Source organism: Streptomyces marinisediminis (assembly GCF_026262575.1).
GTDB classification, from domain to species: Bacteria; Actinomycetota; Actinomycetes; order Streptomycetales; family Streptomycetaceae; genus Streptomyces; species Streptomyces marinisediminis.
This window is the reverse complement of the sequence record NZ_JAPKFL010000014.1, coordinates 1-163,169: the sequence shown is the minus strand read 5'-3', so window position 1 is coordinate 163,169 and position 163,169 is coordinate 1. Positions and strand designations below refer to the sequence as shown.

Sequence of the window (163,169 nt, the reverse complement as noted above, 5' to 3'; positions counted from 1 at the left end):
GTGCGTGGTTTTGATCAGTTCGATTGTGGGTTTTCCGGGTGCCGGGATGGTGTGGGGGCGTCTGTGCGGGTGGAGGGGGCGTTGTCAGTGGTGGTGTCTAGGGTGGCTCGCCAGTGTATTGGGTGATGGGAGCCTGACGGTGAGTCAAGAAGTGCTGGAGGAGGGTCCGGACCTGGTTCGGATGCTGGGAGCGCTGTGGGGGAAGTCGGCGGAGAAGGCGGGTGGGCGGAAGAATCTTCTGTTGTCGCATCTTCTGGATACTGCGGCGGTGGCCGAGCGGATGTGGGATGGCTTCCTGGCACCGTCGACGCGGGAGTTGCTGGATGAGGTTGCCGGTGGGTGCGGCAGGGGGCGGTCTTTCTTCGCTTGGTTGTGCGGTGTCCATGACTGTGGGAAGGCGACGCCGGCTTTTCAGAGGTTGTGGCCTGAGGGCGCGGATGGGGTGCGTGCGGCTGGGCTGGAGTGGCATGAGCCGACGGCGTCGAAGTTTCGGTGGCGGCATGACTGCGCCGGCGGGTATCTGCTGCGGAAGCTGTTAGCGGGGGCCGGTTGGCGGGACGAGCAGGTGGCGTGGGTGTGGCCGCTGGTGGCCGGGCATCATGGGCTGTTTCCGCGGGAGGACCGGTTGCGGCCGTCGGCGAAGGCTCGAGGGCAGTTGTCCGGGGTGGGGCTGTGGCCGGATGTGCAGCGGGCGGTGGTGGATCGCTTTACCCGGGAGTTGGGTTTCGGCGGACTGGGGGCGGTGGCGCCGGTGAAGGTGCCGCCGCGTGCGGCTCAGCTGCACCTGAGCGGTCTGGTGGTGATGGCGGACTGGGTCGCCAGTGACGAGCGGCACTTTCCCGGGGTGGATGAGCTTGAGCGGGTGGGGTTGTCGGCTGCCCGGGAGCGGGCGGGCCGGGCGTGGGAGAAGCTGGGGTTGCGGGGTGGTTGGGGAAAGCTGGCTGAGCCTGGGCCGGGGGCGTTCGAGGAGCGGTTTGGGCAGGTGCCGCGTCCGTCGCAGTTGATGGTGGTCGAGGCGGCCCGGGAGATGTCGGCTCCTGGTGTGCTGGTGGTTGAGGCGCCGATGGGGGAGGGGAAGACGAAGGCGGCGTTGCTGGCGGCCGAGGTGCTGGCTGCGCGGTTCGGTGCTGATGGGGTGTTCGTGGGGATGCCGACGCAGGCCACTAGTGATCCGATGTTCGTCCAGGTGCGGCAGTGGGTGGGTCAGGTGGGGGAGGGGCTTGCGTCGCAGGTGGCGCTGCTGCATGGCAAGCGGATGTTCAACAGGGAGTGGCGTCGGCTGGTGGAGGGTTCGGCTGGTGGTGCCGAGGCCGAGGTCCGGTTCGGCGGGGTGGATGAGTACGGCGACTGCTGGGACGATGACCCGTTCGGTCTTCAGGGCGTTGGTGGGGGCGGGGCGGCGCTGGGGCCGGCGCAGTGGTTTTTGGGGGCTAAGCGGGGGTTGCTGTGTCCGTTCGTGGTCGGCACGGTCGACCAGTTGCTGTTCGCGGCGACTCGGACCAAGCATGTGATGCTGCGGATGGCTGGTCTGGCGGGCAAGGTCGTGGTGCTCGATGAGGTGCACGCTGCGGATGTGTATATGTCGCAGTTTTCGGTGGAGGGTCTGTGGTGGCTGGGGCAGGCGGGGGTGCCGGTGGTGTTGTTGTCGGCGACGCTGCCGTCCGGCCAGCGCCGTGAGCTGGTCTCGGCGTATGTGGCAGGGGCCGCGTCACGGGAGGAGTACACCGCGGAGGAGCTGCCCGCGCCGGTTGGGTATCCGTCGGTGACGGCGGCCTGGCTGGCACCGGGTGGGGGTGGTGCGCGGTTTTCGGTCGCCGGCTGTGAGGGCTGGCGTGCCGATCTGGCGGTCGCGGTGGAGCTGCTGCCCGAGCCGGTTCCCGGCCGGTCGGCGGGTCGTGAGGAGCGCCGGGCGGCTCAGGAGGCGGCCGACGAGGGGGTTGCCGCGTTGCTGGAGCGTGAGTTGGCCGATGGCGGGTGTGCGCTGGTCATCCGCAACAGCGTCGGCCGGGCTCAGAGTCTTCACCGGCGGTTGCGTGGTCAGTTCGGTGGTCAGGTGCGGCTGTTGCACGGGCGGCTTGCGGTTGGCCCCAGGGCGGACCGTACGGAGGAGTGCCTTGGCCTGCTGGGCGCCGCGGTGCGGAGCGGCGGGGGAGGGAGGCGGCCGTCGCGGCTGGTGCTGGTGGCTACGCAGTTGGCCGAGCAGTCGTTCGATATCGATGCTGATCTGCTGGTCACCGATCTGGCTCCGATCGATCTGCTGCTGCAGCGCATCGGCCGTCTGCACCGGCACGATGGTGTGCCCCGGCCTGAGCGGCTGGCCTCGCCGCGGGTGGTGGTCACCGGCTTCGGCCCCGCCGATGGCGCTTTGAGCGCAGGCGGCTGTGGCGGCGGGGCCGAAACCGCGGCTCTGGACGGGCGGACGCCGCGTCTGCCGGGGGCGTCGGAGTTCGTCTACGGCCGCTGGCTGCTGGTGCGCGCCGCGGCGCAGGTGCGGCGGGCGGCTCTCAGCGGCGGGTGGCGGGTACCCGGTCAGGTGCCGGCCCTGGTCGCTGAGGGCTACGGCACTTCCAGTGAGGTAGTGCCGTCGGCGTGGCGGCAGGACGAGGAGGAGGCCTACCGCGGGTGGAAGACCGAGCAGCGTGAGCGGGCTGAGCGGGCGGCCGACTATCTGCTGTCCCGGCGCGGTGACCGGGAAGGGGCGACGCTGGCCGGGCTGCACTATGTCGGCTTGCCGGGTTCTGGTGGGGACAGCGGCCTGGAGGCCGTGGTCCGTGATGGAGAGCCCAGTGCGGAAGTGATTCTCGTGGTGCGGGAGGGCGGGGTGTACCGGTCGCTGTCGGGCCGGGCGCTGGGAGTGAACGGGGATGTGTCCGAGGCTCTGCTCGATGAGGTGCTCGGTGGGACGGTGCGGCTTCCTCCCCGTTACACCGCGGAGGTGGGTCGGCAGTTGCGGCCGCTGCCGGGCTGGCTGGGGCACTCCCGGTTGCGTTTCAGTCCCGCCTTGGTGCTGGACGGGCAGCGCAGCTGTGTGCTGGCCGGCCGGCGGTTGTCCTACGACGGTGAGCTGGGGCTGGTGGAGGAGGACGTGGCGGGCTGACCGGGAGGGCGGGGCGGCAGTGCCTGCTCTGTGAGGGCTCCTGCCTGTCAGCGCCAGGGGGCCGCGCCGCCCCGGTTCCCCGCGAGTGCGGGGCCGATCTGTCCCGTTAAACACAGAAACGGGTCATTCCCGCTGTCTAGCGCAGGTGCGGGCTCTGAGGGGGATTCTCGCATTTTCCCTTCCCCGGCCACAGAGACCTGGCACACTGCCAACTCACCGCTTAAACAAAGAAACTTGAGGGATCACTGTGTTATTTCACCTTCTCGACGATCCGTGGGTGCACGCCAGCCCGGCGGTGGAGGCTGGCGCGGACAGCCCGCGGGATGGACAGGCCGTGCCTGACGTGGGGGCGGGGGAGCTGCTGCTGGATGCTCACCGGTTCAAGGACCTGGTGGTCGACCTGCCCACGCAGAAGCCCGCCATCTTCCGGCAGGTGCTGCTGCCGATCGTCGTGGACGCCCTGGGCCGGCCGTCCGACGCCGCCCAGTGGGCGGCCATGTTCCGGGCCGGGAAGTTCTCCGCCGAGCAGCGCGAGAAGCTCACCGCCTACTTCGATCAGCACCACGCGCGGTTCCGTCTGTTCGACGCGGACGATCCGTTCGGGCAAGTGGCGGGGCTGCGGACCGCGAAGGGAGAGGCCAAGGGCTCGGCGCTGCTGGTCGCCACGGCGGCCACCGGCAATAACGTGCCGCTGTTCTCCTCCCGCACCGAAGGCGACCCGCCTCCACTGACACCGGCCCAGGCGGCCCGGTGGCTGCTGCACACCCACTGCTGGGACACCGCCGCGATCAAGACCGGAGCGGTGGGCGACCCGCAGGTGAAGAAGGGGAAGACCACCGGCAATCCCACCGGCTCGCTGGGGCAGCTGGGTGTGGTCATGCCCGTGGGACGCACCGTCTACGAGACGCTGCTGCTGAACATCCCCTACGGGCCGCCGCTGCTGTCGGATGACCTGCCGCAGTGGCGCCGCCGGTCCGCAGAGGGCGACCTCGAGGACACGCTGTCGTGCGCCACACCGGCCTGGCAGACCCGTACCAGCCGGGGCCTGCTGGATGTGTGGACCTGGCAGTCCCGCCGGATCCGGCTCCTTCCCCAGCAGAGACCGGACGGGCCCTGGGTGACCCGCGTGATCGTCGCCGCCGGGGACCGGCTCGCAACCGTCCCCGACCACGAGCCCCACACCGCGTGGATCATCGACTCCGCGGGGGCCCGGGCCAAAAAGACCAGCACCAGGACCACTGCTGCTGCGGTGGCCCGGCCGCGGCGGCACCAGCCCGGCAAAGCCGCCTGGCGCGGTCTGCAGGCGCTGCTGGCCGTGGACTGGGAGCAGAGCGACGCGACCGCGACCCGCTCCGGATTCCACACCAGCGTCCTGCTCGGCCAGCTCAACGAGGTACGCGACCGGCTGCCGGCCACCTATCCGCTGCAGGTGGAGCTGACCGGCATCGCCTACGGCAACCAGTCCGCCGTCGTCGAGGACCTCTTCTTCGACGCGATCCCGCTGCCGCTGACCGCGCTGGACGCCGACGGCATCCTCTACGGCTGCGTACTGGAGGCCGCCGACCAGGCGGAGAAGCTCGCCACCGCGGTCAACCACCTCTCCGCGGACCTGCGGCGGGCCGCCGGCAGCGACCCCATCCCCTGGGACAAGGGGCAGCGGCCCGGAGACACCCTGCTGCACGCCCTCGACCCGCTCATGCGCCGCCTGCTGGCCGGGCTGCGGCAGGTCGGTGAGGACTTCGACGCCACCGAGCGCGGCCTGCTGGCCTGGGAACACAAGGCCGCAGCCGAGACGTGGGCGGTGGCCGAGCAGGTGCTGTCCACCGCGGCCCCCGGCACCTTCACCGGCCGGACCGTCACCCAGGGCAGCAAAGAGCACACCTACCGGCTCAGCACCGCCGAACGCAGCTTCCGCCGCCGCCTGGACGACGTCCTCGCCCGCCGGGCCGCCGAACGCAAGGCCGCCCGCACCGCCCCCTCCCCGGAACCGACCGACGGTGAGGCCAGCAGCCTCACCCCCGAAGGGTGACCCTCATGCCCTCCCACCCCGCCTCCGGCACCCCCGGTAACCCGCCCACCGGGGAAGTTCCTGACAACGCGCCGACCGCACCGGCCCGCTACTACTGGGACGACCGTGTCACCTCGCGCGGCGCCTGGCGCACCGACCCCAGAACCGGGCTGCCCATGGAGCCCCCCGGGCAGGACCTGGCCGCCATGCGCTCCGGCCTGGGCCACGGCGCCGGCACGGTGCCCGCCCTGTGGCCCCTCTACGTCACCTGGTCCGACGGGCAGGCCTCCATCGACCTGGAGGCCGAGCACGCCGCGCTGTCCCTGTTCGGCCTCCACCAGCAAAGCCAGCGCCAGCCCATGCACCATCCCGGTATCAGTGCCGGAGCGGCCCTGCGCGCCCTGCGCACCAGCGGCCGCTTCAGCGAAGAGGCGGTGGACCGCCGGGTGGCCGCCGCGGCGAACGCCACCTCCGTCCCCGCCCTGCTGTACCGGCTGCGCGCGCTGGTCACCCAGCTGCGGAGCGTCGGGCAGCCGCTGGATTACACCCTGCTGCTGCGGAACGTCAAAGACTGGCACCATCCCGAAGCCCGCCAGCGGGTCCGCCGAGCCTGGGGCCTGGCCTACCACTCCTGGGGCCCCGACCCGGGCAAGGAGCAGTCGAAGAACCCCTGAACCCCCGAGGCGGACGGGGCCGCCCCGCCGCTGAGCAGTATGCGGGGCGGTACAACGCGCCGGCCCCACCTGGCAGGCGCGGCTGAACACCCCGCACCGCGCTGCTCCAATGCCCCCCGCAGGTACCGCGCCGCTGCGCCGCGCCTGCCTGCAGCCACGTCCTGCCGGCCCGCCAAGGCCGCTGCTTACCCGTACGCACGACCTACCTGGAGATCACCATGCCTTCCCGCCTGTACATCGACGTTCACATCCTGCAGACCGTGCCCCCGGCCAACCTCAACCGCGATGACCAGGGCAACCCCAAGGAGGCCTTCTTCGGCGGGGTCCGCCGCTCCCGGGTGTCCTCCCAGGCCTGGAAGCGCGCCACCCGCCTGCACTTCGCCGAGCGGATCCCCGAGGAGGACCTGGCCACCCGCACCCGGCGGATCGCTGGCAAGCTCGCCGACCGCATCGCCGACACCACCGAGCTGGGGCCCGAGGCCGCCGGACGGCTCGCCGCTGCGCTGCTGGCCCCGCTGAAGATCAGCGCCGGAAAGAAGGAGGGCGACACCGCCTACCTGTTCTTCTACGGCCACCGCCAACTCCAGGCCGTCGCCGACCTCGTCACCGACCGTGCGGCCGAGCTCGCCGCCCTGGAAGACGAGAAGCTGGCCGAGGAGATCGGGAAGCTGCCCGTACAGGAAAAGTTCAGCACCGGCCACCCCCTGGACGTGGCCCTGTTCGGCCGGATGGTCGCCGACATCCCCGCCCTGAACGTCGACGCCGCCACCCAGGTCGCCCACGCCCTGTCCACCCACGCGGTGGAGCTGGAGTTCGACTACTTCACCGCCGTCGACGACGAGACCAAGAAGGACAACGAGACCGGCGCCGGCATGATCGGCACCATCGGTTTCAACTCCGCCACCCTCTACCGCTACGCCACCGTCGGCCTGCACCAGCTGATGGACAACCTCAGCGACGAGGACACCGCCGCCACCGCGGTCGCCGAGTTCGTCACCTCCTTCGCCCGCTCGGCCCCCACCGGCTACGGCAACTCCTTCGCCCACCGCACCCTGCCCAGCCTGGTCGCCGTCGTGGCCCGCGCCGACCAGCCCGTCAACCTCGTCTCCGCCTTCGAAGAACCGGTCACCGCCTCCTCCGGCATCGCCGCAGCCTCCGCCCGCCGCCTGGCCCGCGAACACGCCACCGCCACCCGCGCCTGGGGCGACACCCCGGCTTTCAGCGCCGTGTGCCACACCTTCGACCCCGAAACCGGCAACACAGCCGACCTCCTCAAGGAGGCCTTCGGCCAGACCGTCACCTTCAACGAGCTCTTGGCCGGGCTGCGCACCCACCTGACCGACACCGCCCAGCAGGCCGCCCGATGACCGGCCCCTCCACTCCACCGGCCGGCGACGGCCAGGCGGTACTCCTGCTGCGCCTGGCCGGTCCCCTGCAGTCCTGGGGAGACCGCAGCGCCTTCAACCGCCGCGAGACCCGACCCGAACCCACCAAATCCGGTGTTCTGGGCCTGCTGGCCGCCGCAGCCGGCTACAGCCGCGACCACTCCCTGGAAGACCTGCTGCCGCTGCGCCTGGGAATCCGCGTCGACCAGCCCGGCACCCTGCTGCGCGACTACCACACCGTCAGCGACTACCGCGGCCGCCCACTGCCCCAGGCCGGAGTGTCCGCCAAGGGCATCCAGAAGCCGACCTCACCGGCCAAGCACACCCACGTCACCACCCGCTACTACCTCCAGGACGCGGTCTTCGTCGCCGCCATCGCGGGCCCGGCCGACCTGCTGACCACCTTGGACCAGGCCGTCAAAGCCCCCGCCTTCCCCCTGGCCCTGGGCCGCCGCTCCTGCCCACCCACCCAGCCCCTCAGCCTGGGGCTGCGCACCACAGACCTGACAGAAGCCCTCACCAAAGAGCCCTGGCAGGCCTCTGAACGGGCCCGCGAGCACTACGCCCGCCGACTGGGCCGCGAACGCGGCCTCGGCAAACCGGTCTACCCCGCCCGCATCGACCGGTCAGCCACCGTGGAAGACCCCCATGGCGAGGACATCGCACACGACGTCCCCGTCTCCTTCGACCCGCACACGCGCGCTTTCACCAGCCGCCGGGTGCGACACCACTGGCTGAGCGTCCCCACCAGCTTCCCGCCCAACGACACCACCGACGGCCCTCCGGCCGATGACACCGAACACGACCCCTTCGCCCTCCTGGGCTGGTGACCGCCATGACCTACCTCTCCCGCATCCGCATCAACCCCCTGCGCGCCCACAGCCGCACCCTGCTCGCCAACCCACGCGCCATGCACGCAGCCGTCACCGGCGGCATCACCAGCACACCCCAGGACGAACGGATTTTGTGGCGCCTGGACGCCGACAACCCCCACCGCCCGCACCTGTACGTCCTCACCCAGTCCAAACCCGACTGGACCCACCTCATCGAAAGCGCCGGCTGGCCCGACGCGGACGGCGAACACGCCGCCGTCCGCGACTACACCCCCCTGCTGAGCCAGATCGCCGCCGGCCGCGAATTCGCCTTCCGCCTCACCGCCAGCCCCATCCAAAACACCCATCAACCGATCAAACCCACCCCCGCGCAGGCCTCCCACCTGGCCAACGGCACCCCCGGCACACGGCCCCGCGGCCTGCGCATGGGCCACCGCACCGCCGCCTCCCAGCTGCACTGGTTCCTCACCCGCACCGAAAAGTGGGGCTTCACCATCCCCGCCTCCCGCACCGACCAGCCCGCACCCGGCCTGGAGACCACCCCCCAGCCCGCCCCGGACGAGAACCAACCCCGGAACCCCAACCCCGCCCGCGAAGTCCGCATCACCGAACGCCGCCGCCACTCCTTCACCAAAACCAGCAAAAGTCCCCGCGTCACCTTCCACACCGCCACCTTCGAAGGCCGCCTGCACGTCACCGACCCCGCCGCCTTCACCGACCGCCTCCTCAGCGGCATCGGCCCCTCCAAGGCCTACGGCTGCGGCCTGCTCACCCTCGCCCCCCTCACCGGACAGAAAGGCTGAGCATGGCCGACATCTGGTGGAAAGCCGACCCCCACGACCTGCACCGCATCACCGACCGCGTCTCCAGCATCTACGTCGAGCGCAGCCACCTCGACCGAGACGAGAACGCCGTCGTCATCATCAACAAACGCGAAACCGTGCGCGTCCCCGCCGCCATGATCGCCGTCATGCTGCTGGGCCCCGGCACCCGCGTCACCCACGGCGCCGTCCGCCTCCTCGCCGACTCCGGCACCGCCGTGTGCTGGGTCGGCGAACAAGGCGTCCGCATGTACGCCGCAGGCCTCGGACCCAGTCGCGGCGCAGGCCTTCTCCACCGCCAGGCCTGGCTGGTCACCCGCCCCAAGGAACGCCTGGCCGTCGCCCGCGCCATGTACGGCATGCGCTTCCCCGGCGAAGACGTCTCCAAGGCCACCATGCAGCAACTCCGTGGCCGTGAAGGCACCCGCATCCGCAAGCTATACCGGGACCACTCCCGGCGCACCGGCGTCCCCTGGGACGGCCGCGTCTACAAAGCAGGAGACCCCTTCGCCGCCGGCGACGACCTCAACCGCCTGCTGTCCGCCGCCAACGCCGCCCTCTACGGCGTCTGCCACGCCGTCATCGTCGGCCTTGGCGCCAGCCCGGGCCTGGGCTTCGTCCACACCGGCAACGCCGTCTCCTTCGTCCTGGACATCGCCGACCTCTACAAAGCCGAGTACACCATCCCGCTCGCCTTCGACCTCGCAGCCGAAGGCCTCACCGAAGAACGCGACGCCCGTACCGGCCTCCGCGACAAGATCGCCGAAACCAAGCTCCTGAGCCGCATCGTGCACGACGTCAAAGCCCTGCTCACCCCCGCGGGCGTAGACTTCGACACTCCGGAGACCAGCGAACTCTGGGACGAACACCGCGGCACCGTGCCCGCAGGCGTCAACTGGGCCACGCACGCCACAGGCACCGCAGCAACCGCCGACGGTACAGAAACGGACCACCAGCCTCACTCCGCCGCTGCGGTACCAGCCGATATGGGCGAGCAGCACATAGCGATCATCGGCCCCGAATTCGAAGGACCCGCGACCCCAGAGCAGCCCAGATGACCGTCATCGTCCTCATCGCAGCCCCCGAAGGACTCCGTGGCCACCTCACTCGATGGATGGTCGAGGTAAACGCCGGCGTATTCGTCGGCAACCCCAGCCGCCGCGTCCGCAACCGCCTGTGGGAACTCCTCGCAACCCGCATCCGCGACGGCCAGGCAGTCCTCGTGGAACCTGCAGCAAACGAGCAGGGCTGGGCCGTCCGTACCGCAGGCCGCGAACGCTGGCGTCCCACCGACTACGACGGACTCATCCTCTCCGCACGGAACCGCCGATGAGAACGCGGACCACTCCAGTGAGAGCCAGGCGATACGCCTCGGCCCCAGATTGCAACTAAAGGAAAACAGACCCTTACCCGGAGATAACCGCAGCTCAGCAAGAGTCGACCCCGCACCCGCGGGGATGGTCCGCAGACCAGCAAGGAACGCGACGCCGCCCGCCAGTCGACCCCGCACCCGCGGGGATGGTCCGCCGACCAGCGGGAGCGGCCCAGACGGCAGGAAGTCGACCCCGCACCCGCGGGGATGGTCCTCGACGGCGCGCGGGCGGAGTTCCTGATCGGCAGTCGACCCCGCACCCGCGGGGATGGTCCGATCGTGTGCGTAGTAACGCCGCGAGTTCGGACGTCGACCCCGCACCCGCGGGGATGGTCCGCGTTCGAACTGGTGGCGCATGCCTGGAGGTTGGTCGACCCCGCACCCGCGGGGATGGTCCGGCGTGGGAGGAGTACGCCCGCTCCACCGGCATGTCGACCCCGCACCCGCGGGGATGGTCCCCCCGGCGACGTCGAGGTGTGGCCGACGTGGACGTCGACCCCGCACCCGCGGGGATGGTCCCCGGGCCGCGTGGTCGGGGCGCAGCGTCAGACGGTCGACCCCGCACCCGCGGGGATGGTCCGCTGTGGCCAAAGATCCTGTGTCAAACTGCCGGGTCGACCCCGCACCCGCGGGGATGGTCCTCGACTCCCATCTCGTACCGGACGCCGTCCACGGTCGACCCCGCACCCGCGGGGATGGTCCCCGTCCCGCGAACGCATAAAGGGGCCCCCGGCCGTCGACCCGCACCCGCGGGGATGGTCCCGGCGCCTCCGGCGACGCCGAGGAGTCCGAGGGGTCGACCCCGCACCCGCGGGGATGGTCCGCCGGAGCACGGGCCAGGCTGCTGCACCTGCTGGTCGACCCCGCACCCGCGGGGATGGTCCCAGGTCCACCAGCAGCCCGGGGAGCGCCGCCAGGTCGACCCCGCACCCGCGGGGATGGTCCGCAGGAGGGGCAGCAGCGCGCTGACCAGCGCACGTCGACCCCGCACCCGCGGGGTCCCCCCGCGTGCGGTGGTCAAACAGCTCGCCGTGACCCTGCAGAGCCAGCCCGGCACCGCACTCGCCCTGTGGAGCCGGGCGCAAGGCCACACCGAGACCTGCTCCGTCTCCGCCGGGGCCTTCCGCTGAACCGGCCACCCCCGGGAGAGGACCGCATGAAACTCGCCGCCGCGCCCACCCTGCCCGCCCCGCTCGCCACCGCCTGGCCTGCCGTTAGAAGAGGAAGACGTAGCCGGTGGCAGCCTCCGCGCAGCCGCGGCTGGAGTGCTCGGCCTCGAAGGAGACCGGCTCGCCGTACCAGTAGCCGGTGGCGGTGATGACCACCGGATCCCACACGGGCTCGCATCCTGCGTCCGGTCTGATCTTCCCGAAGTTACCCTTGGCCTCGGCGAGTACGGCGCAGGAGTCCTTGGCCGCGGGGTGGGTACCGCCCGCCGGGCCGCACTCCAGGGTGACGCTGTCGGGTCCGGGGCCGGGCTCGGGGCCGGCTGCGGTGATGGTCAGGGCCAGTGACGCCCTGGGTTCCGCCTGCGGGACGGCGGACTCAGCGGCGCCGGCCGCGGTGGGCAGGGCGAGGGCGGTGATGGCGGCTGCGGCGGTGACGAACGAGCGCACCGGTAAGCCGCCGCGGGTGGTGTTCCTTCTCATGGGTCACTTCTCCTCGAATGCGGCTCTGTGACGACGCGGCGAGGCTAGCAACGCGCGCCGGGCCGCATAACCCCCACCGACAGCTGCGCGAGCGGGCGGCCGCCCAGGCATGGGCCCGCGAGCATGAGCGGGAGCAGATCCGTGGCAGGCCGCCGCCCGGGCCCGCCCGGGTCGAAGCCGCGGCCGCGCAGCCGGCCGACCACGTCATGGCCGCGCCGGTGGCTCCGGTCGTGGTGCCCGCGCCGCGCCCGGCCGCCGGCGCCGTTCTTGCACCACCCGCAGGGCAGTCCCCGGCTGGCAGGCGAGTCTATGACTGCCGTCACATCTGCCTGACGGCGTGGCTGAACGAAGGTCTGCCTCCGGCGCAGGTAGCCGCATGGGCGGGCAACAGCGTGCCGGTCTTGCTCGCGATCTACGCCCCGTGCATCGGCGGTCGGCAGGCCGACTACTTGAAACGGATCGTCGGCATCCGCTACGTCCCGGCGCAAGCATGAAGCGGTCTGGGCCCCACTACGGTGGGGCCCAGACCGCCTTCTGGCATGTTCGGTCGGCCATCGCGGAAGGGTCGGAGGCCGAAGAATCCGGGGGACGCATGGGGGACAGCCACCCGTAGAGGCCCGGTTTCGGCCGGTGCCAGCCGGACTCCGCCTCCTATGGAGGGGCACAGTCCGAGTCATCTGAAGACCAGAAAACGCCTTCTGACCTGCGAAAAGGTCGCCAAACTGGCAGGAGGTGGGTGGTGCCCCCGGTAGGACTCGAACCTACGGCCAAGCGCTTAGAAGGCGCCTGCTCTATCCACTGAGCTACGGGGGCTCGTCACGGTCGCGGACGGGCGGAGCCCCCGGGGGACCTTGCTCGCACAAGGATAGGGGTGCCCTTGGCGGCTCCTCGGTGCTTCACGCACGCGCCACGGTGTGGAGGTTCCGTGAAGCGGCTCCGATAATCGCAGGCGGGTGCGATTCGTGCATCGGTTTGCGCGGTGGGGTGGCGGGGTGTTGTGCACTCGTTATGCCTGCGGTTCTGGGTGCGCCGTCTGCCACAGGGGTCAAAACGGGGCGTTCTCCGCTGGATGGGCTTCAAAAAAGCGGTGTATTTGGGCATTCTTCACCTTGTGGTGATCTTGGAAGCACGCACCGAACTGCTCGACGCGCTGGTCCGGCTCCGCGAGGGCGTGGCCGCCGCACGCTTTCCGCTGCCGCTGGCCGGGGCGGAGCGGGCCCGGCAGACCAGGGCCGAGCTGCTCGCCCAGTTGGACGACTACCTGGTGCCCCGGCTGCGCGATCCGGAGGCGCCACTGCTGGCCGTGATCGGCGGCTCGACCGGCGCCGGCAAGTCCACGCTGGTCAACTCCCTGGTGGGACGCCGGGTGAGCGAGGCCGGAGTGCTGCGTCCCACGACACGGGTGCCGGTGCTCGTCTGCCATCCGGACGACCGGCACTGGTTCGCCGACGGACGCGTGCTGCCCCGGCTCGGCCGTGTTCCCGCACCGGGGCCGGGTGAGCACGGCGGCGAGGGGGAGCGTCCGCCCGCCACCGCCGAGGAGGGCGGCACTCTGCTGGTGGAGTGCGAGGAGGCGCTGCCCGCGGGTCTGGCGCTGCTGGACGCCCCGGACGTGGACTCCCTGGTGGCCGCCAACCGCGAGCTGGCCGCCGAGCTGCTGTGCGCGGCCGACGTGTGGGTGCTGGTCACCACCGCCACCCGGTACGCGGACGCCGTCCCCTGGCACCTGCTGCGCTCCGCCAAGGAGTACGACGTCACCCTCGCGACCGTCCTCGACCGCGTGCCGCACCAGCTCGCCGCCGAGGTCGCCCGGCAGTACGCGGCGCTGCTGGAGCGGGCCGGGCTGGGCGGCGTGCCGCGCTTCACCATCCCGGAGCTGCCCGAGTCGGCCGGCGGCGGCCGGGGCCTGCTGCCGCGCACCGCGGTGGAGCCGCTGCGGGCGTGGCTGGCCCACCGCGCGCACGACGTCTCCGCGCGCCGACGCGCGGCCGACCGCACCGCGTGGGGCGTCCTGGAGTCCCTGGGCGCGCGGGTGCCCGGGCTGGCCGCCGCGGCGGCCGCCCAGCACGCGGCCAGCGTGCGGCTCACGCAGCAGGTCGACGACGCCTTCGACGCCGCCGACGCGCACGTGCGCCGCCGTCTGGCCGAGGGCGAGCTGCTGGCGGGCAACGCCGTCGCCCACTGGCGCTGCTTCCCCCGCGACAGCGGCGGCGACGAGCTGCTGGACGCCTGCGCCGACGGCCTGACCGCGCTGCTCACCGGGGCCGTCGGCGGCGCCGAGGACCGCATCGCCCGGGCGTGGCGCGCCGAGCCGGGCGCCGCCGGTATGGCGGCGCCGCCCCCCGGGCCCGAAGGCGCCACGCTTGCCCAGCGCATGGGGCTGCTGGTGCGCCACTGGCGGCGCTGCCTGGAGGAGCTGGCCGAGGAGACGTTCCGCACCGACGGACGCGGGCCGTCCACCAGCGAGGAGGCGGCGGCGCTGCTGGCCACCTCACTGCTGGGCGGTCCGCGCGGCCGGGCCGCCGACGAGGCGCTGCGACTCGTGGTCGGCGCGGCCGCCACCGTCCGGCTCCGGGAGCGGGGGGCGGAGTTGCTGGAGGGCCTGGTCCGCCGGGCCCTGCGCGGCGAGCGGGAACGGCGGCTGGCCCCGCTGGAGGAGCTCGACGCCGGGCCCGAGCAGCAGGTGGAGCTGATCGCCGCGCTGTCCGTACTGCAAAAGGAGCAGAAGGAGAGGTGAGCGACGTGACGGGAGCGCCGGAAGAGCCCCGCGAGGACGGCACGAGCGCCCAGCCGCCCGACCCGGAGGGGCGGCAGTGGGACGACGGGCTCATCGCCCGCCGCGCCCGCCCCCACCCGGCGTCGGGGCCGAGCGGCGAACCCGTCGGCCCGCCCCCCTGCCCGCCGGATTTCCGGCCGGCGGCGGACGGCGCGCCCCGGGGCCCCGGCGGCCCGGACGGCACCGGGCCCGGCGTCGACAGCGCGGGGACGGGGCGGCCGTGGGCGCCGACGGGCGCCGTGCCGGGCACCCCGGAACCGGACGGCGGCCGGGTGGGCGTCGGCCCGGGTGGCGTGGGTCCGGGTGGCGTCGGTCCGGGTGGCGTGGGTCCGGGGGACGGTGATCCGGGCGGCGCCCCGGATGCGGGCGGGCCCGGAGGCGTCCTACCGGAGACCGGCGCGCCGGAGATCCGCGCGCCGGAGCACGGTACGCCGCGCGGACTGCTGCCGGACGGTGCGCTGCCGTCCGTCCCCGCGGCGCCCGACCCGCTCACACCGGACGCCGGGCTCCAGCCCACCGATCCGCTGGCGCGGCTGCGACCGCCCGCGCCCGCCGGTCAGCCACCGCGCATCGCGGGGGACGCGTACCCGGCCGAACCGTTCCACCCCGCCGCCGAGCCCCTCCCCGCCGAGCGGACGCGGCCCGGCGACCTCGGGCACACCGTCCCGCAGGGCCCGCTGCGGACGCCACCACCCTGGGAGCCCGCGCGTCCAGCGGCCGACGCCACGTCACCCGGCCACGGCACGCCGCCGGTCGGCGCCACGCCGGTCGACGGCACGTCACCGGTCCACGCCGCGCCGCCGGTCGGCTGCTCCGAGCAGGCGGGGCCCGAGCCGCTCGCGGCGCCAGAACAGGTGGCGCCGGAGTCGGCAGGGTCCGAGGCGGGGCCGGCGGAGTCGTCGGCGGCCGGGGCGATGACCGAGGCGGCGGCGCCGCGGACCGGGCTGCCGACGCCCTCCACCGGGACGGCGGCACGCCCCGCTCCGGCACGGCCGTGGACACCGCCGGCGGCGCCCGCACCGGAGGAGCCTTCCCCGGTGGCTGGTTACGCCGTGGCTTCGGCGCCGGTTCCCGCTGCCGAGGGCGTGCCCGGGGCGGAGGGTGTGTCCCCGTCCGGCGCGGCCGATCCTGGTTTCGGTGCGGTGCCGTCCGGTTCGGCGTCGGCGTGGGCGCGACCGGCGGGGCCGGCACCGGAGGAGTCGCCTCCGGCGGCCGGGTACGCCGTGGCCTCCGCGCCGGTCGCCGAGGCCGAAGCCGAGACCGGGCCGCCGTCCGCGGCCGGGCCGCTCGCGGCCGATCCCGCGCCGTCTCCCGACTCCGGGCCCTCTCCCGACTCCGGGCCCTCTCCCGACTCCGGGCCCTCTCCCGACTCCGGGCCCTCTCCCGACTCCGGGCCGTCTCCCGACCCCGGGCCCTCTCCTGGCCCCGTGCCCTTGACCGACCCCGCGCCGTCTCCCGAGCCCGTCGCGCCGCCCGCCGTCGCGGCCCCGCCCTCCGCGCCCGCGGTTCCGCGCGACTCCGCGGCCGGGCCGTCGCGCGTGCCGGTGCCGGAGCCCGGGCCGAGCGAGCCCGCGCCCGTCACCCCCGTACGTCCCCCGGCGGAACCGGTGCCGAACCCGCCGTCCCCCGCGCCGTCACCGACCCCACCCCCCTCTCCCTCCATGACACCGACACCCCGCGCCCACCGGGCGCCCCGCAAGTCCCACGCCCGCCACGAGCCGGGCCCGTCGCACACCGCACCGCGTCCGCCCGGGTCGGCCGGGGCGGGGGCGCCGCCCCGGGCGCACGGTGTGCCGTCCGCGCCCCGGTCGACGCTGGACGCGGCCGTAGCGGACGCCGTCGGGGTGGTGACGGAGCCGGCGCCCGCGCCGCGCGAGCCCGCCCCGGCCCGGCCGCCGCACCCGCGCGAGAGCGGGCTCGGCGAGCGGTTGAACGCCCTGCGCGAACTGGTGGGCCTCTCCCGCACGCGGCTGGCGCCGGAGGCGCTGGCCGAGGCTGGGCGGGTGCTGGACGAGGCCGCCACCCGGGGCCGCCTGTCGCGCGCCTACACCACGGTGGCCCTCGCCGGGCCGACCGGGAGCGGCAAGTCCACCTTGTTCAACGCGCTGGCCGGGACGGAGCTGGCGGAGGCCGGCGTGCGGCGCCCGACGACGGCGTCCCCGCTGGCCTGCGTGTGGGAGATCAGCTCGGACCGGTCCGGCGCCGAGGGCCTGCTCGACCGGCTGGGCGTCCCGCCCCGTGGGCGGCGCCGGGCGCAGTTGCGGAACGCCTCGCACCTGGGGCTGCGCGGCCTGGTGCTGATCGACCTGCCCGACCACGACTCCGCCGTCCCCGGCCACCGCGAGCAGGTCGACCGGCTGCTGCGGCTGGTGGACGCGGTGGTCTGGGTCGTCGACCCGGAGAAGTACGCCGACGCGATGCTGCACGAGCGGTACCTGAAGGCGTTCGCCGGACACGCGGAGGTCACCTTCGTCGTCCTGAACCAGACGGACCGGTTGGACGCCGAGGCGGCCGACGAGGTGCTCGGCGACGTGCGACGCGTGCTGGACGAGGACGGCATGGCGCTGGGCGAGTACGGCGAACCCGGCGCACAGGTCCACGCGCTCTCCGCGCTCACCGGCCAGGGCGTCGGCGAACTGCGCGAGTCGCTGGCCGAGCTGGTGTCGGCCCGGGTGGCCGCGGCGCGGCGTCTGACGGCCGACGTGGACCAGGCCATGGCCGGGCTGCGGCCCGTGTACGTCGCCGACGCGCCGCAGCCTCCGCTGGGGCTGACCGAGCAGGTGCGCTGGGCGTTCGAGGAGCGGTTGGGCACGGCGGCGGGTGCCACGGCCGTCGGGCAGACCGCCGAGCGCACCTGGCTGCGCCACGCCGAGGCCGCGTGCGGAACGCCGTGGGCCGGCCTGGCCCACTGGTACGCCCGCCGCCGGGCCGAACGCCGTGGCGAGCCGCCGGGCGGGCCGGCCGCGGTGGAGGAGGAGCCGGAGCAGGGGCACCCGGCGGCGCGTCCGGTGGTCACCGAGGCCGTGCGCGTCCTGGCCGCCGACGCCTCCCGGGGGCTGCCGGAGCCCTGGGCGCGCACGGTGGAGGAGGCCGCGTGGCGCGGCGCCGAGGGCCTGCCGCACGCGCTGGACGAGGCGGTGGCGGAGGCGGGGTTGCCGCAGCGCCCGCCCCGGCCGCGCTGGTGGGCGGCCGCGTCGGCGGGGCAGGCGGCGCTGCTCGCGGTGCAACTCGTCGGCCTGGCGTGGCTGGTGGGCACGCTGGCGGGCCTCTTCGCCGCCGATCCGTGGGTGCCCGCCGTGCTGCTGGCGGGCGGTGCGCTGGGCTCGCCGCTGCTGGCGTGGGTGTGCCGGGCGGCGGCCCGCGGCCCGGCCCGGTCCTACGGGCTGGCGCAGGAACAGCGGTTGCGGTGGCTGGCGGCGGGGTGCGGGCGCGGCCGGGTGCTGGAGCCGGTGGCCGCCGAGTTGCTGCGGTACCGGGAGGTGCGCGGCCAGTACGTGATCGCCGCCGGCGGCCCCTCCCGGAGCTGAGGTCTCCGGGCCGCGCCGCGCGCCGCCGACCGGGGGCCCGCCCCCGCGTCAACCCCCTCGCCCGTCCGGGTGAGGGGGTTGTCCACAACCGGCCGCTCGTCCACAGCCCCGAGCGCGATCGTGCGCCGCGCGCCAGCATGGTCGGGACCGGCTCGGCACGCGGGCCGGGCGGTGCGTGAGGAGGCGTCAGGCATGAACGAGACCATGGTGACGGTCGTGGGCAACGTCGCGACGAAGCCGGACTTCCGGGAGGGCGAGCGCGGCGCCTCCGTCCGCTTCCGCCTCGCGTCGAACGTGCGGCGCTACGACCGCGAGCAGGGCATGTGGGTGGACGGCACGACCAGCTTCTACACCGTGTGGGCCTCCCGCGGGCTCGCGCACAACCTGACGGCCTCGGTGGGCGTCGGCGAACCCGTCATCGTGCACGGGCGCTTGCGCGTGGTGGACAGCGAACGGGACGGGCAGCGCTGGACGCACGCGACGATCGACGCCGTCACCGTCGGGCACGATCTGGCGCGGGGCACCTCGGCGTGGGTGCGCGTGGCGCCCTCCCGCGCGGACGCGATGGCGGCTTCCGTACCGGTACCGGCGCCGGTGGCGGGGCCCGCGCCGGTGCCGACGGGGTGAGGCCCGTGCGGGGACGGAGCGTCAGCACACCGACCGGTGTCCGTTTTGGGTGGAGCGCTGATAACGATTGCGACGCGGTGCGCGTAGCAACTGTGAAAGTTGGGGATGGTGTTGCGCTTGTTTCCTAGGATTCCGCAGACCACGGGGTTGACGAGGGGATAGGCATGACAGCGATACGCCGACGGGGTGCCGCCCGTCGCGCGGTGACGGTACTGCTCTGCGGTGTGCTCGCGGCCGCGGCGGTGGCAAGCGGAGCGGGGACGGCGGCGGCGGGGGAGGCCGCGCCGCGAGCGCCGGAAGACGGCGGGGCGAACGCGACCCTGGCCGGGCTGAAGGCGCACGACCGCGCGGTGATCACGCACGACGGTGTCACGACCGAGACGGCCGCCGGGCTCTTCGAGATGTCCGTGACCGGCGGCGGCAGCCTGCTGACCTACGGCATCGACATGTACAGCTCGACGGCCCACGGCGCGCAGTACGCGGAGGCGCCCTGGGCCGCCACCCCGCTCCACGGCAACCCGGAAGCCGGCCGCATACGGTGGATCGTGGCCCACTCCTACCCGCAGGTGGACGATCTGGCCGAACTTGCCGAGCGGTCCGGCGCCCGCGAGCTGACGCCGGGGACGGCCGCGGCCGGCACCCAGGTCGCGATCTGGCGGTACGCCGGGGCCGGGGCGGACGGCCGGCGGCCCGACGTCACGGCGGCGGACCCGGACGCGCAGAAGCTGGCGGACTACCTGGAGCGCGAGGCGCGGACGCTGCCGGAGCCGTCCGCCTCGCTCACCCTGGAGTCCCCCGCCGTGGCCGGACGCCCCGGCGAGGCGCTCGGCCCGGTGACGGTGCGCACCGGCGCCCAGCACGTCTCCGTCGCGCCGGGGCCGGAGGCCGCGCGGCACGGCGTGCGCGTCGTGGACCTGCGCGGCGCGGAGGTGACCGAGGCCCGGGACGGCGACCGGCTGTGGTTCGACGTCCCGCGGGACGCGGCCGACGCGCAGGCCGGGCTCACGGTCCAGGCGACCGCCCAGCTACCGGTCGGCCGCGCGCTGGCGGGCAGCGGCCCGCACGGCGCGAGCCAGGCCCAGGTCGTGGCGGGCTCCAGCGATACGACGGTCACCGCGCGCGCCTCCGCGAGCTGGACGGCCCAGGGCGCGGCGCCCGCGGTCTCCGCCCGGCCGGACTGCGCCGCGGGCACGGTGGCCGTGACGGTCGCCAACCGGGGTGACGCCCCCTTCGAGTTCTCCCTCGGGGACGAGGAGCACGCCATACCGGGCGAGACCACCGAGACGGTCACCGTCCCGGTGGGCGAGGACCAGGCGTACCGGATCGCCGTCACCGGGCCCGACGGGCACGGGCCGACGTTCGCCGGAGTGCTCAACTGCGCCACGCTCGGCACGGAGAGTGCGGAGGAGGGCCTGTCCGTGCACAGCGAGCCCGTCACCGTGGGCGGCGACAGCTCGGGTCCCGAGGGCTCCGAGGGCACGGTCAACCTCGCCGAGACGGGCGGCGGCAGCAGTCTGCCGCTGCTGACGGCGGCGGCGGTCGGACTGCTGGTGCTGGGTGGCGGCGCGGTGCTCATGCTGCGCCGCACCACCCCGTAGCCGGACGCCGACGCCCACACGCCGCGCCCACGCCCACACGCCGCGCCCACGTGCCGCGCCGCGCCCACGTGCCGCGCCGCGCCCACACGGCGCGGCGGTGCCGACACGGGGCGCCGCGCCACGCGGGGCGGTGATGCCGGCGCGGGGCACGGTGCCGACGCCCTCGGGCACGATGTCGACGCCGGCCCCGGCGGGCCGGTGCGCCGCCCGGGGCGGGAGCGCCGCCCCGCGTGGGCACGGCGCCGGTGGGGCCGGCGTCGGGCGTGGCGGCGCCGCGGCCGGGCCACCGCCGCCGGGGTGGCGGCACCGGCCGGGGGCGTCGGAGCGTAGTCGGCCGGGCACCCTGGGGTGGGTCGGCCGACGGGCGCGCCGGGGAAGCGGGCGCACACGGGCCCGCGCGCCCCGTGCCGGTTTCCACCAACGGTGCCCCGTACGGCAGGATGGACAACTGGCCCGCGCGGCGCAGCCGCATTCCCGCACCTACTCCACTGCCGGACGGTTTCTCTTGGCTGAGTTCATCTACACCATGCGCAAGGCGCGTAAGGCGCACGGCGACAAGGTGATCCTCGACGACGTCACCCTGAGCTTCCTGCCGGGCGCGAAGATCGGTGTCGTGGGACCCAACGGCGCCGGCAAGTCGACGGTGCTGAAGATCATGGCCGGGCTGGAGCAGCCCTCCAACGGCGACGCGTTCCTCTCGCCCGGCTACACCGTCGGCATCTTGCTCCAGGAGCCGCCGCTCGACGAGTCGAAGACGGTGCTGGAGAACGTCCAGGAGGGCGTGGCCGACACCAAGGCCAAGCTCGACCGGTTCAACGAGATCGCCGAGCAGATGGCGACCGAGTACACCGACGAGCTGATGGAGGAGATGGGCAAGCTCCAGGAGAAGCTCGACCACGCGAACGCCTGGGACCTGGACGCGCAGCTCGAACAGGCCATGGACGCCCTGGGCTGCCCGCCCGGCGACTGGCCGGTCACCAACCTCTCCGGCGGTGAGAAGCGCCGCGTCGCGCTGTGCAAGCTGCTGCTGGAGGCGCCCGACCTGCTGCTGCTGGACGAGCCCACCAACCACCTGGACGCGGAGTCCGTGCAGTGGCTGGAGCAGCACCTGGCCAAGTACGAGGGCACCGTCGTCGCCATCACCCACGACCGGTACTTCCTCGACAACGTCGCCGAGTGGATCATGGAGCTCGACCGCGGTCGCGCCCACGGCTACGAGGGCAACTACTCCAAGTACCTGGAGACCAAGCAGGCCCGCCTGAAGGTCGAGGGCCAGAAGGACGCCAAGCGGGCCAAGCGGCTCAAGGAGGAGCTGGACTGGGTCCGCTCCAACGCCAAGGGGCGCCAGGCCAAGTCCAAGGCCCGTCTCGCCCGCTACGAGGAGATGGCCGCCGAGGCGGAGAAGACCCGGAAGCTGGACTTCGAGGAGATCCAGATTCCGCCGGGCCCGCGCCTGGGCAACGTCGTGGTGGAGGTGGAGAATCTCTCCAAGGCGTTCGGTGACAAGGTCCTCATCGACGACCTGTCCTTCACCCTGCCCCGCAACGGCATCGTCGGCGTCATCGGCCCCAACGGCGCGGGCAAGACCACGCTGTTCAAGATGATCCAGGGGCTGGAGGAGCCCGACGCCGGGAGGATCAAGGTCGGCGACACCGTCAAGATCTCTTACGTCGACCAGAGCCGCGCCAACATCGACGCCAAGAAGACGCTGTGGGCCGTCGTCTCCGACGAGCTGGACTACATCAACGTCGGCCAGGTCGAGATGCCCTCGCGCGCCTACGTCAGCGCCTTCGGCTTCAAGGGCCCGGACCAGCAGAAGCCCGCCGGTGTGCTCTCCGGCGGTGAGCGCAACCGCCTGAACCTCGCCCTCACCCTCAAGCAGGGCGGCAACCTGCTGCTGCTGGACGAGCCGACGAACGACCTGGACGTGGAGACGCTCTCCTCGCTGGAGAACGCGCTGCTGGACTTCCCCGGCTGCGCCGTCGTCGTCTCCCACGACCGCTGGTTCCTCGACCGCGTCGCCACCCACATCCTCGCCTACGAGGGCGACAGCAAGTGGTTCTGGTTCGAGGGCAACTACGAGTCCTACGAGAAGAACAAGATCCAGCGGCTCGGCCCGGAGGCGGCGCGCCCGCACCGTGCCACCTACAAGAAGCTCACCCGGGGCTGACGCACGTGCGCCACCACTTCGCCTGCCCCCTGCGCTGGTCGGACATGGACGCCTTCGGGCACGTCAACAACGTCGTCTTCCTGCGGTATCTGGAAGAGGCGCGCGTCGACTTCCTGTTCCGGCTGGCGCGGGAGGCCGACGCCGACTCCTTCGCCAGCGGCGCCGTCGTCGCCCGGCACGAGATCGACTACCTGCGCCCGCTGGTCCACCGGCCGGAGCCGGTGGCCGTCGAGACGTGGGTGAGCAAGATCGGCGCGGCGTCGGTCACCCTGGGGTACGACGTCAAGGACGCGGACGCGGTCTACGCCCGTGCGGCGACCGTCATCGTGCCCTACGACCTCAAGGAGGGTCGTCCGCGCCGGCTCTCCGCCGCCGAACGGTCCTTCCTGGAGCCCTACCTCGATGACAGCTTCCGTGACCCGGCAGCTCCTGCGTCTCGCTGACCCCGGGGAGGCGGCCCGGCTCGGCGCCTTCCTGGAGCGGCTGCTGCGCTGGGAGAAGAGCGCCGCCGTGCGCATCCAGGCGGACGGCGGCGTGGTCGCCGTCTTCGCCCGCCCGGCGCGCTTCGAGGTGCTGGCCGTGCGCACCGCCCGGCTGGCCGAGTCGGACGCCGACGTGACGCTGGACGTCACCGTCGCGGCCGGTGAGCTGCTGGAGCTGCTCGACGAGAAGGCGGCCGGGGTGCGGGTGCCCGCCGCCGTCACCGGGCCGCCGTGGGCCGGGGTGCTCCCGCCGCGCCGCGGCTGGCAGCGGCTCGGCGAGCTGCCGTCGGACGCGGTGCGCACGGTGGCGGCCGCCGCCGTCGGCGAGTTCCGCCAGCGCGCCGAGCGGCTGGCCGGGGAGGAGCGCACCCGCGAGCGGCTGGACGCGCTGGCCGAGGAGATCTGGTCCCGCCCGCTGGGCCGTACCGGGCTGCCGCTGCGGGCCGTGCACGCCGCCCACGCCCTGGGCTTCCTGGGCGGTCCGGAGCCGCTGCGGCTGCTGTCGGCCGGTCCGTGGCTGCGGCTGTCCACGCCGCACGGCTCCGTCGCCGTGCGCACGACGCGTTCGACCGGCCTGTCGGTTACTCCCGCGTAGGGCGCGGTGCGGGGAGGAAGACGTGCCGGAGCCGGCTGATCCGGCCGGGTGATCTGCGACCATGGGGGCGTGATGGAGATTCGGCGAGGCAGCTTGCAGACGCAGACGTTCTTCGAGCAGGCCGGGGGCGAGGAGACCTTCCGCAAACTGGCGAAGCGCTTCTACGAGGGCGTCGCCGGGGACGAACTGCTGCGCCCCATGTACCCGGAGGAGGACCTCGGCCCGGCCGAGGAGCGCCTGGCGCTGTTCCTCATGCAGTACTGGGGCGGTCCGCGCACCTACAGCGACCAGCGCGGGCACCCGCGCCTGCGCATGCGGCACGCGCCCTTCCAGGTGGACCGCGCGGCCCACGACGCCTGGCTGCGGCACATGCGCGACGCGGTGGACAGCCTGGAGCTGCCGCAGGAGCTGACCGAACAGCTCTGGAGCTACCTGGTCTACGCGGCGAACTCCATGGTCAACACCCCGGGCTGAGCCCCGACCACGGCCGGCCGCCCCGCCGGTCCGTCGTGCGCCCCCCCCGTCCCGCCCGCGCCCGCCCCGTCGGGCCGCCCGAGCACGCACCGCTCCGACCGGGCGCGGGCGGAAAGCCGGCGTTGCGGGCCGGTGGTCGCCGTGGCGGGCGGGGCACCGGCGCTACGGGGGCGGGCGCCGCGCCGTCGCGGCTCCCGCCGTGCACCGGTGGGACGGGCGGGTGTCAGTCCCACCGGAAGACGCGCCAGGCCAGCAGCGTCACCACGGCACCGAAGCCCAGCAGCCCGCCGATGACCGGCAGCGCGGCGGCCCAGCTCTCGCCCTGGGTCAGCACGCCCTGCATGGCGGCGGACAGGTGCTTCAGCGGCAGGAAGTCGGAGAGGGTGGCCACCCACCGCGGGGCCCCGTCCAGCGGGAAGAAGGCCCCGGACAGGAACGCCATCGGCAGGACGATGAGCTGGGCCAGCCCGTTGGCCGCCTCCTCCGACTTCGCCCACGCGCCCACCAGCAGGCCGATGGACAGGAACGCCAGCGTCCCGGCGAGCACGAGCGGGACGACGAGCCACCAGTCGCCGGTGAGGTGCAGCCCGTAGTAGGGCAGGCTGCCGACCGCGAGGAAGACGCCGGTCTGCACGAGGGCGAAGACCAGGGTGATGCCCACGCGGGCGCCGATCACCGACGTGGCGTCGATGGGCGCGAGCCACAGCCGGCGCAGGATGCGCTTCTTGCGCCAGGAGACCAGGTTGAACGCCGCTCCGAAGACGGCGCCCATCGCCACCGCCCAGCCCAGCAGGCCGGGGGTGAGGTACTGGATGGGTTGGACGGAGTCGTCCTCGACCTGCTGCGGGGTGAGGGTGTAGGCGGGCGGCTGCCCGGTGGCGGCCTGGTTGGCCTGCTGCACCAGGGAGTCCACGATGGAGCGCACCGTGCCGCCGCGGACCTGGTCGGCGGCGGAGAAGCGCAGCTCGACCTCGTTGCCGCGCTGGAGGACGGCGGCGTCCACCTCGCCCTTGCGCACCTTCTCCAGCGCCTGGTCCAGCGCGGCCTCGGAGCCGTCGGTCTTCTCGACGGTCAGGACGTCCCGCAGCGCCGCCCGCGTCTCCTGGGGCATCTCGTCGAGCACCTCGACGTCGCCGACCTGGACGACGGTGGACTGGGTCGTGCCCGGGTCCTTGAACAAGGCGCCGAAGAGCACCAGGAACATGAGCGGGAAGACGAGCAGGAAGAACACGGCGGTCCGGTCGCGCAGCAGGCCGAGCGCCATGGCCCGCGACAGGGTGAGGAAGGGCCGCCAGCCCCCGCCGCCGGTGGTGCGCTGCGCGGTCATTCGCGGTACTCCCGTCCGGTGAGCTGGAGGAAGACGTCTTCCAGCGAGGCGACGCCCAGCTCACTGATGAGCTCGCGCGGCGGCCCCACGCGCAGGATGCGGCCGTGGTCCATGACGGCCACCCGGTCGCACAGCGTCTCGGCCTCGTCCATGTAGTGGGTGGTGAGCACGACGGTGCGGCCTTCGGCCTGGATGCCGCGCAGCAGGTCCCACAGGTTGCGGCGGGCCTGCGGGTCCAGACCGGTGGTCGGCTCGTCCAGGAAGACCAGCTCGGGGTCGTGCACCAGGGCGCAGGCGATGGACAGCCGCTGCTCCTGTCCGCCGGAGAGGTCGTCCTGCCGGACGTCGGCCTTGTCGGTCAGTCCGACGCGCTCCAGCATGGCGTCGGCCTGCGCGCGGGGGACGCCGTAGAGCTCCGCGAAGGTGTGGATCTGCTCCCGGGCGGTGAGCTTCTCGAAGAACGCGGACGCCTGGAGCTGCACGCCGATGCGCGACAGCAGCCGCTTGGCGCGCGGCCACGAGGGCTGCCCGAGCAGCAGGGCGCTCCCCTCGTCCGGGCGGCGCAGCCCCTCGACCATCTCCAACGTGGTGGTCTTCCCCGCGCCGTTGGGTCCGAGGATGCCGTAGAACTCGCCGCGCGCGACCTCGAACGAGACCCCGTCGACCGCCCGCACATCCCCGTACCGCTTGCGCAGTCCTTCGACTGTGATCGCGGCCTGTGTGGTCATGCGCCTGACACTAACCCGGCAGGTGGGGCGGGAGATCCGCCGGGCTCCCCGCGTAACCGAGTTGTGAGCTGGGCCGGGAGGCCCGGCGCCCGCCCGGGGGCGGGCCGCCGACCCGCGCGCGCGTCGTGTCGGCCGCGCTCGGCCACCGCCCCGGGCCGCTCGGCGAGCGCGGTGCGCCCCGGGTGCCCCGCGCCGCGGCCGTCAGCCCCGGTGGACGGTGAGCGTCGTCCAGGCGCCGACGTGGACGCGGTCGCCCGGCCGCAGCGGCACCGGGACGAACGGCTGGATCGGGTCCTCGGCGCCGTTGAGCGTGGTGCCGTTGGTCGAGTCCTGATCGACGACCGCCCAGCCGCCGTCGGGCTGGCGCACCAGCAGCGCGTGCTGGTGGGAGACGCCCGGGTCCTCCGGGGGGCGGGAGAGGTCGATGTCGGGCGCCTCGCCCGTGGACTGCCGCCTGCGTCCGATGCTGACCTGCTGACCGGCCAGCCGCACCTGCTGCTCGGGCGCGTAGGCGGGCAGGTTCAGCGACGCCCCCTCCGGTCCGCTGCGCTGCATCATCGCGGTGAAGTACTCGCGGTCCGGCCCGATGGTGACCAGCCAGCCCACCTCCTGCTGCTGCCCGGGGCCGGGGTACCCGTAGCCCGTCGGCGCCTGCGGCTGGGCGGGTGCCTGATGCTGGGCGGGTGGTGGCTGGTGCTGCTGCGGAGCCTGGTGCTGGACGGGCGGGCCGTGCGGGGCGGCCGGGGGCGCGAGGTTCCAGTCGTCGTGCTCGCGCTGGCCCGGGTGCGGTGGGGCCTGCGGGGGTATGGGCTCGGCCGGGCGGTTCAGCTGGGAGGGCCGGGACGCCTCGTACCCCGGCGGGGCCTGCTGGAGAAAGCCCGGCGGCGGGGCGGGCGGCGCGTACGCCGCGGCCGACTGGGTGTGGAAGTTGTGCCGGCACTCCTCGCAGAACGGCGCCTGCGACTCGCGCGGCGTGCGGCACCGCGGGCACAGCTCGGCGTGCTGCGTCGGCTGCACGGGCTCCGGCTGCCCGTGCGCGGGCGGGGCCGGGTAGCCGTACCCGCCGCCGTCGCCGCCCGGTGGCGGGGGCGGTGGGGGCGGCGGCGCGGGATAGCCGTACCCGTGGCCGCCGGTGCCGTGCTGCGGGGGCGGGGGCGGGGGCGGGGACGGCGGGGCCCCCGCCGGACCGCCCGGGGCGGCGATCCGGTGCCCGCACACCTCGCACCAGTCGTCGGCCGCGGACTGGTGGCCGTTCGGACAAGTCGGCATCTCGGGCTTCCCCCCTCCGCGCGGCGGTGTGCGCAGTTCGTCGGCTCGTGGTCGGCGGCAGTCGTACTCGGCTAGTGGGTCGGTGCCTGCCCGGTGTCCCGGCGCACGCGGACCGTCCTGGTGGACCGCGTCTCCAGCGTCATGGCGTCGGCGGCGGCGACCGTGCCCTTCAGTCGAACAGTACCGCTCGCCTCGTCCACCACGTCCACCACCTTCGCCAGCAGCTTGGCGGTATCGGCGTTGCCCAGGGCCGCCGCGAGCTGGACGGCACGGCCGAGCCGGGCGGTCGCGCCGTCCTCGTCACCGGCCTTCCTGGCGTCCAGGCCCTGCTGGACGGCCCGGGCCAGCTCCGCCTGCCCGGTGTAGTGCGCGACCTGCCGGTCGATCGCGGCGGAGGCGGCCGCGTCGTCCGTCCACACCGCCCTGACCAGCCCCTGTCCGAGCACCCCGGCGGTCCCGTCGGGCCGGGTCGCGACGACGGAGGCCCGGGCGGCGAGCATCTCCCGGCCCACCTCGGCGGCGGGAACCCGCACGCGCACGTGGTAGTCGCGCGACTCGTCGCCCCACGAGCCGGTGGGGTAGTCACCGGCCCGCGGCCCGGCCGGCGTCCGCCGCCCGGTCAGGTCGGTGACGGTCGGGGCCACCTGCCTGACGAAGTCGATCTCCGCGCCGGCCGGTGTCCACAGCCGCAGCGCGACGTCGGCGGTCTCCTTGCCCATGGCCGCGGTCATCATCGCGCGGAAGTCGTCGGCGAGGCCGGCGGAGTCGGCGACGATGTCGGCGGTGCCCAGCAGCGCGGTCGCGACGCCGGTGACCTCGGCCACCTCCCAGTCGGTGCCCACCCCGCGGGCGTCACAGGTGAACCGGCCGGCGCACTCCGCGAGCGCGGCGCGCAGGTGCTCGGGCTCCTCGTGCTCGTTGCGCCCGTCGGTGAGCAGGATGCCGTGCCGGACGGCCGCCCCGGAGGCGTCCAGCAACGCGCCGGCCAGGCGCAGCCAGGTGCCGATGGCCGTGCCGCCGTCGGGCGTCAGCCCGTCCAGCGCCCGCTTGGCCGCGGCGCGGGTCACCGGGTCGGCCACGGCCAGGGCGCCGCCGCCGGGGTAGACCTCCCGGGCCCGGTGCGTCCCGGCGACGACGGCGAAGGCCACGCCGTCCCGCACGGCGTCCACGGCCGCGGCGGTCGCCTCGCGGGCGTGCCGCGTCTTCTCGGGCGGGTGGTCCATCGACCCCGAGCAGTCCACCATGAGCACCACCGCCGCCCGCGGCGCCGCGGAGTCCGCCCCCGGGTCGGCGCCGGGCGCGGGCACGGGCAGCCCGCCGCCGGCGGCGGTCACGGTGACGACGGCGTCGACCTCCCGGCCCCCTCGCGGCAGGTACGGGTTCTGGTGGACCTCCACCGAGAACCGCGGCGTCCTCGACTTGGCGAAGTCGGCCATGCGCTGCCCCCCTTGGCGTTCAGGCCGATCCTGCCCCTCCCGCCCGGGCCGGGAACGGGATGACGGCCACCGTTACGTTGTCGTGGCCCCCGCCGCGCAGGGCGTGGTCGACCAGGTGCCGGGCGGCGGGCAGCGGGTGGCGGCGGGCGTCGGCGGGGACGGCGTCCGCCATCTCCCGTGCCGACTCCGCGTAGTTCCACAGCCCGTCCGTGCACACCACCACCACGCCGGGTTCGCCGGGCTGGAACGAGGCGGTGTGCGGGTCGAACTCCTCGGCGTCGGCGCCGAGCCAGCCGGTGATGGCGTGGGCGCGCGGGTCCGCGAAGGCGTCGGCCTCGCTCATCAGCCCGGCGGCCACCATCTGCGCCGCCCAGGAGTCGTCCTCGGTCAGCCGCGCGGCGGGCGCCGAACGGTCCTCGGGCACCCAGTAGGCGCGGCTGTCGCCGATCCAGCCGACGGTGAACATGTCGCCCGCGACGACGGAGCCGACGATCGTGCAGGCCGGGGCGTTCTGGCCGCCGTCCCGCCGGGCGTCGGCCAGCGCCGCCACCGCGCGGGCCGCCGTGCCCAGCGCCTCGTGCATGGCGTGCGGCGGCTGCACGCCGCGCGGCAGCGCGTCGAGCAGGGTGTCGCGGGCGGCGGCCGCCGCGGTGGCCGAGGCCTCGTCCGGACGGCTGGAGGAGGACACCCCGTCGCACACGACCGCCACCACCGCCGGCACGGCCGAGCCCGGCAGGTGGGCGGTGGTGAGGGTGAAGGCGTCCTCGTTGCGGTGGTGCCGCAGCCCGCGGTCGCTGGCCGCCGCGACGCCGGGCAGCTCCTGCTCCATGTGATCGCGCTCCTTCGGCGAGGCGTGGCCGCAGTGCTCGCAGTAGCCGTCCGCGTCGAAGCCGCCCGCGCCGCAGGCGGCACACGCGGCGGACGCGGTCGGGGGTGCGGACGGCGGCGTGGGCGGGGGCTCCGGGTCCCCGGCGCGCGCGTCCCGGGCGAGGGGACGCCCGGCGGGCGGCGCCAGCGTGTAGTCCGGCGACGCGGAGGGGGACGACGCCGACGGGGACGCGGGGGGCGCCGACGGCGGCGCGGCCGGTGGCGGTGGAGGCGGGGGCGGCGGCACGGACGGAGGCGGACCGGCGGGCGCGGGCGGTCGCGCCGGGAGCGGCGGGACGGCGGCCGCGGGCCGCCCCGGGGCGTGCGGAGCCCCGGGGCGGCCTTGCCCCGGCGCCGCGCCCCGGCCCGGTGGCGTCTGGTCCGGTGGCGTGCCGTGGTCCGACCCCGCGCCCTGGCCCGGCGTCGTGCGCTGGTCCGGTGGCGTGCCGTGACCCGGTGGCCTGCCCTGGTCCGGCCCCGCGCCCCGGTCCGGTGGCGTGCCGTGACCCGGCGCCGCGGCCTGGCCCGGCGTCGTGCGCTGGTCCGGTGGCGTGCCGTGGCCCCCGTCCCGGTCCGGCCGCGCCGCGTGTCCGGCGGGCGCCGGCGGCGCGGGCCGGGGGGCGGTCCGCGGCTCCGGTGGCCGCGCCGGCGCCTCCGCGCCGGCGGGTCGGCCCGGCGCGGCGAGGCTCATCCCGCACACGCCGCAGAAACGGTCACCCGCCTCCAGCGGTTCGGCGCAACCGGGACAGGCCGAGCACTGGTCGAGCTGTTGCATCCTCACACCCACGTCCTGGGGCGGACGCGGTTCGCGCGCTCCACCCATGCGATCCTCTCGGTCCCGCTCCGCGCCAGCCGGGCGAGTCTGCGGTAGGCGCCCTCCAGGCCCCGCCGCAGCCCCTCTTCGGTCGGCTCGCTGCCCAGCACCGGCTGCTGGAGCGGGGCGGCGCCCGGCGGGGCGGGGCGTCCGGCCAGCACCCAGTCCAGGGCCCGGCCCAGCACCTCGGTGGCCAGCCGCTCGCGGCGCGGGGCGTCCAGCCCCAGGCCCTCCAGCCGCTCCAGCTCGGCGGCGGCCGCCCGCACCTCCGCCGGCACCGGTTCGCCCGGCTCGCGCTGCCGCAGCCGCGCGGAGACGGCCGCCGCCCGGGCGGCCACGTGGTGGCTGGAGGCCTCGGGGACGGACTCCAGGGCCGCGACGGCGCCGGTCCGGTCGCCCCGGGCCAGCCGCACCCGGGCCAGTCCGAAGGCGGCGCTGACGTAGTTCGGATCCGTGGACCATACCAGTCGGTAGAACTCCTCGGCGTTGTCCGACTGGCCCAGCAGCTCCGCGCTGACGGCCAGCGCGAGCTTCGGCGCGGGCTCCCCGGGGAAGGCGTCGTACACCGCGTCGAAGGCGACGGCGGCGGTGGCCAGGTCGCCGTGGGCCAGGGCCGCGACGCCCCGGTACCAGACGACGCGCCAGTCCTCGGGGTGATGTGCGGTCAGTTCGGCCAGCTCGGCGGGTGGCCCGGAGGCGGGCCCGGCGGCCGAGCGCTCCAGGCGGGCGCGCAGCGCGCGCAGCCGCAGCTCGACGGAGTCGGCCGGCGCCGCCCGCAGCGCGGCCTCCACGTCGTCGGGGGCCGCACCGGCGAGCCCGGCCAGGAAGCCCGCGTTGGGGTCGCCCGGGTCGACCAGGGGCACCGGGAGCGCCAGCGCCACGGCCCGCGCGTCCAGCGGAGCCACCGCGACGGGGCGCGGTGCCGTCCCGGAGGACGCCACGGCGGTCGGGGCGGACGAGAGATCGGGCGGCGAGCCGGGCGGGGCGGACGCCGGGGGCGGCACGACGGGCGCTCCCGCGCGCGCGAGGGCGCGGGAGCGTCGTCGCGTCGGCCGGGTCCCGAGCCGCGAGGCGTCCGCGTCCTGCGGGGGCAGCACCTGCGTGGTCGCCACGCGCAGCTCCGCGCCGAACAGGGTGGAGACGGCGGGCCGGGGCTGCCCGGAGCGGGTGGCGACGACCTCCCGGAGCACCCCGGTGAGCTGCTCGGCCATCTCCGCGGCCGAGGCGAAGCGGCGTTCGGGCTCGGGGTCGGTGGCGCGCACCAGGAAGCGGTAGAACGACTCGTGCCGGGCGAAGACCTCCACGTCCCCGGGCGGGGGCAGGCTGTCGACGTAGGTGTTGGTGTAGCCGCGGAAGTCGAACGTCAGCACCGCGAGCGTGCGGGCGACGGTGTAGAGGTCGGACGCCACCGACGGGCCCACCTCGGCGACCTCGGGCGCCTGGTAGCCCACCGTGCCGTAGACGGCGCTCGTGTGGTCGTCCGCGCGGCGCACGGCGCCGAGGTCGATCAGCTTGAGCTGGTCGTGCTGCTGGATCGCGTTGTCCACCTTGAAGTCGCAGTACAGCAGGGAGCGGCTGTGCAGGTGGCCGATGGCCTCCAGCGCGTCGATGCCGAACGCGCACGCCTGCTCCACCGGCAGCGGGTCGCGCCGCCCGTCCGGTGTGCGGCGCTCCTCGGCGAGCTGCTTGAGCGACTTGCCGCCGACGTACTCCATGACGATGTAGCCGTCGAGGCTGCCGGTGCGCTGGTCCAGGTGCTCGACGAAGTTGTAGATGCGCACGATGCCCGCGTGCTCGATCTCGGCGAGGAAGCGCCGCTCGGAGATCGCCGCGGCCATGGCGTCCTGGTCACCGGTGTCCAGCAGGCCCTTGAGCACCACCCAGCGGTCGGAGACGGCGCGGTCGACCGCGAGGTAGATCCAGCCCAGGCCGCCGTGGGCCAGGCAGCCGGCCACCTCGTACTGGCCGTGCACCACGTCGCCGGGGGCGAGCTTGGGTACGAACGAGTAGGGCTGTCCGCACGCGGTGCAGAAGCCCTCCGTGCGCCCCGGGCGCCCGGCGCGCGTCCGCCCCACCGGGCTGCCGCAGTCGGCGTTGCCGCAGAACCGCTTGCGCTCGGGGACCTCGGGCCGCTCCAGCACGGCCGCCGCCGGGTCGGCGCGGGGCACCTCGGGGACGGTCACCAGGCCCGCGCCGAGCCGGTTGCGCCCGGAGGAGCCGGACGCCGCGCCCCGGGAGCCGCGCACCGACATCCGGGTGGCCCCGGCCGCGCCGGTGTGCACGGACAGCCGCCCCGAGACCGAGCGCTGGGACGGCCGCGACCCCGCCGAGCCGCCCCCGGAGCCGTCGGCGCGCGCCGCGGGCCGGGTGACCGCCGGGGCGCCGGGGCCCGGTCCCTGCTCCGCGGCACCGGGCGGGCCGGGCGCCGGCAGGGCGGCGGGGGCGGGCAGGGCGGCGGGGGCGACGACGGGGGACAGACCGCACGTGTCGCAGTACAGCCGCCCCGCGCCGCCGCCCGCTTCACCGACCGCGCCGACATCCTCGTAGTGCCCGTCGCAGCCCCGCTGCTGGCACCGCTGGCCCTGGCCGCTCATGAGCCGCCCCGCCCTCCGTCCTCGGTCCGCTCCGCCCTGGTCCCGGCCGCGTCGCCCTCCCTGGCGGGGCGTGCCGCCCGCGCGTCCGGACCCGGTGCCGCGTGCGGGACCGGCGTCGCGAGCTCGACCACCGCGTGCTGGAAGCGCCGCACGGCCTGCTCGGCGGCGCGCAGGTCGCACGGCGCGCTCCACAGCATGCGCCGGGCGGCGTCGTACCGCTCCGCCAGCAGCGGGTCGTCGGCCAGGTGATGCCGGGCGGCCTTGGCGCGGTAGGCGTCGAGCCGGCCGCGCAGCTCGGCCCGGACGGCCAGCGGCGCCGTCACCGCCGAGAGCTGGTCGCGGGCCCGCTGGAGCTCGTCCTCGGCCCGCTGCTCCAGTTGGTCCAGCAGCGGGGAGAGCCGGTTCCACTGGGAGCGGCGCCGGTGTTCGGCCGCCGCGGCGAGCTGCTCGTGCAGCGCGGTGGCCGGGCCGCTGACCGCGGGCACCTCCGATGCGGCGATCTTGGCCAGCACCTCGCCGCGCGCGGTCCGCGCCTCCGCCAGCGTCCGGTCGGCGCGCGAGAGCACGTCCCGCAGGCGGGCCAGGCGCTGTTCGGCGTCCTGCCGCACCCCGAGGACCGCGTCGATCTCCCGGCGCACCTCCTCCAGCGCCCGCGCCGCCCGGTCGTACCGGTCGGTGTCCGGACGCCCGCCGCCCGGCGCGCTGTTGGCGCCCGCGGAGCGCCAGAAGGCGAGCGGGTCGGTGATCACCTCGCGGCGCAGCCGGGCCAGTTCGTCGGTGATCTCCGCCAGGTCGTCCCCGGCCGGATGCTCCCCGGGCCGGACGCCGACGGAGTGCGCGAGCGAGCGGACGCGACCCAGCTCGGCGGCGAGCAGGTCGATGCGGGCGGGCAGCGCGGACCACACCGCGTCGGCCGCGGCCACCACGTCCAGCGCGCGGGCGTACCCGGCGTTCATCCGGTCCACCAGTTCGGTCAGGCTCAGCCGTTCGGCCAGCCGCCCGCCCCGGGCGCCGCCGCCCGCCCCGGCCACGGTCACCGCGCGCCCGCGCAGCAGCTCGGACAGCTCGGCCAGCTCCGCCTGTCCGGGCCAGCGCCGCCGGCCGCGCACCCGTTGGGCGGCGGCGAGCGCCTCGCCGTACCGTTCGAACTGCGTCCACAGCGCGGTGATCGTCTGCTCGGCGGCCGCCCAGCGGTGCCGGGTGGTGCCGGTCAGCTCGGCGCCCTCCAGCAGCCGCCGCCCGGCGTGGTCCTGCAAAGCCAGCAGGGACGACTCGATCGCCTCGTACTCCGCGCCGAGCCGGGCCAGCATCCGGTCGGCCTCGTCCCGGTCCAGCACCGGTCCGGAGGATTCCGCGGCCTCCATCGATCACCTCGCTGCTCTCGTCCGCTGCCACCCTGCCCCGTGCTGCCCGCTCGTCGCGGCGTTCAGTCCCGGTAGCGCGGTGTCGGCGGGCTCGGGTCCCGGCCCGGCATGACGTCGTCGAGCCAGCGTTCGTAGGACGCCCGCCACGCGCTGTCCGCACCACCCGAACGGAAGTCGTCCAGCACGCGGTTGACGCGCCGCACCAGGTCCTCGTCGGCCAGGTTCATCGCCACGCCGTAGTACTCGGTGGTGAACGGCTCGCCGACGAGAGCGACCGTCGGGTCCTGCGCCGCCTGCCCCGCCGCCAGCGCGCTGTCGGTGACGACCGCGTCCACCTCGCCGAGCTGGAGACGCACCAGGCAGTCGAGCTGGTTCGGCACCAGCACCACGCGGGCCCCGGGGTTGTCCGCCTCCAGGGCGCTCTGCCCGGTGGAGCCGCGCGCCGTGCACACCGTGCGCCCGGCCAGCGAGGCGTCGTACCCGGTGACGTCGGAGGCGCGCGGCGCGAGCACCTGCTGGCCGGCCTCGAAGTACGCGGTGGAGAACGCCACGTCCGCGCGCCGGTCGCAGTTGACGGTCATGGTGCGCACCACCAGGTCCACCCCGCGGTCGCGCAGCGCCGGGACGCGCTGGTCGGTGGGGATGGTGCGGTAGACGATCGACGGGTCCTCGCCCAGCAGGTCGCGGGCGATGGCCCGCACCAGGTCGATGTCGAACCCTTCGAGGGCACCGGTGTGCGGGTCGCGGTATCCCCACAGGAAACTGTTCTGGTCGACGCCGACGACGAGCTGACCGCTCCTTTGGATGCGGCGCACGGCCTCCCCGGCCGCGCCGGACGGGCGCAGGCTCGCCGCCGCCAGGCTGCCGTCGGCGCACCGCTCGGGGGCGGCGGACGCGGCGAGTGCGACGGGGTCGGCGGGCGCGTCCCGCGGGCCGCCGACCGGGCCGCCGGGGGCGGCGTGCCCCGTGCGCGGGCCGCCGCCGGACCCGGTGGCCGTCCCCGCGGTCCCCGGGGCCCCCGCGACGGCCAGGGCCAGGGCGCCGGCGGCCAGGGCCAGGGCGGTGAGCCGACGGCGCCCGCGCCGAGCCGGGGCCCGCCCCGCGCGCGCCCGGTCCGCGGACCCGGGTGCCAGGGGCCCGTCCGCGCCCGCCGCGCCCCGCGTGCTCCGCATCGTCCAGCCCCTTCCGCTCACCGCGTTCACCGGTATTCCGCCAGCCTGCGGCCGACCCCGGCCACCGCCCCCGCCGCGCCGGTCAGCCCCAGCACTCCGGCGCCCACGGCGAGGCCGGTCAGGGCGGCCCGGCCGGACTCGGCGGCGTCGCCGAACTGGCGCTGTTCGTACTCGATCGCGGCGCGCAGGGCGCCGTCCACCGCGTCGAACGCCTCTCCCGTGCTCTCCCGGGGGCCGATCACCTTGGCCACCGCGTCACCGTACTCGCCCGTGTTGTCCGACTCCCGGGCTTCGACGTGCCGTTCCTGCCACAGAGTGACGTGCTCCCGGGCCGTGCGCACCGGTTCGCGTCCGGCGTCGTCGTCGGCCAGCCGCAGCGCCCGGGCGAGCAGCCCGCCCTCCTCGCCCCCGGCTCCGGCGAGCCGGGCCATGCCCGCCCGGTAGGTCTCCTCGTACTCCGCGCCGCCGCCGCGCGCCACCAGGGTCATGCCCTCGTCGCCGCGGGCCTCCAGCGCGGCCACCAGGGCCTCGTTCAGCGTGTGCAGCGAGCGGGCGCCGTCGCGGTCCGCCGTGCGGAGCTGACCGGCCGCGACGCCGTGCGCCACGGCCAGCCACACCAGCAGCGCCGCCGCCGCCCCGGACGCGGCTACCAGGCCGCGGTTGAACACGCGGTTGGTGCGCGCGAAGTCCCGGCGCTGCGCCCACCCCAGGGTGGCCAGCGTCGCCACGCCGAGCACCAGGGAGGCCCAGGGCCAGGCGGCCGCCTCGCCGTGCCCGCGCTCGTAGCGGGCGGCCTCCGTCTCGTAGAGGGTGCGCGCGGCCGGGAGCAGTTCGCTGCGCATGCGCTCGTCGGCGTAGCGCAGGTAGGCGCCGCCGAGCGGCAGACCCTGCCGGTTGTTGGCCCGGGCGGCTTCCACCAGGGCGGTGTAGGCGGGCAGGCCGCGGTTGAGCGCGCTGAGCTGGCGCCGCGCGGTCGCCGATCCCTCGCCGCTCGCGGCGGCCCGCGTGATCAGCTCGGCCGCCGTGTCGACGCCCCGGTCGTAGCGCTCCGCGACCGCGCGGGGCTCCTCGCCCCCGGCCAGGAAGCCCGCGGCGGCCGTGGTGTTGGCGTCGGCCAGCGAGCGGTGGATCTCCGCGGCGTCCGCGGCCAGCCGCTGGTGGCCGTGGATGACGGCGTCGGCGGCGGACGCCCGCTGGGTGACCTGCCAGGCGGTCACCGCGCCGAAGGCCAGCGCCAGGACGACCAGGGCGGCGCCGACGAGGCGCAGCCGGCCCGGCTCCGTGGCCGCGGCCCGCCGCGCCCGCGCCACCGGACGCGCCCACGCCCGCCGGTCCGGGCCGTGGCCGGAGGGCTCCGTGGTGCCGGAGGGCCGCCCGGGGCCGGTCGGCGCCGCCGCCGGGTGCGGCACGGGAGCGTGCGGCCCCGAGGCGGCGTGCGGCGCCGGGGGCGTTGCGGGCGCCGTCGGCCCGGGCGGCTGCGTCACGGTATGGGACCTCCCCCTCGGTCACTCGTAACATCACCCCGGTCACGGGCAGCAGTATGGCCCCTGGGGAGCGTGCGGTGACACCGTCGGACCCGAAAGAGCCCGCCGGAGCGGCCCGTTGGCCGGTGCGGGCGCACGCGGAGCGCCCCGCGTGCGAAGGCCCGGATCAGGCAGGTGACCTGCCGTCGATCCGGGCCATCGCGTCGTCCGCGCCGTAGGGTTGGAGATAGGGCAGCCAGCGTGGGTCCCTATGGCCCGTGCCGATGATGCGCCAGGCCAGCCCGGTCGGAGGTGCGGGCTGGTGGCGCAGCCGCCAGCCCAACTCGGTGATGTGCCGATCCGCCTTGACGTGGTTGCACCGGCGGCAGGCCGCGACGACGTTGTCCCACACGTGCTGGCCGCCCCGGCTGCGCGGGATGACGTGGTCCACGCTCGTCGCCGTCTGGCCGCAGTAGGCGCAGCGGCCGCCGTCCCGGGCGAACAGCGCGCGCCGGGTCAGCGGGACGGGGCCCCGGTAGGGCACGCGCACGAAGCGCTTGAGCCGGACCACGCTGGGTGCGGGGATGGCGCGGGTCGCGCTGTGCATCAGGGCGCCGGAGTCCTCCAGGATGACGGCCTTGTCGTTGAGGACGAGGATGAGCGCGCGGCGGAGCGGTACGACACCGAGCGGCTCGTACGACGCGTTGAGGACCAGGACATGCGGCACGGTGCCTCCTTGGTACGCCTGCGGCACGTGGCTCGCGCCGGGACGATCTCCCTCAGTGTCACCCGTGCCCGGCCCGGCGCGCCACCACGATCCGCCAACGCGCCCCGCGTGTTCTTGACCACACCCTCCGTCGGACGCCGCTGCTCAGCCCGAGCACGCGGACGGATGACGGCTTCGGCGCCGCGTTCACCCGTCGGGGCGTGCCTAGTGCCGCATCAGCCAGGGTTTGCCCTGTCGCGACGCCCGGCACGGCGCCTCGCGGCGTTGCCGAATCGACCGAGTAGGCCCACTACGAGGCCGATCCGGCGCCTTGCGATGCACCGCACCGGACGCCGCTCCTTGACGGGCAAACCCTGACTGACGCGGCACTAGGCTGTGGCCGTGGATGCCATGAACGACGCCGGGCGGCGTGCGGACGAGGCGGCGGGGTGGGTCCAGAGCAACTGGGAGGCCTGGCTGGGCGCGGGTCTGCGCATCGTGCTCGTGGTGGTGATCGCCCTGGTGCTGCGGGTGGTCGTGCGCCGCACGATCACCCGCCTGGTGGCCCGGATGAACCGCAACGCCGAGGAGGGCTCCGCCCCGGGCGGCGGCTTCGGCAGCCTGCTGATCAACGCCGAACGCCGGCGGCAGCGCTCGGAGGCGATCGGGTCGGTCCTGCGCAGCGTCGCGTCGTTCCTCATCCTGGGCACGGCGGCGCTGACCGTGCTGGCCGTCCTCGACATCAACCTGGGGCCGCTGCTGGCCAGCGCCGGCGTCGCGGGCGTCGCGCTCGGCTTCGGCGCCCGCAACCTGGTGATGGACGTGCTCACCGGCATGTTCATCCTGCTGGAAGACCAGTACGGCGTCGGCGACCGGGTGGACGCCGGGGAGGCGGTCGGCACGGTGCTGGAGATCGGGCTGCGGGTGACGAAGCTGCGCGGCGACGAGGGCGAGATCTGGTACGTGCGCAACGGCGAGATCAAGCGCGTGGGCAATCTGAGCCAGGGGTGGGCCACGGCGGGCGTGGACGTCCAGATCCGGGCGGACGAGGACCTGGACCGGGTGCGCGAGGTCGTCGCGGAGGCCGGGCGGGAGATGGCCGCCACCGCGCCGTGGGACGAGAAGCTGTGGGGGCCCGTGGAGGTGCTGGGCCTGGACACGGTCACGATGGAGTCCATGACGGTCCGGGTCTCGGTGCGCACCATGCCGGGTGCCGCCCTCGGCGCTGCCCGGGAGCTGCGCTGGCGCCTCAAGCGGGCCCTGGACGCGGCCGGCGTGCCGCTCGTCGACGACGAGGGGCTGGCCCTGGAGAAGCGGTGAGCGCCCGCCGCGCGGCGCGGGGTGCCACGGCCCGTGCGGCGCGCGCCGTGCGGGCCCGGTCACGCGGCGTTGACCGCGCGGCGGCGGCCGCTTATGGTCTGGACCAATTGACGGCCACGAGGGGAGCGCGCCGTGAAGATCGCCGTCGTCGGCGGGGGTTCGACGTACACGCCGGAACTGGTGGACGGGCTGGCGCGGCTCAGCCGCACCCTGCCGGTCACCGAGCTCGCGCTCGTCGATCCGGCCCGCGACCGGCTGGAGCTCGTCGGCGGCCTCGCCCGGCGCATCCTCGCCCGGCGGGGCCACCCCGCGCGGGTGGTCCTGACCGACGACCTCACCCGGGCGGCCGACGGCGCGGCGGCCGTGCTCGTCCAGCTCCGGGTCGGCGGCCAGGCGGCCCGGCACGGCGACGAGACGTGGCCGCTGGAGTGCGGCTGCGTCGGCCAGGAGACCACCGGGGCCGGCGGGCTCGCCAAGGCGCTGCGCACGGTGCCCGTCGCGCTGGACGTCGCCGAGACCGTGCGCCGGGTCAGCCCGGGGGCCTGGATCATCGACTTCACCAACCCCGTGGGCATCGTCACCCGGGCGCTGCTCCAGGCCGGGCACCGGGCCGTCGGGCTGTGCAACGTCGCCATCGGGCTCCAGCGCACCTTCGCGGACCTGCTCGACCTGCCGCCCGAGGACCTCCACCTGGACCACTACGGGCTCAACCACCTCACCTGGGAGCTGGCCGTGCGCCGGGGCGGCCCCGACGGGCCCGACCTGCTGCCCGGCCTGCTCGCCGGGCACGGGGAGCGGATCGCCGAGCGGCTGCGGCTGCCGCGCCCGCTGCTCGACCGGCTCGGCGTCGTCCCCTCCTACTACCTGCGCTACTTCTACGCCCACGACGAGGTCGTCGCGGAGCTGCGCCGCCAGCCCCCGCGCGCGGCCGAGGTCGCCGCGATGGAGGAGCGGCTGCTGGAGATGTACGCGGACCCGGCGCTGGCGGAGAAGCCCGCGCTGCTCGCCGAGCGCGGCGGCGCCTACTACTCGGAGGCGGCCGTCGCGCTGGCCGCAGCGCTGCTGGGCACGGCGGGGCGCGACGGCGGCGGCGCCCGGGGCGGGGAGGGCGCTCAGGGCGGGGAGCCGGTGCAGCCCGTGCAGGTCGTGCAGCCCGTGCAGGTCGTGAACGTCCGCAACGACGGCACCCTGCCGTTCCTGCCGGACGACGCCGTGGTCGAGGTGCCGGCCCGGGTCACCGCGCACGGTGCCGTGCCGCTGGCCGCGCCCCCGCTGCCGCCCGCGCACGCGGGGCTCGTCGCGCACGTCACCGTCTACGAGCACCTCGCGCTCGACGCCGCGCTGCACGGCGGGCGCGAGCGGGTCTTCGCCGCGCTGCTGGCGCATCCGCTGATCGGCCAGTACGACCGGGCCGAGGCGCTCACGGACCGGCTGATCGCGCACAACCGGGCGCACCTGCCGTGGGCCTGAGCGGCCCCGGCCCGGTCGTACTGGCGCTGGACGCGGGGAACAGCAAGACCGAGGTCGTGGCCGTCGGTCTGGACGGCACGCTGCGAGGACGCTCCCGGGGCGGCGGCTTCCGCCCGGCCGTGGGCACCGCGGACGGGGCCGAACGGGCGGTGGCGGGGCTGGCCGCGCCCGTCCGGGCCGCCCTGACCGACGGCGGCGCCGGTCCCGGCCCCGGGGCCCGCCCCGGTCCCGGCCCCGTGCGCCACGTCACCGCCTGCCTGGCCAACGCGGACCTGCCGCGCGAGGAGCGCGAGCTGGCGGCCGCCGTGGCGGCGGCGGGCTGGGCACGGAGCACCGAGGTCGTCAACGACACGTTCGCCGTGCTGCGCGCCGGACTGCCCGACGACGGCTCGGTGCGGCACGGGGTCGCCGTGGTGTGCGGCGCGGGCGTCAACTGCGTCGGCCGGGCCGCCGACGGGCGCACGCACCGCTTCGCCGCGCTGGGCCGGGCCTCCGGCGACTGGGGCGGCGGCGCGGGGCTGGCCGAGGAGGCGCTGTGGCACGCGGCGCGGGCGGCCGACGGCCGGGGCGCGCCCACCGCGCTCGCCGACGCGCTCCCCGCCCATTTCGGCCTGGCCGCGATGGCGGAGCTGATCGAGGCGCTGCACTTCGGCGACGTCCCGGCCGAGCGGCGGCTGGAGCTGGCCCCCACGGTGTTCGCCCTGGCCGCGGCCGGGGACGCGGTGGCCGGGGCGCTGGTGGACCGGCAGGCGGACGAGATCGTGGCCCTGGCCCGCGTCAGCCTCACGCGCCTGTCGCTGCTGGCGGAGCCGACGCCGGTGTTCCTCGGCGGCAGCGTCGTCGCGGCCCGGCATCCGCGGCTGCACGAGCGCGTGGTGGCGCGGCTGGCCGCCGAAGCCCCCCGCGCCGAGGTGGTGGTGCTCACCGCGCCACCGGTGCTCGGCGCGGCCCTCCTGGCCCTCGACGCGGTGGCCGCACCGCCGGCCGCCCACGCCGCCGCGCGCCGCGCCCTGCGCGCCTGACGACGGCCGCACGACGGCCGCACGACGGGGCGGCGGACGCCGCTGGGCGGCGCCGGGCGACGGCCGACGACGGCGCGGCCCCACCCGCCCCCGGCCGGGACGCTCCCGGACCGGGGCACCGTGGAGCGCGCGACCCGGCACCACCCCCCCCGGGCCGCCGCGTGCCGCGCGCGGCATAGCCTCCTGGCGTGGCGAGTAGCTGGGCTTTCCTTCCCCTCCTCGGCGGCATCGTGCTCTTCGGCGCGGCCGTGCAGCGGATGGCGGGCATCGGCTTCGGACTGGTGGCGGCCCCCTTCCTGGTGTTGCTGGTCGGCCCCGTGGACGGGGTCGTGCTGGCCAACTGCGCGGGCGTGGCGATCAGCGGGCTCGGCCTGCTCGTCACGTGGCGCGGGGTGCGGCTGCGGGCGATGGTGCCGCTCGTCGCCGCCGCGGCGCTGACGGTGCCGCTCGGCGCGGCCGTGGCCCGGTCCCTGCCCGAGCCGGTGCTGCTGACGGGCCTGGGCGCGCTGCTGAGCGCCCTGGTGCTCCTGCTGCTGAGCGGGGTGCGGATGCCCGCGTTGCGCGGCACGGGCGGAGCGCTCGCGGCGGGTGCCGCCAGCGGGTTCATGAACTCCTCCGCCGGGCTGGGCGGCCCGGCCGTCTCGCTCTACGCCGCCAACGCGGGCTGGTCGGCGCGGGAGTTCGTGCCCAACGCGCAGTTCTACGGGCTGCTGGTCAACGTCTTCTCGATCGCCGCCAAGGGCCTGCCGGGGCTGAGCCGGCCGACCTGGCTGCTGTGGGGCGCGGCGCTGGGCGCCGGGCTGCTGGTGGGCCACCGCGTCGCCGCCCGCACGCCCGAGCGCCGCACCCGCCAGGTGATCTTCACCCTCGCGCTCGGCGGCGGGCTCGTCACGCTCGGCAAGGGGCTGTGGCTCCTGCTGCCCGGACTCCTCGGTTGACTTCAATCTAGCTTCAACTTTTACGTTCGTCCCGTCCGACACACACGGGCCGCGCGCACCGCGCGGTCGGGAGGGGAGCCGAGCCATGCCGTTCACCGCACCGAAGACCCCGAAGGCCCCGGGGTCCGCCCCGTACTCCGAGGCGGAGTTCACCGACGCCGAGCTCCAGCAGCAGCCGCTGGGCTACTGGACGGGCGCCGCCGGCGAGGCGATCGTCGGCCACATCCGGGCCGCCCTGCGCCGCGAGGGCGGGATCTCCCAGCCGCAGTGGTGGATCGTCAACCGGGTCCGCAGCGCCGCCGGGGGCGCCACCGCGGCCGAGGTGACCGAGACCATCGCGGCGGGCCGCCCCTACGTCGACGTCTCCGGGCTCGGCGCGGAGGTCGACGACCTGCTGGCTCGGGGCCTGCTCCGGGCGGACGCCGAGCGGCGGCTGCACCTGACGCCGGAGGGCGCGGCCACCGTCGACCACCTGTGGGACCGGGTGATGCCCGACACGCTCGGCCAGATCCGCGCGGGCATCGACGACGCCGAGTACGCGGGCGTCATCCGCCTGCTGCGCCGCATGATCCACAACGTCGGCGGTGACCCCGGGTTCCGTCTGTGACCAGCGGCGACGCCGGGGTGTGGCCGCTCGCCGGAGCGCGGCGGGCGGCCACACCGGCGCACGGCACCAGGTGCCGCCGGGTGCACTCGCCGGAGACTGCCGTAAAATCTGGTGTTGTACGACCGTCCGGCCGCGTGGCGTACGCCCGTGGCGCCCCGAGACCGCATAATGACCGGTGTCCGCCCGTGATGTGACCTGCGCCACGTTCCGGTCGCGCACGTGGATGCCCGCTTCAGCAGTGGGTAGGGCACCGGGTGATCCGTCTGTCGTCCATCGAACGGAGGCCCCCGTGGCCGCGTCCGCTGAACTTCTCGAGACCGCCGTCGCCCCTGTGCCCAGACAGCAGGGACGGGCGGAGGAGGGCGACCCCTCCAAACAGATCCTGGCCACCCTGGAAGGACTCGACTCCGGGCTGGACGGCTCCTGCTCGTGCGGCTGCTTCGAGGCGCCGCTGACCAGTGAGCCACCGCTCGCCGACGTCGCACCCCTGACGAGCGAACTTCCCATCGCCGCCGAACTGCCGCTGACCAGCGAGCCCACCGGGGCCGGCTTCGGCGCGGAGTACTCGGAGATCTGATGGGCCGCCTGGCGCGGCTGGCCGCGGCACACGGTGTCGCCACCTCCTACGCCCCCGGCCCCGGCCGGCTGGTGGAGGTGCCCGAGGAGACGGTCGTCACCGTCCTCGCCGCGCTCGGCGTGGACGCGTCGACCCCCGACGCCGTCCGCCAGGCCCTCGAAGATTGCGACACGCAGGCCGCCGCACGCCTGCTGCCGCCCACCGTCGTGCTGCGGGCCGGTCGGAAGACGTTCCCGACCGGCCCGCGGGCCGTTCCGGCCGGCACCGACCTGCGGGTCGAGACCGAGGACGGCCGGGAGCGCGCCGCCGACCCGAACCTGCCGCCCGGCGTGCACACGCTGCACGCGCACGCCCCCGACGGCCGCACCGCCCGCGCCACCCTGATCGTCGCGCCCGCGCGGTTACCCGCGGCCCGGGGCCGGGACTTCGGCCTCCTGGTCCAGCTCTACTCGACGCTCTCCGCCCGGTCCTGGGGCATGGGCGACCTCGCCGACCTGCGCGACCTGGCCACCTGGGCCGGACGCACCGCGCACGCCGGCTTCGTCCAGCTCAACCCGCTGCACGCCGCCGTCCCCGCGGCCGACGGCGCGGGGACCGACCCGTCCCCCTACCGCCCCTCCTCCCGCCGCTTCGCCGACCCGGTGCACCTGCGCGTCGAGGACGTCCCCGAGTACGCCTACCTCGACGGCGCCGACCGCGCCCGCATGGACCGGCTCGTCGCCCGCGCCCGGGACCTGCGCGACGGCGTGCTGCGCAAGGACGCCCACATCGACCGCGACGCGGTGTGGGCCCTCAAGCGGGACGCGCTGGAACTGCTGCGCGCCGTCCCGCTCAGCCCGGGCCGCCGGGCCGACTACTGCGCCTACCTCGCCCGCCAGGGCACCGCCCTGGAAGACCACGCGCTGTGGTGCGCCCTGGCCGAGCTGCACGGCCCCGACTGGCGCTCCTGGCCCGCCGGGCTGGACGACCCGCGCTCGTCCCGCACCGCCCGGGCCCGCGCCCAGCACCTGGACCGCGTCGACTTCCACTGCTGGCTGGCCTGGCTCACCGACACCCAGCTCGCCCAGGCCCAGCACGCCGCGAAGGCCGCCGGGATGCGCGTCGGCCTCGTGCACGACCTGGCCGTCGGCGTGCACCCCTCCGGCTCCGACGCCTGGGCCCAGCAGGACGCCCTGGCCGCCGGGATGTCCGTCGGCGCGCCGCCCGACTCCTTCAACGCGGCCGGCCAGAGCTGGGGCCTGCCGCCCTGGCGGCCCGACGCGCTGGCCGCCACCGGCTACCGCCCCTACCGGGAGCTGCTGCGCGGGCTGCTCGCGCACGCCGGGGCGCTGCGCGTCGACCACGTCATGGGGCAGTTCCGGCAGTGGTGGGTGCCCGAGGGGCGGCCCCCCGCCGAGGGCACCTACGTGCGCTACGACGCCGACGCCATGCTCGCCGTCCTCACCCTGGAGGCGCACCGCGCCAAAGCGATGGTCATCGGCGAGGACCTCGGCACGGTCGAGGACGGCGTCCGCGAGGAGCTGGCCGGACGCGGCGTGCTGGGCACCTCGGTGCTGTGGTTCGAGCGCGACTGGGCGGGCGGCGGCGAGCCGCTGCCCCCGGCCCGCTGGCGGGCGGCCTGTCTGGCCACGCCCACCACGCACGACCTGCCCAGCACCGCCGCCCGGCTCAGCGGAGACCACGTGCTGCTGCACCACCGACTCGGGCTGCTCGGCGGGCCGCTGCGCACCGCACGCACCGCCGACGCCGCCGAGCGTGCCCGGTGGCTGGCGCTCTTCGCCCGGCTCGGGCTGCTGGAGGGCGGCCACGGCGACGAGGCCGCCCGCGTCCGCGCCGTCTACCGCTTCCTGGCCGCCACCCCGGCGTGGCTGGTGGGCGTGTGGCTGCCGGACGGCGTCGGCGACCGGCGCCCGCAGAACGTGCCGGGCACCTCGCTGGAGTACCCCAACTGGCGGCTGCCGATCGCCGACGGCGCCGGGCGGCCGCTCGCGCTGGAGGAGCTGCTGGCCTCGCCCCGGCTGCACACCCTGCTCACCGACCTGCGCGCGGCGATGGGCGCCGACCGGAACACCGCGGGCCGCCCCGCCGCGCCGGGAGCGCCACCCGCACGGTAGGGTGTCGGCCCGGTCGCGGCGCGCGACCGGGCCGACACCCTACCGGGCAGGGCCGCCCGGGCCCGGCCACCGCCCCCCGCACGCGGCGCCCGAACCGACCCCGGGTGCGCGGAGCGGCGAACGGTTCGCTACGTTTGAGGGCGTGGACAAGACTTTTGCTGCGCGCGCCGGAGTCGTCGGCGTCGGTACGACGCTGATGCTGCTGATGTCGTCCCCCGCCTCGGCCCTCACCCGCGACGATGGTGACGACCCCGGCCAGGGGCTGAGCGTCGCCGAGACGCTGGGTCTGTACGTCGGTGCCCCCCTGGTCCTGTTCCTGCTGATCGCGGGCCTGGTCATGGTGGGCGACAAGTCCCACAAGAACCGGAGCTGAGCTTCCGGCGCCTCCCGCGCCACCCGAGGGCGTCCCCGGCCGCACCGGCCGGGGACGCCCTCGGTGCGTGCACGGCGCCGGACCGGCGCGCACCGCACCGCCCGCCCCCGCCCGGGACGTCGCGCCGCGCCCGGCGCGCGCCGGAGCCGGCGCGCGCCGGCTCCGGCCCGCCCGGAAGGCGGCGGACCGGCCCGGCGCGCCGGGGCCTTCAGCGCGCGAGGCGGTCCGCCTCCCGCGCGGCCAGCGCCCGCGCGACACCGGCGCGCGACTCCGACACCAGGCGGTGCAGCGCCGCGCTGGCGGAGCCGGCGGACCGCGCCCACGCGTCGGTCGCGTCCAGGGTCTCCTGGGCGACCTGGAGCGTCGGGTAGAGGCCGATCGCGACCTGCTGCGCCATCTCGTGGCTGCGCGACTCCCACACCCGCGTCAGCGCCTCGAAGTAGCGCGCGGTGTAGGGGGCCAGCAGGTCGCGCTGGTCGGCCTGGACGAAGCCCGCGATGACGGCCTCCTGCAACGCGTTGGGCAGCGTGTCGGACTCCACCACCCGCGCCCACGCCTGGGCCTTCGCCTCCGGCGTGGGCCGGGCGGCCCGCGCCGTCGCGGCGTGCTGCTCGCCCGCCGACGTCGCGTCGCGCTCCAGCTCGGCCGCGATCTCCGGTTCGTCCGCCCGCCCGGTGGCGGCCAGCCGCAGCAGCAGGGTCCAGCGCAGCTCGGTGTCCACCGCCAGCCCCGGCACCGTGCGCGTGCCGTCCAGCAGCCCGGCGAGCAGGTCGAGCTGGGCGTCGGTGCGGGCCACGGCGGCCAGCGCCCGGGCCCAGGCGAGCTGGTGGTCGCTGCCCGGCTCGGCGGCGTGCAGGTGCTCCTCGGCGGCCGTCGCCCAGCGGGTGAGGCCCTCCTCGCGCCACTCGGGCGCCGCGTACAGCTCCAGCGCCAGCTTGACCTGCCGGTGCAGGGACTGCACGACGCCGATGTCGGACTCCTTGCCGATCCCGGCCAGCACCAGCTCCAGGTAGGCGCGGGTGGCCAGCTCGCCGTCGCGGGTCATGTCCCACGCCGAGGCCCAGCACAGCGCGCGCGGCAGCGACTCGGTGAAGTCGCCCAGGTGCGCGGTGACCGTGGCCAGGGACTGCGCGTCCAGGCGCACCTTGGCGTACGACAGGTCGTCGTCGTTGAGCAGGATCACGGCCGGACGCGCGCGGCCCGCCAGCTCCGGGACCTCGGTGACGTCCCCGTCCACGTCCAGCTCGACGCGCTCGTTGCGCACCAGCTTGCCGGCCTCCAGCTCGTACAGGCCGATCGCGATGCGGTGCGGCCGCAGCGTGGGCTCGCCCGTCGCCCCCTCGGGCAGCGCGGGCGCCTCCTGGCGCACGGCGAAGCTCTCGATGACGCCGTCCGCGTCGACGACGATCTCCGGGCGCAGCACGTTGATGCCCGCCGTCTGCAGCCACGCCTTCGCCCACGCGCCCAGGTCGCGCCCCGAGGTCTCCTCCAGCGCGCCGAGCAGGTCGCTCAGCCGCGTGTTGCCCCACTGGTGGCGCTTGAAGTAGGCCTGCACCCCGCGGAAGAACTCCTCCCGGCCCACGTAGGCGACGAGCTGCTTGAGCACCGAGGCGCCCTTGGCGTAGGTGATGCCGTCGAAGTTGACCAGCACGTCGTCCAGGTCCCGGATCTCGGCCATGATCGGGTGGGTGGAGGGGAGCTGGTCCTGCCGGTAGGCCCAGGTCTTCATCTGGTTGGCGAACGACGTCCACGCCTGCGGCCAGCGGCTGCCGGGGGCCTCCGCCTGGCAGGCGACGGAGGTGTAGGTGGCGAACGACTCGTTCAGCCACAGGTCGTTCCACCACTCCATGGTGACCAGGTCGCCGAACCACATGTGGGCCAGCTCGTGCAGGATCGTCTCCGCCCGCGCCTCGTACGCGGCGTCCGTCACCTTCGAGCGGAACACGTACTGGTCGCGGATGGTGACCGCGCCCGCGTTCTCCATCGCCCCGGCGTTGAACTCCGGCACGAAGAGCTGGTCGTACTTCTCGAAGGGGTAGGCGTAGTCGAACCGCTCCTGGAACCAGTCGAAGCCCTGCCGGGTCACCGCGAACAGCGCCTCGGCGTCCAGGTGCTCGGCCAGCGAGGGGCGGCAGTACAGGCCGAGCGGCACGCTCCGCCCGTCGCCCTCCCAGGTGCTGTGCACGCTGTGGTACGGACCGGCGATCAGCGCGGTGACGTAGGTGGAGATGCGCGGCGTCGGCGCGAAGCGCCACACCCGCTCCCGCGGGGTGGGGGTCGGGGAGTTGGAGATCACCGTCCAGCCCTCGGGGGCCGTCACGGTGAACTGGAAGGACGCCTTCAGGTCCGGCTGCTCGAAGCAGGCGAAGACGCGCCGGGCGTCGGGCACCTCGAACTGGGTGTAGAGGTAGGCCTGCTGGTCCACCGGGTCGACGAACCGGTGCAGGCCCTCGCCGGTGTTGGTGTACGCGCACGTGGCGACGACCCTCAGCTCGTTGGCGCCGGCCGCCACGCGGGGCAGCGCGATCCGCGCGTCCGCGAACACCTCGTCCACGTCCAGCGCCTCGCCGTTGAGCACCACCTCCTGCACGGCCGGGGCCACCAGGTCGACGAAGGTGCTCCCCGCCTCCCGGGCGGTGAAGCGCACCGTCGTCGCGGAGCGGAACGTGCCGCCCTCCTGCGCGCCGGAAAGGTCGAGGTCGATGACGTAGGCGTCCACGGTCAGCAGACGCGCCCGCTCCTGCGCCTCGTCACGGGTCAGATTCGTCCCAGGCACCTGGTCTCTCCTCATCGTTCGGCTCGGTATACGCCGCGGTCGGGCCATCCTTCCACGCGTGCGATATCCGGTGCCGCCGCCGGGTTGGTGCGGCCGACCTGCGGGGACGTCATCGACGATCAGCACCCTGGCCGAGCGGCCCGGGCCGCCCGAGCGAGCGCACCCGGCGTGGGCGGTCGCGTGGGTGCGGCACGCGCCGCGGTGACGCCCCCGGGCGCCCGGGGCGCGGCCCTCAGCGGGGGAGCACCACCACGTACCCGGCCGGGGGGCGCTCGCCCGCCGTCATCAGCGCCGTCCGCACCACGGCCGCCTGCCCGTCCGGGTCGTCGCGCAGCCGCGCCGGCGCCAGGTGCACGACGGCGATGCCCAGCCGCTCCAGCGCCTCGCGGCGGCGTGCGTACCGCGCCCACAGGTTCTCGCCGTCCTCGTCCGTCCGGCGGGTGCCGCGCGCGTCGATCTCCACCGCGACGCCCTGGGCCGGCCAGTAGGCGTCGACGCCGCCCAGGTGCGGGCCCTCCGGCAGCCGCAGGTCCACGTGCCAGCACGGGTCGGGCAGCCCGGCGTCGCGGACCATCGCGTACAGCCGCTCTTCGGCCAGCGCCCGGCCCTCCGCGACGAGGGCGTCCACGGCGTCCACCACGTGCGGCCGGGACAGCACCCGGGCGCGGGAGAGTTCGCGCACCAGGGCCTGGGCCTCGCAGTGCCCGTGGCGCACCGCCTCCGTCAGCAGCCGCCGCACGGCGAGGGCGTCGGTGAGCCGCGTCACCGCGTCGGCCACCGCCCGCGCCACCGGCGCCACGGGCAGGCCCCCGGCGACCTCGGCCACCGGCATCGCCCGCGCCCGGGCCACCCGGGCCCAGCCCGCCGAGCGCAGCCGCCGGGTGTGCGGCACCAGCACGTCCACCCGGTCCAGCGCGGCCACCGGGGGAGCGGCGGCGAAGCCGCGCAGCGCCAGCGCCGCGAGCCCGGTGATCATCGCGGCCCCCGGCGGCGCGTCGCGCTGGGCGTACAACAGCACCGCGTGCAGCCGCTCCTCGCTCGTCGCGGGCCCCGGGTGCAGCAGGTAGACGCCGGGCAGCGGGCGCTGCCACGGTCCGCCGGCGCGGCACCGGTCCTGCGCGGCGGTCAGGGGCACGCCCTGTTCGCGCAGCGCGCGGGCGGTCACCACGCGGCGGCGCACGTCGGAGAGTTCGCTGAGCGGACGGGGGCGGGGGGTGAGCGGGATGTTGTGCGTCATGCGCCCGGAATTCCCGCCTCCGGTCACCTCCGTAACCCCTGTTACACGCCTGTCGCAGTTTCGGGACGCGGCTGCCCTAAAGTCCGGCGCCGCGCCCGGGACCTGCCGCCGCGCCCGGGACCTGCTGCCGCGCCTGGCGCCCGCCGGGCCCCGGGGAGCACGGCGGGCGGTCGCCGGAGGCGGGGCTCAGCCCGCCGCGGCCGCGTCGCGGGCCTGCCCGGCCAGGGCGCGGGCCAGGTCGTCGCGGGCCTCCAAAACCAGGCGGCGCAGGGCCGGCGGCGCGGTGGACGCCGTCTCGGCCAGCCAGGCGTCGGTGGCCTCCAGCGTCGCGTCGGTGGCCACCAGCGCCGGGTAGAGGCCGCGCACCACCGACATGGCGATCTCGATGGACCGCTCCTGCCACACCCGCTCGATCGCCGCGAAGTAGCGCGACAAGTACGGCTGGAGCAGCTCCCGGTGGCCGGGCTGGGCGAAGCCCGCGATCGTGGCGACGACGAGCGCGTTGGACAGCCGGTCGGAGTCCACGACCGCCGTCCACGCCCGCTCCTTGACCTCCGCCGACGGGCGGGCGGCCAGGCAGCGCACCTGGTGCCGCTTGCCGGAGGCGGTGTCGTCCCGCTCCAGCTCGGCGTCCAGCTCCCGCTCGCCGACCCGGCCCCGCGCCGCGAGCTGGGCCAGGAACGTCCAGCGCAGCTCCTGGTCGACCTCCAGCCCGCCGACGCGGTCGGTGCCCGCGAGCAGCTCCTCCAGCAGCCGCAGGTCCTTCTCGCTCTCGGCCGTCGCGGCGAAGAACCGCGCCCAGGTGAGCTGGTGGCCGCTGCCGGGCTCGGCCTCGCGCAGCCCGGCGAGCGCCCCTTCGGCCAGGAGCCGCGCCCCCTCCGGGCGCCACTGCGGCGCCGCGTAGTGGTCCAGGGCGGAGTGGGCCCAGGCGTGCACCATCTGCAGGACGCCGACGTCGCTCTCGCTGCCGGCGAAGCGCAGCACCGCGTGGAGGAAGTCGCGCGCGGGCAGCAGCCCGTCCCGCGTCAGGTTCCACAGCGCGGACCAGCACAGGGCCCGGGCCAGCGGGTCCCGCACCGCGCCCAGGTGCTCGCGCAGGGTGGCCAGCGAGTCGGCGTCGAGCCGGGTCTTGCAGTAGGTGAGGTCGTCGTCGTTGACGAGGACCAGCTCCGGGCGCTCGGCCCCGGCCAGCTCGGTGACGACCGTGCGCTCCCCGGCCACGTCCAGCTCGGCCCGGGCGTACCGGGTGAGCGGGGCGTCGGCGTGCTCGCGCCGGTACAGGCCCACCGCCACCCGGTGCGGGCGCAGCACGGGGTGCGCCCGCGGCGCCTCCTGGAGCACCGCCAGCTCCGCGACGCGGCCCGCGGCGTCGTAGCGCACCTCGGGGGTGAGCGTGTTGACGCCGGCCGTCTGGAGCCAGGCGCGCGCCCACTCGCCCATGTCCCGGCCCGAGGTCTCCGACAGCACCGCCAGCAGGTCCGCCAGCCGGGTGTTGCCGTAGGCGTGCCGCTTGAAGTAGCGCCGCGCGCCCTCCAGGAACGCGTCGCGGCCCGCGTAGGCGACGAGCTGCTTGAGCACCGAGGCGCCCTTGGCGTAGGTGATGCCGTCGAAGTTGAGCTTGGCGTCCTCCAGGTCCCGGATGTCGGCGGTCACCGGGTGGGTGGAGGGCAACTGGTCGGCGCGGTAGGCCCACGCCTTGCGCCGGTTGGCGAAGGTGATCCAGCCGTCGGTGAAGCGGGTCGCCTCGACCTGGGCGAAGCTGCCCATGAAGTCGGCGAAGGACTCCTTCAGCCACAGGTCGTCCCACCACTCCATGGTCACCAGGTCGCCGAACCACATGTGCGCCATCTCGTGCAGGATGACGTTGGCCCGGCCCTCGTAGGACGCCTGGGTGACCTTGCCCCGGAAGACGAACTCCTCGCGGAAGGTGACGCAGCCCGGGTTCTCCATCGCGCCGAGGTTGTACTCGGGGACGAAGGCCTGGTCGTACTTCCCGAAGGGGTAGGGGTAGTCGAAGTGGTCGTGGAAGAAGTCCAGGCCCTGCTTGGTGACCAGGAAGATGTCGTCGGCGTCGAAGTGCCGGGCCAGGCCGCGCCGGCACAGCGCGCCCAGCGGGATCTCCAGCGTGCCGCCGTCGGGCAGCGCGCGCCGGTAGACGTCGGTGACGTGGTGGTAGGGGCCGGCCACCACGGCGGTGATGTAGGTGGAGATGGGCCGGGTGCGGGCGAAGCGCCAGGTGGCGGAGCCGTCCTCGCGGGGCTGCGGCTCACCGGTGCGCGCGCCGTTGCTGAGCACCGTCCACCGCGCGGGCGCGGTGACGGTGAAGTCGAACGGCGCCTTGAGGTCGGGCTGCTCGAAGTTGGCGAAGACCCGGCGGGCGTCGGCGGGCTCGTACTGGGTGTAGAGGTAGGTCTCGCCGTCCTCGGGGTCCACGAAGTGGTGCAGGCCCTCGCCGGTGCGGCTGAACGCGCAGGCGGCGTCCACGACCAGCTCGTTGTCGGCCTCCAGCGGACCGATGTGCAGGCGGGCGCCGTCGAAGGCGCGGTCCACCGGGAGCGCGGTGCCGTTCAGCGTCGCCGAGTGCACGTGCGGGGCGATCAGGTCCACGAAGGTGGACGCGCCCGGCTCGGCGCACCGGAAGCGCACGGTCGTCGTCGAGCGGAACGTGCGCGGGCCGCGCTCGGGGGCCGGGCCGACCGCGGAGCGCAGATCCAGGGCGACGTCGTAGCCGTCCACGGCCAGCAGTCTGGCCCGCTCCTGGGCCTCCTCACGGGACAGGTTCTCTCCGGGCACGGCGCCGACTCCCTTGTCACACTCGTTCTCGCATATCGAACAATGGGGGTCAGCATGCCACGCCGCGCCCGCGCGCGGCAGGGCGCCCGAGCGGGGCCCCCGGGAATGCCGGGGCCGCGGTGGCGTGTTAGGGCTGGTGGACCGGCCGGTCACCAAGTGAGGAAGACGACGTGCACGACCAGTACGACGAGTACGACGAGTACGACACAACGCCCGCGGACTTCTGGTTCGACCCCCTGTGCCCGTGGGCATGGCTGACCTCCCGGTGGATGCTGGAGGTGGAGCGGGTCCGGCCGGTCGAGGTGCGCTGGCACGTGATGAGCCTGGCCGTGCTCAACGAGAACCGGCTCGACGAGCTGCCCGAGGAGTACCGCGAGCTGCTGAGCACGGCCTGGGGCCCGGTGCGCGTCTGCGTCGCCGCCGAGCAGAAGTACGGGCCGCGGGCGCTGGGGCCGCTCTACACGGCGCTGGGCACCGCCTTCCACGTCCGCGGCGAGGAACGCTCCGCCCGGACGCTCGCCGCCGCGCTGACGGACGCCGGCCTCGACCCGGAGCTGGCCTCGGCGGCGGAGAGCACCGCGTACGACGAGGCGCTGCGGGCCTCGCACGCGGAGGGGATCGGCCTGGTCGGGCAGGACGTGGGCACCCCGGTCATCGCGGTGCCGGACGCCGAGGGGCGGCCCCTGGGCTTCTTCGGCCCCGTCGTCACCCCCGCGCCGAAGGGCGAGGCCGCGGGCAGGCTGTGGGACGGCACGCTGCTGGTCGCCTCCACACCGGGCTTCTACGAGATCAAGCGCACCCGCGACGCCGAGCCCGTCTTCGACTGAAGAGGGCACCGCCCCGCCGCCCCGCGGACGGCGGGCGTCCGCGCGGAGGGACGGCGCCGAGGCACCGCGCGGAGAGACCGGAGGCCCCGCCGCGAGTCACGTCCTCGCGGCGGGGCCTCTGTGCCGCCTGCCTGTGACGGGTGAGAAGACGATCACGAGGCAGGGGACTCGGGCGCGCTCAGGGAGCGAGCAGCAGGTTGTTCGCCCGCTCCTTGGCGGCCGTGTAGCGGGCCGCGACGTCCTGCCAGTTGACGACGCGCCACATGGCCTCGACGAAGTCGACCTTCTGGTTGCGGTACTGCAGGTAGAACGCGTGCTCCCAGGCGTCGAAGACCAGGATGGGCACCGACCCCTGGCCCACGTTGCCCTGGTGGTCGTACACCTGCTCCACGATGAGCCGCCCGGTGACCGGCTCGTAGGCCAGCACGCCCCAGCCGGAGCCCTGGGTCGTGGCGGCCGCCTTCGAGAGCTGCGTCTTGAAGCGGGCGAAGGAGCCGAAGGACTCCGCGATGGCGTCGGCCAGCTCGCCGGTGCCGTCCTTCTCCAGCGGCTCGCCGCCGCCGTCACCGGTCATGTTCTGCCAGTAGATGGAGTGCAGGATGTGGCCGGAGAGGTGGAACGCGAGGCTCTTCTCCAGGCCGTTGATGCCGCCCCACTGCTCCTTGTCGCGCGCCTCCGCGAGCTGCTCCAGGGTGTCGTTGGCCCCCTTCACGTACGCGGCGTGGTGCTTGTCGTGGTGCAGCTCGATGATCTCGCCGCTGATGACGGGTTCCAGCGCCGCGTAGTCGTACGGGAGCTCCGGCAGCGTGTAGAGCGTGGACATGCGCTTGTTCCCCTCTGGCCGTTGTTGCAAATGTATTGCAAGAAGAAGTTACCAGCAACAAGATCCCGCGCCCTCGGCCGGGACACGCGAAACGGGGCGGCCCCCCGGGTGGGGAGCCGCCCCGCGGGCGGTGAGCGCCGGCCGGCCGGGCGTCAGCGCCGGGCGGCCAGACGCTGACGCACCACGCCCACCACGGCCAGGGCCAGCGTCAGCCCGCCGGTGGCGAAGAGCTGCTGGCGCGTCGAGCCGTCGCGCAGCATGAGGACGAAGATGACGCCGATCCCGGCGATCGCCAGCCAGGTCAGCACGGGGAAGCCCCACATGCGCACCACCAGCTTCTCCGGGGCCTCGCGCTCCAGCGCGCGGCGGCTGCGCAGTTGCGAGGCGGCGATGAAGCCCCACACCACCAGCACGGCCGCGCCGACGGTGTTCAGCAGCCAGAAGAACACCGTGTCCGGCCACACCAGGCTCAGGATCACCGCGACGAAGCCGAACGCCGACGAGGCCACCACCGCGCGCCGCGGCACCCCGCCGGAGACCTTGCCCAGCGCCGCCGGGCCCTCACCGCGGCGTACCAGCGAGTACGCCATGCGCGAGGCACCGTAGATGTTGGCGTTCATCGCCGACAGCAGGGCGACCAGCACCACGACGTTCATGACCTGCGCCGCCGCGGGCACGCCGATGTGGTCCAGCACGGCCGCGTACGGGCCGCTCAGCACGGAGGCGTCGTCCCACGGGATCAGCGTGACGATGACGGCCATCGAGCCGACGTAGAACACCGCGATGCGCCACATCGCGGTGCGCACGGCCTTGGCCACCCCGCGCACCGGGTCCTTGGACTCGGCCGCCGCGATCGTCACCGTCTCCAGCCCGCCGTAGGCGAACACCGACGCCAGCAGGCCGACGACCAGGCCCTCGGCACCGGTCGGCAGGAAGCCGCCGTTGCCGGTGAGGTTCGCCGTGCCCGGGGCGTCCGTGCCGGGCAGCACCCCGGCGATCGCCGCCACGCCCAGCAGCAGGAACGCCACGATCGCGAAGACCTTCAGCGCGGCGAACCAGAACTCGTACTCGCCGAAGTTGCGCACCGAGGCGAGGTTCGTGCCGCAGAAGACGGCCATGAACAGCGCCACCCACATCCACGGCTCGGTGCCCGGCAACCAGCCCGTCATGATCTCCGCGGCCCCGATGGCCTCGGCCGCGACGGCGACGCACAGCAGCGTCCAGAAGATCCAGCCGGCCGTGAAACCGGCCCACGGTCCGATGGCGCGCTCGGCGTGCACCGAGAACGAGCCGGAGGACGGGTACGCCGCCGACATCTCGCCCAGCATGCGCATCACCAGCATGACCAGCAGGCCGGAGGCGGCGAAGGCGACGACGATGGCCGGCCCGGCGGCGGCGATGCCCGCGCCGGAGCCCACGAACAGCCCGGCGCCGATCACCCCGCCCAGGGCGATCATCGACAGGTGGCGCTGCTTGAGGCCGTGGGAGAGGGCGCCGGGCGTGTCCGGACCGCTCCCGCCGGCGTCGGACGGCGTGGCGGCGGACGCCTCGGTGGTCGGGGAGGAAGCCATGGCAGTCCCAGGGAAGAAGGAGGGGGGAAGCACGGTGAACGGTGGACGACGATCCCGTTCCGGCCGGCTGACGGCCAGTGTGAGGCACGACTCACCGTGCTTCAATGGCGCAGATCACTGTCGCACTATGCGGACACCGGTCGACACCGCCGACTCCTGGCCGACCCCTGGCCGAACCGGACGACTCACCCGGCGGACCGTTGTCGCCAACGTCACGGCATACACCCGCCCGCCGTCGGATAGCGTCAACGCGTTGTCCCCCGCCGTCACCCGACCGGAGTTATCGATGAGCACCGCCGCAGCCAGCCTCCGCCCGGGCGCCGTCCTCGCCGACGCGCTGCCCGCCGCCACCGCCGCCCGTGCCCGGGTCCGCGACGCGGCCCTGGTGCTCGGGGGCGCCGCGCTGACCGGGATCGCCGCCCAGCTCGCCGTGCCGGTGCCCGGCTCGCCGGTGCCCGTCACCGGGCAGACCTTCGCCGCCCTGCTCGTCGGCGCGGGCCTGGGCGCCCGGCGCGCGCTGCTCTCCCTCGGCCTGTACACCGTGGCCGGCGTCGCCGGTGTGCCCTGGTTCGCCCAGGGGGAGCACGGGGCGGGCCTGCCGTCCTTCGGCTACGTCCTGGGGATGCTGCTGGCCGCCGTGGTGGTCGGCGCCCTCGCCCGCCGCGGCGGCGACCGCGGCGTCCTGCGGACCGTCGGCACCATGGCCGTGGGCACCGCGATCATCTACGCCGTCGGCGTGCCCTACCTGGCCCTGGCCACCGGCACGAGCCTCACCACCGCGGTGTTCGACGGCCTGGTGCCCTTCCTGCTGGGCGACGCGCTCAAGGTCGCGCTGGCCATGGCCGCGCTGCCCACCGCCTGGCGCCTGGTGGGCCGCCGCGGCTGACGCCGCACGGCACCCGCGCGCACGCGCGCACGCGCGCGCACCCGCGCGCACGCGAAGGGGCCCGTGCCGACGACCGGCACGGGCCCCTTCGCGTGCGGGTCAGCCCCGCGGCAGGTTCTCCAACTGGGCCTCGATGCGGGCGATGTCCGCCTCGGCCGTGGCCCGCCGGGCGCGGATCTTCTCCACCACGTGGTCGGGTGCCTTGGCGAGAAACGCCTCGTTGCCCAGCTTCGCCGTGGTCTGGGTCAGCTCCTTGCGGGCCGCCTGGAGGTCCTTGGTCAGCCGCCGGTGCTCGGCCGCGAAGTCGATCGCGCCGGAGAGGTCCAGCGCCACCTTCGCCCCGGCCACCGGCAGCGAGGCGGTGGCCGAGAACTCCGCCCCGGCGGGCTCCAGGCGCAGCAGGGCGCGGATGGCCTCCTCGTGCGCCGCCAGCGGCGTGCCGGCGAGCTCCAGGTGCGCGGGGACGCGCTGCCCCGGCTGCAGCCCCTGGTCGGCACGGAACCGGCGCACCTCGGTGACCGCCTCCTGGAGCGTGCCGATCTCCCGCTCGGCGGCCGCGTCCCGGAAGCCGCTGTCGGCCGGCCAGGAGGCGATCACCAGCGACTCGCCGCCGGTCAGCGTCGTCCACAGCGTGTCGGTGACGAAGGGGACGACCGGGTGCAGCAGGCGCAGCACCACGTCGAGCACTTCGCCCAGGACGCGCCCCGACACCTCGGCCGCCCGGCCCCCGGCCGCGAACGTCGTCTTGGACAGCTCGACGTACCAGTCGAACACCTCGTCCCACGCGAAGTGGTACAGGGTGTCGGAGACCTTGGCGAACTGGTAGTCGTCGTAGAGCGCGTCGGTCTGGGCGACGACGGTGTTCAACCGGGACAGGATCCACCGGTCGGCCGCCGACATCTCCGCCGGGTCCGGCAGCGGCCCCTGGACGGTCGCGCCGTTCATCAGCGCGAAGCGGGTCGCGTTCCAGACCTTGTTGCAGAAGTTGCGCGAGGCCTGCACCCAGTCCTCGCCGATCGGCACGTCCACCCCGGGGTTGGCGCCGCGCGCGAGGGTGAAGCGCAGCGCGTCCGACCCGTAGGCGTCCATCCAGTCCAGCGGGTTGACGGCGTTGCCGAAGGACTTCGACATCTTCTTGCCGAACTGGTCGCGCACCATGCCGTGCAGCGCGATGGTGCGGAACGGCGGCGTGCCGTCCATCGCGTACAGGCCGAACATCATCATCCGGGCGACCCAGAAGAAGAGGATGTCGTACCCGGTGACCAGCACGGCGTTCGGGTAGAACTTCTCCAGGCTCTCGGTGCGCTCCGGCCACCCCAGCGTGGAGAACGGCCACAGGCCCGAGGAGAACCAGGTGTCCAGGACGTCGGTCTCCTGGTGCCAGCCCTCGCCGGACGGCGGCTCCTCGTCGGGCCCGACGCACACCGTCTCGCCGTCCGGCCCATACCACACCGGGATGCGGTGGCCCCACCACAACTGCCGCGAGATGCACCAGTCGTGCAGGTTGTCGACCCAGCCGAAGTACCGGGTCTCCATCTCCTTGGGGTGGATGGTCACCTCGCCGTCGCGCACGGCGTCCCCGGCCGCTTGCGCCAGCGGGCCGACCTTGACCCACCACTGGAGGGACAGCCGCGGCTCGATCGTCGTCTTGCACCGCGAGCAGTGGCCCACCGAGTGCGGGTACGGACGCTTCTCCGCGACGATCCGGCCCTCGGCGCGCAGCGCCCCCACGACGGCCGAGCGCGCCTCCAGCCGGTCCAGCCCCTGGAACGGGCCGTGCGCGGTGATGACCGCGTGCTCGTCCATCACCGCCAGCGCCGGCAGGCCGTGCCGCCGGCCGATCTCGAAGTCGTTGGGGTCGTGCGCCGGCGTCACCTTCACGGCGCCGGTGCCGAACTCCGGGTCCACGTGCTCGTCGGCGACGACGGGGATGGCGCGGTCCGTCAGCGGCAGCTTGACCGTCCGCCCCACCAGGTGCCGGTAGCGCTCGTCGTCGGGGTGGACGGCGACGGCCGTGTCGCCGAGCATCGTCTCGGCGCGCGTCGTGGCGACGACGAGGCTGTCCTCGCCCTCGCCGTAGCGCACCGAGACCAGCTCGCCGTCCTGCTCGGCGTACTCCACCTCGATGTCCGAGAGCGCCGTCAGGCAGCGCGGGCACCAGTTGATGATGCGCTCGGCGCGGTAGATCAGACCGTCGTCGTAGAGCCGCTTGAAGATGGTCTGGACGGCCCGGGACAGGCCCTCGTCCATGGTGAACCGCTCGCGCGACCAGGCGACGCCGTCGCCCAGCCGGCGCATCTGCCCGGAGATCTGGCCGCCGGACTCCGCCTTCCACCGCCACACGCGCTCGGTGAACGCCTCGCGCCCCAGGTCGTGCCGCGACGTGCCCTCCTTGGCCAGCTCGCGCTCGACCACGTTCTGCGTGGCGATGCCCGCGTGGTCCATGCCCGGCTGCCACAGGGCCTCGTAGCCCTGCATGCGCTTGCGCCGGGTGAGCGCGTCGATCAGCGTGTGCTCGAACGCGTGGCCAAGGTGCAGGCTCCCGGTGACGTTCGGCGGCGGGATGACGATCGCGTACGGCGGCTTGGCGCTCTCGGCGTCCGCCTCGAAGTAACCGCGCTCCACCCAGCGCTCGTACAGCGGTCCCTCTACCTCGGCCGGCGCGTACTGGGTCGGCAGGTCGGCAGGTGCGCTGTGCGGGCCCCGGGGGCCGTGCTGAGTGTCGGTCACGCGGGTCAGTGTACGGCGGCCCCCGTCGTGGTCTCGAACCGGTTTGGGGGCCGGGTGCGGCGCTCACGGTGACCGTCCGACAGGATGTACGGACCGCGTCAGCGCATGCGCCGCGCATGCTTCAGGGAGGGACGACCATGAGCCAGAACCAGCCGCCGCCCGGCCCCTACGGGCAGCAGCCCCCGCAGCCCGGGCCCTACGGAGCGCCGCAGCCGCCCGCCGGGCAGCCCGGCTACGGCCACCCGCAGCAGCAGCCCCCGGGCCAGCCGGGGTACGGCTACCCCGGCCAGCCGGGCGGGGCCGGCGGCCAGCCGCCCTACGGCGCGCCGCAGCAGCCCGGCGGCTACGTGCCCCCGCCGCCGGCCGGCCAGGGCGGCAAGGGCGGCAAGGGGAAGGTCATCGGCCTGTCGGTCGGCGCCGTCGCCGTGGTCGGCGCCGTGATCGCCGGCGTCGTCCTGCTCTCGGGCGGGTCCGGCTCCGACATCGCCGACGACGGCCCGCACAAGCTGGTCGCCCCGCAGGAGGTCGGCGAGTTCATGCTCCAGGAGGGCAACACGGACAGCCCCACCGAGCAGGAGGACTTCGACGCCTCCCTGAAGGCCGTCGGCATGGAGAACGCCGAGCGGCTCGACGCCTCCTACAGCACCCTGGACGCCGACGACCCCGACGCCATGGCCGACCCGGGCGCGTTCGAGAGCCTGAAGGTCGCCTGGTTCGGCGGGGCCTACGGGAACCTGGACGACCCGGAGGGCGCCGTCGACGCCTTCTTCGCGCAGATGCGCGCCGACCACGACAAGAACGCGGACAGCGACGACAGCGAACTGGTCGGCCAGCCGCAGTCGGTCTCCCCGGAGGGCTTCGAGGGCGCGGTCATGCAGTGCCAGGCCGTGAAGTTCACCGGCGGCGCCGGGCAGCCGGAGATGGAGACCCCCATCTGCTTCTGGGCCGATCACAGCACCATGGGGATGCTCCTGCCGCTGGCGATGAGCGGCGAGTCGACCACCGTGGAGGACGGCGCCCAGCTCACCGCCGACTTCCGGGAGCAGGCCCGCGTCCCCGCCGAGTGAGGGGCGGCGCCACCAGAACGCCGGTGGGCCCGACGCGTCGCGCGTCGGGCCCACCGGCGTCGCGCCGGGCGCGGGGCGCGCCCTACGCCGACTTCTCCGTCGGCCCGGCCTCGTTGCCGCGCGAGCGCGGCACCAGCGTGGGGTTGACGTTGGAGTGCACGACGTCGGCGGTGATGACGACGCGGGCCACGTCCTTGCGGGAGGGGACCTCGTACATCACCGACATCAGCACCTCCTCCATGATCGCGCGCAGGCCGCGCGCGCCGGTGCCGCGCAGGATGGCCTGGTCGGCGATGGCCTCCAGCGCCGGGCGGTCGAAGTCCAGCTCCACGCCGTCCAGTTCGAACAGCCGCTGGTACTGCTTGATCAGCGCGTTGCGCGGCTCCACGAGGATCTTCAGCAGCGCCTCGCGGTCGAGGTTGTGCACCGAGGTGATCACCGGCAGACGGCCGATGAACTCCGGGATCATCCCGAACTTCACCAGGTCCTCCGGCATGACCTCCTCGAAGTGGTTGGCGGCGTCCAGCTCGCGCTTGGAGCGGATCGTCGCGCCGAAGCCGATGCCCTTCGCGCCCGCCCGGGACTCGATGATCTTCTCCAGGCCGGCGAACGCGCCGCCCACGATGAACAGCACGTTCGTCGTGTCGATCTGGATGAACTCCTGGTGCGGGTGCTTGCGGCCGCCCTGTGGCGGCACGGAGGCCGTGGTGCCCTCCAGGATCTTCAGCAGCGCCTGCTGCACGCCCTCGCCGGAGACGTCGCGCGTGATCGACGGGTTCTCGCTCTTGCGCGCCACCTTGTCGATCTCGTCGATGTAGATGATGCCCGTCTCGGCCTTGCGCACGTCGTAGTCGGCCGCCTGGATCAGCTTCAGCAGGATGTTCTCCACGTCCTCGCCGACGTACCCGGCCTCCGTGAGCGCGGTGGCGTCGGCCAGGGCGAAGGGGACGTTGAGCATGCGGGCGAGGGTCTGCGCCAGCAGCGTCTTGCCGGAGCCGGTCGGGCCGAGGAGCAGGATGTTGGACTTGGCCAGCTCGATGCCGTCGTCCTTGCCCTGGCCGCCGTTCTCCCCGGCCTGCACCCGCTTGTAGTGGTTGTAGACGGCGACCGAGAGCGCCTTCTTGGCGGCCTCCTGGCCGACCACGTAGCCCTCGAGGAACTCGTAGATCTCGCGCGGCTTGGGCAGTTCGTCCCAACGCACCTCGGAGGACTCGGCGAGCTCCTCCTCGATGATCTCGTTGCAGAGGTCGATGCACTCGTCGCAGATGTAGACCCCCGGGCCCGCGATGAGCTTCTTCACCTGCTTCTGGCTCTTGCCGCAGAACGAGCACTTGAGCAGGTCGCCGCCATCACCGATGCGTGCCACGAGGTGCTTCCCCTTCGCCTGTCACCGCCGGGGCCCCGACGGTGCCTGGTCCTTGCTCTCCGAAGGTACCTTGCCTAGACCTTCGCGTGGGCCCCCCTCGGCCGGAATCGACGCGAGGGGGGCGCGGAGCCCGTTGGTCAGACCGCGACGGAGCCCTTGCGCGTGGACACGATCTGGTCGACCAGACCGTACGCCAGCGCCTCCTCCGCGGTGAGGATCTTGTCCCGCTCGATGTCGTCGCGGATCTGGTCGATCGGCTTCGTGGAGTGCGTGGAGAGCATCTCCTCGAGCTGCGTGCGCATCCGCTGGATCTCGTTCGCGGCGATCTCCAGGTCCGAGACCTGGCCGCGCCCGGTCTCGCTGTAGGGCTGGTGGATCAGGATGCGCGCGTTGGGCAGCGCCATCCGCTTGCCGGGCGTGCCGGCCGCCAGCAGCACGGCCGCCGCGGACGCCGCCTGGCCCATGCACACCGTCTGCACGTCCGGCTTGACGAACTGCATCGTGTCGTAGATGGCCGTCAGGGCGGTGAAGGACCCGCCGGGGGAGTTGATGTAGATCGAGATGTCGCGGTCCGGGTCGATCGACTCCAGGCACAGGAGCTGCGCCATGACGTCGTTGGCCGAGGCGTCGTCGATCTGCACGCCGAGGAAGATCACCCGCTCCTCGAAGAGCTTCGCGTACGGGTCGTACTCACGCACGCCCTGCGAGGTGCGCTCCACGAAGCGCGGCACGACGTAGCGGGCCTCGGGGGCCGGCCCGGTGAAGCGCGCGTCGGAGCGCTCGTACAGGCCGTTTCCGGGGTAGTTGTTCATTGGGGTGACCACCGTTCCTGGTGTCCTGTGAGAGCTGGCTGCGGGGCTGCGTGGGGGCGCTGTGCGGGGCTCAGGCGCCCGTGCCGCCGCCACCGGGGATGTCGGCCGCCGAGCCGATGACGCCGTCCAGCAGGCCGTAGTCCCGGGCCTCCTCGGCGCTGAACCAGCGGTCCCGGTCGGCGTCCCGGTTCCACTGCTCGACCGTCTGCCCGGTGTGCTGGGCCGAGAGCTGGGCCATCTTCTTCTTGGTGCGCAGGAGCTGCTCGGCGTGGATCTTGATGTCCGAGGCCGAGCCGGCGAGTCCGGCCGAGGGCTGGTGGATCAGGATCTCGGCGTTCGGGAGCGCGAAGCGCTTGCCCGGGGTGCCGGCGCTCAGCAGGAACTGCCCCATGGAGGCGGCCAGGCCCATCGCGATCGTCACCACGTCGTTCTTGATGTACTGCATGGTGTCGTAGATCGCCATGCCCGCCGTGATCGAACCGCCGGGGCTGTTGATGTAGAGGTAGATGTCCTTGTCCGGGTCCGCGGCGAGCAGCAGCAACTGTGCGGTGATCTTGTTGGCGATGTCGTCGTCCACCGGCTGGCCGAGGAAGATGATCCGCTCGTTGAGCAGCCGGTTGTAGACCTGGTCGCCGAGGCCGCCACCGAAGTTGTTGGGCTCGCCGGCGGCGGAAGGCATCGGAAGCGTCACGTGTCCACCCTGCTCGTGTCCTGACGGCTGAGCCGCGGTGTGGGCTCTGCATGGCCGTCGCTAGCGTTCGTACATGGACCCTAACGCGCGGGCCCTGCCCCGCCATCCCGGTCCCAGACCTGTTCGCTGTGAGCGCAGGGAGCGTTTAGGCAGGTCGCGCGGGGTGTGGGGCGATCGTTGCGCCGTACGCGAACGGGCCCGCACGCTGATCGCGTGCGGACCCGTCCGATACCCGGCCCGCGGTGGGGCTCAGGCCTCGTTCTTGTTCTCGCTCCCGCCCTCGGCGGAAGCACTCTCGGCCGCACCCTCGGCGGCGTCGGTCCCGGCCTGGTCCTCGGTCTCCGCGGCGGCCTCGACGGTCTCGGCCGTCTCGTCCTCCTCGTCCAGCTCCACGGTCTCGCCGTTGCTGTCCTTGACGGTGACGGACTCCACGACCAGCGCCAGCGCCTTGCCGCGGGCGACCTCGCCCACCAGCATCGGCACCTGGCCGCCCTCGACGACGGCCTGCGCGAACTGGTCGGGGCTCATACCGGAGGACTGCGCACGCCGCATGAGGTGCTCGGTGAGCTCCTCCTGGCTGACGTTGAGCTTCTCCTTGGCCACCAGCTCGTCGAGCACGAACTGGGTGCGGATGCCCTTCTCCGCCTGCTCGCGGAGCTCGGCGTCGAAGGACTCCTCGGTCTTGTCCTGCATCTGCAGGTACGTCGCGAGGTCCATGCCCATCTGGCCGAGCTGGTGGTTGACCAGGTTGTGCTTGCGGGTGTTGATCTCGTCCTCGAGCAGCTTCTCGGGGATCGGGACCTCGACCAGACCGATCAGCTCGTCCAGCACCTTCTGCTGGGCCTCGGTGGCCTGTTCGTACTTCTTGCCCTGGGCCAGCCGCTTGCGGCTGTCCTCGCGCACCTCGCCGATGGTGTCGAACTGGCTGGCGAGCTGGGCGAAGTCGTCGTCCAGCTCGGGCAGTTCACGGGCCGAGACGGTCTGCACGGTCACCTTGACCTCGGCCTCCTGGCCGGCCGCGGAGCCGCCCTTGAGGGTGGAGGTGAAGGTGGCGGTGCCGCCGGCCTCCAGGCCGGTGACCGCCTCGTCGATGCCCTCCAGCAGCTCGCCGGAACCGATCGTGTAGTCCACGCCCTCGGCCACGCCGTCGGGCAGGACCTCGCCGTCGACCCGGGCCTCCAGGTCGATCTTGACGACGTCGCCCTCGGCGGCGGCCCGCTCGACCGGGGTGGTGGACGCGAAGCGCTCGCGGAGCTGCTCCACGGCCTGGTCCACGTCCTCGTCGGTGACCTCGACGGCGTCGACGGTGACCTCGATGCCGGAGTAGTCGGGGATCTCGATCTCCGGGCGGACGTCGACCTCGGCGGTGAACGCCAGCAGCTCGTTGTCCTTCAGCTCGGTGATGTCCACCTCGGGCTGGCCGAGCGGGTTGAGGTCACCCTCCTCGACGGCGCTCTGGTACAGCTTCGGCAGGGCGTCGTTGACGGCCTCCTCCAGCACGGCGCCACGGCCGAAACGCTGGTCGATGACGCGGGCCGGAACCTTGCCCTTGCGGAAGCCGGGCACCTGCACCTGCTGGTTGATCTTCTTGTACGCCGCGTCGAGGCTGGGCTTGAGCTCCTCGAAGGGCACCTCGACAGTGAGCCGAACCCGGGTCGGGTTCAGGTTCTCCACGGCGCTCTTCACGGTCGGTCTCCTTGGGGCTGACTGCTCGGATAAACGTCAATGAGACGTTGCCCGCGGACGGTGGGTCCGCGGACGGGGGCGCCCCGTATGCGATCGGAATACACGGACACGACACAGGCACGCGCGCCTTCATGGTACGTGGTCGGGGTGGCCGGATTCGAACCGACGACCTTCCGCTCCCAAAGCGGACGCGCTACCAAGCTGCGCCACACCCCGCCGGTGCGACACGTAGGGTACATGCCGTACGATGCACTGCGTGCCGCACTCCGGTCGGTGACCGGTTCAGGTGACCGGGACCGGCCGCGATCGGTGGGGCGCTCGCGGGCGTAGCTCAATGGTAGAGCCCCAGTCTTCCAAACTGGCTACGCGGGTTCGATTCCCGTCGCCCGCTCCGCACTCCGCCGGCCAGGCCGTCGAGGTTCGCCCCTCGCGCCCTGGCCGGCGCCGTCGTCCCGCACCCGGCCACCGGCCCGGCGTGCTCCGCCGGGCCCGTGCGCCCGCGCGGGACGTCGCTCACAGGCTGATGGAGTTCAGGGAGCTGGCCACCGAGTCCAGGAAGTTCTGGATCGTCGGGGCCATTCCGCTGGAGGCGAGGAAGAAGCCGAAGAGCGCGGCGACGATCGCCGGGCCCGCCTTGATGGAGCCGCTCCGAATCATCACCACCAGGATGATCGCGAGCAACAGCACCACAGACAGCGAAATGGCCACAACAGATCACACCTTCGGTCGGAACGCCTCGCCACCGGTATGAGGGCTGGCCGTCTGACGAGGCCATCCCCTCCGCGGCTCTCCCATCGTGCCCATCGTGCCACCAACCGGGTGAGGACAGGAGACCGCTGACACTCCGTCGGCGTACCGCGCCGGGCGGGCGGCGCCGCGGCGCCGCGGTGGGCGGGGTCGTCCCCTCCGCCCGGACGCACGGGGCGGCCCTCGGCCCGCCGGGCCAAAGCGGTGGGTGCTTTTGCGGGCAGAGCGGGCATTTCACCCCCGGTGTGGTCTCGATGCGGACACGAGGTGAAGAATTCTCGTGATCTGAGGCAACGCCGCGGCGCTGGTTTACGTCTGTCTTCCTTCCGGCTTAGAGTCCGGAGAATGTCTCACGCTGGTAACGGCCGGACGGCCCCCCCACCCATCCGCCAAGAGACGCTCGCGGCGAGTCCCCCCACCTCCCCGCCCGAGGCGCCCACCGCCTCCGCGCGCGGCTCGGCCACCGCGGCCGGTCGTGGCGGCCAGGAGCGCGACCCGTTCCTGGACAACGTCAAGTACCTGACGATCCTGCTGGTCGGCCTCGGGCACACCTGGGCGCCGATGGTGCCGGACAGCGACACGGCCGGGGCGCTGTACCTGGCGACCTACGCCTTCCACATGCCGGCGTTCATCCTCGTCTCGGGATACCTCTCGCGCGGCTTCGAGGGCCGGCCCGCGCAGATCCGGCGCCTGGTCACGGGCCTGCTCGTGCCCTACGTCGTCTTCGAGATCACGTTCACGCTGTTCATGCGGCTCATCGACAACCCCCAGCGCGAGCTGTCCCTGTTCACCCCCAGCTACGCCCTGTGGTTCCTGATCGCGCTGTTCGTCTGGCGGCTGACCACGCCGGTGTGGAAGGCGCTGCGCTGGCCGCTGCCCGTCGCCATAGGGGTCGCCATGGCGGCCAGCGCCACCCCGGGCATCGGCAGCGAGATCGACCTCATGCGGGTGCTGCAGTTCCTGCCGTTCTTCGTGCTCGGCCTCCACCTCCGCCCGGACCACTTCGAGCTGCTGCGGCACCGCGCGGCCCGGATCGCGGCCGTGCCGGTGCTGCTCGGCGCGCTGGCGTTCGGCTACTGGGCGCTGCCGCGCATGAACCACACCTGGCTGCTGCGGCAGGACGCCGCGCAGGAGATGGGCGTGCCGGGCTGGGTGGGGCCGGTGATGACGCTGGCCACCTTCGGCTGCGCGCTGGCCATGACGGCGGCGCTGCTGGCGCTGACCCCGCGCCGGACCACCTGGTTCACCTCGCTGGGCGCGGGCACGGTCTTCGCCTACCTGCTGCACGTCTACCCGATCCACCTCGCCCGCGAGTACGACTGGTACGACCTGCCCGGTGCGGACTCCACGCTCGGCCGCGTCGTCATCACCCTGATCGCGGCGGGCGTGATGACGGGGCTGTGCACGCGGCCGGTGCGCCGCCTCTTCCGCCCCGTGGTCGAGCCGAGGATGGACTGGGCCTTCCGCCGCGACGACGCCGCCGTCCGGCCCGGGTGACCTGCGGGCCGGGCCCGGATTCCCGCGCGCCGGGCGCCGGTCAGTCGCGGCAGAGGATCAGCAGGGCGCGGTCGTCGTTGACGTCGGGGGCCACCTGTTCGATCAGGTGCCACGCGGTGCCGCGGAAGCCGGTGGCGACGTAGGTGTCGGCGACCCCGGTGAGCCGGTCGATCCCGGCGTCCAGCTCCCGGTCGGCGGCCTCCACCAGCCCGTCGGTGAACAGCATCAGCACGTCGCCGCGGCGCAGCCGGCCCTTGACGGGGTGGAACTCGGCGCCGTCCAGGACGCCCAGCAGCGGGCCGTCGGCGGCGTGCCGCTGCCACGTGCCGGTGCCCGAGCAGCGCTGCACCGCCGGCAGGTGGCCGGCCGACATCAGCTCGAAGTCCCCGGTGTCCAGGTCCAGGACGAGGTGCACGGAGGTGGCGAAGCCCTCGTCCCAGTCCTGGCGCAGCAGGTAGGCGTTGGCCGCGGGCAGGAAGGCCGGGGCGGGCAGCGAGCCGAGCAGGCCGCCGAACGCGCCGGACAGCAGCAGGGCCCGGGAGGCGGCGTCCATGCCCTTGCCGGAGACGTCGGTGAGCACGACCTCCAGCGTGCGGCGCTCGGGGCCGGTGCGGGCGGCCACCACGAAGTCGCCGGAGAAGGACTGGCCGCCCGCCGGGCGCAGGGACATCTCGCGGTGCCAGCGGCGCGGCAGTTCCGGCAGCTTGCTCTGCACGCCGAGCCGCTCGCGCAGGTCGAACAGCATGGTCCCGCCGCGCATCCACGGCACGCCCACCCGCATGCGGAACTGGGCGATCAGCAGCCCGGCCAGGCTTACCGCGGCCACGACGAGCACGGTGCCGGGCGTGACGCGTCCCGCGCCCGCGGTGTAGGGGCCGAGCGCCAGGGACTCGACCACCAGCGCGAGGGCGGACGCCGCGTACAGGGTCAGCAGCCGCGCCGGGCGCAGCAGCAGCCCGCCGGCGATGACGGGGAGGACCAGCGCCTCCGGTGCCACCCACAGGGGCAGGGCCAGCGTGCCCCAGGCGAAGACGGCCACGGCCAGCAGCAGGACGCCGAAGACGGCCCAGTCGGAGCCGTGGCCGCGGAAGGAGTCGACGCCCGAGCGGCGCAGTCGCAGCCGAGTCCGGTGCCACGCCTTCCGACCGCGGTGCGGCCGGGCCGACTCGCCCGTCGAACCGGTGTGACCTGCCATGGTCGGGGACCCTATCCGGGTGCTCGCCGCCGCGTCGATTCCCACCTGTGTCCGAAGCGTCCCCGTTCGAAAACCGGATGCCCCGTGCCCGTCGACTTGATAGTCATGAGGTATGACGATTGAGCTGCGCGGGTTGCGCTCCGAGGACTGGGACTCCTGGTACGGCGCGGTCATCCGCGCCTTCGGCGGTGTGCCCGAGGAGCCGGCTGAAGAGGCCAGGTGGCGGAGCCTGGTGGAGTTCGAACGCGGGATCGCCGCGGTGGACGGCACGGAGATCGTGGGCACCGCGAGCACCTTCTCCTTCCGCGTGACGGTGCCCGGGGGCGCCCTCGTCCCCGCCGCGGGGCTGACGCTGGTGAGCGTCGCGGCCACCCACCGGCGCCGGGGCGTGCTCAGGTCGATGATGCGGCGCCAGCTCGACGCCGTCCACGAGGCCGGTGAGCCGCTGGCCGTGCTGACGGCCTCCGAGCCCGCGATCTACGGACGGTTCGGCTACGGCGTCGCCACCCAGGAGCTGCGCGCCACGGTGGACACCGACCGCGTGGAACTGCGGACGCCGCCGGGCACCGACGACGTGCGGGTCCGCTGGGCGGACCCGGCGAAGTCGCTGGCGCGGTGCGAGGAGCTCTACGCCCGCCTGGTGCCGACACGCCCGGGCAGGCTGGAGCGGATCTCGCACACCTGGGCCGAGGACCAGATCGCCGACCCGGAGAGCGGGCGCAAGGGCGCCTCGCCCCTGATGTGCGTGCTGGCCGAGCGCGACGGCGAGCTGGTCGGGTACGCCCGCTACTCCGTCACGCCCGACTGGGACGACGCGGGCCCGCGGGGCACCGTCAACGTGCGCGACCTGGAGGCGCTCGACCCGGCCGCCGACGCCGCGCTGTGGCGCTTCCTGGCGGGCATCGACCTCACCTCGCGGATCGAGACCGGCGCGCGGCCGCTGGACGACCCGTGGCAGTACCTCGTCTCCGACCCGCGCCGCTGCAACCGCCGCCTGCGCGACGGGCTGTACCTGCGCCCGGTCGACGTGGGCGCCGCGCTCGCGGCCCGCTCCTACGCGCGCCCGGTGGACGTGGTGCTCGACGTCGGCGACGACTTCTGCCCCTGGAACACCGGCCGCTGGCGGCTGGCGGGCGACACCGCGGGGGCGGTGTGCGAGCGCACCGACGCTCCGGCGGACCTGGCGCTGACGGTGCGCGAGCTGGGCTCGGCCTACCTCGGCGGCGAGCCGCTGTACGCGCTGGCCGCGGCCGGCCGGGTGCGGGAGCTGCGCGCCGGCGCGCTGGAGGCGGCCTCCACGGCGTTCTCCGCGTCCCGCGCCCCGTGGCTGCCGCACGGGTTCTGATTCTGACGGCGCGCGCGGGGCGCGCGAGGGGGTGGCGGCCCGCCGGAGCGGCCGGCCGCCACCGGAGCGGCCGCGGTCAGCCCCGCTGGCAGGCCGGGCACCAGAACAGGTTGCGGCCCGCCAGCTCGGCGGTGCGCACCCGGGCGGCGCACACGTGGCACGGCCGGTCCGCCCGCCGGTAGACGTACACCTCGCCGCCGTGGTCGTCCACGCGCGGCGGCCGGCCCATCGCCTCGGGGGTGTGCTCGGGGCGCACGGTGTCGATGCGGCCCGAGCGCACGCCGTGGGGCATCAGCTCCACCAGGTCCTCCCACAGCGCCCGCCACTGCGCCCGGGTCAGTTCCCGGCCGGGCCGGTACGGGTCGACGCCGTGCCGGAACAGCACTTCCGCCCGGTAGACGTTGCCGACGCCCGAGACCACCTTCTGGTCCAGCAGCAGCGCGGCGATGGCGGTGCGGCTGCGCGCTATCCGCGCCCACGCCCGCTCCGGGTCGGCGTCCGGGCGCAGCGGGTCGGGGCCGAGCCGCGCGGCGACGGCGGCCTTGTCCGCGTCGGTGACCAGGGCGCACCGGGTGGGTCCGCGCAGGTCGGCGTGGCCGCGCTCGCCCGCCAGCCGCAGCCGCACGGTGGGCGCCGGGGGGTCGTCGGCGTCCCCCGGCGCGCCGAAGTACACCTTCCCGAACAGGCCGAGGTGGATGTGCACCCAGCCGACGCCCGGCCCGGGTGCCCGACCCTCCCGAGACCCCTGGGGCCCCGGGGGCCCCAGGAACCCCAGGAACAGGTGCTTGCCGACGGCCTCCGCCGTGGTCAGCCACCGCCCGTCCAGCAGGGCCGCGCCGTCGGCGAAGGTGCCCTGCGGGCTGCTGGCCCGCACCGGGCCGCCGCCGAACCGCTCGCGGTAGGCGGCGGCCAACCGGTGGATCGTGTGGCCTTCGGGCATCGGCGGGCGGCCGTCAGCCCTGCTGCGGGTGGTGCGCGGGGACGGGCGGCAGCTCCCGCGTCTCCTCGTAGCCGCCGAGCTGGTCGATGCGGCGCTGGTGCCGGGCGTCGCCGGAGAACGGGGTCGCCAGGAAGGTCTCCACGAAGCGGGTGGCCTCCTCGGTGGAGTGCATCCGGGCCCCGATGCTGATCACGTTCGCGTCGTTGTGCTCGCGCCCCAGCGCCGCCGTCTGCTCGCTCCAGGCCAGCACCGCGCGCACGCCCCTGACCTTGTTGGCCGCGATCTGCTCGCCGTTGCCCGAACCGCCCACCACGATGCCCAGGGCGTCCGGGTCCCCGGCGGCGCCCTCGGCGGCGCGCAGGCAGAACGGCGGGTAGTCGTCGGCGGCGTCGTACAGGTGCGGGCCGCAGTCGACGGGCTCGTGCCCGGCCTCCTTCAGCCACTCCACCAGGTGGTTCTTCAGTTCGTAGCCCGCGTGATCCGAGCCCAGGTAGACGCGCATGGGCATGAGTGTGGCACGGCCGGACCACCGCGATCGCTCCGGGGCGGGCACCCCGCGTGGTTCCGCGCCGGCCTCCGTAGACTGGCCCGCGTGAGCGAGACCCCCAGCACCCCCGGCCCCGGCCCCGACGACCCGCACGGCTTCGACCCGTCCCCCAGGGACGCGGACCGCGAGGAGCCCGCGGAGCACGAGGAGTTCGACGCGATCGTGGGCCAGGAGGCGCGGCGCGACCCCGACCTCGCGGTGATCGAGGCCGGCAGCCGCACCCTGCGCACCCAGGCCGGACCGCTCACCGCCGACGCCGCGCTGGAGGTGCCCGCGCGGCCCGCCGACCCGGAGGTCGACCGGGCCCTGCGCGACGTCGAGCAGGCCCTCCTCGACCGCTGGCCCGAGACGCGCCTGGACCCCACCCTGGACCGCGTGCGCGCGCTGATGGACCTGCTCGGGGAGCCGCAGCGCTCCTTCCAGTCCGTGCACATCACCGGCACCAACGGCAAGACCAGCACCGCCCGCATGATCGACGCCCTGCTGCGCGCCTTCGAGCTGCGCACCGGGCGCTACAGCAGCCCGCACGTGCAGTCGATGACCGAGCGCGTCAGCGTGGACGGGCTGCCGCTGCCCCCCGAGACCTTCATCCGCGCCTACGAGGACATCAAGCCGTTCCTCGACCTGGTCGACGCGGCGCAGGAGCACCGGCTGTCCTTCTTCGAGGCGCTCACCGGGATGGCGTACGCGGCCTTCGCGGACGCGCCGGTGGAGGTCGCCGTCGTCGAGGTCGGCCTGGGCGGCACCTGGGACGCCACCAACGTCATCGACGCGGGCGTCTCCGTCGTCACCCCGATCGCGCTGGACCACACCGACCGGCTGGGCGGCACCCCCGCCGAGATCGCCCGCGAGAAGGCGGGCGTCATCAAGCCGGGCGCGACCGTCGTGCTGGCCCAGCAGCCGGTGGACGCCGCCTCCGTGCTGCTGAACCACGCCGCCGAGGTGGGCGCCACGGTGGCCCGCGAGGGGCTGGAGTTCGGCGTCGTCCGGCGGGAGGTCGCCGTCGGCGGGCAGCTCCTCACGCTGCGCGGGCTCGGTGGCGAGTACCCGGACCTCTTCCTGCCGCTGCACGGCGCCCACATGGCGCACAACGCCGCGGTGGCGCTGGCGGCCGTCGAGGCGTTCTTCGGCGTCGGCGCCGAGCCCGGCCGCACCCTGGACATCGACGCCGTGCGCACCGCCTTCGCCGCGGTGACCTCGCCCGGCCGTCTGGAGCTGGTGCGCAGCAGTCCCTCGGTCCTGCTGGACGCCGCGCACAACCCCGCCGGCGCCCAGGCCACCGCGACGGCGGTCTCGGAGGCGTTCGGCTTCAGCCGCCTGGTCGGCGTCGTGGGCCCCAGCGGGGACAAGGACGTGCGCGGGGTGCTCGAAGCGCTGGAGCCGGTGCTCGCCGAGATCGTCGTCACGCGCAACTCCACCCCGCGCGCGATGGACGTCGACGCCCTGGCCGCCCTCGCCGTCGAGGTGTTCGGGGAGGAGCGGGTCCAGGTCGAACCGCGGCTGGACGACGCGCTGGAGGTGGCGATCACGCTGGCCGAAGAGGAGCACGAGTACGCGGGCGCCGGGGTGCTGGTGACGGGCTCGGTGGTCACCGTCGGGGAGGCGCGGCTGCTGCTGGGCAGGGACCGCTGATGCGCACGCTGTGCGCCTCCACGCTGATCGGCGAGTTCTTCGTCATCGGGCTCGCCGCCCTGGTGGCCCTGCGGCTGACCGACCACTCCGCCACCGCCGTCTGGGTCGTCTCGGGTGCCGCCATGGCCCTGTGCCTGGTGGTGTGCGGCCTGCTCGGCCGCCCCGGCGGCGTCCAGCTCGGGTGGGCCCTGCAACTCGGCCTCGTCGCCGCCGGTTTCGTCGTGCCCACGATGTTCTTCCTGGGCGCGGTCTTCGCGCTGCTGTGGTGGACGTCGCTGCACTACGGCCGCAAGGTCGACGCCGCCCGGGCCGCCGCGCGCGGCTAGCCGGCGGCCGGCGCGTCCCGCCCGGCCGCGGCGCGCACCGGGGCCTCGCCGGGCGGGGGGCGCACGGCGCGGCGGGCCGCTCCCGCGCCGTGCGGCGGACGGGCCCGGACGCCTGCGGCCCGCCCGGGGCGGCGAGTTGGCTCAGGGCCCGCCGGTGCGCCCCGCACGGGGGCGGCCCGGCGGGGGCGGCGGGGCGCGGCCGTGGCGGGGGAGCGCGGTAGGAGGCCCGGTGGAGCCACGGGTCGGCGTCGGCCCGTGGGGCGCGTGGCGGTAGCCTCGGGCGGGTCAGTCGCCCGGACCCCGCAAGGAGCCGCCCCCATGAGCCAGCGCACCCTCGTCCTCCTCAAGCCCGACGCGGTCCGGCGTGGACTGATGGGCGAGATCATCGGCCGCATCGAAGCGAAGGCGGGCTGGACGATCACCGCGCTGGAGCTGCGCACCCTGGACCGGTCGACGCTGGAGCAGCACTACGCGGAGCACGAGGGCCGGCCGTTCTACCCGCCGCTGCTGGAGTTCATGTCCTCCGGGCCGTCGGCCGTCCTGGTCGTGGAGGGCGAGCGGGTCATCGAGGGCGTGCGGGCGCTGGCCGGGCCGACCGACCCCGTCCAGGCCGCACCCGGCTCCATTCGGGGGGACTTCGGAACCGTGGTCCGGGAGAACCTCATTCACGCGTCGGATTCGGTCGAATCCGCCGAGCGCGAGCTGAAGATCTTCTTTCCGCGGCACGCCTGACGCCGCGTCAAGTAAAGAAGAGGACACGCGACGCGTTCCGGGAACGAATCACCCGGACGCGTCGTCTCCAGAGGCAGGACCGGTGCCGGCTGCCACCACAATGGCGCAAGCGACCCATACCCCGGGTGCGGGCGAACGCGACTACGATGGTGGCTTCCGGAGGCTCTCCGCGATCCGCAGCGCGCCCTGCCCTCTCTGCTCCACATCTGCTCCTGCTGGAAGGCCAGACGTATCCTCATGGCGAACAACATGTCGTTCATCGGCCGGGACATGGCGATCGACCTCGGGACCGCGAATACGCTGGTGTACGTCAGAGGGCGGGGAATTGTCCTCAACGAACCGTCGGTCGTCGCCATCAACACCAACACCGGCGGAATTCTCGCGGTGGGCGCCGAGGCCAAGAAGATGATCGGGCGAACGCCCGGCAACATCGTCGCCGTGCGCCCCCTGAAGGACGGTGTGATCGCCGACTTCGAGATCACGGAGCGGATGCTGCGCTACTTCATCCTGAAGGTGCACCGCCGCCGCTATCTGGCCCGGCCCCGCGTCGTCGTCTGCGTGCCCTCCGGCATCACCGGGGTGGAGCGGCGGGCCGTCATCGAGGCGTCCACCCAGGCGGGCGCCCGGCAGGTGCACATCATCGAGGAGCCGATGGCCGCCGCGATCGGCTCGGGCCTGCCCGTGCACGAGGCCACCGGGAACATGGTCGTCGATATCGGCGGCGGCACCACCGAGGTCGCCGTCATCTCGCTCGGCGGCATCGTCACCGCCCAGTCGATCCGGGTGGCCGGGGACGAGCTGGACAACGCGATCATCCAGCACGTCAAGAAGGAGTACAGCCTGCTCCTGGGCGAGCGCTCCGCCGAGTCCATCAAGATCACCATCGGCTCCGCCTACGACTTGGAGCAGGACGAGCACACCGAGATCCGCGGCCGGGACCTGGTCAGCGGGCTGCCCAAGACGGTCGTGATCTCCGCCGCCGAGGTGCGCAAGGCCATCGAGGAGCCGGTCAACTCGATCGTCGACGCCGTGAAGACCACGCTCGACAAGTGCCCGCCCGAGCTCTCCGGCGACGTGATGGACCGCGGCATCGTCCTCACAGGCGGCGGCGCCCTGCTGCGCGGCCTGGACGAGCGGCTGCGCCAGGAGACCGGCATGCCCATCCACATCGCCGAGGACCCGCTGGACTCGGTGGCGCTCGGCTCCGGCAAGTGCGTCGAGGAGTTCGAGGCGCTCCAGCAGGTGCTGGACGCCCAGCCGCGCAGGTGAGGCGCGGACACCGGACGGACCCCGCGCCGCGGGGCTCCGTTCGGCCCACAGCGGTGGACAAGCCGCCGCGAAGAGCTGAAGGTCCGTAGTAAAGACACGGTTCCGACCTAGGGGAAGGCACGGCGCGCGCACGTGAGGGACTCCCGAGAAAGCCGGCTGCTGCTCGTCCTGCTGGTGGCCGTCGCGTTCGCACTGATCACGGTGGACATCAGAAGCGGTGAGGACTCGCCGCTGGACACCGCGCGCGAGGGCGCCGCGTCGGTGTTCGGACCGGTGGAGAACGCCGTGGCGGGCGCCGTCGACCCGGTGGGCAACGCCGTCTCGGCGGTCCGCTCCTCCGGGGACCGGCACGACCGCCTGGCCGCGCTGGAGCGGGAGAACGCCGAGCTGCGCACCCGCCTGGGCTCCGACGAGCGGCGCTCCTCGCGCGACGCCCAGCTCGACAAGCTCCTGCGCACGGCCGCCGCCGGCCAGTACGGCGTCAAGGGGGCCCAGGTCGTCGCGATCGGCGCCGCCCAGGGCTTCTCCTGGACGATCACCATCGACGTCGGCGCACGCGACGGCGTCCAGCGCGACATGACCGTGCTCAACGGCGACGGACTCGTCGGCCGGGTCACCACCGTCGGGTCCAGCACCTCCACCGTGCTGCTGGCCACCGACCCGGACTTCACCGTCGGCACCCGCATGGAGGGCAGCGACGAACTCGGCTTCGCCACCGGCCGCGGCGACAGTTGGCTGACCGTCGAACTGCTCAACACCAAGGCCGAGGTGAAGAAGGGCGACCGCCTGGTCACCTTCGGCTCCAGCAACGACAAGCCCTTCGTGCCGGGCGTGCCCATCGGCGAGGTGGCCGAGGTCCCGCCGGCCACCGGAAACCTCACCCGCACCGTGCGGGTCGAGCCCTACGTCGGCTTCAGCCGGCTGGACATCGTCGGCGTCGTCGTCCAGCCGCCGCGCGAGAACCCGCGCGACACCGTGCTGCCGGACAAGCCGGGGGCCGAGCCGACGCCCACCGTGACCGTCACCGTCGGACCGGACGGCCGGCCGCTGGAGCGGGGCGAGGGCCTGGAGGGCCAGGGCGGCCAGGAGGACGAACTCACCCCCGGCGCGCCCGACGGCCCCCGCGTCCCCGACGGCCCCCGCGTCCCGGACGGCCCCCGCGCCCCCGGAGCCCCGCCCGCACCGGACGAGCTGGGCCGGGAGACCGAAGAAGTGGCCGGAGCCGACGCCCTCGACCCCGGGACGGACTGACCCATGCGCTTCAACCGTGTGCTGCTCTCCACCACGCTCCTGATCGTCGCCCTCACCGTCCAGGTCGCCGTCCTCGCCCGGCTCCAGCTCCCCGGCGCCACGCCGGACCTGCTGCTGCTGACGGTCCTGGCGCTCGCCCTGGTCTACGGCCACACCAGCGGGGCGCTCATCGGCTTCGCCGCCGGGCTGCTGGCCGACCTCGCGCCGCCCGCGGACCACGCCGTGGGCCGGTACGCGCTCGTGCTCTGCCTGATCGGCTACGCCGCCGGACTCACCAGGCCCGAGACCGGACGGCACCGCAGCGCCACCGTGCCCATGCTCGTCGTCGCCGGTGCCGCGCTCAGCTCCACGCTGCTGTACGCGGGCGTGGGCGCCCTGGTGGGGGACGGCGCCGCCCGGCACGTGGGCCTGGGCAGCCTGCTGCTCACCGCGACGCTGTACGACCTGCTGCTGGCCCCGTTCACCGTGCCGTTCATCATGGCCCTCGCCCGCCGCGCCGACCCCGACCCGCTGGCCGAGGCGCCCGGCGGCGCCGGCGCACCGGCGGGTGCCGACGCCGGCTTCGGGCCGCTGGCGGGCGCCTTCTCCCGGGGCCGCGGCGGCCGGCCGGGCCGGCGCGGCGCCGCGGGCTGGGCCGGCGGCGGCCGGTGGGCGTCGGCGTCCACCGGCGGCACCGGCGGGGGCGGGCTGCTGGGCCGCACCGCGCGGAACAAGGCAGGCCGCATCAAGGGCGTCAAGCGGCTGTGACGGGAGGGGCACCATGAGCAACATTCCGGAGACCGGACGCACCTCACGCGTCACCATCCGGCTGATCGGCATCCAGATCCTCGTCTTCTCGCTGCTGCTCACCCTCGGCGGACGGCTGTGGTACCTGCAGATCCGCAACGGCGACGAGTACCAGGAGGAGGCCGCGGGCAACCACGTCCAGCAGGTCGTGCAGCCCGCGCCGCGCGGCACCGTCTACGACGCGCGGGGCGTGCCCATCGCCGACAGCGAGACCCGCCTCGTGGTCTCCGCCAGCCGCACCGAGCTGATGAAGATGGACGACGACGGCGAGGCCGTGCTCGCCCGCGTCGCCCAGGTGCTGGGCATGACCGAGGAGGAGGTCGCCCACAAGATCCGGCTGTGCGACGCCGAGACCCCGCAGCCGTGCTGGAACGGCTCCCCCTACCAGCCCATCCCGATCAGCGACGAGGCCACCACCCAGCAGGCCCTCACCATCCGCGAGCGCGCCGAGGACTTCCCCGGCATCACCGCCGAGCCCGAGGCCGTGCGGTACTACCCGGCCCCCTACGGCGCCGTCACCTCGCAGGTGCTCGGCTACCTCTCCCCGGTGACCGACGCCGAGGTGCAGGAGGCCAAGGACACCGACTCCCCGCTGCTGCGCTCCGACCAGATCGGCCGCTCCGGCATCGAGCGCACCTACGACACCGCCCTGCGCGGCGACGCGGGCGTCCTGCGCTACGAGGTCGACAAGCTGGGCCGGGTCCTGGGCATGGCCGAGTCCGACGAGCCCGTGGCCGGGTCGTCCCTGGTCACCAGCATCGACGCCGGGGTGCAGGCCGTCGTCGAGAAGCAGCTCGACCTGGCCATGAAGACGGCGCGCCAGCAGGTCGACCAGATCACCGGCCGCCCCTACGAGGCCGACGCCGGCGCGGCCGTCGTCATGGAGTCCAAGACCGGGCGCATCGTGGCCATGGCCTCCCTGCCCGACTACGACCCCAACGTGTGGGTCGGCGGCATCGACAGCGAGCAGTACGCCGAACTCACCGGCGAGAACTCCAACTACCCGCTGCTCAACCGGGCCATCCAGGGCCAGGCGGCGCCCGGTTCGATCTTCAAGGTCGTCTCCAGCATGGGCGCCGTCAACGCCGGCTACGCCTTCGACAACACCTACAACTGCTCCAGCTCCTACAGCCTGGGCAGCCACAGCTTCAAGAACTTCGAGTCCACCGGGCACGGCCCCATCACGCTCGGGGACGCCCTGAAGTACTCGTGCAACACCGTCTTCTACCGCCTGGGCCACCAGGAGTGGCAGAAGGACGGCGGACTCGACCCGGACAAGGGCGAGGCCGACGAGCATCTGTACCAGGCCGCCCGGAAGTTCGGGCTCGGCGAGCGCACCGGCATCGACCTGCCCAACGAGGTCACCGGACGGGTGCCCGACCGCCAGTGGAAGCGGGAGTACTGGGAGGCCAACAAGGAGAGCTGGTGCAAGACGGCCGAGGCCGCCAAGGCCGGCGACGGGGAGGACGGGCCCAGCGCCTACGTGGCCAAGCTGGCCCGCGAGAACTGCCTGGAGGGCATGAAGCTGCGCGCCGGTGACAGCATCATCTACGCCATCGGCCAGGGCGACCTGCTGGTCACCCCGATCCAGATGGCCACCGGATACGCCGCCATCAGCAACGGGGGCACGCTCTACGACCCCACCATCGGCAAGGCGGTCATCAGCCCCGACGGGCGCCGGATCGAGGAGATCAAGCCGTCCGCGCACGGCGAGCTGCCCGCCGACGACAAGACGATCCGGCAGATCGACCAGGCCCTCCGGTCCGTGGCCACCGACGGCACGGCCGCCTGGCGCTTCACCGACTGGCCGCACGAGGAGATCCCCCTGCGCGCCAAGACCGGCACCGCGCAGGTGTACGGCAAGCAGACCACCTCCTGGCTGGCCACCTACACCGAGGACTACACCGTCGTCATGACGATCTCCCAGGCCGGCACCGGCTCCGGCGCCTCCGGCCCGGCCGTGCGCAACATCTACGACGCGCTCTACGGCGTCGGCGAGGGCGGGGAGATCGACCGCGACCGGGCGCTGCTGCCCGAGCCGCGGGAGGCGCTGCCGAAGATCAACCCCGACGGGACCATCGAGGCCGCCCCCGCCCGCCCCGAGGTCGTCACGGCGTGGCGGGACGCGGAGTTCGGCTGACATGAGCGTCCATTCCTTCGACAGCAGCGCCTACGGGGCGCGCAAGAGCCTGTGGGCCCGCCTGACGGCGCGCGACTCCCTCGCCCGCCGCCTGGACTGGACGCTGATGCTCACGCCGCTCGCCCTGTCCGGGCTCGGCGCGCTCCTGGTGTGGTCCGCCACCCGCAACCGCACCGAGCTCACCGGCGGCGACCCCGACCAGTACCTGTTCAAGCACGCGCTGAACGCCGTTATCGGCATCGCGCTCGCCGTCGCCGTCGTGTGGGTGGGCCACCAGCGGCTGCGCTCGGTGATGCCGCTGCTCTACGTCCTCGCCCTGGTCCTCATCGGCCTCGTCTACACGCCGCTGGGCGCCACCATCAACGGCGAGCGGGCCTGGCTCAACGTGGCCCCCGGCCTGCAGATCCAGCCGTCGGAGTTCATCAAGGTCACGATCATCATCGGCATGGCCGTGCTGCTCTCGGCCAAGGTGGACGCCGGGGACCGCGAGCACCCCGACCACCGGACCGTCGCGCAGGCGCTCGCGCTGGCCGCGCTGCCGGTCGCCGTGGTCGGGGATCTCGGCCAGGTCATGGTGTGCGCGGTGATCATCCTCGGCGTGCTGCTCGCCTCCGGCGCGGCCAACCGCTGGGTGCTCGGACTGGTGCTGGCCGGTGCGGCGGGCGCCGTCGCGGTGTGGGCGTTCGGCCTGCTCGACCAGTACCAGCTCAACCGCTTCGCCGCGTTCGCCAACCCGGCGCTCGATCCCTCCGGCGTGGGCTACAACACCAACCAGGCCCGCATCGCGATCGGCTCGGGCGGCCTGTTCGGCACCGGGCTGTTCCAGGGCTCGCAGACCACCGGCCAGTTCGTCCCCGAGCAGCAGACGGACTTCATCTTCACCGTCGCGGGCGAGGAGCTGGGCTTCGTCGGCGGCTCGCTCATCCTGCTCCTGCTGGGCGTCGTGCTGTGGCGGGCCTGCCGCATCGCCCGGGAGGCCACCGACCTCTACAGCACGATCATCGCCGCCGGCGTCGTCGCCTGGTTCGCGTTCCAGTCCTTCGAGAACATCGGCATGTCGCTGGGCATCATGCCCGTCGCCGGCCTGCCCCTGCCGTTCGTCTCCTACGGCGGCACGTCGATGTTCGCCGTCTGGATCGCCATCGGCCTGTTGCAGTCGGTGCGCATACAGCGTCCGCTCTCGGCGTGAGCCCCGGCCCGGCGGTGGGCCGCCGCCAGGACCGGTACGCTGGAGGATCAGGCCCGCAGCGGCCGCTCCGCAGACCCGCCACCGACGTATCCCCGAGGACACCTGCCATGCCTGTCGAGTCGGTCTTCCCGCGCCTGGAGGCCCTGCTTCCGCACGTCCAGAAGCCGATCCAGTACGTCGGCGGTGAGCTGAACTCCACCGTCAAGGAGTGGGACGACACGGACGTGCGCTGGGCGCTGATGTACCCGGACGCATACGAGGTGGGGCTGCCCAACCAGGGCGTCATGATCCTCTACGAAGTGCTCAACGAGCGCGAGGGCGTCCTGGCCGAGCGCACCTACAGCGTGTGGCCGGACCTGGAGGAGCTGATGCGCGAGCACCGGGTGCCCCAGTTCACCGTGGACGCGCACCGGCCCGTCGGCGCGTTCGACCTCTTCGGCGTCTCCTTCTCCACCGAACTGGGCTACACCAACCTGCTCACCGCGCTGGACCTCGCCGGCATCCCGCTGGACGCGGCCGACCGCACCGAGGACCACCCCGTGGTCATCGCCGGCGGGCACGCCGCGTTCAACCCCGAGCCCATCGCCGACTTCGTGGACTGCGCGGTCGTCGGCGACGGCGAGCAGGCCGTGCTGGAGATCACCGAGATCGTCCGCGCCTGGAAGGCCGAGGGCCGCCCCGGGGGCCGCGAGGAGCTGCTGTTCCGCCTGGCGCGCACCGGCGGCGTCTACGTGCCGCGCTTCTACGACGTCGAGTACCTGGCCGACGGCCGGATCGCGCGCGTCGTGCCCAACCGCTCCGGGGTGCCGTGGCGGGTGTCCAAGCACACCGTGATGGACCTGGACGAGTGGCCGTACCCCAAGCAGCCGCTGGTGCCGCTGGCCGAGACGGTGCACGAGCGGATGTCCGTGGAGATCTTCCGCGGCTGCACCCGCGGCTGCCGCTTCTGCCAGGCCGGCATGATCACCCGGCCGGTGCGCGAGCGCTCCATCACCGGCATCGGCGAGATGGTGGACAAGGGCCTGAAGAACACCGGCTTCGAGGAGGTCGGCCTGCTGTCCCTCTCCTCGGCCGACCACAGCGAGATCGCCGACGTCGCCAAGGGGCTGGCCGACCGGTACGAGGAGGACAAGATCGGCCTCTCGCTGCCCTCCACCCGCGTCGACGCCTTCAACATCGACCTGGCCAACGAGCTGACCCGCAACGGCCGCCGCTCCGGCCTGACGTTCGCGCCGGAGGGCGGCAGCGAGCGCATCCGCAAGGTCATCAACAAGATGGTCTCCGAAGAGGACCTGATCCGCACGGTGGCCACCGCCTACGGCAACGGCTGGCGGCAGGTGAAGCTGTACTTCATGTGCGGCCTGCCCACCGAGACCGACGAGGACGTGCTCCAGATCGCGGACATGGCCACCCGGGTCATCGCCAAGGGCCGCGAGGTCTCCGGCTCGGGCGACATCCGCTGCACCGTGTCCATCGGCGGCTTCGTGCCCAAGCCGCACACCCCGTTCCAGTGGGCCCCGCAGCTCTCCCCGGAGGAGACCGACGCCCGCCTGGAGAAGCTGCGCGAGCGCATCCGCGGCGACAAGAAGTACGGCCGCTCCATCGGCTTCCGCTACCACGACGGCAAGCCCGGCATCGTGGAGGGCCTGCTCTCGCGCGGTGACCGCCGGGTGGGCGACGTCATCCGCGCCGTCTACGAGGCCGGCGGCCGCTTCGACGGGTGGCGCGAGTACTTCAGCTACGACCTGTGGATGGACTGCGCCGACAAGGCGCTGACCGCCCACGGCGTCGACGTGGACTGGTACACCACCCGCGAGCGCGGCTACGAGGAGGTCCTGCCCTGGGACCACCTGGACTCCGGGCTCGACAAGGACTGGCTGTGGGAGGACTGGCAGGACGCCCTCGACGAGACCGAGGTCGAGGACTGCCGCTGGACCCCGTGCTTCGACTGCGGCGTCTGCCCCCAGCTCGACACCGAGATCCAGATCGGCCCCACCGGCAAGAAGCTCCTGCCCCTGACGGTCGTGAAGTAGCCTTCCCGATGCCCGAGCTGGTCCTGCCCACCACCGCGGTGCACGCCTCCTTCCTCGGCGCGATGCGGGAGCTGGTCGAGGAGGGGCGCGGCGGTCCGGACGACGGGTCGATGGTCGGCCGCGACCTGCGCACCTACGGTCCGCGCTGGCACGAGCCGGAGGGGTTCGCCGCCTACGTCAGCGCCGTGCGCGCCGACGCGGCGCCCCGCACCGCGCGCCCGCCCGGTCACGTGCCGACCACCACCTGGTGGTGGGTGGACGGCGCGGTCTACCTCGGCCGCATCTCCGTGCGGCACGAGCTCACCCAGCGCCTGCTGGACTGGGGCGGCTCCGTCGGCTACGACGTGCGGCCCTCCGCCCGCCGCCGCGGACACGCCACCGCGATGCTGCGCGCGGTGCTCCCGCACGCGGCCGAGCTGGGCTTCGACCCCGTCCTGGTCACCTGCGACCACGACAACGCCGCGTCACGCACGGTGATCGAGCGCTGCGGGGGCGTCTTCGAGGACCGCCGTGCGGAGAAGCTCCGCTACTGGGTGCCGACCTCGGGCGGCCGGACCCGGCAGTAGTCTGGGAGCACCGACCGAAACCGCGTCGAGGGCGTGAGCCGCTCGGCGCACAGCGCAAGGAGAAGGACCCTGGGGAAGCGACAGCCCGAAGGCCCGCCGCCCGCACCCGCCGTGCAGCGCGTCCGTCTGCGCTACACCAAGCGCGGCCGCCTGAGGTTCACCAGCCACCGCGACTTCCAGCGCGCCTTCGAGCGGGCGCTGCGCCGCGCCGAGGTGCCGATGGCCTACTCGGCCGGGTTCACCCCGCACCCCAAGGTCTCCTACGCGAACGCCGCGCCCACCGGCACGGCCAGCGAGGCCGAGTACCTGGAGATCGCCCTCACCGAGCGCCGCGACCCGGCGCTGCTGCGCGAACTGCTGGACGCCTCGCTGCCGCCGGGCCTGGACGTCACCGACGCGGTCGAGGCCCACACCTCCGGCTTCGCCGACCGGCTCACCGCCTCCGAGTGGCGGCTGCGCCTGGACGGCGTCGCGCCCGCCGAGGCCGCCCGGGCCGCCTCGGCCTTCCTGGCCGCGCCCGCCGTGGAGGTCCAGCGCGAGACGAAAAAGGGGTTGCGCACCTTCGACGCGCGTGCTGCGGTGGCCGCCCTGGAGGCGGCCGCGGACGACGGGCCGGGCGGGGCCGATAGGCCGGGACCGGCTTCCTGTGCGATACTGCGCCTGGTAGTGCGGCACCTGACACCTGCCGTACGACCCGACGACGTCCTGACCGGACTCCGCACGGCGGCCGGCCTGGCGCCGCCGGTCCCCGCTGGGGTGACCAGGCTGGCGCAGGGGCCGCTGGACGAGGAGACCGGGACGGTGACCGATCCGCTGGCGCCCGACCGCGACGCTACCCCCGTCGCGACGGCGCACGGATCGACCGCTTAGGACCGACGTCGCGGCGCCGCCGCCGAGCCAGGCACCAGGGAGCCACCCGGGTACCGCCGGACGGTAGGCGCACCCACCGACAGACTTTCGCCGTAGCCGGGCCCGTGGCACGGAACCGGCGAGTGACACGACAGCTCCCGTGCGGCGCACGCGCCCCGGCCGCGACAGCGTCCCGTTGCCGCGAGCCGTGGCGAGCGCGGGCGACGCACAGTGGGAGCGTGACGGGAGAAACCCCCGCATGCTCGAACCGACAGACCCCGCTTCGGCGGAGCCCACCGAGGAGAACACCCCCGGCGGCAGCCTTCCCCCGCGCCGCCGGCGCCGGGCGGCCAGCCGTCCGGCCGGCGCCCCGGCCCCCGCGCCGGAGGCGTCCGCCGACACCCCCGCCGAGCCCGCGTCCGCCGCGGAGCGGTCGGCCGGTACGTCCGAGCCGGCCGAGGCCGCATCGCCGGCCGAGCCCCCGCAGGCGGCCGCGGAGCCCCCCGCCAAGCCCGCCCGCACCCGCCGCCGCGCCACCCGCAAGGTGGCCGCCCCCGCGCCCACGGAGGAGGAGACCGCCCAGGAGCCCGCCGAGGAGTCCGCGGAAGAGCCCGCCGCACCGGCGAAGCGGTCGTCCGCCACGGCCAGGCGGGCCACGCAGAAGCCCGTGGTCAAGGCCGCGGCGAGGGGCAGGAGCGGCGCGAAGGGCAAGAACGCCGCCCCGCGTCCCGAGGACGAGGAGTCCGTCGACGTGGCCGAGAAGGCCGCCGACCAGGCCGGGAGCAAGCCCGCCGGGCAGCAGCCCACCGTGCCCGCCTTCGGTGCCACCGGCCTGTTCCAGCCGCCGGTCTTCACCGAGCCCGCCTTCCAGACCCCGCAGAGCGTCGCCGAGCAGCGCGCCGGAGCCGCCGGAACGGCGGACGACGAGGACGAGGACGAGGAGAGCAGGGCCGCGGACGCCGTGGTCGAGCCGGAGCGTCCCGCCCGCCGCCGGCGCCGCCGTGGCGCGGACCCGGAGCCGGACGCCGGCCGGGCCCGCCAGGAGGCGCCCGCCGCACCGGCCGCCCCGGCCGCCGAGGCCGCCGAGGCCGATGCCGAGGACGACGCCGAGGCCGACACCGAGGACCGCCAGGACGCCGACGAGAGCGGCGAGCGCCCGGCGCGGCGTCGCCGCCGGGGCGGCCGCCGCCGTCGGCGCGGCGACAGCGCCGAGGACGGCGAGGGCACCGATCAGCGGGACGGCGAGGAGCCCGCGCACGCCGGGCGCGCCGACGACGAGCCCCGTGCCGAGAGCCACGACGACACCGACGGCGACGACGACGGCCCGGCCGACGAGGGCGGCGCCGCCAACTCCAGCAGCAGCAGTTCCCGGCGTCGGCGCCGCCGCCGTCGGCGCAGCGGCGACGAGGGCCCGCAGAGCGAGCCCGCCGCCACCGTGGACGACCCCGAGCGCACGGTCGTGAAGGTGCGCGAGCCGCGCAAGAAGAAGGCCGAGGACGAGGGCGACGGCGTGCAGGCCGTCAAGGGCTCCACTCGGCTGGAGGCCAAGAAGCAGCGCCGCCGCGAGGGCCGCGAGCAGGGCCGCCGCCGGGTGCCGATCATCACCGAGGCCGAGTTCCTCGCGCGCCGCGAGGCGGTCAAGCGCGAGATGATCGTCCGGCAGAGCGGCGAGCGCACGCAGATCGCCGTGCTGGAGGACGACGTCCTCGTCGAGCACTTCGTGAACAAGGAGCAGGCGTCCTCCTACGTCGGCAACGTGTATCTGGGCAAGGTCCAGAACGTCCTGCCGTCGATGGAGGCCGCCTTCGTCGACATCGGCAAGGGCCGCAACGCCGTGCTCTACGCCGGCGAGGTGAACTTCGAGGCGCTCGGCGTCTCCGGCGGCCCCCGGCGCATTGAGACGGCACTGAAGTCCGGCCAGCCGGTGCTGGTGCAGGTCACCAAGGACCCGATCGGCCACAAGGGCGCCCGGCTCACCAGCCAGGTCTCCCTGCCGGGCCGCTACCTGGTGTACGTGCCCGAGGGCTCGATGACCGGCATCAGCCGCAAGCTGCCCGACACCGAGCGGTCCCGGCTGAAGACGATCCTGAAGCGGGTCGTCCCCGAGAACGCGGGCGTCATCGTGCGCACCGCGGCCGAGGGCGCCAGCGAGGACGAGCTCGCCCGCGACGTCCAGCGGCTGCAGGCGCAGTGGGAGGACATCAAGAGGAAGGCGCAGAAGGGCAACGCCCCCACGCTGCTGTACGGCGAGCCGGACATGACCGTCCGCGTGGTGCGCGACATCTTCAACGAGGACTTCACCAAGGTCGTCGTCAGCGGGGACGAGGCGTGGGACACCATCCACGGCTACGTCACGCACGTGGCGCCCGACCTCGCCGAGCGGCTGCAGAAGTGGACTGCCGAGGTCGACGTCTTCGCCACCTACCGGATCGACGAGCAACTGATGAAGGCGCTGGACCGCAAGGTCTGGCTGCCCAGCGGCGGCTCCCTGGTGATCGACCGGACCGAGGCGATGATCGTCGTCGACGTCAACACCGGAAAGTTCACCGGTCAGGGCGGCAACCTGGAGGAGACGGTCACCAGGAACAACCTGGAGGCGGCCGAGGAGATCGTGCGCCAGCTACGCCTGCGCGACCTCGGCGGCATCATCGTGATCGACTTCATCGACATGGTGCTGGAGTCCAACCGCGAGCTGGTGCTGCGGCGCCTGCTGGAGTGCCTGGGCCGCGACCGCACCAAGCACCAGGTCGCCGAGGTGACCTCGCTCGGGCTGGTGCAGATGACGCGCAAGCGGGTCGGCCAGGGGCTGCTGGAGTCGTTCTCCGAACCCTGCACGCACTGCAACGGGCGCGGACTCCTCGTCCACATGGAGCAGGCCCACGCGGCGGGCGGTGGAGGTGGCAAGCGCGGCAAGAAGAAGGGCCGGGGCGGCGGCCAGCCGGAGCCCGTGGCCGAGCCCGCGCCGGTCGAGTCCGCCCCCGCACCGGAGCCGGTGGCGGCCGCGGAGCCGAAGACCCGGCCCGAGCCCGCCTTCGAGCCCGACGACGAGCTGTACAGCAGCGTCGCGGAGGCGGAGGAGGCCGCGTCCCGCCACGGACGCCGGGGCCGCCGCCGCGTCTCCCGGGGAGCCGAGGCGCCCCCGGCCGAGGCAGCGCCCGCCGAGGAGCGGGCCACCGAGCCGGAGATCGCCGAGCCGGTGACCGCCGAGTCGGCGACCCCGGAGTCGGCGACCGCCGAGCCGGAGCCCGCGGTCGCGCCGGCGCCGGCCACCCCCGCCCGCACGCGGCGCCGGGGCAGCCGCAAGGTGTCGGTGCCCGCCGGCGCCCCGGTGGCGGCCGACGAGGACGCGGTGACGGTCCTCCCGGCGACGGCGTCCGGGCAGCCCGAGCCCGAGCGGCCCGTGGTCGCTGAGGCGCGGCCCGTGGACGCCCCGGCGGAGGAGCCCGCGCCCGCCCGGCGCCGTCGTGCCAGCCGCAAGGTGTCGGTGCCCGCCGGACCGCCGAAGGAGGCCGAGGAGTCCGCCGTGACGGTCGTCGCGGCGACGGCGTCCGAGCAGTCCGAGCAGTCCGAGCCCGGATACGGGCAGGCCGAGCCCGAGTCCGTGCAGTCGGTGGTCGCTGAGGCGCGGCCCGTGGACGCCCCGTCGGAGGAGCCCGCGCCCGCCCGGCGCCGTCGTGCGAGCCGCAAGGTGTCGGTGCCCGCCGGTGCCCCGGTGGCGGCCGACGAGGACGCGGTGACGGTCCTCCCGGCCGCCGCGCCGGGCGAGCCCGTCGCGGAGTCGGTGCCCGAGCCGGAGCCTGCCACCGCGGCGGCGGCCACCACGCCCACCCGGCGCCGGGTCACCCGCCGGGTGTCCGCACCGGTGGCGGCGCCGGAGTCGGACGCCCCCGAGGCCATCGTGCTCCCCGCGGCCCAGCAGCCCGCCGAGCCGCAGCCCGCCGAGCCGCAGGCCCCGGCCGCCGCCCCGGCGGACGAGGCCCCGGCCGCCCCGGCCGAAGCGGCTCCGGGGGACGAGGCGCAGGCGAAGCCGGCGAAGAAGACGGCCAGGAAGACGGCGGCGAAGAAGGCTTCCGCCAAGAAGGCCGCCACCAAGGCGACGGCCAAGAAGACGGCGGCGAAGAAGACCACCGCCAAGAAGGCCGCCACCAAGACGACGGCCAAGAAGGCCGCCGCCACGTCGGCGGCGAAGAAGACGACCGCGAAGAAGACCGCCACCAAGAAGGCGGCCGCCTCCGGCCCGTCCTCGACCGACGACTGACCCGCACGGCGCCGCCCGGGGAGGGGAGCACACGCCCGCCTCCCCGGGGCGGCGCCGGGCCGCCCGGCCCGGTTTGACCGTGCTGGTGGAAGGCCCGTAATCTTGACCGTCGGCGTGTCACCGTACACGCCGCGCTCCTGAGCACCTCCCTCCTTCGCGGTCCCGGGCCGTGCGGGAGAGGCCGCTCCATCCCTCCGGACCGTCGCGGGCAGCAGGCCCGCGCGCGGGCGGCTGGCATCAGGGGTTTCCGACCACGAGCGAGAGAGAGATCCGCGTGTACGCCATCGTGCGCACCGGCGGTCGCCAGCAGAAGGTTGCTGTCGGCGACGTCATCGAGGTTGACCGAATGTCCGCGAGCAAGGTCGGCGACAGCGTCGAGCTCTCGACCGTCCTCCTGGTCGACGGCGACGCCATCACCAGCGACCCGTGGGTGCTCGCCGGCGTGAAGGTCCAGGCCGAGGTCGTGGACCACCACAAGGGCACCAAGATCGACATCCAGAAGTACAAGAACAAGACCGGTTACAAGAAGCGCATCGGCCACCGCCAGCTCCACACCGCGCTGAAGATCACCGGCATCGACGCCCCGGCGAAGTGAGGGACTGAGAACAGATGGCACACAAGAAGGGCGCATCGTCCACCCGGAACGGCCGCGACTCCAACGCCAAGCGCCTCGGCGTGAAGCGCTTCGGCGGTCAGGTCGTGAGCGCGGGCGAGATCCTGGTCCGCCAGCGCGGCACCCACTTCCACCCCGGCGCGGGCGTCGGCCGTGGCGGCGATGACACGCTGTTCGCGCTGGCCGCCGGTGCCGTGGAGTTCGGCACGGCCCGGGGCCGCAAGGTCGTCAACATCGTTCCGGCCGGCAAGTAACGCCGACACCGGGCACGACGCAGCATCCTGCCGAGGGCGGACCGCCTCACTCGCGCGACGCGCGGGGAAGCGGTGCCGCCCTCGGCGTGTTACACAGCGTGGTGCGGGCACCGTCCCGTATCCACCGAACCAGCCAGCCGGGAGGCATCCTCATGACCACCTTCGTGGACCGCGTCGAGCTGCACGTCGCCGCGGGTAACGGAGGACACGGCTGTGCCTCCGTGCACCGGGAGAAGTTCAAGCCGCTGGGCGGCCCGGACGGCGGGAACGGCGGCCGGGGCGGAGACGTCGTCCTCGTCGTCGACCAGAGCGTGACCACGCTGCTGGAGTACCACCACGGCCCGCACCGCAAGGCCACCAACGGCAAGCCGGGCGCGGGCGGACTGCGCGCGGGCCCCGGCGGGCAGGACCTGGTGCTGCCGGTGCCCGACGGCACGGTCGTGCTCGACAAGCGCGGCAACGTGCTGGCCGACCTGGTGGGGGAGGGCACCAGCTTCGTCGCCGCCGAGGGCGGCCGCGGCGGGCTGGGCAACGCCGCGCTCTCCTCGCCGCGCCGCAAGGCCCCGGGCTTCGCGCTGCTGGGCGTGCCCGGTCAGGTGCGCGACATCGTCCTGGAGCTGAAGACCGTCGCCGACGTGGCCCTGGTGGGCTACCCCTCGGCCGGGAAGTCCTCGCTGATCTCCGTGCTCTCGGCGGCCAAGCCCAAGATCGCCGACTACCCGTTCACCACGCTGGTGCCCAACCTGGGCGTGGTGACGGCCGGCTCGACCGTCTACACCGTCGCGGACGTGCCCGGACTCATCCCCGGTGCCAGCGAGGGCCGGGGCCTGGGCCTGGAGTTCCTGCGGCACGTGGAGCGGTGCGAGGTGCTCGTGCACGTCCTGGACACCGCCACGCTGGAGTCCGACCGGGACCCCGTGTCCGACCTCGACGCCATCGAGCGGGAGCTGGCCGAGTACGGGCGCGGCCTGGCCGACCGGCCCCGCGTCGTGGTGCTCAACAAGGTGGACGTGCCCGACGGCGAGGAGCTGGCCGCGATGGTCCGGCCGGACCTGGAGGCGCGCGGCTACCGCGTGTTCGAGGTCTCCGCCGTCAGCCGCGCGGGGCTGAAGGAGCTGTCGTTCGCGCTGGCCGGGATCGTCGCCGAGGCGCGGGCCGCGCGTCCGAAGCAGGAGGCCACCCGCATCGTCATCCGCCCGCAGGCGGTGGACGAGAGCGGCTTCACCGTGAGCAGGGAGGCCGAGGGCCTGTTCCGGGTGCGCGGTGACAAGCCCGAGCGCTGGGTGCGGCAGACCGACTTCAACAACGACGAGGCCGTCGGCTACCTCGCCGACCGCCTCAACCGCCTGGGGGTGGAGGAGGAGCTGCTCCGGGCCGGCGCGCGCGAGGGCGACGGCGTGGCCATCGGCCCCGAGGAGGACGCCGTGGTCTTCGACTGGGAGCCGAGCGTCATGGCGGGCGCCGAGATGCTGGGCCGCCGCGGCGAGGACCACCGCATGGACGGCGTGCGGCCGGCCGCGCAGCGCCGGCGCGACCGCGAGGCCGAGCGCGACGAGGACCACCAGGGCCACCAAGGCCACCAGAACTTCGACCCGTTCGGCTGATCGCGGGGGACCCGCACGCGGCGGTGGCCGCCACCCCGGACCGGGGGTGGCGGCCACCGCCGCGTGCGGGGAGGGCGCCGCCCGGGGGCGCCTCTCAGGTCGTCAGGGAGTCCTCGGCGTCCTCCGCGCCGCCCGGCACCTCGTCGCCCAGGCTGCGGCGGGTCGCCTCCCTGAGCCCCTGCTCCCGCTCCTGTTCCGCGGGGCCGGGCCGCGCCGTGCGCGTGCGGGCGAGCCGGGCCCGGCGGGCGTCGGCGCGGGCACACAGCGCCTGGGCGGCGGCGTTGAACCGGGCCAGGGAGGGCGGGTCGGCCGGGCCCAGCAGGTGGGTCTTGAGCTCCGCGCGCGCCCCGGCCAGCGTGTCCCGGCGCGGGTCGCGCACGGCGGCCAGCAGCTCGGGCACCCCGGCCGCGTCCGGCGCGAGCACCGTGGCCGCGCGCACCGTCGGGTACGCGGCGCGGAAGCGGGCCTCCGTGAGCCCGCTGGTGTTGGCCACCGCGTAGGGCTTCTCGCTGCTGAGGTAGTCCGAGACGACGCTGGAGACGTCGCTGACCAGCAGGTCCGCCTGGTTGAAGCAGGAGTAGATGCCCGGCCGCGGGCCGGTGACCACCTGGTGCTCCCACTGCGGCAGCGAGGCCCAGAACGCCTCCTCCCAGGCCGCCTGCGCCGCCGCCACGGCGTCGGCCCGCCCGGCGTCGGGCACCGACTGGAGCAGCATCCGCTCGACCTCGTCGGAGCTGGGCCGGAAGGTGGTGGTGGCCAGCTCGTCCAGCTCGGCGGTGCGGCGCGCCAGCTCCGCGGCGGCCCGGGCGCCCGGCCGGGTCCGGCCGGACTCGGCGGCCCGCGCGGCGTTCGCCTCGGCGATCAGCGCCCGGACGCGCTCGTCGGCGCGCCCGGCCCGGGGGTCGACCGAGCCCGTCATGGGGTGCGGCTTGTAGAGCAGCCGCACGCCCGGGTCGGCCAGCAGCGCGCGGACCAGGTTCTCCCCGGCGAGCATGATCGAGGTGTTGCCCGGGTCGTCCGTCCACCCCTCCCACGTCGGGGCGTACAGCACGGTCGTCCACGGGCCGGCGGGCGGACCCGCGTACGGCAGGATCGGCGCGAGCTGCGGGCGGCCGACCTCCACCACGTCGCGGTCGTCCACGCCGATGTCGGCGGCCTGGTAGCGCTCGCGCGCGGCGGGCCCGGCCACCCACACCTCGTCGTAGGCCTTGGCGTAGGGGTTGCAACTGGAGAGCTTGTCACTCTCGCCGTGGTTGACGAACGCGTGCTTGATCGTGGGGATGCGCAGCACCTGGGAGGTCTTCCCGGAGTTCGCCGGGTGGATCATCATCTTCAGCGACGAGTGCTCCAGCGCCATCAGGTGCGCCACCTTCGGGATGCACACGACCGGCACGTCCGTCGCCTCGATCTTCTGCAGCATGAACCGCTCGCGCAGCACGATCAGCGGCTTGCCGTCCAGCGCGGCGAGGGTGGTGAGCCACATGTTGGCCTGGTAGGCGGAGCTGGCGCCGCCGGAGAAGTACATGGCGTGCGTGGGCCGGTACGCCTGGAGCCAGCCGTCCAGCCAGGCGAGCACGGTCCGCTCGCTGGGCGCCCGCTTGCGGCCCACCAGCCACGTCGCCGCCCAGAGCGTCCCGCCCAGGAACAGCGCCAGCGACAGGCCGACGCCGGCCAGGCCCCACACCGGCTCGGCGAGCCCCGCGGTCAGCAGCAGCCCGGCGGTGGCCGGGACCATGAACACCAGCAGCCGGCGGCCGGGCTGGCGGGCCAGGATGCGCGGGGGAGCGGGGCTCAGCCGCAGCTCCGTGGCGTCCACGTTGCGCGTGAGCACCGGAAGCGCGCGCTCGCGCCGGATCAGCAGCGCCACCACCTGGCAGCCGAAGTGCACGCCGTACGCGCACACCAGCCCGGTGACCAGGGGCCACTCCGCCACCGGGTCGAACCCGGGGATGCGCACCAGGCCGAGCAGCAGGAGCATGTCGCGCATGAGCTGGCGGGTGGAGGCGTCGCAGCGCACCCGGCCCAGCAGCGCGAGCAGGTGCGGGTAGCGGTGGTGCAGGAACACGTCGAGCGCGAGCCCGGTGGCCGAGGCGGCGATGAACAGCGGCACGCTGGGCAGCAGCGCCCCGGCGAGCTGGGCGGCGAAGAGCACCAGCAGTCCGAGGAGCGCGGCGAGCTGCCCCTTGCGTTGGATGAGAAGTCCGGCGAACGACACGGGTGGCATTCTCTCGTGGGAAGGAGGCGGGGGCGAACAGGGCAGGGCGCGGCGTCGCCGGTGAACGGTCACTTGCGGTCGACCGTACGGCACGGGAACGGAGCCCGACCTTTGCGCGATCACAGCCTACGCGCCCCGGCCCCGCCCGCTCGGCGCGCCCGTCGGCCGCCGCCGGGCCGCCGCGCGGGCCGGGCCCGCCCCGGACCCGCCTCCCCGGCCCGCACCCGACGTGCCCGCGCCGTCGCCCGCGTGCGGCGGCCGCTGCCGGGGGCGCGCGTCCGCGCCGTGGACCGGCGCGCGGTGGGCGGGCCGGCTGGCGTAGATTGCGGCCGTAGGAGCAGGGACGCACGGCTGGGGGCAGCAGGTGGCAGGCGACGACATCCGGCGCGACGTGGTGCGCGCGCGGCGGATCGTGGTGAAGGTCGGCTCCTCCTCGCTGACCACCGCCGCCGGCGGCCTGGACGCCGACCGGGTGGACGCGCTGGTGGACGTGCTCGCCGCGCACGGGGAGAGGGAGATCGTGCTCGTCTCCTCCGGCGCGATCGCCGCGGGGCTGGCCCCGCTGCGGCTGGAGCGGCGGCCGCGCGACCTCGCCCGGCAGCAGGCGGCGGCCAGCGTCGGCCAGGGCCTGCTGGTGGCCCGCTACACCGCCTCCTTCGCCCGCTACGGACGGCGCGTCGGCCAGGTGCTGCTCACCTCCGACGACACCAGCAGGCGCGGCCACTACCGCAACGCCTACCGCACGCTGGAGCAGCTTCTGCGGATGGGCGCGGTCCCGGTCGTGAACGAGAACGACACCATCGCCACCGACGAGATCCGCTTCGGCGACAACGACCGCCTCGCCGCGCTCGTCGCCCACCTGGTCCGCGCCGACCTGCTGGTGCTGCTCTCCGACGTGGACGGGCTGTACGACGGCGACCCCCGCCTGCCCGGCTCCACCCGCGTCGCGGAGGTGCACGGCCCCGACGACCTGGCGGACGTCACACTGGGCAGCGTCGGCGCCGCGGGCGTGGGCACCGGCGGGATGGTGACGAAGGTGGACGCCGCCCGCATCGCCGCGGGTGCGGGCATCCCGGTGGTGCTGACCTCCGCCAGCCGGGCCGCCGACGCGCTCGCCGGCCGGGTCACCGGCACCCTCTTCCACCGCACCGGTCGCCGTTCGGCCGACCGCCTGCTGTGGCTGGCGCACGCCTCCAGCCCGCGCGGCGCCCTGGTGCTGGACGCCGGTGCCGTCGAGGCGGTCGTGAAGCGCCGCACCTCGCTGCTGCCCGCGGGCGTGGAGCGGGTGGAGGGGGAGTTCTCCGCGGGGGACCCGGTGGAGCTGCGCGACACCGGTGGCCGGCCCGTCGCGCGCGGGTTGGTCAACTATGACGCCAAGGAGATCCCGCAGCTCCTGGGCCGCTCGACCCGGGAGCTGGCCCGCGACCTCGGCCCGGAGTACGAACGCGAGATCGTCCACCGCGACGACCTCGTCCTGCTGCGGTAGCCCTCGCCCGCCGCGCGGGAGCGCCCGTGCCGGTGTGCGTACGCGCTCGCACACGGCGTAAGCACGGGGCCGCGGGCGTCAGCCTTTCCACGGACAGCTTCGCGAAAACGGCCACGCGCGCGGCGCCGTCCTGGTCAACTGTGGGGCGGTGGACCGGACGGCGGTCCGCCGGGCAGCGACGCCAGCAGCGCAGAAGGAGGCCGCCGTGAGACGACTGGTGAGCGTCGGCGAGGGCGCTCCCGGGCGGAACCTCGTGCCGCCGAAGGTTCCGCACCAGGCCACGCAGGAGGAGGCGCGGGCCGCGCGGGGCGAGGTGAACCGCCTGTGGCACGTCACCCTGAGCGTCTCGGGGCCCGAGGCCCCGCTGGGCGAGGTCCGGCGCGGCCTGGAGCAGCTCGCGCACGACCACCCCTTCCTCCTCACCAGCCGCTACGCCAACGACCACGCCGAAATCCGGTACTGGGAGGAGGCGCGGGACCTGCGGGACGCCGCCGCCGTGGCACTGCGGCTGTGGGGCGAGCACCGGGCGAGCGCACGGCTGCCTCCGTGGGAGATCGTCGGGCTGGAGGTCATCGACCGCGCCACGTACCAGCAGCGGGTCGCCGAGGGCTACGGGCCGCCCCCGGCCGCCCCCGTGGGCGTCCACCCGTTCTGAGCGGCCGGAAGCCGCGGCGGCCCGTGGCCCGGGCCGCCGGAGTCCCGGTGGCGTGGGGGCCGCGGCGCGGAGCCCGGGCGGCGCGGTGCGGGCGCGGTGGGCGGGTGCCCGGTCGACGGACGCGCCGAGCGGGCGTCTCGCACCGTGGACGCGGGCGTGAGAAGGCCCGGCCGCCTGGCTTACGCTGGCCGCATGAGCAGCGCTGTCACGCCCTCCCCGACGCCCGCCGCCGACGCGGCACCGGCCCGCCCGGCGGCCGAGCCCTCCGCCGTACGGGAGACCGCCCGCCGGGCGCAGGACGCCGCCACCCACCTCGCGCCCCTGCCGCGCACCGTGCGGGACGCCGCGCTGCTGGCGATCGCCGACGCCCTGGTGGCCAGGACCGGGGAGATCACCGCCGCCAACGCCGAGGACGTCGCCCGCGCCCGCGAGGCCGGGACGCCCGACGCCATCGTGGACCGGCTGACCCTCACCCCGGAGCGCGTCGCCGCGATCGCCGCCGACGTCCGGGACGTGGTGGCCCTGCCCGACCCGGTCGGCGAGGTGGTGCGCGGCTCCACGCTGCCGAACGGGCTGGAACTGCGCCAGCTCCGCGTGCCGCTCGGCGTCGTCGGCATCATCTACGAGGCCCGGCCCAACGTCACCGTGGACGCGGCGGCGCTGTGCCTGAAGTCGGGCAACGCGGTCCTGCTGCGCGGCTCCTCCTCCGCCTACGCCTCCAACACCGCGCTGGTCGCCGTGGTGCGCGACGCCGTGGTGAGCGCGGGGCTGCCCGCCGACGCCGTGCAGCTCGTGCCCGGGCAGAGCCGGGAGAGCGTCACGGAGCTGATGACGGCCAGGGGCCTGGTGGACGTGCTGATCCCCCGGGGCGGCGCCGCGCTGATCAAGGCCGTCGTCGAGGGCTCGACCGTGCCGGTCATCGAGACGGGCAGCGGCAACTGCCACGTCTACGTCGACGAGCGGGCGGACGTGGACATGGCCGTCGACATCCTGGTCAACGCCAAGGCGCAGCGCCCGAGCGTGTGCAACGCGGCCGAGACGGTGCTGGTGCACGCGGGCGTCGCCGACGCCTTCCTGCCCCGGGCGCTCACGGCGCTGGCCGACGCCGGCGTCACGGTGCACGGTGACGAGGCGTGGCAGCGGGCCGGCGACGGCGTCGTGCCCGCCACCGAGGAGGACTTCGCGAGCGAGTACCTCTCCTACGACATCGCCGCCGCCGTGGTGCCCGACCTGGACGCCGCCGTCGCCCACATCCGCCGCTACAGCTCCCGCCACTCCGAGGCGATCGTCACCCGCGACACCGCGGCGGCCCACCGGTTCGTGACGCTGGTGGACTCCGCCGCCGTGCTGGTCAACGCCTCCACCCGGTTCACCGACGGCAGCCAGTTCGGCTACGGCGCGGAGATCGGCATCTCCACCCAGAAGCTGCACGCGCGCGGCCCCATGGGCCTGCCCGAACTCACCTCCACCAAGTACGTCGTCACCGGCGACGGGCACGTGCGCACCTGACGGCCCGCCGCAGCCACGGCCGTCCGGGAGGTGGCGCGAATTCCCCGCTTCCCCTGCCCCGGACGGCCGATGCGGTCTACGCTGGTGCCGTGCCGGACGAGGCGAAGGGCCGGCCGTCCTTTGACGGCGACGAGCCCGACCACCGCGAGCACGGAGGAGCGGACGACGCGTTCGCCCCCGTGGTGTTCGACGAGGACTTCGTGCGGGCCGCCACCCTCCACGAACCCAGTGCCGCCGAGCGCGCCCTCGCCGCGGCGCAGGCCCGCGCCGAGGCCGAGGCGGCCGCCCGGGAGGACGCCCACGGCCACCAGCCGGACGAGGGCCACGATGAGGTCGACGGACACGAGGCCGACCGCCCCCACGGCGCCGAGGACCACGACGTCTTCGGCCCGCCCGACGCGTGGCCCGGGTACCGCGCGCGGTACGGCCGCGACGCCCCGCCCCGCCGCCCGGACGTCGTCGAGCCGTACGAGGGCCTCGACGGCCGCGGCGCCCCCGACCACCACGGCGGCTACGACGGCTACGGGAGTTACGACGGCGCGCACGGCTACGACCGGTACGGCGACGGCGGCTTCGCCGACTTCGGCGGCGTCACCGGCTTCGGCGGCTTCGGCGGCCATGACGGCGACGGCGGTCACGGCGGCCCGCGCGGCGACGGCGGCGGCCTCGGGAGCGGGGAGATGCGCCACCGCTGCGGCGGCTACGCCCCGCCGACCCGCGGCCGGCCGGCCCGGCACCGGGCGCCCGTGCGCTGGCAGCGCCCCGTGGCCTGGGTGCTCGCGGTCGTCATGGGCGTCGGCGTGATCGCCATGGCCTTCGCCGCCGTCCACCGGGGCGCCTCCGGGCAGCGCGAGGAGCCCCGGCAGCCCCCCTCCAGCACCGAGCTCGGTGACGCCCTCGGCGCCGCCCGGCCCGGCCTGCCCGTCCGCCTGCCGCAGACCACGGGCGCCGCCCCGTGACCGGGCGCCCGCGCCCGTGCGAACCGGCTCCCGCTCCCGCGTTTACGCCGCCGCGCCGACGCCTACTCTGTCTGTATGGCCGGGCGTGCGAATCCTCCCGAGGGCATGCCGCAGGGAGGCGGTGACGACGAGTTCGGCTCGACGGTGTTCGACGAGTCCTTCGTCCGTCGAGCCAGGCTCCAGGAGTACAGCGCCCAGGAGCGCCTGGCCGACCACGAGCACCCGGTGCGGCCGCTGCCCGCGTCGGCCCGGGCCGGGGGGTCGTCGCTCAAGCAGGGCATCGTCCTGTTCGCCCTGGTCGTCCTGGCCTTCGGTGCCGCCCTCTACATGGGCGTCACCGGTCCCTACGAGCAGCCGGCGGCGCAGCGGAGCCAACCGCTGCGCGCCACCATCGTGCCGCTCGTCCCGCAGGGCACCGTGCCCGGCGGCACCCCCGACGCCCTGTTCGCCGCCGGTCCGGCCGCCGACTTCGGCACCGGCGCGGCCGGGGTGACGCTCCCGCGGTCGACGGCCACCCGAGACTTCTCCGACAGCCAGGTCCTGGCCGCGCTGACGCTGGGCAAGGAGTACGTGGTGGCCTCGGCCATCGACGCGCGGGTGGTGACCGGTGAGGCCACCGCCCCCGTGCGGAACCTGCTGGTCGACGACCAGCGCGCCCGGTTCGACCGGAGCCTGCGGGCGGCGTCCGGGGCCGACTCCGGGGCCTCCGCGGGCCCGGCTGCGGGCCCGGCGGCGCCCCCGGCCACCGCCTGGCTCGTCCGCCTGGACCCGGAGCACGCCGCGCTGGCCGACCCCGGCGTGCGGGTGCGCGGCACCATGACCGTCAGCCAGCAGGGCCGCGACGTCCTAAAGGTCACCACCGACCACGTCTTCGTCTACGCCGTCCGTTCCGCCGACGCCGCCGACGCCGCGGGGGAGACGCGAGAGTCCGCGCTGTTCACCGTCCGCCGCCAGGTGCGCCTGCAGATCGGGCGCGAGGACCTGCCCCGGCAGCGGCTGAGCGTCGAGCACGTGGTCCTGCAGGCCGGGCCGCTGCCCTGCTCGGCGGTGTCGGCCGACCGGCTGCGCCCGGTGCTGGCCGGGGAGCGCGTCGCCCAGGACGAGGCGACCGGCATCGACCCGTACGCGGACCGGCCCAGTGGCTCCCCGGTGTGCGGCACGCTCGCGGAGGCGGCCCAGCCACGGCCGGCGGACTGACCCCGCCGGCGGCCGCCCGCGACCGCCTCCCGCGCGGGTCCGCAGCCGGAACCGGCCCGCCGCACGGCCGCCGGAGCCGGCCCGCGCGGGGCCGGCGGCGGCCCGCACCCGAGCCGCCCTCCGCCCCCGCACCGCGCGGCGGCCACCGCTCGCGCGGGGCTACCGCTCCCGGGACGCGGAGTCGTCCGTGCCGCCGTCGCCGTCCCGGCGGGCACCGCCCGTGGCGAAGTCCCGCAGCCGGCCGCCGAGGTCCCCGGCGCCGCCCGCGAGGTCCCGGACGAGGCCCATCAGCGGGTCCTTGCTCGTCTTGACCGACTCGCGGTAGTGCTGGGCGGACTCGCGCAGGGAGTCCGAGACGCTGGTGTCCTTGTCCTCGTCCCGGCGCGGGTAGTGGCCGTCCATCAGCCGCTGGTAGTCACGGCTGGCCGCCCACTTCTTCAGCTCCGCGGCCCGGACGGTGGTGAAGGGGTGGCTGCGCGGCAGCACGTTGAGGATCTTCAGCACCGAGTCGCGCAGGTCGCCGCCCGCCTCGTACTCCTCGGCCTGGGCGAGAAACGCGTCGACGTTCATCTCGTGCAGGTGGTTGCCGCCCGCGATCTTCATCAGGCCGCGCATCGACGCCGCCAGGTCCTGCCCGACGAGCAGCCCCGCCCGGTCGGCCGACAGCTCCGACTTGCGGAACCACTCGCGCAGCGCCGACACCAGCGCCATGATCGCCACGTTCCCCAGCGGAATCCACGCGACCTTCACGGCGATGCTCGTCAGGAACAGCAGGATCGTGCGGTAGACCGCGTGCCCGGACAGCGCGTGCCCGACCTCGTGGCCGATGACGGCGCGCATCTCCTCGGCGTCCAGCAGCTCCACCAGGCCGGTCGTCACCACGATGATCGGCTCGTCCAGGCCGATGCACATGGCGCCCGGCTGCGGGTTCTGCGTGACGTACATCGGCGGGACCCGCTCCAGGTCCAGGATGTAGCAGGCGTCGCGCAGCATGTCGTTGAGGTGTGCGAACTGCTGGTCGCTGACCCGCACCGAGTCCGACAGGAACAGCAGGCGCAGGCTGCGCTCGGGCAGCAGGCCGCTGAGGGCCTTGAAGACGGTGTCGAAGCCGGTCAGCTTGCGCAGTGCGACCAGCGCGGAACGGTCGGCGGGGTGTTCGTAGGCCCGGGAGGAGATCCCGGGGAAACGACGCCGGTCACGGCCCGGCAGGCGCTCGTCGGTCGTGGAGTTGCTGTCGCTCATTCGGCCCCCTCGAAACGGGTCTGCTCACGGCCCGTCCCCTCACAGGCCCTGCCCGGCCAGCCCCACGGCTGGTGCGCCCAGCGTACGGGGTGGGTGCGCCCGCCGCGAGAAACCCGTCCGCTTACCATGTGGTCAGCCTCCAGCCCGATCACACGGACAAGGTCCCATGACGATGACTCTCCCCAGCTCCGCCACCGCCCTCACCCTGCTGGCCCAGAGCGGCGAGCACGGCGGCCAGCACGCCAGCCTCAACCCGTGGCTGATCGGCGGCGTCGGACTGCTCGGCCTGCTGACGCTGCTGTGGATCACCACCCGCTTCAACCGGGACCGCTGACGCGGCCGACGGCGGGCCCGGTCAGCGGTTAGGGTCAGCGCATGGCAGAGCACATAGTGCCCGGGACCGGCAAGCGGCGGCTCGGCGTGATGGGCGGGACGTTCGACCCCATCCACCACGGTCACCTGGTCGCCGCCAGCGAGGTCGCGGCACGCTACGGTCTCGACGAGGTCGTCTTCGTGCCGACGGGGCAGCCGTGGCAGAAGAGCCACCAGACGGTCTCGCCCGCCGAGGACCGCTACCTCATGACGGTCATCGCCACCGCCTCCAACCCGCAGTTCTCGGTCAGCCGTCTGGACATCGACCGCCCCGGGCGGACGTTCACCATCGACACGCTGCGGGACCTGCGCGTCGTGCACCCGGACGACGACCTGTTCTTCATCACCGGCGCCGACGCGCTCGGACAGATCCTCACCTGGCGCAACGCCGAGGAGCTGATCTCGCTGGCCCACTTCATCGGGGTCACCCGCCCCGGCCACCACCTGACCGACCCGGGGCTGCCCGACGGCGGCGTCTCGCTCATCGAGATCCCCGCCCTCGCCATCTCCTCCACGGACTGCCGGGCGCGGGTGGCGCAAGGGGACCCGGTCTGGTATCTCGTCCCGGACGGCGTCGTGCGCTACATCACCAAGCGCGGACTGTACCGAGAGACGCCGGCACCGAAGAGCTAGAGGGGCGGGAGCCGTGAACGACCGGCAGGACCCGTACGGCCACGGGCGGTTCGTCGGCTACGACGAGTACGGCCGCCCGGTCTACCACGACGCCTACGCCACCGGGGAGGCCGCGCCGACGAGTTACGCGGCCGGGCCCTACGCCGCCCCGGGCGCCCCCGCGCCCGACCCCGCCCAGCAGGGCTACCCCCCGCCCGGCCAGGGCGACGGGCGGGACGGGTCCGCGGACGCCTACGGCCACCAGGGGTACGTCCAGGACTACGGGCAGGGGTACGGGCAGGGGTACGGCGGAGGCTACGAGCAGGCGTACCAGCAGGGCCACGGCCAGGGATACGTCCAGGAGTACGGGCAGGGGTACGGCCAGGGTTACCAGCAGGCGTACCAGCAGCCGCCCACCGACGGCTACGCCACCGGGCTGGAGCCGCCCCCGCCGTCCGGTGCCACGGAGTGGCCGCCCCAGCAGCCGGGCGCGACCGAGGAGTTCGGTGCCTACGGGGCCCAGGGCGGCTACCGGCAGCCCCTCCCGGAGCCGCGGTCCGTCGGCCAACCGGAGTCCTACGCCCCGCGGTCCGGCTACCCGGCGCCCGCCGCCCCCGACCCGGCCGGACCGGGCGAGCCCCCCGCGTCCGGCACCGCCCCCGGTGCCTGGCCCGGCCCGCAGCCCGCGCCCGACCGGGAGCCCGTTCCGCAGCCCGTGCCCGGCCCGTCCGACCCGGCGCCGGGGGAGGGCCGCGCGCGGCGGCGGCAGGCCCGCCGCGCGGGGACGCCGGACCCCGACGAGGACCCCGAGCACCGGCCGGAGTACCAGACCGAGGAGTTCTCCTTCATCGAGGAGGAGAACGAGGAGTCCGAAGACGTCATCGACTGGCTGAAGTTCAGCGAGTCCCGCAGCGAGCGCCGGGAGGAGGCCAAGCGGCGCGGACGCAACCGCACCGTCGCCCTCGTGGTCGCCGCCGTGCTCGTCCTGGTCGGTGGCGCCGGCTACCTGTGGGCGACGGGTGGCCTGCCGGGCGTCGGCGGCGAGGAGGCCGGCCCGGCCGCGGGCCCCGCCGAGGAGCGCGACGTCGTCGTCGTGCACCTGCGCGACATCGACACCGAGGAGATCTCCACCGCCCTGCTCGTCGGCGACGAGTCCGCCGGGCGCGGCACGACCGTCCTGCTGCCCAACGCGCTCGCGCTCACCGCGGACGACGGCACCACGACGACGCTCGGCGAGTCCTTCGACGGCCAGGGCGTGGGCGCCACCCGCGACGCGCTGGGCAACCTCCTCGGCGCCGACCTCAAGGGCACCTGGCGGCTGGACACGCCGTACCTGGAGAATCTCGTGGAGGCGGTCGGCGGCGTCACCCTGGAGGCCGACACCACCGTGCCGGCGGCCCAGGAGGGCGACCCGCCGCTGGTCCAGGAGGGCCCGGAGCGCGAGCTGAACGGCGTCGCCGCCGTCGCCTACGCCACCCACCGGGGCGAGGACGAGCCGCAGACCGGCCAGCTCTCGCGGTTCGGGCAGGTGATGGACGCCGTGCTGCGGGAGGTGTCCACCGACCCGGCCACGGCCACGGCGACCGTCGAGTCGCTGTTGCAGGTCCTGGACCCGTCGCTGTCCGAGGCGCAGCTCGGCGCGGCCCTCGCCGACCTCGCCCGCTACGCCGACCAGGGGAAGCTGGACACGCGCCTGCTGCCGGTCGAGGAGAACGGCACGCTCAGCGACGAGACCGCCCGCGGGCTGGTCCAGGAGGTGCTGGGCGGCACCGTGCGCAACTCCGACCCGGACGCGGCGGTGCGGGTCAGCGTGCGCGACGCCACCGGCGAGCCGGGCGCGGGCGAGAGTGCCCAGGTCACCCTGGTCAACGGCGGCTACACGGTGGTGCCGACCCGGGAGGCGGAGGAGACGGTCGCCACCAGCGCGGTGACCTACGCGGACGAGGCCGACGCCGCCGAGGCCGAGCAGGTCGCCGCGACGCTCGGCCTGCCGGCGGACGCCGTCCGCCAGGACAAGGGCGCCGCCAACGCCGACGTCACCGTGGTGCTCGGCGCGGACTACCCGCGCTGAGCCCGTCGGCGTCGCCGACGGGGCGGTCGGCGGGCCGTGAGACCCTGGGGGGGTCATGTTCTCCGTGCCCGCCGACCGAAAGCCTTCGCCTGTGACCGCCACCGACCGCTCCCGTGAGCTGATCAACGCCGCCGCCCAGGCGGCGGCCGACAAGCTCGCCCACGACGTCGTCGCCTACGACGTCAGCGACGTGCTCTCCATCACCGACGCCTTCCTGCTCGCCTCGGCGCCCAACGACCGACAGGTGAAGTCGATCGTGGACGGGATCGAGGAGCGGCTGCTCAAGGAGCTGAAGGCCAAGCCCGTCCGCCGGGAGGGCGAACGCGACGGCCGCTGGGTGCTGCTCGACTACGTCGACGTCGTCGTGCACGTGCAGCACCAGGAGGAGCGCGTCTTCTACGCGCTGGAGCGGCTGTGGAAGGACTGCCCCGAACTCGATCTCCCCGAGGACGCCAAGGCCACCCGCGCCAAGGACGGCGGCCCGGGTGACGCCGCCACCGACGCCACCGACGCCGCCGCAGAGCCCGAACCGGGGGAGCGGGCCTGATGCGAGGTCGCAAGATCGTCCTGTGGCGGCACGGGCAGACGTCGTGGAACCTGGAGCGCCGCTTCCAGGGCACCACCGACATCCCGCTGACGACCGAGGGACTGAACCAGGCGCGCCGGGCCGCCCGCCTGCTGGCCGCGCTGCGGCCCGACGCGATCCTGGCCTCGGACCTGACCAGGGCCCGCGCCACCGCCGCCGAGCTGGCCGCGCTGACCGGGCTGGAAGTGCGGCACGACGAGGGGCTGCGCGAGACCTACGCCGGCCGCTGGCAGGGCCTGACCCACGAGGAGATCGTGGAGCGCTACGGCGAGCAGTACGCGGCCTGGAAGCGCGGCGAACCGGTGCGGCGCGGCGGCGGGGAGCTGGAGAGCGAGGTCGCCGAGCGGGCGGCCCCCGTGGTCGAGCGCAGCGCGGACAAGCTGCCGGACGGCGGCACGCTCGTCGTCGTCAGTCACGGCGGCACCATCCGCACCACCATCGGGCGGCTGATCGGCCTGGCCCCGACCTCCTGGGAGGCGCTGGGCGGGCTGTCGAACTGCTCCTGGTCCGTGCTGGGCGAGAGCCTGCGCGGCTGGCGGCTGCTGGAGCACAACGCGGGCAGCCTGCCGGAGCCGGTGCTCGGCGACGACGACTGACGGCGCGGGCCGCGGGTGACCGCCCGGGCGGATTTCGTGTTCGGGCAGGTCACCAGGTACAGTTCTTCTCGTTCACGGCGCGGCCGACACCGGTTCGGAAAGCCAGTGACACGGGGCTATAGCTCAGTTGGTAGAGCGCTTGCATGGCATGCAAGAGGTCAGGAGTTCGATTCTCCTTAGCTCCACAGTGACGAGGGCGATCTCGCTCCGCGGCAGCGCGGTGCGGGGTCGCCCTCGGCGTGTGTCGCCCGCTCGTGGTCTGCTGCACACGGCGGGGACGTGGCAGAATTCCGCGCAGCAGGGGGAACAGCCCGAAAGGGGAGGGACGCCGCGGTGCCCAGGCGCATCCACCGCTCACGCGAGGGCCAGCTCGCTTCCACGCAGACCATAACCCCGCCCGCGCCGACCCGGGCCGTGGCCACAGCCGAGGCGGGTGGGAACTGACGTGGGCGCACACAGCAGGAAGTGCGACTGGTGCGGCAGCGGCACGCCCATCGTGCGCGACATGGAGCCCCTGAACGCGCGCTACCAGTACTGGTGCGTGGAGTGCGCGCGGGCGCTCATCATCGTCGGCGACCCGATCGAGACGTACCGGGAGCTGGAGGGCGAGCCCATCTACGGCCGTCTGCTGGAAGAGCACTGCACGCTCAAGCGGTTCTACTCGTTCGTGACGGTCTGAGGGCGGCCGGTCGCCCGGGTCCGCCCGGCCGGGAACGGATTTGGCAAGCCGTGTGCCGGGCCGTGTAGAGTAGGCGACGCCGCCGCGGGGGAAACCCGCGGGGGACCACCCGGGGCTATAGCTCAGTTGGTAGAGCGCTTGCATGGCATGCAAGAGGTCAGGAGTTCGATTCTCCTTAGCTCCACCGGGTACGAGGGCGAAGTGCACCGCGCCAGGCGCGAGCACTTCGCCCTCGTCCGTTTCCCGCTGTACTCCGCCCGCGCGGTGCCGCTCCTTTCACCCGCGCGGTGGGCCGCCCCGCGGTCCTGGTCGCGCCCACCCGGTGCGGCGGCGCGCGGCACCGGCCGGGGACCGCGGGCCCTCCGCGCCGGTGGCGCACCGGTCCCTCCCGCACCGGTCCCTCCCGCTCCGGGGCCCGCCACGGTGCGGTCCGGGACCGCCGCGCCGCGCTCCGGGGGCTCGTGCGGCGTGCCGTCCCTCCCGCTTCCCGGCGTCCCCGCGTCCCGGTTCGCGGCCTGGCGAGCCGCGCCCCTCCGGACGCCGGAACCCCGTCGCACCCGGCCGAGTGCCGTGCACCGCTTGCGCTACCCTGACCCCATGCGTGCCGTACGCCTTCTGCTTGGCCGGCCGCGCTGAGTCCGGCCCCTTCGCGGGCCGACCGCGCGGCTACCCCCTCCTGACGTGAGGGGATTTTTCATTTCGGCAGGCAGAGACGAGACGATGGAGCCCTGAGGACATGAGCCAGACCACCCCGACCGCCCCCGAGAACGCGGCCCCCCATCGCTACACGGCCGCCCTGGCAGCCGACATCGAGGCGCGGTGGCAGGACTTCTGGGAGCGGCACGGCACGTACCAGGCGCCCAACCCGACCGGCGACCTGGCCGGCGACCCGGAGCTGGCGGCCCGTCCGAAGCAGTTCATCATGGACATGTTCCCCTACCCGTCCGGCGCCGGGCTGCACGTCGGGCATCCGCTGGGGTACATCGCCACCGACGTCTTCGCCCGCTTCCAGCGGATGACCGGGCACAACGTCCTGCACACCCTGGGCTTCGACGCCTTCGGCCTGCCCGCCGAGCAGTACGCCGTGCAGACGGGCACGCACCCGCGCACGTCCACCGAGGCGAACATCGTCAACATGAAGGCGCAACTGCGCCGCCTCGGGCTGGGGCACGACCAGCGCCGGTCCTTCGCCACGATCGACCCCGGCTACTACCGGTGGACCCAGTGGATCTTCCTGCAGATCTTCAACTCCTGGTACGACGAGGACGCCGGGCGCGCGCGTCCCGTCGACGACCTGGTCAAGCAGTTCGAGAGCGGTGAGCGGCCCACGCCCGGGGACCGGGCCCCGTGGGCGGAGCTGGACGCCGCCGGGCGCGCCGACCTGCTGGGCGAGTACCGGCTGGCCTACGCCTCCGACGCGCCGGTCAACTGGTGCCCGGGCCTGGGCACCGTGCTGGCCAACGAGGAGGTCACCGCCGACGGGCGCTCCGAGCGCGGCAACTTCCCCGTGTACAAGGCGAAGCTGCGGCAGTGGAACATGCGCATCACCGCCTACGCCGAACGCCTGCTGAACGACCTGGACGGCCTGGACTGGCCGGAGGCCATCAAGCTCCAGCAGCGCAACTGGATCGGACGCAGCGAGGGCGCCCGGGTCGACTTCCCGGTCGGCGACGCGGGCCGGAAGATCACCGTCTTCACCACCCGCCAGGACACCCTGTTCGGCGCCACCTACATGGTGTTGGCGCCCGAGCACCCGCTGGTCGGCGAGGTGGTGCCGCCGTCCTGGCCCGAGGGCACCCGCCCCGCGTGGACCGGCGGCCACGCCACGCCCGCCGAGGCCGTCGCGGCCTACCGCGCCCAGGCGGCGGCCAAGTCGGACGTCGAGCGGCAGGCCGACGCCAAGGACAAGACCGGCGTCTTCACCGGCGTGTACGCCACCAACCCGGTCAGCGGCGAGCGCGTGCCCGTGTTCATCGCCGACTACGTGCTGATGGGCTACGGCACCGGCGCCATCATGGCCGTCCCCGCCCACGACGGCCGCGACTTCGCCTTCGCCCGCGCCTTCGAGCTGCCGATCCGCTGCGTCGTCGAGCCCACGGACGGACGCGGCACGGACACCGCCGCCTGGACGGACGCCTTCGACTCCCACGAGGCGAAGCTGGTCAACTCCCGTGGCGAGGACGTCTCGCTGGACGGGCTGGCCGTGCCCGACGCCAAGGCGGAGATCACCCGGTGGCTGGCCGAGCGCGGCATCGGTGAGGGCACCGTCAACTACCGGCTGCGCGACTGGCTGTTCAGCCGCCAGCGCTACTGGGGCGAGCCGTTCCCGATCGTCTACGACGAGGACGGCATCGCGCACCCCCTGCCGGAGTCGATGCTGCCGCTGGAGCTGCCGGAGGTGGAGGACTACGCGCCCCGCACCTTCGACCCCGAGGACGCCGACACCTCACCGGAGACGCCCCTGTCCCGCAACGAGGACTGGGTCAACGTCACCCTGGACCTGGGCGACGGTCCCCGGCGCTACCGGCGCGAGACCAACACCATGCCCAACTGGGCCGGTTCCTGCTGGTACGAACTGCGCTACCTGGACCCGCACAACGACCGCCGGCTGGTGGACCCGGAGATCGAGCGCTACTGGATGGGCCCGCGCGAGGGCGCGCCCCACGGCGGTGTGGACCTGTACGTCGGCGGCGCCGAGCACGCCGTGCTGCACCTGCTGTACGCCCGCTTCTGGTCGAAGGTGCTGTTCGACCTGGGGCACGTCTCCTCCCGCGAGCCCTTCCACAAGCTCTACAACCAGGGCATGATCCAGGCCTACGTCTACCGGGACTCCCGCGGCTTCCCGGTGCCCGCCGCCGAGGTCGAGGAGCGCGACGGCGTCTTCCGGCACGACGGCCGGCCCGTCACGCGGGAGCTGGGCAAGATGGGCAAGTCCCTGAAGAACGCCGTCACCCCGGACGAGATCTGCACCGACTACGGTGCCGACACGCTGCGCCTGTACGAGCTGGCCATGGGCCCGCTGGACGTCTCCCGGCCCTGGGACGCGCGGGCCGTCGTCGGGCAGTACCGGCTGCTGCAACGGCTGTGGCGCAACGTGGTGGACGAGGCGAGCGGGGCGGTCACCGTCGTCGACGAGGAGCCGGACGAGGAGACCCTGCGCGTGCTGCACAAGGCGATCGACGGTGTCACCCAGGACATGGCGAACCTGCGGTTCAACACCGCCATCGCCAAGATCACCGAGCTGAACAACCACGTCACCAAGGTGCGCCGGGTGCCGCGCCGGGTAGCCGAGGCGGCGGTGCTGCTGATCGCGCCGCTGGCTCCGCACATCGCCGAGGAGCTGTGGCGCCGGCTGGGCCACGAGGACAGCGTCGTGCACCACCCCTTCCCCGTCGCCGACCCGGCGTACGTCGTCGACGAGACGGTGACCTGCGTGGTGCAGGTCAAGGGCAAGGTGCGGGCCCGGCTGGAGGTCGCGCCCGGTGTGCCGGAGGCGGAGCTGGAGGCGCTGGCGCTGGCCGAGCCGGCCGTCGTCGCGGCCCTGGGCGGCGCGGGCGTGCGCAAGGTGATCGTCCGCGCGCCGAAGCTGGTCAACATCGTCCCCGCGTAGGGGACGGCCCGGCGCGGACCGCCCCCTACGGGGCGGGCTGCGGGGGCGGTCGGGGTCCGAGGCCCCGCCCACCGCGCCCGCAGCCCTTACGCTGGGAAGGACGGACGGCAGGCGACGGACGGAGGCGGTCCCATGGAGTTCGCTGCGGCGGTGGGAGCACTGCTGCTCCTGCTCTTCGTGACGCTCGGCGTGATCGCGACGACCAAGGCCGTGCGCGCCGTGGGCCGGGGCATGGAGCGCGCGAGCGCCGAGGTGCGCCGCACGGTCGACACCACGGCCCTGCGCGCCCGCTCCGCCCGGTTCGGGCCCGTCGGGGAGCTGGCCCGCACCCGGCTCGAACTGCGCACGTCCATCGACAGCACCCGCAAGGAGCTGGCCGCCGCCCGCACCGGCGACGCGTCGCTCGAGGAGGCCATCGGCCTGCTCGACCGGCTGCACGAGCACGCGCGCGTGCTCGACCGGGAGATGGGCGCGCTGATGGACCACGAGCCGGACCGCGCCCGCGTCGCCGCCCGCCTGCCCGAGCTGCGCGAGCGGACCGCCGAGATCCGGCACTCCGCCGACTCGCTGCGCTTCGCCGCGCAGGACCGGGCCCGCCGCCACCACGCGGACGAACTGGACGGCCTGCGCGAGCAGATCGCCCTGGAGTCCGGCGCCCTGCGCCACTGGGACCCGCCGCAGGGCGCCCCCACCGACGGCGCCCCCGGCGTGCCGCCGGGCGGGCCCGTGGGGGGACTCGCGGGCGGCCCGGCGGGCGGACCGGTGGCCGCGCCGGGGCCCGGGCACGGGCCGGTGCCCGGAGCGGCGCACGGGTCGGGGCCGGGGCAGCCGGGCGGCGGCCTGCGACCGCCGCGGCCCGGTGAGGGGCTGGGCCTGCGGAAAGACGCCCCGCCGCACAACGCCACCTGAGGCACGGCCCTGGCGTGGCTCCACGCCCGGCCGCGACGTGCGGCTTCAGCCGTCAGCGGGCGACCCAGTAGTCTCCCGGCCATGGCCCGACACGTCGCGATCATCACCGACTCCACGGCGTACCTCCCACCGGAGGCGCTGCGTCGGCACCGCATCACGTCGGTGCCGCTGACGGTCGTGGTCGACGGCGAGCCGCTGGAGGAGGGCCACGAGATCTCGGCCCGCTCGCTCGCCGACGCACTGCGCAGGCACCGGCCCGTGACCACGTCCCGGCCCAGCCCGAGCGTGTTCGCGGACGCCTACCGGCAGGCCGCGGCGGCCGGGGCCGAAGGCGTGGTCTCCCTGCACCTGTCCGCCGAGTTCTCCGGCACCTACGACGCCGCCTTGCTGGCCGCAGCCGACGCCCCGGTGCCGGTGCGGGTGGTGGACTCCCGGATGGTCGGCATGGCGCTCGGGTTCTGCGCGCTGGCGGCCGCCGACGCGGTGGCGGCGGGCGGCTCCCTGGACGACGCGGTGGCGGCCGCCGAGAAGCGGGCCGAGGGCACCGCGGCGTTCTTCTACGTCGACACGCTGGAACACCTGCGCCGCGGCGGCCGCATCGGCGCCGCCCAGGCCCTGCTGGGCTCGGCGCTGGCCGTCAAGCCGCTGCTGGAGCTGGCGGACGGGCGGATCGGGCCGCTGGAGAAGGTCCGCACCGCGAGCCGGGCGATCGCACGGCTGGAGGAGCTGGCCGTGGTGCGCGCCGGGAGCGGGCCGGTGGACGTGGCGGTGCACCACCTGGCGGCGGCCGAGCGCGCCGAGCAGCTCGCGGAGCGGCTGCGGCAGCGCGTGCCGGGGCTGGTCGGACTCCACGTCAGCGAGGTCGGCGCCGTCATCGGCGCGCACACCGGGCCCGGGCTCCTGGCGACGGTGGTCAGCGCGCGCTGACGGACCGGGTGACACGGGCGTCGAGCGCGCCCCGGTTCCGCCCCCGTCGGCCACGCGCCGAGCGCCCGGCCGGTCCGCCGGCCGGGGCCGACAGCCGGGGCCGACAGCCGGGGCCGGCGGCCGCTTCGGCGTCGGGTGAGCTCGCTGACCGGGCCTCTTGGCCGGCTCTGCGGGCCGGGCCTGCTGACCGGGTGCCTGGGCGGGTGGGCTGACCGGGGTGACGGGCGGGCGTGCTCAGCGCCGGTCGCCGGGTCGACTGGCCGTGGGTCCCTGGCGCGTGCGGGGGCCGGGCCGGCCCGGGTTGCTGGCCGGTTCAGTCCGCCCGGGCCCGCCGACGGGGGTCGTCGCCCCTCGTGTGGGTGACCGAGTTGTCCACAACCGGCCGGTTGTCCACCGGAAATCGGCTCGTCCACCGAAGTGCCCGGGGAGTTTCTACCGTCGGGCGCATGACTCCTCGTACGCGCACCGAGACGACCGCACCCGGACGCCGGGCAGGCGGTGCCCGTCCCCGCTCCGGCCGAGCCACCGCCCGCGCGGCGGCCTCCCGAGCCCGCGCCACCGCGCTGCTGGCCGGGCCACGGGCGCAGCCTGGCCAGTTGGCGCTGTCCTGGCCCGGCCTGCCGAGCCCGCCGCCGGGGCCGGAGCCCCGCTCGGCCCGGCAGGAGGCCATCGAGGCGGCGCGTGCGGCGGTACGGCGCAGCCGTGCCGCCCGGCGGCCGGAGGCCCCGGCAGGCGCACCGCCGCCCAGCTCCCCGGCATCCCGATCCCTGCCACCGGTGCCCGAACCACTCGCCGACGGGACGCCACGCCCGTACCCGCAACCGCCTGACGACCCGTGGTCCGCGACGCGCACGCGCCCGGCGGCGCGGGAGCCGTCAGCCCCCGGCGTGCCGACGGCGGGTCGCGAGCCCCTGGCCGCCCGGGCGTCGGCGGGCGAGCCGAGTCCGTTCGAGGGCGCGGCGTCGGCGGGGGCGCGCGGGCTGCCGGGAGACCCGGCGCCGGACGATGGGTCCTGGGCGTTCACGAGCGTTGAGTCGCCGGGTGAGCCCGGGGCGTTCGTGCGCGCCGGTTCGAGCCCCGGGCGGGCGCCGTCCCGGGCCCCGGCGTCGGGACGGAGGCGGGGGCTGGCCGATCGACCGACCACGGGCGAGGAACGCGGGTCGTCCGTGGGCGCGGCGGCGGTGGGGGAGCCGGAACGGTCCGCGGGCGCGGTGTCGGCGGGGGAGCGGGCGTCGCCCCGGTACTCGGGGTCCGGAGAGCAGGTCGGGGCACGGGGCCGTCGTGCGTCGGACGGGGAGCGTGGGGCACTGGTGAGCTCGGCGTCGGACGGGGAGCGTGAGGCGCCCGGAGACCCGGCGCCCGGGGGCGAACCGGAGTCGGCGCGGGGCGCGGTGCACGGAGGCGGCTGGGAGTCGGCGCGGGGCGCGGCGGGCGCGGGGGAGTCGGCGGCGCGCACGGGGGAGGGGGCGTCGGCGGTGGCCCGGTGGCGGGCGCGGGTGCCGGTGTGGGTGCACAGCCGGTGCGCCGTGGAGCCCAGGAGCCTGGTGGCGTTGCTCGGCGTCCTCCTCGCGGCCGCCGGGTTCGCGGGGTACCAGTGGTGGGACGGGCGGCCGGAGCCCGTCGCCGCACCACCGGCGGCGATCCGGGAGGCGGCGGCGCCCGAACCCGGGCCACGCGCTTCTCCGGCGCCACGCGCCGACCAGGTCCATGTCCTGGTCGACGTGGCCGGCCGGGTACGGGAGCCGGGCGTGCACCGGCTGGTGGCCGGAGCCCGGGTGGCCGACGCGCTGGCGGCGGCTGGCGGCGTCGAGCCGGGTGCCGACACGGTCGGGCTCAACCGCGCCCGCGTGCTGACCGACGGCGAGCACCTCCTCGTCGACGTCACCCCGCCGCCCGGCGCCCCACCGGCCCTGGGGGCGCCGGGCGGCAAAGAGCCCGGCCCCGTGAGCCTCAACACCGCCACCGCCGCCCAGCTCGACACGCTGCCCGGGATCGGGCCCGTGCTGGCCCAGGCGATCGTCGACCACCGCACCGAGCAGGGCGGCTTCCGCTCGGTCGACCAGTTGCGGGAGGTGCGGGGCATCGGTGAGAGCCGGTTCGCCGAGCTGGAATCCCGTGTCACGCCGTGACGGGCGCGCCGTCCCGCCCGGCGGTGCGCCGGGCGGTGGCGCACCGGCTCTCCGGCCACCGGCTCGGGGCGGCCGACCCCCGCCAGGAGGGCCCGCCGGACCTGCGGCTCCTGCCGCCCGCCGGGGCCGCCTGGGCCGCGGCGGCACTCGCCCTGGGTGCCCCGCTCCGCGGGGTGGCCGTCGGGGTGGGAAGCTGCTGCCTGCTCGCGCTCGCGCTGTACGGCCTCGCGCGCCGCCCGCGCGCCCGGGGGCGGCGCGCGGGCGGCCTGCTCGTCGCCGCCGCGCTCGGCCTGCTGTGCGCCGCGGCCGGGGGCACGGTGGCGGGCACGCACACCGCGGGTGTGCGGAGCGGGCCGCTGGCCCAGGCCGCCGAGCGGCACGCGCACGTCACCGTGGAGGTCACACTCACCGGCGACCCCCGGCTGGCCCGGCCGCGGCCGGACGGCGGCCCGCGCCCGGTGGTCCTGCCCGCGGACGCCACCCGGGTCACCACCTCCGACGGGCGTTCCACGGCCGTGGACAGCCCCGTGCTGGTCGTCACGCCCACGGCCGGTCCACGGCCGTGGCTCGCGCTGCTGCCCTCCACCCGACTGCTCCTGGCGGCGCGGGCGGCCCCGCCCCAGCCCGGGCAGGCCGGTACCCTCACCGCCGTCCTGCGCCCCTCGGGAGGCGAGCCGCCCCGGGTGACCGCGCCGCCGACCGCCGTCCACCGGTGGGCCGGGGAGCTGCGGGCGGACCTGCGCGCGGCCACGGACGGACTGCACCCCGACGCCCGGGCCCTGCTGCCCGCGCTCGTCATCGGGGACGCCTCCCGCATCCCGGCCGAGCTGGCGCGGGCGGTGGAGGCCGCCGACATGACCCACATGATCGTCGTCAGCGGCAGTCAGCTCGCCATCGTCCTGGCCGTGCTCATCGGCTCCCCGGGTACGGCCTCGCGCGCCGAACGCGGCGGCCTGGCCGGGCGCCTCGGGCTGCCGCTGCGCGCCACCGCCGTGCTGGGCAGCGGGCTGATCCTGGCCTTCGTCACCGTGTGCCGTCCCGAGCCCAGCGTGCTGCGGGCGGCCGTCTGCGGCGGGTTGACGCTCCTGGCCATCGCCACCGGCAGACGCCGTTCCCTGCTGCCCGCGCTGGCGGCCGCCGCGCTCCTGCTCGTCCTGCACGACCCCGCGCTGGCGCGCTCCTTCGGCTTCCTGCTGTCCGTCCTGGCCACCGGGGCGCTGCTGACGATCGCGCCCCGGTGGAGCCGTGCGCTGCGCCGCCGGTCCGTCCCGGCCCGGATGGCCGAGGCCCTCGCGGTCGCGGGCGCCACCCAGGTGGTGTGCGCGCCGGTGGTGGCGGTGTTCGCCGCCCGGGTCAGCCTGGTGGGCGTGCCGTGCAACCTGGCGGCCGAGCTGGCGCTCGCCCCGGTGACGGTGCTGGGCTGGGCGGCGCTGGTCGCGACGCCGGTGGCGATACCGGTGGCCGAGGGGCTGCTGTGGCTCGCGAGCTGGCCGGCCCGCTGGATCGCCTTGGTGGCCCGCACCGGCGCGGGGCTGCCCGGGGCGGAACTGGGCTGGCCGGGCGGATGGTACGGGGCCGCGTTGCTGGCCGCGGCGACGGTGCTCGTGCTCGCCGTGGCCCGGCGGGCGCTCACCCGGCCGTGGCTCGCGGCGGCCGGTGCGCTGCTCCTCGTCCTCGCCCTGCTCCGGCCCGCTCCGCTCACCCGCGTCCTGACCGGCTGGCCCCCGCCCGGCTGGCGGCTGGCCGTGTGCGACGTGGGCCAGGGCGACGGGCTGGTGGCCGCCGCGGGCCCGGGCACCGCGCTGGTCGTGGACGCGGGCCCGGACCCGGCCCTGATGGACGCGTGCCTGCGCCGCCTGGGGGTCGAGCGCGTCGCCCTGGTCGTGCTCACCCACTTCCACGCCGACCACGTGCGCGGCCTGCCCGGGGTGCTGCGGGGGCGGGCCGTCGGCGCCGTGCAGGTCACCGCGGGCGCCGACGACGGCGGCCAGGCGGCGTTCGTCCGCCGCGTCGCGTCGGCCGCGGGCGTGCCGCTGCTGGCCGCCCGCCCCGGCGAGCGCCGGAGCCTGGGTGACGGGCTGCGCTGGGAGGTGCTGTGGCCGCCCACCGGCGCGGCCGGGCTGGGCACCAACGACGCCAGCGTGACCCTGCTGCTCCGCACGGCGGGGCTGACCGTGTTCCTCCCCGGCGACCTGGAACCGGCGGCCCAGCGGGGTCTGCTGGCGCGCCACCCCGCGCTGCCCGCGGTGGACGTCCTCAAGGTCGCCCACCACGGCTCCGCGCACCAGCACCCGGCGCTGCTCGACCGGCTGGCTCCCCGCGTCGCCCTCGTGAGCTGCGGCGAGGGCAACGACTACGGCCACCCCGCCCCGTCCACGCTCGCCACCCTGCGGGCCGCCGGCGCGCGCGTCTTCCGCACCGACACCCACGGCGCGCTCGCCGTCGCCGCCGACGGCGCCGTGACCGCCTCGGGGCGGTGACAGGTGACCGGCCCTACCGCGAGCGGGCCGCCCGCGCGATCGTGACGACGGCCTTCTCCAGCGCGTACGCCGGGTCGTAGGCAGCGCCCTTGACGGCGGCGTCGGCCTCGGCGACGGCCCGCAGGGCCGCGGCCACCCCGTCCGCGCTCCAGCCGCGCATCTGCTGCCGCACCCGGTCCACCTTCCACGGCGGCATGCCCAGCTCCCGGGCCAGGTCGGCCGGGCGCATGCCGCCCGGGGCGGAGGCCAGCCTGCCGATCGCGCGCACCCCCTGGGCGAGCGCGCTGGTCACGAGCACCGGTGCCACGCCGGTGGCCAGCGCCCAGCGCAGCGTCTCCAGCGCCTCGGCGGCCCGGCCCTCCACCGCCCGGTCGGCCACGGCGAAGCTGGACGCCTCCGCCCGCCCGGTGTAGTAGCGGCCCACGACGGACGCGTCGATGGTGCCTTCCACGTCGGCGGTGAGCTGCGCGCAGGCGGAGGCCAGCTCCCGCAGGTCGCTGCCGATCGCGTCGACCAGCGCCTGGCTCGCCTCCGGGGTGGCCGAGCGGCCGTGGGCCCGGAACTCGCCGCGCACGAAGGCCAGCCGGTCCGCCGGCCTGGTCAGCTTGGCGCACGCCACCTCGCGGGCCCCCGCCTTGCGCGCCGCGTCCAGCAGCCCCCTGCCCTTCGCGCCGCCCGCGTGCGTGAGCACGAGGACGATCTCCTCGGCGGGAGCGGTGAGGTAGGCCTTGACGTCCTTGACCGTGTCCGCCGACAGGTCCTGCGCCTGCCGGACCACGACGACCTTGCGCTCGGCGAACAGCGACGGGCTGGTCAGCTCCGCCAGCGTCCCCGGCTGCAACTGGCCCGGGGCCAGGTCGCGCACGTCGGTGTCCGGGTCGGCGGCCCGGGCGGCGTCGATCACCTCGCGCACCGCGCGGTCGACCAGCAGCTCCTCCTGGCCGACCAGGAGGCTGCACGGCGCGAGCGGGTCCTGCGCGGCGGGCTTCTTCGCTTTCGGTGGCATCGCCGCCCAGCATCCCACGCCCCGCCGACACCCCCACCCCAGCGCCCACCCCGCCCCCGACCCCGGCCCGTTCCCCGGCCCCGACCCCGGTTCCGTTCCGGTCCGGTTCTGGTCCCCGCCCCGTCCCGCCTCGTGCCGGACCTGCCCCAGTCCCGCACAGTCTCCGGGTTCCGCACCCGCTCCGGTCTCCGCGCTACGGCGGCGCCGGGCGCACGGCGGCCACGTCCGGGCTCCGTACCCGCACCCACGCCCGCACCCACGCCCGCGCCCGTACCCGAGCTCGCGCCCGCGCCGTGCACAATGGCCCGGTGAACGACGGACACCACGTGCTGGTGCTGCCCGACCGGGACAGCGCCGAGGAGGTGGCGGAGGAGCTGGCCGCCACCCTCGACCCGCCGCACGAGCCCCAGCTCGTGCGGGACGCCCTCGCCGGTGAGGACGACGCCGAGGACGCCCAGTGGCTGGTCGTCGTGGCCGACCCGGACGCCCGGTACGACCCGGTCCGCCTGGAGGCACTGGCCACCCGGCGGGACGGCTGGCTCGAACGCGACTGAGCGCGTCCGCCGCCGCGCCCGGGGGCGTCCGCCCCGGGACCTACGCCCACGGCCCGATGCGCCGCACCCGCCCGGCTGGCTACCGTCCGGGGCATGACGAGTACAGCGAGCCCTCCGCCCCCGCCCCGCGACGGCGCGCAGCGCAGGAAGGACGCGCTGACGCGGCTGGAGCAGGACGTCGACCTGTGGGCCGCCACCGCCTCGCCGGACGGCACGCCGTGCATGGTGCCGCTGTCGTTCGCCTACGTCGGGGGCGCGGTGCTGCTGTGCACCCGACGCACCAACCCCACGGCGCGCAACCTGCTGGCCGGGGCGGGCCGGATCACGCTGGGCCTGGGGCACACGCGCGACGTCGTCCTGGTCGAAGCGGTCGCCGAGGCGGTGGAGGAGGCGGAGCTGCGGCCCGGCGAGGGTGAGGCGTTCGTCGCGCGCACCGGTGGCTGGGACCCGCGCGGGAACCCCGCGTGGCTGTTCTTCCGCTGCCATCCGCGCTCCCTGCGCACCTGGCGGGAGGAGAACGAGCTCGCGGGCCGGCTGCTGATGCGCGAGGGCGCCTGGCTGGTGTGACGGCGTTCCGGAACGGGCGGGCGGGGGCCGGTCACACCGGGCTCCCGGCCCCCACCCGCCCGTTCCGGGGCGTCGGCTACTGCTCCCGCGCCCCGGTGTACATCTCCTCCAGCAAGTGGCCGAACTCCCGCTCCACGACGGGGCGCTTGAGCTTGAGGCTGGGCGTCAGCTCGCCGTGCTCGACGTCCAGGTCGCGCGGCAGGATGCGGAACTGCTTGATCGTCTGCCAGCGCTGCAGCCCGGCGTTGAGCCGCTCGACGTACCCGCCGATCAGTTCGCGCACCTGCGGGGAGGCGACGACCTCGGCGTACTCCCGGCCGGCCATGCCGTGCTCCGCGGCCCAGCCCATGAGGGCGGCCTCGTCCAGCGCGATGAGGGCGGTGCAGTAGTTGCGGTCCGCGCCGTGCACCAGGATCGAGGACACGTACGGGCACACCGCCTTGAACTGGCCCTCGATCTCCGCCGGGGCGACGTACTTGCCGCCGGAGGTCTTGAACATGTCCTTCTTGCGGTCGGTGATGCGCAGGAAGCCGTCGTCGGACAGCTCCCCGATGTCGCCGGTGTGGAACCAGCCGTCGGACTCCAGCACCTCGTCCGTCTTCTCGGGCAGCCCGTGGTAGCCCTGCATGATGCCCGGCCCGCGCAGCAGGATCTCGCCGTCCTCGGCGACGCGCACCTCGCACCCCGGCAGCGGCTTGCCGACGGTGCCGGTGCGGTAGCCCTCGCCGGGGTTGCAGAAGCTGGCGGCGCTGGACTCGGTGAGCCCGTACCCCTCCAGGATGTGGATGCCCGCGCCGGCGAAGAAGTAGCCGATGTCGGGGGCGAGCGCGGCCGAGCCGGAGACGCAGGCCCGCAGCCGCCCGCCGAACGCCTCGCGCAGCTTGCCGTAGACGAGCTTGTCGGCCACGGCGTGCTTGATCCGCAGCCCCGCCGGGGCGGTGGCGCTGCCGGTGCGGCGGTAGTTGTCCTGGGTCGTCCTGGCGTACGCGCGGGCGACGTCGGCGGCCCACAGGAAGATCTTGTGCTTGGCGCCACCGCCCGCGCGCGCCTTGGCGGCGACCCCGTTGTAGACCTTCTCGAAGATGCGCGGTACGGCGGCCATGTACGTCGGCTGCACCACCGGCAGGTTCTCGATGATCTTGTCGACGCGCCCGTCGACGGCGGTGACGTGGCCGACCTCGATCTGGCCCGCGGTGAGCACCTTGCCGAAGACGTGCGCCAGCGGCAGCCACAGGTACTGCACGTCGTCCCGCTCCACCAGCCCCTGCGCCGCGATGGCCTTGCCCATGTAGGACCAGTTGTCGTGCGGCAGGCGCACGCCCTTGGGCTTGCCGGTGGTGCCGGAGGTGTAGATGAGGGTGGCGAGCTGGTCGGCGCGGAGCGCGGCCACCTTCTCCTTGACGGCCTGCGGGTGCTTCTCCAGGTACGCCTCGCCGCGCTGGATCAGCTCGTCCAGCGACAGCGCCCAGCCCTCGGGGTCGCCGTCCTCGGCCAGCGGGGCGCCGCCGGGGTCGATGACGACCACGTGGGCCAGCTCCGGCAGCTCGGCGCGCTGCCGGCGCGCCTTGGCGAGCTGGGTCGTGTCCTCGGCGATGAGGACGCGGCTGTCGGAGTCGGCGAGGATGTACGCGGTCTCCTCGGCGTTGGTGCTGGGGTACACCGTGGTCGTCGCGGCGCCGGCGCACAGCACGCCGAGGTCGCACAGGATCCAGTCCACCCGGGTGCCGGAGGCGATGGCCACCCGCTGCTCGGTCTCGATGCCGAGGTCCAGCAGCCCGGCGGCGATGGCGAACACGCGCCGCGCCGCCTCCGCCCAGGAGTAGGAGCGCCACTCGTCGGGCCCGGAGCCGGTGGCCGAGGGAACGGGATAGCGGTACGCCTCGCCGTCCGGAGTGGCTTCGATGCGCTCGAGGAAGAGCGCCGCCACGGAGGGCGGCCGGTTCTCGATCTGGGGTTGCGTGTCGCTCACGACATCCTCCGTGGCCCGCACGTTGCTGGGGGGTGACTCACGAGTAACTCAAGCGCGCTCAGACTAAGGGGCCGTGACCCCGGTATGTAAGGGGCCGCGGCCCCGGCAACGTTTTCGTTACTCCCCGGTTCCGCTCCGGGCCGCCGGACCGGGCGGCGAGCGGCGGAGCGGGGTCCGCGCGGGGCCGCCGCGCCCCGGCGCGGACCCAGCCGGACCCCGGCCGGACGCCCTCAGGAGGCGGCCCGGGGCCGGCGGCGCCTGGCCGGACCCCGCCGGGCGGCGGGCGCGGAGCGGCGGGCTACTTCTTGGCCGCCGAGTCGTCGCTGGAGAGGGCGGCGATGAAGGCCTCCTGGGGCACCTCCACCCGGCCGACCACCTTCATGCGCTTCTTGCCCTCCTTCTGCTTCTCCAGCAGCTTGCGCTTGCGGGAGATGTCGCCGCCGTAGCACTTGGCCAGCACGTCCTTGCGGATGGCGCGCACCGTCTCCCGGGCGATGACGCGCGAGCCCACGGCGGCCTGGATCGGCACCTCGAACTGCTGCCGCGGGATCAGCTCGCGCAGCTTCCCGGCCATGCGGACGCCGTACGCGTACGCCTTCTCCTTGTGCACGATGGCCGAGAACGCGTCCACCTTGTCGCCGTGCAGCAGGATGTCGACCTTCACCAGCTCCGCGCTCTGCTCACCGGTGGGCTCGTAGTCCAGCGAGGCGTAGCCGCGCGTCTTGGACTTCAGCGCGTCGAAGAAGTCGAAGACGATCTCGGCCAGCGGCAGGGTGTAGCGCAGCTCGACGCGGTCCTCGGACAAGTAGTCCATGCCCAGCAGGTTGCCGCGGCGCCCCTGGCACAGCTCCATGATCGCGCCGATGAACTCGCTGGGTGCCAGCAGCGTCGCCCGCACCACCGGCTCGTGCACCTCGGCGATCTTGCCGGTGGGGAACTCGCTGGGGTTGGTGACGACGTGCTCGGTGCCGTCCTCCATGACCACCTGGTACACCACGTTCGGCGCGGTGGCGATCAGGGCGAGCCCGAACTCGCGCTCCAGCCGCTCGCGGATGACCTCCAGGTGCAGCAGCCCGAGGAAGCCCACGCGGAAGCCGAAGCCGAGCGCGGCGGAGGTCTCCGGCTCGTAGACCAGGGCGGCGTCGTTGAGCTGGAGCTTGTCCAGCGCGTCCCGCAGCTCCGGGTAGTCGGAGCCGTCCAGCGGGTACAGGCCGGAGAACACCATGGGCTTGGGGTCCTTGTACCCGGGCAGCGCCTCGGTGGCGCCCTTGTGCAGCGAGGTGATGGTGTCACCCACCTTGGACTGGCGCACGTCCTTCACGCCGGTGATCAGGTAGCCCACCTCGCCCACGCCCAGGCCGTCGGAGACCGTCATCTCCGGGGAGTTGGTGCCGATCTCCAGCAGCTCGTGCTGCGCACCGGTGGACATCATGCGGATGCGCTCGCGGCGGCCCAGCTCGCCGTCGACGACCTTCACGTACGTCACCACGCCCCGGTAGGCGTCGTAGACCGAGTCGAAGATCATCGCGCGGGCGGGCGCGTCCGCGTCGCCGACGGGGGCGGGCACCAGCCGCACCACCTCGTCCAGCAGCTCCCGCACGCCCTCGCCGGTCTTCGCGGACACCCGCAGCACGTCGCCGGGGTCGCAGCCGATCAGGTGAGCCAGCTCGGCGGCGAACTTGTCCGGCTGCGCGGCGGGCAGGTCGATCTTGTTCAGCACCGGGATGATGGTGAGGTCGTGCTCCATCGCCAGGTACAGGTTGGCCAGCGTCTGCGCCTCGATGCCCTGGGCGGCGTCCACCAGCAGGACGCACCCCTCGCAGGCCGCGAGCGAGCGGGAGACCTCGTAGGTGAAGTCCACGTGGCCCGGGGTGTCGATCATGTTCAGGATGTGCGCGGTGCCCGTGTCGTCGCCCGCCGAGGGCGACCAGGGCATGCGCACGGCCTGTGACTTGATCGTGATGCCGCGTTCCCGCTCGATGTCCATGCGGTCGAGGTACTGCGCACGCATCTGGCGCTCGTCGACGATGCCGGTGAGCTGGAGCATCCGGTCGGCGAGCGTGGACTTGCCGTGGTCGATGTGCGCGATGATGCAGAAGTTGCGGATCAGCGCCGGGTCGGTGCGGCGCGGCTCGGGCACGTTCGAGGAGGTGGCGGGCACGCGGGGTCCTGTCAGAATCATGGCTGCGGTTCGGTACGTCGCCCCCATCGTCCCATGTCCGGCGCCGGGGGGACGGATTAGGGCGGCCGGTGGCCCCCTGCTAAGGTGGGCGACTGTGCCTCGTGCCGTCGTGGCCCCGCTGGACAGCCCCGGCTGAGCAGCGGCGGGCGACTGCGGACGGGCGGTGCACGCACATCATCTGTCGCAACCCGAGAAGGCTCCTTCGTGGCGAACATCAAGTCCCAGATCAAGCGGATCAAGACCAACGAGAAGGCCCGCCAGCGCAACAAGGCGGTCAAGTCCGAGCTGAAGACGGCCATCCGCCGCGTGCGCGAGGCCGTCGCCGCCGGGGAGAGCGCCCAGGCCGACGAGGCGGCGCGCGTCGCCACCCGCAAGCTGGACAAGGCCGTCAGCAAGGGCGTCCTGCACAAGAACAACGCCGCCAACAAGAAGTCGGCGCTGGCCCAGCAGGTCTCCGGTCTGCGGAAGTGACTCCGGGGGCGTGAGCCCCCCGCCGCGGTGACCCGGTGCCGGAACCGCGCGGCTGCCCTCTCATCAGCCGCCCCGCACCGCGCGTCCCGACGGGACCCACCTCGCGCCGCACGCGGCCTGCGTTCGCCACGCGGGTGCGGCGCGCACCGTACGACGGCCAAGGCCCCGCGATCCCTCCCCACGGGAGCGCGGGGCCTTCGCCGTGCCCGGACTCCCGGCCGTGCGCCCGCCCGAGCCCGTTCCGCACCCGGACGGCCCCCGGCGCGCGGAGCACGGCCGGGGCGCCGCGGGCTCCGGGCGCCGGGACGGCCCGCGGGTCAGTCCACCAGGTCGCGCACCACGGCGTCGGCCAGCATGCGGCCGCGCAGGGTGAGGGCGGCCCGCCCGGCCGCGTACGCCTCCGGACGCAGCAGTCCGGCCGCCAGCGCCCGCTCGGCCCCCGCGGTGCCCGCCGGGGTCAGCACGTCCAGCGGCACGCCGTCCACCAGGCGCAGCTCCAGCATGACGCGCTCCACGCGGCGGTCCTCGGCGCTCAGCACCTCCCGGCCCGCCCCGGGCGAGCGGCCCGCCGCCAGCGCCTGCGCGTAGCCGGCGGGGTGCCGGACGTTCCACCAGCGCACGCCGCCGACGTGGCTGTGCGCGCCGGGCCCGGCGCCCCACCAGTCGGCGCCGGTCCAGTACAGCTCGTTGTGGCGGCACCGCCCGGCCTCGGTGCGCGCCCAGTTCGACACCTCGTACCAGGACAGCCCCGCCTCGCCCAGCCGGTCCTCGGCGATCAAGTAGCGGTCGGCCAGCGCGTCGTCGTCCGGCATCGGCAGCTCGCCGCGCCGCACGCGCCGGGCGAGCTGGGTGCCGTCCTCCACGATCAGCGCGTACGCCGAGACGTGGTCGGGCTCCGCGCCGAGCGCCGCGTCCAGGGAGGCGCGCCAGTCGGCGTGGCTCTCACCGGGCGTGCCGTAGATCAGGTCCAGGTTGACGTGGTCGAACCCGGCCGCGCGGGCGTCGGCCACGCACTGCTCGGGCCGTCCGGGGGTGTGCGTGCGGTCCAGCACCCGCAGCACGTGCGGGCGGGCGCTCTGCATGCCGAACGACACGCGGCTGAACCCGGCCTCCCGCAGCCGGGCCAGGTACGCCCGGTCCACGGACTCCGGGTTGGCCTCGGTGGTGACCTCCGCGTCCGGGGCGAGCCCGAACTCCTCGCGCACCGCGGCGAGCATCCGGCCCAGGTCGGCGGCGGGCAGCAGCGTCGGGGTGCCGCCGCCGACGAAGACGGTGCTGACCGGGCGCGGATCGTCGCCCAGCACCTTCCGGGCGAGGCGGACCTCGTCGGCCAGGGTGTCCGCGTAGTTCTCCCGGGACGCCAGCACCCCGCCGGAGCCGTGCAGCTCGCCGGCGGTGTAGGTGTTGAAGTCGCAGTACCCGCAGCGCGTGGCGCAGTACGGGACGTGCAGGTAGAAACCGAGCGGGCGCTGGGCGCGGCCGGCCAGCGCGGCGGCCGGCAGGGCGCCGTCGGCGGGCACGGGCTCGCCGTCGGGGAGTGCGGAGGGCATGCGTCCATTGTCCGCGATCGGCGCGCGTCCCCTGTCCGCGATCGGCGCGGCGGCCCGGCTCACCCGGTGGGGCCGCCCACGGTGACGTGGTCGATGAGGTGCTCCACCGGCCCCAGGAGCTCGGGCTCCAGGTCGCGGTAGGAGCGCACCCCGGCCAGGATGCGCTGCCAGGCCGCGCCGGTGTTCTCCGGCCATCCGAGCGCGCGGCACACCCCAATCTTCCAGTCCTGGCCCCGGGGCACCTGCGGCCAGCGCGCGATGCCGACCGAGGCGGGCTTGACGGCCGCCCACACGTCGACGAACGGGTGGCCGACGACGAGCACGTGGTCGCCGCTCACCGCCTGTGCGATGCGCCACTCCTTCGAGCCCGGCACGAGGTGGTCCACGAGCACGCCCAGCCGTGCCCGCGGTGTGGGGCCGAAGCGCTCGACGACGGCCGGCAGGACGTCCACGCCCGCCAGGTACTCCACGACGACGCCCTCGATGCGCAGGTCGTCGCCCCACACGCGCTCCACCAGCTCCGCGTCGTGGCGGCCCTCGACGTAGATGCGGCCGGCCCGCGCCACCCGGGCCTTCGCCCCCGGCACGGCCAGCGAGCCGGAGGCGGTGCGGGCCGCGCCCGCGGGGGCGGCGCGGCGGGGGCGGACGAGGGTGACGGGCTCGCCGTCCACCAGGAAGCCGCGCGGCTCCAGGGGGAACACCCGGTGCTTGCCGAACCGGTCCTCCAGGGTGACCGTGGGGCCCTGCGCGGTCTTCTCGCAGCGCACGACGGCGCCGCAGAAGCCGCTCGCGGCGTGTTCCACCACGAGGTCGGGCGCGGCCTCCAGCTCCGGCGCCGGGGTGCCCCGCTTCCACGGTGCGGTGAAGTCCACGTTGTCGTAACGGCCGTTGCGCATGGGGGCATTCTGCCGTCCCCCGGCCCCGCGGCGCGGGCCGCACCCCGGCGGCGCGCCCGGCGGCGCGCCCGGCGGCGCGCCGCCGGGGCGCGGCGGCTCAGCGCGGGACGCCGAAGCGGCGTGCCAGGGCCACCCGCTGGGCGCGCACGAACGCGGCGTCGACGACGGCGCCGTGGCCGGGGACGTAGCGCGCGTGCGGGCCGCCGAGCGCCAGCAGGCGGTCCAGCGCGGCGGGCCAGGCGGCCGGGTGCGCGTCGCGCCCGGCCTGCGGTTCGCCGGACTCCTCCACGAGATCGCCGCAGAAGACGACCCCCGGCGAGCCCGGCACCAGCACGGCGAGGTCGTGCCCGGTGTGCCCGGGGCCCACGTTGGCGAGCATGACGCGCCGGTCGCCGCCGAGCGAGAGGGTCAGCTCGCCGCTGACCTGGTGGTGCGGGGTCACCAGCGCGTCGGCGGCGGAGGCCGCCTCGTCGGGGGAGACGCCGTGGCGTACCGCGTCGGCCCGCAGCTCGTCGGCGAACGCGGACGTCCCGGGCGCCGCGGGCTTCGCGGGGCCTGCGGGGCCTGCGGGGCCTGCGGGGCCCGACGAGAACAGGGCCGCCGTCCCCACCGCCCCGTACACCTGGACGCCGGCGAACGCGGCGGTGCCGAGCACGTGGTCGAAGTGCGGGTGGGTGAGCGCCACCCACCGCACGGGCGCGCCGAACAGCGCGCGCAGCTCGCGCCGGAGCTCCGCGCCGCAGCGCAGCGTGGCGCCGGTGTCGACCACCAGCACGCCGTCCGGGCCGCGCACGGCGCCCACCGTCTCGTCCCAGCCGGGCAGCCGCCGCCGCACGACGCCCTCGGCCAGCTCCTCCCACCGTGCCGTCATACCGCCGACGCTAGCGCCACCGGCGCCGGTGTGCCCGGCACGCGGTACGGTCGCATGCGGCCGCCCTTGCCCGGGGCGTGGGAACCGGCCGTACACTGGCCCGGGAGAGTTGGCACTCGCCCACGCAGAGTGCCAGGGCGGGAACGCCACGCAGTACGGCCGGACGGGAGGTGCGCACCATGCTGAGCGAACGCCGACTCCAGGTGTTGCGTGCCATCGTCCAGGACTACGTGGGCACCGAGGAGCCCGTGGGCTCCAAGGCGCTGACCGAGCGGCACGGCCTGAACGTGTCCCCGGCCACGGTCCGCAACGACATGGCGGCGCTGGAGGAGGAGGGGTACATCCAGCAACCGCACACCAGTGCGGGGCGGATCCCCACCGACAAGGGCTACCGCCTGTTCGTCGACCGGCTGGCGAGCGTGAAGCCCATGTCGGTGCCCGAGCGGCGGGCCGTCCAGCACTTCCTGGACGGCGCGGTCGACCTGGACGACGTCGTGGGCCGCACGGTGCGGCTGCTGGCCCAGCTCACGCGGCAGGTCGCCGTCGTGCAGTACCCCTCGCTGACGCGCTCCACCGTGCGTCACGTGGAGCTGCTGGCGCTGGCCCCGGCCCGCGTCATGCTGGTGCTCATCACCGACACCGGCCGGGTCGAACAGCGCATGGTGGACTGCCCGGGGCCGGTCACCGAGAACGCGGTGGCCGATCTGCGCGCCCGGCTCAACAGCCGTGTCGCGGGGCAGCGCTTCACCGCCGTCCCGCAGCTCGTGCAGGACCTGGCCGACGCCTTCGACGCCGAGGACCGCGGCGCGGTCCAGGCCGTCGTGGCGACGCTGCTGGAGACGCTCGTGGAGGAGACCGAGGAGCGTCTGGTCATCGGCGGCACCGCCAACCTGACCCGCTTCGGGCACGACTTCCCCCTGACCATCCGGCCGGTGCTGGAGGCGTTGGAGGAGCAGGTCGTGCTGCTCAAGCTGCTCGGTGAGGCGACCGACCGTGACGTCACCGTCCGCATCGGGCACGAGAACGAGCACGAGGGCCTCAATTCCACGTCCGTCGTCTCGGTCGGTTACGGTTCCGGCGACCAGGCGGTCGCCAAGCTCGGCGTGGTCGGACCGACCCGCATGGACTACCCCGGAACGATGGGAGCGGTACGCGCAGTGGCACGTTACGTCGGACAGTTTCTCGCGGAGTCGTAAGTGGCGACGGACTACTACGCGATCCTGGGCGTGCAGCGCGACGCTTCGCAGGACGAGATCAAGAAGGCCTTCCGCCGGCTGGCGCGCGAGCTCCACCCGGACGTGAACCCCGACCCGAAGACGCAGGAGCGCTTCAAGGAGATCAACACCGCCTACGAGGTCCTCTCGGACCCGCAGAAGAAGCAGATGTACGACCTGGGCGGGGACCCGGCCGGTGGCGCGGCCGGCGGCTTCGGCGCGGGCGGCGGCTTCGGCAACTTCTCCGACATCATGGACGCGTTCTTCGGCAACGCCGCGCAGCGCGGGCCGCGCTCGCGCACCCGGCGCGGCCAGGACGCGATGATCCGCCTGGAGATCACGCTGGAGGAGGCCGCGTTCGGCACCACCAAGGAGATCCAGGTCGACACCGCCACCGTCTGCACCACGTGCAGCGGTGAGGGCGCCGCGCCCGGCACCTCCGCGCAGACCTGCGACATGTGCCGCGGCCGCGGCGAGGTCTCGCAGGTGACGCGCTCCTTCCTCGGCCAGGTGATGACGTCGCGGCCCTGCCCGCAGTGCCAGGGCTTCGGCACGGTCGTGCCCACCCCGTGCCCGGAGTGCGCCGGGGACGGCCGGGTGCGCTCGCGGCGCAGCCTCACCGTCAAGATCCCGGCCGGCGTCGACAACGGCACCCGCATCCAGCTCGCCGGCGAGGGCGAGGTCGGCCCCGGCGGCGGCCCCGCCGGGGACCTGTACGTGGAGATCCGCGAGAAGCAGCACGCGGTCTTCCAGCGGCGCGGGGACGATCTGCACTGCACGGTCACCATCCCGATGACGGCGGCGGCCCTGGGCACCAAGTGCCCCCTGGAGACGCTGGACGGCGTGGAGGACGTGGACGTCCGCCCGGGCACGCAGTCCGGGCAGTCCATCCCGCTGCACGGACGCGGCGTCACCCACCTGCGCGGCAACGGACGCGGCGACCTCATCGTGCACGTCGAGGTGACGACGCCGACGAAGCTGGAGCCCGAGCAGGAGGAGCTGCTGCGCAAGCTGGCCAAGCTGCGCGGCGAGGAGCGCCCGACGGGCCAGTTCCAGCCGGGCCAGCAGGGCCTGTTCTCCCGGCTGAAGGACGCCTGGAGCGGCCGGTGACGGGCCGGTGACCGCGCCTGCGCCGCCCCCGCTGGCCGCCCTGTACGACCACCCGGTCGTGCAGGCGCCGATGGCGGGCGGCGGTGCGGGGCCGCCCCTGGCCGCGGCCGTCAGCGAGGCGGGCGGCCTGGGCTTCCTCGCGGCCGGGTACAAGACGCCCGACGCCATGTACGCCGAGATCCGGGAGCTGCGCCGGCGCACCTCCCGCCCCTTCGGCGTCAACCTGTTCCTGCCGCAGCCGCCCGAGGGCCCCGGCAAGGACGCCAGCGCCGCCGTGGCCGTCTACCGCGAGCAGCTCGCGGGCGAGGCCGCCTGGTACGGGACCGAGCTCGGCGACCCGGACTCCGGTGCCGACGACGGCTACGAGGGCAAGCTCGCCGTCCTCTTCGACGACCCCGTGCCGGTGGTCGGCTTCACCTTCGGCTGCCCCGCTCCACGGGTGCTGGAGCGCTTCGCGCGCGCGGGCACCCTCACCGTCGTCACCGTCACCTCGCTCACCGAGGCCCGCGCCGCGCACCGGGCCGGGGCCGCCGCGCTGTGTGTGCAGGGCGTGGAGGCGGGCGGCCACCTCGGCACCCACCACGACGACCGCCGCGCCGACGCCCCCGGCGCCGGATACGGCCTGCTGCCACTGGTGACGCGCGTCACCGAGGAGCTGCCGCTGCCGGTGATCGCCGCGGGCGGGCTGATGCGCGGCCGGCAGATCGCGGCCGTCCTGGCCGCCGGGGCCACCGCCGCCCAGCTCGGCACCGCGTTCCTGGCCTGTCCCGAGTCCGGCGCGCACCCGCTGCACAAGCGGGCGCTGACCGACCCCGTCTTCGCGCGCACGGAGCTGACCCGGGCGTTCACCGGCCGCCCCGCGCGCGGCCTGGTCAACCGCTTCCTGCGCGAGCACGGCCCCTTCGCCCCGGCCGCCTACCCGCACGTCCACCACCTCACCGCGCCGCTGCGCAAGGCCGCGGCGGCCGCCGGGGACCCACAGGGCATGGCGCTGTGGGCCGGACAGGGGCACCGCCTGGCCCGGGAGCTGCCCGCCGCCGAGCTCGTCGCCCGGCTGGCGGCGGAGCTGGCGGCCGCCCGTGACGCGTCGGGAGCGTCCGACGGCACCGCCCCGGCCTCCGACCCGGACCCGCACCGCGACCCCGACCACCACACCGGAGGGGACGCCCCGTGACCGCGCCCGTCTTCGTCGTCGCCCCCGAGCGCCTGGCCGTCGGTCCGGTGCTCGTCGACGGGCCCGAGGGGCGGCACGCCGTGTCGGTGCGCCGCCTGCGCGCGGGCGAGGAGGTCGTGCTCACCGACGGCGCCGGCACCGGCGGCACCGGTGTGGTGACGGCCGCCACCGGCAAGGACCGCCTGGAGGTCGACGTCCGCGAGCTGCGCACGGAGCCCGAGCCGCACCCGGCGATCACGGTCGTGCAGGCGCTGCCGAAGGGCGACCGGGGAGAGCTGGCCGTCGAGACGATGACCGAGACCGGCGTGGACGTCATCGTGCCGTGGGCCGCCGCCCGCTGCATCACCCAGTGGAGGGGCGAGCGCGGCGCGAAGGCGCTGGCCAAGTGGCGGGCGACCGCGCGCGAGGCCGGCAAGCAGGCGCGGCGGCTGCGCTTCCCTGAGGTCACCGAGCCGGTCACCACCCGCGGGCTGACCGAGCTGCTGGCCGCCGCCCGGTTCGCCGCCGTGCTGCACGAGGAGGGCGCGGAGCCGCTGGCCCGCGCCGACCTGCCCGAAGGCGGCCACATCACGCTCGTCGTCGGCCCCGAGGGCGGGATCAGCCCCGAGGAGCTGGCCGCCTGCACCGCCGCCGGGGCCCGCCCCTACCGGCTGGGACCGAGCGTGCTGCGCACCTCCACGGCCGGTACGGCCGCCGCGGCGCTGCTGCTGGGACGCACCGGGCGCTGGGGCTGAGGGACACCGCGGGCGGGTACCATCCGGCCCATGGCTGGAGAACCGCAGGCGGACTGCCTGTTCTGCAAGATCGTCGCGGGCGAGGTGCCGGCGACGCTGGTGCGGGAGACGGAGACGACCGTCGCGTTCCGGGACATCAACCCCCAGGCGCCCACGCACGTCCTGGTGATCCCCAAGGCGCACTACCCGGACGTGGCCTCGCTGGCCGCCGCCGCGCCGCAGCTCGCCGCGGACGTGGCGAAGGAGGCGGGCCGGGTCGCCGCCGAGGACGGCGCCGAGGCCTACCGGCTGGTGTTCAACACCGGGTCGGCCGCCGGGCAGACGGTCTTCCACGTGCACGGCCACGTGCTGGCCGGGCGCGGCCTGCAGTGGCCCCCCGGCTGACGGGTGCCGTGAGAGACGGTGTCCGTCCGCGAGTTGGTCGTCCTCGGCACGGCCAGTCAGGTGCCCACCCGGCACCGCAACCACAACGGCTACGTGCTGCTGTGGGACGGCGAGGGGCTGCTGTTCGACCCCGGGGAGGGCACGCAGCGCCAGATGCTGCGGGCCGGGGTGGCCGCGCACGACCTGAACCGGCTGTGCGTCACCCACTTCCACGGTGACCACTCGCTCGGGCTCGCCGGGGTGATCCAGCGCGTCAACCTCGACGCCGTGCCGCACCCGGTGACCGCCCACTTCCCGGCCGGCGGGCAGCGCTTCTTCGACCGGCTGCGGTACGCGACGGCCTACCGCGAGACGGTGGCGCTGCGCGAGGAACCGGTCGCCGCGGACGGCGTGCTCGCGCGGACGCCCGCGTACACCCTCTCCGCGCGGCGGCTCTCCCACCCGGTGGAGTCCTTCGGGTACCGGCTCGTCGAACCCGACGGGCGGCGCATGCTGCCCGAGCGGCTGGCGGCGGCCGGTGTCACCGGCCCCGACGTGGGACGGCTCCAGCGCGCGGGCGCGCTGCGCGGCGTGCGGCTGGCCGACGTCAGCGAGGTCCGCCCGGGCCAGCGGTTCGCCTTCGTGATGGACACCCGGCTGTGCGAGGGCGTCTGGGCGCTGGCCGAGGGGTGCGACCTGCTGGTCATCGAGTCCACGTTCACCGACGAGGACGCCCACCTGGCCCGCGACCACGGACATCTGACGGCCGGCCAGGCGGGCCGGGTCGCCGCCGAGTGCGGGGTGCGGCACCTGGTGCTGACCCACTTCTCCCAGCGGTACGCCGACCCGGAGGTCTTCGCCGTCCAGGCCCGCGCCGCCGGGTTCACCGGCGAGCTCACGGTCGCCCGGGACCTGCTGCGGGTGCCGGTGCCGCGCCGCCGTTGACGCGCGGGAATGCGGGGGCGGGCCCGCGCGGTTGCCCCGGCATGGCTGTGATCCACAAGACCACGATGGACCCGGGCAAGCTCGACCTCATCGGCGCCTGGCTCCCCACCCGCCCCTGGTACACCGCCGCCGGCGGTCCGCCCGAGCTCACCGTCTCCGGCGGCTTCCGCCTGGACGACCCGCGGGGGGCGGTGGGCATGGAGTTCATGGTCGTCACCGACACCTCGGGCGTGCGGCCGGTCGCCTACCACGTGCCGCTCACCTACCGGGGCGCGCCGCTGGACGGCGCCCCCGACACGGCGCTCCTGGGCACCTCCCAGCACGGGGTGCTGGGCCGGCGCTGGGTGTACGACGGCGCCCACGACCCCGTGCTGGTGGCGCAGGTGCTCGCCTTCCTCCAGGGGCGGACGGCGGCCCAGGACCAGAACGCGAGCGACACCCCGGACCCGTCGGTGACCGCCCACTTCAGCGGCGCGGCCGTCGCGGTGGAGGCCGCCGCGCCGCGCGTGACCGACGGCGAGCACGGGACCGAGATCGCGGTGGGGGCGGCGCCGGTCCGCCTCACCATCGTCCGCGCCCTGCACGCCGACGGCGCGGAGCCGCGCGGCCGCGGCCACGTCAGCGCGACGTGGCGGCCGCCCACCGGCGACCCGGCCCGCGCCGCGTTCCTCGTACTCCAGGACACCCCGGCCTAGCCGCACGAAGCCCGACGGACGCCGAACGGTCGTCTCCCGGAGCCCGCTCGGGCCCCCAGCCGCCCCTGGCCCGGCTCCGCCCACGCCAGCACGCCCACTGCGGCCACTGCCGCAGCCGCTCCCGGTTCTTCCGGGGCGGCGGCTCCGTCTGGTGGTCACCGCTCAGGGTCGCGGGTCGGGCGGGGGATACGCGTTCGTCCAGCGCGCGGGCGGGCGGGGTCGCGGGCGTCGTGGCCGCAGGCACAGGGGGCGAACGAGGTGCCGGTCGTCCCGGTGGAGGTGCTCGACGCGACGGGAGCGGGCGGCGGGTCAGTGGCCGGGTCCGTGGCGGCTGCCCTGGCCGCCGCGTCCCGGTGGGCGTCGTCCGCCGTCACCCGGCCAGCGACGCCGCCTGGGCGCGCAGCCCGTCCAGTGCGAGCCGCAGCAGCGGGTGCGACTGGCTGCCCCGGCGGACGGCGGTGAACACCCGCCGGGTCGGCCGGCGCCCGCCCACGGAGCGGACGGCGACGCCGCCGGACGCCGACCCCAGCAGTCCGCCGCGCAGCGCCGAGCGGGGGACGAGGGAGACCCCGGTGCCGGCGGCCACCAGCGCGCACACCGCGCGGAAGTCGTCGGAGAGGCAGGCGACCCGGGGCCTGAACCCGGCCTCTTCGCAGGCGCGAACCATCACGTCGTGCACCGGGTTGCCGGGCCACGGGGTGATCCACGGATCGTCCCGGAGTGCGCCGAGGTCGACCCGCGCGTCCGCCCGCAGCCGGTGGCCCTGGGGGAGCACGACGTCGAAGGGCTCCGCGTACAGCGGTTCGTGCAGGAGCACCTGCTCGTCCCCGACGCCGAGCGGGCCGGGGTGCTCCACGGCCACGGCGACGTCCACCTCGCCGTCGGCCAGCAGGCGGTGGCTGGCCGGCCCCTCCGCGTCCTTCACCCGCACCCGGACCTCGGGGGCCCGCGCGCGCAGCGCCGGCAGGGCGGGGGCGACGACCTCGGTGATCGCGGTCGCGAACGCCGCGATCGTCACCTCGCCGGCCAGCCCGGCCGAGCACGCGGCGAGATCGGCCTCGGCCTGCTCCAACTGGGCGGCGATCCGCGCCGCGTGCCCGGCCAGCACGGCCCCGGTGGCGGTGAGCCGGACGGTGCGTCCGCGCCGTTCGAGCAGCGCGTGCCCCGCCTCCGCCTCCAGGGCGGCCAACTGCTGCGAGGCCGCCGAGGGCGACATGTACAGCGCCCGGGCGGCGGCGGTGACGGTGCCGTGCTCGGCGAGCGCGCGCAGCACGCGCAGGCGTCGTGGGTCGATCACGGTGGGCAGTATGGCAGCCGCTGTGAAGCGGTGCCGCACAGTGCACCGGGGAAAATGCCGATGGACTTCACAGGCGCTCCGCCCCACAGTGGTCGGCCATGAAGGCACTGGCAAAGACGGCCCCCGGGCCGGGCATCGCGCTGACCGAGGTGCCGGAGCCCCGGCCCGGCGCCGGGCAGGTGCGCATCCGGGTCCTGCGCACCGGCATCTGCGGCACCGACCTGCACATCGACGGCTGGGACGCGTGGGCCGCCCGCGTGGTGAAGGCCCCGCTGGTGCTCGGCCACGAGTTCGTCGGCGAGGTCGTCGAGGTCGGCGCCGGGGTGGCGGACATCGCGGTGGGCGACACGGTCAGCGGCGAGGGCCACCTGGTCTGCGGCACCTGCCGCAACTGCATGGCCGGCCGCCGCCACCTGTGCATCCGCACCATCGGGCTGGGCGTGCACACCGACGGCGCCTTCGCCGAGTTCGTGGTGCTGCCCGCGGCCAACGTGTGGGTGCACCGGCACCCCGTGGACCTCGACGTCGCGGCGATCTTCGACCCCTTCGGCAACGCCGTCCACACCGCGCTGGCCTTCCCCGTCGTCAACGAGGACGTGCTGGTCACCGGGGCCGGGCCGATCGGCATGATGGCCGCGGCCGTCGCCGCGCACGCCGGGGCCCGCAGCGTCGTCGTCACCGACGTCAGCGACTACCGCCTGGACCTGGCCCGCAAGCTGGGCGCCACCCTCGCCCACGACGTGCGCTCCGGCGGCGTCGCGGGCGTCATGGACGAGCTCGGGATGAGCGAGGGCTTCGACATCGGCATGGAGATGTCCGGCCGGCCCGACGCGCTCCAGGACATGGTGGCGAGCATGAGCCCGGGCGGCCGCATCGCCGTCCTCGGGCTGCCCACCGCCGACGTGCCCGTGGACATGGCCACCGTGGTGACGCGCATGCTCACCCTCCGCGGGATCTACGGCCGGGAGATGTTCGAGACCTGGTACGCCATGTCGGTGCTGCTGCGCAACGGCCTGGACATCAGCCCGGTGATCACCCACCGCTTCGGCTACGAGCAGCACGTCGAGGCCTTCGCCACCGCGCGCTCCGGCCAGTGCGGCAAGGTCGTCATCGACTGGACCCGTCCGACCCTGCCCTGACGCGTCCCGCCCGACCCCGCCCCGACGCGGCTCGCGCGGCGCCGCCCGCCCGCGTCCCGCACCCGCCCGTCCCGCACCCGTCCCGCCCCGTCGCCCAGCCCGACCAGGAGACCCTCGTGTACGACACCTTCGCCGCGGACCTGCGGACCCAGCTCCAGGAGATCCGCGACGCCGGGCTCTACAAGTCCGAGCGCGTCATCGCCTCGCCGCAGACCGCCGCCATCCGCGTGGCCGAGGGCGAGGTCGTCAACTTCTGCGCCAACAACTACCTCGACCTCGCCGACCACCCCGAGGTGGTCGCCGCCGCCAAGCAGGCCCTGGAGGACTGGGGCTTCGGCATGGCCTCGGTCCGCTTCATCTGCGGCACCCAGGAGCCGCACAAGGAGCTGGAGCGCCGCCTGTCGGAGTTCCTGCGCACCGACGACACGATCCTCTACAGCTCCTGCTTCGACGCCAACGGCGGCGTCTTCGAGACCCTGCTCACCGACGCCGACGCCGTCATCTCCGACGAGCTCAACCACGCCAGCATCATCGACGGCATCCGCCTGTCCAAAGCCGCCCGCCACCGCTACCGCAACCGGGACATGGCCGACCTGGAGCGCTGCCTGAAGGACGCCTCCGGCGCCCGGCACCGGCTGATCGTCACCGACGGCGTGTTCTCCATGGACGGCTACATCGCCCCGCTGGACGAGATCTGCGACCTCGCCGAGCGCTACGGCGCGCTGGTCATGGTCGACGACTCGCACGCCGTCGGCTTCGTCGGCGACGGCGGCCGCGGCACCCCTGAGCTGTACGGGGTGGCCGACCGCGTCGACATCGTCACCGGCACGCTCGGCAAGGCGCTGGGCGGCGCCAGCGGCGGCTACGTCTCCGGGCGCGCCGAGATCGTCGAGCTGCTGCGCCAGCGCTCGCGCCCGTACCTGTTCTCCAACTCCCTGGCCCCGGCCATCGTGGGCGCCAGCCTGCGGGTGCTGGACCTCCTGGCCGCCTCCGACGACCGGCGGGCCCGGCTGCGCGAGAACACCGCGCTGTTCCGCTCCGAGATGGCCGCGGCCGGCTTCGACGTGCTGCCGGGCGAGCACCCGATCACCCCGGTCATGGTCGGCGACGCGGCGCTCGCGGCCCGCATGGCCGCCGCCCTGCTCGACAAGGGCGTCTACGTGATCGCCTTCTCCTACCCCGTGGTGCCGGTCGGCAAGGCCCGCATCCGCGTCCAGCTCTCGGCGGCCCACTCCACCGAGGACGTCCACCGCGCGGTGCGCGCCTTCCGCGAGGTCCGCGACGCGCTCGCGGGCGACTGACGCACGCCGCCACCGCCCCGGCCCCGCGCGCGGCCCCGGGGCGGTGGCCGCGCACCCGCCGCCCCGGGCGGCACGCCCGCACGGCCCCGCGACGTCACAGGAGGCGGCGGGCATGGGCCGATCCCAGCCGGGTACCAGGCCGGAGCCGCACTAGCGACTTCCGGAAGGAGACTCCCGTGCTGATGGCCCACCCCGCCGTGCTCCGGGGACTGATCGAGCAGTACGAGACGCTGAGGGCGCTGCACGCCGAGGACGGCAGCCCGGAGGTCCGCCAGCGCATGGACGACGTCGCCTACACCCTGTGCGTGTCCACCGGCACCCGCGACGTGGACGCCGCACTGGTGGCCGCCCGCCACCGGCTGCCCGGCGCCCGTCCCGAGGACGACTCCGTGCTGACCGCCTGACCGGCGTGGGGGACGCCCCTTCCTCGCGACTCCCCGGAACCCTCACCGCGCGCCCCGCACGCCCGGGCGCCGAGGATCTGCCCGCGCCGGAGCCGGAGCGCCGCCGCGTCGCCGCGGAGCGCCGCCGCGCCCTCGGCCCCGGCACCGCGCTCCCGGGCGCGCCGGGCCGCGTCCGCGGGGCGCCGGGCCCGCGCGCGGAAAACCCCCGTGGCCCCGGCGCCACGCGGGCGTACCCTTGGGTGTCCGAGGACACCGCGAGCGAGAGGGATGAGCAAGGCCCCACGGCCGGCCCATGACGCAGACACCCACTTCACAGGTTCCCCAGGCGCAGGTCTCCCAGGCCCAGACCCAGGCCCGCTTCGCCGTACCCGCCAAGCACCCCATGGTGACCGTGCTCGGGTCGGGCGACCGGCTGCTGCGGGTGATCGAGGACGCCTTCCCCGCCACCGACATCCACGTGCGCGGCAACGAGATCAGCGCCACGGGCGACCCGGCCGAGGTCGCGCTCGTCCAGCGGCTGTTCGACGAGATGATGCTCGTCCTGCGCACCGGCCAGCCGATGACCGAGGACGCGGTGGAGCGCTCCATCGCGATGCTCCGCACCCAGGACGACGGCGCCGGCGGCCAGAGCGAGACGCCGGCCCAGGTGCTGACCCAGAACATCCTCTCCAACCGCGGCCGCACCATCCGCCCCAAGACGCTGAACCAGAAGCGCTACGTCGACGCCATAGACGAGCACACCGTCGTCTTCGGCATCGGCCCGGCGGGCACCGGAAAGACCTACCTGGCGATGGCCAAGGCGGTGCAGGCGCTCCAGTCCAAGCAGGTCAACCGCATCATCCTCACCCGCCCGGCCGTCGAGGCCGGGGAGCGGCTCGGCTTCCTGCCCGGCACGCTCTACGAGAAGATCGACCCCTACCTGCGGCCGCTGTACGACGCGCTGCACGACATGCTCGACCCCGACTCGATCCCGCGCCTGATGGCCGCCGGGACGATCGAGGTCGCCCCGCTCGCCTACATGCGCGGCCGGACGCTGAACGACGCCTTCATCATTCTCGACGAGGCCCAGAACACCAACCCCGAGCAGATGAAGATGTTCCTCACCCGGCTCGGCTTCGACTCCAAGATCGTCATCACCGGTGACGTGACGCAGGTCGACCTCCCCGGCGGCACGAAGTCCGGGCTGCGCCAGGTGCAGGAGATCCTCGACGGCGTCGAGGACGTGCACTTCGCGCGGCTGAACAGCACCGACGTGGTGCGCCACCGGCTCGTCGGGCGCATCGTGGACGCGTACGACCGCTACGACGAGACCACCGGGCACCGCGACGGCGGGCGCTGACCGCCACCCGCGGGACGCCGCCCGGTAGGCTGCGGCCCCCGCCCCGCGCGCGGGGGACCGCCAGACCGGCAGACGAGGAAGAGCACCAGGCCGCACATGTCCATCGACGTCAACAACGAATCCGGGCAGGAGGTCGACGAGCAGGCGATCCTCGGCATCGCCCGCTACGCCCTCGCCCGCATGCGCATCCACCCCCTGTCCGAGCTGTCGGTCATCGTCGTGGACACCGAGGCCATGGAGCGGCTCCACGTGCAGTGGATGGACCTGCCCGGGCCCACCGACGTGATGTCCTTCCCGATGGACGAGCTGCGCCCGCCGGGCAAGGACGACGACGAGCCGCCCCAGGGCCTGCTCGGCGACATCGTGCTGTGCCCCGAGGTCGCCGCGCGCCAGGCCGAGCAGGCGCCCACCGCCCACACGATGGACGAGGAGCTCCAGCTCCTGACCGTGCACGGCGTGCTGCACCTGCTGGGCTACGACCACGAGGAGCCGGGGGAGCGGGCGGAGATGTTCGGTCTCCAGCAGGCCATCGTGGACGGCTGGCGGAGCGAGAACGGCCTCACCGGCCCCTCGCCCGCCCCCACCCTCACCTGACGGCGGCGAGCCCACCATGGCATCGCTCATCGCCCTCGCGGTCGGCCTCATCGTCCTGGCCTGGCTGGCCGCCTGCGCCGAGGCGGGGCTGGCCCGCACCACCAGCTTCCGCGCCGAGCAGGCGGTGCGCTCCGGCCGCCGGGGCAGCGCCAAGCTCGCCGCGGTCGCCGCCGAGCCCGTGCGCTACCTCAACCTCGCCATGCTGCTGCGCGTGGCCAGCGAGATGGCCGCCGGGGTGCTCGTCGCCTACGTCTGCGTGCGCTCCTTCGACCAGACCTGGCAGGCGATCACCGTCGCCATCGCCGTGATGGTGCTGGTGTCCTACGTCGCGGTCGGCGTCTCGCCGCGCACCATCGGCATCCAGCACCCGCTGAACACCGCCACGGCCGCCGCGTACGTGCTGCTGCCGCTCACCCGGGTGCTCGGCCCCCTGCCGCAGCTCCTGATCCTGCTGGGCAACGCGCTCACGCCCGGCCGGGGCTTCAGGCGGGGCCCCTTCGCCTCCGAGGCGGAGCTGCGGGCCATGGTGGACCTCGCGGAGTCGGAGTCGCTGATCGAGGACGAGGAGCGGCGCATGGTGCACTCCGTCTTCCAGCTCGGCGACACCCTCGTGCGCGAGGTGATGGTCCCGCGCACCGACCTCGTCTCCATCGAGCGCTTCAAGACGATCCGCCAGGCGCTCACCCTCGCCCTGCGCTCCGGCTTCTCCCGCATCCCGGTCATCGGCGAGAACGAGGACGACGTCGTCGGCATCGTGTACCTGAAGGACCTGGCCCGCAAGGTGCACGTCAGCCGCGAGGCGGAGTCCGAGCTCGTCTCCTCGACGATGCGGCCGGCCGCGTTCGTGCCGGACACCAAGAACGCGGGCGACCTGCTGCGGGAGATGCAGGGCGAGCGCAACCACGTCGCCGTCGTGATCGACGAGTACGGCTCCACCGCCGGGATCGTGACGATCGAGGACATCCTGGAGGAGATCGTCGGCGAGATCACCGACGAGTACGACCGCGAGCTGCCGCCGGTGGAGGAGCTGGGCGAGGGCCGCCACCGGGTCACCGCGCGCCTGGGCATCGACGACCTCGGCGAGCTGTACGGGCTCACCGACTTCGACGACGAGGACGTGGAGACCGTCGGCGGCCTGCTGGCCAAGCTGCTGGGCCGGGTGCCGATCGCCGGCGCCTCGGCGGTGGCCGACCTCTCCGCGGACCCGGCCGACCCGACGCTGGCCGGGCTGCGCCTGACCGCGGAGTCCACGGCGGGCCGCCGCAACCGCATCGACCGGGTCCTGGTCGAGCGCGTGGCGGCCGCCCCGGGCGAGCCCGGCGAGGAGGCGTGACCCCGCGCCCGGAGCGCCGGTCGGGCCGCCGGTGTCGCCCGTGACGCGTCGTGCGCGCCGCGTCGCCCCGCTCACGCGAACGGAGTAGTGGCGGTGGCCCGGCGGGCGGGGGCGTGGCGCCATGGAGCCATGGACGGGCGTTGGCGTACGGGAGCCGCCGCCGGACTGCTGCTGCTGGCCGGCGTCACCGCCTGTGCCGGGCGGGCCGGCGAGGGCGGGCAGGCCGGGGCGCGGGCGGAGCGGCTGGACGCCGGGCAGCTCCGGCTCGCGGTGCTGAGCCTGGCGGACCTGCCCGCCGGGTGGGTCAGCGACAGCGACACGGCCGCGCGCGAACGCGGGACCGGGGTGCCGCGGCCACCGCGGGGCCCGTGCCGCGCGGTGTTCCGCGACGCGCGGGGCGGCGCGGAGGCCCGGGCCCGGTTCGCGCGCACCGAGGTGGGCCCCTTCCTCGTCACCCGGGCCGGCTCCCACCCGTCGGCGGCCGACGCGGCGGACGCCGTCGCCGCGTTCCGGGCCGCCGTCCGGCAGTGCCCGGGCTTCCGGCTCGCGGTGGACCCCGGCGCGGCGGACGCCGACGCGGCGGGGCCGGCGCGGTTCCGCGCGGAGCCCGTGCGCGACCCCGGGCTCGGGCAGGAGAGCGCCGCCGCGCGCTTCGTGCGCGGGGGCTTCGGGGGCGAGCCGGACACCGTCGCCGAGGTGGTCTACGTCCGCGTCGGCGCGCACACCGTGCACCTCGCGCGCTCCGGGCACGCCGACCACGAAAGCCCGGCCCACGCGGACCTGACCCGGCTCGCGCGCACGGCGGTGGCGAAGCTGCGCGAGGTCGCGTCGGGGCGCACCCCCGAGCCCGCCGAGTCCTTCCCCGGGGCCACCCGTCTGTAGCGGCCCCGTATGCTCACGGTCATGACTGAAGCCCACGCGATCGACCCCGAGGACCGCAAGATCATCGTGCTCGCGCGCAGTGCCCGGGCGCGCAACGGCGTGGCGGAGGGCGCCGCCGTACGGGACGAGACCGGCCGCACCTACGTGGCGAGCACCGTCGGCCTGCCCTCGCTGGACCTGTCCGCCCTGCGCACGGCCGTCGCCATGGCGGTGGCCTCCGGCGCGAAGTCGCTGGAGGCGGCCGCGGTCGTCAGCGACGCCGAGGCCCTGCCGGACGCGGACCTGGCCGCCGTCGCCGACCTGGGCGGCGCCGCCACCCCCGTCCTGCTCGCGGGCCCGGACGGCACCCTGCGCACCACCCGCCCCGCGGGCTGACCGCGGCCCGCCCGCGCCCCCGCCCGGCTCGCCCGGGGGCGCGGGCCGGGGAGGACGGCGGCTACGGCGGCGCCGGGGGCCACCGTCGGCCCTGGCCCCCGGCGCGCCGTGTGGCGGGGCGTCAGGCGGCGGTGCGGGGGAACTCGCGGTCCAGTGCGCGCGGGACGGCGGCGTTGTGGTCGAAGGCCAGCCGGCACTCCTCGACCATGCGCCGCTTCTCCAGGTCGTCGACGTCCACGGCGTCCAGCAGGGCGCGGTAACCCCGCTTGAACGCCGCCGGGTTGGGTATCCCGTCGAAGACGTAGAAGCGGACGCCGTCGCCCTTGCGGTCGAAGCCCCACGTCTTCTCGGCCATGTCGCGCGGCACCTGACCGCCGGAGAGGTCGCCGAGGCAGCGGGTGTAGTGGTGCACCACGTACCCGGCGGGCCACGCCCGCGCGCACTCCTCGACGCGGGCGGCGGGCACTGCCGCCCGCTCCCGATCCTGCGGCCCAGGCCCACCCGAGTCCACGTGTTGCCGACGTGCTGTCGGGAACGTGCCCGGCCCCCCGGCCCGGCACTGCGGCGCCCGAGGCGCCCTCGCCCGCGGTTCGCCGGGCCCCTGACGCGTCCGGAATCCGGTCCGCGGTGTGTGACGCGCGTGGAACGGGGCACAGAGACGGCATGAAACTGGGTGTACTCGACGTGGGGTCGAACACGGCGCACCTGCTGGTCGTCGACGGCGCGGACGGCGACCTGGAGCCGGTGCTGCGGGCGAAGGAGCGGCTTCGGCTGGCGGAGCGGCTCGGCCCCGGCGGCAGGCTGGACCGGGCGTGCGTGGACCGCATGGCACGGGCGGTGGAGACGGCCGTGGCGAAGGCCGAGCGCGCCGGTGCCGAGGAACTCCTCGTCTACGCCACCGCCGTGGTCCGCGACGCACCCAACCGGGACGAGGTCCTCACCGCGGTGCGCCGGCGGACCGGCGTCACGATGGAGGTGCTGCCCGGCCGGCGGGAGGCCGAGCTGACCCTCCTGGCGGCCCGCCGCTGGATGGGCCACAGAGCCGGTCCGATGGCCGTCCTGGACGTGGGCGGCGGTTCCTTCGAAGTGGCCTGCGGGACGGGCGAGTCGGCGCGGTTCGCCGCCTCCCTCCCGATGGGCGCCGGCCGCCTGACCCGCGAGTTCTTCGGCCACGACGACCCGCCGTCGCCCCAGGCGGTGCGGGCCCTGCGCCACCACGTGCGCGAGGCCATGGACGAGGTCTGCCGGCACCTGCGCACCGAGGCGCCGTCCACCGCGGTGGCGACCTCCCGCACCTTCCAGCAGCTCGCCCGGTTGTGCGGGGCGCCGCCCGCCCGCAAGGGGCCGCTGGTGCCCCGCCGCCTGGCCCGCCGGGACGTGAAGAAGGCCGCCAAGCGGCTGGCCGCGGCCCCCGCCGCCGAGCGCGCCACCTGGCCCGGCATCTCCGCCGCGCGGGCCAGGCAGTCGGCCGCCGGCGCGATCGTCGCCCACACCGTGATGAAACTGGCGGGCATCGACGAGGTGCACATCTGCCCCTGGGCCCTGCGCGAAGGAGCCCTGCTCCACCACCTGAACACCCGGCCGGCCGCCGCCGCACCCCACGCCGCCCCCGGCCTCCTCACCCCCACCCCCGTCCTCCCGCCCCACGCGAGGGCCGCCTGAGCCGCCGCGCGGCCGCCTCCCCGCGACGGCCGCCCCCCGGGCGGCGGGGCGACCGCCCGGCCGCCCGCGCCGCACCCGGTGCGGCCCGCGTGGGCCGCGCGGTGGCGGTCGGGGGCGTGCGGCTCGGAGCGGGTGGGGGATCAGGGAGAATGGGGGCATGAGCGACCCTTCTCCCGCGCCGCACCGGGCCGGCTTCGCCTGCTTCGTCGGCCGTCCGAACGCCGGTAAGTCCACCCTGACCAACGCACTCGTGGGCACGAAGGTCGCGATCACCTCGAACCGGCCGCAGACCACGCGCCACACCGTGCGCGGCATCGTCCACCGCCCCGACGCGCAGCTCGTGCTCGTCGACACCCCGGGCCTGCACAAGCCGCGCACGCTGCTGGGTGAGCGGCTGAACGACGTGGTGCGCACCACCTGGGCCGAGGTGGACGTCATCGGGTTCTGCCTGCCCGCCGACGAGCGCACGGGCCCGGGCGACCGCTTCATCGCCGCCGAGCTCGCACAGCTCAAGCGCACCCCGAAGGTGGCCGTCGTCACCAAGACGGACCTGGTGGACTCCAGGACGCTGGCCGAGCAACTGCTCGCCGTGGAGCGCCTCGGCCGGGAGCTGGGCATCGAGTGGGCGGAGATCGTGCCCGTCTCGGCGAAGGACGGCACGCAGGTCACGCTGCTGGCGGACCTGCTGGCGCCGATGCTGCCCGAGAGCCCGCCGCTCTACCCGGACGGGGACCTCACCGACGAGCCGGAGCAGGTGATGGTCGCCGAGCTGATCCGCGAGGCGGCGCTGGAGGGCGTGCGGGACGAACTGCCGCACTCCATCGCCGTCGTGGTCGAGGAGATGCTGCCGCGCGAGGACCGCCCCGCCGACCGGCCGCTGCTGGACATCCACGCCAACGTCTACATCGAGCGGCCGAGCCAGAAGGGCATCGTCATCGGCCCCGGCGGCAAGCGGCTGAAGGAGGTCGGCACCCGCTCGCGGCGCCACATCGAGGCGCTGCTGGGCACGCCCGTCTTCCTCGACCTGCACGTGAAGGTCGCCAAGGACTGGCAGCGCGACCCCAAGCAGCTCCGCCGCCTGGGTTTCTGACCCGTCAGCTCCGCTCCGGCGCCGTGACGAGGACGGCCCGCGTCTCCTCGGTGGTCAGCTCCAGCGCGCTGCCCAGCGAGTCCAGCACGGCCCGCTCGGCGGGCAGGTACGGGCCGTCGGCGAGCGCGATCCGGGCCCCCTGGAGCAGCAGGCCGGCGCGGCCGGGGGCGGCCAGGTGCGGGACCAGCGGCCCGAGCGCGGCGTGCAGGGCGATCTCGACCCCCAGCCGCGTCTCCTGCGGCCCGCCGCCGAGCGCCGCCCCCGCGTGGGACCGCAGGGTGGCGGCCCGCGCCGCCAACTCCTCGCCGCTGCACTGCGGGTAGCCGGCGGCGTGCACGGACTCCACCGCCGCGCGGCAGGCCGCCGGGTGGTCGGCGCCGCCCACGGCCAGCACCGCCAGGGCCACGCCCTCCACGCCGTCGCGCAGCAGCGCGGCCAGCCGGGTGCTGGTGGGCTGGTCCAGCACCTCGGGGCCGAAGTGCGTCGTGCAGGAGGCGCAGGCCAGCACCGGCGCGGTGGCGCCGCCGCGGGCCAGCGGCACGCCCAGCAGCTCCAGCCGGCGGCGGCCGGTGCGGCGCTCGTAGTTGCGGTCCCCGCCGCACGCGGGGCAGAAGAACTCGCCGTCCGCCACGGTGGTCCAGGCGACGCGGACGCCCGTCCGCAGGCCCGCGCGCACCCCGTTCGCCCTGCTCCTCGCGCGCGCTCCGCCCACACCGCACCTCCGTGACTCGGCACCCTTGCCGCTGCCGCTTCCGTGGGACGTGATGTTAACCACACGGACCAGTCCGCGTCAGCCTTCGTACCGGACAAAACGGGGAACCTGTCCGGAACGTGCCCGTCCGGTTCAGGCCGGTGGGCGCCGCCGGGCCGACGGCGCCGACCGCCTCACCGCGTCGCGCGGTTGACGGCCGAGACCACCGCCTTGATCGACGCGCGGGTGGTGTTGGCGTCGATGCCCACGCCCCACAGCACCTGACCGTCGATCGCGCACTCGATGTACGAGGCGGCCTGGGCGCTCGCGCCCTGGCTGAGCGTGTGCTCGACGTAGTCCAGCAGCCGCACGTCGATGCCGTTCTTCGCCAGCGCGTCGAAGAACGCCGAGATCGGGCCGTTGCCGTGGCCCGTGAGCACCGTGGGGGCGCCGTCGACGACCGCTTCGACGGTCAGCGCGTCGTGCCCGTCGGTCGTGGTCTCGCTCTGCGCGCTGCGCAGCGTGACGCGGCCCCAGGGGCGCTCGGGCGTGGGCAGGTACTCGTCCCGGAAGGCGTCCCAGATCTGCGCCGGGGTGATCTCGCCGCCGTCGGCGTCCGTCTTCTCCTGGATGATGCGGGAGAACTCGATCTGCATCCGGCGCGGCAGGTCCAGGTTGTGGTCGTTCTTCAGCACGTAGGCGATGCCGCCCTTGCCGGACTGGGAGTTGACCCGGATGACGGCCTCGTAGGAGCGGCCGACGTCCTTGGGGTCGATGGGCAGGTAGGGCACCTCCCAGGGGACCTCGTCCACCGTCTTCCCGGCCTCGACCGCGGCGGCCCGCAGGGCGTCGAAGCCCTTGTTGATGGCGTCCTGGTGCGAGCCGGAGAAGGCCGTGTAGACCAGGTCGCCCGCGTACGGGTGGCGCGGGTGCACCTCCATCTGCGTGCAGTACTCCACGGTGCGGCGGATCTCGTCGATCTGGCCGAAGTCGATCTGCGGGTCCACGCCCTGGGAGAACAGGTTCATGCCCAGCGTCACCAGGTCGACGTTGCCGGTGCGCTCGCCCTGGCCGAACAGGCAGCCCTCGACGCGGTCGGCACCGGCCATCACGGCCAGCTCGGCCGCCGCCACCGCCGTGCCGCGGTCGTTGTGCGGGTGCGCGGACAGGCATACGTGCTCCCGGCGCGAGAGGTGGCGCGACATCCACTCGAAGCGGTCCGCGTGCGTGGACGGCGTCGAGCGCTCCACCGTCGCCGGCAGGTTCAGGATGATCTCGCGGCCCTCCTCGGGCTGCCAGACGTCCATCACCGACTCGCAGACCTCCAGCGCGAAGTCCAGCTCGGTGTCGGTGAAGATCTCCGGGCTGTACTGGTAGCCGAACACCGTCCGCGCGTCCAGCAGCTTGTCGGCGTACTCCATCACCAGTCGGGTGCCGTCCACCGCGATCTGCCGCACCTGCTCCCGGGTGCCGCGGAAGACCACGCGGCGGAAGGCGGGCGCGGTCGCGTTGTACAGGTGCACCGTGGCCCGTGGCGCACCCACCAGGGACTCTACCGTCCGCTCGATCAGCTCCTCGCGCGCCTGGGTCAGCACCGAGATCGTCACGTCGTCGGGGATCGCGCCCTCTTCGATGATCGAGCGGACGAAGTCGAAGTCGGTCTGCCCGGAGGAGGGGAAGCCGACCTCGATCTCCTTGTAACCCATGCCCACCAGCAGGTCGAACATCTTCCGCTTGCGGGCGGGGGACATCGGGTCGATGAGCGCCTGGTTGCCGTCCCGCAGGTCGGTGGACAGCCAGCGCGGCGCCCGGGTGATCCGGGCGTTCGGCCAGGTGCGGTCGGGGATGTCCACGGCCTCGTACGGGCCGTACTTGTGGACCGGCATCCGCGAGGGGCGCTGCGGGGTGCTCGCCGCCGTGATGGGCGTGGCGCGGCCGACCGGCTGGGTGGAGGAGATCGTCATGACGGGTGGGCTCCGATCGCGGAGTGGTCTTCTCGAAGGCCGACGGTGGCAGCACCGCACTCCGCGGGGAGGGGGTCGGCCGTACCTACAGGCCCTCGCCGCGGCGGCTAAGGAGAAGCAGCCCGAAACGCATGATGACGGAAGCCTAGCCGAGCGTCCGCGCCGCCGCTCCTCCTGTATCAGTATGCGAGATCCCACATGACGTCGCGGCGGGGCCGCGCCGGCGCCGCGGCCCGGGGCGAGGCCCGCCTCAGCCCGCTCCGCGCCCGCCCCGGCCGGCCCGCCCGCCGGCCGCCCGCCCCGGACGCCGCGGACCCGCCCTGCGCCGCCCCCGCCCCCGCCCCCTGCGCCGGGCGCGGTGCGGCGGCGGTGGGGGAGCGGGCCGAGGGGTGCGGGAGAATGGGTGGATGAGCTTGTTCCGCGACGACGGCATCGTGCTGCGCACCCAGAAGCTGGGGGAGGCGGACCGCATCATCACCCTGCTGACGCGCGGGCACGGACGGGTGCGGGCGGTGGCCCGGGGCGTGCGCCGCACGAAGTCGAAGTTCGGAGCCCGGCTGGAGCCGTTCTCCCACGTGGACGTCCAGTTCTTCGCGCGCGGTGGCGAGCTGGTCGGCCGGGGCCTGCCGCTGTGCACGCAGACCGAGACCATCGCCCCGTACGGGCGCGGCGTCGTGGCCGACTACGCCCGCTACACCGCGGGCACGGCGATGCTGGAGACGGCGGAGCGGTTCACCGACCACGAGGGCGAGCCCAACGTGCAGCAGTACCTGCTCCTGGTGGGCGCCCTGCGCACGCTCGCCGCCGGGGAGCACGGGCCGGGGCTGGTGCTGGACGCCTTCCTGCTGCGCTCGCTCGCCGTGGGCGGCTACGCGCCCAGCTTCGACGACTGCGCCCAGTGCGGCATGCCCGGCCCCAACCGGTTCTTCTCCGTCGCGGGCGGCGGCTGCGTGTGCCCGGACTGCCGCAGGCCCGGCAGCGTCGTCCCCTCCCCGGAGGCGCTGCGGCTGCTGGCCGCGCTGCTGACCGGCGACTGGCCGACCGCCGACGCCGCCGAGCCGCGCCACGTGCGCGAGGGCAGCGGGCTGGTCTCGGCCTACCTGCACTGGCACCTGGAGCGCGGGCTGCGTTCCCTGCGGTACGTCGACAAGGGCTGAGCCGATAACCTCGGCCCTGTTTCCTGGTGACCTATCTGGAGTTGAACATGCTGTCCCGGCAGCCCCACGCCTCCCGCGGCTACGCCGCCCCCGCCCCGCACCCCTCCGGGGCCCGCCCGCCGGAACTGCCCGCCAGTGTGGTGCCGAACCACGTGGCCGTGGTGATGGACGGCAACGGCCGCTGGGCCAAGGAGCGCGGCCTGCCCCGCACCGAGGGGCACCGCATGGGGGAGGGCGTCGTCCTCGACGTCCTGCGCGGCTGCCTGGAGATCGGGGTGAAGAACCTCTCCCTCTACGCCTTCTCGACGGAGAACTGGAAGCGCTCCCCGGAGGAGGTGCGCTTCCTGATGAACTTCAACCGGGACGTCATCCGGCGGCGCCGGGACGAGATGGACGCCATGGGCATCCGCATCCGCTGGGTGGGACGCATGCCCAAGCTGTGGAAGTCGGTCGTCCAGGAGCTCCAGATCGCCCAGGAGCAGACGCGGGACAACACGGCGATGACGCTGTACTTCTGCGTCAACTACGGCGGCCGCGCGGAGATCGCCGACGCCGCGCAGGCCATCGCCCGCGACGTGGCCGACGGGCGCCTGGACCCGGGGAAGGTCAACGAGAAGACGTTCGCCAAGTACCTGTACTACCGCGACATGCCGGACGTCGACCTGTTCGTGCGGCCCTCGGGCGAGCAGCGCACGTCCAACTACCTCATCTGGCAGAGCGCCTACGCCGAGATGGTCTTCCAGGACGTGCTGTGGCCCGACTTCGACCGGCGCGACCTGTGGCGCGCGTGCGTGGAGTACGCCAAGCGCGACCGGCGCTTCGGCGGCGCGATCCCCAACGAGCTGGCACCGCGCGAGACGGCCCCCCGGCAGCGTTGACCGGCGCCCGCGGGCCCGGGAGGCGGGCGGCGGCGCCGGGAGGCGGACGGGCCCCGGCTCCGCCCGCGCGGGGGAACCGGGGCCCGGGAGCCGGGTGGCCGGAGCGGGTCAGCAGCCGATGAGGCGGCCGGCGAGGTAGGACTCCACCTGGTCCAGGGAGACGCGCTCCTGCTTCATCGTGTCGCGCTCGCGCACCGTCACCGCGTTGTCGTCGAGCGTGTCGAAGTCGACGGTGACGCAGAACGGCGTGCCGATCTCGTCCTGGCGGCGGTAGCGGCGGCCGATCGCCCCGGCGTCGTCGAACTCGATGTTCCAGTGGCCGCGCAGCGTCTGAGCCAGGCCGCGCGCCTTCGGCGAGAGCCGCTCGTTGCGGGACAGCGGCAGGACGGCGACCTTGACCGGCGCCAGCCGCGGGTCGAGGCGCATCACGGTGCGCTTCTCCAGCTTGCCCTTGGCGTTGGGCGCCTCGTCCTCGACGTAGGCGTCCAGCATGAAGGCGAGCATCGTGCGCCCCACGCCGGCCGCCGGCTCGATGACGTACGGCGTCCAGCGCTCGCCCGCCTCCTGGTCGAAGTAGGACAGGTCCTGGCCGGAGGCCTTGGCGTGGGCGCCGAGGTCGAAGTCCGTGCGGTTGGCCACGCCCTCCAGCTCGCCCCACTCCGAGCCGCCGAAGCTGAACCGGTACTCGATGTCAGCGGTGCGCTTGGAGTAGTGGGAGAGCTTCTCGCCCGGGTGCTCGTACCAGCGCATGTTGGCCTCGGAGAGCCCCAGCCCCCGGTACCAGTTCCAGCGCTGCTCCATCCAGTACTCGTGCCACTGCTCGTCCTCGCCGGGCTTGACGAAGAACTCCATCTCCATCTGCTCGAACTCGCGGGTGCGGAAGATGAAGTTGCCCGGGGTGATCTCGTTCCGGAACGACTTGCCCATCTGCGCGATGCCGAACGGCGGCTTCTTGCGCGAGGTCTGCTGCACCTGGCTGAAGTTGGTGAAGATGCCCTGCGCCGTCTCCGGGCGCAGGTAGGCCACCGCGCCGGAGTCCGTGGTCGGACCCAGGTGGGTGGAGAGCAGGCCGGAGAACTGCTTGGGCTCGGTGAAGGTGCCCTTGTTGCCGCAGTTGGGGCAGTTGACTTCGGCCAGGCCCTCGGCCGGGGGCCGCCCGTGCTTGGCCTCGTACGCTTCCTCCAGGTGGTCGGCGCGAAAGCGCTTGTGGCAGGAGGTGCACTCGGTCAGCGGGTCGGTGAAGGTGGCGACGTGGCCGGATGCCTGCCACACCTCGGTGGCCAGGATCACCGAGGAGTCGATGCCGACGACGTCCTCCCGCGAGGTGACCATCGCTCGCCACCACTGGCGCTTGATGTTCTCCTTCAGCTCCACCCCCAGCGGGCCGTAGTCCCAGGCGGCTCGCTGACCGCCGTAGATCTCGCTGCAGGGGTAGACGAAGCCACGGCGCTTGCTGAGGCTGACGATGGTGTCGATCTTGTCGGCGGCCACGGTGCTCTCTTCGTTACGAAACGACGACGGAATACCTCAGATTACCGGCGGGAGCGTGCCTGGGATCAAATCGGTGCGGGGGCACCGGAGGGGGCCGGGCCCCGGCCGGCGGCGGGTTCGGTGCGTGCGGCTGTTCGAATTTGACAACGGTTTCCATTACGTCTGAAAATGAGTGTCATGAACGCTCGCCGCCGCCCCCTCATAGCCGGCTCCGCCCTCGCCGGAGCGTCCGCGCTGTCCCTGCTCACCCTGTCCGCCTGCGGAAGCGGCGACACGGGTACCACCGAGGGCGGCAAGCTGAACGTCGTGGCGTCCTTCTACCCGATGGAGTTCGTGGCCGAGCGGGTCGGCGGGGAGCACGTGGCGGTCACCACGCTGACCGGGCCCGGCGTCGAACCGCACGACCTGGAGCTCAGCCCCCGGCAGACCGCCGAGCTGACCGAGGCCGGGGTCGTCGTCTACCTGGAGGGCATGCAGCCCGCCGTGGACGAGGCGGTCGGGCAGTCCGACGCGCGGCAGGTGGTGGAGGCGGGCGCGCTCGCGGAGGAGGCCGCCGGCGCGGAGGGCGGCACCGCGCCCCACGGCGACGGGGACGGCGGTGACGAGCACGGCGACGAGCACGGCGGCGGCGAGCACGAGGACGGCGACGGCGGCGAGCACGGCGGCGGCGAGCACGAGCACGAGCACGGCCACGGCGACGAGCCCGCCGGGGAGGAGCCGACCGGGGAGCCCACCGCCGAGGAGTCGGGCCACGACCACGACCACGACCACGGGGGCCAGGACCCGCACATCTGGCTCGACCCGGTGCAGTACGCCGCCGTCGCCGAGGGCGTCGGGGAGGCGCTCGCCGAGGCCGACCCCGACCACGCGGCCGACTACCGCAAGAACGCCGAGGACCTGGTGGGCGAGCTGGAGCGGCTGGACACCGAGTTCGCCGACGGCCTGCGCAACACCGACACCGACACCTTCATCACCACCCACGCCGCCTTCGGCCACCTCGCCGCCCGCTACGGGCTGCACGAGGAGGCCATCGCCGGCCTCAGCCCGGAGTCCGACCCGAGCGGCGCGCGGCTGAAGGAGCTGCACGCCGTCGCGGAGGAGGACGGCGTGACCACCGTCTTCTTCGAGACGATCGCCAGCGACCGCACCGCGCGGTCCCTCGCCACCGACCTCGGCCTGCGCACCGACGTCCTGGACCCGGTGGAGGGCATCACCGACGGCTCGCGCGGGGACGACTACTTCGAGGTCATGCGCGCGAACCTGGAAGCACTGCGGAAGGCGCTGGGCGCCGCGTGAGCGCCCCGGCCGACGGCCCGAGCCGTGGAGGAGGGCCCGTGAAGGAGCCCATGGAGCCCAAGGGGACCGAGAGAAACGAGGGGACCGGGGTGGCCAGGGGGCGATCGGCGGCCGATCCCGTCGTCGCCCTGCGCGGCGCGCACGCCGCGCTCGGCTCCCGGCCCGTTCTGCGCGGCATCGACCTGACCGTGGGACGCGGCGAGGTGGTCGCCCTGCTCGGTGCGAACGGCTCCGGGAAGTCCACCACGGTGCGCGCGGCCGTCGGCCAGGTGCCGCTGACCGGCGGCGCGCTGGAGCTCTTCGGCACGCCGCTGCGCCGCTTCCGCGCCTGGCGGCGCCTGGGGTACGTGCCGCAGCGCTCCACCGCGGCCGCCGGCGTCCCGGCGACCGTCCGCGAGGTGGTGTCCTCCGGGCGGCTCGCCCGGCGCGGGCTGCGTCCGCTGGGCCGCGCGGACCGGGACGCCGTCACCCGGGCGCTGGCGGCCGTGGGCATGGCCGAGCGGGCCCGCGACTCCGTCGGCGCGCTCTCCGGCGGCCAGCACCAGCGGGTGCTCATCGCCCGCGCGCTGGCCGGGGAGCCCGAGCTGCTGATCATGGACGAGCCGCTGGCCGGCGTCGACCTGGCCAGCCAGCGGGTGCTGGCCGACGCGCTGTGCGCCCAGGTGGCCGAGGGCGTCTCGGTGCTGCTGGTGCTGCACGAGCTCGGCCCGCTGGCCCGGCTCATCGACCGCACCGTCGTCCTGCGCGACGGCCGGGTGGAGCGCGTCGAGCACCCCGAGCGGCTGCACGACCCGGCCTGCCACCCGCACGACAGCGCCGCCCCCGACGAGGCACCGGCGGCGCCCCGCATCGGAACGGGGTTCCCCGCATGACCGAGCTCCTGGACTACGCCTTCATGCAGCGCGCCCTGCTGGCCGCGCTGCTCGTGGGCGTCGCCGCGCCCGCCGTGGGCATCTACCTGGTCCAGCGCCACCAGGCGATCATGGGCGACGGGATCGGGCACATCGCGCTGACCGGCGTGGCGCTGGGTTTCCTGCTCAGCACGAACGCGGTGTGGACGGCGGTGCTGGTCGCCGCGGCCGGCGCCGTCGCCATCGAGCTGGTCCGCTGGTACGGCAAGGCGCGCGGCGACATCGCGCTGGCCATGCTCTTCTACGGCGGCATGGCGGGCGGCGTCATGATCATCAACCTGGCCCCCGGCGGCTCCACGGGGGACCTGCTGACGGCCATGTTCGGCTCCATCACCACCGTCTCGCCCGCGGACGTCACGGCGATCGTGATCCTGTCCTGTGCGGTCCTCGCCGTCTGCCTGGGGCTGCGGCGGCAGTTGTTCGCCGTGTGCCAGGACGAGGAGTTCGCCCGTGTCACCGGACTGCCGGTGCGGCTGCTGAACCTGCTGCTGGCCGTCACCGCCGCCGTCACCGTCACCGTGGCGATGCGCGTGGTGGGGCTGCTGCTGGTCAGCGCGCTCATGGTCATCCCGGTCGCGGCCGCCCAGCAGGTGACCCGCGGTTTCGCGGTGACGCTCGGGCTCTCCGTCGCGCTGGGCGTGCTGGTGGCGCTGTCCGGCACCGCCGTCTCCTTCTACGCCGACGTGCCCCCGGGCGCGACGATCGTGCTGCTGGCCATCGCCGCGTTCGCCGTGCTGGCCGCGTTCACCCCGGCCGCCGCGCGCCGCAGAGCACGGCTGGCCGCGCGGCGGGAGCCGTCGGGCATGCTGGAGGGGGAGGTCGCGCGCGGCGGGTGAGGCGGCAACCCGGGGCACGCCCGTCACACCTGGCACAATTGGGCGCGACCAAGGCGAGCCGAATCACCCGACCGGGTGACGAAGGAGGCAACGGTGGCGACCGCAGGTCCCCCAGTCCGTGGGCGTTCGACACGGCAGCGCGCCGCGGTGGCGGCGGCGCTGAGCGAGGTCGAGGAGTTCCGCAGCGCCCAGGAGCTGCACGACATGCTCAAGCACCGCGGCGACTCCGTCGGGCTGACGACCGTGTACCGGACTTTGCAGTCCCTCGCCGACGCGGGCGAGGTCGACGTGCTGCGCACGGACGAGGGCGAGGCCGTCTACCGCCGGTGCAGCACCGACGACCACCACCACCACCTGGTCTGCCGGTCCTGCGGGAAGGCCGTGGAGGTGGAGGGCCCGGCCGTGGAGAGGTGGGCGGACGCCGTCGCCAGCGAGCACGGCTTCGTCGACGTCGCGCACACCGTCGAGGTCTTCGGCACCTGCGGCGAGTGCGCCGAGGCCAGGGCCGACCGGGGCGGCAGGGGCGCGCGGAAGTGAACGGGGCGCGGGAGAAGCGGTGGCGCGGGGCGCGCCGGGAGTCGGAGCAGTAGGGACCGTGGCACGGCAGCTCAGCATCGGACCGCACGCCGTCACACCCCCCGTGGTGCTGGCGCCGATGGCGGGGATCACCAACGCGCCCTTCAGGACGCTGTGCCGGGAGTTCTCCGGCGGCAAGGGGCTCTTCGTCAGCGAGATGATCACCACGCGGGCGCTGGTCGAGCGCAACGAGAAGACCATGCAGCTCATCCGCTTCGACGCCAGTGAGCGCCCGCGCTCGATCCAGCTCTACGGCGTGGACCCGGTCACCGTCGGCAAGGCGGTGCGCATGATCGCCGACGAGGACCTCGCCGACCACATCGACCTCAACTTCGGCTGCCCGGTGCCCAAGGTCACCCGCAAGGGCGGCGGCTCCGCGCTGCCCTACAAGCGCAACCTGCTGCGCGAGATCCTGCGCGAAGCGGTCACCGGGGCGGGCGCCCTGCCGGTGACGATGAAGATGCGCAAGGGCATCGACGACGACCACCTCACCTACCTGGACGCGGGCCGCATCGCCGCCGAGGAGGGCGTCACCGCGATCGCGCTGCACGGCCGCACGGCCGCCCAGCACTACTCCGGGACCGCCGACTGGTCGGCCATCGCCCGGCTGCGCGACGCCGTGCCCGAGCGCGTCCCGGTGTTGGGCAACGGCGACATCTGGTGCGCCGAGGACGCCGTGCGCATGATGCGCGAGACCGGGTGCGACGGCGTCGTGGTCGGCCGGGGGTGCCTCGGCCGGCCGTGGCTGTTCGGCGACCTGGTGGCCGTCTTCGAGGGGCGCGCCGAGGAGGTGGCGCGGCCCACGCTGCGGGAGGTCGCCAACGTCATGGTGCGGCACGCGCGGCTGCTGGGGGAGTGGCTGGACGACGAGGCACGCGGTGTCATCGACTTCCGCAAGCACGTCGCCTGGTACACCAAGGGCTTCTCCGTGGGCTCGCGGCTGCGCGGCAGGCTGGCCGTCGCCGCGTCACTGGCCGAGCTGCGCGAGCTGCTGGACGGGCTCGATCTCGACCAGCCCTGGCCGGCCGGCGCCGAGGGCCCGCGCGGCCGGACGCACGGGCGCAACCGGGTCGTGCTCCCCGACGGGTGGCTGGCGGACCCCTACGCCCCCGCGACGGTCGGCGCCGACGCGGAGCTGGACACCTCCGGCGGCTGAGCCGCGGCGCCCGGTGCCGGGGCGGCCAGCAGGTCCAGGGTCAGCGCGGCCGTCCAGCCGAAGTCGCGGGCACCGCGGCCCGCACCGGTCAGCGGGTCGACGTACTCGGCGAACTCCGTGGCGTCCGCCGCGCGGAGCATGGCCGCGCGCAGTGCGTCGGCGCGCCCGGTGCGGCCGTGGCGGCGAAGGCCGCCCTCCAGGAGCCAGTTGACGTTGAACCAGGCGGGCCCGCGCCAGTAGCGGCAGCGGTCGAAGGCGCGGCCGCGCAGGTCGTAGCTCGGGACGAGCCCGACCCCGCCGCCTGTGCCGAGGCCGCCCGCGCTCCCGGTGCTCGCGGTGCTCCCGTCGCTCCCGGTGCTCGCGGCGTCCGCGGTGAAGTGCGGGCCCTCCAGGGTGGCCACCAGCGCGTCGACCACCGGCCGGGGCAGGTCCGGCACGGCCAGCGGCAGCAGCCCGGCCGCGCTGCGCTCGGCGATCAGGGCGCCGTCGGCCAGGTCGCGGCAGCGGAACTGGCCGGACGCCGGGTCCCACAGGCGGCGCTCCATGGCGCGCGTCAGCTCCCGGGCGCGCGTGCGGTGCGGCTGCGGGTCGGCGCCCAGCTCGTGCGCGATGTCCGCCAGGGCGTGCTCGGAGAGGACCAGCAGTGCGTTGAAGCCCGGGTCCTCCACGGCGAAGGCGAACGCGGCGCGCGCGTCGTCGTAGCCGGCGTCGCGGTAGTCGGCGGCCAGCCGCACGTAGCGGCCGTAGTCGAGGTCGGTGGGGCGGTCGGCGGCGGCGCCGTGGTCCAGGTCGGCCCGGCGGAAGGTGTCGGGCGCCGCCGGGGCGACGCGGGCCAGCGGGGCGTCCCAGCACGGGCTGTTGTCCATGCCCGGCTCCCACGGGTGGACGACCGCCGCCAGCCCGTGTCCGCCCAGGTCGCGGCGGTCGGCCAGGTAGCGGTGCCAGGCGGCGAGCTTCGGGTACAGCCGGGCCAGGAAGGACCGCTCCCGGGAGGTCCGCGGGTGCGCGCGGTGCACCAGCCAGACGGCCAGGGCGTGCACCGGGGGCTGCACGATGCCGGAGGTCTCGCGGTGCCGGGGGGCGCCGGCGGCCGCGCCGGCGGTGGAGGAGCGCCAGAAGTCGGGGCTGGGGAAGTAGGCGTCGCGCGGCACGGCGGGGTTGAAGACGATGTGCGGCACGCGGCCGTCCGCCCACTGGGCACCCAGCAGCGTCTCCAGCTCCTTGTGCGCGCGCAGCGGCTCGCGGTGCCGCAGGCCGACCGCGATGAACGCCGAGTCCCAGCTCCACTGGTGCGGGTAGAGGCTGCGCGCCGGTACCGTCGCGCCGCCCGTCCAGTTGCAGGCCAGCACGCGGGCGGCCCGGCGGGCGAGCGCGGCGCGCGTGCGCCGGGCGGCGGGAGCGCCCCCGCCCTGGTGCGGGACGGTGGGCAGCAGAGTGGTGGGAACGGTGGCGGGTGCGGAGTCGGTGTCGGTCACGCGGTCCACTTCAGGGGCTCCGGGGTCGGAGGGGCCCGGTGGTGGCGGAGCAGGCGCAGCGGGGTCGGCCCCCTGCGCGCGTCGGCGTCATCGCCGGGTGAACGGGTGGTGAACACGGCCCAGTATCGACGCCCACTCCGGCGCGGAACATCAGCCAGGTCACATCTTGACCCCCCAAACTTTGTGACGCGTCTCACGTAGATGTGCTGGGTCTGTTCGTCCCCCAGAGGCAGGGCGGGGTCGTCGAGGCGGCCCGGTGAGGGTGGGGGCGGGCGGACGGTCTGCACGAGCGTGCTTGCCGGAGTGGCGGTGGGCGGGGTGAGTGCGCGGACGGCGGCATCGGTGATGTGCCGCCCACGGTCCGGCCGGAATCATGGCGCCGGGTTCCTGGGCGGGCTCGGTGCCGGCGGTTCGGACGGTGCTGAGGCCGCAGGGTTCGCGGAGTGCGTCGAGGCTGGTGAGGCTATGTGCAGGGGCGCAACACTCCACATCAGTCGTCTCCGACGACGATGTCGAGTTCGCTCACCATGGCCCGGGCGAGCTCGTGCTGCTGGCCCGGGGCGATGCGGACATGGGCGAGGTGGGCGACACCGCGGAGGGTGGTGAGGTCGCTGCCGCGCAGGTCGGCGCCCCGGTAGCGGCCGGGGCCGAACTCCGTGAGGCGGAGTGTGCAGTCGAAGAAGGCGACGTTGGAGAGGTCGCAGTCGGTGAATGTGGCTTCGGTGAGGACGCAGCCGACGAGTGCGACGGGGCCGGTGGCGCGGACCTTGGTGAAGGTCGTGTAGTCGAGCTTGCAGTTCTCGAACAGCACGTCGTCCAGTACCAGGCCGTCGAGTGTGGCGCCGAGGAGCTTGGTGTCCCGGATGGCGACGCGGGTCAGCTTGCTCCCGTTCCAGCGTGCCGCGCCGAGATCGCTGCCGGTGATCTCCACGCCGTGCAGGTTCAGGGACTCGAACCGGACGCGCTGTGAGCGGACGCTGTGGATGCGGCCGGTGATGAGCTGGGTGTCGGCGAGATCGAGGGCACGGAGGTCCGCGTCGCCGAAGGCGAAGTCCTGGACGGCGCCTCGCGGGTTGTCCAGGGTGCTGACGTTGGCGAGGTAGAGGCCCGGCTCGTTCAGGTCGGGCGTGGTGATCGTGGCAGTGCCGACGGTCCGGGTGCTCACGGTGCTCCTGGTTCTGCTTCAGGGCGGACCGGTCGGTCGGACCGCCCGATGCCGGGGTGGGCTAGGACTTGTTGCTCCAGTCGTCCCAGATGGGGCGGTTGTCGAACACGGGCGTGGGTCCGGAGTGACTCCTCGCCGCGATGCGGGTGCGGCGAGGACCGTTAGAACCCAGGGGCGCATGGTGGGGCTGCTGTGTGGCTGGTGGGTTGGGCTCTGGTGGTCAGGCGGCTTCGAGTTCGCCGGTCTTGACGCCTGCGATGAAGGTGGTGAAGGAGGCGAGGGGGATGCGGAGTGCGGGTGCGGTCGGGTTCTTCGAGTCGCGGACGGGGACGATGCCGTGCGTGGCGACGAGGTTGGCGGCGACTTCGACGCAGTTGCCGCCGTTCGAGCTGTACGAGGACTTGTACCAGCAGGGAGATTCGGTCACGGTGGTGCCCTTTCGCAACTGGCTGATCAGGGTCACAGGCGCTGCTGGGGAGAGCGCTTCGGCGCACGATTGATGGTAGGCCCGTGAGCACGGGCACCACAGAGGCGCCCGGAACCTGCTCAGGTGTGCTGGACCCGCCGCTGGACTTTCTCCGTCGACCGGGACCGGCGCGTACTGCGGTGTTCGCAGCAGGCCCGGCATGACTCTCCGCCGCGATGCGGGTGTGGTGAGGCCCCACCATGGGGCGCATGGTGGGGCTGCTGTGTGGCTGGTGGGTTGGGCTCTGGCGGTCAGGCGGCTTCGAGTTCGCCGGTCTTGACGCCTGCGATGAAGGTGGTGAAGGAGGCGAGGGGGATGCCGAGTGCGGGTGCGGTCGGGTTCTTCGAGTCGCGGACGGGGACGATGCCGTGCGTGGCGACGAGGTTGGCGGCGACCTCGACGCAGTTGCCACCGTTGTTGCTGTAGGAGGACTTGAACCAGCGGAGAGAATCGGTCGTGGTCGTCACGGGGTGCCCTTTCGTACCTGAGTGATCATGGCCACGGACGCCGCCTGCGACAGCGATTCGGCCTGTAGTTGATGGTAGGCGGTCAGCATGGGAAGCACTGATGTGGCCTCTCGGTCAAGATGCCCCTGTGCTTGCGACTCGGCGTAGGCGACCACCGACCGATCGGGCAGGGTCAGCACGTTGACGGGTAGGTCGAAGGGGCGACGTTCGCCTATGTCGAACGGCGCGACCTGTAGCACCGTGGTGGGCTTGGCGGCGAACTCGACCAGTCGTTGCAGTTGTGCGTCCATCACCGCGTGTCCGCCAACGGAGCGGCGTATACAGCTCTCGTCCATGACGACGAAGACCATGGGTGGACGCTGACGCTCCAGGGCGGCCTGTCGTTCCGCCAAGAACGAGACGCGTTCGTCAGCCTGCTCGGCGTTGATGGACCCTCGCCGCACTGCACTCTCAGCCAGCACCCGTGCATAGTCTGGCGTCTGTAGCAAACCTGGAATGATCCCGATTTCATACAGCCGGATTTCGACGGCTCGACCCTCGTGCCCGACGTACTCGGGGAAGCCTTCCAGAAGCGAGCCGTGCCGCATCTCGCGCCACTGCCGTTCGAACGTGTCATTTGTGGCCTCGGTGCCGAACACCAGGTCAGCACTGCGCGAAAAGCGCAAGGTCGGAAGCTTGCGACCAGTTTCGACTGATGAAACGTGCGTGCTGGAGTACTCCATCTTTTGCGCCAGGTCTTCCTGTGTCCAGCCGCGGGATTCCCGTGAGCTGCGCAGACGCGCTCCGTAGGCAGCCTGGGGAGAACTGCTCGGGTCCAGTTCCTTGCGGTTCAACGGCCACCACCAACCTTTCTTCCCCGTCTGACAGGTTGAACGGTTTCTGACCCTACGTCACGCTGAGCCGTCTGAGTAGTGGAGTCGCTACGGAGAGGAGTTGCCGTGGTTGGTGGGAGCGGTTTCGGGAAGCGGCGCGTACCCGCCTCCATTCCGGCGGTCGGCGCGCTCGTGGTGGACGCACGGGGCCGGGTGGGCGAGTACCGGGGTGAGTGGTGCGGGCGCTGGTACCTGCGCCCCGTCACGGGTGGGCGGGAGTGGTCCGTCGCCCCCGAGGGCGTGCGGCCGGCGAGCCGCGAGCAGCGTTTGCAGGCCGAGGTGGCCCGGGCGAACGCGCGGAGCCGGGGTGAGGTGCTGTGAGTTCCGCGCGGCGTCGTGTGTTCCGGTTCGTCGAGTGGACGCTGCGGCTCGACCAGGATGACGACGCGCCGCCGCTCCGGTACGCGTTCCGGTGCCTTGCGCTGGAGGACGACGACACCGAGTGTGCCGCGCGGTCGCCACTGAGCGAGGACCCGGGCGCGGCCCGGGCGTGGGTGTTCGGCCACCTGCGCGCGCACCCCGAGCACACCGGCTACGCCGAGGTGATCGAACGCCCGTGGGTCATGTGGCGCGGCGGTCCGGTGTGAGCGGGCGGGGGGAACCGGTGGCCTACTGGTGCGACGTGGTCGCCGAGGGAGGGGTGTACGGCACGGGTCGGGTGGCGCGGTACGTCCTGGGGGCCTTCCAGACGATCTCCCCGGTTCTCGCGCTCCGGTGGCTCCGGGCCGAGGCGCTGCGCACCGCGGACCGGCTCGACCCCGACCCGCGGCACTCGGCGTGGGTGCGGCCGTTCATGCGGGTGCCGTCCGCGCCCGTCCCCGACTGCCCCGCCGGGCTTCGTGCGTGGGCCGCCGAGGCCGACGGGCGACGCGCGGCACGTGAGCGCCTCAAGGCCGGGCGTCCGCTGTGCGCGACGTTCCCGGACACGGACTGCACGTACACCCTGTCCGTCCGGCCGGTGTGGCTGCCCGCCGCCGCGCCCGGTCGGCCGTCGGCCGGGGTCGCGTTGCACCGGCTCGTCGGGCGCGCCGGGCGCGTCGGTCGCACGCCTCCGGCGGCGCCCGCGCGCCGCTCTCGGTCGGCGCGCCTCGCGTTCGCGCTTCGGTGGGACGCCGGCCGAGGCGTGCCGGGTGGGTGCTCGGGGTGGTCGTGGGCGGCGTGCCGTGCCGGGGGTGGCGGTGGGGTTGCGGGAGGGTGACGGGCGTCCGGATCGTGGGATGCGGGGCGGCGCTGCGCGTGATTCTCGCCACGGGTGATGCTGTGCATGCTCAGATGAGCGCTCGCCTGGTGTGTGCATGTCTCCAATGAGCGGCACTGCGTGCCACCCGTCGTGGCGCCGCGCGCGTGGGGTGTCGCTCGCTCACCGTGATGGGATGGCGGGTAACCGGACGCGGTGCGTCATGATGGGTTCAAGTTCCGAACGCGCGCCGTTCGGCCGCTTGGCCGATCCTTTACTTTCGATCCGCTGGCAGAAGGGTGGTTACACCCGTGTGACATGAGGTTTTCCCTGCTGATGTGCCTTGGATCTGGGTACGCTCCCCGCCGTCAGGGCAGGCAGCTCCCCCAACCTTCGTCCGGGGGGACCCCAACGAGGAGTCGAGTCCCGTGCCGGAAAACACAGACGCCACAGAACCCTCCGTAACCGCGAACGCCGCCAAGTTCGTGTACGCCTTCACCGAGGGCAACAAGGACCTCAAGGACCTCCTCGGCGGCAAGGGCGCCAACCTCGCCGAGATGACCAACCTCGGTCTCCCGGTGCCACCCGGCTTCACCATCACCACCGAGGCGTGCTGCCGCTACCTGGAGACGGGCGCCGAGCCCGCCGCCCTGCGCGACGAGGTCAGCGAGCACCTCGCGGCGCTGGAGCGGCAGATGGACAAGCGGCTCGGGCAGCACGACGACCCGCTGCTCGTCTCCGTCCGCTCCGGGGCGAAGTTCTCCATGCCCGGGATGATGGACACCGTCTTGAACATCGGCCTGTCGGACGCCTCCGTCGGCGGCCTCGCCGCCCAGGCCGGGGACGAGCGGTTCGCCTGGGACTCCTACCGGCGGCTGATCCAGATGTTCGGCAAGACCGTGCTCGGCGTGGACGGCGAGCTGTTCGAGGACGCGATCGAGGAGGCGAAGCGGGCCAAGGGCGCGGCCACCGACGTCGACCTCGAAGCGGCCGACATGCGCGCGCTCGTGGACGCGTTCAAGGGCATCGTCCGCCGCGAGACCGGGCGCGACTTCCCGCAGGACCCGCGCGAGCAGATGGACCTGGCCATCCGCGCGGTCTTCGACTCCTGGAACACCGACCGCGCCAAGCTCTACCGCCGTCAGGAGCGCATCCCGCACGACCTGGGCACGGCCGTCAACGTCTGCTCCATGGTCTTCGGCAACCTCGGCCCGGACTCCGGCACCGGCGTCGCCTTCACCCGCGACCCGGCCAGCGGCCAGCAGGGCGTCTACGGCGACTACCTGCAGAACGCCCAGGGCGAGGACGTCGTCGCCGGCATCCGCAACACCGTGCCGCTGGCGGACCTGGAGGGGCTCGACAAGAAGTCCTACGACGAGCTGATGCACATCATGGAGACCCTGGAGCTGCACTACCGGGACCTGTGTGACATCGAGTTCACCATCGAGCGCGGCAAGCTGTGGATGCTCCAGACGCGCGTGGGCAAGCGCACCGCCGCCGCGGCCTTCCGCATCGCCACGCAGCTCGTGGACCAGGGGCTGATCGACGAGGCCGAGGCGCTCCAGCGCGTCAACGGCGCCCAGCTCGCCCAACTGATGTTCCCGCGCTTCGACCTGACCGCCCAGGCCGACCAGATCGGGCGCGGCATCGCCGCCTCCCCGGGCGCGGCCGTCGGCAAGGCGGTCTTCGACTCCTACACCGCCATCAAGTGGTCGCGCTCGGGCGAGAAGGTCATCCTCATCCGCCGCGAGACCAACCCGGACGACCTCGACGGCATGATCGCGGCCGAGGGCATCCTCACCTCGCGCGGCGGCAAGACCTCCCACGCCGCCGTCGTCGCCCGCGGCATGGGCAAGACCTGCGTGTGCGGCGCGGAGGACCTGGAGGTCGACACCAAGCGCCGCCAGCTCACCGCCCCGGCACCGGACGGCAAGGGCACGCTGGTCATCGACGAGGGCGACGTCGTCTCCATCGACGGCTCCACCGGCAAGGTGTACCGGGGCGAGGTGCCCGTCGTGCCCTCGCCCGTCGTGGAGTACTTCGAGGGCCGCATGCACGCCGGGGCGGACGACGCCGACGAGCTGGTGCAGGCCGTGCACCGGGTCATGGCCTACGCCGACCGCGTGCGCCGCCTGCGGGTACGGGCCAACGCCGACAACGCCGAGGACGCCGCCCGCGCGCGCCGCTTCGGCGCCCAGGGCATCGGCCTGTGCCGCACCGAGCACATGTTCCTCGGCGAGCGGCGCGAACTGGTCGAGCGGCTGATCCTCGCCGACACCGACACCGAGCGGACCGAGGCGCTGGGCGCCCTGCTGCCGTTGCAGAAGGGCGACTTCAAGGAGCTGTTCGAGGCGATGGACGGCCTGCCGGTCACCGTCCGGCTGCTCGACCCGCCGCTGCACGAGTTCCTGCCCGACATCACCGAGCTGTCGGTGCGCGTCGCGCTGGCGGAGTCCCGCAAGGACCACAACGAGAACGACCTGCGGCTGCTCCAGGCCGTCCACCGCCTGCACGAGCAGAACCCGATGCTCGGCCTGCGCGGCGTGCGCCTCGGCCTGGTCATCCCCGGGCTGTTCACGATGCAGGTGCGCGCCATCGCCGAGGCGGCCGCCGAGCGCAAGGCCGCCAAGGGCGACCCGCGTGCGGAGATCATGATCCCGCTGGTCGGCACGGTGCAGGAGCTGGAGATCGTCCGCGAGGACGCCGAGCGCGTGATCGCCGAGGTCGAGCGGGAGCACGGCGTGGAGCTGCGGCTGACGCTGGGCACGATGATCGAGCTGCCGCGCGCGGCGCTCACGGCCGGCCAGATCGCGGAGTCCGCCGACTTCTTCTCCTTCGGCACCAACGACCTCACCCAGACCGTGTGGGGCTTCAGCCGGGACGACGTCGAGGCCAGCTTCTTCACGGCGTACCTGGAGAAGGGCATCTTCGGCGTCTCCCCGTTCGAGACGATCGACAAGGACGGCGTCGGCAAGCTCGTGGCCGACGCGGCGGCGGCGGGCCGGGCCACGCGGCCCGACCTCAAGCTCGGCGTGTGCGGCGAGCACGGCGGCGACCCGGAGTCCGTCCACTTCTTCCACGCGGTGGGCCTGGACTACGTCTCCTGCTCGCCGTTCCGCATCCCCGTCGCCCGGCTGGAGGCCGGGCGCGCGGCGGCCGAGAGCGCGGGCAGCGACAGCCGCTGACCGCACCGACCGCCCAGGCGGTCACCAGCCACCGGGCCCGCCGCCGCACCCCGACCCTTCCGCGCGGCGGCGGGCCCGGCGTGCGGAAGGGGGCGGGGCGGCACCGGTGCGGCGGGGCCGCCCCCCCCCCCTTTTCGTCGGGGGCCCGGCGCGGGGCCGGGGGCCGGC

133 protein-coding genes, 5 tRNA genes, 1 pseudogene and 1 CRISPR repeat array are annotated in these 163,169 nt (G+C 74.6%); of the genes and pseudogenes, 94 read left to right on the top strand and 45 right to left on the bottom strand.

The window, feature by feature from the left end:
- Window positions 1-139: 139 nt before the first annotated feature.
- From cas3 to cas2e, 8 genes are all read left to right on the top strand, one after another.
- A complete protein-coding gene (cas3, locus tag OSB71_RS13905) occupies window positions 140-3,097 on the top strand; it encodes a CRISPR-associated helicase Cas3' (protein ID WP_265948061.1) in 2,958 nt (985 codons plus the stop codon).
- A 247-nt stretch (window positions 3,098-3,344) separates the two neighbouring features.
- Window positions 3,345-5,126, top strand: coding sequence for a type I-E CRISPR-associated protein Cse1/CasA (gene casA, locus OSB71_RS13900; protein ID WP_265948059.1), 1,782 nt, complete (start codon window positions 3,345-3,347; stop codon window positions 5,124-5,126).
- Window positions 5,127-5,131: 5 nt separating this feature from the next.
- The gene (gene casB / locus OSB71_RS13895; RefSeq protein ID WP_265948057.1) at window positions 5,132-5,779 is read left to right on the top strand and encodes a type I-E CRISPR-associated protein Cse2/CasB; all 648 of its coding nucleotides are present in this window, start codon (window positions 5,132-5,134) and stop codon (window positions 5,777-5,779) included.
- A gap of 218 nt (window positions 5,780-5,997) precedes the next feature.
- Complete coding sequence (gene cas7e / locus OSB71_RS13890; protein WP_265948056.1) at window positions 5,998-7,146, top strand: type I-E CRISPR-associated protein Cas7/Cse4/CasC; 1,149 nt, start codon at window positions 5,998-6,000, stop codon at window positions 7,144-7,146.
- A complete protein-coding gene (cas5e, locus tag OSB71_RS13885; RefSeq protein ID WP_265948054.1) occupies window positions 7,143-7,994 on the top strand; it encodes a type I-E CRISPR-associated protein Cas5/CasD in 852 nt (283 codons plus the stop codon). Before cas7e ends, cas5e begins: the two co-directional genes overlap by 4 nt.
- Window positions 7,995-7,999: 5 nt before the next feature.
- Window positions 8,000-8,800 (top strand): type I-E CRISPR-associated protein Cas6/Cse3/CasE, encoded by an 801-nt coding sequence (gene cas6e / locus OSB71_RS13880; RefSeq protein ID WP_265948083.1) that lies wholly within the window; start codon window positions 8,000-8,002, stop codon window positions 8,798-8,800.
- Window positions 8,801-8,802: 2 nt separating this feature from the next.
- Window positions 8,803-9,876 (top strand): type I-E CRISPR-associated endonuclease Cas1e, encoded by a 1,074-nt coding sequence (gene cas1e / locus OSB71_RS13875; RefSeq protein ID WP_265948052.1) that lies wholly within the window; start codon window positions 8,803-8,805, stop codon window positions 9,874-9,876.
- Entirely contained in the window at window positions 9,873-10,151 is a 279-nt protein-coding gene (gene cas2e / locus OSB71_RS13870; RefSeq protein ID WP_265948050.1) for a type I-E CRISPR-associated endoribonuclease Cas2e, read from the top strand. The genes cas1e and cas2e overlap by 4 nt, the downstream gene beginning before the upstream one ends.
- 102 nt (window positions 10,152-10,253) lie before the next feature.
- Window positions 10,254-10,892: a CRISPR direct-repeat array (repeat unit 29 nt; unit sequence GGTCGACCCCGCACCCGCGGGGATGGTCC).
- A 512-nt stretch (window positions 10,893-11,404) separates the two neighbouring features.
- Here cas2e and OSB71_RS13865 read toward each other — a convergent pair.
- Window positions 11,405-11,839 carry an SSI family serine proteinase inhibitor gene (locus OSB71_RS13865; RefSeq protein ID WP_265948048.1) on the bottom strand — a complete coding sequence of 145 codons (435 nt, stop codon included), beginning with the start codon at window positions 11,837-11,839 and terminating at the stop codon, window positions 11,405-11,407.
- Between the two features lie 17 nt (window positions 11,840-11,856).
- On the opposite strand from OSB71_RS13865, the gene OSB71_RS24510 reads away from it, so the two are divergent.
- Window positions 11,857-12,333, top strand: a complete 477-nt coding sequence (locus OSB71_RS24510; protein WP_323055286.1) for a hypothetical protein — start codon at window positions 11,857-11,859, stop codon at window positions 12,331-12,333.
- A gap of 243 nt (window positions 12,334-12,576) precedes the next feature.
- Here the strand turns inward: OSB71_RS24510 and OSB71_RS13855 are convergent.
- Window positions 12,577-12,652, bottom strand: a tRNA-Arg gene (locus tag OSB71_RS13855).
- Window positions 12,653-12,950: 298 nt separating this feature from the next.
- Between OSB71_RS13855 and OSB71_RS13850 the strand changes: the two genes are divergently transcribed.
- The 8 genes from OSB71_RS13850 to OSB71_RS13815 all read left to right on the top strand — a co-directional run bounded on the left by OSB71_RS13850 (window position 12,951) and on the right by OSB71_RS13815 (window position 24,088).
- Window positions 12,951-14,576 (top strand): dynamin family protein, encoded by a 1,626-nt coding sequence (locus OSB71_RS13850; protein WP_265948046.1) that lies wholly within the window; start codon window positions 12,951-12,953, stop codon window positions 14,574-14,576.
- 1,700 nt (window positions 14,577-16,276) lie between these two features.
- Complete coding sequence (locus OSB71_RS13845) at window positions 16,277-18,142, top strand: GTPase (protein WP_265948044.1); 1,866 nt, start codon at window positions 16,277-16,279, stop codon at window positions 18,140-18,142.
- 192 nt (window positions 18,143-18,334) lie between these two features.
- Window positions 18,335-18,769, top strand: a complete 435-nt coding sequence (locus OSB71_RS13840) for a single-stranded DNA-binding protein (protein ID WP_265948042.1) — start codon at window positions 18,335-18,337, stop codon at window positions 18,767-18,769.
- Window positions 18,770-18,972: 203 nt separating this feature from the next.
- Entirely contained in the window at window positions 18,973-20,367 is a 1,395-nt protein-coding gene (locus OSB71_RS13835) for a thioester domain-containing protein (RefSeq protein ID WP_265948040.1), read from the top strand.
- 505 nt (window positions 20,368-20,872) lie between these two features.
- Window positions 20,873-22,537, top strand: a complete 1,665-nt coding sequence (gene ettA / locus OSB71_RS13830; RefSeq protein ID WP_265948038.1) for an energy-dependent translational throttle protein EttA — start codon at window positions 20,873-20,875, stop codon at window positions 22,535-22,537.
- A 5-nt stretch (window positions 22,538-22,542) separates the two neighbouring features.
- Complete coding sequence (locus OSB71_RS13825; RefSeq protein ID WP_336923974.1) at window positions 22,543-22,980, top strand: acyl-CoA thioesterase; 438 nt, start codon at window positions 22,543-22,545, stop codon at window positions 22,978-22,980.
- Window positions 22,940-23,614: a DUF8185 domain-containing protein gene (locus tag OSB71_RS13820; protein ID WP_265948036.1), complete on the top strand. Its 675-nt coding sequence runs from the start codon at window positions 22,940-22,942 to the stop codon at window positions 23,612-23,614. Before OSB71_RS13825 ends, OSB71_RS13820 begins: the two co-directional genes overlap by 41 nt.
- A gap of 72 nt (window positions 23,615-23,686) precedes the next feature.
- Entirely contained in the window at window positions 23,687-24,088 is a 402-nt protein-coding gene (locus OSB71_RS13815) for a globin (protein ID WP_265948035.1), read from the top strand.
- 223 nt (window positions 24,089-24,311) lie between these two features.
- On the opposite strand, the gene OSB71_RS13810 is transcribed toward OSB71_RS13815, so the two are convergent.
- From OSB71_RS13810 to OSB71_RS13765, 10 genes are all read right to left on the bottom strand, one after another.
- Entirely contained in the window at window positions 24,312-25,415 is a 1,104-nt protein-coding gene (locus OSB71_RS13810) for an ABC transporter permease (RefSeq protein ID WP_265948034.1), read from the bottom strand.
- Window positions 25,412-26,143: an ABC transporter ATP-binding protein gene (locus OSB71_RS13805; protein WP_265948032.1), complete on the bottom strand. Its 732-nt coding sequence runs from the start codon at window positions 26,141-26,143 to the stop codon at window positions 25,412-25,414. The genes OSB71_RS13810 and OSB71_RS13805 overlap by 4 nt, the downstream gene beginning before the upstream one ends.
- Window positions 26,144-26,344: 201 nt before the next feature.
- Window positions 26,345-27,412, bottom strand: coding sequence for an FHA domain-containing protein (locus OSB71_RS13800; RefSeq protein WP_265948030.1), 1,068 nt, complete (start codon window positions 27,410-27,412; stop codon window positions 26,345-26,347).
- Window positions 27,413-27,483: 71 nt separating this feature from the next.
- Window positions 27,484-28,848 (bottom strand): VWA domain-containing protein, encoded by a 1,365-nt coding sequence (locus tag OSB71_RS13795; RefSeq protein ID WP_265948028.1) that lies wholly within the window; start codon window positions 28,846-28,848, stop codon window positions 27,484-27,486.
- Window positions 28,849-28,867: 19 nt separating this feature from the next.
- Window positions 28,868-29,677, bottom strand: coding sequence for a PP2C family protein-serine/threonine phosphatase (locus OSB71_RS24505; protein WP_323055285.1), 810 nt, complete (start codon window positions 29,675-29,677; stop codon window positions 28,868-28,870).
- Between the two features lie 815 nt (window positions 29,678-30,492).
- On the bottom strand, window positions 30,493-33,123 hold the full coding sequence (locus OSB71_RS13785) for a serine/threonine-protein kinase (protein ID WP_265948026.1): 2,631 nt from the start codon (window positions 33,121-33,123) through the stop codon (window positions 30,493-30,495).
- Window positions 33,120-34,487 (bottom strand): coiled-coil domain-containing protein, encoded by a 1,368-nt coding sequence (locus OSB71_RS13780; protein WP_265948024.1) that lies wholly within the window; start codon window positions 34,485-34,487, stop codon window positions 33,120-33,122. Before OSB71_RS13780 ends, OSB71_RS13785 begins: the two co-directional genes overlap by 4 nt.
- 62 nt (window positions 34,488-34,549) lie before the next feature.
- Entirely contained in the window at window positions 34,550-35,659 is a 1,110-nt protein-coding gene (locus OSB71_RS13775; RefSeq protein WP_265948022.1) for a glutamate ABC transporter substrate-binding protein, read from the bottom strand.
- Between the two features lie 26 nt (window positions 35,660-35,685).
- Entirely contained in the window at window positions 35,686-37,143 is a 1,458-nt protein-coding gene (locus tag OSB71_RS13770; RefSeq protein WP_265948020.1) for a GlnX family signal transduction membrane protein, read from the bottom strand.
- Between the two features lie 166 nt (window positions 37,144-37,309).
- Window positions 37,310-37,849 carry an HNH endonuclease gene (locus OSB71_RS13765; protein ID WP_265948019.1) on the bottom strand — a complete coding sequence of 180 codons (540 nt, stop codon included), beginning with the start codon at window positions 37,847-37,849 and terminating at the stop codon, window positions 37,310-37,312.
- Window positions 37,850-38,239: 390 nt separating this feature from the next.
- On the opposite strand from OSB71_RS13765, the gene OSB71_RS13760 reads away from it, so the two are divergent.
- The 8 genes from OSB71_RS13760 (at window position 38,240) to OSB71_RS13725 (ending at window position 46,249) form a co-directional block, all read left to right on the top strand.
- Window positions 38,240-39,148, top strand: coding sequence for a mechanosensitive ion channel family protein (locus OSB71_RS13760; protein ID WP_265948078.1), 909 nt, complete (start codon window positions 38,240-38,242; stop codon window positions 39,146-39,148).
- Window positions 39,149-39,280: 132 nt separating this feature from the next.
- Entirely contained in the window at window positions 39,281-40,618 is a 1,338-nt protein-coding gene (locus OSB71_RS13755) for a family 4 glycosyl hydrolase (RefSeq protein WP_265948017.1), read from the top strand.
- Complete coding sequence (locus OSB71_RS13750; protein WP_265948015.1) at window positions 40,609-41,640, top strand: N-acetylglucosamine kinase; 1,032 nt, start codon at window positions 40,609-40,611, stop codon at window positions 41,638-41,640. The genes OSB71_RS13755 and OSB71_RS13750 overlap by 10 nt, the downstream gene beginning before the upstream one ends.
- Window positions 41,641-41,828: 188 nt before the next feature.
- A complete protein-coding gene (locus OSB71_RS13745; protein ID WP_265948014.1) occupies window positions 41,829-42,578 on the top strand; it encodes a sulfite exporter TauE/SafE family protein in 750 nt (249 codons plus the stop codon).
- Between the two features lie 85 nt (window positions 42,579-42,663).
- The gene (locus OSB71_RS13740; protein WP_265948013.1) at window positions 42,664-43,185 is read left to right on the top strand and encodes a MarR family winged helix-turn-helix transcriptional regulator; all 522 of its coding nucleotides are present in this window, start codon (window positions 42,664-42,666) and stop codon (window positions 43,183-43,185) included.
- 289 nt (window positions 43,186-43,474) lie between these two features.
- On the top strand, window positions 43,475-43,762 hold the full coding sequence (locus OSB71_RS13735) for a hypothetical protein (RefSeq protein ID WP_323055284.1): 288 nt from the start codon (window positions 43,475-43,477) through the stop codon (window positions 43,760-43,762).
- On the top strand, window positions 43,762-45,876 hold the full coding sequence (malQ, locus tag OSB71_RS13730) for a 4-alpha-glucanotransferase (RefSeq protein ID WP_265948009.1): 2,115 nt from the start codon (window positions 43,762-43,764) through the stop codon (window positions 45,874-45,876). Before OSB71_RS13735 ends, malQ begins: the two co-directional genes overlap by 1 nt.
- A 142-nt stretch (window positions 45,877-46,018) precedes the next feature.
- Entirely contained in the window at window positions 46,019-46,249 is a 231-nt protein-coding gene (locus OSB71_RS13725; protein WP_265948007.1) for a hypothetical protein, read from the top strand.
- Between the two features lie 208 nt (window positions 46,250-46,457).
- Here the strand turns inward: OSB71_RS13725 and pepN (OSB71_RS13720) are convergent, their stop codons facing one another.
- From pepN (OSB71_RS13720) to pepN (OSB71_RS13710), 3 genes are all read right to left on the bottom strand, one after another.
- The gene (pepN, locus tag OSB71_RS13720) at window positions 46,458-49,025 is read right to left on the bottom strand and encodes an aminopeptidase N (RefSeq protein WP_265948005.1); all 2,568 of its coding nucleotides are present in this window, start codon (window positions 49,023-49,025) and stop codon (window positions 46,458-46,460) included.
- A gap of 232 nt (window positions 49,026-49,257) precedes the next feature.
- Window positions 49,258-50,262, bottom strand: coding sequence for a putative endonuclease domain-containing protein (locus OSB71_RS13715; RefSeq protein ID WP_265948003.1), 1,005 nt, complete (start codon window positions 50,260-50,262; stop codon window positions 49,258-49,260).
- A gap of 186 nt (window positions 50,263-50,448) precedes the next feature.
- Window positions 50,449-53,055, bottom strand: a complete 2,607-nt coding sequence (pepN, locus tag OSB71_RS13710) for an aminopeptidase N (protein WP_265948001.1) — start codon at window positions 53,053-53,055, stop codon at window positions 50,449-50,451.
- 170 nt (window positions 53,056-53,225) lie between these two features.
- Here pepN (OSB71_RS13710) and OSB71_RS13705 point away from each other — a divergent pair, with 170 nt between their 5' ends.
- A complete protein-coding gene (locus tag OSB71_RS13705; protein ID WP_265947999.1) occupies window positions 53,226-53,882 on the top strand; it encodes a mycothiol-dependent nitroreductase Rv2466c family protein in 657 nt (218 codons plus the stop codon).
- A 178-nt stretch (window positions 53,883-54,060) separates the two neighbouring features.
- Here the strand turns inward: OSB71_RS13705 and OSB71_RS13700 are convergent, their stop codons facing one another.
- Together OSB71_RS13700 and OSB71_RS13695 are read right to left on the bottom strand one after the other, a co-directional pair.
- Window positions 54,061-54,705 carry a superoxide dismutase gene (locus OSB71_RS13700; RefSeq protein WP_265947997.1) on the bottom strand — a complete coding sequence of 215 codons (645 nt, stop codon included), beginning with the start codon at window positions 54,703-54,705 and terminating at the stop codon, window positions 54,061-54,063.
- Window positions 54,706-54,857: 152 nt separating this feature from the next.
- Window positions 54,858-56,276 carry an amino acid permease gene (locus OSB71_RS13695; protein WP_265947996.1) on the bottom strand — a complete coding sequence of 473 codons (1,419 nt, stop codon included), beginning with the start codon at window positions 56,274-56,276 and terminating at the stop codon, window positions 54,858-54,860.
- A gap of 286 nt (window positions 56,277-56,562) precedes the next feature.
- Between OSB71_RS13695 and OSB71_RS13690 the strand changes: the two genes are divergently transcribed.
- Window positions 56,563-57,162: a biotin transporter BioY gene (locus OSB71_RS13690; protein ID WP_265947994.1), complete on the top strand. Its 600-nt coding sequence runs from the start codon at window positions 56,563-56,565 to the stop codon at window positions 57,160-57,162.
- 99 nt (window positions 57,163-57,261) lie between these two features.
- On the opposite strand, the gene OSB71_RS13685 is transcribed toward OSB71_RS13690, so the two are convergent.
- Window positions 57,262-59,892 (bottom strand): valine--tRNA ligase, encoded by a 2,631-nt coding sequence (locus OSB71_RS13685; RefSeq protein WP_265947992.1) that lies wholly within the window; start codon window positions 59,890-59,892, stop codon window positions 57,262-57,264.
- Window positions 59,893-60,029: 137 nt separating this feature from the next.
- Between OSB71_RS13685 and OSB71_RS13680 the strand changes: the two genes are divergently transcribed.
- A complete protein-coding gene (locus OSB71_RS13680; protein WP_265947991.1) occupies window positions 60,030-60,959 on the top strand; it encodes a hypothetical protein in 930 nt (309 codons plus the stop codon).
- A gap of 82 nt (window positions 60,960-61,041) precedes the next feature.
- Here OSB71_RS13680 and clpX read toward each other — a convergent pair whose 3' ends face one another.
- From clpX to OSB71_RS13655, 5 genes are all read right to left on the bottom strand, one after another.
- Window positions 61,042-62,325, bottom strand: coding sequence for an ATP-dependent Clp protease ATP-binding subunit ClpX (gene clpX, locus OSB71_RS13675; protein ID WP_265947989.1), 1,284 nt, complete (start codon window positions 62,323-62,325; stop codon window positions 61,042-61,044).
- A gap of 137 nt (window positions 62,326-62,462) precedes the next feature.
- Window positions 62,463-63,137, bottom strand: a complete 675-nt coding sequence (locus tag OSB71_RS13670) for an ATP-dependent Clp protease proteolytic subunit (RefSeq protein WP_265947987.1) — start codon at window positions 63,135-63,137, stop codon at window positions 62,463-62,465.
- A 70-nt stretch (window positions 63,138-63,207) separates the two neighbouring features.
- Complete coding sequence (locus tag OSB71_RS13665; RefSeq protein WP_265948077.1) at window positions 63,208-63,816, bottom strand: ATP-dependent Clp protease proteolytic subunit; 609 nt, start codon at window positions 63,814-63,816, stop codon at window positions 63,208-63,210.
- Between the two features lie 261 nt (window positions 63,817-64,077).
- Entirely contained in the window at window positions 64,078-65,514 is a 1,437-nt protein-coding gene (gene tig / locus OSB71_RS13660; RefSeq protein ID WP_265947985.1) for a trigger factor, read from the bottom strand.
- Window positions 65,515-65,653: 139 nt separating this feature from the next.
- Window positions 65,654-65,730, bottom strand: a tRNA-Pro gene (locus tag OSB71_RS13655).
- Window positions 65,731-65,834: 104 nt separating this feature from the next.
- Here OSB71_RS13655 and OSB71_RS13650 point away from each other — a divergent pair.
- A tRNA-Gly gene (locus OSB71_RS13650) sits at window positions 65,835-65,905 on the top strand.
- Window positions 65,906-66,027: 122 nt separating this feature from the next.
- On the opposite strand, the gene OSB71_RS13645 is transcribed toward OSB71_RS13650, so the two are convergent.
- On the bottom strand, window positions 66,028-66,222 hold the full coding sequence (locus OSB71_RS13645) for a hypothetical protein (RefSeq protein WP_265947983.1): 195 nt from the start codon (window positions 66,220-66,222) through the stop codon (window positions 66,028-66,030).
- A 384-nt stretch (window positions 66,223-66,606) separates the two neighbouring features.
- On the opposite strand from OSB71_RS13645, the gene OSB71_RS13640 reads away from it, so the two are divergent.
- The gene (locus OSB71_RS13640; RefSeq protein ID WP_265947981.1) at window positions 66,607-67,758 is read left to right on the top strand and encodes an acyltransferase family protein; all 1,152 of its coding nucleotides are present in this window, start codon (window positions 66,607-66,609) and stop codon (window positions 67,756-67,758) included.
- A 40-nt stretch (window positions 67,759-67,798) separates the two neighbouring features.
- Here OSB71_RS13640 and OSB71_RS13635 read toward each other — a convergent pair whose 3' ends face one another.
- Window positions 67,799-68,953, bottom strand: a complete 1,155-nt coding sequence (locus OSB71_RS13635; RefSeq protein ID WP_265947979.1) for a PP2C family protein-serine/threonine phosphatase — start codon at window positions 68,951-68,953, stop codon at window positions 67,799-67,801.
- A 112-nt stretch (window positions 68,954-69,065) separates the two neighbouring features.
- Between OSB71_RS13635 and OSB71_RS13630 the strand changes: the two genes are divergently transcribed.
- Entirely contained in the window at window positions 69,066-70,298 is a 1,233-nt protein-coding gene (locus tag OSB71_RS13630; protein WP_265947977.1) for a GNAT family N-acetyltransferase, read from the top strand.
- Between the two features lie 76 nt (window positions 70,299-70,374).
- On the opposite strand, the gene OSB71_RS13625 is transcribed toward OSB71_RS13630, so the two are convergent.
- Together OSB71_RS13625 and OSB71_RS13620 are read right to left on the bottom strand one after the other, a co-directional pair.
- Window positions 70,375-71,238, bottom strand: a complete 864-nt coding sequence (locus OSB71_RS13625; protein ID WP_265947976.1) for an Fpg/Nei family DNA glycosylase — start codon at window positions 71,236-71,238, stop codon at window positions 70,375-70,377.
- Between the two features lie 13 nt (window positions 71,239-71,251).
- Window positions 71,252-71,740, bottom strand: a complete 489-nt coding sequence (locus OSB71_RS13620; protein ID WP_265947975.1) for a ribose-5-phosphate isomerase — start codon at window positions 71,738-71,740, stop codon at window positions 71,252-71,254.
- Window positions 71,741-71,830: 90 nt separating this feature from the next.
- Here OSB71_RS13620 and folC point away from each other — a divergent pair, with 90 nt between their 5' ends.
- The 15 genes from folC (at window position 71,831) to obgE (ending at window position 91,287) form a co-directional block, all read left to right on the top strand.
- A complete protein-coding gene (folC, locus tag OSB71_RS13615) occupies window positions 71,831-73,417 on the top strand; it encodes a bifunctional tetrahydrofolate synthase/dihydrofolate synthase (protein WP_416237259.1) in 1,587 nt (528 codons plus the stop codon).
- A complete protein-coding gene (locus OSB71_RS13610) occupies window positions 73,417-73,743 on the top strand; it encodes a DUF4233 domain-containing protein (RefSeq protein ID WP_265947974.1) in 327 nt (108 codons plus the stop codon). Before folC ends, OSB71_RS13610 begins: the two co-directional genes overlap by 1 nt.
- 318 nt (window positions 73,744-74,061) lie before the next feature.
- Complete coding sequence (gene ndk / locus OSB71_RS13605) at window positions 74,062-74,475, top strand: nucleoside-diphosphate kinase (RefSeq protein WP_265947973.1); 414 nt, start codon at window positions 74,062-74,064, stop codon at window positions 74,473-74,475.
- Between the two features lie 249 nt (window positions 74,476-74,724).
- Window positions 74,725-75,744: a rod shape-determining protein gene (locus OSB71_RS13600; RefSeq protein ID WP_265948074.1), complete on the top strand. Its 1,020-nt coding sequence runs from the start codon at window positions 74,725-74,727 to the stop codon at window positions 75,742-75,744.
- 132 nt (window positions 75,745-75,876) lie between these two features.
- Complete coding sequence (mreC, locus tag OSB71_RS13595; RefSeq protein ID WP_265947972.1) at window positions 75,877-76,995, top strand: rod shape-determining protein MreC; 1,119 nt, start codon at window positions 75,877-75,879, stop codon at window positions 76,993-76,995.
- 3 nt (window positions 76,996-76,998) lie between these two features.
- Window positions 76,999-77,742, top strand: coding sequence for a rod shape-determining protein MreD (mreD, locus tag OSB71_RS13590; RefSeq protein ID WP_265947971.1), 744 nt, complete (start codon window positions 76,999-77,001; stop codon window positions 77,740-77,742).
- Between the two features lie 13 nt (window positions 77,743-77,755).
- The gene (gene mrdA, locus OSB71_RS13585) at window positions 77,756-79,921 is read left to right on the top strand and encodes a penicillin-binding protein 2 (RefSeq protein ID WP_265947970.1); all 2,166 of its coding nucleotides are present in this window, start codon (window positions 77,756-77,758) and stop codon (window positions 79,919-79,921) included.
- A gap of 1 nt (window position 79,922) precedes the next feature.
- The gene (locus OSB71_RS13580) at window positions 79,923-81,110 is read left to right on the top strand and encodes an FtsW/RodA/SpoVE family cell cycle protein (protein ID WP_265947969.1); all 1,188 of its coding nucleotides are present in this window, start codon (window positions 79,923-79,925) and stop codon (window positions 81,108-81,110) included.
- Window positions 81,111-81,217: 107 nt separating this feature from the next.
- Complete coding sequence (locus OSB71_RS13575) at window positions 81,218-83,143, top strand: TIGR03960 family B12-binding radical SAM protein (RefSeq protein ID WP_265947968.1); 1,926 nt, start codon at window positions 81,218-81,220, stop codon at window positions 83,141-83,143.
- Window positions 83,144-83,151: 8 nt separating this feature from the next.
- Window positions 83,152-83,709 (top strand): GNAT family N-acetyltransferase, encoded by a 558-nt coding sequence (locus tag OSB71_RS13570; protein ID WP_265947967.1) that lies wholly within the window; start codon window positions 83,152-83,154, stop codon window positions 83,707-83,709.
- A 111-nt stretch (window positions 83,710-83,820) separates the two neighbouring features.
- A complete protein-coding gene (locus OSB71_RS13565; RefSeq protein ID WP_265947966.1) occupies window positions 83,821-84,579 on the top strand; it encodes a TIGR03936 family radical SAM-associated protein in 759 nt (252 codons plus the stop codon).
- A gap of 238 nt (window positions 84,580-84,817) precedes the next feature.
- Window positions 84,818-88,816: a ribonuclease E/G gene (locus tag OSB71_RS13560; protein WP_265947965.1), complete on the top strand. Its 3,999-nt coding sequence runs from the start codon at window positions 84,818-84,820 to the stop codon at window positions 88,814-88,816.
- Between the two features lie 274 nt (window positions 88,817-89,090).
- Entirely contained in the window at window positions 89,091-89,411 is a 321-nt protein-coding gene (rplU, locus tag OSB71_RS13555) for a 50S ribosomal protein L21 (protein WP_265947964.1), read from the top strand.
- 14 nt (window positions 89,412-89,425) lie between these two features.
- Complete coding sequence (rpmA, locus tag OSB71_RS13550; protein WP_265947963.1) at window positions 89,426-89,683, top strand: 50S ribosomal protein L27; 258 nt, start codon at window positions 89,426-89,428, stop codon at window positions 89,681-89,683.
- 152 nt (window positions 89,684-89,835) lie between these two features.
- Window positions 89,836-91,287: a GTPase ObgE gene (gene obgE / locus OSB71_RS13545; RefSeq protein ID WP_265947961.1), complete on the top strand. Its 1,452-nt coding sequence runs from the start codon at window positions 89,836-89,838 to the stop codon at window positions 91,285-91,287.
- A 94-nt stretch (window positions 91,288-91,381) separates the two neighbouring features.
- On the opposite strand, the gene OSB71_RS13540 is transcribed toward obgE, so the two are convergent.
- Window positions 91,382-93,511, bottom strand: coding sequence for a hypothetical protein (locus tag OSB71_RS13540; RefSeq protein ID WP_416237258.1), 2,130 nt, complete (start codon window positions 93,509-93,511; stop codon window positions 91,382-91,384).
- A gap of 382 nt (window positions 93,512-93,893) precedes the next feature.
- Here OSB71_RS13540 and proB point away from each other — a divergent pair, with 382 nt between their 5' ends.
- The 5 genes from proB (at window position 93,894) to OSB71_RS13515 (ending at window position 99,308) form a co-directional block, all read left to right on the top strand.
- Window positions 93,894-94,988: a glutamate 5-kinase gene (proB, locus tag OSB71_RS13535; RefSeq protein ID WP_265948073.1), complete on the top strand. Its 1,095-nt coding sequence runs from the start codon at window positions 93,894-93,896 to the stop codon at window positions 94,986-94,988.
- Between the two features lie 205 nt (window positions 94,989-95,193).
- On the top strand, window positions 95,194-95,643 hold the full coding sequence (locus OSB71_RS13530) for a DUF8830 family protein (RefSeq protein ID WP_416237257.1): 450 nt from the start codon (window positions 95,194-95,196) through the stop codon (window positions 95,641-95,643).
- 192 nt (window positions 95,644-95,835) lie between these two features.
- Window positions 95,836-97,152, top strand: a complete 1,317-nt coding sequence (locus tag OSB71_RS13525) for a glutamate-5-semialdehyde dehydrogenase (protein WP_265947958.1) — start codon at window positions 95,836-95,838, stop codon at window positions 97,150-97,152.
- 89 nt (window positions 97,153-97,241) lie between these two features.
- On the top strand, window positions 97,242-98,111 hold the full coding sequence (locus tag OSB71_RS13520; protein ID WP_265947956.1) for an SCO2584 family spore wall biosynthesis protein: 870 nt from the start codon (window positions 97,242-97,244) through the stop codon (window positions 98,109-98,111).
- Between the two features lie 75 nt (window positions 98,112-98,186).
- Window positions 98,187-99,308: an SCO2583 family membrane protein gene (locus OSB71_RS13515; protein WP_265947954.1), complete on the top strand. Its 1,122-nt coding sequence runs from the start codon at window positions 98,187-98,189 to the stop codon at window positions 99,306-99,308.
- 159 nt (window positions 99,309-99,467) lie between these two features.
- On the opposite strand, the gene OSB71_RS13510 is transcribed toward OSB71_RS13515, so the two are convergent.
- On the bottom strand, window positions 99,468-100,550 hold the full coding sequence (locus OSB71_RS13510; protein WP_265947952.1) for a M48 family metallopeptidase: 1,083 nt from the start codon (window positions 100,548-100,550) through the stop codon (window positions 99,468-99,470).
- A gap of 166 nt (window positions 100,551-100,716) precedes the next feature.
- Here OSB71_RS13510 and OSB71_RS13505 point away from each other — a divergent pair, with 166 nt between their 5' ends.
- From OSB71_RS13505 to OSB71_RS13445, 13 genes are all read left to right on the top strand, one after another.
- The gene (locus tag OSB71_RS13505) at window positions 100,717-100,884 is read left to right on the top strand and encodes a hypothetical protein (RefSeq protein ID WP_265948085.1); all 168 of its coding nucleotides are present in this window, start codon (window positions 100,717-100,719) and stop codon (window positions 100,882-100,884) included.
- 41 nt (window positions 100,885-100,925) lie between these two features.
- Window positions 100,926-101,555 (top strand): nicotinate-nucleotide adenylyltransferase, encoded by a 630-nt coding sequence (gene nadD, locus OSB71_RS13500; protein WP_265947950.1) that lies wholly within the window; start codon window positions 100,926-100,928, stop codon window positions 101,553-101,555.
- Between the two features lie 13 nt (window positions 101,556-101,568).
- Window positions 101,569-103,605 (top strand): LCP family protein, encoded by a 2,037-nt coding sequence (locus OSB71_RS13495; protein ID WP_265947949.1) that lies wholly within the window; start codon window positions 101,569-101,571, stop codon window positions 103,603-103,605.
- Window positions 103,606-103,696: 91 nt separating this feature from the next.
- Window positions 103,697-104,152 (top strand): ribosome silencing factor, encoded by a 456-nt coding sequence (rsfS, locus tag OSB71_RS13490; protein WP_265947947.1) that lies wholly within the window; start codon window positions 103,697-103,699, stop codon window positions 104,150-104,152.
- Window positions 104,152-104,787: a histidine phosphatase family protein gene (locus OSB71_RS13485; RefSeq protein ID WP_265947945.1), complete on the top strand. Its 636-nt coding sequence runs from the start codon at window positions 104,152-104,154 to the stop codon at window positions 104,785-104,787. Before rsfS ends, OSB71_RS13485 begins: the two co-directional genes overlap by 1 nt.
- A gap of 112 nt (window positions 104,788-104,899) precedes the next feature.
- Window positions 104,900-104,972 (top strand) — tRNA-Ala (locus OSB71_RS13480).
- A 260-nt stretch (window positions 104,973-105,232) separates the two neighbouring features.
- A complete protein-coding gene (locus OSB71_RS13475; RefSeq protein ID WP_265947943.1) occupies window positions 105,233-105,466 on the top strand; it encodes a hypothetical protein in 234 nt (77 codons plus the stop codon).
- A gap of 111 nt (window positions 105,467-105,577) precedes the next feature.
- A tRNA-Ala gene (locus tag OSB71_RS13470) sits at window positions 105,578-105,650 on the top strand.
- Between the two features lie 552 nt (window positions 105,651-106,202).
- Window positions 106,203-109,076, top strand: coding sequence for a leucine--tRNA ligase (gene leuS / locus OSB71_RS13465; protein ID WP_265947941.1), 2,874 nt, complete (start codon window positions 106,203-106,205; stop codon window positions 109,074-109,076).
- 132 nt (window positions 109,077-109,208) lie between these two features.
- Entirely contained in the window at window positions 109,209-109,985 is a 777-nt protein-coding gene (locus OSB71_RS13460) for a hypothetical protein (RefSeq protein ID WP_265947939.1), read from the top strand.
- A gap of 81 nt (window positions 109,986-110,066) precedes the next feature.
- The gene (locus tag OSB71_RS13455) at window positions 110,067-110,912 is read left to right on the top strand and encodes a DegV family protein (RefSeq protein WP_265947937.1); all 846 of its coding nucleotides are present in this window, start codon (window positions 110,067-110,069) and stop codon (window positions 110,910-110,912) included.
- Between the two features lie 1,310 nt (window positions 110,913-112,222).
- Complete coding sequence (locus OSB71_RS13450) at window positions 112,223-113,041, top strand: ComEA family DNA-binding protein (RefSeq protein WP_265947935.1); 819 nt, start codon at window positions 112,223-112,225, stop codon at window positions 113,039-113,041.
- Window positions 113,038-115,521: a ComEC/Rec2 family competence protein gene (locus OSB71_RS13445; RefSeq protein ID WP_323055282.1), complete on the top strand. Its 2,484-nt coding sequence runs from the start codon at window positions 113,038-113,040 to the stop codon at window positions 115,519-115,521. The genes OSB71_RS13450 and OSB71_RS13445 overlap by 4 nt, the downstream gene beginning before the upstream one ends.
- A gap of 13 nt (window positions 115,522-115,534) precedes the next feature.
- Here the strand turns inward: OSB71_RS13445 and holA are convergent, their stop codons facing one another.
- Entirely contained in the window at window positions 115,535-116,527 is a 993-nt protein-coding gene (gene holA, locus OSB71_RS13440; RefSeq protein ID WP_265947933.1) for a DNA polymerase III subunit delta, read from the bottom strand.
- A 308-nt stretch (window positions 116,528-116,835) separates the two neighbouring features.
- On the opposite strand from holA, the gene OSB71_RS13435 reads away from it, so the two are divergent.
- Complete coding sequence (locus OSB71_RS13435; protein WP_265947931.1) at window positions 116,836-117,081, top strand: hypothetical protein; 246 nt, start codon at window positions 116,836-116,838, stop codon at window positions 117,079-117,081.
- 93 nt (window positions 117,082-117,174) lie between these two features.
- Entirely contained in the window at window positions 117,175-117,648 is a 474-nt protein-coding gene (locus OSB71_RS13430) for a pyridoxamine 5'-phosphate oxidase family protein (protein ID WP_265947929.1), read from the top strand.
- A gap of 76 nt (window positions 117,649-117,724) precedes the next feature.
- On the opposite strand, the gene OSB71_RS13425 is transcribed toward OSB71_RS13430, so the two are convergent.
- Window positions 117,725-119,617, bottom strand: a complete 1,893-nt coding sequence (locus tag OSB71_RS13425; RefSeq protein WP_265947927.1) for an AMP-dependent synthetase/ligase — start codon at window positions 119,615-119,617, stop codon at window positions 117,725-117,727.
- Window positions 119,618-119,915: 298 nt separating this feature from the next.
- On the bottom strand, window positions 119,916-121,778 hold the full coding sequence (lepA, locus tag OSB71_RS13420) for a translation elongation factor 4 (RefSeq protein ID WP_265947925.1): 1,863 nt from the start codon (window positions 121,776-121,778) through the stop codon (window positions 119,916-119,918).
- Window positions 121,779-122,003: 225 nt separating this feature from the next.
- Between lepA and rpsT the strand changes: the two genes are divergently transcribed.
- Complete coding sequence (gene rpsT, locus OSB71_RS13415; RefSeq protein WP_265947923.1) at window positions 122,004-122,270, top strand: 30S ribosomal protein S20; 267 nt, start codon at window positions 122,004-122,006, stop codon at window positions 122,268-122,270.
- Between the two features lie 317 nt (window positions 122,271-122,587).
- On the opposite strand, the gene hemW is transcribed toward rpsT, so the two are convergent.
- From hemW to OSB71_RS13400, 3 genes are all read right to left on the bottom strand, one after another.
- On the bottom strand, window positions 122,588-123,820 hold the full coding sequence (hemW, locus tag OSB71_RS13410) for a radical SAM family heme chaperone HemW (RefSeq protein WP_265947921.1): 1,233 nt from the start codon (window positions 123,818-123,820) through the stop codon (window positions 122,588-122,590).
- A gap of 59 nt (window positions 123,821-123,879) precedes the next feature.
- On the bottom strand, window positions 123,880-124,716 hold the full coding sequence (locus OSB71_RS13405) for a DUF3097 domain-containing protein (protein ID WP_265947919.1): 837 nt from the start codon (window positions 124,714-124,716) through the stop codon (window positions 123,880-123,882).
- 97 nt (window positions 124,717-124,813) lie between these two features.
- Window positions 124,814-125,587 (bottom strand): MBL fold metallo-hydrolase, encoded by a 774-nt coding sequence (locus OSB71_RS13400; protein WP_265947916.1) that lies wholly within the window; start codon window positions 125,585-125,587, stop codon window positions 124,814-124,816.
- Between the two features lie 179 nt (window positions 125,588-125,766).
- On the opposite strand from OSB71_RS13400, the gene hrcA reads away from it, so the two are divergent.
- The 7 genes from hrcA to OSB71_RS13365 all read left to right on the top strand — a co-directional run bounded on the left by hrcA (window position 125,767) and on the right by OSB71_RS13365 (window position 131,822).
- On the top strand, window positions 125,767-126,783 hold the full coding sequence (hrcA, locus tag OSB71_RS13395) for a heat-inducible transcriptional repressor HrcA (RefSeq protein ID WP_265947914.1): 1,017 nt from the start codon (window positions 125,767-125,769) through the stop codon (window positions 126,781-126,783).
- Entirely contained in the window at window positions 126,784-127,911 is a 1,128-nt protein-coding gene (gene dnaJ / locus OSB71_RS13390) for a molecular chaperone DnaJ (RefSeq protein ID WP_265947912.1), read from the top strand.
- A 70-nt stretch (window positions 127,912-127,981) separates the two neighbouring features.
- Window positions 127,982-129,085: a nitronate monooxygenase gene (locus OSB71_RS13385; protein ID WP_265948067.1), complete on the top strand. Its 1,104-nt coding sequence runs from the start codon at window positions 127,982-127,984 to the stop codon at window positions 129,083-129,085.
- Window positions 129,082-129,819 (top strand): 16S rRNA (uracil(1498)-N(3))-methyltransferase, encoded by a 738-nt coding sequence (locus OSB71_RS13380; RefSeq protein WP_265947910.1) that lies wholly within the window; start codon window positions 129,082-129,084, stop codon window positions 129,817-129,819. The genes OSB71_RS13385 and OSB71_RS13380 overlap by 4 nt, the downstream gene beginning before the upstream one ends.
- Before the next feature lie 30 nt (window positions 129,820-129,849).
- A complete protein-coding gene (locus OSB71_RS13375; RefSeq protein ID WP_265947909.1) occupies window positions 129,850-130,203 on the top strand; it encodes a histidine triad nucleotide-binding protein in 354 nt (117 codons plus the stop codon).
- 18 nt (window positions 130,204-130,221) lie between these two features.
- A complete protein-coding gene (locus OSB71_RS13370; RefSeq protein WP_265947907.1) occupies window positions 130,222-131,127 on the top strand; it encodes a ribonuclease Z in 906 nt (301 codons plus the stop codon).
- Between the two features lie 41 nt (window positions 131,128-131,168).
- Window positions 131,169-131,822 (top strand): maltokinase N-terminal cap-like domain-containing protein, encoded by a 654-nt coding sequence (locus OSB71_RS13365; protein WP_265947905.1) that lies wholly within the window; start codon window positions 131,169-131,171, stop codon window positions 131,820-131,822.
- 370 nt (window positions 131,823-132,192) lie between these two features.
- On the opposite strand, the gene OSB71_RS13360 is transcribed toward OSB71_RS13365, so the two are convergent.
- Window positions 132,193-133,119 (bottom strand): LysR family transcriptional regulator, encoded by a 927-nt coding sequence (locus OSB71_RS13360; protein WP_265947904.1) that lies wholly within the window; start codon window positions 133,117-133,119, stop codon window positions 132,193-132,195.
- 98 nt (window positions 133,120-133,217) lie between these two features.
- Here OSB71_RS13360 and tdh point away from each other — a divergent pair, with 98 nt between their 5' ends.
- The 8 genes from tdh (at window position 133,218) to OSB71_RS13320 (ending at window position 140,486) form a co-directional block, all read left to right on the top strand.
- Window positions 133,218-134,258, top strand: a complete 1,041-nt coding sequence (tdh, locus tag OSB71_RS13355; RefSeq protein WP_265947902.1) for an L-threonine 3-dehydrogenase — start codon at window positions 133,218-133,220, stop codon at window positions 134,256-134,258.
- Window positions 134,259-134,374: 116 nt separating this feature from the next.
- On the top strand, window positions 134,375-135,559 hold the full coding sequence (locus tag OSB71_RS13350; RefSeq protein WP_265947900.1) for a glycine C-acetyltransferase: 1,185 nt from the start codon (window positions 134,375-134,377) through the stop codon (window positions 135,557-135,559).
- Between the two features lie 176 nt (window positions 135,560-135,735).
- Window positions 135,736-135,963, top strand: a complete 228-nt coding sequence (locus OSB71_RS13345; protein WP_265947898.1) for a DUF5133 domain-containing protein — start codon at window positions 135,736-135,738, stop codon at window positions 135,961-135,963.
- Between the two features lie 292 nt (window positions 135,964-136,255).
- Window positions 136,256-137,302: a PhoH family protein gene (locus tag OSB71_RS13340; RefSeq protein ID WP_265947896.1), complete on the top strand. Its 1,047-nt coding sequence runs from the start codon at window positions 136,256-136,258 to the stop codon at window positions 137,300-137,302.
- Between the two features lie 96 nt (window positions 137,303-137,398).
- A complete protein-coding gene (ybeY, locus tag OSB71_RS13335; protein ID WP_265947894.1) occupies window positions 137,399-137,896 on the top strand; it encodes an rRNA maturation RNase YbeY in 498 nt (165 codons plus the stop codon).
- Between the two features lie 16 nt (window positions 137,897-137,912).
- Window positions 137,913-139,229 (top strand): hemolysin family protein, encoded by a 1,317-nt coding sequence (locus OSB71_RS13330; RefSeq protein ID WP_265947892.1) that lies wholly within the window; start codon window positions 137,913-137,915, stop codon window positions 139,227-139,229.
- A gap of 129 nt (window positions 139,230-139,358) precedes the next feature.
- Window positions 139,359-140,111: a hypothetical protein gene (locus OSB71_RS13325; RefSeq protein WP_265947889.1), complete on the top strand. Its 753-nt coding sequence runs from the start codon at window positions 139,359-139,361 to the stop codon at window positions 140,109-140,111.
- A 9-nt stretch (window positions 140,112-140,120) separates the two neighbouring features.
- The gene (locus OSB71_RS13320; RefSeq protein WP_502362179.1) at window positions 140,121-140,486 is read left to right on the top strand and encodes a cytidine deaminase-like protein; all 366 of its coding nucleotides are present in this window, start codon (window positions 140,121-140,123) and stop codon (window positions 140,484-140,486) included.
- A 121-nt stretch (window positions 140,487-140,607) separates the two neighbouring features.
- On the opposite strand, the pseudogene OSB71_RS13315 reads toward OSB71_RS13320, so the two are convergent.
- A pseudogene (locus OSB71_RS13315) lies at window positions 140,608-140,955 on the bottom strand (biliverdin-producing heme oxygenase); the annotation flags it as partial.
- Between the two features lie 194 nt (window positions 140,956-141,149).
- On the opposite strand from OSB71_RS13315, the gene OSB71_RS13310 reads away from it, so the two are divergent.
- The gene (locus OSB71_RS13310) at window positions 141,150-142,148 is read left to right on the top strand and encodes a Ppx/GppA family phosphatase (protein ID WP_265947885.1); all 999 of its coding nucleotides are present in this window, start codon (window positions 141,150-141,152) and stop codon (window positions 142,146-142,148) included.
- Window positions 142,149-142,305: 157 nt separating this feature from the next.
- Complete coding sequence (era, locus tag OSB71_RS13305; RefSeq protein ID WP_265947883.1) at window positions 142,306-143,238, top strand: GTPase Era; 933 nt, start codon at window positions 142,306-142,308, stop codon at window positions 143,236-143,238.
- A 4-nt stretch (window positions 143,239-143,242) separates the two neighbouring features.
- On the opposite strand, the gene OSB71_RS13300 is transcribed toward era, so the two are convergent.
- Both OSB71_RS13300 and leuA read right to left on the bottom strand, forming a co-directional pair.
- A complete protein-coding gene (locus OSB71_RS13300) occupies window positions 143,243-143,950 on the bottom strand; it encodes a TerB family tellurite resistance protein (protein ID WP_265947881.1) in 708 nt (235 codons plus the stop codon).
- Between the two features lie 173 nt (window positions 143,951-144,123).
- On the bottom strand, window positions 144,124-145,893 hold the full coding sequence (gene leuA / locus OSB71_RS13295) for a 2-isopropylmalate synthase (protein ID WP_265947879.1): 1,770 nt from the start codon (window positions 145,891-145,893) through the stop codon (window positions 144,124-144,126).
- A 407-nt stretch (window positions 145,894-146,300) separates the two neighbouring features.
- Here leuA and recO point away from each other — a divergent pair, with 407 nt between their 5' ends.
- A complete protein-coding gene (gene recO / locus OSB71_RS13290) occupies window positions 146,301-147,050 on the top strand; it encodes a DNA repair protein RecO (protein ID WP_265947877.1) in 750 nt (249 codons plus the stop codon).
- 47 nt (window positions 147,051-147,097) lie between these two features.
- Complete coding sequence (locus OSB71_RS13285) at window positions 147,098-147,928, top strand: isoprenyl transferase (protein ID WP_265948065.1); 831 nt, start codon at window positions 147,098-147,100, stop codon at window positions 147,926-147,928.
- A gap of 108 nt (window positions 147,929-148,036) precedes the next feature.
- On the opposite strand, the gene OSB71_RS13280 is transcribed toward OSB71_RS13285, so the two are convergent.
- Entirely contained in the window at window positions 148,037-149,419 is a 1,383-nt protein-coding gene (locus tag OSB71_RS13280; RefSeq protein ID WP_265947875.1) for a glycine--tRNA ligase, read from the bottom strand.
- A 168-nt stretch (window positions 149,420-149,587) separates the two neighbouring features.
- Between OSB71_RS13280 and OSB71_RS13275 the strand changes: the two genes are divergently transcribed.
- The 5 genes from OSB71_RS13275 (at window position 149,588) to dusB (ending at window position 154,194) form a co-directional block, all read left to right on the top strand.
- A complete protein-coding gene (locus OSB71_RS13275) occupies window positions 149,588-150,715 on the top strand; it encodes a metal ABC transporter substrate-binding protein (RefSeq protein WP_265947873.1) in 1,128 nt (375 codons plus the stop codon).
- A gap of 50 nt (window positions 150,716-150,765) precedes the next feature.
- A complete protein-coding gene (locus OSB71_RS13270) occupies window positions 150,766-151,587 on the top strand; it encodes a metal ABC transporter ATP-binding protein (RefSeq protein WP_265948063.1) in 822 nt (273 codons plus the stop codon).
- On the top strand, window positions 151,584-152,462 hold the full coding sequence (locus OSB71_RS13265) for a metal ABC transporter permease (RefSeq protein ID WP_265947871.1): 879 nt from the start codon (window positions 151,584-151,586) through the stop codon (window positions 152,460-152,462). The genes OSB71_RS13270 and OSB71_RS13265 overlap by 4 nt, the downstream gene beginning before the upstream one ends.
- Window positions 152,463-152,555: 93 nt before the next feature.
- Window positions 152,556-152,999: a Fur family transcriptional regulator gene (locus OSB71_RS13260; RefSeq protein ID WP_265947869.1), complete on the top strand. Its 444-nt coding sequence runs from the start codon at window positions 152,556-152,558 to the stop codon at window positions 152,997-152,999.
- A gap of 58 nt (window positions 153,000-153,057) precedes the next feature.
- The gene (dusB, locus tag OSB71_RS13255; protein ID WP_265947867.1) at window positions 153,058-154,194 is read left to right on the top strand and encodes a tRNA dihydrouridine synthase DusB; all 1,137 of its coding nucleotides are present in this window, start codon (window positions 153,058-153,060) and stop codon (window positions 154,192-154,194) included.
- On the opposite strand, the gene OSB71_RS13250 is transcribed toward dusB, so the two are convergent.
- From OSB71_RS13250 to OSB71_RS13230, 5 genes are all read right to left on the bottom strand, one after another.
- Window positions 154,140-155,678 carry an MGH1-like glycoside hydrolase domain-containing protein gene (locus OSB71_RS13250; RefSeq protein ID WP_416237256.1) on the bottom strand — a complete coding sequence of 513 codons (1,539 nt, stop codon included), beginning with the start codon at window positions 155,676-155,678 and terminating at the stop codon, window positions 154,140-154,142. The genes dusB and OSB71_RS13250 overlap by 55 nt on opposite strands.
- A gap of 481 nt (window positions 155,679-156,159) precedes the next feature.
- Window positions 156,160-156,834, bottom strand: coding sequence for a pentapeptide repeat-containing protein (locus tag OSB71_RS13245; protein ID WP_265947865.1), 675 nt, complete (start codon window positions 156,832-156,834; stop codon window positions 156,160-156,162).
- A 220-nt stretch (window positions 156,835-157,054) separates the two neighbouring features.
- Entirely contained in the window at window positions 157,055-157,261 is a 207-nt protein-coding gene (locus OSB71_RS13240) for a DUF397 domain-containing protein (RefSeq protein WP_265947863.1), read from the bottom strand.
- 290 nt (window positions 157,262-157,551) lie between these two features.
- Window positions 157,552-157,767, bottom strand: a complete 216-nt coding sequence (locus tag OSB71_RS13235; protein WP_265947861.1) for a DUF397 domain-containing protein — start codon at window positions 157,765-157,767, stop codon at window positions 157,552-157,554.
- Window positions 157,764-158,600 (bottom strand): helix-turn-helix domain-containing protein, encoded by an 837-nt coding sequence (locus OSB71_RS13230; RefSeq protein WP_265947859.1) that lies wholly within the window; start codon window positions 158,598-158,600, stop codon window positions 157,764-157,766. Before OSB71_RS13230 ends, OSB71_RS13235 begins: the two co-directional genes overlap by 4 nt.
- Before the next feature lie 105 nt (window positions 158,601-158,705).
- On the opposite strand from OSB71_RS13230, the gene OSB71_RS13225 reads away from it, so the two are divergent.
- From OSB71_RS13225 to ppdK, 3 genes are all read left to right on the top strand, one after another.
- Complete coding sequence (locus OSB71_RS13225; RefSeq protein WP_265947857.1) at window positions 158,706-158,960, top strand: hypothetical protein; 255 nt, start codon at window positions 158,706-158,708, stop codon at window positions 158,958-158,960.
- Window positions 158,957-159,226: a DUF7848 domain-containing protein gene (locus OSB71_RS13220; RefSeq protein ID WP_265947855.1), complete on the top strand. Its 270-nt coding sequence runs from the start codon at window positions 158,957-158,959 to the stop codon at window positions 159,224-159,226. Before OSB71_RS13225 ends, OSB71_RS13220 begins: the two co-directional genes overlap by 4 nt.
- A 1,018-nt stretch (window positions 159,227-160,244) precedes the next feature.
- Window positions 160,245-163,001, top strand: a complete 2,757-nt coding sequence (gene ppdK / locus OSB71_RS13215) for a pyruvate, phosphate dikinase (protein WP_265947853.1) — start codon at window positions 160,245-160,247, stop codon at window positions 162,999-163,001.
- Window positions 163,002-163,169: the final 168 nt, after the last annotated feature.

What these genes read in the sequence shown, in the direction of transcription:
- tdh (WP_265947902.1), top strand. Translation starts at nt 133,218, where the DNA reads ATGAAGGCACTGGCAAAGACGGCCCCCGGGCCGGGCATCGCGCTGACC.
- OSB71_RS13320 (WP_502362179.1), top strand. Translation starts at nt 140,121, where the DNA reads ATGCTCACGGTCATGACTGAAGCCCACGCGATCGACCCCGAGGACCGC.
- OSB71_RS13700 (WP_265947997.1), bottom strand. Translation starts at nt 54,705, where the DNA reads ATGTCCACGCTCTACACGCTGCCGGAGCTCCCGTACGACTACGCGGCG.
- obgE (WP_265947961.1), top strand. Translation starts at nt 89,836, where the DNA reads ATGACCACCTTCGTGGACCGCGTCGAGCTGCACGTCGCCGCGGGTAAC.
- OSB71_RS13460 (WP_265947939.1), top strand. Translation starts at nt 109,209, where the DNA reads ATGGAGTTCGCTGCGGCGGTGGGAGCACTGCTGCTCCTGCTCTTCGTG.
- OSB71_RS13325 (WP_265947889.1), top strand. Translation starts at nt 139,359, where the DNA reads ATGGACGGGCGTTGGCGTACGGGAGCCGCCGCCGGACTGCTGCTGCTG.
- OSB71_RS13600 (WP_265948074.1), top strand. Translation starts at nt 74,725, where the DNA reads ATGTCGTTCATCGGCCGGGACATGGCGATCGACCTCGGGACCGCGAAT.
- OSB71_RS13310 (WP_265947885.1), top strand. Translation starts at nt 141,150, where the DNA reads ATGAAACTGGGTGTACTCGACGTGGGGTCGAACACGGCGCACCTGCTG.
- OSB71_RS13505 (WP_265948085.1), top strand. Translation starts at nt 100,717, where the DNA reads ATGACGATGACTCTCCCCAGCTCCGCCACCGCCCTCACCCTGCTGGCC.
- OSB71_RS13285 (WP_265948065.1), top strand. Translation starts at nt 147,098, where the DNA reads ATGCTGTCCCGGCAGCCCCACGCCTCCCGCGGCTACGCCGCCCCCGCC.
- OSB71_RS13525 (WP_265947958.1), top strand. Translation starts at nt 95,836, where the DNA reads ATGAGCAGCGCTGTCACGCCCTCCCCGACGCCCGCCGCCGACGCGGCA.
- OSB71_RS13340 (WP_265947896.1), top strand. Translation starts at nt 136,256, where the DNA reads ATGACGCAGACACCCACTTCACAGGTTCCCCAGGCGCAGGTCTCCCAG.
- leuS (WP_265947941.1), top strand. Translation starts at nt 106,203, where the DNA reads ATGAGCCAGACCACCCCGACCGCCCCCGAGAACGCGGCCCCCCATCGC.
- OSB71_RS13620 (WP_265947975.1), bottom strand. Translation starts at nt 71,740, where the DNA reads ATGCGCGTCTACCTGGGCTCGGATCACGCGGGCTACGAACTGAAGAAC.
- cas2e (WP_265948050.1), top strand. Translation starts at nt 9,873, where the DNA reads ATGACCGTCATCGTCCTCATCGCAGCCCCCGAAGGACTCCGTGGCCAC.
- OSB71_RS13845 (WP_265948044.1), top strand. Translation starts at nt 16,277, where the DNA reads ATGACACCGACACCCCGCGCCCACCGGGCGCCCCGCAAGTCCCACGCC.
- OSB71_RS13625 (WP_265947976.1), bottom strand. Translation starts at nt 71,238, where the DNA reads ATGCCCGAAGGCCACACGATCCACCGGTTGGCCGCCGCCTACCGCGAG.
- OSB71_RS13670 (WP_265947987.1), bottom strand. Translation starts at nt 63,137, where the DNA reads ATGAACAACTACCCCGGAAACGGCCTGTACGAGCGCTCCGACGCGCGC.
- OSB71_RS13455 (WP_265947937.1), top strand. Translation starts at nt 110,067, where the DNA reads ATGGCCCGACACGTCGCGATCATCACCGACTCCACGGCGTACCTCCCA.
- OSB71_RS24505 (WP_323055285.1), bottom strand. Translation starts at nt 29,677, where the DNA reads ATGGAGCAGGAGCTGCCCGGCGTCGCGGCGGCCAGCGACCGCGGGCTG.
- OSB71_RS13785 (WP_265948026.1), bottom strand. Translation starts at nt 33,123, where the DNA reads ATGAGCGGCCAGGGCCAGCGGTGCCAGCAGCGGGGCTGCGACGGGCAC.
- recO (WP_265947877.1), top strand. Translation starts at nt 146,301, where the DNA reads ATGAGCTTGTTCCGCGACGACGGCATCGTGCTGCGCACCCAGAAGCTG.
- OSB71_RS13800 (WP_265948030.1), bottom strand. Translation starts at nt 27,412, where the DNA reads ATGCCGACTTGTCCGAACGGCCACCAGTCCGCGGCCGACGACTGGTGC.
- OSB71_RS13820 (WP_265948036.1), top strand. Translation starts at nt 22,940, where the DNA reads ATGACAGCTTCCGTGACCCGGCAGCTCCTGCGTCTCGCTGACCCCGGG.
- casB (WP_265948057.1), top strand. Translation starts at nt 5,132, where the DNA reads ATGCCCTCCCACCCCGCCTCCGGCACCCCCGGTAACCCGCCCACCGGG.
- OSB71_RS13430 (WP_265947929.1), top strand. Translation starts at nt 117,175, where the DNA reads ATGACGAGTACAGCGAGCCCTCCGCCCCCGCCCCGCGACGGCGCGCAG.
- OSB71_RS13740 (WP_265948013.1), top strand. Translation starts at nt 42,664, where the DNA reads ATGCCGTTCACCGCACCGAAGACCCCGAAGGCCCCGGGGTCCGCCCCG.
- mrdA (WP_265947970.1), top strand. Translation starts at nt 77,756, where the DNA reads ATGAGCAACATTCCGGAGACCGGACGCACCTCACGCGTCACCATCCGG.
- OSB71_RS13485 (WP_265947945.1), top strand. Translation starts at nt 104,152, where the DNA reads ATGCGAGGTCGCAAGATCGTCCTGTGGCGGCACGGGCAGACGTCGTGG.
- OSB71_RS13715 (WP_265948003.1), bottom strand. Translation starts at nt 50,262, where the DNA reads ATGACGCACAACATCCCGCTCACCCCCCGCCCCCGTCCGCTCAGCGAA.
- holA (WP_265947933.1), bottom strand. Translation starts at nt 116,527, where the DNA reads ATGCCACCGAAAGCGAAGAAGCCCGCCGCGCAGGACCCGCTCGCGCCG.
- OSB71_RS13510 (WP_265947952.1), bottom strand. Translation starts at nt 100,550, where the DNA reads ATGAGCGACAGCAACTCCACGACCGACGAGCGCCTGCCGGGCCGTGAC.
- OSB71_RS13665 (WP_265948077.1), bottom strand. Translation starts at nt 63,816, where the DNA reads ATGCCTTCCGCCGCCGGCGAGCCCAACAACTTCGGTGGCGGCCTCGGC.
- OSB71_RS13365 (WP_265947905.1), top strand. Translation starts at nt 131,169, where the DNA reads ATGGCTGTGATCCACAAGACCACGATGGACCCGGGCAAGCTCGACCTC.
- OSB71_RS13270 (WP_265948063.1), top strand. Translation starts at nt 150,766, where the DNA reads ATGGAGCCCAAGGGGACCGAGAGAAACGAGGGGACCGGGGTGGCCAGG.
- leuA (WP_265947879.1), bottom strand. Translation starts at nt 145,893, where the DNA reads ATGACGATCTCCTCCACCCAGCCGGTCGGCCGCGCCACGCCCATCACG.
- OSB71_RS13580 (WP_265947969.1), top strand. Translation starts at nt 79,923, where the DNA reads ATGAGCGTCCATTCCTTCGACAGCAGCGCCTACGGGGCGCGCAAGAGC.
- OSB71_RS13405 (WP_265947919.1), bottom strand. Translation starts at nt 124,716, where the DNA reads ATGCGCAACGGCCGTTACGACAACGTGGACTTCACCGCACCGTGGAAG.
- OSB71_RS13265 (WP_265947871.1), top strand. Translation starts at nt 151,584, where the DNA reads ATGACCGAGCTCCTGGACTACGCCTTCATGCAGCGCGCCCTGCTGGCC.
- ybeY (WP_265947894.1), top strand. Translation starts at nt 137,399, where the DNA reads ATGTCCATCGACGTCAACAACGAATCCGGGCAGGAGGTCGACGAGCAG.
- OSB71_RS13805 (WP_265948032.1), bottom strand. Translation starts at nt 26,143, where the DNA reads ATGACCACACAGGCCGCGATCACAGTCGAAGGACTGCGCAAGCGGTAC.
- rpmA (WP_265947963.1), top strand. Translation starts at nt 89,426, where the DNA reads ATGGCACACAAGAAGGGCGCATCGTCCACCCGGAACGGCCGCGACTCC.
- OSB71_RS13780 (WP_265948024.1), bottom strand. Translation starts at nt 34,487, where the DNA reads ATGGAGGCCGCGGAATCCTCCGGACCGGTGCTGGACCGGGACGAGGCC.
- hrcA (WP_265947914.1), top strand. Translation starts at nt 125,767, where the DNA reads ATGCTGAGCGAACGCCGACTCCAGGTGTTGCGTGCCATCGTCCAGGAC.
- OSB71_RS13795 (WP_265948028.1), bottom strand. Translation starts at nt 28,848, where the DNA reads ATGGCCGACTTCGCCAAGTCGAGGACGCCGCGGTTCTCGGTGGAGGTC.
- OSB71_RS13385 (WP_265948067.1), top strand. Translation starts at nt 127,982, where the DNA reads ATGGCGGGCGGCGGTGCGGGGCCGCCCCTGGCCGCGGCCGTCAGCGAG.
- OSB71_RS13695 (WP_265947996.1), bottom strand. Translation starts at nt 56,276, where the DNA reads ATGGCTTCCTCCCCGACCACCGAGGCGTCCGCCGCCACGCCGTCCGAC.
- OSB71_RS13865 (WP_265948048.1), bottom strand. Translation starts at nt 11,839, where the DNA reads ATGAGAAGGAACACCACCCGCGGCGGCTTACCGGTGCGCTCGTTCGTC.
- OSB71_RS13540 (WP_416237258.1), bottom strand. Translation starts at nt 93,511, where the DNA reads ATGCCACCCGTGTCGTTCGCCGGACTTCTCATCCAACGCAAGGGGCAG.
- OSB71_RS13840 (WP_265948042.1), top strand. Translation starts at nt 18,335, where the DNA reads ATGAACGAGACCATGGTGACGGTCGTGGGCAACGTCGCGACGAAGCCG.
- cas6e (WP_265948083.1), top strand. Translation starts at nt 8,000, where the DNA reads ATGACCTACCTCTCCCGCATCCGCATCAACCCCCTGCGCGCCCACAGC.
- cas7e (WP_265948056.1), top strand. Translation starts at nt 5,998, where the DNA reads ATGCCTTCCCGCCTGTACATCGACGTTCACATCCTGCAGACCGTGCCC.
- OSB71_RS24510 (WP_323055286.1), top strand. Translation starts at nt 11,857, where the DNA reads ATGCGGCTCTGTGACGACGCGGCGAGGCTAGCAACGCGCGCCGGGCCG.
- OSB71_RS13690 (WP_265947994.1), top strand. Translation starts at nt 56,563, where the DNA reads ATGAGCACCGCCGCAGCCAGCCTCCGCCCGGGCGCCGTCCTCGCCGAC.
- OSB71_RS13680 (WP_265947991.1), top strand. Translation starts at nt 60,030, where the DNA reads ATGAGCCAGAACCAGCCGCCGCCCGGCCCCTACGGGCAGCAGCCCCCG.
- OSB71_RS13375 (WP_265947909.1), top strand. Translation starts at nt 129,850, where the DNA reads ATGGCTGGAGAACCGCAGGCGGACTGCCTGTTCTGCAAGATCGTCGCG.
- OSB71_RS13815 (WP_265948035.1), top strand. Translation starts at nt 23,687, where the DNA reads ATGGAGATTCGGCGAGGCAGCTTGCAGACGCAGACGTTCTTCGAGCAG.
- ndk (WP_265947973.1), top strand. Translation starts at nt 74,062, where the DNA reads ATGAGCCAGCGCACCCTCGTCCTCCTCAAGCCCGACGCGGTCCGGCGT.
- OSB71_RS13275 (WP_265947873.1), top strand. Translation starts at nt 149,588, where the DNA reads ATGAGTGTCATGAACGCTCGCCGCCGCCCCCTCATAGCCGGCTCCGCC.
- nadD (WP_265947950.1), top strand. Translation starts at nt 100,926, where the DNA reads ATGGCAGAGCACATAGTGCCCGGGACCGGCAAGCGGCGGCTCGGCGTG.
- OSB71_RS13570 (WP_265947967.1), top strand. Translation starts at nt 83,152, where the DNA reads ATGCCCGAGCTGGTCCTGCCCACCACCGCGGTGCACGCCTCCTTCCTC.
- OSB71_RS13640 (WP_265947981.1), top strand. Translation starts at nt 66,607, where the DNA reads ATGTCTCACGCTGGTAACGGCCGGACGGCCCCCCCACCCATCCGCCAA.
- OSB71_RS13630 (WP_265947977.1), top strand. Translation starts at nt 69,066, where the DNA reads ATGACGATTGAGCTGCGCGGGTTGCGCTCCGAGGACTGGGACTCCTGG.
- OSB71_RS13400 (WP_265947916.1), bottom strand. Translation starts at nt 125,587, where the DNA reads ATGACGGCACGGTGGGAGGAGCTGGCCGAGGGCGTCGTGCGGCGGCGG.
- OSB71_RS13560 (WP_265947965.1), top strand. Translation starts at nt 84,818, where the DNA reads ATGCTCGAACCGACAGACCCCGCTTCGGCGGAGCCCACCGAGGAGAAC.
- malQ (WP_265948009.1), top strand. Translation starts at nt 43,762, where the DNA reads ATGGGCCGCCTGGCGCGGCTGGCCGCGGCACACGGTGTCGCCACCTCC.
- OSB71_RS13575 (WP_265947968.1), top strand. Translation starts at nt 81,218, where the DNA reads ATGCCTGTCGAGTCGGTCTTCCCGCGCCTGGAGGCCCTGCTTCCGCAC.
- cas5e (WP_265948054.1), top strand. Translation starts at nt 7,143, where the DNA reads ATGACCGGCCCCTCCACTCCACCGGCCGGCGACGGCCAGGCGGTACTC.
- OSB71_RS13610 (WP_265947974.1), top strand. Translation starts at nt 73,417, where the DNA reads ATGCGCACGCTGTGCGCCTCCACGCTGATCGGCGAGTTCTTCGTCATC.
- era (WP_265947883.1), top strand. Translation starts at nt 142,306, where the DNA reads ATGAGCGACCCTTCTCCCGCGCCGCACCGGGCCGGCTTCGCCTGCTTC.
- cas1e (WP_265948052.1), top strand. Translation starts at nt 8,803, where the DNA reads ATGGCCGACATCTGGTGGAAAGCCGACCCCCACGACCTGCACCGCATC.
- OSB71_RS13760 (WP_265948078.1), top strand. Translation starts at nt 38,240, where the DNA reads ATGAACGACGCCGGGCGGCGTGCGGACGAGGCGGCGGGGTGGGTCCAG.
- OSB71_RS13515 (WP_265947954.1), top strand. Translation starts at nt 98,187, where the DNA reads ATGGCCGGGCGTGCGAATCCTCCCGAGGGCATGCCGCAGGGAGGCGGT.
- OSB71_RS13330 (WP_265947892.1), top strand. Translation starts at nt 137,913, where the DNA reads ATGGCATCGCTCATCGCCCTCGCGGTCGGCCTCATCGTCCTGGCCTGG.
- OSB71_RS13635 (WP_265947979.1), bottom strand. Translation starts at nt 68,953, where the DNA reads ATGGCAGGTCACACCGGTTCGACGGGCGAGTCGGCCCGGCCGCACCGC.
- mreD (WP_265947971.1), top strand. Translation starts at nt 76,999, where the DNA reads ATGCGCTTCAACCGTGTGCTGCTCTCCACCACGCTCCTGATCGTCGCC.
- OSB71_RS13810 (WP_265948034.1), bottom strand. Translation starts at nt 25,415, where the DNA reads ATGACCGCGCAGCGCACCACCGGCGGCGGGGGCTGGCGGCCCTTCCTC.
- hemW (WP_265947921.1), bottom strand. Translation starts at nt 123,820, where the DNA reads ATGCCCTCCGCACTCCCCGACGGCGAGCCCGTGCCCGCCGACGGCGCC.
- OSB71_RS13775 (WP_265948022.1), bottom strand. Translation starts at nt 35,659, where the DNA reads ATGCGGAGCACGCGGGGCGCGGCGGGCGCGGACGGGCCCCTGGCACCC.